The organism is Streptomyces sp. NPDC001204, assembly GCF_053598035.1.
Genome location: NZ_JBSFJL010000009.1, coordinates 112,087 through 281,231 on the forward strand (window position 1 = coordinate 112,087; position 169,145 = coordinate 281,231).

142 protein-coding genes and 5 pseudogenes are annotated in these 169,145 nt (G+C 71.9%); 68 read left to right on the forward strand and 79 right to left on the reverse strand.

Annotated features, from left to right (window positions below; translation table 11 throughout):
• Positions 1-7: 7 nt before the first annotated feature.
• A complete protein-coding gene (locus ACWC91_RS15285; RefSeq protein ID WP_450644771.1) occupies positions 8-2,254 on the reverse strand; it encodes a tetratricopeptide repeat protein in 2,247 nt (748 codons plus the stop codon).
• 257 nt (positions 2,255-2,511) lie between these two features.
• Here ACWC91_RS15285 and ACWC91_RS15290 point away from each other — a divergent pair, with 257 nt between their 5' ends.
• Positions 2,512-2,733 carry a hypothetical protein gene (locus ACWC91_RS15290; protein WP_225079208.1) on the forward strand — a complete coding sequence of 74 codons (222 nt, stop codon included), beginning with the start codon at positions 2,512-2,514 and terminating at the stop codon, positions 2,731-2,733.
• A 452-nt stretch (positions 2,734-3,185) separates the two neighbouring features.
• A complete protein-coding gene (locus tag ACWC91_RS15295) occupies positions 3,186-3,992 on the forward strand; it encodes a YihY/virulence factor BrkB family protein (RefSeq protein WP_225079207.1) in 807 nt (268 codons plus the stop codon).
• Positions 3,993-4,131: 139 nt separating this feature from the next.
• Here ACWC91_RS15295 and ACWC91_RS15300 read toward each other — a convergent pair whose 3' ends face one another.
• On the reverse strand, positions 4,132-4,719 hold the full coding sequence (locus ACWC91_RS15300) for a rhodanese-like domain-containing protein (RefSeq protein WP_225079206.1): 588 nt from the start codon (positions 4,717-4,719) through the stop codon (positions 4,132-4,134).
• A gap of 93 nt (positions 4,720-4,812) precedes the next feature.
• On the opposite strand from ACWC91_RS15300, the gene ACWC91_RS15305 reads away from it, so the two are divergent.
• The gene (locus tag ACWC91_RS15305) at positions 4,813-5,100 is read left to right on the forward strand and encodes a metal-sensitive transcriptional regulator (RefSeq protein WP_141364307.1); all 288 of its coding nucleotides are present in this window, start codon (positions 4,813-4,815) and stop codon (positions 5,098-5,100) included.
• Positions 5,101-5,146: 46 nt separating this feature from the next.
• On the opposite strand, the gene ACWC91_RS15310 is transcribed toward ACWC91_RS15305, so the two are convergent.
• From ACWC91_RS15310 to ACWC91_RS15345, 8 genes are all read right to left on the reverse strand, one after another.
• Positions 5,147-5,896, reverse strand: a complete 750-nt coding sequence (locus ACWC91_RS15310; protein ID WP_225079205.1) for a sulfite exporter TauE/SafE family protein — start codon at positions 5,894-5,896, stop codon at positions 5,147-5,149.
• Positions 5,893-6,285, reverse strand: a complete 393-nt coding sequence (locus ACWC91_RS15315; RefSeq protein WP_376500716.1) for a rhodanese-like domain-containing protein — start codon at positions 6,283-6,285, stop codon at positions 5,893-5,895. The genes ACWC91_RS15310 and ACWC91_RS15315 overlap by 4 nt, the downstream gene beginning before the upstream one ends.
• Positions 6,282-7,667 carry an MBL fold metallo-hydrolase gene (locus ACWC91_RS15320; RefSeq protein WP_450644372.1) on the reverse strand — a complete coding sequence of 462 codons (1,386 nt, stop codon included), beginning with the start codon at positions 7,665-7,667 and terminating at the stop codon, positions 6,282-6,284. Before ACWC91_RS15320 ends, ACWC91_RS15315 begins: the two co-directional genes overlap by 4 nt.
• A gap of 136 nt (positions 7,668-7,803) precedes the next feature.
• On the reverse strand, positions 7,804-10,191 hold the full coding sequence (locus ACWC91_RS15325) for a glycoside hydrolase family 65 protein (RefSeq protein ID WP_450644374.1): 2,388 nt from the start codon (positions 10,189-10,191) through the stop codon (positions 7,804-7,806).
• 7 nt (positions 10,192-10,198) lie between these two features.
• Positions 10,199-11,074 (reverse strand): universal stress protein, encoded by an 876-nt coding sequence (locus ACWC91_RS15330; RefSeq protein ID WP_225079201.1) that lies wholly within the window; start codon positions 11,072-11,074, stop codon positions 10,199-10,201.
• A gap of 188 nt (positions 11,075-11,262) precedes the next feature.
• Entirely contained in the window at positions 11,263-11,985 is a 723-nt protein-coding gene (locus tag ACWC91_RS15335) for a CBS domain-containing protein (RefSeq protein WP_281157377.1), read from the reverse strand.
• A 40-nt stretch (positions 11,986-12,025) separates the two neighbouring features.
• Positions 12,026-12,466: a pyridoxamine 5'-phosphate oxidase family protein gene (locus ACWC91_RS15340; RefSeq protein WP_225079199.1), complete on the reverse strand. Its 441-nt coding sequence runs from the start codon at positions 12,464-12,466 to the stop codon at positions 12,026-12,028.
• Positions 12,467-12,611: 145 nt separating this feature from the next.
• Complete coding sequence (locus ACWC91_RS15345) at positions 12,612-13,682, reverse strand: zinc-dependent alcohol dehydrogenase family protein (RefSeq protein WP_225079198.1); 1,071 nt, start codon at positions 13,680-13,682, stop codon at positions 12,612-12,614.
• A gap of 299 nt (positions 13,683-13,981) precedes the next feature.
• Here ACWC91_RS15345 and ACWC91_RS15350 point away from each other — a divergent pair, with 299 nt between their 5' ends.
• The 4 genes from ACWC91_RS15350 (at position 13,982) to ppk2 (ending at position 17,403) form a co-directional block, all read left to right on the forward strand.
• The gene (locus ACWC91_RS15350; protein ID WP_225079197.1) at positions 13,982-14,383 is read left to right on the forward strand and encodes an STAS domain-containing protein; all 402 of its coding nucleotides are present in this window, start codon (positions 13,982-13,984) and stop codon (positions 14,381-14,383) included.
• A 112-nt stretch (positions 14,384-14,495) separates the two neighbouring features.
• On the forward strand, positions 14,496-15,083 hold the full coding sequence (locus tag ACWC91_RS15355; protein WP_450644377.1) for an Rv1733c family protein: 588 nt from the start codon (positions 14,496-14,498) through the stop codon (positions 15,081-15,083).
• A gap of 114 nt (positions 15,084-15,197) precedes the next feature.
• Positions 15,198-16,532, forward strand: coding sequence for a phosphoribosyltransferase (locus ACWC91_RS15360; RefSeq protein WP_450725926.1), 1,335 nt, complete (start codon positions 15,198-15,200; stop codon positions 16,530-16,532).
• Positions 16,533-16,599: 67 nt separating this feature from the next.
• The gene (gene ppk2, locus ACWC91_RS15365; protein ID WP_225079194.1) at positions 16,600-17,403 is read left to right on the forward strand and encodes a polyphosphate kinase 2; all 804 of its coding nucleotides are present in this window, start codon (positions 16,600-16,602) and stop codon (positions 17,401-17,403) included.
• Between the two features lie 2 nt (positions 17,404-17,405).
• Here ppk2 and ACWC91_RS15370 read toward each other — a convergent pair whose 3' ends face one another.
• From ACWC91_RS15370 to ACWC91_RS15380, 3 genes are read right to left on the reverse strand one after another with little or no spacing between them, the layout of a single operon-like run.
• Positions 17,406-18,272 carry a universal stress protein gene (locus ACWC91_RS15370; RefSeq protein WP_376500726.1) on the reverse strand — a complete coding sequence of 289 codons (867 nt, stop codon included), beginning with the start codon at positions 18,270-18,272 and terminating at the stop codon, positions 17,406-17,408.
• Positions 18,273-18,277: 5 nt separating this feature from the next.
• Entirely contained in the window at positions 18,278-19,300 is a 1,023-nt protein-coding gene (adhP, locus tag ACWC91_RS15375; RefSeq protein ID WP_450644122.1) for an alcohol dehydrogenase AdhP, read from the reverse strand.
• A 59-nt stretch (positions 19,301-19,359) separates the two neighbouring features.
• The gene (locus ACWC91_RS15380; RefSeq protein ID WP_450644120.1) at positions 19,360-20,163 is read right to left on the reverse strand and encodes a universal stress protein; all 804 of its coding nucleotides are present in this window, start codon (positions 20,161-20,163) and stop codon (positions 19,360-19,362) included.
• A 253-nt stretch (positions 20,164-20,416) separates the two neighbouring features.
• Here ACWC91_RS15380 and ACWC91_RS15385 point away from each other — a divergent pair, with 253 nt between their 5' ends.
• On the forward strand, positions 20,417-20,869 hold the full coding sequence (locus ACWC91_RS15385) for a universal stress protein (protein ID WP_225079190.1): 453 nt from the start codon (positions 20,417-20,419) through the stop codon (positions 20,867-20,869).
• A gap of 408 nt (positions 20,870-21,277) precedes the next feature.
• On the opposite strand, the gene ACWC91_RS15390 is transcribed toward ACWC91_RS15385, so the two are convergent.
• On the reverse strand, positions 21,278-23,056 hold the full coding sequence (locus ACWC91_RS15390; RefSeq protein ID WP_374114057.1) for a GAF domain-containing sensor histidine kinase: 1,779 nt from the start codon (positions 23,054-23,056) through the stop codon (positions 21,278-21,280).
• Positions 23,057-23,195: 139 nt separating this feature from the next.
• Here ACWC91_RS15390 and ACWC91_RS15395 point away from each other — a divergent pair, with 139 nt between their 5' ends.
• On the forward strand, positions 23,196-24,059 hold the full coding sequence (locus ACWC91_RS15395; RefSeq protein ID WP_281154103.1) for a universal stress protein: 864 nt from the start codon (positions 23,196-23,198) through the stop codon (positions 24,057-24,059).
• 19 nt (positions 24,060-24,078) lie between these two features.
• Here ACWC91_RS15395 and ACWC91_RS15400 read toward each other — a convergent pair whose 3' ends face one another.
• On the reverse strand, positions 24,079-25,107 hold the full coding sequence (locus ACWC91_RS15400; protein WP_450644118.1) for a 6-phosphofructokinase: 1,029 nt from the start codon (positions 25,105-25,107) through the stop codon (positions 24,079-24,081).
• A gap of 254 nt (positions 25,108-25,361) precedes the next feature.
• On the opposite strand from ACWC91_RS15400, the gene ACWC91_RS15405 reads away from it, so the two are divergent.
• Positions 25,362-26,504: a PP2C family protein-serine/threonine phosphatase gene (locus tag ACWC91_RS15405; RefSeq protein WP_225079187.1), complete on the forward strand. Its 1,143-nt coding sequence runs from the start codon at positions 25,362-25,364 to the stop codon at positions 26,502-26,504.
• Between the two features lie 5 nt (positions 26,505-26,509).
• Here the strand turns inward: ACWC91_RS15405 and ACWC91_RS15410 are convergent, their stop codons facing one another.
• Positions 26,510-26,866 carry a DUF6343 family protein gene (locus tag ACWC91_RS15410; RefSeq protein ID WP_225079186.1) on the reverse strand — a complete coding sequence of 119 codons (357 nt, stop codon included), beginning with the start codon at positions 26,864-26,866 and terminating at the stop codon, positions 26,510-26,512.
• A 237-nt stretch (positions 26,867-27,103) separates the two neighbouring features.
• Between ACWC91_RS15410 and ACWC91_RS15415 the strand changes: the two genes are divergently transcribed.
• The 4 genes from ACWC91_RS15415 to ACWC91_RS15430 all read left to right on the forward strand — a co-directional run bounded on the left by ACWC91_RS15415 (position 27,104) and on the right by ACWC91_RS15430 (position 29,196).
• The gene (locus ACWC91_RS15415) at positions 27,104-27,454 is read left to right on the forward strand and encodes a sortase-dependent protein (protein WP_281154100.1); all 351 of its coding nucleotides are present in this window, start codon (positions 27,104-27,106) and stop codon (positions 27,452-27,454) included.
• Positions 27,451-28,080: a class F sortase gene (locus ACWC91_RS15420; RefSeq protein WP_281154099.1), complete on the forward strand. Its 630-nt coding sequence runs from the start codon at positions 27,451-27,453 to the stop codon at positions 28,078-28,080. Before ACWC91_RS15415 ends, ACWC91_RS15420 begins: the two co-directional genes overlap by 4 nt.
• Positions 28,081-28,217: 137 nt before the next feature.
• A complete protein-coding gene (locus ACWC91_RS15425; RefSeq protein WP_225079183.1) occupies positions 28,218-28,709 on the forward strand; it encodes an RNA polymerase sigma factor in 492 nt (163 codons plus the stop codon).
• Entirely contained in the window at positions 28,693-29,196 is a 504-nt protein-coding gene (locus ACWC91_RS15430) for a hypothetical protein (protein ID WP_225079182.1), read from the forward strand. The genes ACWC91_RS15425 and ACWC91_RS15430 overlap by 17 nt, the downstream gene beginning before the upstream one ends.
• An 88-nt stretch (positions 29,197-29,284) precedes the next feature.
• On the opposite strand, the gene ACWC91_RS15435 is transcribed toward ACWC91_RS15430, so the two are convergent.
• The 6 genes from ACWC91_RS15435 to ACWC91_RS15460 form a co-directional block, all read right to left on the reverse strand.
• Positions 29,285-30,640, reverse strand: a complete 1,356-nt coding sequence (locus ACWC91_RS15435) for a beta-1,3-glucanase family protein (protein ID WP_450640244.1) — start codon at positions 30,638-30,640, stop codon at positions 29,285-29,287.
• Positions 30,641-30,879: 239 nt separating this feature from the next.
• Positions 30,880-31,605: a helix-turn-helix transcriptional regulator gene (locus ACWC91_RS15440; RefSeq protein ID WP_374114054.1), complete on the reverse strand. Its 726-nt coding sequence runs from the start codon at positions 31,603-31,605 to the stop codon at positions 30,880-30,882.
• A 563-nt stretch (positions 31,606-32,168) separates the two neighbouring features.
• A complete protein-coding gene (locus ACWC91_RS15445) occupies positions 32,169-34,958 on the reverse strand; it encodes an ATP-binding protein (RefSeq protein WP_225079180.1) in 2,790 nt (929 codons plus the stop codon).
• Between the two features lie 5 nt (positions 34,959-34,963).
• Positions 34,964-37,750: an AAA family ATPase gene (locus ACWC91_RS15450; RefSeq protein WP_281154097.1), complete on the reverse strand. Its 2,787-nt coding sequence runs from the start codon at positions 37,748-37,750 to the stop codon at positions 34,964-34,966.
• 70 nt (positions 37,751-37,820) lie between these two features.
• On the reverse strand, positions 37,821-40,667 hold the full coding sequence (locus tag ACWC91_RS15455; RefSeq protein WP_281154096.1) for a helix-turn-helix transcriptional regulator: 2,847 nt from the start codon (positions 40,665-40,667) through the stop codon (positions 37,821-37,823).
• Positions 40,664-41,110 (reverse strand): MarR family winged helix-turn-helix transcriptional regulator, encoded by a 447-nt coding sequence (locus ACWC91_RS15460; RefSeq protein ID WP_225079177.1) that lies wholly within the window; start codon positions 41,108-41,110, stop codon positions 40,664-40,666. Before ACWC91_RS15460 ends, ACWC91_RS15455 begins: the two co-directional genes overlap by 4 nt.
• An 849-nt stretch (positions 41,111-41,959) precedes the next feature.
• On the opposite strand from ACWC91_RS15460, the gene ACWC91_RS15465 reads away from it, so the two are divergent.
• Positions 41,960-44,149: a chorismate-binding protein gene (locus ACWC91_RS15465; protein ID WP_450640247.1), complete on the forward strand. Its 2,190-nt coding sequence runs from the start codon at positions 41,960-41,962 to the stop codon at positions 44,147-44,149.
• A gap of 208 nt (positions 44,150-44,357) precedes the next feature.
• Entirely contained in the window at positions 44,358-45,734 is a 1,377-nt protein-coding gene (locus tag ACWC91_RS15470) for a glycosyltransferase (RefSeq protein ID WP_450640249.1), read from the forward strand.
• Between the two features lie 957 nt (positions 45,735-46,691).
• Here the strand turns inward: ACWC91_RS15470 and ACWC91_RS15475 are convergent.
• Complete coding sequence (locus ACWC91_RS15475) at positions 46,692-47,615, reverse strand: DUF2249 domain-containing protein (protein ID WP_450640250.1); 924 nt, start codon at positions 47,613-47,615, stop codon at positions 46,692-46,694.
• Between the two features lie 654 nt (positions 47,616-48,269).
• On the opposite strand from ACWC91_RS15475, the pseudogene ACWC91_RS15480 reads away from it, so the two are divergent.
• The 3 genes and pseudogenes from ACWC91_RS15480 to ACWC91_RS15490 form a co-directional block, all read left to right on the forward strand.
• A pseudogene (locus ACWC91_RS15480) lies at positions 48,270-48,581 on the forward strand (respiratory nitrate reductase subunit gamma); the annotation flags it as partial.
• 92 nt (positions 48,582-48,673) lie between these two features.
• Positions 48,674-48,835 (forward strand): annotated as a pseudogene (locus ACWC91_RS15485) (vitamin K epoxide reductase family protein); the annotation flags it as partial.
• Positions 48,836-48,911: 76 nt separating this feature from the next.
• On the forward strand, positions 48,912-49,175 hold the full coding sequence (locus ACWC91_RS15490; protein WP_376500747.1) for a hypothetical protein: 264 nt from the start codon (positions 48,912-48,914) through the stop codon (positions 49,173-49,175).
• A gap of 261 nt (positions 49,176-49,436) precedes the next feature.
• Here ACWC91_RS15490 and ACWC91_RS15495 read toward each other — a convergent pair whose 3' ends face one another.
• The 6 genes from ACWC91_RS15495 to ACWC91_RS15520 form a co-directional block, all read right to left on the reverse strand.
• A complete protein-coding gene (locus ACWC91_RS15495; protein ID WP_376500749.1) occupies positions 49,437-49,889 on the reverse strand; it encodes a DUF5707 domain-containing protein in 453 nt (150 codons plus the stop codon).
• 137 nt (positions 49,890-50,026) lie between these two features.
• Positions 50,027-51,421 (reverse strand): LCP family protein, encoded by a 1,395-nt coding sequence (locus ACWC91_RS15500; protein WP_450640253.1) that lies wholly within the window; start codon positions 51,419-51,421, stop codon positions 50,027-50,029.
• A 134-nt stretch (positions 51,422-51,555) separates the two neighbouring features.
• Positions 51,556-52,629: a sodium:calcium antiporter gene (locus tag ACWC91_RS15505; RefSeq protein WP_450640254.1), complete on the reverse strand. Its 1,074-nt coding sequence runs from the start codon at positions 52,627-52,629 to the stop codon at positions 51,556-51,558.
• A 744-nt stretch (positions 52,630-53,373) separates the two neighbouring features.
• Positions 53,374-54,510, reverse strand: coding sequence for an MFS transporter (locus tag ACWC91_RS15510; protein ID WP_450640300.1), 1,137 nt, complete (start codon positions 54,508-54,510; stop codon positions 53,374-53,376).
• A gap of 38 nt (positions 54,511-54,548) precedes the next feature.
• Positions 54,549-55,115, reverse strand: coding sequence for a Chromate resistance protein ChrB (locus ACWC91_RS15515; RefSeq protein ID WP_450640256.1), 567 nt, complete (start codon positions 55,113-55,115; stop codon positions 54,549-54,551).
• 315 nt (positions 55,116-55,430) lie between these two features.
• Entirely contained in the window at positions 55,431-55,820 is a 390-nt protein-coding gene (locus ACWC91_RS15520) for an ArsR/SmtB family transcription factor (RefSeq protein ID WP_225077523.1), read from the reverse strand.
• A gap of 94 nt (positions 55,821-55,914) precedes the next feature.
• On the opposite strand from ACWC91_RS15520, the gene ACWC91_RS15525 reads away from it, so the two are divergent.
• Both ACWC91_RS15525 and ACWC91_RS15530 read left to right on the forward strand, forming a co-directional pair.
• On the forward strand, positions 55,915-57,891 hold the full coding sequence (locus ACWC91_RS15525) for a heavy metal translocating P-type ATPase (RefSeq protein WP_450640257.1): 1,977 nt from the start codon (positions 55,915-55,917) through the stop codon (positions 57,889-57,891).
• Between the two features lie 118 nt (positions 57,892-58,009).
• Positions 58,010-58,501 (forward strand): hypothetical protein, encoded by a 492-nt coding sequence (locus ACWC91_RS15530; protein WP_450640259.1) that lies wholly within the window; start codon positions 58,010-58,012, stop codon positions 58,499-58,501.
• Positions 58,502-58,717: 216 nt separating this feature from the next.
• Here ACWC91_RS15530 and ACWC91_RS15535 read toward each other — a convergent pair whose 3' ends face one another.
• Positions 58,718-59,614 (reverse strand): aminoglycoside phosphotransferase family protein, encoded by an 897-nt coding sequence (locus tag ACWC91_RS15535; protein ID WP_450640260.1) that lies wholly within the window; start codon positions 59,612-59,614, stop codon positions 58,718-58,720.
• A gap of 228 nt (positions 59,615-59,842) precedes the next feature.
• Here ACWC91_RS15535 and ACWC91_RS15540 point away from each other — a divergent pair, with 228 nt between their 5' ends.
• Together ACWC91_RS15540 and ACWC91_RS15545 are read left to right on the forward strand one after the other, a co-directional pair.
• Entirely contained in the window at positions 59,843-60,733 is an 891-nt protein-coding gene (locus tag ACWC91_RS15540) for an ABC transporter ATP-binding protein (protein ID WP_450640262.1), read from the forward strand.
• The gene (locus ACWC91_RS15545; RefSeq protein ID WP_225077530.1) at positions 60,720-61,481 is read left to right on the forward strand and encodes an ABC transporter permease; all 762 of its coding nucleotides are present in this window, start codon (positions 60,720-60,722) and stop codon (positions 61,479-61,481) included. The genes ACWC91_RS15540 and ACWC91_RS15545 overlap by 14 nt, the downstream gene beginning before the upstream one ends.
• Positions 61,482-61,810: 329 nt before the next feature.
• Here the strand turns inward: ACWC91_RS15545 and ACWC91_RS15550 are convergent, their stop codons facing one another.
• Positions 61,811-62,188 carry a hypothetical protein gene (locus ACWC91_RS15550; protein WP_450640264.1) on the reverse strand — a complete coding sequence of 126 codons (378 nt, stop codon included), beginning with the start codon at positions 62,186-62,188 and terminating at the stop codon, positions 61,811-61,813.
• 211 nt (positions 62,189-62,399) lie between these two features.
• Here ACWC91_RS15550 and ACWC91_RS15555 point away from each other — a divergent pair, with 211 nt between their 5' ends.
• Positions 62,400-62,549, forward strand: a complete 150-nt coding sequence (locus tag ACWC91_RS15555; RefSeq protein ID WP_281154090.1) for a hypothetical protein — start codon at positions 62,400-62,402, stop codon at positions 62,547-62,549.
• A gap of 6 nt (positions 62,550-62,555) precedes the next feature.
• Here the strand turns inward: ACWC91_RS15555 and ACWC91_RS15560 are convergent, their stop codons facing one another.
• The 3 genes from ACWC91_RS15560 to ACWC91_RS15570 form a co-directional block, all read right to left on the reverse strand.
• Entirely contained in the window at positions 62,556-63,116 is a 561-nt protein-coding gene (locus tag ACWC91_RS15560) for an SMI1/KNR4 family protein (RefSeq protein WP_450640302.1), read from the reverse strand.
• 99 nt (positions 63,117-63,215) lie between these two features.
• Positions 63,216-64,007, reverse strand: coding sequence for an SAM-dependent methyltransferase (locus ACWC91_RS15565; RefSeq protein WP_225077534.1), 792 nt, complete (start codon positions 64,005-64,007; stop codon positions 63,216-63,218).
• Between the two features lie 242 nt (positions 64,008-64,249).
• Positions 64,250-65,908, reverse strand: coding sequence for a penicillin-binding transpeptidase domain-containing protein (locus ACWC91_RS15570; protein ID WP_450640266.1), 1,659 nt, complete (start codon positions 65,906-65,908; stop codon positions 64,250-64,252).
• 327 nt (positions 65,909-66,235) lie between these two features.
• Between ACWC91_RS15570 and ACWC91_RS15575 the strand changes: the two genes are divergently transcribed.
• The 5 genes from ACWC91_RS15575 to ACWC91_RS15595 all read left to right on the forward strand — a co-directional run bounded on the left by ACWC91_RS15575 (position 66,236) and on the right by ACWC91_RS15595 (position 73,159).
• Positions 66,236-66,937, forward strand: coding sequence for a haloacid dehalogenase type II (locus tag ACWC91_RS15575; protein ID WP_225077536.1), 702 nt, complete (start codon positions 66,236-66,238; stop codon positions 66,935-66,937).
• Between the two features lie 118 nt (positions 66,938-67,055).
• Complete coding sequence (locus ACWC91_RS15580) at positions 67,056-67,535, forward strand: HPP family protein (RefSeq protein WP_225077537.1); 480 nt, start codon at positions 67,056-67,058, stop codon at positions 67,533-67,535.
• Between the two features lie 285 nt (positions 67,536-67,820).
• Entirely contained in the window at positions 67,821-68,945 is a 1,125-nt protein-coding gene (locus tag ACWC91_RS15585) for a quinone oxidoreductase family protein (RefSeq protein WP_376500774.1), read from the forward strand.
• Between the two features lie 115 nt (positions 68,946-69,060).
• Complete coding sequence (locus tag ACWC91_RS15590; protein WP_225077539.1) at positions 69,061-70,446, forward strand: mercuric reductase; 1,386 nt, start codon at positions 69,061-69,063, stop codon at positions 70,444-70,446.
• 370 nt (positions 70,447-70,816) lie between these two features.
• Entirely contained in the window at positions 70,817-73,159 is a 2,343-nt protein-coding gene (locus tag ACWC91_RS15595) for a SpoIIE family protein phosphatase (protein ID WP_450640269.1), read from the forward strand.
• 190 nt (positions 73,160-73,349) lie between these two features.
• Here ACWC91_RS15595 and ACWC91_RS15600 read toward each other — a convergent pair.
• The 4 genes and pseudogenes from ACWC91_RS15600 to ACWC91_RS15615 form a co-directional block, all read right to left on the reverse strand.
• Positions 73,350-73,682: pseudogene (locus tag ACWC91_RS15600) on the reverse strand (oxidoreductase C-terminal domain-containing protein); the annotation flags it as partial.
• Positions 73,568-74,095 carry a hypothetical protein gene (locus ACWC91_RS15605; protein WP_450640270.1) on the reverse strand — a complete coding sequence of 176 codons (528 nt, stop codon included), beginning with the start codon at positions 74,093-74,095 and terminating at the stop codon, positions 73,568-73,570. The pseudogene ACWC91_RS15600 and the gene ACWC91_RS15605, both read right to left, overlap by 115 nt.
• A gap of 575 nt (positions 74,096-74,670) precedes the next feature.
• Positions 74,671-75,354: an epimerase gene (locus ACWC91_RS15610; protein WP_450640271.1), complete on the reverse strand. Its 684-nt coding sequence runs from the start codon at positions 75,352-75,354 to the stop codon at positions 74,671-74,673.
• 406 nt (positions 75,355-75,760) lie between these two features.
• Entirely contained in the window at positions 75,761-76,570 is an 810-nt protein-coding gene (locus ACWC91_RS15615) for an SDR family NAD(P)-dependent oxidoreductase (protein WP_281154083.1), read from the reverse strand.
• Positions 76,571-76,658: 88 nt separating this feature from the next.
• Between ACWC91_RS15615 and ACWC91_RS15620 the strand changes: the two genes are divergently transcribed.
• A complete protein-coding gene (locus tag ACWC91_RS15620; protein ID WP_225077545.1) occupies positions 76,659-77,225 on the forward strand; it encodes a TetR/AcrR family transcriptional regulator in 567 nt (188 codons plus the stop codon).
• 371 nt (positions 77,226-77,596) lie between these two features.
• Here ACWC91_RS15620 and ACWC91_RS15625 read toward each other — a convergent pair whose 3' ends face one another.
• Positions 77,597-78,145 carry a GNAT family N-acetyltransferase gene (locus tag ACWC91_RS15625; protein ID WP_225077546.1) on the reverse strand — a complete coding sequence of 183 codons (549 nt, stop codon included), beginning with the start codon at positions 78,143-78,145 and terminating at the stop codon, positions 77,597-77,599.
• 151 nt (positions 78,146-78,296) lie between these two features.
• Here ACWC91_RS15625 and ACWC91_RS15630 point away from each other — a divergent pair, with 151 nt between their 5' ends.
• The 5 genes from ACWC91_RS15630 to ACWC91_RS15650 all read left to right on the forward strand — a co-directional run bounded on the left by ACWC91_RS15630 (position 78,297) and on the right by ACWC91_RS15650 (position 82,065).
• The gene (locus ACWC91_RS15630) at positions 78,297-78,638 is read left to right on the forward strand and encodes a hypothetical protein (RefSeq protein ID WP_225077547.1); all 342 of its coding nucleotides are present in this window, start codon (positions 78,297-78,299) and stop codon (positions 78,636-78,638) included.
• 333 nt (positions 78,639-78,971) lie between these two features.
• Positions 78,972-79,403, forward strand: coding sequence for a hypothetical protein (locus tag ACWC91_RS15635; protein ID WP_450640274.1), 432 nt, complete (start codon positions 78,972-78,974; stop codon positions 79,401-79,403).
• A gap of 578 nt (positions 79,404-79,981) precedes the next feature.
• Positions 79,982-80,974, forward strand: coding sequence for a dihydroxyacetone kinase subunit DhaK (gene dhaK / locus ACWC91_RS15640; protein ID WP_450640275.1), 993 nt, complete (start codon positions 79,982-79,984; stop codon positions 80,972-80,974).
• Between the two features lie 73 nt (positions 80,975-81,047).
• Positions 81,048-81,653, forward strand: a complete 606-nt coding sequence (gene dhaL, locus ACWC91_RS15645) for a dihydroxyacetone kinase subunit DhaL (RefSeq protein WP_225077550.1) — start codon at positions 81,048-81,050, stop codon at positions 81,651-81,653.
• A gap of 1 nt (position 81,654) precedes the next feature.
• The gene (locus ACWC91_RS15650; RefSeq protein ID WP_225077551.1) at positions 81,655-82,065 is read left to right on the forward strand and encodes a PTS-dependent dihydroxyacetone kinase phosphotransferase subunit DhaM; all 411 of its coding nucleotides are present in this window, start codon (positions 81,655-81,657) and stop codon (positions 82,063-82,065) included.
• On the opposite strand, the gene ACWC91_RS15655 is transcribed toward ACWC91_RS15650, so the two are convergent.
• Positions 82,050-82,829, reverse strand: coding sequence for a glycoside hydrolase family 75 protein (locus ACWC91_RS15655; RefSeq protein ID WP_450640277.1), 780 nt, complete (start codon positions 82,827-82,829; stop codon positions 82,050-82,052). The two genes, ACWC91_RS15650 and ACWC91_RS15655, sit on opposite strands and share 16 nt — an antisense overlap.
• Before the next feature lie 399 nt (positions 82,830-83,228).
• On the opposite strand from ACWC91_RS15655, the gene ACWC91_RS15660 reads away from it, so the two are divergent.
• Complete coding sequence (locus tag ACWC91_RS15660; RefSeq protein WP_450640278.1) at positions 83,229-84,239, forward strand: fibronectin type III domain-containing protein; 1,011 nt, start codon at positions 83,229-83,231, stop codon at positions 84,237-84,239.
• A gap of 381 nt (positions 84,240-84,620) precedes the next feature.
• A complete protein-coding gene (locus ACWC91_RS15665) occupies positions 84,621-85,247 on the forward strand; it encodes a hypothetical protein (protein ID WP_450640279.1) in 627 nt (208 codons plus the stop codon).
• A 24-nt stretch (positions 85,248-85,271) separates the two neighbouring features.
• Here the strand turns inward: ACWC91_RS15665 and ACWC91_RS15670 are convergent, their stop codons facing one another.
• The 3 genes from ACWC91_RS15670 to ACWC91_RS15680 all read right to left on the reverse strand — a co-directional run bounded on the left by ACWC91_RS15670 (position 85,272) and on the right by ACWC91_RS15680 (position 88,355).
• Positions 85,272-85,823, reverse strand: coding sequence for a PadR family transcriptional regulator (locus tag ACWC91_RS15670; protein ID WP_225077555.1), 552 nt, complete (start codon positions 85,821-85,823; stop codon positions 85,272-85,274).
• Positions 85,824-85,889: 66 nt separating this feature from the next.
• Positions 85,890-87,905 (reverse strand): oxidoreductase, encoded by a 2,016-nt coding sequence (locus tag ACWC91_RS15675; protein ID WP_450640280.1) that lies wholly within the window; start codon positions 87,903-87,905, stop codon positions 85,890-85,892.
• Between the two features lie 78 nt (positions 87,906-87,983).
• On the reverse strand, positions 87,984-88,355 hold the full coding sequence (locus tag ACWC91_RS15680; RefSeq protein ID WP_225077557.1) for a hypothetical protein: 372 nt from the start codon (positions 88,353-88,355) through the stop codon (positions 87,984-87,986).
• A 323-nt stretch (positions 88,356-88,678) separates the two neighbouring features.
• Here ACWC91_RS15680 and ACWC91_RS15685 point away from each other — a divergent pair, with 323 nt between their 5' ends.
• Positions 88,679-90,757 (forward strand): SpoIIE family protein phosphatase, encoded by a 2,079-nt coding sequence (locus ACWC91_RS15685; protein WP_450640281.1) that lies wholly within the window; start codon positions 88,679-88,681, stop codon positions 90,755-90,757.
• A gap of 249 nt (positions 90,758-91,006) precedes the next feature.
• Here the strand turns inward: ACWC91_RS15685 and ACWC91_RS15690 are convergent, their stop codons facing one another.
• A complete protein-coding gene (locus ACWC91_RS15690) occupies positions 91,007-91,843 on the reverse strand; it encodes a putative protein N(5)-glutamine methyltransferase (RefSeq protein WP_225077559.1) in 837 nt (278 codons plus the stop codon).
• Positions 91,844-92,112: 269 nt separating this feature from the next.
• Between ACWC91_RS15690 and ACWC91_RS15695 the strand changes: the two genes are divergently transcribed.
• Together ACWC91_RS15695 and ACWC91_RS15700 are read left to right on the forward strand one after the other, a co-directional pair.
• The gene (locus ACWC91_RS15695; RefSeq protein ID WP_374113991.1) at positions 92,113-92,601 is read left to right on the forward strand and encodes a MarR family winged helix-turn-helix transcriptional regulator; all 489 of its coding nucleotides are present in this window, start codon (positions 92,113-92,115) and stop codon (positions 92,599-92,601) included.
• Between the two features lie 124 nt (positions 92,602-92,725).
• On the forward strand, positions 92,726-93,694 hold the full coding sequence (locus ACWC91_RS15700) for an acetylxylan esterase (RefSeq protein WP_225077560.1): 969 nt from the start codon (positions 92,726-92,728) through the stop codon (positions 93,692-93,694).
• 100 nt (positions 93,695-93,794) lie between these two features.
• On the opposite strand, the gene ACWC91_RS15705 is transcribed toward ACWC91_RS15700, so the two are convergent.
• On the reverse strand, positions 93,795-95,924 hold the full coding sequence (locus ACWC91_RS15705; RefSeq protein ID WP_225077561.1) for a peptidoglycan recognition protein family protein: 2,130 nt from the start codon (positions 95,922-95,924) through the stop codon (positions 93,795-93,797).
• A gap of 505 nt (positions 95,925-96,429) precedes the next feature.
• Here ACWC91_RS15705 and rho point away from each other — a divergent pair.
• Positions 96,430-97,578, forward strand: coding sequence for a transcription termination factor Rho (gene rho / locus ACWC91_RS15710; RefSeq protein WP_281154072.1), 1,149 nt, complete (start codon positions 96,430-96,432; stop codon positions 97,576-97,578).
• A gap of 151 nt (positions 97,579-97,729) precedes the next feature.
• A complete protein-coding gene (locus ACWC91_RS15715) occupies positions 97,730-98,932 on the forward strand; it encodes a D-alanyl-D-alanine carboxypeptidase family protein (protein ID WP_450640284.1) in 1,203 nt (400 codons plus the stop codon).
• 49 nt (positions 98,933-98,981) lie between these two features.
• On the opposite strand, the gene ACWC91_RS15720 is transcribed toward ACWC91_RS15715, so the two are convergent.
• The 5 genes from ACWC91_RS15720 to ACWC91_RS15740 form a co-directional block, all read right to left on the reverse strand.
• A complete protein-coding gene (locus tag ACWC91_RS15720) occupies positions 98,982-99,914 on the reverse strand; it encodes a glutaminase (RefSeq protein ID WP_141364147.1) in 933 nt (310 codons plus the stop codon).
• A 70-nt stretch (positions 99,915-99,984) separates the two neighbouring features.
• Positions 99,985-100,821: an undecaprenyl-diphosphate phosphatase gene (locus ACWC91_RS15725; protein ID WP_225077564.1), complete on the reverse strand. Its 837-nt coding sequence runs from the start codon at positions 100,819-100,821 to the stop codon at positions 99,985-99,987.
• 98 nt (positions 100,822-100,919) lie between these two features.
• On the reverse strand, positions 100,920-101,288 hold the full coding sequence (gene crcB, locus ACWC91_RS15730) for a fluoride efflux transporter CrcB (protein ID WP_225077565.1): 369 nt from the start codon (positions 101,286-101,288) through the stop codon (positions 100,920-100,922).
• A complete protein-coding gene (locus ACWC91_RS15735; RefSeq protein ID WP_225077566.1) occupies positions 101,285-101,665 on the reverse strand; it encodes a DUF190 domain-containing protein in 381 nt (126 codons plus the stop codon). Before ACWC91_RS15735 ends, crcB begins: the two co-directional genes overlap by 4 nt.
• Positions 101,662-102,111 carry a fluoride efflux transporter FluC gene (locus ACWC91_RS15740; protein ID WP_450640287.1) on the reverse strand — a complete coding sequence of 150 codons (450 nt, stop codon included), beginning with the start codon at positions 102,109-102,111 and terminating at the stop codon, positions 101,662-101,664. The genes ACWC91_RS15735 and ACWC91_RS15740 overlap by 4 nt, the downstream gene beginning before the upstream one ends.
• 347 nt (positions 102,112-102,458) lie before the next feature.
• Between ACWC91_RS15740 and ACWC91_RS15745 the strand changes: the two genes are divergently transcribed.
• Positions 102,459-102,803, forward strand: coding sequence for a VOC family protein (locus ACWC91_RS15745; protein WP_225077712.1), 345 nt, complete (start codon positions 102,459-102,461; stop codon positions 102,801-102,803).
• A gap of 64 nt (positions 102,804-102,867) precedes the next feature.
• Here the strand turns inward: ACWC91_RS15745 and ACWC91_RS15750 are convergent, their stop codons facing one another.
• The 3 genes from ACWC91_RS15750 to ACWC91_RS15760 all read right to left on the reverse strand — a co-directional run bounded on the left by ACWC91_RS15750 (position 102,868) and on the right by ACWC91_RS15760 (position 105,957).
• Positions 102,868-103,275, reverse strand: a complete 408-nt coding sequence (locus ACWC91_RS15750) for an SseB family protein (RefSeq protein WP_141364137.1) — start codon at positions 103,273-103,275, stop codon at positions 102,868-102,870.
• Between the two features lie 209 nt (positions 103,276-103,484).
• The gene (locus ACWC91_RS15755) at positions 103,485-104,573 is read right to left on the reverse strand and encodes a PP2C family protein-serine/threonine phosphatase (RefSeq protein ID WP_225077568.1); all 1,089 of its coding nucleotides are present in this window, start codon (positions 104,571-104,573) and stop codon (positions 103,485-103,487) included.
• 376 nt (positions 104,574-104,949) lie between these two features.
• Positions 104,950-105,957 (reverse strand): LacI family DNA-binding transcriptional regulator, encoded by a 1,008-nt coding sequence (locus tag ACWC91_RS15760; RefSeq protein WP_376503803.1) that lies wholly within the window; start codon positions 105,955-105,957, stop codon positions 104,950-104,952.
• A 182-nt stretch (positions 105,958-106,139) separates the two neighbouring features.
• On the opposite strand from ACWC91_RS15760, the gene ACWC91_RS15765 reads away from it, so the two are divergent.
• The gene (locus ACWC91_RS15765; RefSeq protein WP_450640290.1) at positions 106,140-107,294 is read left to right on the forward strand and encodes a Gfo/Idh/MocA family protein; all 1,155 of its coding nucleotides are present in this window, start codon (positions 106,140-106,142) and stop codon (positions 107,292-107,294) included.
• 15 nt (positions 107,295-107,309) lie between these two features.
• Here the strand turns inward: ACWC91_RS15765 and ACWC91_RS15770 are convergent, their stop codons facing one another.
• Positions 107,310-107,825, reverse strand: coding sequence for a GNAT family N-acetyltransferase (locus ACWC91_RS15770; RefSeq protein WP_225077571.1), 516 nt, complete (start codon positions 107,823-107,825; stop codon positions 107,310-107,312).
• A gap of 132 nt (positions 107,826-107,957) precedes the next feature.
• Between ACWC91_RS15770 and ACWC91_RS15775 the strand changes: the two genes are divergently transcribed.
• The 3 genes from ACWC91_RS15775 (at position 107,958) to ACWC91_RS15785 (ending at position 110,651) form a co-directional block, all read left to right on the forward strand.
• Positions 107,958-108,764, forward strand: coding sequence for a thioesterase family protein (locus tag ACWC91_RS15775; RefSeq protein ID WP_225077572.1), 807 nt, complete (start codon positions 107,958-107,960; stop codon positions 108,762-108,764).
• 113 nt (positions 108,765-108,877) lie between these two features.
• A complete protein-coding gene (locus ACWC91_RS15780) occupies positions 108,878-109,903 on the forward strand; it encodes an alcohol dehydrogenase (RefSeq protein ID WP_450640291.1) in 1,026 nt (341 codons plus the stop codon).
• Positions 109,904-110,156: 253 nt separating this feature from the next.
• Positions 110,157-110,651: a lamin tail domain-containing protein gene (locus ACWC91_RS15785; RefSeq protein WP_225077574.1), complete on the forward strand. Its 495-nt coding sequence runs from the start codon at positions 110,157-110,159 to the stop codon at positions 110,649-110,651.
• 174 nt (positions 110,652-110,825) lie between these two features.
• Here the strand turns inward: ACWC91_RS15785 and ACWC91_RS15790 are convergent, their stop codons facing one another.
• On the reverse strand, positions 110,826-111,770 hold the full coding sequence (locus tag ACWC91_RS15790; RefSeq protein WP_450640293.1) for an MIP/aquaporin family protein: 945 nt from the start codon (positions 111,768-111,770) through the stop codon (positions 110,826-110,828).
• Between the two features lie 428 nt (positions 111,771-112,198).
• Here ACWC91_RS15790 and ACWC91_RS15795 point away from each other — a divergent pair, with 428 nt between their 5' ends.
• Genes ACWC91_RS15795 through sbnA form a run of 5 tightly spaced genes read left to right on the forward strand, consistent with a single transcriptional unit; the run spans position 112,199 to position 121,238 of the window.
• Positions 112,199-114,727 (forward strand): Pls/PosA family non-ribosomal peptide synthetase, encoded by a 2,529-nt coding sequence (locus tag ACWC91_RS15795; RefSeq protein ID WP_225077576.1) that lies wholly within the window; start codon positions 112,199-112,201, stop codon positions 114,725-114,727.
• 14 nt (positions 114,728-114,741) lie between these two features.
• Entirely contained in the window at positions 114,742-118,011 is a 3,270-nt protein-coding gene (locus ACWC91_RS15800) for a non-ribosomal peptide synthetase (RefSeq protein WP_450640295.1), read from the forward strand.
• A 53-nt stretch (positions 118,012-118,064) separates the two neighbouring features.
• Entirely contained in the window at positions 118,065-119,069 is a 1,005-nt protein-coding gene (locus tag ACWC91_RS15805) for a TauD/TfdA family dioxygenase (protein WP_450640297.1), read from the forward strand.
• Positions 119,066-120,148: a 2,3-diaminopropionate biosynthesis protein SbnB gene (gene sbnB, locus ACWC91_RS15810; RefSeq protein ID WP_450640298.1), complete on the forward strand. Its 1,083-nt coding sequence runs from the start codon at positions 119,066-119,068 to the stop codon at positions 120,146-120,148. The genes ACWC91_RS15805 and sbnB overlap by 4 nt, the downstream gene beginning before the upstream one ends.
• A gap of 37 nt (positions 120,149-120,185) precedes the next feature.
• Positions 120,186-121,238, forward strand: a complete 1,053-nt coding sequence (gene sbnA, locus ACWC91_RS15815) for a 2,3-diaminopropionate biosynthesis protein SbnA (protein WP_225077580.1) — start codon at positions 120,186-120,188, stop codon at positions 121,236-121,238.
• Between the two features lie 72 nt (positions 121,239-121,310).
• On the opposite strand, the gene ACWC91_RS15820 is transcribed toward sbnA, so the two are convergent.
• The 4 genes from ACWC91_RS15820 to ACWC91_RS15835 all read right to left on the reverse strand — a co-directional run bounded on the left by ACWC91_RS15820 (position 121,311) and on the right by ACWC91_RS15835 (position 126,419).
• Entirely contained in the window at positions 121,311-123,050 is a 1,740-nt protein-coding gene (locus tag ACWC91_RS15820) for an MFS transporter (RefSeq protein WP_225077581.1), read from the reverse strand.
• Positions 123,051-123,101: 51 nt separating this feature from the next.
• Positions 123,102-123,560, reverse strand: coding sequence for a MarR family winged helix-turn-helix transcriptional regulator (locus tag ACWC91_RS15825; RefSeq protein ID WP_281154060.1), 459 nt, complete (start codon positions 123,558-123,560; stop codon positions 123,102-123,104).
• A 157-nt stretch (positions 123,561-123,717) separates the two neighbouring features.
• Positions 123,718-125,949 carry a catalase/peroxidase HPI gene (gene katG / locus ACWC91_RS15830; RefSeq protein ID WP_225077583.1) on the reverse strand — a complete coding sequence of 744 codons (2,232 nt, stop codon included), beginning with the start codon at positions 125,947-125,949 and terminating at the stop codon, positions 123,718-123,720.
• A 32-nt stretch (positions 125,950-125,981) separates the two neighbouring features.
• Positions 125,982-126,419, reverse strand: coding sequence for a Fur family transcriptional regulator (locus ACWC91_RS15835; RefSeq protein WP_225077584.1), 438 nt, complete (start codon positions 126,417-126,419; stop codon positions 125,982-125,984).
• 469 nt (positions 126,420-126,888) lie between these two features.
• Here ACWC91_RS15835 and ACWC91_RS15840 point away from each other — a divergent pair, with 469 nt between their 5' ends.
• From ACWC91_RS15840 to eno, 4 genes are all read left to right on the forward strand, one after another.
• Positions 126,889-127,665, forward strand: coding sequence for a CAP domain-containing protein (locus ACWC91_RS15840; protein WP_450641096.1), 777 nt, complete (start codon positions 126,889-126,891; stop codon positions 127,663-127,665).
• Positions 127,666-128,964: 1,299 nt separating this feature from the next.
• A complete protein-coding gene (locus ACWC91_RS15845) occupies positions 128,965-130,197 on the forward strand; it encodes an MFS transporter (RefSeq protein ID WP_450641095.1) in 1,233 nt (410 codons plus the stop codon).
• Positions 130,198-130,571: 374 nt separating this feature from the next.
• Positions 130,572-131,072: an inorganic diphosphatase gene (locus ACWC91_RS15850; RefSeq protein WP_450641094.1), complete on the forward strand. Its 501-nt coding sequence runs from the start codon at positions 130,572-130,574 to the stop codon at positions 131,070-131,072.
• Positions 131,073-131,117: 45 nt separating this feature from the next.
• Entirely contained in the window at positions 131,118-132,386 is a 1,269-nt protein-coding gene (eno, locus tag ACWC91_RS15855) for a phosphopyruvate hydratase (RefSeq protein ID WP_450641093.1), read from the forward strand.
• Positions 132,387-132,439: 53 nt separating this feature from the next.
• Here the strand turns inward: eno and ACWC91_RS15860 are convergent, their stop codons facing one another.
• The 3 genes from ACWC91_RS15860 to ACWC91_RS15870 all read right to left on the reverse strand — a co-directional run bounded on the left by ACWC91_RS15860 (position 132,440) and on the right by ACWC91_RS15870 (position 135,945).
• Positions 132,440-133,372: an intradiol ring-cleavage dioxygenase gene (locus ACWC91_RS15860; protein ID WP_450641092.1), complete on the reverse strand. Its 933-nt coding sequence runs from the start codon at positions 133,370-133,372 to the stop codon at positions 132,440-132,442.
• Entirely contained in the window at positions 133,369-134,424 is a 1,056-nt protein-coding gene (locus ACWC91_RS15865; protein WP_376503782.1) for a maleylacetate reductase, read from the reverse strand. The genes ACWC91_RS15860 and ACWC91_RS15865 overlap by 4 nt, the downstream gene beginning before the upstream one ends.
• Positions 134,425-134,649: 225 nt before the next feature.
• On the reverse strand, positions 134,650-135,945 hold the full coding sequence (locus tag ACWC91_RS15870) for an MFS transporter (protein WP_450641091.1): 1,296 nt from the start codon (positions 135,943-135,945) through the stop codon (positions 134,650-134,652).
• A gap of 187 nt (positions 135,946-136,132) precedes the next feature.
• On the opposite strand from ACWC91_RS15870, the gene ACWC91_RS15875 reads away from it, so the two are divergent.
• Positions 136,133-137,017 (forward strand): LysR family transcriptional regulator, encoded by an 885-nt coding sequence (locus tag ACWC91_RS15875; protein WP_450641089.1) that lies wholly within the window; start codon positions 136,133-136,135, stop codon positions 137,015-137,017.
• Here ACWC91_RS15875 and ACWC91_RS15880 read toward each other — a convergent pair.
• The 5 genes from ACWC91_RS15880 to ACWC91_RS15900 all read right to left on the reverse strand — a co-directional run bounded on the left by ACWC91_RS15880 (position 136,989) and on the right by ACWC91_RS15900 (position 143,563).
• The gene (locus ACWC91_RS15880; RefSeq protein WP_225077592.1) at positions 136,989-138,143 is read right to left on the reverse strand and encodes a PP2C family protein-serine/threonine phosphatase; all 1,155 of its coding nucleotides are present in this window, start codon (positions 138,141-138,143) and stop codon (positions 136,989-136,991) included. The genes ACWC91_RS15875 and ACWC91_RS15880 overlap by 29 nt on opposite strands.
• Before the next feature lie 81 nt (positions 138,144-138,224).
• Positions 138,225-139,718 (reverse strand): class II fumarate hydratase, encoded by a 1,494-nt coding sequence (gene fumC / locus ACWC91_RS15885; protein ID WP_225077593.1) that lies wholly within the window; start codon positions 139,716-139,718, stop codon positions 138,225-138,227.
• The gene (locus ACWC91_RS15890) at positions 139,715-141,388 is read right to left on the reverse strand and encodes an NAD-dependent malic enzyme (RefSeq protein ID WP_450641087.1); all 1,674 of its coding nucleotides are present in this window, start codon (positions 141,386-141,388) and stop codon (positions 139,715-139,717) included. Before ACWC91_RS15890 ends, fumC begins: the two co-directional genes overlap by 4 nt.
• Positions 141,389-141,564: 176 nt before the next feature.
• A complete protein-coding gene (locus ACWC91_RS15895) occupies positions 141,565-143,031 on the reverse strand; it encodes an MFS transporter (protein WP_450641085.1) in 1,467 nt (488 codons plus the stop codon).
• Between the two features lie 115 nt (positions 143,032-143,146).
• Positions 143,147-143,563, reverse strand: coding sequence for a DUF3291 domain-containing protein (locus ACWC91_RS15900; protein WP_450641084.1), 417 nt, complete (start codon positions 143,561-143,563; stop codon positions 143,147-143,149).
• A 90-nt stretch (positions 143,564-143,653) separates the two neighbouring features.
• Between ACWC91_RS15900 and ACWC91_RS15905 the strand changes: the two genes are divergently transcribed.
• Positions 143,654-144,379, forward strand: coding sequence for a MerR family transcriptional regulator (locus ACWC91_RS15905; RefSeq protein ID WP_450641082.1), 726 nt, complete (start codon positions 143,654-143,656; stop codon positions 144,377-144,379).
• A 20-nt stretch (positions 144,380-144,399) separates the two neighbouring features.
• On the opposite strand, the gene ACWC91_RS15910 is transcribed toward ACWC91_RS15905, so the two are convergent.
• Positions 144,400-145,773: an MFS transporter gene (locus tag ACWC91_RS15910; RefSeq protein WP_450641081.1), complete on the reverse strand. Its 1,374-nt coding sequence runs from the start codon at positions 145,771-145,773 to the stop codon at positions 144,400-144,402.
• 56 nt (positions 145,774-145,829) lie between these two features.
• On the opposite strand from ACWC91_RS15910, the gene ACWC91_RS15915 reads away from it, so the two are divergent.
• A complete protein-coding gene (locus tag ACWC91_RS15915; protein WP_450641080.1) occupies positions 145,830-146,411 on the forward strand; it encodes a CGNR zinc finger domain-containing protein in 582 nt (193 codons plus the stop codon).
• Between the two features lie 263 nt (positions 146,412-146,674).
• The gene (locus ACWC91_RS15920; RefSeq protein ID WP_450641079.1) at positions 146,675-148,762 is read left to right on the forward strand and encodes a SpoIIE family protein phosphatase; all 2,088 of its coding nucleotides are present in this window, start codon (positions 146,675-146,677) and stop codon (positions 148,760-148,762) included.
• A gap of 113 nt (positions 148,763-148,875) precedes the next feature.
• Here the strand turns inward: ACWC91_RS15920 and ACWC91_RS15925 are convergent, their stop codons facing one another.
• Both ACWC91_RS15925 and ACWC91_RS15930 read right to left on the reverse strand, forming a co-directional pair.
• The gene (locus tag ACWC91_RS15925) at positions 148,876-149,517 is read right to left on the reverse strand and encodes a GNAT family N-acetyltransferase (RefSeq protein WP_450641078.1); all 642 of its coding nucleotides are present in this window, start codon (positions 149,515-149,517) and stop codon (positions 148,876-148,878) included.
• Entirely contained in the window at positions 149,510-151,606 is a 2,097-nt protein-coding gene (locus tag ACWC91_RS15930; RefSeq protein ID WP_450641077.1) for a penicillin acylase family protein, read from the reverse strand. The genes ACWC91_RS15925 and ACWC91_RS15930 overlap by 8 nt, the downstream gene beginning before the upstream one ends.
• 171 nt (positions 151,607-151,777) lie before the next feature.
• Between ACWC91_RS15930 and ACWC91_RS15935 the strand changes: the two genes are divergently transcribed.
• Positions 151,778-153,949 carry a TerD family protein gene (locus tag ACWC91_RS15935; RefSeq protein ID WP_450641076.1) on the forward strand — a complete coding sequence of 724 codons (2,172 nt, stop codon included), beginning with the start codon at positions 151,778-151,780 and terminating at the stop codon, positions 153,947-153,949.
• Positions 153,950-154,164: 215 nt separating this feature from the next.
• On the opposite strand, the gene ACWC91_RS15940 is transcribed toward ACWC91_RS15935, so the two are convergent.
• Positions 154,165-155,085: an AraC family transcriptional regulator gene (locus tag ACWC91_RS15940; protein ID WP_450641075.1), complete on the reverse strand. Its 921-nt coding sequence runs from the start codon at positions 155,083-155,085 to the stop codon at positions 154,165-154,167.
• A 303-nt stretch (positions 155,086-155,388) separates the two neighbouring features.
• Here ACWC91_RS15940 and ACWC91_RS15945 point away from each other — a divergent pair, with 303 nt between their 5' ends.
• The 3 genes from ACWC91_RS15945 (at position 155,389) to ACWC91_RS15955 (ending at position 158,319) form a co-directional block, all read left to right on the forward strand.
• Positions 155,389-155,721 (forward strand): nuclear transport factor 2 family protein, encoded by a 333-nt coding sequence (locus ACWC91_RS15945; protein ID WP_450641073.1) that lies wholly within the window; start codon positions 155,389-155,391, stop codon positions 155,719-155,721.
• 214 nt (positions 155,722-155,935) lie between these two features.
• Positions 155,936-157,225 (forward strand): PP2C family protein-serine/threonine phosphatase, encoded by a 1,290-nt coding sequence (locus ACWC91_RS15950; RefSeq protein WP_450641071.1) that lies wholly within the window; start codon positions 155,936-155,938, stop codon positions 157,223-157,225.
• 533 nt (positions 157,226-157,758) lie between these two features.
• Positions 157,759-158,319: a hypothetical protein gene (locus ACWC91_RS15955; protein ID WP_225077605.1), complete on the forward strand. Its 561-nt coding sequence runs from the start codon at positions 157,759-157,761 to the stop codon at positions 158,317-158,319.
• 129 nt (positions 158,320-158,448) lie between these two features.
• Here the strand turns inward: ACWC91_RS15955 and ACWC91_RS15960 are convergent, their stop codons facing one another.
• Together ACWC91_RS15960 and ACWC91_RS15965 are read right to left on the reverse strand one after the other, a co-directional pair.
• Positions 158,449-159,183, reverse strand: a complete 735-nt coding sequence (locus ACWC91_RS15960) for a TMEM175 family protein (RefSeq protein WP_374113998.1) — start codon at positions 159,181-159,183, stop codon at positions 158,449-158,451.
• 150 nt (positions 159,184-159,333) lie between these two features.
• Positions 159,334-160,830, reverse strand: coding sequence for a multicopper oxidase family protein (locus ACWC91_RS15965; protein ID WP_450641069.1), 1,497 nt, complete (start codon positions 160,828-160,830; stop codon positions 159,334-159,336).
• A gap of 431 nt (positions 160,831-161,261) precedes the next feature.
• Here ACWC91_RS15965 and ACWC91_RS15970 point away from each other — a divergent pair, with 431 nt between their 5' ends.
• A complete protein-coding gene (locus ACWC91_RS15970) occupies positions 161,262-162,110 on the forward strand; it encodes a PhzF family phenazine biosynthesis protein (protein ID WP_281157400.1) in 849 nt (282 codons plus the stop codon).
• Between the two features lie 59 nt (positions 162,111-162,169).
• Here the strand turns inward: ACWC91_RS15970 and ACWC91_RS15975 are convergent, their stop codons facing one another.
• Positions 162,170-162,634: an Lrp/AsnC family transcriptional regulator gene (locus tag ACWC91_RS15975; protein ID WP_281157401.1), complete on the reverse strand. Its 465-nt coding sequence runs from the start codon at positions 162,632-162,634 to the stop codon at positions 162,170-162,172.
• A 153-nt stretch (positions 162,635-162,787) separates the two neighbouring features.
• Here ACWC91_RS15975 and ACWC91_RS15980 point away from each other — a divergent pair, with 153 nt between their 5' ends.
• A complete protein-coding gene (locus ACWC91_RS15980; protein ID WP_450641067.1) occupies positions 162,788-163,957 on the forward strand; it encodes a trans-sulfuration enzyme family protein in 1,170 nt (389 codons plus the stop codon).
• A gap of 186 nt (positions 163,958-164,143) precedes the next feature.
• Positions 164,144-165,442 carry an amidohydrolase family protein gene (locus ACWC91_RS15985; protein ID WP_450641066.1) on the forward strand — a complete coding sequence of 433 codons (1,299 nt, stop codon included), beginning with the start codon at positions 164,144-164,146 and terminating at the stop codon, positions 165,440-165,442.
• 487 nt (positions 165,443-165,929) lie between these two features.
• On the opposite strand, the pseudogene ACWC91_RS15990 reads toward ACWC91_RS15985, so the two are convergent.
• From ACWC91_RS15990 to ACWC91_RS16000, 3 genes and pseudogenes are all read right to left on the reverse strand, one after another.
• Positions 165,930-166,076: pseudogene (locus ACWC91_RS15990) on the reverse strand (site-specific integrase); the annotation flags it as partial.
• Positions 166,076-166,258 (reverse strand): helix-turn-helix transcriptional regulator, encoded by a 183-nt coding sequence (locus ACWC91_RS15995; RefSeq protein WP_281157405.1) that lies wholly within the window; start codon positions 166,256-166,258, stop codon positions 166,076-166,078. The gene ACWC91_RS15995 and the pseudogene ACWC91_RS15990, both read right to left, overlap by 1 nt.
• Complete coding sequence (locus ACWC91_RS16000) at positions 166,255-166,761, reverse strand: DUF6584 family protein (RefSeq protein ID WP_450641064.1); 507 nt, start codon at positions 166,759-166,761, stop codon at positions 166,255-166,257. The genes ACWC91_RS15995 and ACWC91_RS16000 overlap by 4 nt, the downstream gene beginning before the upstream one ends.
• A 366-nt stretch (positions 166,762-167,127) precedes the next feature.
• On the opposite strand from ACWC91_RS16000, the gene ACWC91_RS16005 reads away from it, so the two are divergent.
• Entirely contained in the window at positions 167,128-167,709 is a 582-nt protein-coding gene (locus ACWC91_RS16005) for a hypothetical protein (RefSeq protein ID WP_450641062.1), read from the forward strand.
• Positions 167,710-168,066: 357 nt separating this feature from the next.
• On the opposite strand, the pseudogene ACWC91_RS16010 reads toward ACWC91_RS16005, so the two are convergent.
• Together ACWC91_RS16010 and ACWC91_RS16015 are read right to left on the reverse strand one after the other, a co-directional pair.
• A pseudogene (locus ACWC91_RS16010) lies at positions 168,067-168,520 on the reverse strand (nucleotidyltransferase family protein); the annotation flags it as partial.
• 110 nt (positions 168,521-168,630) lie between these two features.
• Positions 168,631-169,145, reverse strand: a 515-nt coding sequence (locus tag ACWC91_RS16015) for a TetR/AcrR family transcriptional regulator (protein WP_450725930.1), incomplete at its 5' end; no start/stop codon positions are given.

Consider the following 169,145-nt stretch of genomic DNA (forward strand, 5'->3'; position numbering starts at 1 on the left):
AGCACAGCTAGGGCCCCTCGGCCGCGCGCTGTCCGCGCAGGACGGCGACCCTGCGGTACAGCTCTGCGGCCTCCCCGCCACGGCCGAGCTGTTCCAGGCAGTGGGCCTCGTCGGTGCGGCTGGAGAGGGTGTCGGGGTGGCCGGCGCCCAGGACGCGCTCGCGAGCGTCGGCCACGGCGCGGTACTCGGTGAGCGCGTCGGCCCAGCGGCCGAGCCAGCCGAGGCTCACCGCGACCTCGCGGCGGCTGACCAGGGTGTCGGGGTGGTCGGGGCCGAGCGCGCGCCCGCGGATCGCGCACACGTCGCGGGACTCGGCCAGGGCCTCCTCCCAGCGGCCGAGCCGGCCGAGGTTGACCCCGAAGCCGTGGCGGGCGCGCAGGGTCTCGGGGTGCGCGGGGCCGTGCACCCGGGTGCGGTCGTCGATCAGGGCGCGGTACAGATGGAGCGCCTCCGCGCTGCGGCCGAGCCGGCCCAGGCTGATGCCGACCTCGTAGCGGGCGGCCAGGGTGTCCGGGTGGTCGGCGCCGAGTGCCCGGGCGCGTGCTTCGGCGACGTCGCGGTAGGTCTCCAGGGCCTCCACCCACCGCCCCAACTGGCCGAGTGCGTACGCGACTTCGAACCTGGTGACCAGGGTGTCGGGGTGCTGCGGCCCGAGCACCCGGGCGCGGGCGGCGGCGACCTGGCAGGCCATGCGGTAGGAGTCGTCCAGGCAGCCGAGCCGGCTCAGGCTGAAGGCGAGGTTGTGCCGGCAGCGCAGGGTGTCGGGGTGGTCCGGGCCCATGATGCGCTCGCGCGCGGCGAGCACCGCGGCGTACACCTGGTGCGCGTCGAAGTGGCGGCCCAGGCGGCCCAGCACGTACGCCATCTCCTGGCGCACGGCGAGTGTGTCCGGGTGGTCGGAGCCGAGGGCCCTGATCCGCGCCTCGGCCACCTGCTTGTACTCGCGCAGCGCTTCGGCGGCGCGCCCGGTGCGGCTGAGGCCGAAGGCGAGTTCGTAGCGGCTGGCGAGGGTGTCGGGGTGGTCGGGGCCGAGGAGGCGGGCGCGCTCGCGGGCGACCGCGCGGTGCGCCTCGGTCGCCTCGTCCCAGCGGCCGAGCCGGCCCAGGCTCAGGCCCGCCTGGTGCCGGTCGGCCAGCGCTCCGACGGCCTCCGGTGGCGGGACGGGCCGCCCGTCGGGCGTCCGCCCGGTCTCGGCGGAGCCGTCGGCGGCGCGCGGGATCCACTCACCGGTCAGGGCGCCCGCCGCGTCCGGGCGTGCGTTGCGCGGTCCTCCGGCCCCGGCCGCCTTGTGACCGGTCGTCATGCCCCGTGTCCACGACGGCAGGCGGGCGTCGCGACCGGCGGGCTCGGACGGGTCGGGCCGTGGGAGCGGGGTGGCCACCGTGGGCGCGTACCGCGGCGCCGCCGTACGGCCGGCGATGATACGGCGGCTCAACTCGTGTGCGTCATCCGGTCGTTGCTCGGGAAGTTTGGCCAGCAGGTCGAGGACGATCCGCTCCAGGTACTCGGGGAGTTCGGCGCGGTGGCGGCGCGGCGGCTCGGGCGGGGTGTCGCGGTGGCCGACGAGGATCGCCCAGGCGTCGTCGAAGTCGAACGGTGGTGCCCCGGTGGCGAGTTCGTACAGCACACAGCCCAGCGAGTACAGGTCGCTGCGCTGGTCGACCTCGGTTCCGCCGATCTGTTCCGGCGACATGTAGTGCGGGGTGCCCATGGCGACGCCGGTGCCGGTCAGCCGGGCGGTGAAGCCGATGTCGTGGCCGAGCCGGGCGATGCCGAAGTCGCAGATCTTCACCGTGCCGTCGGTCAGGCGCATGATGTTCGCCGGTTTCAGGTCCCGGTGCACGATGCCCTGTTGGTGGGTGTAGGCGAGAGCGGCGGCGACCTGCTCGGCGATCTCGATGATGTCGGGCACGGCCAGGGGCCGGTGGCCGTTGTCCTCCAGCAGTTGTCCGAGGTTGCGGCCGTCGAGCATCTCCATCACGAGGTAGAGCACGCCGTCGGACTCGCCGAAGTCGTGAACCACCGTCACCCCGCGGTGCTGGAGCGCGGCGGCCACCCGGGCCTCGCGCCGGAACCGCTCGCGCAGCACGCGGGTGAAGGACGGGTCGTGGTGCCGGCCGAGCGGCTTGAGGCACTTCACCGCGACATGGCGGCCCAGCGACTCGTCCCGCGCCCGCCAGACCTCCCCCATGCCGCCGCGCCCGATCGTGTCGAGCAGCCGGTAACGGCCCTGGATCAGCATGGTCTCCGACATCTCGCGCCGCCCCCGTCGCCGTGTACCCCGCCTCTCCGGGCCGTGCCCGCCGTACGGGCCGCCCCCTGGCCCGTCCCGGCGCGGCCCGATCCGCGGGGAGGCCCTCGTCCAGTATGGCGAGCCGCCGCCCGGCTTTGTACGGGGCGGGACGGGCCCGGGATCCCGGAGCCGGCCCGCCCACCAGCCCTGACGCAGGCGCTCAGGACAGTGACATAAATGGGCAACGTACCTGATTTCCAAGGGAAAGGGAGCCGGCTGTGCGACGTCGATTCACACGCGCGCTGGCCACCGGACTCGCTGCGGGCGTGATGGCGGGCGGCGCGGCCATGGTGTCCGTGGGCACCGCGTCGGCAGCGCCCGCGAAGAGCACCACCTCGTACTCGACCGCGCACCACTGTCACCAGGTCAAGGCACACTTCGAGACCCGCCACGGCAAGAGGGTCCGGGTCTCGGAGCACATGGTCTGTACCAGGATGTGACCGACGGCTGAGGCACAGCCTCACCACAAGCGAAGGGGGCCCTTCCCGTCCGCGGGCGGGAGGGGCCTCGGCGAGCGGCCGGCGGGGCGTGGAGGGGCGGCCGTGCTCCCGGTGCGCCCGGCTTCAGGCCGGCTCCGGTGACGGTGGGTGCGCCCGCTCCGGCGGCGGCGTTCCGCTCACCGTCCGGTGCGCCGGCCTTCACCACGGTGACCGTCATCTGCGCGGACGGGTCGTCGTCCTCGGTCCCGCATCCCCGCGCCGCGATCTGCTGCCGCATTCCCGCCTGCCCGGGTGCGGCCGGGCGGGCGGGTCGCGATGATGGGTATGCGCGGGGCCGTGCGCCGGTCACCCGGCACTCGGAGAGGAGGCGCCGTCGTCATGTCACGTCCCACCCCGTCCCGCCCGGCGTCGAGCGGCACCGGTCGCGGAGACGGGCGCTCACGGCGGCCGAGTTGAGCGAGCGGGAGTCCACCGATCGCCCGACGACACACCTGGGGTGGGCCGCTGAGCTCTACCGGCGTGGCAAGCGGCTGGAGCTCATGCACCGGGCGATGGGGTTCGCCACGCTCTCCCTGGTCACCCTCGCCCCGTTGCTGATCGTGGTGGCCGCGCTCGATCCGCTGCACCACGGCGGGTTCGCGTTGTGGCTGGTGGACGGCATGGACCTGTCCGGCCGGTCCGCCGACGTGCTCTCCGAGGTCTTCAGCCCGGCCCGCAAGGTGGCCGGCAGCACCAGCGTGTGGGGTCTGGTGCTGCTGGCGGTGTTCGGCGTGTCCTTCGCGTCGAGCGTGCAGAACGGCTACGAGCGGGTCTGGCGGCTGCCCGCCGGACCGTGGCACCGGATCTGGCGGCAGGCCGTCTGGCTGATCGCGCTCATGGTGTACCTGTACGTGCAGGTGCTCACCCGCACCGTGTTCGACGGGACCTACCGCATGCTGCTGAGCGTGGGCATCGGCGTGCTGTTCTTCTGGTGGGGCCCGCACTTCCTGCTCGGCCACCAGGTGCGCTGGCGGCTCCTCTTCCCCGGCGCCCTCGCCACCATGGTGGGCCTGGTGGGTCTGCGGGCCTTCTCGTTCCTGGTGTTCACCCCGCTGATCGTGACCAACGCGTTCAGCTACGGCGCCATCGGCACCATCCTGGTGGTGGAGTCCTGGCTGGTCGGCGCGGGGTTCGTCGTCTACGGCGGCGCGCTGTTCGGCCATCTGTTCTGCGACCGCATGGGGCACCTGCTGAAGCACGAGGAGGGCCCCGAGGAATGAGTCCGCGCCGCACGGGACGGCATACGGGAGGGGGCCGGTCCGGCGAGCGGGCAGGCGGCATCGCTGGAAAAAACGCCGGCCCGGTGGGAGCCGGGGCGGCCGGTCGCGGCGGGGCGGCCCGCCGGCCGCCCCGCCGGTCTCACCTGCTCCGCAGCGTCTCGAGCGTCGCGTCGAGCCGGGCCGCGCGCGGCCGGTTGTGGGGGAGCTTCGCGAGCAGGACGGCCATGCCGCAGGTGTCGGTGAGCGCGGAGAAGACCAGTCCGCCCGCCACGCCTGCCGACAGGATCAGGAAGGCCGGGTGGACGAGCAGTCCGAGCACCACGCCGAGCAGCACCAACGATCCGGCGGTGAAGCGCACTTGGCGTTCCATGCTCCAGCCGGCCGAGCTGTCGCAGGCCGTCGGCCGGTGCAGCTCGTGACCCGCTGACGCCCAGGCCCCGGTGCCTCCGGCGAGGGTGGCGGCGCCGACGCCGTGCCGGGCCAGGTACACGCAGGCCTTGGCCGAGCGGGCGCCCGAGGCGCAGACGACGAGGACCTCGCCGCGCCCCGCCGCGTGCCGGATCTCGGGCAGCGCCTGCCGGACGCGGTCCAGCGGGATGTTGAGGGCGCCGGGGAGGTGTCCCGAGGCATACTCGCCGGGCGTGCGCACATCGATGACGGTCAGCTCGTCGAGCCTGGGGTGCGCCTGCTCGACGGCCAGGGAGACGGGGATGGAGGGAACGGTCACGGCAGAACGGGTCCTTTCCGGTCGGTGGGGTGGTCGACGTCGTCCCGAAGACGGACGTACAGTACCCCCAGGGGTATGTTGCAAGGAGTGATCGTGGAACTGGAGCTCGAGGGCACGGACCTCAAGGCCGTGCTGAACCGGTTGCGCCGGGCGCAGGGCCAGATCTCCGGGGTGATCCGGATGATCGAGGAGGGGCGCGACTGCGAGGAGGTCGTGACGCAGCTGGCCGCCGCCTCCCGCGCCCTGGACCGCGCCGGTTTCGCCATCATCGCCAGCGGCCTGCAGAAGTGCGTGGCCGACATCGAGGCCGGGCGGACGAACGGCCAGGACCCCGCGCAGATGCGGGCCCGCATGGAGAAGCTGTTCCTGTCGCTGGCGTGAGGACGGGCCGCCCACGGCCCGGTACGGGGGACCGGCCGGCCGGCGCTCATCGGGCCACCGCGTCGATAAGCATGAACGCCGCCACCGCCAGCAGCACCACGGCGAAGATCCGCTGCAACGCCGGCCCGGACACCTTCGCGGCCAGCCGCTTGCCGTCCCACGCGGCGAGGACCGCGGCACCGGCGAACGGCGCGATCACCGCCCAGTCCAGCCCGTCCGCCGTCCCGGCCCGCATCGCCAGCGCGGCCAGCGAGTTGACGGTGATGACCAGCAGGCTGGTGCCCACCGCCGCGCGCATGCGCAGGGAGAGCACGCCCACCAGGGCGGGTACGGCGAGGAAGCCGCCGCCGACGCCGAGGACGCCGGTGACCGCGCCGAGTCCGGCGCCGGCGGCCGCCGCGCGGCCGGGCCGGACCGGGCGGTCCGCCTCGGGCGTGGGGCGCGGGCGCAGCATCCGGACCGCGGCGACCGCCGCGATCAGCGCGAAGGCGGCGGTGAGCACGACCTCCGGGAGCCGTCCGGCGACCGCGCCACCGAGCATGGCAGGGCCGACGCCCGCGGCGGCGAACAGCAGACCGGTACGCCAGCGCACATGGCCGTCCCGGGCATGTGCGACGAGCGCGGTGGCCGAGGTGACGGTGACGATGACCAGGCTCGCGGTGGTGGCCGCGACCGGGGTGAAGCCGAGCAGGTAGATCAGGGCGGGGACGGCCAGGACGCTGCCGCCGCCCCCGAGCGTGCCCAGCGCCAGGCCGATAACGGCCCCGGCGGCCAGGGCGAGGAGCAGAGCACTCACGCGATCGTGCCGTCCTCGCCCCGCTGGTCCACCACGGGCAGTCCGGCCCGTACCCAGTCCCCCATCCCGCCGATCACGTCGACGGCGTCGGCGCCCCGGGCGGTCAGCAGTTCGGCGGCCTGCCGGGAGCGGTTGCCGGAGCGGCAGACGACGACAAGGAGCCGCCCGCGCGCCTCGGGCGGTACGTCGGCGTCCGAGGCGAGCGCGCTCAGGGGGAGGTGCAGCGCGCCGGGAGCATGTCCCGCGCGCCATTCCCGCGCTTCTCTCACATCCACGAGCACGGCGCCGCCGGATCCGCCGCCGGGCGCACCGCCCGCCGGGGCGTGGCCCGTGCGTGCGGCGGCCTCCGGAGCGGTGATACGGGCGGGACCGCGGCGGACCGGGCTCACCGGCACTGTTCCTCCCGTTCGGTCCGTACGGTGAGCCCGGCCTTCTGCGCGGACTCGAACCCGTCGTCCACCGCGACCACGTCACGGCCCACCGCGTCGAGCAGGGAGGCGGCCACGGCGGCCCGCATGCCGCCGGCGCAGTGCACCCACACCTGGCCGTCGGGGACCTCGCCGGTCCGCCGGTGCAGCTGGTGGACGGGGATGTGCACCGAGCCCTCGACGAAGCCCCCGGCGCGTTCGGAGTCGCGCCGCACGTCGAGTACGACGACGCCCTCCGCCGGGTGCCGCTCGGCGAGGTCCGCGAAGGTGGCCCGCGGGAAGGAGGCGGGCTCCTCGCCCGGGCGGAGCCAGGCGGACGGCCCGCCGGTGGCCGCGGCGGACGGGCGGTCGATGCCGACCCTGGCCAGCTCACGCTGGGCGTCGGCCAGTTGCGCGGGCGTCTCGGCGAGCAGCGTCACCGGCTTGCCCCAGGGCACCAGCCAGGCCAGGTAGGTGGCGAGCTTGCCCTCGGCCTCGAAGTTGAACGATCCCGCGACGTGCCCTTCGGCGAAGGCCACCCGGTTGCGCAGGTCGACGACCCACTCCCCCGCGGCCAGCCGGGCGGCTATCTCCTCGGGGTCGGCGACGGCGGGCGGGGTGAGGTCGACCGGGGCGGGTCCGGCGGCGTTGGCCGGTCCCATGTGGGTGTAGTACGCGGGGATGTCGTCCAGACCCGCGAGCAGGTCGGCGACGAAGGTGTCGACGTCGCGGGTGAGCGCGTCGTTGACCACGCGCTCCCGGCCGATGGTCGTGCTGTCGCCCTCCGTCTGACCGGAGGAGCAGAAGCTGCCGAAGCCGTGGGTGGGCAGTACCGCGGTGGCGTCGGGCAGTGCGGCGGCGAGCCGGTGGGCGGAGGCGTGCTGGGCGCGGGCCAGGCCCTCGGTCAGCCGCGGTTCGACCAGGTCGGGGCGGCCGACGGTGCCGATCAGCAGCGAGCCGCCGGTGAACACGGCGAGGGCGGCGCCGGCCTCCCGGAGGACGTACGAGGTGTGGTGCGGGGTGTGTCCCGGGGTGGCCATCGCGCGCAGGGTCAGCCGGGCGTCGCCGTCGACGGTCACGGTGTCGCCGTCGCGGACGGGGGTGCGCGCGAAGCGGACGTCGGCGCCTTCCGGGACGAGGTAGTCGGCTCCGGTCAGCCGGGCTAGTTCCAGGCCGCCGGAGACGTAGTCGTTGTGGACGTGCGTCTCGACGACGTACGCGATGCGCACTCCGTGCCGGGCCGCCGCCGCCAGCAGCCGGTCGACGTCCCTGGGCGGGTCGACCGCCACGGCGGTGCGCTCGCCTCCGGCCAGGTAGCTGCGGTTGCCGAGTCCTGTCAGCTCGATCGTCTCCACGAAGAACACAGGACGCTCCCTTCCTAGTGAAGAATTACCCCCCGGGGTATCTCGTCAGAGACTAGCACGAGTACCCCCCGGGGTATTCCCGCGCTAGTTCGGCGGCGGGTGCGGGAGGGGGCCGGGAACGTGGTGGGAGCGTGGTTCAGTCGGGAAGCACCAGGGCGCACGTCTCGCCCGGCTGGACGCTCACGGCGCGGTCGGCCAGGCGCACGTCGATCGGTGAGCCGTCGGACTCGGGCACGGCGATCCGGATCCGGCCGTGCTCCAGCCGCAGCCGGACGCCCCAGTGCCCCCGGTAGCGCATCGAGACGCCGTAGGAGGACAGCTCCGGCAGCGGGGCGGGATCGAGCCAGAGCGCGCCGTCACGGGTCTCCAGACCGGTCAGTCCGCGCTGTACGAGGTCGAGGGTGCCGCCCATGGCGCCGAGGTGGACGCCCTCACCGGTGGTGCCGCCCTGGATGTCGGCGATGTCGCTGCGCAGCGCCTCCTGCACGTAGGCCCACGCCTCGGCGCGGCGGGCGCGGGCCAGGACCCAGCCGTGCACCAGGCCGCTGAGGGTGGAGCCGTGGCAGGTGCGGTCCAGGTAGTAGTCGACGGTGCGCCGCCACAGGTCCTCGTCGAAACGGTGGCCCAGGCGGCCGAGGAGCGCGCACAGTTCGGCCGGGGAGAAGAGGTAGCCCAGCATGAGCACGTCGGCCTGCTTGGACGCCTTGTAGCGGTTGACGCTGTCGCCCTCCGCCTCCAGGATCCGGTCCAGGCGGCGGATGTCGCCGTAGCGTTCGCGGTATCCGGCCCAGTCGAACTCGGCCAGGCCGCCGTACCCCTCGAACTGGCTGATGACGCCGTCGTGGAAGGGCACGTGCAGCGTGCGGGAGACGTGCTCCCACTGGTCCAGCTCGGCGCCGTCCACGCCGGTGCGCTCGACGAGTTCACGGCGGCGCGGCTCGGGCAGGACGCGCAGCGCCTCCAGCGCGCGGTCGAGCACCCAGGCGGCCGTGACGTTGGTGTACGCGTTGTCGTCGAGGCCGGGCCGCTCGGCGTCCGGGTAGGCGTCGTGGTACTCGTCGGGGCCCATGACGCCGAGGATGCGGTGGCGTCCCAGATGCTCGTCCCAGGTGGCCGAGTCGGCCCAGAAGCGCGCGATCTGGAACAGCGTCTCGGCGCCCTTGGTGTGCAGGAACTCCGCGTCGCCGCTCGCCTCGCAGTACCGCCACACGTTGTAGGCGACCGCCGAGCCGACATGGTGCTGGAGGTGGGAGTGGTCCGGCAGCCAGCGGCCCGAGCGGGGGTTGAGGTGCAGCCGCTGGGTCTCCTCCCGGCCGTCGCTGCCGCTCTGCCACGGGAACATCGCGCCGCGCCGTCCGATCGCGCGCGCCGCCGAGCAGGCCCGCTCCAGGCGCCGGTGCCGGTAGTGCAGCAGGGCGCGGGAGACCTCGGGGAAGTGCAGGTTCAGGTACGGCAGGACGAACAGCTCGTCCCAGAAGACGTGGCCGCGGTAGGCCTCGCCGTGCAGGCCGCGGGCCGGTACGCCGACGTCCAGGTCGGCGGTGTGCGGGGAGAGGGTCTGGAGCACGTGGAAGAGGTGCAGGTGCAGGATGCGTCCCGGCTCCCCGGGGACGTCGATGGCGGCCCGGCGCCACAGCCGTCCCCAGGCCGTCCGGTGGCTCTCCAGCAGTCCGGCGAAGCCGGGCGCCGCGCCCACCCGGTCGATCGCCGCGTCCAGCGGATCGCTGATCGCCAGGTCGCGGGAGGTGTGCAGGGCGACGGTCTTGTCCAAGGTGGCGGTGCGGCCGGGTACCAGGCTCAGACGCACCCGCTGGATCGCGCGCGGGTGCTCGTGCCGAATGCCGGCCGGTCCGGCCGCCTTGTCGGCGGTCAGCCGGGCGGCCAGGCCGATCCGGATGTCGGAGGTCCGGGTCCGGCAGCGCAGCCACACCGTGTCCGGGGCCGCGGTGCCGGTGTGCACCTGGGTGAGGTGGCGGCCGTCCAGGTCCTGGTAGCGGCGTACTCCGGCGTTCGTCACGCCGCCGTCGACCGCCGCCTCGACCTCCAGGTCCGCCGGGCCGCCCTCGGCGGTGAACTCGGTGCGCAGGGCCGCCAGATACGGGTCGGCCATGTGCACGATCCGCTGCTGGCGCACGGTCAGCGTCCGCCCGTCGCCGAGCCCGTACCGGGTACGGCGCTCCAGCACGCCCGGGTCCAGGTGCAGGACCTGGTGGTGCTCGAGGACCGGCGCCGTGTCCGGGGTGAGCCAGGCGCCGCCCGCGAGGCGGAAGCGCAGCGGCAGCCAGTCGGGCAGGTTGACCAGGTCCTCGTTCTCGACCTGGCGGCCGGCGATGTGGGAGACGATCCGGTTGTAGCAGCCGGCCAGGTAGGTGCCCGGGTAGTGCGCCTCGTCAGCGGCGCACTCCGGCAGGGCTCCGCGCGTGGCGAAGCGGCCGTTGCCCAGGGCGCACAGGGACTCCCTCAGCCGTTCCTGCGCGGCGTCGTAGCCGTCGTAGGCCCAGGTCCGCGCCGTCGTCTCCGGCACCGCCGGATCACACCCGCTGCGGTACGACGGCGACCGGGCAGTGCGCGTGGTGCAGGAGGGTGTGGGCCGTCCGGCCCAGCTGGAGACCGAAGTGGCCCTCCCTGCGCCGTACCCCGACGATCACCAGGTCGGCGGCGGCCGAGCGGTCCACGAGCACCCGGTGCGCCGGCCCCTCGACCGTGGCGGCGCGCACCCGCACCGCGCGGTGCTCGGCCGCCGGTTCGCGCAGCAGCTCCTCCAGCACGGCGGCGGCCCGCTCCTCGTGCCGCCGGGCCGGCTCCTCGGCGAGCTCCGGGCTGCCGACGCCCTCGTGCACGGGGCGACGCCAGGTGCGCACGACGTCGAGGACGCAGCCGCGCACCTCGGCCTCCCGGAACGCGAACCGCGCGGCCTCGTGCCCGCTGTCGGAGTCTCCGGCGGCGAGCAGGATCCGCTCGTGGGTGCCGGCCAGGCCCGCCCGGTCGCCGCGGACCACGACGACCGGGCAGTGCGCCCGGGCCGCCACGGCCAGACCGACCGAACCCAGCAGCAGCCCCTTCAGCTGACCCCGCCCGCGAGAGCCGGTGACCAGCACGGAGGCATTGGCGGCCTCGCCCAGCAGGGCGGTGACCGTGTCCTGCGGAAGGATGTCGGTGGACACCTTCACCTCCGGGTCGCGCCGCTGGGCGCGCTCCGCGGCGGAGGCGACGATGTGCTCCGCCATCACCTGCTCCGAGGGGCGCCCCACCGTCCCCGACGGCACCGTGCCCTCGTACCGCTCCCACAGGGACGCGTACACCAGGCGCAGCGGGAGACCGAACCGGGCGGCCTCAGCCACCGCCCAGTCCACCGCCGTGAGGCTCGGGTCCGACCCGTCGACACCCACCACCAGGGGCAGTTCCACCGACCCCACCGCCTTCCGCCGGGGCTGCCGCCTCCTGCGGCAGCGCGTCCCACCTTCACCGTCGCATCCGGCAGGGCACGACGCGAGAGCGCTTCGGTCCTTCCGGGAGGCCGTTCGGGGACCGTTCGGCCCCTCCCGCCGCGCCGTCTCCGGGTTCCCCCGGCGCGGAGCGCCCGGTCCGCGCGCCGTCAGATCTCGGGTCCGGTGCCCGTGGCGGGCGAAGACGGCCGCTCGTCGGCCAGATCGGGTTCCAGGAGGGGGCGGCGGCGTGGTCCCGTGAGGTCGCACCGCACGTCCACCACGCCCTCGACGCTGCGTGCCAGGCGGATGACGAGCGGGATCAGGGAGGCGTCCGGGACCCGGCCGGTGAGCGTGACCACTCCCTCGCGCACCGCCACGCCCACCGACTCCGCCAGGAGCCCGGCGGCGACGACCTGGCGGCGGACCTCCTCCGCGATGTCCTCGTCGCCGCGCAGGAACACCTTCAGCAGGTCGGAACGGCTGACGATGCCGATGAGCACACCGTCGTCGCCGACGACCGGCAGGCGCTTGACGCCGTGCCGGGCCATGAGGCGGGCGGCCCGGCTGAGGGTGGCGGCGGGGTGCACGGTGACGGCCGGGGTGTTCATCAGCTCCTCGGCGGTCACGGCCCGGGCCTTGGCCGGGCGCGAGCCGGCCACGGGCGGCGACCCGCCGGGCAGGTCCGGTTCGTCGTCGCGAAGCTCCTCCTTGCGCAGCAGGTCGGCCTCGGAGACGACGCCGAGCACCCGGCCCCGGCCGTCCAGCACGGGCATCGCGCTGACGCCCCACTGCTCCATGGTCCGCACGATCTCCTTGAACATCGCTCCACCGGCCAGCGCGACGACGGTCGGGGTCATCACGTCGCAGACGGTGTACTGGGAACCCTGCATGATGTCCTCCGGCGGGCTCGAAGAGGGGCGGGCGCGAGGATCAGACGAGGCGGTCCAGGCCGTACGCGCTGAGTCCGCCGACGAGTTCCCGGCCCGTGACCAGTTCCGGTTCGATGCGGACGAAGACCACCTGCGGCGAGGGCACCCAGGAGCGCGGGCCGCCGTGGAGCAGACGCCGGTGCTCGGCGGGGTCGGTCACCACCGCGGCGGGGCCGGTGACGACGACGCTCCAGCCGGAGTGCGCGACCGCGTCCACCTCGTCGGCCTCGAAGGCGACCACCGCGCCGTCGATCGCGCGGACCAGTTCGGAGGTGGCCGAGGTGCACAGCAGCACCGCGCCGTCGCCGTCCAGGGCGAAGTTGACCGGGAGCACCGCGGGCAGGGCGTGCCGCGTATGGACGATACGGCCCACCGGCGCCTTGGCCAGCAGCCGCAGGCACTCCTGCCGCCCGAGCTCGCGGAACCCGTCGTTGCGATACATCAGTCATCCGTCTTTCCACCTGGCGGAGCGCGTGCGGCCGTTCCGCGCCGCGTCTCCTGCGTGTCTTCTGCGCCTGTCCCGCGTGTCCCCGTCCCGGGGCGGCCCCGGCGGCCGGGCACGGGGGCCGCGCCCGGCGTCCGGCCCGTCAGGCCGCGGGCACCGGGACGACCTCGCGCCGCGGACCACCGAGCACGACCTTCAGCGCCCCCGTCTCGGTGGCATGGGCGAAGACGTCGTAGGCCTCCTCCATGCGCTCCAGCGGGAACGTGTGGGTGACCAGCTGGGAGGCGGGCAGCCGGCCGGCCGCCGCCATCCGCAGCAGCGTCGGCGTGGAGTGGGTGTCGACCAGGCCCGTGGTGATGGTCACGTTCTTGATCCACAGCTCTTCCAGGTGCAGGGTGGCGGGCTTGCCGTGCACTCCGACGTTGGCCACGTGGCCTCCGGGCCGCACCATGCGCGTGCACAGTTCGAAGGTCTCCGGTACGCCCACCGCCTCGACGACCACGTCGGCGCCGAGCCCTCCGGTGAGGTCGTCGACCAACTGCTCGGGGGCCTCGCGCGCGTCGGCCACGGCCTCGGCGCCGAGCTTGCGGGCGGCTTCCAGGCGGGTGGCGGCCAGGTCCACGGCGATGACGCGCTCGGGCGCGAACAGCCGGGCGGTGGCGATCGCCGCGAGTCCGACGGGCCCGGCGCCGACCACGACGACGGTGTCACCGGGCCGTACCCGCCCGTTGAGCACGCCGACCTCGTAGGCGGTCGGGAAGATGTCGGCCAGCAGCACGCCGTCCACGTCGGTCACCGCGGCGGGCAGCGGATGCACGGAGAGGTCGGCGAAGGGCACCCGCACGAACTCCGCCTGGGTGCCGTCGATCAGGTGGCCGAGGATCCAGCCCCCGCCGCCGCGGCACTGGCCGTACATGGCCTCGCGGCAGAAGCGGCACCGGCCGCAGGAGGTGACGCAGGAGACGAGCACCCGGTCGCCGGGCCGTACGGTGCGCACCTCGGCGCCGACCTCGACGATCTCGCCGACGGCCTCGTGCCCCAGCACCGTGCCGGGGCGGACCTCGGGCACGTCGCCCTTGAGGATGTGCAGGTCCGTCCCGCAGATGGTCACGGCGTCGACGCGCACGACGGCGTCGGTGGCCTCCTCGAGGTCCGGGTCGGGGACCTCCTCCCAGGCGGACTGCCCGGGGCCGTGGAAGACGTAGCCTTTCATGCCGAACCTCACCCTCTTCGCTCCGGGTGGCCTTCGCGGACGGACGGCCTTCATGACCGGACGGCCGGGATCCGGCGGTCCGCGGCCGGCGGGCGCCGCCCGCGCTCGGGCGCGACACCGGGACCGCCCACGCCTTCAGCTTCTCCGACGGTCCGGGGTTCCGCATGGGCCGGTCGGCCCCATCGGCCGCCCGCGGGAGCGGGTGCCCGCGGGCCGGTCGGACCGCGGGCTGTTCCGCCACCGCGAAGGGGACCGAACGGCCCTTCCCCGCACCGCTCCGGACCGGCTTGGCTGACCGCATGTCCGAACGTCCCACCGGGCCCGCCGTGAACCACGCGGAACGCATGATCGGCACCACGACCGTGGTGACGCTGAGCGGCGACGTCGACCTCGTCACGAAGCTGTCCCTCGCCGCGCGCCTCGACGCGCTGACCGACAAGCCGCGACCGGACCTGGTGCTCGACCTGCGGCCCGTGCCCTTCATCGACTGCGCCGGGCTGGGTCTGCTGTGCCGGGTCCGCAACCGCGTCGCGGCCCGCGGTGGCCGGCTGCGGCTGGTCAGCGGCAGTTCGTCCTTCCGGCGGATCCTGCGCCACACCGGCCTGACCGGTGTCTTCCAGGTGCTGCCGGAGTACGGGGAGGACAACCCGGCCGCCGGGCCGGTCCCCCGGCAGGGGGTGGTCGCCGCGGGCCCGGGATGAACGGCGGACGGACGGCCACCAGGGTGGGACGAAAGGTGGGGCCGGCGCACGGAAGGACGTTCGACGCACGGGCTGGTGAGCGGAGAAGACGGGAGACAGGGAGGCGCGACCGGTGAGCGGCAGGACGGGCCACGGGCGCACGCCGCGCAGGCTGTGGCCGTGGCGCCGCAATCCGCTGCGCCGCCACGAGGACATCGTCGAGGCCTGGGCGATCCTGGTGATGTGGCTGGTGATCGTGGCCGGCGGCGCGGTCGCCGGGACGGTGGCGGCGCGCGCCGCGGGCCAGGAACTCGCCTGGCAGCGCGCCGACCGGCACCCGGTCCGGGCCGTGCTGCTCACGGCCGCCCCGGCGACCGCGCCCACGGAGAACACGAGCTACCGGGCCCCGGCGAAGGTCCGCTGGACCGGCCCCGACGGCACCACCCGTACCGGGCAGACCCTGGTGAGCACGGGCCTGCCGGCCGGTGCGGCGGTCACCGTCTGGCAGGACGGCCGGGGCCATCTGGCCGCCGAACCGCCCGGCCCGGCGGAGGCGACCGCGCAGGCCGCCCTGTTCGGCACCTCGGCGGCGCTCGTCCTCGGCGGCCTGGTCCACGGCTCGACGACCCTGGTCCGCCGGCGGCTGGACCGGCGCCGCTACGACCTGTGGGGCGCGGAGTGGGATCTCGTCGGACCGCGCTGGGACCAGAAGACGAGCTGACCCGCCCCGCCGGCCCGGACGCCCCGGAGGCGTGCGGCGCCCGGAAGCGTTCGAATGGAGTCGAGGCGGTCTGCCGCCGCGCCGCCGGGACCACGTACGAGGAGGTGGCGGCGCATGCGCTACGAGAACCGCGCGGACGCCGGACGGCGCCTGGCCCGGTGCCTGGAATTCCTGCGCGACGAGGACGCGGTGGTGCTCGGGGTGCCCCGGGGCGGCGTCCCGGTGGCCTTCGAGGTGGCCCGGCACCTGGGCGCTCCGCTCGACCTGGCCGTGGTGCGCAAGCTGCCCGTGCCCTGGCAGCCGGAACTCGGTTTCGGCGCCCTCGGTGAGCACGGGGTACGCGTCATCGACCGGGCCGTCCTGGCGGAGAGCGGGCTGGATCCCGCCGAGCGGGAGACCGTCGAACGCGCCGAGCGGGCCGAACTGGAGCGGCGCCTGAGCCACTTGCGCGAGAGCCTCCCGCCGCTGCCCGTGGCCGGGCGGACCACGCTCGTCGTCGACGACTCGCTGTCGACCGGCGCCGCCGCGGAGGCCGCCTGCCGGGTGGCGCGGACCCGCGGCGCCGCGCGTGTGGTCCTCGCGGTCCCGGTCGGGCCGGAGGCGGCGCTGCCGCACCTGCGCACGGTGGCCGACCGGGTCGTCTGTCTCCAGCCGCTGCGCCACCTCGGTTCCGTCGGGGCCTGGTACGCGGACTTCGGGCAGGTCACCGACGCGGAGGTGGCCACCCTGCTGGCCGAGGCCCGGCGGGCCACCGCGACCGCCGCCGGACCGCTCCCCGGATCCCCCCCGGAGTCCCCCTCCCCGGACCGGGAGGTGGAAGTGCCGGCCGGTCCGGTGCGCCTGTGCGCACGGCTCGCACTGCCGCCCACGCCACCGGTGGCGGTGGCCTACGCGCTCGGCAGCGGCCGGAGCTGCCCGGCCCATCAGCGCGTGGCCGCCGCCCTGCGCCGGGCGGGCCTGGGCACGCTGCTGATCGACCTGCTCACCGAGGACGAGGAGCGCACCCCGCACAACGTCTTCGACATCGTGCTGCTGGCCCGGCGCCTGCGGGCCGCCACCGACTGGCTGCGCCGGGAGACCGGCCTGCCCGTGAGCCACTGCGGGGCGGGTACGGGCGCGGGCGCCGTGCTGGAGGCCGCGGCGGAGGACGACATCCGCGCCGTGGTCTGTCTCGGCGGCCGCCCCGATCTGGCGCCGCCCGCGGCGCTGGCCCGGGTGCACGCCCCTTGCCTGTTCGTCGTCGGTGCCCGGGACACACGGCTCCTCGGCCTCAACCGGCTCGCGGCGGACTGGATGCGCTGCGACCACCAGGTGGTCCCCGTGCCCGGCGCCACCGACCTGTTCACCGAGCCGGACACGGTGGAGGCGGTGGCGGACCTGGCCCGGGACTGGTTCACCACCCATCTCGCCCGGACGGAGGGGGCGTCGAGGCCGCTGACGTCGGCGTGAGCAGAGTCCGCCGCCCCCGCGTCCGCCCGGGTGCGCGGACGCCCGCCGGAAAGTACGGTGTCCTGCTGTGAGGGCGGACAACGGGGCGGCGCTGCCGCGCAAGACCTACGAGAGCGAACTGCTGCGCCTTCAGACGGAGTTGGCGAAGCTCCAGGAGTGGGTGCGGGTCACCGGGGCCCGGCTGGTCGTGGTGTTCGAAGGACGGGACGCGGCCGGCAAGGGCGGCACCATCAAGCGGGTGACCGAGCACCTCAACCCGCGCATCGCCCGGATCGTGGCGCTGCCCGCGCCGACCGAGCGCCAGCGCACCCAGTGGTACTTCCAGCGGTACGTCGAGCAACTTCCGGCCGCCGGGGAGATCGTGCTGTTCGACCGGTCCTGGTACAACCGGGCCGGGGTCGAGCACGTGATGGGCTTCTGCACCAAGGAGGAGCACCAGCGGTTCCTGCGCCAGTGCCCCATCTTCGAGCGCATGCTCGTGGAGGACGGGGTCCTGCTGCGCAAGTACTGGTTCTCGGTGAGCGACGCCGTGCAGCAGGAGCGCTTCCGGCGCCGTCTGGACGACCCGCTGCGACGCTGGAAGCTGTCGCCGATGGACCTGGAGTCCATCACCCACTGGGAGGCGTACTCGCGGGCCAAGGACGAGATGATGGTGCACACGGACATCTCCGAGGCGCCGTGGTACGTCGTGGAGAGCGACGACAAGCGCCGCGCCCGGCTGAACATGATCGCCCATCTGCTCGGCACCGTGCCGTACCACGAGGTCTCACCGACGGTGCTGCGGTTGCCGGAGCGGCCGCCGCCGACCGGCTACGAGAGGCCGCCGCGCGATCTTCAGACCTACGTCCCCGATCACACGGCGGGCCTGTGACCTCACGCCCGTTCGGGCACCACGGCCACCGGGCAGGCCGAGTGGTGCAGGGCGGTGTGGGCGACCCGGCCGAGCTGGAGCCCGAACCGCCCCGCCCGGCGCCGGACTCCGACCACGAGCAGGTCGGCGCCCGGCGCGGCGGCCAGCAGCACCCGGCGGGCCGGCCCCTCCACGGTGCGCCGGCGCACCTTCACCTCCGGCGGCAGGTCGCGCAGCGCGGCCTCCAGGGCGTCGGCGGCCCGCTCCTCGTACACCCGCTCGGGCTCCCCGCCGATCAGCGGATGGTCGAGGGTCTCGTGCGCGGGGCACCGCCAGGCCCGTACGGTCTCCAGTTCGGCCCCGCGGCGCAGGGCCTCCTCGGCCGCGAACCGCACCGCGGCCGCGGAACTGTCCCCGACACCGACGACGACGCGGCCGTGCACCGGGGTCCGGGCCTGGTTGTCGTGGCTGCCGCGGATCACGATCACGGGGCAGTCGGCGTGCGCGGCCACGAACAGGCTGACCGAACCGAGCAGCAGGTCGACGACCGCGTTGCGGCCGCGGGCGCCCACGACCAGGGCGGAGGCGTTCTTGCCCTCCCGGACCAGCGCGTACTCGGGCGCCTCGGGCAGCGCGGCCCTGCTGATCGGCAGGTCGGGGTGGCGGGCGCGGGCGCGCCGGGCGGCGGCCGCGACGACCTCCTCGGCCTCCACCTGGTCGTCCGGCTTGCCGAGTTCGCGCGCGAGCGCGGCGCCCTCGTAGCGCGCCCAGAGCGAGGCGTACACCACCCGCAGCGGCACCGCGCGCAGAGCGGCCTCGTCGGCGGCCCAGTCGGCGGCCCGCAGGCTGGATTCGGAACCGTCGACTCCGACGACCAGCGGCAGATCCATGGTCCTCATCCTCCCTCTCCGAGGTCGAACACGATGCGCGCCTTGACCTGACCGCGCAGCACCTCGTCGATGGACTCGTTGACGGCGCTGAGCGGACGGCTCTCCCGGATGACCCGGGTACGGCCCTCCGCGTGCAGTTGGAAGACCTCGGCGAGGTCCTGCCGGGTGCCGACGATCGAGCCGATCACCGAGGTTCCGCCGAGCACGGTGTCGAAGATCGGGACCCGGACCGTGCCCCGCGCGGGCAGGGCGACCATGACGAGCCTGCCGCCGCGCCGCAGCCCGGAGGCGACCGCCTCGAAGGCGGCCTCGTTCACCGCGAGGGCGATCGCCGCGTGCGCGCCGCCGTACCGTTCGAGTTCCCGGCCGACGTCCTGGGTACGGGCGTCGATCAGGATGTCCGCGCCGAGTTCGGCGGCGAGTTCGAGCTTGTCGTCGGTGACGTCGATCGCGGCGACCCTGGCCCCGGCGATCTTCGCGTACTGGACGGCCAGGTGGCCGAGCCCCCCGACCCCGAAGACGGCGACAAGCTGGGCCGGCCGGACGCCGGCGACCTTGAGGGCCTTGTACGTGGTGACGCCCGCGCAGGTCAGCGGGGCCGCGTCGAGGGCACTGACGCCGTCGGGCACCGGTTGCGCGAAGTCGGCCCAGGCCAGCATCTTCTCGGCGTACCCGCCGTCGCAGCCGTATCCGGTGTTGACCTGCTGCTCGCAGAGCGCCTCCCAGCCGGACAGGCAGTGCTCACAGCGGCCGCAGGCGTGACCGAGCCACGGCATGGCCACCCGCTGTCCCACGGACAGGTGGGTGACACCGGCGCCGAGCTTCTCCACGAGGCCGACGCCCTCGTGGCCGGGCACGAACGGCGGGTTCGGCTTGACCGGCCAGTCGCCGTGCGCGGCGTGGATGTCGGTGTGGCACAGCCCGCACGCCTCGACGCGCACGCGGACCTGGCCGGATTCGGGCTCGGGGTCCGGGCGCTCCTCGACGACCAGCGGTTCGCCGAAGGTCCGTACGACCGCAGCCTTCATGATCCTCACTCCTCGGGTGGGGTCCTGTGGTGTTCGGTGGGCCGTGCTCGTGGTGCCGGTCAGGTGTGCGGGACGACCGCGACGGGGGCGGCGGCGTGGTGCAGGACGGCGGCGCCGCCGGGGCGGGAGGCCTCGGCGACCTCGACGTCCGGGTACTTCCGCCGCCAGGGGCAGAGCGCCTCGGTCAGTCCGGCGGCCTCGGCCACCGCGGCCGACGTGAGCAGTTCGGCGTCGGCGGGCACGCCGTAGCCGTAGTACAGCGGCGGGTACCAGCCGTGCACGACGCGCAGCGAGGTGCCGCGGCGGGCGGCCGCCTCGAAGGCGAACCGGATCAGGTCCTCGTCCGGGTGCGCGGTGTCCAGGCCCAGGACGACGGGCCGGAAGGCGGCCGCGGCGGAGGGGATGCCCGCGGGGTCCATCTCGTGCTCGTCGGCGGCCTGTTCCCTGGCCCGCACCAGGACGACGGGCCGCTCGGTGTGCGCCACGACGGACAGCCCGACCGAGCCGGCCAGGAAGCCGCCGACCCCGCCGAGGGCGCGCGAGCCCAGTACGAGCAGTTCGGCGTCGGCCGCCTCGTCGGTGAGGATCTCGGCGGGACGGCCGGGAAGGTGCTCGGTGCGCACCTCGACACCCGGATGGCGCAACCGCAGCCCCTCGGCGGCCTCGCGGGGCACCCGCTCGGTCCAGTGCCGGTACGTCTCCGCGCCCAGCCGCGGCGCCTGCGCCAGGGGACCGGGCACCGGCTCCCACACATGGACGAGCCGCACCGGCAGCCCGAGCAGCTTCGCCTCCCGCGCCGCCCATTCGGCGGCGGCCCTGCTCTGGGGAGAACCGTCGAGACCGACGGTTACGGTGCGGGGCATGGTCTCCCACCTCCTGCGACGCTGCCGCGACGGGCACTTCGGCGATCCGTTGATCCGCTTCCGAGAATCGCCGCCGTCCGGCGTGGTGGCCATGGGCCGCTGGTCCCGCACCAGGGCCGACCGGCCCCCTGACCGACCGGCACCGGGGGCCTCGCGCGTGCCCGGCCGCCGGGCGGGGCCGTCCCTGGCTGGCACGGCCGCGTCGGGCCGGGCAGCGTGGACGTAGGGACAACGACTGCTCAGTGAGGTGGCCATGCAACCCTCCGAACCGCGACGCCGGGTGGTCGTGGGCGTGGACGGTTCACCGTCCTCCTGCGCGGCGCTGCGCTGGGCGGCGGAGTACGCCCGACTCGTCGGCGGCGTCGTGGAGGCGATCCACGCCTGGGACACCCCGTCGGCCGTCGGCTGGACCGGACCCGCGATCGATCCCGAGTTCGACCTGGAGCAGGCCCGGGAGCGCTTCGCGGAGGGACTGCGCAGCGTCTTCGCGGACGACCGCCCGGCGCACCTGGTGGAGTACCTGGTCGAGGGCGATCCGTCCGAAGTGCTGATCCGCGCCTCGGCGGGGGCGGACGTCCTCGTCGTGGGCAGCCGGGGCCGCGGCGGCTTCGCCCGCGCGATGCTGGGCTCGGTCAGCCAGCGCTGCGCCCAGCACGCGGCCTGCCCGGTGGTCGTGGTGCGCGCGGAACACGAACGGCACGACTGACCCGCCCGACGCGGCCCTTGCCCGGGTCACGGACTCGGTGGAGCCCCGGTCACTCCAGCCGTGAAGCCCCAGCCACCGCCCGGTGAAGACCCGCCACGCCCACCACGACGCCCCGACCACCGCCCCGACGAAACCGCCGTTACCGCCTCCGTGAAACCCCATCCACCCCAGTGAAGCCCCGCCACGCCCACCACGACGCCCCGACCACCGCCCCGACGAAACCCCCGCCACCCCCACCGCGACGGCCCGACCACCGCCAGGACGAAACCGCCGTTACCGCCTCCGTGAAACCCCGACCACCCCGGTGGAGCCCCCGTCACCCGCACCGCAAAGCCTGAGCCACCGCCCCGGTGAAGACCCAACGACCCCCACCGCGACGCCCCAGCCACCGCCCCGCTGAAACCCCCGTCACTCCCCCGGTGAAGGCCGCGGGGACTCCGCCGTGCCCACCGGCGCGTGCCAGACCAGCCTGGTGCCTCCGCCCTCGGGTGTGGTCCACTCCAGGCCGCCGCCCAGTCTGCGGGCCCGCTCGGCCATGTTGGCCAGCCCGCTGCGGCGCCCGTCGGCGGGAATCCCCACGCCGTTGTCGGTGACCGTCAGCCGCACGCTCCTGCCGTCGGTCTCCAGCGCCACCTCCGCACGGTCGGCGTGCGCGTGCCGGGCGACGTTCGTCAGCGCCTCCGACAGGACCGCCACCACCTCGTCCGCGGTCTCCCGGGACACATGGGTGTCCAGCAGCCCCTCCATCCGCACACCGGGCGCGAACCCCAGCACCGGCGCGGCCTCCCCGACCACCTGCACCGCCCGCGTCCGCAGTCCGGCGCCAGCCTCCTCGTCGTGCGCCCGCAGACCGAAGATCGTCGACCTGATGATCTTGATGGTCTCGTCCAGGTCGTCGACGGCCCGCAGCACCCTCTCCTTGGCGCCCGAATGGTCGATGAACCGGCCCGCGCTCTGCAACGTCATGCCCGTCGCGAACAGCCGCTGTATCGCCAGGTCGTGCAGGTCCCTGGCGATCCGGTCACGGTCCTCCAGCAGCGTGATCTGCTCCGCGTCCCGCCGCCGTCCCGCGAGTTCCATCGCCACGGCGGCCTGCGCCGCGAATCCCTTCAGCAGCTCCAGCTCCTTGCCGGAGAAGTCGGTCCCGCCGGCCTCCCGCACGAGCAGGACCACGCCGCGCACATGATCGCCCGGATCGCCGACCGGCACCGCCACCGCGGGACCCAGACCGGAAAACCGCGGCGGCCCCGCCGTCACCCGCGGGTCCCGCGCGATGTCCGGGCTGCTCACCGGCACGCCGCCGGCGAACGCCAGCCCGGTCAGCGTGCCCTCCACCGGCAGCACCAGCCCCCGGTGCGCCTCCGCCTCCTGGCCGATCGCCAGCTCCACACTCAGCGTGCCGGTCCCCTTCACCGGCGTCGACATCGCCGCCAGCGCCGCCCCCGTGATCTCCCGCGCGCGCTCGGCGATCAGCCCGAGGACCTCCGCCTGGTCGGCACCCGACATCAGGCTCTGCGTGATCTCCGCCATCGCCCGCAGCCAGCGCTCCCGCAACCGCGACTCCTCGTACAGCCGCGCGTTGTCGATCGCCACGCCCGCCGCCACGGCCAGCGTGGCCAGCACCGACTCGTCGTCCTCGTCGAACTCCAGCCCGCCGCGCTTCTCGGTCAGGTACAGGTTGCCGAAGACCTGGTCCCGCACCCGGATCGGAACGCCGAGGAACGTGTTCATCGGCGGATGGTGCTCCGGGAAGCCGTACGACGCCGGATGCTCCGACAGCTTCGCCAGCCGCAGCGGTTCCGGATGCCGGATCAGCTCCCCCAGGATCCCGTGCCCTTCGGGGTACGCGCCGATCCGCCCGATCTGCTCCTCGCCGACGCCGACCGTGTGGAACGCCGACAACCGGCTGCCGTCGGGACCGATCACGCCCAGCGCCGCGTACTCGGCGTCCACCAGCGTCGCCGCGGCGTCCACGATGCTGTACAGCACCTGCTCCAGGTCGAGCTCCCGGCCGACCGCGAGCACCGCCTCCAGCAGACTGTGCACCCGGTCGCGGGTACCCCGCGCCGCGTCCAGACGCGCCTGCAGCTCCCCCAGCAACTCGTCCAACCGCAACTGCGGCAGCCGCACACGGGCCTCCCCTGACTCCCCGGAACCACCCACCGGCGACCCTCCAAACCCCCGCACACCACCGACAGCCGTCTCACCCACCTGCCAGCCACATTAACGGCCCCGGCAGGGGAGGGCACCGGGAGCCCGGCCGGTTCGGCTGGTGGCGCCGTCACGGCCCGTCCACAATGGTGCTTCGGCCGGCAGGGAGGACCGGATGACCCGATTCCTCGTGGCCGGGATCGACGCGTCCCGGGAGAGCCTCGTCGCGGGCGAGTGGGCGGCCGAGGAGGCGGCCCGCCGCGGTCTGGAGCTGCGTCTGGTGCACGCCGTGCCCGCTCCCGCCGATGACATCGCCGATCCGCCGGTCGCCCTCTCCTGGCAGCGGTCCGGCGAGGAGGTGCTGGGGCGCGCCGAGGCCGGTCTCGCCGCCGTGAGTCCCGGTGTGCGGATGAGCGGCGTGCAGGTGGCCGGCTCCGCTCCGGCCGCCCTGCTCTCCGCCGCCCGGACGGCCGAGCTCCTCGTCGTCGGGGCTCGGGGGGACGGCGGATTCGACGGCCTCGCGGTGGGCTCGACGGCGCTGGCGGTGGCGAGCGGCGCGCCCTGTCCCGTGGCGGTCGTGCCCCGGCCTCCCGCCGCCGCCCTGCACGAGGCGGAGGTGGCCGTGGGCGTCGGCGACGTCCGCACGGCGGCCGGGTCCCCGCTGGACTTCGCCTTCGGCGCCGCTCGACTCGGTGAGGCCCGGTTGCGGGCCGTGCACGCGTGGTCCCTCGGCGGCGCCCCGCTCTGGACCGCGCTCGCGGTGCCCGAGGAGGACCGGGCGACGTGGGAGGACGAGGAGGTCCAGCGGCTGTCCGACGTGCTCCGGGAGCCGCGCAAGAGATATCCGGACGTCTCTGTGCTGCCCGACGTCGTCCTGCTCCATCCGGCCCACGCGCTGGTGCACGCCTCGCGGCGGGCCGGCCTGCTCGTCGTCGGCCGGCGTGCGAGCCCGCGGGCGGCCGAACAGCGCCTGGGTCCGGTGGCCCATGCCGTCCTGCATCACGCCCACTGCCCGTTGGTCGTCGTGCCCCACGGGTGACCGCACGCCATTCCGCGGGTCAGGTGCCGAAGAAGACGTCGAACTCCTCGTACAGCTCCATGGGGACCAGCTTGTTCGTGCCCGCCACGTCCGCGAGCGGGACGCGTACGACGTCCGTGCCTCGCAGGGCCACCATCGTGCCGAAGGCGCCGTCCCTGAGGGCCTCCACGGCGTGCAGACCGAAGCGGGTGGCGAGCCACCGGTCGTAGGCGGACGGCGTGCCGCCCCGCTGGACGTGGCCGAGCACCGTCGTACGCGCCTCCTTCTCGGTACGGCTCTCCAGTTCCCGGGCCAGCCAGTCGCCGATGCCGGACAGGCGCACGTGCCCGAACTCGTCGCGCGACTCGTCCTTGACCACCATCTGCCCGGCCCGTGGGACCGCCCCCTCCGCCACGACGACGATCGGCGCGTAGTTGATCTCGAAACGCCTCTCCACCCAGGCGCACACCCGGTCGAGATCGAACTCCACCTCCGGGATGAGGATGGCGTTCGCGCCGCCCGCGACGCCCGCGTGCAGGGCGATCCAGCCCGAGTGGCGCCCCATCACCTCGACGACCAGGGTGCGCTTGTGCGACTCCGCGGTGGTGTGCAGGCGGTCGATGGCCTCGGTCGCGATGCCGACCGCGGTGTCGAAGCCGAAGGTGTAGTCGGTGCCGCCCACGTCGTTGTCGATGGTCTTCGGCACGCCGACCAGGTCGACCCCCGCGTCGGACAGCGCGCTCGCGACGCTGAGCGTGTCCTCGCCGCCGATGACGACGAGGGCGTCGATCTCGTGCGCGCGGAGAGTCTCGCGGATGCGGTCGATGCCCCTGTCGAGCCGGAGGGGATTGGTGCGGGAGGAGCCGAGGATCGTGCCGCCGAGCGGAAGGATCCCGCGCACGGCCGCGACGTCCAGGGTACGGGTGACGTCCTTGACGGCGCCGCCCCAGCCGTCCGCGATCCCGACGAACTCCCAGGCGTACTCCTGCGCGCCCTTGCGTACGACACTGCGGATCACCGCATTCAGACCGGGGCAGTCGCCGCCTCCGGTCAGCACTCCCACCCGCATGGTCTCTCCCTCGCAGCTCTCTCTCCCAGCTTGGACCCGCCGTCCACGGGCCGCACGGCACGGCCCGCCGCGCCGCGGCCCGCCGTTCCGCGTCCGGTTCATGCCGGCTCGCGGCCCGCCACCCACCACCCGGCATGCAGATTTTGTCTACATATGGTCCGATATGAGCCTTTTATGGATTCGAATGGTGGCCGGACCTATGACCCGGCGGCACCGGGCTGGCGCGGCGGCGTATGCCACGGAGTGAGGGCCATATGACGGACGTGGGAGCCAGTGGCGTCTTCGAGGGGGTGCGGGGGCAGCCGAGGCGTGCCCTCGTGGCCTTGCCGTTCGTGCTGATCGCGGTCGTCTCCCTCACGGACGCGCTGACTCCGCCGTACGTGGATCTCGGACCGCTGCTGATGGCGGCGCCCGCCGTCAGCGCCGCGTTCGCCGGCCCCCGGCTCACCGCGCTGGTCAGCGTCCTGGCCGTGGGCTCCCGGCTCGCGGTGGCCTCGCTTCAGCACACGGTGGGGGACGCGAGCCGAAACGGGGGGATCGCCGCGCTGGCCGCCGGCGCGATCGTGGTGGTCACCTTCACGGCCGTGCGCGACCGGCACAGGCGCGTGCTGAGTCAGGTACGCGCCGTGTCCGAAACCGCACAGAAGGTCCTGCTGCGGCCGCTGCCGGACCATATCGGGCCGCTGACGGTCGCCTCGGTCTACCTCGCCGCCGAAGCCGAGGCACAGATCGGCGGTGACCTGTACGCCGCGGCGCGCACCCGTACCAGCACCCGGCTGCTCATCGGCGACGTCCGGGGCAAGGGGCTGGCGGCGGTCGGGGACGCCGCGATGCTGCTCGGGTCCTTCTACGGATTCGCCTACCGACAGGCGTCCCTCCCCGCCCTCGCGGCCCATCTGGACGGCAGCGTCCGATGGGATCCGCACGGCGGCGCAGACAACGGCGAGGAGCGCTTCATCACGGCGGCGCTCCTCGACTTCCCCGACCACGGCGGCTGCGTCCACGTGGTCAACTGCGGGCACCCCCCGCCGCTCATGCTGCATCGCGGCACGGTGGCGCCGCTCGACCGCAGCCCGTCGGCGCCGCCGCTCGGACTCGGCGAGTTCAACGGCGGCGACTACGTCCTCGACAAGTTCCCCTTCGGCGAGGACGACCTGCTGCTGCTCTACACCGACGGCGTGGTCGAGGCCCGCGACGAATCCGGCACCTTCTACCGGCTCGCCGAACGTCTCGCCACGTGGGGCGAGCGCACGCCCGACGACTTGCTCCGGCGACTGCGCCGCGACCTTCTCGCGTACGTCGGGGGCCGGCTCACCGATGATGCGGCGGCCGTCGCGGTCATGTGCAGGCCGCCATACCTGCACCCGCCCGTCGCGCGGGGCGCACAACGGGGGTAGCGGGATCACCCGGCCTCTCGACGTGTGGTCGAGGCGGCGGCTCGTTCACGCCTCAGCCGTCGCTCGACGACCACCAGATCGATCACCGCGATGAGGGCGAGCACCCCGCACACGGCGGCGACGGTGGTCAGCGGTCCGGGCCCGGGGCTGTCCCCCGGCCCCGATCCGGCCGCCCACACCGCGAAGTACGCGGTCGCCGCGGCGAGGACCGGGACGAACACGCCGGACAGAAGCAGGCGCAGTCCGAGCGGGCTCTGCGCGGTGACCGGTTCCGTGCCGGTCCGAGGGGAGCGGCGGCCGATCGTTCCGGAGCCCCTTCGGGCCGTCCGTTCCTCACGTCGACCCGGATTCGTTCCACTCATGACGTCGTCCTCACGGTCCCGAGAGCGTTGCCTTCCCTCACCCAGTGGCCCCGAGCGGTCGGAGTTTCCCGCTGCCCGGCACTGAAACGGCAGCCCCAGCCCCGACGGTCGCCTGCCGGACGGCCCCGCACACGACTTTGCCATCCCTTTACAACCCGCTCCCGCCCTGCCTCGTCTCTCCGCTCGATCCACAACACGCCCGCCGACCGGCGGGCGCCGACGGAAGAAAGCGATCCGATGCGCCGAACCATCCTCACCGCCGCGGCAGTTGCCTGCACCGCCGTGCTGGCGGGAACCGCACCCGCCTTCGCCGACGGGGCCGCTCCCTCCCCGGTCCCCACCACGGCCGCGACCCCCTCCCCGGTCCCGACCAGGGCGGCCACGCCCGTTCCGGCCCCCGAACAAACCCGTGCCCCGGTCCGTGACCAGGTCCGCGCGGTGCCGGCGGGCGCGCCCGACACCGGTGTCACCACCCCCGCCCAGGAGTCCGGCTCCCGGGACAACCTGATCGGCGGCGGCGCCGGCGTGGCGCTCGTCATGGCCGGCGGGGCCGTCCTCGTCGTCCGCCGCCGGGCGACCGGGGCATGACGCCGCTCTCCAGGCGCGCGTTCGGCACCGCGGCGCTGACCGCGCTGCTCGCGGGCTGCGGTGGTGGCGGGAACGGCCGGTCCGCGACCGTCCATCCCACCGGCACCCGCGGCGGCACTCCGGACACCGGAGACGCCACGCCGGTCGCCGGCTCCCCGCGTCCCCTGCGGCGTTCGGTCCCGGTCCGGCTCCGGATCCCGGCCATCGGGGTCGACACCCCGCTGCTGAGCCTCGGTCTGGAACCGGACGGCACCGTGCAGGTCCCGCCGGTCACCGCACACGACCAGGCGGGCTGGTACCGGTACTCGCCCACACCGGGCCAGGTCGGACCGTCGGTCGTCCTCGGCCATGTCACGGTCGGTTCCTACGGCGACGGAGTCTTCCGCCACCTGGACCGGCTGCGGACCGGCGAGACGATCGACGCCCGCCTGGAGAACGGAACACAGGCACAGTTCGCCGTCACTTCCACCCGGACGGTGGCCAAGGCACACTTCCCGGCCGACGACGTGTACGGGAACGTGGACCGCCCGGAGTTGCGGCTCATCACCTGCGGCGGCCCACGCGACGACGACGGCTACCGCGACAACGTGATCGTGTTCGCCGCCCTCAGTGCCATCCTCCGCTGACGGGCCGACAGCCCACGACGGCGGCCGGGCCGGCGGAACGCGACACCGCCGGCCCGGCATCCTTCCCCTGGAGCCGCCGCCCCGCCCGCGGCCCCGACACACTCGTGCCCGACTCGGCACCCCGACCCTGGAGAGCGTTGAAACGGTCCCGCGACAAGGCAGCGTCCGAACTGTTCGCCGCCCTGTACCCGCGCCTCGCCGGCTGGTGCCGCCGGCTCGTCGACGACGACGAGACGGCCCACGAGATCGCCTCCGAGGCGTTCACCCGCCTCTGGGCCCGCTGGACGTCCGTGGAGGAGCCCCGCGGGTTCCTCTACGTGACCGCGGCCAACATCGTCCGCGACCACTGGCGCAAGCAGGAACGCGAGCGCCGCGCCGTGCGCCGCGTCACCACCGAGGCCGCGCTCCGCCCCCACACCGAGCAGACGGATCCGTCGGTGCGCCTGCTCGTGCAGTCCCTGCCGGAACGACTGCGCGTCCCGATCCTCCTCCACTACTACGCCGACATGCCGATCTGGCAGGTGTCCGCACTGACCGGACGCAAGGAAGGAACCGTCAAAGCCGACCTCCACGCCGCCAGAGAACTGCTCCGCGTCCACCTCAGGAGAAGTCTTGACCACTCGCTTTGACAACGACCCGGAGTTCGCGCCCGACGACCCGCTCACCGTGCTCCTGCAGCCCCCGGCCGGCCGTCTCGGGCCGCCGCCGGGCCGCTACGAGGCGATCCGCCGCACGGCCGCCCGCCGCAAGCTGCTGCGGGCCACCGCCGGAGCCGCGCTGACCTGCGCGGTGGCCGCCATCGTCGTACTGCCGCTGCATCCGTCGGCCCCGTCCGCCCCCGTCACGCCCACGGTCCCCCTGGCACCGCCGCCCCCGCCGCCCGCCGCGACCACGCCCGCCCCCACCCCCACGACGGCACGGACCGCTCGCCCCTCGGACTTCGCCACCCCCCGTCCCCGCCAGGACACCGCCACCAGGAGCGCCCCCAGCGCACCGAGCCGCACCGCGGCGACCGGCACCCGCGGAACGGCTGGGCCCGACCCGGTGCGCACGGTTCCTGCCGCCCCGGAACGGTCCCGGGCCGTTCCCACGCCCGAGGCATCAACTCCTCACTAAAGCCTTCCCGTTCACCGAGCGAGAAGCACGAGGAGAGGGTGTCCGCGGCCGTCTGTCGCGACGGCCCCGGACACCCTCTCGCGGTCGGCTACCAGCCGACGGCCACCAGCAGCCACTGCGGGTTGCCGTGGGAGATGAAGGAGGACTGGCCCGCCACGTCGTCGTAAGGGAAGCCGTAGGCGAGCCGGTTGATGGCGTTGTCGTGCCAGAACTGGGCGTAGTAGTTCGCGGGTGCCGCCTTGTAGTACTGGGCCGGGTCGGACTGCTGGGAGGCCGGCAGTGTGGCGACGTGCCGGTTGAGGGCGGCGCACATGTCGGGGTTGCCGGCCAGGGAGGCGGCGCAGCCGAAGATGTCGGAGGTGGCCGCGTTGACGCCGACGGACTGGGCGTACGAGGTGAAGTAGTTGGCGTTCGCGCCGCCCGCGCGGAAGCTGGGGTCGCTGCCGGGGGCGATGATCCGGTACGGGGCCTGGGTCTGGGCCAGTACCTTGAACTGGCTCGGAACGGCGTTGGTGAAGCGCTGGAAGGTGGTGGCGCGGTCCTCGGCGAACGTCTGCCGGTTCTCGCCCACCTCGACGTCGTAGCCGTCCTTGGTGTGCAGGCGCATGGCGAGCTTGAGGCCGAAGGCGTCGACGCGGGTCGTGTTGCCGTTGAAGACGTTGTTGCCGACGGTGAACTCGATGAAGTCGTAGTAGGGGCCGCCCGGCGAGCCGAGGTAGAAGTACATGCGGCCCGCCGAGTTCGCCGGCATGTCCAGGTAGGGCTGTTCGGCGATGGAGTGGACCTGCCCGTTGAAGCTCCAGTACACCTGGCTGTCCGGGTACTTGCCGTTGGTACGGTTGAGGATCTTCACCTCGACGGCGTTCTTCGCGGCGGGTATGTCACCGATGCCGCCCCAGAAGTCGTCCGGCGGGGTGGTGCCGCCGGGCCCGTAGACCTGGAACTCCCAGAGGGAGTAGCCGTACGGGGTGGCTCGCTCGGTTCCGTTCACGCGCACATAACGGCCGCTGCCCGTGACGGCGAGGTTCTGGATGCCGCCGGTGGCGGTGGTGGTGGAGTAGACCGTGGTCCAGGTGTTCGCGTCGGCGGAGGTCTGGATCTGGAAGGACTTGGCGTACGCGGCCTCCCAGTTGAGGGTGACGCGGGTGAGCTGCTGGACGGATCCGAGGTCCACCCGGAGCCACTGCGGGTCGGCGAAGGCGGAGGACCAGCGGGTGCCGGTGTTGCCGTCGACCGCGGCCGCGGCCAGGAAGGTGTCGTTCTCGACCGAGGACGCCACGGCGGGGCGCCCCTGGGACAGCAGTTGGTCCGCGGCGTGTGCGGACGACGGGGTCAGAGCGGCGAAGCAGGCGGCGAGCAGGACGGCGACCAGGCCGAGCGCCGTGCGGGAACGCGCGGCGGTGGTCGCCGGTCTGCGGGTGAGTGCGCCGGAGAAGGTCTGCATACGGGTCTCCTCAAGCCGGTTCGGCGTGTGTGGGGGTGGAGCGGCAGCAGGCGTGAGAGCGCTCTCTCCGGGTTGTATCCCCACCGGCGGCCGGCGTCAACAACTGAAGCCGAAATCACGGGAGTTGGCGATGCATGCCTTCATTACTTGATGTGAGCCGCCGCGTGCGGGCCGAGGCATCCCCCGACCCGCACGAGCGGCCTACATGATCCGACCCGGGGAGGGACTCCCCCGCGCCGTCAGTCCTTGATGAAGTCCGGGACCACCTTCGGCGGCCAGACACCGACTTTGAGCACGCCCATGGAGTACGCGCGGGAGACCAGCGCCGCCCGGTTCGGCACCCGGAGTTTCCGGAGCAGACAGGTCACGTGGTACTCGATGCCCTGCCGGCTCAGGTGCAGTCGTGAGGCGAGCGGGATCGTGGAGAGTCCGGAGGCTATGCCTTCGAGTATCCGGGCGTCGATCGGGCTCAGGAGCTTCTTGTTGCGTCCGCCGACGACCTCCGAGTCGGCCGGGTCGTTCTGTGCGCCGGGCATCATGACCAGGATCGAGGACTCGTCCGGGAGACCGCCCCGCACCATGAGGGCAGTCAGGGGGACGGTGAACGTGGCGTCGTCCCGCCCCACGGCGATGACGTCGGTGGCGAAACGATCGCGCCGGCCCTCGATGAGACCGGTGAACTGCCGCATCAGCGGCTGCTGGACACTGGGGTGGACGAGATCGCTGAAGGTCCGGCCGCACAACTCCGCGGACGAGCCTCCGAACTGCCAGAAGAACCCCTCGCTGGCCTGCTGGATGGTCAACGCCCGGTCGAGACGCGCCAAGTTGAGGCGGCCCTCGTCGAGCATCGCGGTCTGCTGCGACCGGCCGCCCTCGTGGAGGTCGCGGGCTTGCCCCTTCCCCGAGACGGCGAGGGTGGACGTGAACGAACTCGTCTCACGTCGTGAGTTGGTGACCTGCGGCATAATCGCCCTTCGTGCGGTGGGGGGTGTACTCCGCGCGCGGTGGACCCGAGTTCGGGCCACGACAGGACGGCTCGGCACGAGAACGCCCGGGCGCCCCTGCCTGGAGGGCGCACACCAGCGAATGTGGCGGCGGGCAGTGCCTCACGCATCTGACAACGTTGCCGGTCTGCGACCTCTCGTCGCCGTCACCGGACCGTCGGTCTGCGCAGCGGTTGGTACTCATGAGATGGGTGAACAGGTATCAGGTTCCAATGGCCTTCACGGTCAGGAAACTCGCCGGCCCTCCAGAACTATCCCTTCTCCTCTCTCACGGAAGAGGAAAGCCGAGAGGGACGCGGTTTCCCTGACCGTTCAATTCGCCATTTACCACTGGAACCACACCCGGAACTCTAGAGAGCCAACGGTGACCGGGTCAACGTGAACCGGCCTGATCCCGCCGATTCTGTGGAGTTGCGGGGGAAGGTTCGGTCGATCGCCCGGACACCGCACTCAAGGTTCGGTACGGTCACGGAACAGCAGGCCAGAGGGCATTTTCGATAGAAACGGGCGAACCGAATGCCCGTTCAGCCGGGAGCGTGCACGCCGGTTTCCTGGAGAACTGCGGCCAGCTCACGCCTGCCCGTAATGCCGAGTTTACGATAGGAGTTTGTCAGATGCTTTTCCACGGCTCGGGCACTCACTTGGAGTTCAGCTGCAATTTCCTGATTGGTGAGCCCATTGACAACTAGTGATGCCACACGGCTCTCGGTACGGGTGAGTGCCGACCGTACGACCGGGACGGAGGGCCGGCCTTCCGCGCTGACCGGCCCGGCCAGCCAGGGAACGCCGCACGACTCCGCCAGCTCACCGGCCTCGCGCAGCGCCTCCCGGGCCTCGGCACCGTCCCCCAGCAGCCGACCCAAGTCCCGTACCGCCATGAAGAGTTCCAGTTCGTTGGCGGAGTCGCGGAGTGTCGCCACGGCCTCCCGCAGCAGATCGACCCGGTCGTCCGCACCGTCGGCGCGGGCGCGCAGCCGCAGTGCCCGGCCGATGGCCACCGGCGCTCCCCACTCCCTCGCCCGCGCGCACTCCTCCGCCGCCAGCGTCCGGGCCAGGTGATGGTCGCCGAGCTGCTGGGAGAGGGAGATCGCCCAAGGACGCCAGGGGAACAGAACGGGATTGCGCCACCCCGCGCACTCCAGCTGCCGACCGCATTCCATGGCCGTCTCCAGAGCCGTGACGGCCTCGCCCGCCTGGGCCTGTTCCGCCATCCGCAGCAGGCTCAGCAGTGCGGCCGGGATCGGCGCGAGGGACCGGCCGGCCGCCTCGGCCACGATGCGTGAACCCAGTTGCACATCACGCGCCGACAGGGCCAGCGCGCCCAGCACACCGTAGACGAAGCAACGACTCTCCTCCCCGATCGTGCCCGCCAGTTCGGCGATTCGCTCCGCCTGCTCCCGGGCCTGGGGCAGCCGGCCGCGCGCGATGTGGAACAGCGCGCGCCGCGCATGCCCCATGGCGTCGCCCCCGCCGTCGTCCCCGTACCCGCTCCGCTCCGCGGCGTTCAGCCAGGACTCGGCCGTCTGCAGGGCGTCGGCGCCCACCAGGGAGAACATCACCAACTGCATCACCGAACCGCCGCCGGTGGCGGTCGCCGGTTCCCAGTCGAGGATGCCGAGGGCCTGCCGTACGATCTCCGACGCGTCTCCGTCGGCACTGAGCGTCGCCGCGTGCAGCAGCACGGCCAGCAGTTCCCGGCCGCCGCGCGAGCGGACCGTGGGCTCCAGGACGCGCAGCCTGGCGACGGCGTCGGCGAGTTGGGCGTAGTCGTCGAGACCCGTGTACCGCAGCCTGGCTTCCAGGGACAGCGCCTCTTCGCCACCGGGGTCGTCCTGCGTGTACGGGTCCACGAGGTCCTCGGCGGCGCGCCTGAGCAGGGCGGCCCCCGACGGGGTCACGGGGCTGGTCACACAGGGCGAGAGCCGCAGCACCGCGGCAGCGCGGTCACGGGCCGTGGGGAGCAGGGGCAGCGCCTGCGCGATGTGCGATTCGGCGGTCGGCGGATCGAAGGACAGCTCGACAGCCGCGAGTTCGACCAGCAGCTGGGCCCTCGTCCGGTCCTGCTCGACCGCTTCCAGCAAAGCCCGCCGCAGATACCGGGCGGCGAGTTCCGGCCTCCCCTTGCGCCGTGCGGTGTCCGCCGCGCTGCGCAGCACCGGGACGGCCCAGGGGTACCGGGGCGTCGGAATCGCCATCAGCTGGGCGGCGACCTGCTCCGCCGGGAGCCCGGCGTCGTACAGGACCCCGGCGGCGGCCTCCTGCCAGCGCTGCCGTTCGGCGGCGCTCATCGAGCATTCGACGGCCTCCCGTACGGACGGGTGGGCGAAGCGCGCCTCGTCCTCCCCCGCCGTCAGCCCCAGTTGGTGCAGGACGCGCAGCGCCGTCGTGAAGCCGACGTCGTCGAGGCCCGCGAGGCGGCCGAGGAGTGCGGGCTCCTCGTGCCCGGCCAATGTGGCGATCGCCGCCGCCGCGTCCCGGACCGGTTGCGGCTGGAGCAGCAGGCAGTTCAGTAAGCGGTCGCGGAGTTGCGCGGGACGCGTCGCGTGCACGAGCCCGGTGCTCGCGGCGCTGGGCGGGCGGCCCGTGAGGGCGGCTTCGGACAGCACGGGCAGAAGGAACAGCGGACGCCCCTGGGACATGTCGTGGCAGGCGTGGACGAAGTCTTCGTCGGCGGGTTCCCCCAGGCGCGCGCGCACGAGTTCCCCGGTGGCGGCCGGAGACAGGGGCGCGGGATGCAGAATCCGGGCCGAGGCGCCCACCACCTCGTGCACCAGGGGGTCGCGTGAGCCCGGATCGCCGTCCCGCAGGGTGCACACGAGCAGCAGCCGCAACCCGTCCAGCCGCGGGGCGAGATGGGCGAGCCAGCGCAGTGACCACGAGTCCGCCCACTGAAGGTCGTCGACGAGGATCAGCAGGGGGGCCGTGGCGCTCAACTTGGCCAGCACCGAGCGCAGATCGCGCAGAACCGTTCCGTCCAAGGTGTCGGGGTCGGGCACCACGTCGTCGCCGAGCACCCGCCGGGCGGCCCCCGCGTCGGCGAGCAGCCGTTCCCGGCCCGGCCCGGGTGCCGTGGTGAGCAGGCTGTCGAACAGCTGACGCACCACACCGCAGGCGAGGCCTTGTTCCGTCGGCGCGGCGTTGGCCCGCAGCACATGCACCGCGCCCTCGTCGGCGCAGCGGGGCAGTTCGTTCAGCAGCGCCGAACGGCCGATGCCCAGGGGGCCGGCCAGCACCATGTGGGAGGAGCGTCCCTCGGCGGCGGCGCGCAGCGCCTGTCGCACCGCGGCCAGCTCGGCACCTCTTTCGAGCAGCATCGCGTTCAGTGTCCTTCCATCGCGCGGACCAGTTCCCGCAGTTCCTGGCGTCCGTTGACGCGCAGCTTGCGGTAGACGCGGGCGAGCCGGAGTTCGACCGCACGGCTCGAGATCTCCAGCAGCGCGGCGATGTCCCGGTTGCTGCGGCCGCGGCCGGCGAGGAGCGCGGACTGCCGCTCGGCCTCCGAGAGGTCGCCCCAGCCCGGAACCGACACCGTGCCGGTGGCCGCTCCGGCCAGCGCACGGGCCCTGACCGCCATGGGGGCGGACGGATGGGCGGCGGTCAGCGCGCACAGTTCGGCGAGCGACAGGGCGGCCATCCGCCGGTCGCCGCCGCTCTCCGTCATCTCCAGGGCCGTGTACTCCGCCAGGACCCGGGCGTACTCGGGACCGGTCGGCGCCGAGCGCACCGCTCCCATGGCCGAGCGGATGCCCGCCAGGCGGTCCTCCCGCCCGGCCACCAGCACCGCGGTCAGCTTGGCCCAGGCGAGGGTGCTGCCCGCGCCCCAGCGCAGGGCGAGCGCCAGTTCCTGTTCGCTCAGCCGCCGGGCCTCGGCCGACTCACCCAGGGTGTGACAGGTCAGTGCCGTGAGCGAACGCCACGGCACCAGCACGGGGTTGAGGTGATGGCGGCTCAGCAGCCGGCGGCCGCACTCCCGGAACTGGTCGCGCGCCTCCACCGGGTTGCCGCCGCGCAGCGCGACCACTCCCCGCGCGAACAGCAGGCGGGGCCAGTGCTCGCTGTCCTCCGCGACGGGCGGCAGGGGCATGGCGGCACGCTCGCGGGCCGCGTCCCCGCGGCCGCTCTCCACGTCCACGACGATGCGGATGCCGTACAGATGGGGCAGGAGGGCGGCCGATCTGCCGAGCAGGCGCGCCCCTCGCTCGGCGGCCTCCAGGTCCCGCTCCGCCTGGGCGTGCCGGCCACTGCGTACGTTGAGTTCGCCGCGCAGGGCGAGGATCTGGGGGGCGGCGAGCCGGAGCCGGCTTCCGTCGAGTGCGCCGAGCAGCCGGTTCAGGCCTGACTCCGCGTCGTCCAGCGCGTCCGTGAGGCACAGGGCCTTGCACGCCGCCAGGGCGGGCTGGACGAGCGGGCCGTCCGGCCGTTGCTCATCGGCGAGGGCGGCCCGGGCCAGGCTCCTGACCTCGTGCAGGCTCTCGCCGTACAGCGCGAGTTGCCAGGCGCGCACTGCGGCCTGCGCGCGCGTGGCCGGACGCTGCGGCAGGGGTGGCACCGTGGGCACGGACGGTACGCCGTTTCCCTGGCCGGTCGGGTCGGCCGCCCAGAAAAGCGCGAGCAGGTCGTCCCGTTCGGCGCCGGCCGCGACCGTCAGCGCGTCCGCGAGCGACCGGCGCACCACCTCGGTACCGCCCCCGGTGAGGCCGATATCGGCGGCGTGCAGGCGCACGGCGGCGGGGTTCTCGGGCGTACGGATCAGCCGCTCGATCCGCAGGTCCCCGGCCTCGGGCTCGGTGACCAGGTGAACGGCGGCCAGTTCGAGGCCGAGGCGGGCGCGCTCGGCGGGATCCCGTTCCTCCTCCACCGCCCGCGCGAGGAGTACGGCGGCGCGGTCGTGCTCGCCCTCCCGCACGGCGTGGTCCGCGTCGCGGCGCAGTGTGCGGATGGCCCAGGCGGCCCCGGTCGGGCGCGCGGCGAGCAGCAGGTCGGCCACGGCCCGGTCCTCGGCCCCGGCGCGGTGCGCGAGTTCGGCGGCCCGAACATGCAGATCGGTCCGGTCGTCGGCCGCCATGTCCTCCAACACGCGGACCCGCAAAGCCGGTTCGACCGTGAGACGGCCGTCGGGCAGGGCGCGGATGCCGGCCGTCCGGGCGAGGGCCGCCCGCAGCCGGTGTTCGTTGAGGGAGCCCGCGCGAGCGAGCGTGCGGACGAGGGGGAAGTCGAGCAATTCCCCGCAGACCGCCAGCACCCGCACCACCTCGCCCGCTTCGGCGCCGAGTCCCCGTACGGCGCTCGTCAGGTGGTCGCCGAGCACGGCGGAGCCGGCCGCCCGGAGGGCCGGGACCTGGGCCGCGGCCGGCCGGTGTCCGAGCTCGGCGTACCGCTGCAACAGGTCGTGGAGCACCGCGGGATGCCCGCCGCTGATCCGGCCGGCCTCGGCCGTGAACGCCTCGTCCGCGGGTCCGCAGACCCGGGCCACCTCGGCGGCGACCTCGTCCGGGGGCAGCGGTGCCAGGGTCAGGTGATGGGCGACCGGGCCGGGTGCGGAGCCGAGTTCGCCCGGCCAGCCGGGGTCGGCCGCCGCCGCGTCGTCGCCGCCGCACACCACCGCGAGCGGTGCTCCGGCGGATCTGCGCAGCAGCGCCTGGAGCCAGTGCAGCGACTCCCGGTCGAGCCAGTGCGCGTCCTCGACGGCCAGGACGGTCGGACGCTCGCGCGCCGCGCGCAGCAGCCCGGCCAGCCCCGGAAAGGGCTCGCGCCGCGTCGGCCCCGGTGGTGCCGCCCGTATGCCGGTCGGTGGGGCGTCGAGCGGTTCGAGGAGCTGCGTGACCACTCCGTACGGCAGTTCGGACTCCGACAGCGCCGCTCGGGCGCGCAGCACCCGGTGGCCCGACTCGCGGGCCCGGTCGGCGGCCCGGCGCACCAGAGCGGACTGGCCCAGCCCGCTTCTGCCCGACAGCGTGACGAGCACCGGTCCCGAGGTGTCGAGCCCGTCGACGACTGCTGCCACCACGGCCCGCTCCCGTGCCCGGACGCGGGACGGCGGGTCCTCGGCGGCCGCCGCCGACCGCGCCTGATAGTGCGGCCGGCGAGAGGGGGTTGACCCCGTCATCCGTCACTCACCCCGTCTTCCTTCCCCCGTTCATGTTGTGCGGCGTGTGAGTCCCCGACAGGCCGGACCTTCACGCCCCTTCCAGCACCGACCAGCCCGGCAGGGGCCACGAGCGTCCGTGCACGGCGCGCAGGGCGTCCGTGAGCTGGTCCCGTCGGCGCACCCCGAGCTTCCGGTAGACATTGGTCAGATGTGACTCGACGGTGCGCACCGTGACGAACAGCCGTTGTGCGATCTGGCGGTTGCTGGCTCCGGACACCGCCAGTCCGGCCACCTTCAGCTCCGTGGTGGTGAGCAGGCCTCCGGCCGGCGCGTCGGCGGCGTGGCCCATGCGCCCGCCGGCGGAGACCAGCAGGCTGCGGGCCGACTCCGCCAGCGCGAGCGCCCCGCAGCCACCCGCGATGCCGGCCGCCTTGCGCAGCCGCTCCCGGGCACCGGCCTCGTCTCCGTGCAGCAGGAGGGCCCGGCCCAGCGCGTATTCGGCACGGGCGTACGCGGAGACCGCGGGCGACCGGGACAGCTGGTGGGCCGACTCGGCTAGCAGGTCGAGCCCGGCCCGGCCCGGGGTGAGGACGCCCGACGCGAGCGCGGCGAGCCCGAGGGCGCGCGGCGTTCCCCAGCGCCGCGCGCGTTCGGCTCCTTGTTCGGCCAGTTCTCTGCCTTCCGCCGGCCGGATGGCCGCGAGGATCAGGCAGGTGTCCACCCACCAGGAGGTGAGCACCGGGCTCAGCACACCGGCGGTCTCCTGCACCGCGCCGCACTCGCGCAGCAGCCGCAGCGCCTGCCGGGGGCTGCCGGTCGCCCAGCGGGTGCGGGCGCGGGTGTGCAGATACAGCAGGTAGGCGAGGGCCGAACCGCTCGGCTCGGAGCGGCCGATCCGGTCGAGCAGCCGCTCGGCCTGCTGCGGCTCGCCGCGGTCGACGAGCACCGAAGCGAGCACCGCTCGTGCCGTGACCAGCCGTGCCTCGCAGTTGGTGCGGCCCGCCGCGGCGATCGTCGAGCGGGCTTCCGCGGCGGCGTCGAGGACGGCACCGTCACGGTGCAGCAGATGGGACCTCAGGGACCCGGTGAGCACCCGTACCCAGGCCGTCGGTTCGTCACCCTCGCGCCGCAGCATGGTGTCCAGCGCGGTGTGCGCATCCGTCGTCTCGTCCGCGAGGCCGAGTGTGGCGGCGGCGGTGAACAGCAGCCACGGCGGCGGCTGGGGGGAGGGCGTGGCCAGCGCGCGCCGGGCGGCTTTCACGGCCGCCTCCCGGGAGTGGCCGGCCAGCGCGGTACGCAGGGCGGCGAGCGCCTCCGTCTCGTGCCGGTCGGTGCGCAGCCGGTACGACGCCGTCACCGTGCCGCGGTGCTCCCGCGCCGCCACACCGGTCCCGCGCCGTCCCATGAGCAGCAGCACGGTAGCCACCTGGTCGCGCAGTTGCGGGGCACGCTCGGGGCCGGACGCCAGGGCGTCCCAGGCGGTCTCCAGTGCTCCCAGGATCTCCGCCCGGCAGGCGGCCGGGAGCGGTACGGACAGGCATGCCATGGCGTACTGGACCGCGATGGCGGCCCGCCCGCGCGTGTCGGCCGTGCCGGCGAGCGCCGCGCGGAACAGCGGAATGGCGCTCAGGGGGTCGTCGGGCGCCACGGCGAGCGCCAGCCGCAGCCGTGCCTCGACGTCGTCGGGCTCGGCCTCCAGCACCCGGCGCAGACAGCCGGCGGCCTCGGCGAGGGCGCCGCGTTGCTCGGCCCGGGCGGCGGCGTCCCGCAGGACCGCGGTCATCCAGGGTTCCCGGGCGCGGGGCAGCCGCATGAGATGCCGGGCCACCTCTTCGACGGGCCGGCCCGCGTCGCTGAGCAACAGCGCGGCTCGGGCGTGCAGGTCGGCTGCCCGCGCGGTGCCGAGCGGTTCCAGCAGCGCCGAACGTACGGCTTCGTGCACCAGAGCGGTGCCGTCGGGAGTGAGGGCTCCCGCGTGGCGCAGCACGGCGATCGCCTCCTCGGCCTGCGCGCGGTCCACCTCCGCCAGCACCGCGACGCCCTCCGGGGGCTGCGTGCTCCCGAGCAGCGCGATCGCCGTGGCGACACTCCGGACCGTGGCGGACTCGCGGTCGACCACACGCCGCACCGACCGTGCGGCCATGCCGCCGCCGAGTTCCCACGCCTGTTGCGCTCCTGCCTTGTCCGGAGCCGCGCCGCGTCTTCTCAGCTCACGCAGCAGCCGGACGGCGGTGCGCGGGTTGCCGCCGGTGACCTCGGCGACGCGCTCGGCGAGCCGGGGGTGCGCCGGCGTGCCGAAGACCTCTTCGGCGAGGCCGCCGACGGCGTCGGTGCCGAGGGGCCCGAGGGGCAGCGCGGACACCGAGGGGTGGGCGAGGAGGTCGGCCCAGGCCCGGGGAGCGCGCGGGTCGGTGCCGGAGCTCCGGGCGAGGACCACCAGCAGCGGCTGCCCGGCCGCCCGCCGCAGCAGGAACTCCAGCCAGCGCACGGAGTGTTCGTCGCAGTGGTGGGCGTCGTCGAGTACGAGCAGCAGCGGCCGGTCCGCCGTGAGCCGCAGCACGTGCCCGAGGAGCCGGCGGAACACCGGGTAGGCGGAGGTGAGGGTGAACCGCTGGGCATCCCCGGGGCCGGGCAGGAACACGGCCGGGCTGTCCTCGCCCGGCTCCGGCTCCGGGCGGTCCGGAGCGGGCGCGCCCGCCGGCGTGAACAGCGCCCTCAGCCCCGCGTAGGCGCCGGCGCCTCCGGCCGCCTCGCCGCAGTGCGCCCGCAGCACCGTCATGTCCCGGCACGCGGGGGCGCGCAGCAGGGCGTCGAGGAGCACGCTCTTGCCGTAGCCGGGCGGTGCGGTCAGCACCACGCACCCCGTCTCACCACGGCGTGCGGCGGCCGCCCGGGCGCCGAGTGCGGTCGACTCGTTGTCGCGGCCGTGTATCACGTCGTACTCCGGAGGCGGTCGAGCAGGTTGTCCAGGGTGGCCAGGTCGTCCTCGCTGAACTGGGCGAAGGTGTCCCGCAGATTGCGTACGTGTCCGACCGCGGCCCGGTGGAGGACATCGTGCCCGGCGTCGGTGATGGCGGCGTAGGCGATCCTTCGGTCCCTGACGCAGGGGCAGCGTTCGACGTAGCCGGCCGCCTGTATCCGGTCGATCAGCCTGGTGACCCCGCTGGTGGTCAGGGCGATCTGGTCGGCCAGCGCACTCATGGTCAACTGCCCTTCCTCCGCGCGGGCGAGCCGGATCAGGACCTCGAACCAGACGTGCGGCAGGCCGACTTCCGACTGCATGGCCGTGCCCAGGCGCCGCTCGAGGTGACTGTGGGTCTCCACCAGGCGGCCGAACGTCGTGACGAGGGGGTGGTCGATCGGGTTCGAGGAAGGCACATGGGGATTCTAAGCCAGAACACTTGTCCAGTCAGCTATTGTCGAGTCAGAGGCAGCGGTTCAACGTGCGACCGGCCAGCGGAATACGATTGCGCTCCAGCGGCTGCGTTCGCGCGACTCAGCCCTTCACGCTCGGCACTCGACTTTGCGATAGCTAACGATATCTGCGTGATCGGCAACTGGTCGCCACGCGGTACGCGCGGACTCCGGGCAGCAATCGGACGGGCGCGGCGCCCAAGCGGGCAAGCCGGAGTCCACCCAACCCCCGGCCACGCCATTCCCACATCCCGCCGGCCGCCCCGGACCGCGCGGCCCCACGCGGCCCCGCCGTCCGCGGACATCGGCAATCAGGGCCCGCTATCTGGCCACCCACCGCCCGCGCGCTCGACACTAGGGATTTTCCGGTGTCGTGCATGAGATCACTTAGGAAGGTGATGCGTACCCCGACCGGAAGGAGCGGGAGTCCGATGAGAACCACGGAACGGTCGGCCCACCCCCACCGCACTCGCCCTTCTGTGCACATCCACGCCCGGGAAGCACGAGCCCGGCCGAACCCGCACGTTCCCGTCAGCAAATAGACTCGGGCGAAATCCGGCAATTTGCTAATTCGGTTCCTCTTCAGACAGAGGAAGCGCCTTGTCATGACGTCCAGAATAGGGATCCGGCGCGTGATGCCCGCTTCATGACCGAAATACACTTGGCCGGAATCCACACACTTCTCCCGCCTTTCGGAAACCGAGCCACCCAATCCGCAGCACGGGGACCGACGCATGCCCCGGTTCCGGCTGACGACGCTCCTCCTCCGACGCCCTGGTTCCGGTCCCCGCACCTGCGGAGCGAGGACCCGCGATGCGCACTCTGCTCGTCGACAACGACGAATCCTTCACCCACAACCTGTTCCATCGCCTCGCCGAGGTGAACAACCGGGAGCCCGAGGTCGTCCGCCACGACGACCCCTCCTGGCGCCCGGGCCTGCTGCGGGACTTCGACAACGTGGTGCTCTGCCCGGGACCGGGCACCCCGCACGACCGCGCCGTCACGGCGATCGGTGCCGAGGTCTGCCGTCAGGACCGGCTGCCCGTGCTCGGCGTGGGTCTCGGCCACCAGACGATCGCGCTGGTGCACGGCGGCACTGTGGGCCGTGCGCCCTGGCCGTGCCACGGACGCGTCTCGCCCGTGCGGCACACCGGTACCGGGCTCCTTCGGCAACTGCCCAACCCGCTCGAGGCCGTCCGCTACCACGCGTTCGCGGTCACCGGTCTCTCCCCCGTCCTGGAGCCCACCGCCTGGGCGACGGACGACGGCGTGGTCATGGCGCTGCGCCACCGGAGTCTGCCGCTGTGGGGAGTGCAGTTCCACCCCGAGTCCGCCGGCACGGACACGGGCCGTCAACTGCTCGTCAGCTTCCGCGAACTGACGGAGGAGCACCGGAGATCCCGCCCCGGCCCGCCCCTGTTCGCCGGTGCCCCGCCACGGCGGGCACCGGTGGTCACCGCCACCGGTGCGGGGAAGGCGCCGAAGCGGCTCCCGGGCGCCGGCGACCGCGCGCGGCCCCCGCGCCGCAGGCTGCGGGTACTGGCCGAACGGCTGGAGACACGCTGGGAGGCGGAGACGGTCCTCGACCGCCTGTTCCGCCCCGGTGACCATCCCTTCTGGCTGGACAGCGGCCGCGCGGACGGCGGTCCGGGCCGGGTGTCCGTCCTCGGCAACGCGGACGGGCCGCTCGCCCGGGTCGCCACCGCGCACGTGGTCAGGGGCAGCGTGTCCGTCCGGGCGACGGGGCCCGCCGAGGTGGTCCGCAGTCCGTTCCTGCGCTGGCTCGACGAGGACCTGCGGTCCCTGGCGGTGGACGTCCCGGAGCTGCCGTTCGACTTCGCACTCGGCTGGGTCGGATATCTGGGCTACGAGTTGAAGGCCGAGTGCGGCGGCGCGAGGGCGCACCGGTCACCGGCTGCGGACGCCGTCATGGTCTTCGCCGACCGTGCCGTCGTCCTGGACCACGGCACCGGCACCGCGTATCTGCTCGCCCTGGCCGAGGAGGGGGACGAGGGCCCGGCCCGGTCCTGGCTCACCGCCGTCTCGGCGCGGCTCGCCACGGTGCCGCCGCTGCCCGTTCCGGCCGCCCGCATCCCGTCACCGGCCCGGCCGGCCCGGCTGCGGCTGCGTCATGAGCGCGAGCGGTACCTCAAGCTCGTCGCCGCCTGCCAGGACGAGTTGACCGCCGGCCACACCCATGGGCTGTATCTCGCCAACATGATCGAGACCAGGACGGACCTCGACCCCTGGCAGGCGTACCGCACCCTGCGGCGGCTCGCCCCGGCGCCGTTCGGGGCGTTCCTGGGATTCGGCGCGCTGTCCGTGCTCAGCTCCGCCTCCGGGCGTCTCCTGCGCGTCGACCGGCAGGGGTGGGTGGAAACGACGGTCACCGAGGGTTCCCGCCCCCGCGGGAGCACGCCGGAGGAGGACGCCCTGCTGATCGCGGACCTCGCCACCAGCGAACGGGAGCGGGCCGCCCATCTGACCCTCGTCGACCTGACGCGGCACGATCTGGGTTCCCGCGCCGGGGCCGCCGCGGTCACGGCCGATCCGCTGTTCGACGTGATGACGTGTTCCGCCGGGCACCGCATGGTGAGCACGGTCGGGGCGCGGCTGCGCCAAGGCACCACAGCCGTGGCGGCGTTGCGTTCGGCCTTCCCGGGCGGCTCCGTGACCGGCGCTCCCAAGCCGCGGACGATGCTGGCCCTGGACCGGCTGGAGAGCGGGCCGCGCGGCGTCCACACCGGGGCGATCGGTTACTTCTCCCTCTCGGGAGCGGCCGACTTCGGCCTCGCCACCCGCACGGCGGTGCTGAGCGGCCGGCGTCTGCGGTACGGAGTCGGCGGCGCCGTCACCGCGCCGTGCGACCCGGATGCCGTGTTCGAGGAGACGGCACGCGAGGCCGAGCCATTGCTGTCCCTGTTGGGCGCGCGGTTCCCGGGGCACGGCACGCAGGAGGCCCCGGGTGTCGCCCTGCAGGGCTCGCGCGGGCGTCGTCTCTAGGCCCGCTCCTGATCCGGCTCTGTGAGCGCGGGGCGAGGTGCTCCTCGACAGCCCCCGTCCCGCGTCCGGGAATGTGCGCACCCGCTTCAACAGGAGGTCTAAGGATCTTCCGGCATCCGGCGTGAGATCACAGTGCCGGGCGATGCGGATCGCCCGGGGAGGTGCTCCCCCGTCCTGCCGGCCACCGATGAAAGGCACAAGGCACTTCATGGATTCCGCCCGACGGCCGATCCTGTTCGTCAGTCTCCCCGAGAGCGGCCTGCTGAACCCGCTGCTGGTGCTGGCCGGTGAACTCTCCCGCCAGGGCGTGGCGGACCTGTGGTTCGCCACCGACGAACACCGCAGGGAGGACGTGCGCAGAACGGCGGAACGCGCACCGGTGCGGTTCGCCTCCCTCGGCGAGGTGATTCCCGAGCTGTCGGCCGTGACCTGGCCCGACGACGTCTACCGGGAGGTCACGCAGTGCTCCCGCTTCCGGGCCCACCGCGCCGTCATCAAGCAGTCCTACAAGCCCGCCCTCCAGGCCGAGAAGTTCCACCGGCTCCAGAAGATCGTCGAAAGGGTCCGGCCGACGCTCATGGTCGTCGACTGCATGAGCGGTTTCGCCGTGGACCTGGCGGTCGCCCGGGGCATCCCCTTCGTGCTGAGTGTGCCGTTCCTGCCCAGCAACGTGCTGACCTCGCACAGTCCCTTCGCCAAGGGGCTCACCCCGCGTGACTTCCCCGTCCCGCACTCGGGGCTGCCGCGCCGGATGAACCTGGCGCAGCGGGTGGCCAACGAGCTGTTCAAGTTCCGTACCCTGGCCATGTTCTTCAACCCGGTCATGGGCAAGGTGCTGTCGAAGGACGCCCGTCTCCGCAAGGAGCAGGGACTTCCACCACCCAACCCGATGACGCGGATCGACAGGGCCGAGCTGGTGCTGTGCAACTCGGTCGCGGAGCTGGACTATCCGTTCGACATCCCGGAGAAGGTGCGCCTCGTCGGCGCGGTGCTGCCGCCGCTGCCGGAGACCACCGGGGACGATCCGGTGCGCAAGTGGCTCGACGACCAGTCGTCCGTCGTCTACATGGGCTTCGGCACCATCACCCGGCTGACCCGGGAGCAGGTGGGTTCCCTGGTGGAGGTGGCCCGCCGGCTGGCGGGCGAGCACCAGGTGCTGTGGAAACTGCCCGCCGAACAGCAGCACCTGCTGCCGGCGTCCGATGAACTGCCGGGCAACCTGCGCATCGAGAGCTGGGTGCCCTCCCAGCTCGACGTCCTCGCCCACCCCGGCGTCAAGGTGTTCTTCACCCACGGCGGCGGCAACGGCTTCCACGAGGGCCTCTACTTCGGCAAGCCGCTGGTCGTGCGCCCCCTGTGGGCGCACTGCTACGACCAGGCGGTACGCGGCCGGGACTCCCGGGTGAGCCTGACCCTCGACCACCCGGAGACCATCGTCGTCGACGACGTCGTGGACAAACTCACCCGGGTTCTGGGCGAGCCGTCCTTCCACGAGAACGCCGAACGCATCGGCGCCCTCCAGCGCGCCGCGGGCGGCCGGACGGCCGCCGCCGACCTCATCCTCGGCCTTCCGGCCCTGGTCTGACGGTGAGCGGCCTTCACGCATCCCGGTCCGCCGACTGCAACGGCACCGCGCGCGGCGTCGCCCGCCGGAGTCGGCGATGGACTCGGCCGCCGCCTGCGGCGGACAGCGGCCGACACCCGGTCCAGCGATGCGTACGCCGCCGGACCGGGTGATGCCCTCGGCCCCTCGGCCCAGGGGGCGGCGCTGGAAGGACCCACCGCAGGATCCTGGCCGTCCTGACGTGCCTACGGGCCTGACCGGGCCACGGCCCGTCGTGACCTGCCGACGGGGCGCCGAGGGTTGGCGTCACCTGTGCTCCGGGCCGAGCGCCGGGCGCAGTGCGTCGACGATCAGGGCGAGGAGCCGGACGATCTTCTCCGGCTCGTCGGTCGTCGTGGCGGAGAGGAACACGCCGAGGAGCATCATCGCGACGTCCTCGGGGCCGGCGTCCGAGCGCGGCGAAACCGGCCTGGGCGGGGTCGTGGTTGGCGGCGGCCGCCGAACACCTCCGGCGGCAGCCGTCCGGCTGCGCGTCGACGGACTCGCCGTGGGGCGCGGCCTGGCCGGTCAGCAGACGATGAACGGCTTGTCCGCGACGTTCTGGTGCTGCCGGCGGATCGCTCGCACACCGCTCACCGCGGCCTCCGTACGGGATGGGTACGCATCGTGCGTCCGGCCGCCCGCGAGTCAGGGCAGACGTGGCGGGCGGCCGGACGGTGACCGGTCCGGCCCGTGCGCGGCGCCCGCCACGGGGGACGGCGGTGGAATCGGCCGCGCGGGCGCCTTGTTCGGTCGTGCACGGGATACCTCCGGATCGGTCGGGAGCCAGCATCCGGCGTCAGGCGGTCCTGGGGCAGTGGCCGAAGAGCCCACGGACATGGGCCGACTGTCCCTGGTTCCAGTGATCACGACGCAACGGGCGGCCGCCGCCCTGGTCGGCGATGGCGGCGGCCGCCTGCCCGGAGACGGGTGAGTCCGTCAAGGACGGTGCGGGTCCGCGCCCAAGGCGTCCGCCGTGGCCACCAGTGCCGCGCCGAGGCCGGTCAGCACTCCGCCCAGGCCCATGACCAGCGTGGTGAGGTGCCAGGCCTGGTAGGCGGACAACAGCGAGCCGCGCAGCGTCTCACCCATGAAGGCGGTCTGACGCAACTGGGCGAGTTTCTCGTCGTCGTCCCCCGTGGCGTGCAGCTCCTCGGTGATCTCGGCATACGTACGGCCGCCCGTCGCCTGGGAGACATGCTCCTTGATCAGCTCGGCGTAGGCGTGGGCCTGGGCACCGGTCTCCACGCTCCGGCCGGCGAGAGCGGCGAGGTGGGCGGGCAGCCCGTGGGCCGGGAACGTGATCCGCTGCGCGGCCAGTTCGGTACGGATCTCCCTGCGGCCCATACCGCCGCGCAGAACCATGACGGGTCCGGCGGCCATCAGGGCCGCGCCGGCCATCCTGACCATTACGCCGGTCCGGCGGTGCGCACCATCCATGACATGCCCTCCTGGTTTTTCTTCCTTGGCCTGGTTTTCCTGGTGATGGACGCGGCGCGTACGAGGACGCTGGGCGCCTCGGCGTCCGCGGACCGCGCGGGCGGCCGCAGCGGCGCCAGGTAGGCGACAGCTGAGGCGCAGCCGCCGGACTTCGGGCCCCCGTTGCGGGTACTCCACCGCGAAGACACCGCGGTCCCGCTGCTCGACCCGCGCGAGCAGCGGCAGCGGCAGCGGCAGCGGGTCGCGCGGCGCGACGAGCCCCATGGCGCCGCCGGCCGGAACCGCGTCCGGCGCACCGAAGACCGTGGCATGGCGCAGGGCACGGGGTGCGGACCGCACACCCAGTTCGGACACGGCCTCCTCCTCCGCACCACCGCAGCCACCGCCCTCTTCCGCCTCGCCGCCCGATATGTCCTCCACCATCTCAGGACGCTGCGGTCTGGAAGCGTCGTCCACGGGCGTGTCCGCGGACGTCCGGGAAGGAGGCCGTCCGCCACCGTCCCCGACGCAGCGCACCAGGCGGCCGGGCACAGGTACGGGACGTGGCGGAGCACCGCCCGGCCGATGGCACCGAGCCGGACGGCGACCGGGCCAGGAGCGCGCCGCGGCTGCTTCAGCCCGTGGACACGAGAAGGCGTGGCCGGACAGCCGGACCTGACGGCCCGTATCCGCTCCCGGCCGGTCACAGGCCAGGATCGCCGTGCCACGGCGGTCGGCGCCTGAGCCGACCGGCCCTCCGGTACTCCCCATGGCCCCTGGTCACGGCTCCGAACGGCCCCTCGGTGGAGGGCGGCTCAGAGATTCCGCACGACACGCACGGCACTGGTCGTGCGGGGGTTCATCGGCCGGTTCGTCTCGTGACGCATCCGGCTCCGCCCGGACGGGGGTGAGGACCGGGCCGGTAAGTGTTCCCACAGGGCCGTTCGGCCCCGGGCCCGGAGCAGGGCCCGGCGCCTAGCGTTCGTGGCCATGGAGAACGACGAGATCGCGCGCCCGTCGCAGCGGCGCGCAGGGCAGGGCCGGCCGTTGGCCGCCCGTCGGCCGCTGACCCGTCGCGAGGTGTCGGCCGACGGACGCACCGCCGTGCACAACGTGTTCGGCGGCGGCTACGACTACCGCACCACCGTCTCGGTCTGGTTCCGCGGCGCCTTCACTCTCCATCCGCATCCCGAGGCGACCACCGGGGCACCGCCGCTGTTCCAGTTGCACGCCCTGAGCGCCTGCCTCCTCTGCGGCGCCTGGCCGTTCACCCGCCTCTTCCACGTGTGGAGCGCCCTGGTCGGTCACCTCGTCCGCCCCTACCTGGTCCACCGGCGGCGGGCGGCCACTCCGGCACCCGCGGTGAGGGGCGTTCCGGCCGCCGAGTCGCGTTCCTGGCGGGCCGCGTGAGTCCGGCCCGCACAGGACGGCCGGGTCGTCGCACCGGTTGGCTGCTGACCCTGACCGGCGCCGTCGGCTGGCTCGCCTCCTTCGCGCTCACGGTGGACGACTGGCGCCTGCTCAAGGACCCGGGCCATGAACCGCCGTGCAACATCAGTCCGATCGTGAGCTGCGGCAGCGTCATGTCCAGTCCGGAGGGGAACGTGTTCGGCTTCCCCAACATGCTGCTCGGCCTCGGCGCCTTCGCCGCGGTCGCCGTGCTCGGCGTGGCCGTGCTCACCGGGGCCCGTCTGCACCGGGCGCTGTGGCTGGCCGTGAACACCGGCGGGCGTCGTGTTCGTGCACTGGCTGATTCACCAGTCACTGTTCGGCCTGGGCCGGCTCTGCCCCTACTGCGCCGTGGTCCGGGTCGTCACCATCGCCCTGTTCCGGTACGTCACCCAGCGCAACCTCAGGCACGGAGTCATCCCCGCACCGGCGGTCGGCCGGATGGTGCTCACCCTGGTCCTGGAGACGCACTGGATACTCCTCGCGGCCTGGTACGGAGTGATCGCCGTCCTCGTCCTCACCCGGTTCGGGCCCTACTGGAGCACTCTGCTGTGAGCGGGCCACCAGGTCCCTGGGGCCAGGACCCTGGAGCCCTTCGTCACCCCGCACCTGTGCGTGGCGACCCTGCGACGCACCGACCTCCCGGCCGACCGGGAGGTTCGCGACACGCTCTCAGGCTGAGGCCGTCAGCTCCAGGGCGAGGACGGCCTCGACCAGGCCGGTGACGCGGGTGGCACTGCACCGGAACTTGCGCGGCAGTCGCCGGGTCGGGTGCGCGTCATCGTCCGCGCTCTCCCGGTCATGCGGGTGTGCCGGTCATCGGACGGTGAAGCCGGCCGCCTTGGTGTCCAGGGTTGTGGTGCCGTCCTTCGCGGTGGCCAGGACGGCGACGTGCCAGACACCGCGCGGGGACGACTCGGCGTCGGCACCGGTGACCTTGACGGTGTAGGTGCAGCGCACGGTGTTCTGCCCGGAGGGCTTGCAGACGGCCGACTCCGCGGCGGCCATGTCCTTGGCGGTCAACCCCTTCTCGGCGAAGGACGAGTTCTGCGGCCAGGCCAGCACCTTCACGCTCTTGACACCGGAGGACGCCGTGACGTCGGTGACGAAGGCCAGCGAGCCGTCGCGGTCCCCGTCGGGAGCGGTGTAGCGGGCACTGCTGTGCGCCGGCGCCGGAGCCTGCTCCCCGGCGTGGGCGAGGGCGAGGGCACCGGCACCACCGAGGATGACGACACCGGCGGCCACGGACAGAGCGATACGTCGGGACATGGGATTCTCCGTAACTGTCTCAACACTGCATCGGATCGGCGCCAGTGAGCTGCGCCGCTGCACCGATACTCGCCGCGCGAGGGTGCGCCGGACATGAGCGCGCATACTCAACCCGGCCTGAGTAAGCCGCCCGGACGTCAGCCGTCGAGGGTGGGCATGTCGGGGCCGATGGTCAGGGTGACCGTGGCAGGGGCTGATTGCTCGGACAGCGTGGGCGTCACGCCGGGCAGGTGGCCGGCGAGCGCCTGAGCCTGCTCCGACTGGCCCTGGGCGTAGGTGAGGGTGGTTTTGCCGACGCGGTCGGGGGCGTTGCCGGTGGCGGTGATCTGGAAGCCGAGGGCGCGCAGTTGGTCGGCGACCTTCAGTGCCGCGCCCTGGGTGCCGGTGCCGTTGAGGACGGTGACGTGCACGGTGCTTGCCGGGGCGGGCAGTTGGGTGGTCGCCTTCTTCAGGTCGGCTTTGGTCGTCTCCTGGTCGTGGTTGAGTGCGGTGAACAGCTGCCGGGCGGCGGGCTGCTGCCAGGTGACGTTGGCCTTGTCGGTGGGCACGTCGTGCTCTCGCGGGTAGTTGGGGACGGTCAGGAAGGAGATCCGGTCGGTGGCTATGCCCTTCACGTTGGAGGCCAGGCTGTACAGGGGGTCGATGCCGGCCAGGTCGGAGTCGGTGGTCAGCGATTTGGTCGCGGAGTTCAGGAAGCCGTACAGGGCGGTGGGGTTGTACAGCTTTGACTTCGCGCGGTCGGCGAGGGACTGCATGAACTCCTGCTGGCGTCCGATGCGGCCGATGTCGGAGCCGTCGCCGATGCTGTAGCGGGCGCGCACGTAGCCGAGGGCCTTTTCGTCCTTGACGATCTGGCAGCCGGCCTCCAGGTCGAGGTGGGCCTTCTTGTCGTGGATGGCCTGTTCCGGGCAGACCTCAACGCCGCCCAGGGCGTCGACCATGCCGGTGAAGCCGCGGAAGTCCACGATCAGGAAATGGTCGATGCGCACATGAGTGTTGGCCTCGACGGTCTTGATGGTGCAGGCGGCGGCCTTGGCCGTGTCGCCGGTGGTGCCGCCGATCGCGAACGCTTCGTTGATCTTGAAGCGGTGCGGGCTGGACGTCGAACCGTTGCCCCGGTCGCAGGCAGGTACCTCTACCCAGGAGTCGCGGGGGAAGGAGACGACGGTCGCCCATTTCCCGTCGCCGCCGGTGTGCAGCAGCATCAGGGTGTCGGACTGCATCGTCGTGAGGTCCTTGCCGTAGGCGTTCCCGAGGCCTTTGCGGCTGTCGGAGCCGATGACCAGGATGTTCTGGCCTCCGCGGGTGGCCTTGGGCCGGTTGTCGCCCAGCGCGTCGCCCAGATCCGCTCCCTTGATGTTGCCGTCGAGGTGCGTGTACGCCCAGCCGCCCACTCCAGCCACGCCGAGCACGAGGGCCGAGACGGCGAGCGCCACCCAGCGGCCGATCCGCCGTTTGGGACGCCTGCGCCGACGCCGCCCGGCCGGCTCCTGGTTCTCCACGGGTGATACGGATCTTCTGTGTCCGGCCATGACAGCTCAGGTCCCTTGTGTCGTGCGCTGCTCGCGCGGTGTGAAGAAGCGGCCCGACCGCCGGCAGACAATGCCTGCGAGGCGTCGCCATCGCTGCGCCGCCGCTTGGGCCCAGGCGGCAGCGCGGCAATCGCTCAGCCGAGGAGGGGAATCAGCCCGAGGGCGAAGAGCACATAGAAGCCGACCGCGACCGTGAGGCGTGCCGGGGTGAGCCTGTTCGCTCGCATGGTCAGCAGCAGGTAGACGATCGCGGCCATGGTGATCAGCCCGGACCACAGCAGGGCGCTGTCGAAGTGCCAGCTGGTGAACAGGAGGCCAAGGCCGGAGGGGACGGTGGCCTGGATCATCATGGCGCCGGAGATGTTCGCCAACGCGAGCTTGGTCTTGCCCTGGCGTACCCAGATCACGGCGTTCATGATTTCCGGCAGTTCGGTGGCGATCGGGGACAGCAGCAGGGCGGTCACCGAGGCGGACAGGCCGATCATCGGGCCGATGGCGTCCAACTGCTTCACGAACAGCTGCGAGGCGAAGAAGATCACCGCGAGGGTGACCAGCGTCTGGGCGACGACGGCCCAGGTGGCCGGAGAGGCGGCCTTGGGCTGGAACTTCAGCGGCTCCAGCTCCTCCTCCTCGCCGTCCTCGTCCTGGCCACCGCGGATCTCCCGCCAGAAGTAGACCGCGTAGGCGGCGAAGAACAACAGACCGAGTACGGGCTTGAAGGCGAAGGCGACCAGGCCGAGCGCCACCTTCACGATGAAGATCGGCAGGAACCACTTCTGGTCCTTGGCCAGCCGTTTCATGTCCTTCGCGGTACCGAGGGCCTGCTCAGCGCCACTGGCCGACTGGGCGGGCGTGTCGGGGCCGCCGCCACCCGCGGCGACCAGCGCGGCAGTACGCTCGCGCTCCTTGCGGCGCTTGAGCAGCAGCATGGCGCCGGTGACGCCGTAGGCGACGGTGGCCAGCGCCAAGGGGCCGCCCATCGCGGCGCCGACGCCGATGTCCTTGGCCTCAGCGGTCGCGCCGGTGGTCACCGCCACGAGCGTGACCACGGACTCGGGCAGTGCGGTGCCGAAGGCGGCCAGGATCGTCCCGACCGCCATCTTGCCGACGTTGAGGCGCTCACCGAGCCACTCGACGGCGTTGACGAACCACTCACAGGAGAGATAGATCGCCACCGCGCAGACGATCAACAACACGAAATGGATCACGGTCTCGGTTCAGCCTTCCCGCAGCGGCGAGGGCTTCGAGAACAACCGCGCGAGGGGAATGGCGGCAGCTTCGACCCCGCCGACACGCATACGTCGTCGACAAAGGGCCGAAGGTCTCGCCCACCCGCACGCAGCGCGGGCCCGGCCACCGGGAACCCGGTGCGGGGTTCCAGTGTGTCGACGACCGGTATTGCAGGGCTACTCCCCTTCGCGACCGCCGAGCATACATGGTGATTCGCCATGCCCCAACTGGGCACGGCACTCCTGGTCCGGCATCTCCTCGCGGCCGTCAAGCTCGGCGTCGAAGGCACACTCAGCCTGCGGGCAACAACGCGGTCACCGTCCGTTGCCACCACGCAGAACTGGGGAAGCAGAAGGCTTGTGGCGTGAAGCAGGCCGTGGCCGCCGCAACCCTGTACGGGATTGACCCGGCGAAGGCGGGGTGTACAGCACGGAAGCACAGCAACCGCCGCGACCACAACCGCGCGCCCCGGTCGAGCTCAGCAGCCGTAACGCGCAGATACTCACCTATCATGCTCATGACCGGAGACTAGACGAGGCCTCTGACAGCGGTGGTCGAGCAGACCGTCTCAGTTTCCGTCTCATTCGGCCCCGTTCAGGAACGTGTTCATCTGAGCCGCCGTTCCGGTTCCAATCTGGTCGCAAGCCGCCCACGAACCCAGGTGAACGCCCCTGAGAGCGTGCGCCCTGAATCAGCAGGTGCGAGTGCCTGTGGTGCGGGTTTCACTCTCCGGCGGGCCGACGCCGGAGGACCGTGAGCACCGGGCCGAGCGCGAGGACGACGCCGAGAACGGCGAAGCCGTGGGTGAGGGTGGTGAGCGAGGCGACCGCCGCGACGAGCAACGGGCCGCCCGCGTCGCCGAGTTCGCGGCCGAGTTCGGCGGCGCCCATGGTCTGGCCGAGACGCTCCGTTGGAGTGCTTGCGGCAAGGGCGGCGAAGCCGAGCGGGGTGATCAGACCGGTGCCGGCGCCGATCAGCGCTGCACCCAGGAGCAGCCCGGTAAGACCCGGCAGCATGGTGCAGCCCAGTCCCACGGCGGTGAGCAGCAGCCCTGCCGCGATGCCCGTACGGGTCGTCAGCCGTCCGTGGTCCAGTGCCCGTCCGGCCTTCGGCTGGACCACGGCAGCACAGGCGACCAGGACCGACACTGCGGCACCGGTGGCCACCGTGCCCAGGCCTGCCGCCCGGCCCGAGACCGGCAGGAAACCCACCCCGATCGAGAGTGCGGCGGTCGCCGCGGCCAGGGCCGAGGTCGGGGCGAGGAAGGCCGGGTCGGCCAGGCGCCGGGCCAGGTCGAGCACCGTCTGCCGGGCCTTGGGCAGCGGCGGTACGACCGGGACGGCGAGCGCGGCCCACACGGCGACCGCCGCCCCCAGCACGGCCAGGACGGTGAACAGCAGGCGCAGGCCCCCGGCCCACACCAGCACTCCGCCGAGCAGCGGGCCGAGGGTGTGGCCGACCGACTTGTGGAAGCCATAACTGCCGAAGGCGCGGCCGTGCTTGGCCGCCGGGTTGAGACGGGCGACCAGCGCGGAGGCCGACGGGGAGAAGGCGGAGGCCGCGACGCCCTGGCCGAGGCGCGCGGCCCACAGCCGGCCGGGGCTGTCCGCGACGACGTACAGGGCGGACGCCGCGGCGAAGGCGACGAGTCCGCCGAGCAGGACCGGGCGTGCGCCGATCCTGTCGGCGAGTGTGCCGAAAACCGGCTTGAGCAGTACCTCGGCACCGTCGTACAGGGCGAGGAGGCCGCCGAGCACCAGCAGCGAGGTGACCGCGCCCCGGGCGTGGCCGCCGAGGCTGGCGGCGATTCCGTGCGCGCCGAAGGCGGTGGTGAACCCCGCGGCATACAGCGGCCACATGTGCCGGGCCGGAGCCGCCTGCACCGTGGGGGCCGTGCTCACTGTTCCGCCTCCGGGACCTGGTGCAGGGCGGCGAAGACACGCTCGGCGTAGTCCTCGCAGGCGGCCACGCACTGCTTGAGCCGCTCGCCTGCCCTCGCCGCCTCCGGGGTCCCGAACACGTCGCGTGCCGTCAGGTCGCGGTGCCAGCGCCGCAGCCGCTCCAGCGACTGCTCCTCTTCCTCCAGCTCGGCCAGCGTGAACTTGGCCGTGCGGATCTCCTTGGCGAGCTCCGCCTCGAACTTGCCGCAGTCGGCGAGGAACTCCGCCCAGTCCGCGGACCGCGCGGCAGCGAACATCTCCTGGAGACGGACGGCGTCCTCAGGTCCACGCCCGGAGGCATTCAACGTCACGACCTGGCCGTCCGCCTGCTCGGTCAACGTGACCGCCCGCGCGATGCCGTCGGCGAAGACGGGGACGTCCGGTACGGCCCAGATGCCCTGGCCGAGCGAGAGCGCCCCGATCCTGCGCAGCTCCCGCCAGACCGCCACCCGGTGCCGCGACGGCTGGGCAGGCAGTTTGATCACAAGGATGAGCCAGCGACTCACCGGTTCCACAGTCGCCACACCTTGAAATGTAGCAAGTGTTACATCCAGGCGTGTACGAGCGGGCGAACGTGAGGGGACGGGAGTAGTGCAGGCGCGGGCTGCGCCCAGTGGCGCAGTCGGCGCGGGGCCCGGCCCGCTCGGCCGCGCCATCGTCACCGTGGATCCGCAGCTTCCGGTCGGGATGCCGGGCGGCGACGGCGGCGAACGCCTCGGCGAGAACGGCCCGTTGCCGCATCAGGCGGCGTTCGCCCTGCCGTCGGCCGACGGAGTCAGCCCATGCCGAGCGGCGCTCCCTGAGGTGCGCCGCCGAACTTCCCCGGCCGTCGGCCCGACTCAGTCGACAGCGGCGGGCTCCGAGTGCTCGGCCGGGATGTCACGGACCCCCAGGCGCAGGTGCTCGACGTGGTAGAGGGCCTGGTCGAGGAGTTCAGCGACGTGGTTGTCGTAGAGGGCGTAGATGATCGACCGTCCTCGCCGCTCACCGGTCACCAGACCGAGGTTGCGCAGCAGGCGAAGCTGGTGGGAGCAGGCGGAGGCTTCCATGCCGACGGCCTCCGCGAGCTCGCCGACCGAGCACGGCCCCTCCTGGAGACGGGCCAGGATGTACAGCCGGGAGGGCGTGGCGAGGGCCTGGAGGGTGGCGGCGACGTCCGTGGTGCCGACCGTGTCAAGGCGCTCGCGGGTGGTGGCGCTGCTGGTCGTGGTGACGCGTCCGTGGCCCATGACCTCCATGATACCGACGACACTTGAAGACCTGTTCACATGTTCCTGTACGGTGGAGGTGTTGCCGCGTCTGCCCGCGAAGGGTTGTTTTGTCATGTCTTCTGTACTGGACCAGCGGTCCGCGCCGCCCGTCGGCGGCCCACGGCCCGCCCTGCTCCGGCGCCCCACTCGTCTGCCGGCGCTGCCGGAGGCACGGTGGGCGCTCGCGGCCCTGTTGCTGTTCCTGCTCGCTCTTCCTGCCTACTTGCTCGACGGTCCGGCGTGGCTGTGGGGGACGCTGTTCGCCGCGACCTACGTGACCGGAGGCTGGGAGCCGGGCTGGGAGGGCCTGAAGGCTCTGAAGGACAAGAAGCTGGACGTGGACCTGCTGATGGTCGTCGCGGCCCTCGGGGCCGCTGCGATCGGGCAGATTCTCGACGGCGCGCTGCTGATCGTCATCTTCGCCACCTCCGGCGCCCTCGAGGCGATCGCCACCGCCCGCACCGCGGAGTCCGTGCGCGGCCTGCTCGACCTCGCCCCCACGACCGCCACCCGGCTGCTGCCGGACGGCACCGAGGAGAGCGTCGACACCGAGCGACTGGCGGTCGGGGACACCATCCTGATCCGCCCCGGGGAGCGGATCGGTGCCGACGGCCAGGTCCTCGACGGGGTCAGTGACGTGGACCAGGCCACCATCACCGGCGAACCGTTGCCGGTGGCCAAGCAGGCGGGTGACGAGGTGTTCGCCGGCACCGTGAACGGCACCGGCGCCCTGCGCGCAAGGGTCGAGCGGGATCCGTCGGACTCGGTGATCGCCCGGATCGTGAAGATGGTCGAGGAAGCCTCCGAGACCAAGGCTCCCACCCAGCTGTTCATCGAGAAGATCGAGCAGCGCTACTCGATCGGCATGGTCTTCGCGACTTTCGCCGTGTTCGCCGTCCCGCTCGCTTTCGGCGACACGCTGCGGTCGGCGCTGCTGCGGGCGATGACGTTCATGATCGTCGCGTCGCCGTGCGCGGTGGTGCTCTCCACCATGCCGCCGCTGCTGTCGGCCATCGCCAACGCGGGCCGCCGCGGTGTGCTCGCCAAGTCCGCCGTCGTCATGGAGCGCCTCGGCCGGATCGACGCCGTCGCGCTGGACAAGACCGGCACCCTCACCGAGGGCACGCCCCGCGTCACCGACCTGCGGCCGCTGTCCGGCAGCGACCTGGACGAGGGTTCGCTCCTGCGGCTGGCGGCTTCCGCCGAGCACCCCAGCGAGCATCCGCTCGCCCGCGCCGTGGTCGCCGCCGCCCGTGAGAAGAACCTGCCCCTGGCCGAGGCCGGCGACTTCACCTCCAGACCGGGACAGGGCGTCACCGCCACCGTCGACGGCCACACCGTCCAGGTGGGATCCCCTGCCCGCCTGCTGGACGGCTCCGCTCACGAGTCGCACGGGAAGGTGGTGGCCGAGCTGGAGGACACCGGCCGCACCGCCGTGGTGGTCCTGCGTGACGGGGTGCCGGTGGGGGTGCTGGGCATCGCGGACCGGCTGCGTCCGGACGCGGCGGCCACCGTCGCCGCGCTCACCCGGCTGACCGGCCGCACCCCGGTACTGCTGACCGGCGACAACGAGCGTGCCGCACGGTACCTGGCCGCCGAGGTCGGGATCACCGAGGTCCGCGCCGGACTGCTGCCGCAGGACAAGGCGGCCGCGGTGAAGGAGTGGGAGGTCGAAGGGAAGCGGGTGCTCGTCGTCGGTGACGGGGTCAACGACGCCCCCGCGCTGGCCGCGGCGCACTCCGGGATCGCGATGGGCAAGGCCGGCTCCGACCTCGCCCTGGAGACCGCCGACGCCGTCGTCGTCCGCGACGAACTGGCCACCATCCCGTCCATCGTGCAGCTGTCCCGCACCGCGCGCCGCCTCGTCATCCAGAACCTGGTCGTCGCCGGGGCGTTCATCACCCTCCTGGTCGCATGGGACCTGATCGGCACGCTCCCCCTGCCTCTGGGCGTCGCCGGACACGAGGGGTCCACCGTCATCGTCGGCCTCAACGGCCTGCGCCTGCTGCGCGAGGCCGCCTGGCCCCGCCTCACCAGGGACACCGCTTGAGCAGACGCGCCCGGCGCGCTGCCCCCGCCCCGGGGGAGGCGCGGCGCACCGTCACTGATCCCTCACCACCGGCATCGCACTGCCCTCCGGCGACGCGTCCCTGCGCCGCTTCATCGATGTGACCTCGCCGACGTCGGAGCCGCCGCAGTGGTGGTCCGCCGATTTCTTCACCGCGGACGTCCGCACACGGCTGTTCACGCACTACCGACGCGAGGAGGACACCGAGATGGAGAGCGGCAAGCTGGACGAGGAACTGGCCAGGATGAGCGACATCGCGTCACTGGTGACGCCGGGAGCGATGGTGCTGTTCAACGAATCCTTCGCCGCGACCAACGAGCGCGAGGGCTCCGGGATCGGCTGCCAGGTCACCCGTGCCCTCCTGGACTCTGGAGTCAAGGTTCTGCTGGTCACCCACCTGTTCGACCTCGCCTACGGCCTGCACGAGCGGCCGCCGAAGGAGGGCGCGGTGTTCCTGCGTGCCGAGCGCCGGGCGGACGGCAGGCGTACCTTCCGCCTGGAAGTGGGCGAACCGCTGCCGACCAGCTTCGGCGAGGACCTGTACCGGAACGTCTTCGGCGAACCCGCTCGAGCACCACGCCTCGCGGGGTGAGTCCGTGGTGTGCGCCCGGCCACTGTCCGTCTGCCGGCTCCGCATCCCGCCGATGAGAGTGGTGGGCCGGTTCACCGACAGGCTGAAGAGGACACTGAGTGCCCGGTCTTGGCCTGCTCGTCCTCCACCTCGATACGGAAGGCCCCGAACAGTGCGGTCGCCGACCACCTTCAACTGGCCTGCCACCTAGGCCAAATGAAACGGAGAAGCAAGAACCTAACGCTCACTCAGAACACGGTCGAGCGCTGCCCGGCCTGCGGGGCCCCATGGCGGCTTGCCGCCAGGAAGGCCCCGATCTCCGTTCTGGCCCATAAGCATGAGGAACAGGCTCTTCAGAGCAGCCAACCCGCGGGCGCGCCGGATCGTCGCCTCGTCCGCATGCGCGTACACGTCGAAGAACCGTGAGGCGGCGCCCGCGGGAAGGACCACCCACGCGGCCGCGAGGTCCCACGCCGGATCGCCGGCGAACATGTCACCGAAGTCGATCACACCCGAGAGCGTGCCGTCCGCGACGACGACGTTTGCGGGATGAAGGTCACCGTGCACCCATACCGGCGGGCCCTCCCACTCGCGGGCCGCGGCGGCATCATCCCAGACGGCCCGGACGTCGTCGGCAACGCCGCCGGGTGCAACGGCTCGAAAGAAGTAGTCGAAGCCGTCCGTGCACTTCTTGGGGTGAGCGCCGCGGTCCGAACTGTTCGGCGCCTCGGCGGGAGCCTCCACATGGAGCGCACTGAGGAAGCCCGCCAGGGTGTCGGCCGCGTGGTCGCCGCGGCTGATCGAGGTGTGGTCCAGCGGCTCGCCGGGAACCCACGTCATGACGGTCCAGGGCTTCGGGAAGCGCGCGGACGGTTCACCGATCCGCACAGGGTTCGGGACCGGGAGCGGCAGGCGCGGAGCCAGGACGGGCAGCCATCGGCACTCCTTGCGCTGGAGATCCGGGGCACGTTCCGTACGCGGCATACGCACCGCCAACTCGTCCCCGAGGCGCCACTGCTGGTTGTCCCATCCACCTGCTACCTCGCGGATGGCCAGCCCTGCAAGGTCCGGATGCTGCTCCTGCAGCAGGTCGTGGACCAGGTCTGCGGTGATCTCGATCTCGGAGTCGGCCATGCGAAGCCACAGTACTGGGACAGGCGGAGCGACCCTCGCTCTCCGGAAGATCCAGCCACGCAACCTTCGCTGTGAGAGATCAGCGGACGCCCCTCTTCGGCCAGTGACAGATGCCTCGCCCAACTGACGACCGCCCCGCCCAATCACAAGCAGCTGAGGTCGTCGGGGACAGGACCATACCCGCATTCATCACTCGTTCGTTTTCGGCGCCTTCCGGCCATAGGGCATGTGACTCGCAGCGATAGTTGGCCATTCGCAGCGTACGGCCGGCGTCGCGCGCTCGACGGCTTCGACCTGACGGTCGCGCCCGGCGAGATCGTTGGCCTGATCGGGCACAACGGTGCCGGCAAGACCACCTTCGTCGAGATCGTCACTGGTCTCGTGCCTCCCGACGCGGGCCGGATGCGCATCGGCCCGCATGACGCGCTGCGTGCCGGCCGGGCCGCCCGCCGGCTCCTCGGCGTGGCCCCGCAGGAGCTGGCGTTGTACGGCAGCGTCACTGTGCGGGAGAACCTGCGGTTGCTCGCCGGGCTTGCCGGGCTGCGTGGGCGGCGACGAGACGCGGAGATCGCCCGGGTCCTGGAAGAACTCCACCTGGCAGCCGTCGCGGACCGGCCCGTAGGGATCCTGTCCGGTGGTCAGCGCCGCCGCGTCCAGGCGGCGACCGCCATGGTCGGCTCTCCGCCGTTACTGCTGCTGGACGAGCCGACCGCCGGGGCCGACCCGGAGACCCGCTCGGCCTTGCTGGCCGCCGTCAAGGCCCGCGCCGAAGCCGGCGCCGCCGTCGTCTACACGACTCATTACCTGCCGGAACTCGTCGATCTCGACGCCACGTTGGCGCTCGCCCGGGCCGGGCGCGTCATCGCGCGAGGGACACAGGAAGGGCTCACCCGCCACCTGCCGGGCGAACTCCGGGTCACCTTCGCCAACCCGACCGAACCCGAACTGCGTCTGCCCACCACGGATCCGGGTGCCGAGCTGGCAGCCCTGCTTGCCGCCGGCCGCACGCCCGTCTCCGTCGACATACGTCGCCCCAGCCTGGACGACCTCTACCACTCCCTGGAAGCCGGAGCGATCGAGAAGAGGAAGAAGACGGAGCCCCGTGATGTCGCTGCGTGAATCCGCCACCCGCCTGAGCGTCCTGATGCGCCACAACGCGCTGCTGATGCTGCGCGAACCCGGCCCAATCCTCAGCCGGATGATCCTTCCGCTCGTCTTCATCACCCTGCTGCGCCCGCTCTACCTGGCCGCGCAGGGCCGCACGACCGGCACCGAACAGGCGGTCGTCGGCGCGCTGGTCACCTTCTCGCTCCTCGCACTCAGCATCTCCGGCAACGCGATCCTCGCCGAACGACTCGGCCGCACGTGGGATCGCCTGCGGGGCACACCGCTGCATCCCGCGGAGATGCTCGTCGGCAAGGCGATCCCCGTCTTCGCGGCCCTGCTCGCTCAGCAACTCCTGATCGTCGGCTTCGGCATGTGTGTCTTCGGGCTGAGCGTTCCGCATCCGTTCCTGCTGGTCGGCGTCCTGCTGAGTTGGAGTTGCACCTTGCTCGGCCTCGGCACGCTGCTCGGTGTGCTGGCCCGCAGCATGGGCGAGCTCTCGGCCGCCTTCGACATCGGCGGCATGCTGCTCAGCAGCGTAGGCGGCGCGCTCGTCCCGCTCAGCATCCTGCCGGCCTGGGTCGCGCACGTGGCCCCGGCCTCCCCCGGCTACTGGGCTGCCCGGGGCCTGCACGCCGCCCTCGACGGCGACGCGCACACCACGGCGGCGGCCTGCGGCACGCTCCTCGGCGTGGCACTGCTTTGCGGCACCCTCGCCTCGGCCCGGCTACAAGGGCGCAGCGGGCGGCTGGTGGCTCTCTAGGCCAGCGTCACAAACCGCTGGGCCCGTGCCGGAAACGCGCGCGACCGATATGAACTCGGGCGGGACTGGCGGAACGAGCAGGTCCCAGCTCATGTCGCCTCCCGTGTCCGCGGTTGTCCTCGGACTCCAGCCGGATCCCATGACGCTGCCGGTCGGTCTCCTCCCCCGAGAATCCTGTGCCTCGAAGGTCCGCCCGTCGGCCTTGGCCTCCGGCATGTCATGGGTCTCTGACAGGGTCACGGTCATAACCGAACATTGCTGACCTCCTGCGACGTGTCGCCGTACGGGTTGCATCCGACAGCGAAGAACTTCCTGCGTGTGCGGTCACGTCACCAGATGAGGACTCCGCCTCCCATCGCGAGCCCTCGCCTCGCCGCATCCTCGATCATTGTCAACCGGTCGGAGATCGCCTCCCTGTAATCCGTGGTCGTCCGCACGGGTTCTATGCCTGCAACGATCTGCTCCAGGTTCTCGCGAAGCAGGAGGCACTCGCGCAGGAACGCTGGGACCTGCTCGGGATCGACCTGCAGGTCGGCGTCGGCCAGGACCGGGAAGAAGCCGGCCCCTAGCGACCGCACCACTTGCGAGCCCCACACGCGAGTCCGCCAGCTCTCGAAACCCGCGGAGTCGGAGCATCCGTCAGGAACATCCTGCAGCTGCCTCCCACCATCCGCGCCAACAACGAAGACATCCACCGACAAGCTCATGAGCGCAGTGGACCACAGCCTTGACGGGGCGGTCCAAGGGATTCATGGCCGTCGGCCATCGCTGAACTGGACGTCCAACAGGTGAAGGTTCGCCGCAGCCATACCGCCCCCGGCCGGACAGACTCACACTGGCTCTTCCCCTGGAAAAGTCACTGGTCAGGCCACAGATCACCGACGGGGTTGAGTAGCGTCGAGATCTACGATCACCACCATGGAACCGTGCCCTGGCCGTCGGCACATCGCGGCCTGCGACACCTCCCCGGTGGGCAGGGAATTGAGGGTGGCCGACAGCTTCGTCCCGCTCACTGAACTCATGAAGTCGGTCGGAACGGGAGAGAACCGCCGCAGCCTGCACTCCTAAAAATAGTCACGCAGCGTCGTGCCAGGGCTTGTTCGCTGCCCAATGCCGGACCCAGCCCGCAAAGCCGGGCTGAGCAGTGGTGAACCCGAACTGCGCGCCGAAGGGGACAGCACCGACGTCACTGATCAGCCAGACGTGTCCCCGGTGAGGTCCGGTGACGATGAGATGCCAGTTCATCGCGCACCCGTCGGTACCGAGCACGATCGAGCCGTGGTTGTAGACCTGCTCCAGGAGTTCGTCGGCATCCTCGGACGGGTCCGGGTCCTCCTCCCACATCCAGGCCTCCACCAGCGGGAACGGCTTGCTCAGGTCGCGCTCCTGTTCGTCATCGCCCCAGTCGTCGGGCAGCTCCGCCACCGGCAGCAGTCCGTACTCGGGCGGCCCGGAGTGCGAACCGTCCGATATCTCAGCGACGAAGGTCCGGTACGGATCGGGCAGCACGATTCCGTGTTCTGCCTCGAAGGCATGAACTGCCTCCCAGCCAAGAGCCGACTCGCCTCCGTCATCGACGTCGAACGCCGCACGAAGCGCCGCCAGCTCAGCAAGGTCAGCTTGATCAATATTCATGGGGCATGGATACCACCCCGCTGTGACAACGCCTCGCGCGCTGCGGCACCACAACACGGTCGGCTGCCCGGTCACACGGGGCCCCTGCCCGACGTCCGGTCAGGGAATGCGGGCCACGCCCGCGTAGATGCCGCTCTCCTCCGGTGAGGGCAGTTCCTGGTCGGCGCCGTACCACTCGGTGGCGGTGACCAGGCCGGGCTGCACCAGCTCCAGTCCGTCGAAGAAGCGGGCCACCTCCTGCCGGGTGCGGAAGCTGAGGCGGATGCCGCCCTTGGCGTACTGGGCGATCACCTGCCCCGCCAGCTCGGGGAAGAGGTCGATCGCGGCGTGCGAGAGGACCAGGTAGCTGCCGGACGGGAGGGTTTCGACCAGGCCCTTGACGATGCCGTGGGCGTTCTGGTCGTCGCGGATGAAGTGCATCAGGGCGATCAGCGACAGCGCGACCGGCCGGTCGAAGTCCAGCACTTGCCGGGCGTGCCGCACTATCTCGTCCGGCTCGCGCACATCGGCCTGGATGTAGTCCGTGGCACCCTCGGGGCAGCTGACCAGCAGGGCCTCCGCGTGCCGCAGCACGATCGGGTCGTTGTCGGCGTAGACGATCCGGGCGGTGGGCACAGTCCGTTGCACGATCTGGTGAAGGTTCGGCTCGGTCGGGATGCCGGTGCCAATGTCCAGGAACTGGTCGACGCCCCGGGCGGCGAGGTAGGCCGCCGCGCGGTGCATGAACGCGCGGTTCTGCCGCGCCGCGTCCCGCGCTTCGGGCGGCAGCGTCTCGCCGACCGCCTCGTCGACGGGGTAGTTGTCCTTACCGCCCAGCAGCCAGTCGTAGACCCGCGCGGGGTGAGCCCTGCTGGTGTCGATGCGATGAGACTGCGAATGGTCCGTCGTCATGGCAGACTCCGTCGTCCGGGAAGTGAGGCTTCGCCGCCTTTTGATCATCGTACTCTGTCGCGTTCCGGGCCATATGCCGAACGGCACGGCGAGGGCACGCCGTTCAAAGCCCGGGACCTCACTGCGCGCGCGGGCCAGAGCATCTTCCCGGTTGATGGCAACGACTTGACGTTCCCTGGACGACAACTCCCTTGTGCCAACTCTGCCTTCGGGGCTGCTCGGCACACGTCGCTGAGGATGAGTCAACTCGCCGTCAGCAGCGGACGGACGACGTAGCCGGCGGAGTCGACGCCGGAGCGGCCGCCTTCGACCAGCGCGGCGACGGAGATACGGGAGTTGTACGCGGTCAGCCAGCCGTTGGTGCTGTCGCCCTCCTCAGCGGTGCCCGTCTTGGCGCCGACGCCGGCCAGGCCGCCCAGGCGCGGTGCCGCGGTACCGCTGGTGGCCACGCTGCGCATCATGGATTGCAGGTATCCGGCCGTACGGGCGGAGATGGGCCGCGGCGCGGTGTCCTGGTGCTGGCCTGGAAGGATGATCGGCTGCTTGAAGCCGGCGTTGCGCACAGTGGCCGCCACGGACGCCATGAAGAGCGGCGTGGCCGCGACCTTGCCCTGGCCGATGAACTGGGCTGCCTGGTCGCCGCCCTGAACATCCGGCGGAATGCTCGGGTCGGTGGTGGCGACCCCGCCGCCGATCGACCAGCTGCCCATGCCGAACACGTTCACGGCCTCGTCGTGCAGAGCGGAGGCGTCCCCGTCGTGCACCAGGTAGCGGAAGCCGTCCTTGATGAAGGAGGTGTTGCACGACACGGTGAACGCCTCGGCGATCGTGGCGTTGGCGTTGGCCCTCACGCCCGAGTCGTTGTGGAAGGACTGGCTGTTGGCGATCAGAGACTCCGTGCACGGGGCAGGACTGCTCGGGGTGAGGCCCACCTGGTCGAACAGGGCGGCAGAGGTGATGATCTTCATGGTGGAGCCCGGCGACTTGATGCCGTTGACAGCGATGTCACCGTCCGCGCCCGTGTGGGCGATCGCGAGGATGTGGCCGTTCCTCCAATCGAGCGCCACCGCGCCGGCCGCCTTGTCCCCCAGGTGATCGTCCTTCACGGCACTCTCGGCCACGGCCTGGAGGCGCGCGTCGATGGTCGTCTTGATCATCGGCGCCTTCCCCCTGGAGAAGACGTGCAGCGTCTCGACGCCCGTACCACCGGCGTCGACCACGGCCACACCGGTACTGGTGCTGCCACCGGTGGGCGTGGCGTTCTCGCGGATGGTCGCCGTGATGTCCCGTAGTGAGGGGAAGGTGGCCAGGTCCGTCTTCCCGTCGCTGGCGACGACCCTGGCAGTGGTCGCGTCGGCGGGAAGCGCGCCTGCGGTCAGCGACTGGTCCTCGCCCAACCCGGGGTAGAGCACCGAGTTGTTCCAGTGCACGGCCATCTGGCCGCCCGTGCTCTGCACCACCGCCACAGCGCTCGGGTAGATCCAGGTTCCGCCGGCCACCTGGGCCGTGACGAGGAAGGTGACCTTGGTGGCGCCCGGCGTGACCATCGACCGACCCACCGCGACGACCTGGCTGAAGGTCAGCTTCTTCAGGTCCAGTCCGTCGGTGTACTCCTGCAACGCCCGCGCTGCCATGTCCGGCGCGTCGGTGTCGCTCGCCGCGCCGTCGAGGTGCTGCTTGGACCAGCTGTCCAGGAACGCCCGGGTCAGCTTCTCGGCATTGGCGTCCGACGGCGGTGAGGCCGATACGGCCGCTGCGTCGACGGACCGCCCGGCCTCGGCCGGACCGCCGCCCGCATCTCCGGAGGTCAGCCCATGCACGATGTTGTACGCGCCGATTCCCCCGGTGACGAGCAGCGCCGTGCAGGTACCGGCAATGCCGATCTTCACAGCTCTGTTCATACGGTGGATCGTATGTTTGCTTCGCGCTGTGCGGGCACCGGATATCGATAGATCGTTATCGGACCGTCAAGTTGCCCCTGGCGACCTCAGCGGCCACCGCCTCGTGATCGCCCGGAAAAGTCCTGGTACAGGTGAGTGACAACGCACAGAGATGCGTGGCGCCCTCATGTACGGTCGCCCGTCGCATCGCTCGCACCACATACAGTCGACGGCGTCTTTGCGGGGAGTTCTGGTAAGCCCGCGCGGCTCTCCGGCGCCCGGATTGGCCACCCCAAAAAGCTATGGCGGTCCACATCTTCTGCCCCACGTATGAAGGAAGACCCAGTTGTGCCTGAGCGACCGATGGTAGTTTTCGACGTCAACGAGACCCTGCTCGATCTGGACTCGCTCCACCCCACCTTCAACAGGATTTTCAACGACCCCGCCGCCATGCGCCTGTGGTTCGCCAATCTGATCACCTACTCTGAGGCGCTCACGCTCAGCGGGGCGTACGTTCCGTTCACCGACATCGGCGGTGCCGTGCTCCGGATGCTCGCCGCCACACGCGACATCACGATCAGTGACGCCGACAGTGCCGAGCTGACGGACCGGTTCGCCACCATGCCGCCCCACCCCGAAGTCCCAGCGGCCCTGCGCCGACTCCACGACCATGGCTTCCGGCTGTTCACGCTCACCGACAACACGCTGGAGATCTCCGAGCGCCAGCTGGAGCGGGCGGGCCTGATCGACCTGTTCGAGCGGCGCTTCAGCGTCGACGCCACCGTACGACGTCACAAGCCGGCTCCAGAGGCCTACCACGCAGTGGCCGGTGCACTCGAAGTCGAGCCTGGCGACATCTGCCTGATCGCGTGCCATGTCTGGGACACGATCGGGGCTGTGGCGGCCGGCTGGCAGGCCGCACTCATCCTTCGGGAGGGCAACGCCCCACTCGACGTCGGCCCGCAGCCCAACTACGTCGGGCAGGACCTTGATGCGATCGCCGACCAGCTGATCGAGCGGTATGGCGCTCACGGCCCGGACCAAGCGTGACCGCTATGGGCGTTGACCTCGGCCGGCCGTCAAGTGGGTTGGAGGACTTCGTCATCGGGAAGCGCTTGGGCGGTGAGGACCGCTGAGGACCCGGCTGCTGGCGGGGGGACGGCTGTTCGTGCTGGCCGCCGCGCTGCTCGCCATGACCGGCGTCATCGGTCATCTGATCGGGCTGATGGTGCTCACCACGACGGTCGGTCCCACCGCGTATCTTCTGCTGGCGCACCCGGACACCGAGGCCGCTCAGGTGCGCAGCGCCCTGCTGGGCCACGCGGCGGCGACCGTCAGCGGACTGGCCTGCCTCGCAGCCTTCGGGCTGTGGAGGCGCCCCTCGATCGTCGAGCAGCACGCCGACACGCTGGCGCAGATCGGCGCCCAGGCTCTGGGGGTTGGCCTGACGCTGCTCGCCCTGGTCGTGCTCGACGCCCACCACCCGCCGGCCGCCGCGACCGCCCTGATGATCACGTCCGGCATCGCCCGACCCGGCTTGCCGCTGTTCGGCATGCTCACCGGCCTCGCCATCGTGATCACGTCTGCGGTCGCACTTGCCAAGATCCCGTGGCTCCGCGAGCGCACCCGCCGGACGTTCCACGACTGAGGTGGTGGTGGGTGTGGTGTCGCCGTCGGCACCGGCCGCTGCCTACTTCTGCTGCGAGCGGTTCGCCGACGCCGTGGAGCGGATCGGCCTGCTCGAACGCCGGCCGGATGACCGTCGGCGCCGTCCTGGCCGCGTTCGGCATCGCGCCTCCTGAACCCAAGGTCACCCTGGCCGCCGTCCCACTGGCGGCACCACGCAGGCCCGCGACAATCGGAAATACGGGTTCGGGGACAGCTTCGGGTGACGGGTCTGTCCTTCCCCGAGTGGCTGCGAGGAGGCGATGCCATGAAGCAGGCTGAGACGATTCCGGAGACGTTCCTCGGCGTCGGTTACACAAGGGACCGAGCTGGGCTGCCGCTCGAGGCGGTGCGTGTTCCTGTCCGGCAACCGGCGGACGACCAGGTTCTGATCCGCATCGCCGCCTCGTCGCTCAACCCGCTGGAGTACAAGCTGGCCGACCTCAATTTCATGGGACGGACGCCCCCGGTCGCTCTCGGTCTTGACCTCGCCGGCGTGGTGGTCGCCGTGGGCCCTGGTGTGAGTGGCGTAGCCGTCGGCGACGCGGTGGCCGCCATGGCCGACTTGAACGGCGATGGCGGCTGGGTCGCGACCGGCGCGGGCGGAGGCGACGTCGGCTATGCCCTCACACAGCGGTTCCTCACCGTTCGCAAGCCACCGTCGCTGGGCTTCCGCGATGCGGCGGCGCTGCCGATGGCCTTCCTGTCCGCTTTCGCGGGTCTTTACCGGGCGGTCCAGGCCGGTGACTCGATCTATGTCCCGGGCGGCGGGGGCGGTGTCGGGCATCTGGCCGTGCAGATGGCGGCGCGTGCCCTGGGGGCCGGACTGGTCATCAGCAGTGGCAGCACGCCGCGATCAATCGCACTGGCCCGGCAGTCCGGCGCCCACCATGTCTTCGACTACAAGCGCGACGACATCCCCGCCGAAATCGCCCGGCTCACTGATGACCAGGGCGTTGACCTCGTCTTCGACGCCACCTACAGCGAGCACAGCTTTGTCGAGACCGCGAAGACCGTCCGGCGAGGCGGCAGCTGGATCGTGCTCGGCGTCGGCCCCGGCAGGACGACGCGCTTGGTCGAAACGCAGAGCCCGGTGGATGCCATCCTGGCCGAGCGCGGCGCCAGGCGGGTCGACGTCAATCTGCTGCGCTACTTCTCCGAACCCGCCACGCTCGACAGCGAGGCGCGCGCCTTTCTCCAACGCGGGATGACCCTGGCCATGGAATGGGCGACGCGGGGACTTGTGGTCCCGCACATCGGGCGGACCATCGACAGCACCGTCGAGGCAATCAGTGCGGGACTGCAGTCGCTGAAAGCGGGCCATGGCGTCGTGGGCAAGGTGGCGGTGATCGTGGATCGCGACCTGGTCCCGGACACTTCTTCCGACCGCTGACAATACCGGCCAAATAGCCGCCCACGATCGCGCCTGCGTTCCGTGCAATTCGAAGCCACGGGAGCCACTGAACACCCTGAGTGCACAGATGGACGCAGAGCGTTACGATCTCGCTGTGGCAGACGAGAGCTATGACGTGATTGTGATCGGGACCAGCCAGGGCGGCCGGTTCCTTCCCGTCGATCTGGCGAAGGCAGGCAAGAAGGTGGCGCTTGTCGAGCGCGACCACCTCGGCGGCGTCTGCGTGAACACCGGGTGCACCCCGACGAAGACGATGGTCGCCAGCGCGCACCTCGCCCACCAGGCACGACGCGGCGCGGAGTTCGGCGTGCGGACCGGTCAGGTGTCGGTGGACCTCGCCGCCGTGCGGGAGCGCAAGCGGGCGATGGTCGCGGGCGCGCGGGAGAACTACGCGAGCCGCCTGGCGCAGGACGGGCTCCACCTCATCGAAGGCGAGGCCCATTTCACGGAGCCCAAGACGATCGAGATCGCCATGAGGGACGGCCGGACACAGGAGATCAGCGCACCGGTGATCGTCATCGACACGGGCACCAGGCCCAAGCCCCTGGCGATCGGCGGTGCCCAGAACGTCCCTGTCCTGGACTCAACGTCGATCATGGAGCTGGGCACACTCCCCGAGCACCTGATCATTCTCGGCGGCGGCTACATCGGGCTGGAGTTCGGGCAGATGTTCCGCAGGTTCGGCAGCGAGGTCACGATCGTCCAGACCCGCCCGCGCCTGATGATGAGAGAGGACGATGACGTCTCCGACGCGGTCGCCGACATCTTGCGCGATGACGGGATCACGGTCCTGACTTCGACGACGCCGGACCGGATCGAGGAGGCCGGCGGCGGAGTGCGGCTGACCGTTCGCACGCCGGACGGCGAACAGCAGGTCGAGGGCTCCCACCTGCTGTCGGCTACCGGCCGCGTCCCCAACACGGAAGCGCTCGCGCCGGCGGCGGCCGGCATCCGGCTGCGCGACAACGGCTCCATCGAGGTCGATGAGCATCTGGAAACCTCCGTCCCCGGTGTCTACGCCATGGGCGACGTCAAGGGCGGCCCGGCCTTCACTCACCTTTCCTACGACGATTACCGGATCCTCCACGCCAACTTGCTGGGCCACGAGAAGGCGAGCACCAGGGACCGGATCGTTCCGTACACCGTGTTCATCGATCCGCAGCTCGGCCGCGTCGGCATGACCGAACGGCAGGCCAGGGAGCAGAACCGCGAGGTCCGCGTCGCGAAGCTGCCGATGAACGCCGTCATCCGTGCCCTGGAGACCGGGGAGACACGCGGCTTCATGAAGGCCGTCATCGACGCGCGCACCCAGCAGATCCTCGGCGCCGCCGTGCTCGGCGCGGAAGGCGGCGAGATCATGACGATCATCCAGGTCGCCATGCTGGGCAAGCTCCCGTACACCGCGATGGCCGACGCCGTCTTCACGCACCCGTTGCTGGCGGAGGGCCTCAACAGCCTCTTCATGACGCTCGACGCCTAGCCAGTACCGCAACGGCGCCTGCCGTGCCTCCGGCCGGCGAGAAGGCCGGCCACGCGAGCCCCGACCGTACAGGGACGGGCCGGCCGGGTGGTCGGGGACGTCATGGGACACGGCATCGCGGCCGCCACAGCAGCTACTCCGAGGTCAGCTGAAGACCGGTCCGGCGGACCTTCCCGGCACACCCCGGCCACCTGCACCTACGTGTTCTGCGATCCGGCGGCCGGCATCGGAACCGCCTGTTTCGGGATGCCAGTGGGACATGTGGGCGGGTTGAATGGAAGGCAAGCCGCCACTGTGCTCGGGGGTGAGGCGGACGAGTGCGAATCCTGTAGCCGACGTCGCCGGGCGACCGAGGAACGACGCAGCGGCAATGGTGCTGAACAACCGCGGGACGGTGCTGGCGTGCACGCCCGCTGTCGAGGAGTTGCTCGGCGTAGGGGTCAGGGAGCTGATCGGCAGGCCGTTCGCCGAGCTGCTCGCCGAGCCCGGCGAGGGGCTGCTCCCCTCCGGCGGCCCCGCACTGCTGCTCCAGCGCGGCGGCCGGGCCGTGGAGGTCCGGCTGGAGGTGCTGCCGCTGGATGACGGTTCCGAGGCCCAGTGCCTGGTACGAGCGGTACCGCTGGCGACGGCCGCGGAGCGGGAGCAGGACGACGCGCTGGTGCGAGCGCTGTTCCGGCAGACCGAGATCGGGCTGGTGTTGTATGACGCCGATCTGCGGATCGTGCGGACCAACAAGCAGCCGGACGTCGTCGGCCTGGTCGCCGGTACCCGGGCCGGGCCGGGCGATGTGCTCCTCGACGAGGTGCTCGTGGCGGCGGACGCCGAGGCCGTCGGGCAGCGTCTGCGCCGGGTCGCGGTGACCGGGAAGCCGGTGACCAACGAGGTGTTCCGGACCCACGGCCGAAGCGCGCCCGAGCAGGAGCGTGTCGTCTCCCTGTCGGCACTGCGCCTGGAGGACCTGGAGGGCCGCGGCACCGGGGTCGCGGTCGTCTTCAGTGACATCACGGACCGGGAGCAGGCGGAGCGCGGAGTGGCTCTGCTTCGCGGGGCGGAGAAGCTGCTGCTGGGTTCGCTGGACATCGTCCGTACCGCCGAGGGACTGACCGGGGTGCTGGTGCCCGAGTACGCCGATCTGGCGGCGGTGGATCTCGCGGAGGCGGCGCTGGTGGGCGAGGAGCCCGCTGACTACTCCCTCGGAGCTCCGCTGCGGCGGGTCGCGGTGGCCGCCAGGAACGGTGTCTGGCCGGCCGAGCTGCTCCCGGTCGGGGCCTCGCTACGAGTCCGGGAACCGGAGAAGGAGTTCGTCTACCGCCGAACCGCCCTGGCCGTGCCGGACCTCTCCGAGCTGCGGGTCGCGCTGGCGGACGAGATCGAGGGACGCCGCCAGGTGCTGCCCGACGCCGCGAAGTCCCTGCTGCTGATGCCGTTGCGGGCGCGCGGGCTGCTGCTGGGGGCAGTGGTGTTGTGGCGCGGCGACGACCGGCCCTGTTTCGATCAAAGCGACGCGGAGCTGGGCGCGCAGATCGGCTCCCGGGCCGCCATCAGCCTGGACAACGCACGGCGGTACGCCCGCGAGCACCGCACCGCGGAGGCTCTGCAGCGCAGTCTGCTGCCTCAGGCGGTCGTCCGGGTGAGCGCGGCGGACACGGCCGGCTCCTACGTACCGGCCGGATCCACGACGGGGATCGGCGGGACCTGGTTCGACGTGATCCCGCTGTCCTCCTGCCGAGTCGCCTTCGTCGTGGGCGACGTGGCGGGGCACGGCGTGGAGGCGGCAGCGGCCATGGGACGGCTGCGGACGGCGGTGCAGACCCTCTCCGACATGGACCTGCCGCCGGAGGAGCTGCTGACCCACCTCGACGACCTGGTCATCCGGCTGTCGGCGGCGGAGGCCACGGTTCCGGGGTCGAGCCGCGGGCAGGGCACCGTCCTGGGCTCCACATGTGTGTACGCGGTGTACGACCCGGTCACCGCGGTGTGCACCATCGCCAGTGCGGGCCATCCGCCGCCGGTCCTGTCCGTTCCCGGCCAGCCGGGGGCCGGGTTCGCGGCGGTCAGGCCGGGGCCGCCGCTCGGGGTGGGCGGTCTGCCCTTCGAGCCGCGGGAGTTGGCGATGGAACCGGGGGCGATGCTCGCCTTCTGCACAGGCAAGCTGCTCGCGCACGGTGAGGACGGCACCGACAGGCGGCTGCGGCAGCTCCGCGAGCAGGTGGACGCCGCCGTGGAGGAGGACCGGTCACCGGCGGAGACCGGACGCACCGTGCTCCGGCATCTGGTGCCCGAGGCGCCCGACCATGACGTGGCGCTGCTGATGGCCCGGCTGCATGTCCTGCCCCCGGAGTCCACCGCCACCTGGGAGCTCCCGGCCGACCCGGAGGCGGTGGGCCGGGCCCGGGAGATGGTGACGGCGCAGCTGAGCGCCTGGCAGCTGCCGGACCTGACGTTCACCACGGAGCTGATCGCCAGCGAGCTGGTGACCAACTCCATCCGGTACGCGGGCGGCCCCGTGGGCCTGAGGCTGATCAAGGACCGGGGGCTGATCTGCGAGGTCTCCGACCCGAGCCAGACCCAGCCAAGGCTGCGCAGGGCCCGGCTGACCGACGAAGGCGGCCGCGGACTGTTCCTGATCGCTCAGCTGTCGCAACGCTGGGGAAGCCGCTACACCCACCACGGCAAGACCATCTGGACCGAGCAGCCGCTGCCCACGGACTGACACGCCGAGGAAGGGGCCAATCCCTCAGAGAGCCCGCACACCGCCAGGCGACGGTGTCCCGGCCGGACTGCGGCAAGGAGTGCCGGCCACTCGGGGTTTCCGGGTGGCCGGCACTCCTTGAGGCCTCATCGCCAAAGGAGGTCACCGCGTCGAGGCTCCTGGCCGGTCCGGTCCGCACTCTCGCAAGCGGCACCTCCGGGTCGCCGAATTCCAGCGGATCGGGGCAGGCGCCCTGGCTGAGCCGGCGTTTGCCCGCCATGGCTTCGCGCGGGGAGGCAAGGGCCTCGACGGAGGTCAGGCGGCCTGCGCTGTCGAGGTGGAGGACGGCGAAAGAGGACGCCGCCCTTGACGGTCCGTCACCCCCGGTCTGCGGGCGGGGCGGACGGTCGGCGGCGTAGGAGCAGCCCTTCAGGCTGCTTTGCGGCGTTCCTCCGGCCAGAGTACTGGGGGCCTGCGCCGCATGGGTGGGTACAGCATCACCGCCACGCACGCCACGAGTACGGCGGGAGGCACGAACCACCACGGGATGCCCACCCAAAGCGCCAGGAGCCCCACCCCGAAGCAGGCACCGAAGATCGTCAAGAGGATCCGCGCGCCGTACGGGTCCCAGGTGAAGTGCTCGTAGGAACGCGGCCTGACAAGGCGTACCGCGCCGAACACCAGCATCTGAGCCGCGAGGAGCGCGGCGAGCATGCCCAGGGCGGCGTTCATCTGGAGCTCGTCCCGCGGTACAGCAGTACTGTTCTGTTCGACGCCGTCCTTGCTGAGCCCCACGATATGGCGGCGCCACAGGGTGGCGGTGACCTGGTCGCCCGGCTCCAGCCGCTCGAAAAGCGGCTTCTGGTCGTCGAAATCCACGACTCCCCGCCAGGAGCCCTCGCTCTTCAGGGTGGCCTTGTAGTAGTGGAATCTCGTGCCGGTCTCCTCTGTCTTCACGACGGTGATCTGCCAGGTACTCAGGCAGTCCTCCTGCACCTGTGCTTGACGAGTTCCGGTGCACCCGAGCCGAGATCCGGGAGGTGTCCGACCAGGCCCAGAAGATCTACGACGGCTTCTGGCACGGGAGTCTCCCCCATCCACGCCCACGCCGAGGACGGCCACACCAGCGTCGCCGTCGGCACCTACCTCGACAGCGGCAAGAGCGTGTATTTCATGGGGAGGACATGGCGGTGTGGCCCCGCGGACGGGGGATGCCGCGGGGCCACACAGGCACGGTAGCGCGACACGAACCCGAAGTCCCGCGTGCCGCACCGGTTGTCTCCTGAGAGACCGCCCCTCTCGCCCCTCGCGGCCCTACGCAACGGGGACCTCGGCCGCCAGGAACAGCCAACGCCGCCATCCGACTTCGGCCCTCGTGTCCGGGGCCCCGACGACCCTGGGATCGCCCGTGGCGCCGTCGAAGTCCTCGTCGGGGTCGGCAGTCGAAGGTCGGCTCGTCTTCCACGCCTTCGCCGCCCTGGCCGGCCGGCGGGCCCGAGAAATGTCGGCAGGCGGGCCGCACGCGGGGCAGTCTATGCGGCGGCCCTGCTGTCGCCGCCCAGCCGGTTGATCTCCGGGCTGTACAGGATCCGCTGTTCGACCGCTCCGGGGCGAGTGACGGCGAGCATGGCGCGGCCGATGTGTTCGGTGGTGGTGGTGTGTCCGGGAGAGAGGCGGTGCAGCAGCGGGTAGAGCCAGGAGGTGAGGGCGTAGAGGACGCGGTACACCGGGGTCCTGGAGACTGCTCCGTGGCGGGGGCGGATATAGGCGGGGCGGAACATGTACGCGTTCATCGGCATGGCCAGTAGGGCGTTCTCGGTGCGGCCCTTGACGCGGGCCCACATGGTCCGGCCGTCTTCGCTGCTGTCGGTGCCCTCTCCCGAGATGTAGGTGAAGGTCAGTCCGGGGTTGGACGCGGACACGGCACGTGCGGCGGCGAGGGTGTAGTCGTAGGTGATGCGGGTGTACTCGGCCTCGCTGCGGCCGGCGGAGGAGATGCCGAGACAGTAGAAACAGGCGTCGAAACCGGCCAGTTGTCCGGAGATGGCGGACAGATCGGTGAAGTCCTCGTGGATGACTTCCCGCAGCTTGGGATGGCTGACGCCCAGCGGGCTGCGAACCACCACCAGCACACCCCTGACAGCGGGGTCGAGGAGACAGGCGCGCAGTACGCCCTGTCCCATCATGCCGGACGCGCCGAAGATGACGATCTTCACAGACAGACTCCAGGTAGAGGGTAGGTCCGCAGCACCGCGGTGGCGGTGGCGACGACGGGGCGCTCATGGCAGGTATGAGCGGGGTGTTGCTCAGGGAGAGCACGAGCATGAGGTCACGGAGTTCCCGGGCGGGCGGCGCGTCGGAGACGAGCCCGCCCTTCTGCACCTGGGCGATCTGATCGGCCCTTGCCTTGTGGGCGTCGTGTACGGCCTGTCGACGATCTCCGTGACCATGCGGCTGTAGGTAGCGTCGAACAGCTCGACCTTGCTGCCGAAGTAGCTTTGGGACAGGGCGTGTTGCCCTCGGCGGTCTTGGTGCCTGGGGCCGACGCTTCCGGCTGAAGGCAGTCCACTGGGGCCGACCCATTGGGGGCCGTCCACGAGGGGTGCTGTGGGGGTGTGGCCGTCAGTCAGTGCCCGCCGTCACCGGCTCCCAGCGGGCGTATTCGTCCATCAGCTCGGCGAAGCGGCCCCGCACCATCTCCAGGCCGGCGGTGGCCAGTGCCAGGTGAAGCGGGGGCCTGTCGATGCCCGTGATGTCGGCAACGGCCGCCATGGACTTGACGAGGTCGCCCCTCACCGCCTGCTTGTCGAATTCGGCCATGGTGGCGTAGGCGGGCGCGTAGGCGGGGATGGAGGAGGCCGGGAGGTTCGAGTTGGTCGCAAACCGGGTGTTGAAGCCCGCCGGCTCGACCAGGGTGACGTGGATGCCTAGCGGGCCGACCTCCTTGGCCAGTCCCTCGGTCAGGTTCTGCACGGCGCTCTTGGAGGCGCAGTACAAGGCCATCGTGGGCAGGCTGACGTGGCCGCCCATGGAGCCGATGTTGAGGATATGGCCGAAGCCGCGTCCTCGCATGTGCGGGAGTACGGCCTGGATCACCTGGACGAGGCCCACCACGTTGGTCTCGAACTGGTCGCGCAGTTGGTCGGCGCTGACTTCCTCGACCGCGCCGATCTGCCCGTAGCCGGCGGCATTGACGAGGGCATCGATGGCGCCGAAGCGATCGATCGCCTCACTGACAGCACGCTCGATGCTGGCGCGGTCGGTGACATCGAGGCGGGTGACCAGGACATTGCCGAGGTCGGCGAAGGCAGGGTTGGCCTTGGCGGTGTCACGCATGGTGGCCACGACGTTCCAGCCGCGCTTGACGTATTCGAAGGTGATCGCCTCGCCCATGCCGGTCGCGGCGCCGGTGATCAGAACAGTCTTGCTCATGATGCTCTCTCTCGGGGGTGCGGCCTCCAGCCGCACTAAACGGAAACAACAAATACTGTATAGCATGCTCACTCTGTATAGTGCGTCTATGTCAACAGCACCCCGGGGAGACACCCAGCGCCGTGAGCAGGTACTGGCAGCAGCACTGACCGTTTTCGCCACCTTCGGTTATCGCAAGACGTCGATGGACGCGGTGGCCCGGGCCGCGGACATCTCCCGCCCCGGGCTGTACTTCCTGTTCGCCAACAAGGGGGAACTGTTCCGCGCGACCATGCAGCAGGAGTTGGACAAGGCTCTGGACGACGTCCGTGCGGCGCTGACCGCACCCGACGTGGGCCTCGACGCGCGTCTGGTGGCCGCGCTCGACGCCCACCTGGGCCGTTACGTCGGCACGCACCTCAACGAGGGCGTCGACGACCTGCTGGAGCACGGCACAGCACAGCTCGACAGCATGTATGACGACTACCGGGCCGCTTTCCATGACGCGCTCGTCGAGGCCATCGCCGCCTCCGGCCAGCCCGCAGGCAATGTCGCACCGAGGCAGATCGCCGAGGTCCTGGCCGCCGCCGGTGAGGGTTGGAAGCACCGTGTTGCCGACCGTTCGGAATTCGTCAACAAGCTCAGCCTGGCCGTCGATGTCGTGTTGCGGCCATAGGCCATACCGCCTGCCGCCGAGCTCCATGGCGACTGGTGAGACAGTGATCCATGTGCGGACATGCCGGCCTACGGCAACCCGCCAGAAATCGTGTGGGTCAGCACTCCAGTCCGGCTTCGCGATCCTGTCGCGGACCCGGCTGAGAACGGGTACGGCCACCGCGTGACCATCGGAGGTTGTGTGGACTCCTGAAGATCATGCGGTGGCCGCAGGCCACAGCGTGGACCCTGCCCACTGGCGGGCGATGTTCGACCAGGTCATGGCCCGGATCGCGGGCCGGTTCGGCCGGGTTGAGCCCCGGACCACGGCCCGCGCCTACCTGCTCGGGCTACTGCCGAGCGTCAAACGCCCCCGTAAGATCATCCAAGGCGTCACGCGGAGTTCGCCCACTCCTCGCGGAGCATCCCGAAGAGCACGCGGTCGTAGCGCTCCCCCTCCACCAACACAGCCGACCGACGGCGGCCTTCCTCACGGAAGCCCAACCTGGTGAAGGCGCGCACGGCGCGCTCGTTGCCGCTCCAGGTGTCCAGCTCCAGTCGGCTCAGGCAGTACGCACCGAACAGGTGGCCCACGAGCAGCCGCAACGCGTCACTGCCATGGCCGAAGCCCCAGAACTCCCGCTCGCCGATGGTGATTCCCAGCGTGGCCACTCCGGCGTACGGGTCCAGATCCCGGTAGTCGGCCATGCCTATCACCCTCCCGCCCGCCAGATCCTCGACCGTGAACACGGCCGACTCCCTCGGGCTCAGTCGCAGCATGGTGTCGAAGCCGAGCCCGACCGCCTCCGCCGTGACCGGGCCGAAACACGGGTCACCACCTGCGGCCCAGCGCACCACCTCCGGGTCATTGCGCCACCGCACATGGTGCTCGGCGTCCTCGGAGCGCAGTGCGCGCAGCCTTACCAACTTTCCTTCGAGCATTGAGCGACCCTAATCGATCACAGAACCGCTCAAGACCGGCGATCCGTGCGCGGATGTCCTCGGCACCTGTGCATCGATTGGGTCAGGCGGTGGCACTGACCCCACGGGATTGATCATCTAGGCTGGCGACCATGCACGAAGGGGGCGCGGGGTGAACGGCAATCCGCTGTACCACTGGATTGCGCTGGCCGTGTCGACGGCGCTCATGCTGCCGATCCCGGTGGCGATGCTGGCAGGGTGGACACCGCCGTGGATGCGTAAGCGGCAGGCTGGGATGCGGCTTCGCGCCTACGGCTTCTTGTGCTGCTACGCCCTCATGCCCCTCAACGGCATCCCCCGGATCGCCGACGCCTCCTACGTGACGGTCATGGCCTGCATGAACGTCGGCTTCGGCTTCATCGCCGCCGCTGCCGTCCTGTTCCTGGTCGCGGAGCGTAAGGATTCACGCGCCCGCGCAGCCGGCCCCGTCGAACCTGTGCGGTCACGGCACTAGCGGTGCGGTAGGCGGTAGCACTCGCATCTCGTCCGGTTCGCCGGCTACCGCACCCGGGCCAGATCCTCCGCCGTGAAATGCGTCCCGAGCCCCCACAGTCCCTCCCGCCGTGTGGCCCCAGTGCGTTCTCAGTGCTCCGCACGCCGTCCGACCAGAGCCTTTTGGCCGGGACCAAATGGCCTTGTGGGTACATGGCAGCACCTTTCACCATGATCTCGGCACGACGGAGGACCCCCGCCATGGACCGGCCCGCCACATCCATGCACCGGGGGGACCACGTCACCGCCCCTGCCCTGTAGTGACGCCAGCCACTTCCACGAAGGGGAGTACAGCGTGTTCAAGCACCGCACGAAGACCCGTCGTACGGGGTCCATCGCGGCGATGTGTGCCGCTGCCGCAGCCACGGCCATGCTGGCCTCGGCCCCGGCAAGCGCCGCATCGGAGTGGTGGAGCGACCCGAACTCCTGCACCGAAGTCGCCACCGGAACCGAGAAGACCGTCAACGGCCGCCAAGTCCAGATCCGTTACGGTACGTGCGGTGGCTCGCAGTACGGTTGGGGGCGCATCCTCAACTACGGCTCGTCGGACTACATCCGCTTCGAGGTCTCCCTCGGCGGCCGTGTCTGGGACTACGCCGACGTCTGGTCCGCCAGCAGCCGCAACTACACCAAGGGCTACCTGACAAGTTCGAGCTCAGCCGTCGCCTTCCGCGCCTGCTACGTGACGACGCACCTCGGCACCTGCAACTCCACCGCCTGGTGGTAAAGCCCGGAACGGGGCGAGTCGTCCGCCCGGCCGTGGGACGCCAGCCGTCCGCGCGTAGCGGCCCCGCCGCTCGGCAAGGAGCACATCATCGCCGCCGGCCTCATCCGCGGCGTCCATCACGGAACATCCACATGTCCGTGGGGAGCGCAGGACGCAGTCGGCGTACAGGCCGACGGCCCACGGATCACCTACCTCCGCGTCGGGGTGCCCCTCCGCTGCACAGAGGTTCACCGCTCGGCCCGGCTCCGCCCGCCCGGGCCGGCAGGTGCAGCCGACTCCGTGGAACGGCCGGTACGTCCGTGGGCATCCGTTCTCTCGTTCGTCTGACTGGTCGCCACAGGTGACCTTCGCTGCCGCAAGGTCGATACTGCCGGTAGGAGCGCTCGGGCTTCCCCATGTCCACCCACCCGGCTTTCCTGATGTCCCGTCAGTAAAGTCAGCATGGAGTCAGCACCAATACCGCCGGGCATCGCCGCAGACCGTCACGGACCACCGAGATCAACAACAGCCGTTATGCGTCCTGACCAGCAAAGGCGCAGGTCGGAGCCGCACCCGCTAAAGATCACTGGGAGGTACCCATGAGGATGCTCATCAACGTCGCCGAGACCGTGGTGGCGGACGCGCTGCGCGGTATGGCGGCGGCTCACCCGGAGCTGACGGTCGACGTGGAGCACCGGGTGATCGTGCGGCGGGACGCGCCCGTGGCGGGGAAGGTCGCCCTGGTCTCCGGCGGCGGGTCGGGGCACGAGCCGCTGCACGGCGGGTTCGTCGGGCCCGGGATGCTCTCGGCGGCCTGCCCGGGGGAGGTCTTCACCTCGCCGGTCCCGGACCAGATGCTGCGGGCGGCGGCGGCCGTGGACAGCGGGGCGGGCGTGCTGTTCATCGTGAAGAACTACACCGGCGACGTGCTCAACTTCGACATGGCGGCCGAACTCGCCGAGGACGAGGGCATCCAGATCGCGAAAGTGCTGGTCAACGATGACGTGGCGGTGACCGACAGCCTGTACACGGCCGGGCGGCGCGGCACCGGCGCGACCCTGCTCGTGGAGAAGATCGCGGGCGCCGCCGCCGACGAGGGGCAACCGCTGGAGCGGGTGGAGTCGATCGGCCGGCAGGTCAACGAGAACTCCCGCAGCTTCGGCGTCGCGCTGAGCGCCTGCACCACCCCGGCCAAAGGAAGCCCCACCTTCGACCTGCCGGCCGGCGAGCTGGAACTCGGCATCGGCATCCACGGCGAGCCGGGCCGGGAGCGGCGGCCGATGATGACCTCGGGTGAGATCGCCGACTTCGCGGTGCACGCCATCCTGGAGGACATGAGCCCGCGCAACCCCGTACTGCTTCTGGTCAACGGTATGGGCGCGACCCCGCTGCTGGAGCTGTACGGCTTCAACGCGGAGGTGCACCGGGTGCTCGCCGAGCGCGGTGTGGCCGTCGCCCGCAGTCTGGTGGGCAACTACGTCACCTCCCTGGACATGGCGGGCGCCTCGGTCACCCTGTGCCAGATCGACGAGGAACTACTGCGGCTGTGGGACGCGCCGGTGAGCACACCGGGCCTGCGCTGGGGCCGGTGAGCACACCGGGCCTGCGCTGGGGCCGGTGAACCGGCGAGCCCATCGACCGTACCTATCACGCAAGGGAGATCCAGTGCTCGACGCCGACTTCTTCCGCCGCTGGATGACGGCGACCGCCGCGTCCGTGGCCCGTGAGGCGGAATGGCTCACCGCCCTCGACTCGCCCATCGGGGACGCCGACCACGGCAGCAATCTTCAGCGCGGGTTCACCGCCGTGCGGGCCGCGCTGGACAAGGAGGCTCCACAGACGCCCGGCGCGATCCTGGTCCTCGCCGGGCGGCAGCTGATCTCGACGGTCGGCGGCGCGTCGGGGCCGCTGTACGGGACGCTGCTGCGGCGTACCGGCAAGGCGCTCGGGGACGCCGCCGAGGTGAGCGAGAAACAGCTCGCCGAGGCGCTGCGGGCCGGGGTGGACGGGGTCATGACGCTGGGCGGGGCCGCACCGGGCGACAAGACCATGATCGACGCGCTGGTCCCGGCGGTGGACGCGCTCGGTGACGGTTTCGCGGCGGCCCGCGCCGCCGCCGAGGCGGGTGCCGAGGCGACCACACCGCTGCTGGCCCGCAAGGGCCGGGCGAGCTATCTGGGTGAGCGCAGCATCGGGCACCAGGATCCGGGGGCCACCTCGTCCGCCCTGCTGATCGCGGCGCTGGCCGACGCGGCCTCGGCGGAGGCGTGACGTGAGCGGCGAGAAGGTGGTCGGGATCGTACTGGTCTCGCACAGCGCCGAGGTGGCGTCCTCGGTGGTCGAGCTGGCGAGAGGACTGGCGGGCGGGGCGGCGGGCGTGCCGGTGGCCGCGGCCGGCGGCCGGGAGGACGGCGGGATGGGCACCAGTGCGGAACTGGTCTCCGCCGCGGCCGCGTCCGTGGACCGGGGTGCCGGGGTCGCCGTGCTGACCGACCTCGGCAGCGCGGTGCTCACCGTGAAGGCGCTGCTCGCCGAGGGTGACGAACTGCCCGGGAACACACGGCTGCTGGACGCCCCGTTCGTCGAGGGCGCGGTCGCCGCGGTGGTCACGGCGGCGGCGGGAGCCGACCTGGACGCCGTGGAGGCGGCGGCCTCGGAGGCGTACGGCTACCGGAAGGTGTGAGGAGCGTCCGGGGCGGCGCGGGGCGGAAGGCGCGGGTCGTCCGCCTGTGCCGCCGCCCTCCCGCCGTCCACCAGTCGGCGTGCCAGCCGCTCGCCGGTGGCCACGGCGGCCGCGTGGTCCTCGATGGCGCTGATCCGGGAGTGCTCGAAGACGATGTAGGTCACGCCGGAGCGGACCCCGCCGCCGTTCGGGTCGGCGGGGATGCCGAGGCGCCGGGCGGTGGCGTAGGAGGCCTCGCCGATGACCTCGCTCGGCCCGATGTCGCCGACGACCGCGTACTGCACGCGGTCCCGGTAGACGACGGCAGCGACCGATCCCCCGCCCACGCCGTGGGCGCGGTGGTCCCAGATGGGGCTCGGGGCTGGTAGGACGACGTACGGCAGCTGCGCGGCGTCCAGGCGGAGGCCGTTGGACTGCTCGTAGGCCGCGGTTGGGGAGAACTGCGGGTCGGTGCCGCGGTTGCAGCGGACGGTGGGCCGTCCGTCGCAGTCGATGTCCATGTCGGCCTTCCAGAAGACGGCGCCGGGCAGCTCGCACACCGGGATGGTGGCGGGCCGCCCGGCGTCGAGGCGGTAGCGTCCGCGGGAGACCGGCATGCAGTCACGCACCCTGGCCAGCAGGTCGGCGGCCCGGACACCTCCCTCGCCGTGCACCGCGGGCTCCGCCCGGGTGCGGTACGCGTACGGCACGGTCGGGGCCGGGAGCGTCGTGGGAGCGATCAGGGCGGCACTCGCCGCGACGAGCGTCAGCGACTGGGCACGCACAATGGGGGCGCCTCTCCTCGGGGACATTGACCTGCATTCACCCCGCTGGGGGTGGTTTGCGGAGAAATCGGTCGCGCGGGGCCCACGTTAGGGGACCGGACGACGCATGGCCCGTATCACCCATCGGGCGGCCGGGGGCCTGGATCCGTGCGGACCGAACCCCCGGGCCGCCCGTGACGGCGCGGGAGGCAGCGACGACAGCTGCCCGCGCCACAGCGAGAACTCCCCTGCTGCACAGGGTGGTTCAGCCCGGAAGGAACTTCAGCATACGTAACGCCCCGCGACTCCCACCCACCCCGACCCTCTTGATGCGCTCCCGTCAACGCGCCATATTGGTCCGGACCATTGTTCGTGCGGCGTCCGGGCCGTCCACGCCGCCGTTACCGGGGAGGCAGACCCGTGCGACGTGTTCCCGCCCCCGCTTCCCCTCGTTCCCGCACGCCCGGGCGTGTCGTGGCGCTGTGCGGCGTGCTGGCGCTGCTCGCCGCCTGCGGCCGGAGTGTCGCGGACGACGGGGAGGGCGGCCGGCTGCCCGGCGCGCCGACCGGCGTCACCGCCGCCGCGGGGAGCGCCACGAGCGTGCACGTGATGTGGAACGGGCTGCCCGCGGCCTCGGACATCGGCGGGTACGAGGTGTACCGCGGCACCACGAAGGTGAAGGCCGTACCGGCCCGGGAGCACATGGTGGACGTCACCCGGCTCAGCCCGTCGACCACGTATGTCTTCACCGTCCGGGCGCGGGGCACCGACGGCCGGCTCGGCCCGCGCAGCCGGCCGGTCCGGGCGACGACACCGGCCGCCGCCGCGGCCGACCACTCGGCTCCCAGCCGCCCGCTCGACGTGCGCGGCCGGGCGGTGGGAAGCCGGGCCGTCCAACTGTCCTGGTCCCGCTCGACGGACGACCGGGGCGTGGTGTCCTACGACGTCTACCAGGGCGGAACGAAGATCCACAGTGTCGGCGGCAGCCAGACCGCCGCGGTGATCACCGGCCTGCGGCCGGGCACCTCGTACGCGTTCACCGTGCGGGCCCGCGACGCGGCCGACAACCTCTCCCCCGCCGGCGCCACCGTCCGGCTCACCACCGCACCGGGATCCGACGACGGCCGGGCCACCGCGCCGTCCTCCTTCCGCGCCACGACCCACCGGACGGACGGGGCGTACTACCTCGATCTGAGCTGGGTGCCGCCGCGCACGGACGGTGTGGTGACGCAGTACCAGATCCAGCTGGACGGACAGCCGGCCACCTCTCTGGTCTGGGGCGGCACGGCACCGCGCGAGAAGGCCTCGTACAGCTTCTACCTGGGGCGCGAGGCCAGGGTCGGCCATCGGGTGCGGATCCGGGCGATGCTCCCGGACGGCACCTGGGGCGGCTTCTCACCCGAGCGCTCGGTGACGACCGGGAAGCCCTGAACACCCGACAGGACGGTGACGAAGGGCAGCCCGAACACCCGACCGGGCAGCGATGAACGGACGGCCCCGAGCACCCGTCCGGGCGGCGACCACCGGGCAGCCCCGAACACCCGACCGCGCAGTGACGACCGGCGACCCCGAACACCCGACCAAGTGGTGACGACCGGCCGCCCCGAACACCCGACAGCGCCATAACGACCGGGCAGCCCGGACCACCCGACCGGGCGTCGACCGGCCGGGCGGTGCCCACCCGTACGGACGCGCCCCGCATGCGGGCGGCCTCCGCGGGACGTTGGCTGGCCCCGAGGCAGCACGGGCGATTCCCCTATCTCCGGCGGCACATGGGATGGTCCGCCGACCGTGCCGTCGGAGGACAGTCCCATGCGCCACACTCAGCCACCCTCCCTCTCCCCCTCCGCAGCCGTCGCCGCGACGGCCGCCCTACTCGTACTCGGTCTCGCCGCCGGCCCAGCCGACGCGGCCGGTACCGGGATATCCGTCTCCGCCAACGGCTCGACAGTGTCCGTGACGACCAGCGTGTGCAGCCAGGTCAACGGCCGTTGGGGCACGGCCTCGCTGCTCACCGCCGGCCAGACCAACTTCACCCAGGGACGCCAGGTGGCGCTCACCGGGACGACCGGCGGCCAGTCCGCCGCCTGGCAGAGCGTGAGCCCGGGCACCTACACCGTGGCCGTCGTCTGCGCGAACAACATCATGGCGGGCACGCAGTCCATCGTCGTCACCGGCGGCCGCGCCACCGCGACGGCCGCTCCCACGTTCCGGCAGACGTACGCGCCGAATGCCGTACCGTACGCCCCGAATGTCGTACCGTACGCGCCGAACATCGCGCCCACGGCCGTACCGACCCGGGGTGTGCTGGGCGGCGTGGGCGGGGGCGTCAAGGACTACGGTCCCCTCACGCTCGCGGTCGGCGGGACCCTGGTCGGGGCGGCCGTGGTCGCCACCGGGTGGGTGCTGCGCCGTCGTTCGAAACCGTCCCGGTTCTGACCGCCCCACCGGGGCCGGCCGCCCTCACTCCGGGTCATGGCCCGGCAGCTCGGTGAACTCCTCCAGCGCGTGCCGGAACCACTGCGTCCAGAAGGTCTCCAGGTCGATACCGGCCCGCAGGACCAGGTGCCGCAACCGGTCCTCGGGGCTGTCCTTGCCGGGCGGGAAGTCGCGCTCCTCGATCTCCCGGTACTCCGCCAACTGCCGCTCGTGCAGCTCCAGATGGCGCCCGAGGTCGGCCTGAAGGCCCGCGGTGCCCACCACGGCCGCCGCACGCAGCCGCAGCAGCAGGGCGTCGCGGTGCCGCTTCGGCTCCTGGGAGGCGGCGGTCCAGCGGGCCAGTTCCGCGCGGCCCGCGGGCAGCACCTCGTAGTCCTTCTTCTGCCCGCGGGCCGGCTCCTTCGCCGGCAGGCCGCGGATGAGGCCGTCGGCCTCCAGTCTTCCCAGCTCGCGATAGATCTGCTGATGCGTCGCCGTCCAGAAGTAGCCGATCGACTTGTCGAAGCGGCGCGTCAGCTCGAGCCCCGACGACGGCTTTTCGAGCAGGGCGGTGAGGATCGCGTGCGGAAGTGACATGGGGATCATCCTAGGAACAGGAGGCACACCCGCCCCGGCCTCGCGGGGCCGTCGCCGGTTGCCTCACTACAGGGCCGCCGCCAGTTCCGTGCCCTGCTTGACGGCGCGCTTGGCGTCGAGTTCGACGGCCTGGTCCGCGCCGCCGATCAGGTGCGCGCGGCGCCCGGCGGCGGCCAGTTCCTCGTACAGGTCGCGTCGCGGCTCCTGCCCGGTGCACAGCACGATCGTGTCGACCTCCAGGACCGTGCTCGTGCCGTCGACCGTGATGTGCAGGCCCCGGTCGTCGATACGGTCGTAGCGCACGCCGGGCACCATCGTGACCCCGCGGTGCCTGAGTTCGGTGCGGTGGATCCAGCCGGTCGTCCTGCCCAGTCCGGCGCCGACCTTGGTGGTCTTGCGCTGGAGCAGGTGCACCGTGCGCGGCGGCGCGGGCCGCTGCGGCGCGGTGAGCCCGCCGGGCGCGCGCTGGTCCATGTCGACTCCCCAGAGACGGAAGTACGCCGCCGGGTCCTCGCTCGCCTTTTCACCGCCGTCGGTGAGGTACTCGGCCACATCGAAGCCGATGCCGCCGGCGCCGAGGATCGCCACCCGGTCGCCGACGGGCGCGCCGTCACGCAGCACGTCGAGGTAGCCGAGGACGCGCGGGTGGCCGATGCCGGGGATGTCGGGGGTACGCGGGGTGACGCCGGTGGCGACGACGGTCTCGTCGTAGTCCGCCAGGTCGTCCGCGCGCACCCAGGTGTTCAGCCGTACGTCCACGCCGTGTGCGTCGAGCTGGTGGCGGAAGTAGCGCAGCGTCTCGCCGAACTCCTGCTTGCCGGGGATCTTGCGGGCCACGTTGAGCTGTCCGCCGATCTCGCCCGCCGCGTCGAACAGGGTGACCAGATGGCCGCGTTCGGCGGCGGAGACGGCGCAGGCGAGCCCGGCTGGTCCGGCGCCGACCACGGCGACCCGCTTGCGCCGCCGGGTCGGGGACAGGACCAGCTCGGTCTCGTGGCAGGCGCGCGGGTTGACCAGACAGGAGGTGATCTGCCCGCTGAAGGTGTGGTCGAGGCAGGCCTGGTTGCAGCCGATGCAGGTGTTGATGGCCTCGGGACGGCCGGCGGCGGCCTTGGCGACGAAGTCGGGGTCGGCGAGCATCGGACGGGCCACGGAGACCATGTCGGCGCACCCGTCGGCAAGCAACTGCTCGGCGACCTCCGGGGTGTTGATGCGGTTGGTGGTGACGAGGGGGACGGAGACCCGGCCCATCAGCTTCTTGGTGGCGAACGCGTAGGCACCGCGCGGTACGGAGGTGGCGATGGTGGGGATGCGGGCCTCGTGCCAGCCGATGCCGGTGTTGATGAGGGTCGCCCCGGCGGCCTCGACGGCCCCGGCGAGTATGACGACCTCGTCCAGGGTCGAGCCGTCGGGCACGAGATCCAGCATGGACAGCCGGTAGATGATGACGAAGTCCTCGCCGACGGCCTCGCGCACCCGGCGCACGATCTCCACCGGGAAGCGCATCCGGTTCTCGTAGGAGCCGCCCCAGCGGTCGGTGCGGTGGTTGGTCCGCGCGGCGATGAACTCGTTGACGAGGTAGCCCTCGGAGCCCATGATCTCGACGCCGTCGTAGCCGGCCCGGCGGGCGAGGAGGGCGGTGCGGGTGTAGTCGTCGATGGTCCGCTCGACGTCGGCGTCGGTGAGCTCGCGGGGCACGAACGGGCTGATGGGAGCCTTGAGGGGACTGGGGGCGACCAGGTCGCGGTGGTAGGCGTAGCGGCCGAAGTGCAGGATCTGCAGGGCGATCCGGCCGCCCTCGCGGTGCACGGCGGCGGTGACGGTCGCGTGCCGCTCGGCCTCCTGCTCGGTGGTGAGCTTCGCGCCGCCCTCGTACGGCCGCCCTTCCTCGTTGGGGGCGATGCCGCCGGTGACGATGAGTCCCACTCCGCCGCGGGCCCGGGCGGCGTAGAACTCCGCCATCCGCTCGAATCCACGGTCGGCCTCCTCGAGACCGACGTGCATCGAGCCCATGAGAACGCGGTTCGGCAGCGTGGTGAAGCCCAGGTCGAGCGGGCGCAGCAGATGGGGGTAACGGCTCATGTCCGTAGTTGTAGAGGACCCCGAGGGGTTTATGCAACTAGTTGCATAAACCCCTCGGGGTCTCCTCGGCGGCCGGCGTCAGCGGCTTTCCAGACGGACGTGGAGCTCGCGCTCCTGGTCACCGGAGGCCATGCACAGGTCCTGGACGGTGAACAGGGAGTCCAGGGTGGTGCGGAATCGGTCGATCGCCCAGTAGCCGCCCTGCACGTCGGCCGTGACGGACGCACCGAGCCGGGTGGGCCCGCGGTCCGCCCCGTGCTCCTCGGCCACGTCGAACGTGCCGAGCCATACGGTCGGGCGCACCTCGTGGTAGTCGCGGGGCACGTCGTCCGCGCACCGATCGGAGGAGAAGCAGGCACACAGTGCGTCGAACACGGTCCGGGCGTCTTCCTTGCTGCATCCGCTCAGCTCCACCGAGACGGATTCGGGGTGCACCGGCTCGCTCACCATCACGATCACTCCTCTCGTGGCCGGGGTACCGCACGAAGTTCCCTCCGCACGGCCGTCCACTCGCAAAAACCAGCAAAGCACCGTTTCCCGGCAGAACACCACCGCCGCCGGCCGCCTGCCCGCGCACCCACCTGCCCTCGCACCCCGCCTGCCCGTCTGCCCGGGCATCGGCCCTTCCGGCCGATTCGGCGCGAAGGAGCCCTTGCGGTGGGGGATGGTGGAGGGAAGCGACGGGCCGTCTCGGAGACGGGCGCGGGCGCGGTGCGAATGAGGCGCCGCATCGGGGCGGCGGGCCGCACGGACGGGCGAAGGCGGTGCGTGGGATGACTGCTTCCGGGGCTCCCCCCGCCGAGGGCGAGGAGCCGACGGACCGTTCGGCACGGCCGAGCGGACTGCTCGACGTGCTGGGCGTCGCCTCGGTGGTCCTCGACGCCCAGGGACGCATCGTGCTGTGGAGCCCGCAGGCCGCGGAGCTCTTCGGCTACTCGGCGCAGGAGGCGCTGGGGCGGCACGCGGCACGGCTCATGGTCCACGAGCAGCACCTCGACCTGGTGGTCGGGCTGTTCTCGGACGTGCTGCGGACCGGCCGGGGCTGGGCGGGCGCCTTTCCCGTCCGGCACAAGGACGGCAGCACACGCCTGGTGGAGTTCCGCAACATGCGGCTGCTGGACGACCGCGGGGAGGCCTACGCTCTCGGGCTCGCCGCCGACCAGTCGACCGTACGACGGCTGGAGCGGGACGTTGCGCTGTCGGAGCGGATCGTCTCGCAGTCCCCGATCGGCCTGGCCGTGCTGGACAACCGGCTGCGGTACGTCTCGGTCAACCCGGCCCTGGAGCGGATCAACGGCATGCCCGCCGAGGAGCACGTGGGCCGCACGATACCCGAGATGCTGCCCGAGGTGGACGCGGAAACCCTGGAGTCCGCGGCGCGCCGGGTACTGGAGACCGGGCAGCCGCTCGTCGACCTGTCCACGGTCGGCCGGACCCCGGCCGATCCCGACGAGGACCACGCCTGGTCGATCTCGCTGTACCGGCTGGAGGACGCCGCCGGCACCGTGCTGGGCGTGACCGTGTCGGTCGTCGACATCACCGAGCAGTACCGGGCGGGCGTCGAGGCGGAGGCCGCGCGCCGCCGCCTGGCCCTCATCGCCGACGCCTCGGCCCGCATCGGCACCACCCTGGAGCTGGAGCGGACCGCCCGGGAACTGGCCGAGGTCGCCGTGCCCGAGTTGGCCGACGTGGCCGCGGTGGACCTGCTGGAGGCCGTGGTCGAGGGGCGCCGCAGCAGCCTCGGGCCGACCGAACCGGCGGTGATCCGGGCCCTGGCCGTACGGGCCGACCGCGCCGCGGACGCGCTGGAGGCAGCCGATCCGCCCGGGCAGATCGCCCGCTACGGCCCCGAACGCCTGGTCACGCTGTGTGTGCGGACCGGCCGCCCGGTCCTGGTCGCCCACGTCAGGGACGAGGACCTGCCCAGGATCGCCCGGTCCGCGGAGGCGGCGGTGCTGCTGGGTCTCGCCGGCGTGCACTCGTATCTGGCCGTGCCGCTGATCGCGCGGGGCGAGGTGCTGGGCGCGCTGGACCTCAAGCGCACCCGCAATCCGGATCCGTTCAGCGCGGACGACGTGCTGCTGGCCGGGGAGCTGGCCTCCCGCGCGGCCGTGCAGATCGACAACGCCCGCTGGTACCAGAACGCCCGCGACGCGGCTCTCACCCTTCAGCGCAGCCTGCTGCCCCGGCACCCGTCGGTCACGGGCGGGCTGCAGGTCGCCTCCCGCTACCAGCCGGCGGGCGCCACCGTCGAGGTGGGCGGCGACTGGTTCGACGTGATCCCGCTGGAACGCGACAGGACCGCCCTCGTCGTCGGCGACGTCATGGGCAGCGGCATCACCGCGGCGGCCACGATGGGGCGGCTGCGCACCGCGACGAAGGCGCTGGCCTCGCTCGACCTCGATCCCGCGCGGCTGCTGGAACACCTCGACCGGATCACCGAGGGCCTGGAGCACTCCATCGCCACCTGCCTCTACGCCGTCCACGACCCGCACATGCGGCGGTGCCGGATCGCGAACGCCGGGCATCTGCCCCCGGCCCGGATCCCGGTGGGCCGTCCCCCGGAGCTGCTCGAACTGCCCACCGGGGTTCCGCTGGGCGTCGGCGGCATCCCGTTCTCCACCACGACGGTGCACCTGGAGCCGGGCGACCAGCTGGTGTTCTACACCGACGGGCTCGTCGAGACGCGCCGGGAGTCCCTGGACGAGCGCCTGGCGACGCTGCTGACGCTGCTCGGCGGCCCGGCACGCCCCTTGGAGGAACTCTGCGACTTGCTGCTGCGCACACTCCACCAGCCCGACAACCACGACGACGTGGCCCTGCTCGTCGCTCGCGTCCAGGCACTGCCGTAGCCCCCGCCCCGGCCACCCGCCCGGGTCCGCCGGACGGGGCGACTCGGTGACGGCGTGGCCCCGTGGCCGGGCGACCCACCGGACCGAGCAGCACAGTGGCCGGGCAACGCCGTGGCCCACCGGACCGAGCAGCGCAGTGGCCGGGCAATGCGGCACCAACCGACACGACCGCCGGGCGACACGACCGCCGTGCGACGCGACGACCGGGCGGCCCGCTCGACCGAGCCGCGCGACAGTCGCGTGGCACGGTCAGTCCTTGGTTCCTGTCACCACGTTCGCGTTGAGGTCTTCCGACACGGCCAGGTGGGCGGTCAGGCCGGCTCGGGCGAAGGTGGCGAGGGCTTGTGGGGCCTGGCGCTCGCTGGTCTCGACGAGGAGGCAGCCGCCGGGGGCGAGCCAGTCGGGGGCCTCGGCGGTGACCCGGCGCAGGATGTCGAGGCCGTCGGCGCCGCCGTCCAGGGCGACCAGCGGTTCGTGGTCGCGGGCCTCGGGCGGCAGGAGGCCGACCTCACCCGTGGGGACGTAGGGCACGTTGGCGGCGAGGATGTCGACACGGCCCCGCAGACTGCCGGGGAGCGCGGCGAACAGGTCCCCCTCGTGGACCGTGCCGCCCCTGGGGACGACGTTGCGCCGGGCGCAGCGCACCGCGGCCGGGTCGATGTCGGCGGCGTGCAGTTCCACCGGGCCCAGCGCGGCGGCCAGGGCCACGCCCACCGCGCCCGAGCCGCAGCACAGGTCCACGACGACGGACGCCGCCGGGGACCGGGCCACCGCCTGGTCGACCAGGAACTCGGTACGGCGCCGCGGCACGAAGACGCCCGGTTCCACGGCGATGCGCAGACCGTGGAACCCGGCCCAGCCGAGGACCTGTTCGAGGGGGAATCCGGCGACGCGGCGCTCCACCAGAACGGCGAGTTCCCCTGGTGTGCGTGCGCCGGTGAGGATCAGTTCCGCCTCCTCCTCGGCGAACACGCAGCCGGCGGCCCGCAGCGCGGCGACCACCCCGGCGGGCGGGAAACCGGCAGGCGGGGAGGCGGAAGAGTCGGGCGAAGGGGACGAGGCGGAGAAGGGAGGGAGTACAGGCATGGAATGCCGGGGCCTTTCGGGAGCCGAAGAGGGCGCTCCCGCGGTCACCTACCGACGGTGATCCGCGCCATCGCGAGGGGAGAGCACCCGACCTGACACAGCGGTAATGGGTCTCACCTCCTCGGCTTCCTGCGACCGGGACCCTCCACGGCCGCAGGTCACCCTACCCCAACGCTCGGACGCCGGCCCCCTCTTCGCCCCCTCCGGTGGCCAGCCCGCATCCCCCAGGTCAGTTGTACTATGCAACCGGAGAGCAGGGGAGGCATTCGGTGACCGCAGCGACAGAACCGGACGAGAGCGCCGACACGCGGCGGACGCCCGCCGGCGAGACGGCCGTCGAGACCATCCACCGCGAGATGACGGTCTTCGCCCGCCGGGCCCGGGCCTCGGCGGGACGCATGCACCCCGAACTGTCGCTGGTGTCGTACACACTGCTCGGGCATCTGGAGGAGAGCGGCGGCTGCCGGGCCACCGACCTGGCCGCCCACTACGCGCTGGACAAGTCCACCGTCAGCCGGCAGGTGTCCGCCCTGGAGCGTGCCGGCCTCGTCGAACGCCGTACCGACCCCGGCGACCACCGTGTCCAGGTGCTCGACCTGACGGCCGCCGGGCGGCGGATCCTCGCCCGGGTCACCGAGAGCCGCCGTGCGGCCTTCCGTGAGCGCCTGGCCGGCTGGCCGGAGGACGACCTCGAACGCTTCGCGGGCTACCTGACCCGTTACAACGCCTGGCACGGCCGGGACGAGGACGGCACCTGACGCGCCCGGGGGCCGTCGGGCCACCCCCTGAAACCGCGTCGGGATCGAACGCCTGGACTGACGGCGGGCCGTACCGGGGCCGTACGGTGTGACCTCCACAGTCTCTTCACGAAGGCGGTTGTTGATGGCCCTGTTCGACCTTCCCCTCGACGAGCTCCGCGAGTACCGCAGTTCGTCCGTCGAGCCCGAGGACTTCGACGCCTTCTGGTCCAAGACGCTCCAGGAGGCCCGCGAGCACGACCTGGACGCCCGGTTCGACCTGGTGGACGCGGGACTGACGACGGTGAAGGTGTACGACGTGACCTTCGCCGGCTTCGGCGGGCACCCGGTCAAGGGCTGGCTGACGCTGCCCGCACGGGTCGACGCGCCGCTGCCGCTGGTCGTGGAGTTCGTCGGCTACGGCGGCGGGCGCGGTCTGCCGCACGAGCACCTGCTGTGGGCGTCGACGGGCCGCGCGCACTTCGTGATGGACACCCGCGGGCAGGGCAGCGTCTGGGGCGGCGGGGGCGGCACCCCCGACCCGGTCGGCGGCGCTCCGGCGTACCCCGGCTTCATGACCCGCGGTCTGGACGCGCCGGAGAACTACTACTACCGCCGCGTGTTCACCGACGCGGTGCGGGCGATCGAGGCGGCGCGCTCGCACCCGCTGACCGACGCGGGGCGGACCGTGGCGATCGGCGAGAGCCAGGGCGGCGGCATCACGATCGCGGTGGGCGGCTTGGTGCCGGACCTGGTCGCGATCGCGCCGGACGTGCCGTTCCTGTGCGACTACCCGCGCGGGACGACGCTGACCGACCGCCACCCGTACCGGGAGATCGGCCTCTACCTCAAGACCCACCGGGGCCGCGCCGAGGACGCCCTGCGTACCCTGTCGTACTTCGACGGCGTGCACTTCGCCGCCCGCGGCCGCGCACCCGCGTTCTTCTCGGCCGCCCTGGAGGACCAGACCTGCCCGCCCTCCACGGTGTTCGCCGCGTTCAACGCCTGGGCGCACGAGGCCAAGCGGATCGAGGTGTACGACTTCAACGACCACGAGGGCGGTGGCCCCTACCAGGAGGCGGCCAAGCTCCGCTGGCTGCGGTCGTACGCCTGACGCCCAGGGCGTCGTCCCTGAAACGCCGAGCCCGGCAGCCGCTGGTGGGCGCCTGCCGGGCTCGGGTGAAGCCCGCACCGGGTGGGTGGGGGCGGGACAGTCACTTGATGTAGACGAGGCCGTCCGTCGTGATGGTGGGGCGGCCGGAGGTGCCGACCACGACGATCTTGACGGTGTGCTTGGCACTGCCGGACCAGGTCTTGGTCCAGATGGCCTGCCGGTACTGCGTCGCGGAGGACTTCAGGTCCACCGTGGCGACCTTGGTGCCGTCGACGTAGACGTAGGCCTGGCCGGAGGTCGAGGCGCGGGAGACCACCCAGGCGGCGGAGCGGCCGGTGAAGGTCCAGGTGAGACTGGCGCTCTTGGATCCGCTGGAGTACGACTTGCCGCCGAGGTAGCTGCTCGACGAGCGGGTGGTCCAGCTGCCGGACTTGGTGGCGGAGCTCTCCTGGAGGATCACGGGCGTGTACGACGCGGACGACGTACGGGAGTTGCCTGCGTAGTCGTCGGCGCGCATCGACCAGGTGGAGGCGGTGCCGGACTTGGCGGTGCGGGCGGAGCTGGTGGTGGTCGGGCCGAAGGTGGCCGTGGTCGGGGACAGCAGCTGCACGGAGCGCAGGGCCGTGTCGTCCGTGGCCTTCCAGCTGAGAGTGACCGGGACGGCGGCGGTGTTGACGGTGCCGCCGCGCAGGGCGAGCTTCGGCGTGGTGGTGAAGGTCGGGGCGGTCGTCTCCGCCGTGACGTTCAGCGCGGCGGTGGTCGTGGTCTTCCCGGACTGGTGCACGGCCCGTACGGCCACGGTGTGCTTGCCCGCCGCCACCGTGGCTGAGGCGGAGGTGGCGGTGCCGGACGTGGTGGCGACCGTCCTGCCGTCCACCAGCAGCTGGAAGTTCTTGATGAGCGAGCCCGGCGTGGTCGCCGTCCACTTCACGGTGAGGGCGCCGCCCTTGGCGTAGTACGCCGAGCCCGACTGGGTCGCGCCGGTGACCGAGGCGATCTTCAGGCCCTGCACCGGACCGGCCGCCCAGGAGCGGATGGTGGGCAGCTGGGCGTACAGGGAATTGCCGGGGCACTCGGTGGCGTAGCCGTCGCGGTGGCCGGAGATCCGGTTGAAGGTGTACGTGCCGCCCGCGGTGAAGCTGGTGCCGGAGAGGTTCTTCTGGGTGGCGGCCGTGGTGAGCTGGACGGTGCCGGCGGGGTCGGCGCCGTACTGGCCGAGCTTCCAGGCCGCCACGCGGGCGACGGAGGCCAGCGCGGCGCTGGAGGCGCTGGTGGAGGTGTAGTCGCCGAGCACCGCGATGCCCGTGGACTCCCGGTTCCAGCCGTAGGTGTGGGCGCCGAGGACCGGCAGGGCGACACCGCCCTTGCGGCCCTCGAAGACGGTGCCGCACTTGTCGACCAGGAAGTTGTAGCCGATGTCGTTCCAGCCGTTGCCGCTCGGCTCGGCGTGCGTGTGGAACGCGTAGATGCCGCGCACGATCGACGCCGACTGGTCGCACGTGTAGGCGGCGCCGTCCGTGTGGTGGACGAACACGGCCTTCACATCGGCGTTGTACTCCGACGGGTCGGGGCTGAGCGACTCGTCGGCGCCCCAGTCGGCGCGCGAGACGATCGGCGGCTCGGGGACGGTGGACGGCGGAGCCGTCGGGGTGGCGGGCGGCGGCGTGGTGTCGGTGCTCGTCGGGTCGGGAGTGGCCCCGGCGACGAAGGCGGCCGGCTCGCTCCCGGTGGGAGCCTTGGTCTCGGCGTCGGTCACCACGCCCGGATCGACCAGGTTGACCTTGAGCCCCTTGGGCATCGGGGCGGTGGTGCCGTTCTTGCGGACGATCTGCACCTGGACACCGTCGGAGGGTCCGACCCACAGCGGCTCGGACGCGCCACGCACTCCGCGGCCGGGCTTCTCCAGCGGGTCGGCCTCCAGTTCGAGGTCGCGCCAGGCGCTCCACTCACCGCTCGCCGTGCTCCGGGTGCGCACCTGCGCCGTGCCGTGCAGCCGCTTGGTGGCACCCGTCCAGGTGACGCCGAGCAGCGAGAACTCCTGGGTGTCGGTGCGAGGCAGCTCACGCCTGGCGTCCGTGTCGCCCTTCAGCGCGAGGTCGTAGACCTTCGGCGGACGCTTGGCCCGGCCCGCGGCGCCGTGGTCGCCCGAAGGGCTGGCGACGGCATACGTCACGATGCCCCCGCCCCCGAGGACGACGGCACCGAGCGTCAGCCACGCCCGTCTCTTCATGCTCAGCGGTCGGTACGCATGCGACGTACGACGGCTCACGGCGAATCCACCCCCACAGGCCCGAAACGGCCCAGAGAAGAAAGTCGGGAGGCACACCCGTCACTGGGGTGGCCGGTCCTTTCAGCGCGCCGCGGTCGGCGAACGTCACGGGCAGGCGGCCGGGAGTGGCGCAGATCACTGCCACCGGAGCGCGGCGGCGTGCCCTTCCGCCGGCGGAACCGCCACCGCGCGCGAGCCGAGTGGTATCCTTCGGTCAGCACCTGTGTACGCCCCGTTGTGGGCGCCGGTGCGGTTCTTCATCAGTTCGCCGTGCCGCCGCATCTGTCGCGGTCGGCGCGACCTGTTCTCCCACCCTCTCCGTGAGCGGCGCCTTTCGCCCTGCCGGGCAGCGCACCGCGACCGAGGTGGTGTCCTCCGCCGGAGGCCGTGCTCCACGCCTCCCTGTCGCGGCTTCTCCTTCCCCTCGCACACCCCGTGCCGTCCGTCCGCGAAAGGACCTTCACCCATGACCATCACCCTCGAACGCCCCGCCGCACCCCGGCAGACGTCCGCGGCCTCCCGCTCCGTCACCGGTGTCCTGGACATCGACGCGACCGGCAAGGGGCATCTGCGCGGCGAGGACTTCCTGCCCACCCCCGCCGACCCCCGGCTCTCCCCCGCGCTGATCCGCCGTCACGGCCTGCGCAAGGGCGACACCGTCACCGGCGTACTCGGGCAGCAGCACGCGGTCACCGAGATCACGAGCGTGGGCGGCGGCTCGCCGGACGAGGCCCGGGCCCGGCGCCGGTTCCACGACCTCACCCCGCTGCACCCGCACGAGCGGCTGCGCCTCGAACACCCCGCTGCCGGGCTCACCGGCCGCGTCGCCGACCTGATCGCGCCCGTCGGCAGGGGTCAGCGCGGGCTCGTCGTGGCGCCGCCGAAGACCGGGAAGACCGTGCTGATCCAGCAGATCGCCGCCGCCGTCGCAGGCAACCATCCCGAGTGCCGGCTGATGGTGGTGCTGCTCGACGAACGCCCCGAGGAGGTCACCGACATGCGGCGCCGCGTGCGCGGCGAGGTGTACGCCTCCACCTTCGACCGGTCCCCCAGGCAGCACATCGCGCTCGCCGAACTCGTCGTCGAGCGGGCCAAACGGCTCGTCGAGGCCGGCGAGGACGTGGTCATCCTCCTCGACTCGCTCACCCGGCTGTGCCGGGCCCACAACAACGCGGCCGCGGCGGGCGGCCGCACCCTCAGCGGCGGTGTCGACGCGGGCGCCCTCCAGGGGCCCAAGCGGCTCTTCGGTGCCGCGCGGTCGGCCGAGGAGGGCGGCTCGCTCACCATCCTGGCCACCGCGCTGGTGGAGACCGGATCCCGCGCCGACGACTTCTTCTTCGAGGAGCTGAAGAGCACCGGCAACATGGAGCTGCGGCTCAGCCGCGAACTCGCCGCCCGCCGTGTCTTCCCGGCCGTCGACATCGCCCCCTCGGGCACCCGCCGCGAGGAACTCCTTTACAGCGAGGCCGAGTTGACGGCGGTTCGCGGGCTGCGCCGCGCCCTGCGCAGCCACGAGGGCAAGGCCGGTCTGGAGACACTGCTGGAGCGGCTGCGCGACACGCCCGACAACGCCACGTTCCTGCGCCGCGTCCAGCCGACCCTGCCCACCGGCTAGGCCCGCCGGCCGGCCGAGCGCTCCGCGCTCCCTCGCCACCGCACCCGCTGTGCGTCCGTCAGGGCACGCGCTAGGACATCCGGGTGCTCGCGAACCCCGTTCGGCTCTTCGCAGCGTCACGCCTGCACCGGTTTGTCCCTACGTTTGCGATATGAAGATCAGATTTTCTATGCGCACCACGGTATCGAGCTGCGCACTCTGCGCCGCGACCGTCCTGGCGCTGACCTCTCCGGTCGCGGCCGTCGGCCCGTCCGGCGGGGGTCCCGGCGCGATAGTGCAGCCGAGGGCGGCGGTGCCGCAGCCGGCCGTGCTGGACGACGAGGGCACACAGGTCCGGCTCCGCAGCGGGGCGCCCGCGGTTCCGGAGGTCTCCGCGCTGTCCTGGGTGGTGGCCGACGCCGAATCCGGCGAGGTGATGGCCGCGCACGACGCGCACCGCAGGCTTCCGCCCGCGAGCACGCTGAAGACGCTGTTCGCCCTGACCGTGCTGCCGTCCTTCCCCGGAGGCATCCGGCACACCGTCAGTGCCAGGGAGCTGACGGGCATCGGCGAGGGCAGCAGCCTGGTGGGGGTCGTCGAGGGCCACACGTACCAGGTGGCCGATCTGTGGCGCGGGGTGTTCCTCAACTCCGGCAACGACGCCGTGCACGTGCTCGCCGCGCTCAACGGCGGCTGGGAGGAAACGGCCCGGCAGATGGAGGCCAAGGCCCGCTCCCTGGGAGCCCTGGACACCACGGTCGTCTCCCCCGACGGCTACGACGCCCCCGGGCAGGACTCCTCGGCGTACGACCTGGCCGTGTTCGGGCGGGCCGGGCTGCGCAACCCCGACTTCGCGCGGTACTGCTCCACCGCGCACGCCGCCTTCCCGGGCAACGGCGGCACGTTCCAGATCGCGAACACCAACCGCCTGCTGACCGGGGCCGGCGGCGTGGCGCCGTATCCGGGTCTGATCGGCATCAAGAACGGCTACACGACCAACGCGGGCAACACGCTCGTCGCCGCGGCCCACCGAGGCGGGCGCACCCTCGTGGTGACGGTGATGAACCCGCAGGAGGGTGTGGGCCACGCCGTCTACGAGGAGGCGCGCGCGCTCCTGGACTGGGGGTTCGGCGCCGTCGGGCACGTCGATCCGGTGGGCTCGCTCGACGCCCTGCGGCCCGTCTCGCACGACGCGTCGACGGGAGCGAAGCCCGGGACCAAGCCGGGAGGGGCCGTCGTGGCATCCGCGGGGGCGCCCCGGCCGGCCGGGTCCGACTGGCCGGAGACGGGGACCATCGCGGGCGCCGTCGGCCTGGGCGCGGGGGTCCTTCTGCTCGGCCTGCGGTTCAGGCACAAGCGGGCCTCGCGCGTGTGACCGGCCGGCGACCCGGGCACGCTCCGCACGACGTCGCCGGAGGCGCCCCTCAGAACACCGACAGGCCGGTGAGGGTCGTGAAGCGGTCCAGGGCCGCCACGCCGGCCACCGAATTGCCCCGCTCGTCCAGTCCGGGGCTCCACACGCACAGCGCGCAGCGGCCCGGTACGACGGCGATGATGCCGCCGCCCACACCGCTCTTGCCGGGCAGGCCCACACGGTAGGCGAAGTCGCCGGCCGCGTCGTACGTGCCGCAGGTCAGCATGACCGCGTTGACCTGCTTGGCCTGGCTGCTGGCGAGCAGCCGGGTGCCGTCCGCCCTTATGCCGTGCCGGGCGAGGAACGTGGTGGCCAGCGCGAGGTCGGCGCAGGAGGCCGCGATCGAGCACTGGCGGAAGTACTGGTCCAGCAGGACCGGCACCGGGTTGTCCACGTTGCCGTAGGACGCCATGAAGTGGGCGAGGGCGGCGTTGCGGTCGCCGTGCGCGGTCTCGGACGCGGCGACCTCCTCGTCGAAGTCCAGCTCGGGGTTGCCGCTCTCGGCGCGCAGGAAGCTCAGCAGCTCGCCCGCCGCGTCGCCGGTACGGGTCTGGAGCCGGTCGGTGACCACCAGGGCGCCGGCGTTGATGAACGGGTTGCGCGGGATGCCGTTCTCGTACTCCAGCTGCACCAGGGAGTTGAAGGGGTTGCCGGAGGGCTCACGGCCCACGTGCTCCCACAGTTCGTCGCCCTCGCGCGCCAGGTCGAGGGCGAGGGTGAACACCTTGCTGATGGACTGCGCGGAGAACGGCTCCCGCCAGTCCCCCACCCCGTACACCGTGCCGTCCAGCTCGGCGACGGCCATACCGAAGGCGCGGGCGTCACGGGCAGCGAGCGCCGGGATGTAGTCGGCGGGGCGCCCGCGGCCGGGCGTGTGCTCGATCTCCTCGGCGATGCGCTCCAGGACCGGCAGGTAGGTCGGGGACGACGTCATGATCGCCATTGTGCCTCCCGCCGGTCCCCGTGCGGCGCGTCGGTGGGCCGGGCGGCGGGCCCCGGCCGCCATCCGGTGCTCAGCTGCTGAGGACACCCGTGCCGAGCAGGCCGAACAGCAGCAGGCCGATCAGGATCCGGTAGACGACGAACGCGTTGAAGGAGTGCTTGGCGACGAACTTCAGCAGCCAGGCGATGGAGGCGTAGGCGACCACGAAGGACACGACGGTGCCGACGATCAGCGGGACGGCGCCCACGCTCGCGCCGAGGGCGTCCTTGAGCTCGTAGATGCCGGCGCCGGTCAGGGCCGGGAGGCCGAGGAAGAAGGACAGGCGGGTGGCGGCGACGCGGTCCAGGTCCAGGATGAGCGCGGTGGACATGGTGGCGCCGGAGCGGGAGAAGCCGGGGAAGAGCAGGGCGAGGATCTGCGAGCTGCCGACCAGCATCGCGTCCTTGAAGGAGGTGTCGTCCTCACCGCGCTTGTGCCGGCCCATCTGGTCCGCGCACCACATCACGGCACTGCCCGCGATCAGCGAGCCTGCGACCACCCACAGGGAGCCGAGCGGCCCTTCGATGAAGGGCTTGGCGGCCAGACCCACCACGACGATCGGCATGGTCGCGAAGATGACCCACCAGGCGAACTTGTAGTCGTGGTGGTAGCGCTCCCCCCGGTTGGCCAGCCCGCGGAACCAGGCGGACATGATCCGCACGATGTCCTTGAAGAAGTACACCAGCACGGCGGCGATGGCACCGACCTGGATGACGGCGGAGAACGCGACGACCGACTTGTCGTCGACGGGGATGCCCATGAGCCCCTCGGTGATCTTCAGATGGCCGGTGGAGGACACGGGGAGGAACTCGGTCACCCCCTCGACGACTCCGAGAACGACGGCCTGACCGACGGAGATGGCGCTCATGGGATCCAGTTCTGGGGATGTTGGTCGACAGTGGTGTAGACACTCTTACGGTGCTGAGGTGACGGCCAGGTGACCGGCCTCGGAATCCACGGCGACCGTCAGAGGCTTCCGGCGATCCACACTCCGGCGAAAGCCGCGCCGAGGCCCGCTCCGACGCTGGCGACGACGTTGGCGAGGGCGTAGGAACCCGCACCGGTCTCGGTGAGCCGCAGCGTCTCGTAGGAAAAGGTCGAGTACGTGGTCAGGGCCCCGCACAGACCGGTGCCCAGGAGCAGTTGCAGGTGCGGTCCGGCGACGCCGGCGGCCGCCGCGCCGGTCAGCAGGCCGAGGATCAGGCAACCGGTGACGTTCACCACGAAGGTGCCCCAGGGGAACACCGAGTCGTGCCGGGACTGCACCGCGCGGTCGGTGAGGTAGCGCAGGGGTGCCCCGACCGCGGCACCGAGGACCACCAGCAGCCAGTTCACGACGACTTCCCGCCCTTCGCGCCCGCGTCGCCGGAGCCGGCCGCGCGGCCGACGTACCGGATGACCTCGCAGTCGTCGAGTATCACCAGCCCCTCGGCAACCAGTGTGTCCAGTTGCGGCAGGAACGCCCGCACCCGCTCCTCGGTGTCCACGATCACCACCGCCACCGGCAGGTCCTCGCTCATCGACAGCAGCCGCGAGGTGTGGATCAGGGAGGTCGCGCCGAACCCCTCGATACCGCGGAAGACGCTGGCGCCGGCGAGGCCCGCCGCGTGGGCCCGGTGGACGATCTCGGAGTACAGGGGCCGGTGGTGCCAGGTGTCGTTCTCTCCGATGAAGACCGTCACGCGCAGCGCGCTGCCGGTGAGCCTGGTCATCCCTGCCTCCACTTCAGGACGCGGCGGGCCGCCGTCATGGCCAGCCACACCGCCGCGAGGGCCGCGCACGGGGTCGCGGCAAGGTATGCCAGCCCGATGCGGGCGTGGCCGGAGTCCACCAGCCGCTGGATGTCGACGGCGTAGGTGGAGAAGGTGGTGAAGCCACCGAGCACGCCGGTGCCGAAGAACGGGCGGACCAGGCGGTGGGCGCCCCACACGTCGGTGATGACGCCGATCACCGCGCAGCCGAAGGCGTTGACCCAGAAGATCGCCCAGGGAAAGCCCCCGGCCGGCGTCGGCAGCCACTGCGAGACGGCGTACCGGGCGGTGGCCCCGAGCGCTCCGCCGAGTGCCACCACCGCAACCACCGGCGCCTGCGTCCGCCAGGCACGCCGCCGTGCGGGACTGATCCGCGCCCGAAGGCTGTCGGTTTCCGGGACTGTCATGCTCGTACGTCTCCTGCTCGCCCGCGCCCGGACATGCCGGAGCGCTCCTGTGATGCGAGTAGGGACCGTTGGCGGCAGCACTGCCACGATTGGGTACGGCGGGCCCCACCGCCGCGCCGCGCACCCGTCGCGGCCGGGCTACAGGCTAACCCCACCGCATCCGCACCGCACGCGCCGACGGGGGTGTGTACGGCGAGGCGGGTGACGCCTCCCGGCAACCGGTCAGGATCGGAGAAGCCACACGCGCCTCCCCGGCCTAGCGTGGAACCACCGACGCACACGTCGGCCCTTCCCTCTGCGGAACGCGAAGCCGGATACCGCCGAATACCGAGGAGTACGCCATGGCCATGACTGCCGGCCTGCAGACGATCATCTACCCCGTCAAGGACCTCGACCGGGCGAAGGCCCTGTTCAGCGCGCTGCTGGAGGTCGAGCCCTACGCCGACGCGCCCTACTACGTCGGTTTCAAGGCCGCCGGGCAGGACGTCGGGCTCGACCCGAACGGACACGCCAAGGGCATGACCGGACCGGTGCCGTACTGGCACGTCGACGACATCAGGGCCCGGCTGGCGGCGCTGGTGGCCGCGGGCGCCGAGGTGCTTCAGGACGTGCAGGACGTCGGCGGCGGCCGGCTGATCGCCTCGGCGAAGGACGCCGACGGCAACCTCATCGGCCTCCTCCAGGACGCCTGAGCCGGCCGCCGCCACGGTGCCGCAGCCGGCCGACGGGCGGCCCGGTTGTTCCTCGCGGCGCCGCTCAGCCCTGCGGCCGGGCCAGCAGGTTGCGCACCCCCTCCGAGGTGAGCGTCAGACCGTGCGGCGAGCTGGCGTCTATGGTCAGCGACAGGTCGTCGGCCGGCCACTGGGAGGCGAGCGCGCCGAGCGGCACGAGCCGGTAGCGGGAGACGAAGGGCAGCAGGTCGGACATCTCCAGTTCGGAGGTGAACACGGGCACCACCGGCTCCCCGCCCGGTTGTTCGAGGACGGGCAGGGCCACCGCCGTGGGGTTGGTGGCGTCCTCCTCGCTCGCGTCGTCGGGAACGGGGACCAGCACGTCGCTGCTCGCGAGCGTGTCCAGTGCCACCGTGTCCTCGGCGTTCTCGGCAAGCACGTCCAGCGCTTGCTGGGCGGGCGTCGGGGTGTTGTCGTTCGCTGGTGTCTGCATGGCGGTTTCCCTGGTCGCGGCAGTCGAGCGGCCCGCCCGGGAGGTGACCGGCCGGGCACGGGCCCTGCTCGCGTACCCGATCGCACACGGCGCAATCGCGAGGCGCCCGGAAACCCACGCACCGTCCGGCCTGCCGCCGTGAGCGGTGGCCGGTGACGCGCCGCACGGTGCCAGGGCCCGCGAGCCCGGCATGATCCGAACGAGAGGCCCTAAGGACCGCGGCGGATCGCGACGGCCGCGGCGTCGTCACCCAGGTGGCCGTGGGTGTAGGCGAGGAGGTCGTCGTGCAGCCGGCGCAGGATCAGCCCCGGCGGTTCCGCGACCCAGGCGCCGGCCCGGTCGGCGAGGGGGTAGAAGTCGCCCCGCGCGTTGCGCGCCTCCAGGACGCCGTCGGTGTGCAGGAGCAGTGTGTCGCCGGGCAGGAAGGGGAACGAGGCGACCATGTAGTCCAAGGCTTCGGACAGTTCACCCAGGCCCAGCGGTGGTGCGACGACCTGCGCGGTCAGGGGGGCGACAGTCTCCGCGCCGATGAGCAGCGGGGACGGATGGCCGCAGTTGAGGAGGTGCAGCACGGGCTCGCTGTCGGGGATGTCCACGAGCAGGGCGGTGGCAAAGGACTCGTCGATGTCGAGCATCTGCGCGGTCTGCCACTGCCGGAACTCCCAGCGCATCGCGCCGTCCAGGTGCACGGCCAGACGCGGCAGCGAGGGCCGGCGGTGCGCCGCCGCGCGGAAGGCGCCGAGCAGCAGTGCGGCATGACTGATCGCGGGCAGTCCCTTGCCCCGCACGTCGGCGATGAGCAGCCGGGTGCTGCGTCCGGTGCGGGCGGCGGCGTAGAGGTCCCCGCCCATGGTGGCCTCGTCCTGGGCGGCGAGGTAAAGGCAGGCGATCCGCAGGGGGCCGCTGCGCTCGGGCAGGGGTGGGAAGAGCACGTCCTGGACGGCCTGTGCCACGACCCGGCTCTGCGCCAGCTGGTGCTCGCGCCGGTCCCGGAACAGGCAGAACACCACGATCAGGCCGGAGACGATGATCAGGGACGCGACCTCCGCCTGGAGGTTCTGGGTGCCCAGCGTGCCCTGGACCCCTCCGATGAAGAGTTCGGTCCCGACGGTGAGCGCGCCGATCAGCGCGGTGAGCCAGGGCCCGGAGAACGCGGCGGTGAAGGCGGGAGCCGCGACCAGCAGCGGGCCGAGGTGCACATCCGGCGGGGTGAGGGCGTCCACGACGCCCACCACGGCGATCAGCACCAGGGGGATGAGGATCAGGACCCGTCCCGATGGTGAACGCCGTAGGTCCATGAGCGACACACGCTATGTTCTCACCCCTGGCCCGGACCGGCGAGGGCGTTGGTCTTCGCAGGCCGCGGGCTCAGGACGGTGGCCGCGGCGGACGGCGCCGGTGCGCGGGCCCTCCGCGACGTGCGAAGCGCGGAGGACCCCAGGGGGCTCACTTCCGAACCCCGGTGTCCGGGTAACCAGTGGCCCGGGGGCGATTCGCCGGGTCCGCCCCGTCCGTGGAAGCCGCTCGGCCGCCGCGCCAGCGGGCTGCCGGATCCACCCGGCCGGTGCCGGTCAAGGTCCCGCAGATCCACCCGACCGGTGCCGGCCCGGGTTCCACGGATCCAACCGGCCGGTACCGGCCCAGGTCCCCCGGGGCGTCCCGGAGCAATACTCGTCAGCCGGTTCCGGCGGGCGGTGCGGTCGTGCCGCGCACCTCCAGGACCGGGCTGGTCAGGTCCACCGTGCGGGGCAGGTCCGGGTCGTCGATGCGGTCGAGCAGCCGCTGGGCGGCGCGCCGGCCCACGTCGTGGCTGGCGTTGTCCACGGTGGTCAGCCACACGTGGCGCAGGCGCGACAGGTAGGTGTTGTCGTAGCCGGCCAGGGAGAGGTCCCGGGGGACCCGGAGGCCGCTCTCCTCGGCGGCGGACAGCGCGCCGACGCAGGCCATGTCGTTGACCGCGAACACGGCGGTGGGCCGCCGTGTACGGCTGAGCAGCCGTACGGTGGCCCGGTAGCCGCCCTCCTCCGTGAGGTCGCCCTGCTCGACGACCGCCGTGCCGGCCAGCCCGTGTGCGCGCATGGTGGCCTCGAAGCCGCGGCGGCGCAGGTCACCGACCGCACCGCGGCCGGCGATGTGGGCGATGTGCCGGTGGCCGAGGGCGATGAGGTGCTCGGTGGCCAGCCGGGCGCCCTGCTCGTCGTCGCCCGCGACGACGTCCACCCCCGGCAGTTCGGGTTCGCGGGCACCGGCGACGACCGTGGGCACCCGGCCGGCCGCGACGCGCAGCGCCCCGGGATCCCGCAGGGTGCCGACGGCGACCAGGCCGTCGACGCGCAGCTCGGTGAAGGTGCGGGTGAGGTCCTCCCCCAGGCGCCGGTTGAGGTGGCCGTCGGCGAGCAGCATGTGCAGACCGGAGTCGTACAGGCGGGCGTTCAGCCCGTCGAGGAGTTCCACGAACCAGGGGTTGCGCATGTCGTTCAGCAGCACGCCGACGGTGCGGGTGCGGCGCTCGCTGAGGCTGCGGGCGGCGGCGTTGGGCCGGTAGCCGAGTTCCTCGACGGCGGCGAGCACCGCCTGCCGCTTCCCGGGGCGCACGCCGGCGGAGCCGCGCAGCACCAGCGAGACCAGGGACTTGGACACACCGGCGCGCGCGGCGACGTCTCGGATGGTGGGCGGTCGCACGCTGTGGACCGTTCCATGAGGACAGGTCTCTTGTAAAGAGGCCGGAAGGCGGTCCGGGAGAACAGGCCGGAAGGCAGTCCGGAAGCGCTCGCAGGGTGCTCCATACGATGGCTTGACACCCGGCGGGAGGCGGCCTCATCGTGAGCCACCAGATTTTGGATCGGTCCAAACGAGGGGCTTTCATGGTGCCTACGCTCGGCGTCGCCGTCGTCGGATTCGGCTGGATGGGACGGGTGCACACCCAGGCGTACGCCCGCGTGCCCCACCATTTCCCCGGGCTCGCGGTACGGCCGCACCTGGTCGCCGTCGCCGACGAGGTGCCCGGCCGGGCCGAGGAGGCGGCCGGGCGGTACGGCTTCGACTCCGCCACCCGCGACTGGCGGGAGATCGCCGCCGACCCCCGGGTGCGGGCGGTCAGCATCACCGCCCCGAACTTCCTGCACCGCGAGATCGGTCTCGCCATGGCCGAGGCGGGCAAGCACATCTGGATCGAGAAGCCGGTGGGCCTGAGCGCCGACGACGCCCGCGCGGTCGCCGACGCAGCGGCCGGGGCCGGTGTGCGGGGGACGGTCGGCTTCAACTACCGCAACGCGCCCGCCGTCGCCGCCGCCCGCGAGATGATCGCGGCCGGTGAGATCGGCAGGGTCACCCATGTCCGCATCCGGCTGTTCAGCGACTACGCGGCCCACCCGGAGGGTGCCCTGACCTGGCGCTACGAGCGTGAACGCGGCGGCAGCGGGGTGCTGGGCGACCTGGCCTCGCACGGCGTCGACCTGGCCCGCCACCTGCTCGGCGAGATCGAGTCGCTGGCCGCCGACACCGCGGTGTTCGTGCCCGAACGGGCCCGGCCGGCCGGCGCCACCGCCGGTCACACCCGGGCGGCGGGCGGCGAACTCGGTCCGGTCGAGAACGACGACTACGTCAGCTGCCTGCTGCGTTTCGCCTCCGGCGCGCGCGGCGTCCTTGAGGCGTGCCGGGTCTCGGTGGGCGAGCAGAACAACTACGGCTTCGAGATCCACGGCACCAGGGGCGCGCTCTGGTGGGACTTCCGGCGCATGGGCGAACTCGGCGTCAGCCGCGGCACCGCGTACCAGGACCAGCCCGTCAGCACGGTCTACGTGGGCCCCGGCCACGGCGAGTACGGGGCCTTCCAGCCGGGTGCGGCCAACGCCATGGGCTACGACGACCTCAAGGTCATCGAGGCCTACCACTTCCTGCGCTCGGTCACGGAGGGCGGGGTCCACGGCGCCACCCTCGACGACGCCGTGGCCGCCGCGGTGGCCCTGGACGCGATGGCCCGATCCGCCGAGGAGCACGGGTGGGTGAGCCTCGGCTGACCCACCCGTGCCGCCTCATCCCGGCGTCAGGTCCGTGCGTGGGGTGATCGCCCAGTGGTTGGTGCGCAGCACCCGGCCCGCGAACGCCACCTCGCGCTCGGCGACGAACCGGAAGCCGAGCGAGCGGCAGATCCCGTTCGAGGCCGCGTTGGTGGTGGCCGGAAAGGCGTGCACCACTCCCCAGCGCTCCTCGTCCCGCGCTCGTTCCAGCAGCGCGCGGGCCGCGCGCCCGCCGAGACCGCGGCCCTGGAACCGCGGCAGCACCATCCAGCCGATCTCCGACATCGGGCCGTCGTCGCCGTCGTGGGTCCAGATGGTCACCGTCCCGGCCACCTCCTCGGGGGCGCCCGGGTCAGGGACGATCATCTTGATCCAGGCGACGCCGGCCGCCGCCTGCCGGGCGTCCCGGCGCACCTTGTCCGCCATGCCGCCGGCCGGCAGGGGCCCGCCGAGCTCGGCCATCATGACCGGGTCGCAGCGCATCCGGACGTACGCGTCCACGTCGTCGGGTGTGACGTCACGCAAGAGCACGGAGCCTCCTGACGGCAGGTGGGTGTAGGTGCCAAGTATGGGCTGGGTCATGATGGGGCTGCCCGGCCGATACGGCGCGAGAGACCCGTGCCTGTTCGGCTTTCCTGTGAACAGTCCGAGGAGAAGCACCCGTTGAACACCGGCGCCCCGGTTCCCGACAGCTACTACGAGCGCATCGACGAGCGCCGTTTCAAGCCCACCGCACACGCCGGTGGTGCCTGGGACGTGCGCGAGCAGCACTTCAGCCCGCTGGGCGGACTGGTCGTCCACGCCGTCGAGGACCATCTGGCCGCGCGTGGGGGCAGCGCGCTCATACCGGCCCGGATCAGCTACGACATCCTGGGCCGCCCGGCCCTGGACGAGTGCGAGATCGAGGTGGAGACCCTCCGCCCCGGCCGCACCATCGAACTCCTGGAAGCCGTCGTGCGCATCGCCGGCCGTCCGGTGGTCCGGGCCCGCGTCTGGCTGCTGTCGGCGCAGGACACCTCGGCCGTCGCCGGGGGTGCCGGCGACCGGCTCACCCCGCCCGACCGGCTCGAACCGTGGGCGATGAGCGAGTTCTGGCCGGGCGGTTACATCGCGTCCCTGGACGTGCGTCCGCTCGCCCCGCCGAGCCCCGGCCGCACCACCGCCTGGGTCTCCACCCCGCTCACCCTGGTCGCCGGCGAACCCATCAGCCCGCTCGCCTCCTACCTCTCCCTCGTCGACACGGCGAACGGCATCGCCGTACGCCAGTCGCCCACCGCGTGGATGTTCCCCAACGTCGACCTGACCGTGCACCTGCACCGCCGCCCGGAGGGCCCCTGGACCGGTCTGGACACCACCGTGGCCTTCGGCCCGACCGGGGTGGGCCTGACCAGCACGGTCCTGCACGACCTGCACGGCCCGGTCGGCCACGCCCAGCAGATCCTGACCGTGCGCCCCATGCCGGGCGGCTGACGGCGGCCGGTCCTTCTCGCGGGCCCGCCGCCCGTCCGGTACGGCGCGCGCGATCGGCAGGGAGCTGATGTCCTGGTTGCGGGGGCCGTCGTACCCGCTTCCGGGAGAGACAGATGAGTACCTACAGAGTCGCGCAGGTGACCACCGCCGGCGGTCCGTTCGAGATCGTCGAGCGTGAGGCGGCGGAGCCGGGCCGTGGCCAGGTCGCGATCACCGTGGAGGCGTGCGGAGTCTGTCACAGCGACAGCTTCTTCGTGGACGCCGTGATGCCCGGGGTCACTTTCCCGGTGGTTGCCGGGCACGAGATCGCCGGGCGGATCGAGCAGCTCGGCGAGGGGACGCGGGACCAGGGCTGGCAGCTGGGCGACCGGGTGACGGTGGGCTGGTTCGGCGGCAGCTGCCACCACTGCACCCCGTGCCGGCAGGGCGACTTCATCGTGTGCCCGGATCTGAAGGTCCCCGGCTGGTCCTACGACGGCGGCTTCGCCGAGCGGGTGATCGCACCGGTCGACGCCCTGGCCCGGATCCCCGACGCCCTGGCGGCGACCGACGCCGGGCCGATGGCGTGCGCGGGCGTGACCACGTTCAACGGACTGCGGCGCAGCTCCGCGCAGCCGGGTGATCTGGTGGCCGTGCTCGGCATCGGAGGCCTGGGTCACCTGGGGGTGCAGTACGCGGCGGCCATGGGCTTCGAGACGGTGGCGATCGCACGCGGAGCCGACAAGGCCGACTTCGCCAAGCGGCTCGGCGCGCACCACTACGTCGACAACACGACGGACACCCCCGTCGCCGACGCGCTGCGTTCGCTGGGCGGCGCCAAGGTCGTGCTGGCCACGGCCGGCAGCTCCGAGGCGATCGCGGCGACCGTCGACGGGTTGTCGCACCGCGGTGAGCTGGTGGTGATCGGGGCGGCTCCCACGCCGCTGGGGATCAGCCCGCTCCAGCTGATCACGAGCGCCCGGATCGTCCGCGGCCATCCGTCGGGCACCGCGCAGGACGTGCAGGACACGATGGCGTTCAGCGCTTTGCACGGGATCCGTCCGATGACCGAGGCGGTGCCGCTGGACCAGGCCGGCGAGGCGTACCGGAAGATGCTCGCCGGCACCGCTCGGTTCCGCATGGTGCTCACGAACGGATGACCAACCGGTGCGGGACCACGGCCGGTTGTCCCGCACCGGGTGAAGCGCCCGGGCCTCCCGAGGCGGAAGGCAGGCGCCCGGCGTGGAGTATCAGGCGAGGACGCCGCCGAGCGCGTCACCCGTGGCACGGAGGAGGGCTCGCGTGTCGAGAGGACACGGCGGCCTTCACACTCTCCACACCTCTCCGTCACTCCACTCTTACGTCTTGTGTATGCTCCTGAGGCTCCATTGGCACCACTGAGGGGGGAACCTCATGCGTATACGCTCCGCGCTGGCCGTGGCCGCCACGGCCGGCACTGTCGCCGTCGTCGCCGCCGCACCGGCGCAGGCCGCCGAGTACTCGTCCGCGCTGAAGGTCAAGGGCGTCCAGTACGACGCGCCCGGACGGGACTCCAACAACTGCCGTACCGGCAACACCAAGAACGAGTACCTGACGATCAAGAACTACTCGCGCACCGCGACCGTCAACCTCAAGGGCTACGTGGTCAAGGACGCCTCCGGCAACCGGTTCACGTTCCGCGCCAACCACAAACTCGAGCCCGGCGACTACGTGAAGCTGCGCGGCGGCAAGGGCACGGACTCCGACGCCAAGAACGTCGTCTACCGCCAGAACTGCAACTTCATCTGGAACAACGACAAGGACACCATTTACCTGCTCAAGCCCTCCGGTGCCCGCGCCGACGTCCACTCCTACACCAAGGCCCGCGACGACCGCGACGGCGACGGCTACATCAGCTACCACGGCTGAACCCACGCCGATCGGGCCGACCGCCGGGAAGCTCACGGCGGCCGGCGCGGCAACAGCGCGAGCGCCACATGCTCGATCGTCTCCAACGCCTGGCGGTGGACGTACTCCCGACGGAGCGTCCGAAATAAGGCCACCCCGGGCGACCTGCGCGCACCCGCCCGGTGACGGGGGCGGCTACGTGCCGCTCTCCTCGGTCGGGCGGGTGCGTCCGGGCTCCGGGAGCTCGTTGTCCTGGGCACGGATGTGCAGTACGTCGCCGATGAACAGGTCGTACACCAGGACACCGACGACCCCGCCGACGAGCGGTCCGACGATCGGGATCCACCAGTAGTGGCTGAACGAACCGGCCAGTCTGCCGGGCAGAGCCAGGTCTCCCCACCCGGCGAAGAACGTGAACAGGCGCGGGCCGAAGTCACGGGCCGGGTTGATGGCGTACCCGGCGTTCGCTCCGTAGGAGAAACCGATGGCGGCCACCACGAAGCCGATGACCAGCGGCCCGAGGTTGGCCTTCACGGCGGTGTTGCGCAGGTCGACGACCGCCACGATCAGCATGACCAGGAACGCGGTGCCGACGATCTGGTCCACGAGGGGCCCCCAGTAACCGCCGTGGAAGTAGGGCGCCGGGAAGGTGGCGAAGATCGAGAACGAGGCGACGGTGTGCCCATGCGTCTTCGGTCCCTTCATCGCCTGGTCGAAGGTGTTGATCGCGTCGTGGTAGACCGCGTAGACCACCGCGGCACCGACGAAGGCGCCCGCCACCTGTGAGATCCAGTACGGAACCACCTTCGCCCAGGGGAACTTGCGGCGCACCGCGAAGGCCAGGGTCACCGCCGGGTTGATGTGCGCCCCGCTGACGCCTCCGGCGACGTACACACCGAAGGCCACCCCGAAGGCCCAGCCCCAGCCGACCAGCAGCCAGTCACCGGCGCTGATGAAGAACGTCGTGGGCCCCTCGGTGCGTCCCGAGCCGGGCAGCGCCGCGACCGCCATGGCCACCGAGCCGCATCCGAAGGCGATGAGGACCAGCGTCCCCAGGAACTCCGCCATGCATTCGCCCCAGAGCCCGCCACGGCGCCTGAGCCGTGAGGGACTCAGCAGGGGCGGGATTTCCACGGCCATATCGGCCCCCTCAGCGAACAGGACGGCCTCGCGACACCGCCCGGCCCCGGGCGGCCCCGCCTCACCGCTCAGTCTGCGCGCCGGTCCGCACCGAGGCCACTCGGCCCGGTCCGGGACACCGCCGGCCCGCCGAACGCGCGTTCCACGACCAGCCGGCCGCGGCGCCGATACGGCCCCCGCAGCGTGCCGGGATCCTCCGGAGGGTGAACCCCCATACGGGTGAGATTACTCAGGCTGTCGGCGCAAAGAACCGAGGAATAGAGGCGCGTCGAACACTTCGGTTGCCTCGGCGCGAGTGAATCCGAGTGGCATCCGAGCGACGACCGAACAAGACTGATCAGTGGTTTCGTGATCAGGCGAAAACGCACGGTCCCGGAGACCGGGCACCGTTGGCCGATGGTTTTCGACCTTTCCTTCAGGGAGCTGGCATGGTGGAGAAGTCTGCCGACATCTTGATGCCCGGGCCGGACGAACCCGTGATCGCCGGGCAGGCACGCTCCCTCCCGGCGACGGCGGACACCGAGAGGGAGCTCGCCGGGATCCTGGCGGACGTCGTACACGCCGAACACGTTCCGCCCGAAAGTCATTTCTTCGACGACCTGGGCGCCAACTCCCTGGTCATGGCGCAGTTCTGCGCGCGGGTCCGGAAGAGATCAGATCTGCCGCCGGTGTCCATGAAGGACATCTACCGCAACCCCACGGTCCGCAGCCTGGCGGAAGCCCTCGCGGACCTCGCTCCACCCCCCGCCGACGCACCCGCGCCGGCGGCCCCAGCGGCACCCGTGGACGGGACGCCGGCACCGGCAGCGACGGCACCGAGCACGGCTCGCTACATGCTGTGCGGTACGGCTCAGTTGCTCATTTTCCTCGGATATTCGTTCGTCGCCGGAATGGCCACCGCACAGGCCTACGAGTGGGTCGGCTCGGCATCGGGCCTCGTCGACGTCTATCTCCGGTCCCTGTTGTTCGGGACCGGCGGTTTTCTCCTCCTGTGCGTCTTCCCGATCGCGGCGAAGTGGATTCTCGTCGGCCGCTGGAAGCCGGGCGAGTTCCCGGTGTGGGGTGCGGCCTATCTCCGCTTCTGGATCGTCAAGGTGCTCCTGCACGCGAATCCGATGATCCTCTTCATCGGAAACCCGCTGTACGTGCTGTACCTGCGGGCCCTGGGCGCGCGGATCGGCAAGGACGTCACGATCCTCTCCCACTCCGTGCCGGTCTGCACCGACCTGCTGACCATCGGCGCGGGCACCGTGATCCGCAAGGACGCGTTCTTCCTGTGCTACCGGGCGCACGCCGGGCGCATCCAGACCGGCCGGATCGACATCGGCCGGGACGCCTTCGTCGGCGAGAAGTCGGTGCTCGACATCGACACCTCGATGGGCGACGGCTCACAGCTCGGCCACGCCTCCGCCCTGTACCGGGGCCAGCACGTGCCGGCCGGCGAACGCCGGCACGGCTCCCCGGCACAGCCCACGTCGGTCGACCACATCAGGGTCGAGCCGACCCGGTGCGGCACGCTGCGGCGGGCCGCCTTCGGGGTGTCCTCCCTGCTCCAGCTGTTCCTGCTGTACCTGCCGATCGGCGTCGGCGGCGTCTACATGCTGTTCGCGGAGGTGCCGGCGCTGCGCGGACGGCTGGACGCGGGGACGACCCTGACCACGGTGCCGGAGTTCCTCACCGACACCCTGGTCGTGTCCGCCGTGCTGTTCTTCGGCGGGGTCGTCGTGGGCCTGCCCCTCATGCTCGCGGTGCCCCGGCTGCTGAGCCTGGCCGTCAAGCCCGACCGGGTCTACCCGCTCTACGGCTTCCACTACGCGATGCACCGGGCAGTGGCCGGCCTGACGAACATCAAGTTCTTCCCCTGGCTCTTCGGCGACAGCTCCTACATCGTCCCCTATCTGCGCCGCCTCGGATACGACCTGTCCCAGGTGGAGCAGACCGGCTCGAACTTCGGCACCGAGGTGCAGCACGAGACGCCGTTCCTGGTGTCCGTCGGCAGCGGGACGATGGTGGCCGACGGGCTCTCCGTCATCAACGCCGACTACTCCAGCACCTCCTTCAAGGTGAGCCGGGCGACGATCGGCGCGCACAACTTCCTCGGCAACAACATCGCCTATCCGGCGGGAGCGAGAACGGGCGACAACTGCCTGCTCGCGACGAAGGTGATGGTCCCCCTCGACGGCGAACTGCGCGAAGGGGTCGGGCTGCTCGGCTCACCGTCCTTCGAGATCCCCCGCTCGGTGGAGCGCGACACCCGCTTCGACCACCTCAGGACGGGCGACGCCCTGCACCGCAACCTCGCCGCCAAGAACCGTTACAACCTCCGCTCCATCGCACTCTTCCTGCTGCTGCGCTGGGTGCTCGCCGCCGTGCTCACGGGAGTCGGTCTGGCCTGCGTCGACCTGTACGGCACGCTGGGCCACGTGGTGATCGCCGGCTATCTGGCCCTCACCGTCGCCATCACGGCCGGCTACTTCATCCTGGTGGAACGGGCCATCGCCGCCTTCCGCTCCCTGCGCCCCCGCCTGTGCTCCATCTACGACCCGTACTTCTGGTGGCACGAGCGGCTGTGGAAGGTGCCGGACGAGTGGCTCGAGCTGTTCAACGGGACCCCCTTCAAGCGCCTGGTCTGGCGCCTGATGGGCGTGCGCATCGGCCGCAGGGTCTTCGACGACGGCTGCTACATCACGGAGCGGACGCTCACCGTCATCGGGGACGACTGCACGCTGAACGTGGGCAGCAAGATCCAGTGCCACTCGCAGGAGGACGGCACCTTCAAGTCGGACCACACCAGGCTCGGATCCGACTGCACCCTCGGGGTCGGCGCGCACGTGCACTACGGCGTGACGGTGGGCGACGGGGCCGTATTGGCGCCCGATTCCTTCCTCATGAAGGGCGAGGAAGTCCCCGCGAAGGCGGAATGGGGCGGAAACCCCGCCGCGCCGACGGCGAAATGACGAAGGGCCATTCGATGGGAGCGTTCGTGGCAGCGGACAGGGAGTTCTGGAGCGAGGTGCTCACCGCCGGCGGCTTCACCGCCGTTCCGCGGTGGGCACGCGAGCCGTTGGCCGGTGACGCCGAGCACGAGGAGACCGTGCCGGCCGGGACGGCCCGGGCGGTGCGCGTCCTCGCGGCGGAACTGGGGGTGCCGTCCGGCGCGGTCCTGCTGGCCGCGCACGCCAAGGTGCTGGCCGCTCTGTCCGGTGAGCAGGACGTGGTGACGGGCTGTGTCACGGGCCCCGACGCCGCCCCGCTGCCCTGCCGGGCGGCCGTCGCGCCGGGGTCCTGGCGCCGGCTGGTGCTCGCCACCCACCGTGTCGCGGCGGACCTGCTCGCGCACCGGGACTTCCCCGTGGACGAGCTGCGCCGGGAGCTGGGACTCCAGGGACCGTTGTTCGAGGCCGTCTTCGACCCGGCGGACACCGGGGGCGGCGCCCTGCCCGACGGGGCGGTGCTGCGGATGGCCTTCGGCGAGCGGGACGGGCTGCTGACGGCACGGTTGCGGTACCGCACGGACGCGCTGGACGCCGAGGCCGCGGCCCGGGTCTGCGGCTACCACCTGACCGCGCTGCGCCTGATGACCGCCGACGTGGACGCCGAGCACACCCGGCAGAGCCTGCTGTCGCCCGAGGAGACGCGCGACCAGCTGGAGGGGCTGGCCGGACCCCACCGGGAACTGCCGTCCGCGCGGGCGCACGAGCTCTTCGAGGAGCGGGTACGGGCCCACCCCGAGGCGGTGGCCGCGGTGCACGGCGAGCGCTCGTGGACCTACGGGGAGCTGAACGCGCGGGCCAACCGGCTGGCCCGCGCGCTGCTGGAGCGCGGTCTGGGCCGGGAGGACGTGGTGGCCGTGGTCACCGAGCGCAACCTCGACTGGCTGGCGGCGGTACTGGCGGTGTTCAAGGCCGGCGGTGCCTATCTGCCGATCGAGCCGCACTTCCCGGCCGGGCGCATCGAGGCGACGCTCGCCCGGGCGGGCTGCCGGCTGGTGCTGACCGAGCCGGGCAGCACCGGCACCCTGGACGAGGCGCTGGCCGCGCTGCCGCCGGGGACCGAGAAGCTGCTGATCGAGACGGCGTACGCGGAGGAGCACGCGGACGACGACCTCCGAGTGGAGGTCTCCCCGGGCCAGTTGGCGTACATCTACTTCACCTCGGGCTCCACCGGCGAGCCCAAGGGAGCGATGTGCGAGCACGCCGGCATGCTCAACCACCTGTACGCCAAGATCGACGATCTGGGGATCGGTCCCGGGCGGGTGGTGGCGCAGACGGCTCCGCAGTGCTTCGACATCTCCCTGTGGCAGCTGCTGGCCGCGCTGCTGGTGGGCGGGCGGACCCTGCTGGTCGAGCAGGACGCCGTCGTGGACGTGGAGCGGTTCGTCGACACACTGGTGCGCGGCCGGGTCGCCGTGGCGCAGGTCGTGCCCTCCTATCTGGAGGTGGTGGCCTCGTACCTGGAGCGGCACCCGCGCGAACTGCCCGACCTGGCCTGCGTGTCGGTGACCGGCGAGGCGCTGAAGCGGGAACTCGTCCAGCGCTGGTTCGCCCTCCAGCCCGGCATCAAGCTGGTCAACGCCTACGGGCTGACGGAGACTTCGGACGACACCAACCACGAGGTCATGGACGCGGTGCCGGAACGGGTACTGCTTGGACGCCCGGTCGGCAACGTGCGCGTCTACGTGGTCGACGAGCACCTTTCGCCCGTGCCGCTCGGCGCCCCCGGGCTGATCGCATTCTCCGGCGTCTGCGTGGGACGCGGATACGTCAACGACCCCGAGCGGACCCGTGAGGCCTACCGCGAGGACCCGCACCGGCCGGGCGAGCGGCTGTACCTGGCGGGCGACTGGGGCCGCTGGCACCCCGGCGGGAAGCTGGAGTTCCTCGGCCGCCGGGACAGCCAGGTCAAGATCCGCGGGTTCCGCATCGAGATCGGGGAGATCGAGAACACCCTGCTGCGCGTGCCCGGGGTCCGGGACGGCGCGGTGGTCGTCGCCGAACTCGCGGGCCGCAGCACGCATCTGATCGCCTTCCACACCGGCCGGCGACTCGATCCGGAGGAGTTGCGCGACGCGCTCGGTGCCGTGCTGCCCGCGTACATGGTCCCGTCGGCCTTCCACTGGCAGGACGGGCTGCCGCTGACCGCCAACGGCAAGATCGACCGCAAGGCGCTGACCGCGCTGGCCGAACGGGGCGAGCAGACGGCGGAGGAAGCCGGTTCCGGCGAGTCCGACGACGCCCCGCGCACCCCGACCGAGCGGAGGCTGGCGGCCGCCTGGGCGGAACTGCTGGGCCTGCCCGGGCAGACGATCGGCCGGCGGGACCACTTCTTCGACCTCGGCGCGACCTCCCTGTCGGCGGTGAAGCTCACCATCGCCCTGAACCGCGCGGTGTCCCTCAAGGACATCACCCGGCACCCGGTGCTCGCCGAACTCGCGGCGTGCCTCGACGGCACGGCCCGGCAGCGGCCGGAGCTGCTCCAGCCGCTGTCGGCGGGCGAGGATTCCCCCGAGTGCGCGCTGGTGTGTTTCCCCCACGCGGGCGGCAACGCGGTCAACTTCCAGCCGCTGGCGAGCGCCCTGGCCGGCAGCGGCGTCGCCGTCCACGCGGTGGACCTGCCCGGACACGACCTGGCCGCAGGCGAGGAGCCGTTCGCGCCGTTGGAACAGGTGGTGGAGCGGGTCGCCGCAGAGATCGCCGGGCGCGGCCTGAAGCGGGTCATGCTCTGGGGCCACTCCTCCGGCACCGCGCCCGCCCTGCTGACCGCCCGGAGGCTCTCCGCGCTCGAAGTGGAGGTGACCCGGGTGTTCCTCGGCGCGCAGCTGCTCGGCACGGCCGCCGAACGACGCGCCGCCGCCGCTGAGTTGACTGAGCGCGGCGACGCCGATATCGCCGCCCGGCTCAGCGCGGACGGCGGCCACCTGGAGCTCGGCGAGCTGAACGCCGAGCACGCCGAGCGCGTCGGGGCCGCCTACCGGCACGACTGCGTGTCGGCGCACCGCTGCTTCGCCGACGCCCTGGACAGGCCGCCGGCGGTGAGACTGGCCGCGCCGGTCACCGTGGTCGTCGCCGCCGACGACCCGAGCACCGCGGGCTTCCAGGACCACTGGCGGGACTGGGAGTTCCTGGCCGAACAGGTTGAACTGCGTGAACTCACCGATGGCGGCCACTACTTCCCACGCACCCGCCCGGCCGCGGTGGCGGCGGCCGTACTGGACGCCGCCGACCTGCTGGCCTCCTCCTGAACACCGCTGAGGACCGCCCCGGCCTCGTTGGTGACGAACGAAAGGAAACCGAGATGTCGTTCTCGTCCCCGGCTTCGGTACTGGAGGTGGAGCTGCGACCGGACAGACCGCCCGTCCTGCGTGTCGAGGCCTCCGCGGACGCGACCGGATGGGCGGCCGAGCACCGCGAGACGCTGCGGGCCCGGGTCGCCGAGCACGGAGCCGTGCTCGTACGCGGCCTGGCACTGCGGGAGCCCGAGCAGATCTCCGCCGTCTTCACGGAACTGGCCGGCCCGCTGATGCCGGAACGGGAGGCCTTCGCCCCCCGCGAGTCCTACGGCCCCGGTCTGTACTCCTCCACCGCCTGGCCCGCCAACCAGCCCATGTGCATGCACCACGAGCTGAGCTACGCGCTGAAGGTGCCCGGGCTGCTGCTGTTCGCGTGCCCGACCGCGCCCGACGAGGGCGGCGCGACCGCGGTGGCCGACGCGGAGGCGGTGCTGAACGCGCTGCCCGCGGAGCTGACCGAGCGCTTCGAGCGCGAGGGCTGGCTGCTCACCCGCAGCTACAACGACGAGATCGGGGCGTCCCTGGCGGAGTCGTTCGGCACCGACGACCGCGAGACCGTCGAGAACTACTGCCGCGCCCACGCCATCGAGTTCGCCTGGCAGCCGGACGGCGGCCTGCGCACCCGGCAGCGGCGCTGTGCCGTGGTCCGGCACCCGGTCACCGGCCGGCGCTGCTGGTTCAACCAGATCGCCTTCCTCAACGAGTGGACGCTGGCCCCGGAGGTGCGCGAGTACCTGGTGGACGAGTACGGCGCGGACGGGCTGCCGTTCAACACCCTCTTCGGCGACGGCGCACCGATCGGCGAGGAGGTCGTGCAGCTGCTCAACGAGACCTACGAGGCGCACACCCAACGCGAGCCCTGGCAGTCCGGCGACCTGATGCTGGTCGACAACATCCGCACCGCGCACAGCAGGGAGGCCTTCACCGGTGACCGACAGGTACTCGTCGCCATGGCCGAGCCCCAGCGCCTGGCCGAGTACGGCCCGACCCCGAAGGGAATCCGGCGATGACCCCCGTGACCTCCCCCGCCACCGACCCGACCACCTCCCGGCTGCCCGCCCCGGTGCCGACCTTCGCCGTGATCTCCGGCGCCCAGGTCCGGCAAGCGCTCGAAGGGCGCGAGAAGCAGCTCACGGAGCTGGTCGAGGCGACGTACCGGCTGCACGGCTCCGGCAGCACGGTGAACCCGCCATCGTACTTCCTGCGCTTCCCCGACCGTCCCACGGCGCGGATCATCGCGCTGCCGGCCTCCGTCGGCGGGTCGGCGGGCGTGGACGGACTGAAGTGGATCTCCAGTTTCCCGGCCAACGTCGGCGCCGGCCTGCCCCGGGCCTCGGCGGTCCTGGTCCTCAACGACCACGACACCGGCTACCCGTTCGCCTGTCTGGAGAGCTCCATCATCAGCGCCACCAGGACCGCCGCGTCCGCGGCGCTGGCCGCCGACTGGCTCACCCGCAACCGGCCCCGCCCCACCCGGGTCGGCTTCTTCGGCACCGGCCTGATCGCGCGCTACATCCACACCTTCCTGACCGGCACCGGCTTCAGCTTCGACAGCGTCGGCGTGTACGACGTGTCCGCCGACAGCTCCGCCGGGTTCTGCGGCTACCTGCGCCAGACCGGTGCCGCCGGGCACGCCTCCGAGGTCACCGTCCACGAGAGCGCCGAGGACCTGATCCGCTCCAGCGACCTGGTGGTCTTCGCGACGGTCGCCGGCGAGCCGCACGTCACCGACCCGGCCTGGTTCACCCACCATCCGGTCGTCCTGCACGTGTCGCTGCGCGATCTCGCCCCCCAGGTCCTGCTCTCCGCGGCCAACTTCGTCGACGACGTCGAGCACTGCCTGAAGGCCGGCACCTCGCCGCACCTGACCGAGCAGCTCACCGGCGGCCGGGACTTCCTGCACGGCACCCTCGACGACGTCATGACCGGGCGGGTGGATCCGCCCACCGACCGGCCGGTGATCTTCTCGCCGTTCGGCCTGGGGATCCTCGACCTCGCCGTCGGCAAGTACGTCTACGACGAGGTGGCCCGCGCCGGAAACCTGCATGTCATCGACGACTTCTTCCATGAGCTGCGCCGATACGGCTGAACGTTCCTACCCTCGGCCCAGGCATCAGGAGGCCAGCGTGCCCGTCATCTCAGCCCCCCACGCCTTCAACGAAGGCCAACTCTATGTTGATCTCCGGCCGACATTCGGGCGCTCGCTCTACCTGAAGTGCGAGGGCTTCAACTTCGCCGGCTCGATCAAGATGAAGGCCGCGACAGAGATGGTGGAGGCCGCGGAACGGGACGGCCTCCTGACGCCCCGCTCGATCCTCATCGAGTCATCGTCGGGCAACCTCGGTGTGGCGCTCAGCATGATCGCCGCCAGCAAGGGCTACCGGTTCCTCTGCGTGACGGACTCCCGCTGCAACCTGTCCGCACGGCTGCTGATGGAGGCGCTGGGCAGCGAGGTGCACGTCATCGCCGACCTGGATGCCAACGGCGGCTTCCTCGGCGCGCGGATCGACTACGTCCGCGCGCTGTGCGCCTCCGACGAGCGGTACGTCTGGCTCAGCCAGTACACCAACCCGAACAACTGGGGGGCCCACTACCGCAAGACCGCCCCGGAGATCGCCCTCCAGTTCCCCCGTCTCGACGTGCTGTTCGTCGGCTCGGGCACCACGGGCACGCTGATGGGCTGTGCCCGCTTCTTCCGCGAGTGGCACCGGCCGGTGCGGATCGTCGCGGTGGACACCGTCGGCTCGGTGGCCTTCGGCGGCAAGCCGGGCCGGCGGATGATCCCCGGCCTGGGCATGAGCATGCGCCCGCCGCTGCTCGACGAGTCCTTCGTCGACGAGGTGGTCCAGGTCGAGGAGGCGGACACCATTCGCGCCTGCCACCGACTGGCCCGGCGCGGCTTCCTGTTCGGCGGGTCCACCGGGACGGTGGTCAGCGGCGCGATGGACTGGCTCTCGCGCAACGACGCCCGCTCCCTGACCGCCGTGGCCATCGCCCCGGACCTCGGGGAGCGCTACCTCGACACGATCTACCAGTCCTCCTGGCTCGAGGACCTGTACGGCGACGCGTTCCTCGGCGACCGGCAGGACCGGCCGGAATCCGGCCCCGAGGAGGTCACCGCGGGCTCCCTGGCCGTCGACCCCCGCTCGCGCACGCGGCGCACGCCACGCGACCGGTGACGTCCGCCGCGTGGACGGGGACCGCGCGGCGGACGGCTGCCCCGCGGTCCCCGTCCGGGGATCCGCCGCCGGTCAGCCCGCCGCGCCCCGGAGTTCCGACAACGTGGCCGCGGTCAGCGGCCGCGGCTCGCTGTCCGGGTCGACGAGGACCACGGTGCAGGCGGCGGCGTGGGTCAGGGCCGCGGTGAAACTGCCGTCGGCGAACTGAGCGAGCGGGCCACGCGGCGAACGGCCCACCGCCACGGCGCGCGCGCCCACCTCGACGGCGTGCCGGGCCAGGGCGCGGCCGGCCGCCGCGTGGTCGCCGACGCTGCCGAGGATCTGGCCCCGCGCGACGACGCCATGCGCGGCGAGCCGGTCGAGGTGGGCGGTGACGGTGGCGCGGGCCTGCGCGAAGTCCTCGGCGTCGGCCGCCTGTTCCTCGACGACGGCGGTCTGCTGGACGTGCACGACCTCCAGGGGGCTGCCGGTGTCCCGGGCGAGCCGTGCCGCGGCGTCGACGATCACGGCGGCCCCTTCGTGGGCGCCGACGGCGACGACCACGGGCGGGGTGCCGGTGGACGCCGGGGTGCCGACGGGCGTGAACGTCGGTGTGACGGGCTCCCCTTCACCGGTGCGCGTCTCGGCCTCCCGCAGCAGCCGGTGGCCGAAGGCCAGCACCGGAATGGCGAGAAGGAAGGTGGCGGCGCCGAGGTAGAACGGGACGCTGAGGTCGGTGGCGTCGGCGAGCTTGCCGGCGACGTAGGGTGCCAGGCCGCCGCCGATGAACCGCAGGAAGCCGTACGCGGAGGAGGCGACGGGCCGCTCGACCGGAGAGACGAGCATGACGGCCTGGGTGGTCAGGGTGTTGTTGATGCCGATGAACGCGCCGCTCACGACGACCGCCACGATGACCACGGTGGGGGTGGCGACCCCGGCCGCGATGACGGCCATCACGATGCTCAGGCCGAGCAGGTTGGCGTAGAGGACGGGGGCGGTGCCGTAGCGGGCCTGAAGGCGCGGGGCGAAGAAGACGCTGAAGGCGGCCACGAGCAGGCCCCAGCCGGTGAAGACCAGCCCGAGCTGGTGGGCGCCGAGCTCCATCGGGTAGGGCGCGTAGCCGAGCATGGTGAAGAAGCCCCAGTTGTACAGCAGGGCCATGATGCCCATGGTCAGCAGGCCGCGGTGGCGCAGCGCCTTGAGGGGGGCGAGGGGCGAGGTGCGGCGTTCCGGTTTCGGCAGGTTCGGGACGAAGGCCAGGGTGGCTATGAGGGCGATGGCCATGAGGACTGCGACGCCGAAGAAGGGGCCGCGCCAGCTGATGGCGCCCAGTTCGCCGCCGAGCAGCGGGCCCACGGCGATGCCGAGGCCGAGCGCGGTCTCGTAGAGGATGATCGCGCCGCCGAAGCCGCCGCTGGCCGAGGCGACGATGACGGCCAGCGAGGTGGCGATGAACAGGGCGTTGCCCAGCCCCCAGCCGGCGCGGAAGCCGACGATGCCGCTGATGGAGCCCGACGAGCCGGCCAGGGCGGCGAAGACGACGATGACGGCCAGGCCGGTGACGAGGGTGCGCTTGGCTCCGAAGCGGCTGGAGAACCAGCCGACGATCAGCATCGCGACCGCGGTCACGATCAGGTAGCTGCTGAACAGCAGGGAGACCTGGCTGGGCGTGGCATGCAGGCTCTCGGCCAGGGCGGGCAGGATCGGGTCGACCAGGCCGATGCCCATGAACGAGATGACGCAGGCGAACGCGACGGCCCAGACGGCCTTGGGTTGTTTGAAAGGGCTGGCGGCCTTTCCGTGACCGGCGGCTTTTCCGTGCGGTGCACTCATGTGCGCCTCTCCTGTGAGGTGGGCTGGGGTGAGCGGTGGTGGCGCGGCGGGTCAGGAGCGCGCCTGGCGGTCCTCGATGACGCGGGCCAGGGCCGGCAGCGCGACCCGCACCGCCCGCTGCTCGGCCTCGGGCAGTTCCTCCACGAGCTGCTGCAGGGCCCGGGCGCGTTCGGCGCGGCGCTGCCGGAAGAGTTCGAGACCGGCGTCGGTGGCCTCCACCAGCACGCCCCGGCCGTCGCTGTGGTCGGCGGTGCGCCGTACCAGGCCCGCCCGCTCCAGCCGGGTCACGAGCTGGGTCATGTTGGGCTGGGACACGCTTTCCGCCCGCGCCAGCTCGGTCAGCCGGTAGGGGCCCTCGCGGCCCAGCCGGGACAGTGCCGAGGAGGCGGCCGTGCTCAGTCCGCCGGAGGTGGCGCTGCGGCGTACGTAGCGCACCATCTGTTCGACGGCGATCATCAGGTCCTCGGGCGACGCCTCGGGACCCGCTGGGTCCATAACCCGCTTATGCATAAGTGCATTATGCACTTAGATGTAGGACGAAACAAGATTCCGGGACGCGGGGAGGCGGAGACACATCGAGGCCGGCCGGAGCGGCCCGGCCGGCCTCGATGCCATGATCAGCCGAAGTCAGGCGTGATCAGCTGTGTTCGGTTGTGGTCAGGCGCGATCAGGCGAGGTCGAACCGGTCGAGGTTCATGACCTTGACCCACGCCGCGACGAAGTCCTCGACGAACTTCTCCTTCGCGTCGTCGCTCGCGTAGACCTCCGCGAGCGCGCGCAGCTCGGAGTTGGACCCGAAGACGAGGTCGGCACGGCTGCCCGTCCACTTGACCTCGCCGGTGGCGGCGTCGCGGCCCTCGAAGGCAGCGCCGTCCTCGGACGTCGCCTTCCACGTCGTGCCCAGGTCGAGCAGGTTGACGAAGAAGTCGTTGGTCAGCACGCCGGGCGTCGCGGTGAGGACACCGAGCTGCGAGCCCTTGTACGTGGCGCCGAGGGCGCGCAGACCACCGACGAGGACCGTCATCTCGGGGGCGCTCAGGGTCAGCAGGTTCGCCCGGTCGAGCAGCAGGTACTCGGCCGGCAGCCGGTTGCCCTTCCCGTAGTGGTTGCGGAAGCCGTCGGCGGTGGGCTCCAGCGCGGCGAAGGACTCCGCGTCGGTCTGCTCCTGCGAGGCGTCCACGCGGCCCGGAGTGAAGGGCACCTCGACGTCGAAGCCGGCCTCCTTGGCGGCCCGCTCGACGGCCGCACCACCGGCGAGCACGATCAGGTCGGCCAGCGAGACCCGCTTGCCGCCGCTCTGGGCGGCGTTGAAGGACTCCTGGACCTGCTCCAGGGTGCGCAGCACCGTAGCCAGCTCGTCGGGGTCGTTGACCTCCCAGCCGCTCTGCGGCTGCAGCCGGATGCGAGCGCCGTTGGCGCCGCCGCGCTTGTCGCTGCCGCGGAAGGTGGAGGCCGACGCCCACGCGGTGGACACCAGCTGCGGCACGGACAGACCCGAGTCGAGGATCCTGGCCTTGAGCTCGGCGGCGTCCCCGGCGTCGATCTGCTCGTACTCCGCCTCGGGCAGCGGGTCCTGCCACAGCAGCGTCTGCGCCGGGACCTCCGGGCCGAGGTAGCGCACGACCGGACCCATGTCGCGGTGGGTCAGCTTGAACCACGCGCGCGCGAAGGCGTCCGCGAACTCCTCCGGGTTCTCCATGAAGCGGCGCGAGATCGGCTCGTAGGCCGGGTCGACGCGCAGCGAGAGGTCCGTCGTCAGCATCGTGGGCGCGTGCCGCCTGGACGGGTCGTGGGCGTCGGGGACGGTGTCCGCGCCCGCGCCGTCCTTCGGCCGCCACTGGTAGGCGCCGGCCGGGCTCTTGAACAGCTCCCACTCATAGCCGAACAGGATCTGGAAGAAGCTGTTGTCCCAGGTGGTGGGCGTGTCCGTCCAGATGCCCTCAAGGCCGCTGGTGATCGCGTCGGCGCCCTTGCCGGTGCCGTAGGTGTTCCGCCAGCCCAGGCCCTGCTCCTCCATCGAGGCGCCCTCGGGAGCGGGGCCGACGTGATCGGCGGGGCCCGCGCCGTGGGTCTTGCCGAACGTGTGACCGCCCGCGATCAGGGCGACCGTCTCCTCGTCGTTCATCGCCATCCGGCGGAACGTCTCACGGACGTCGCGGGCCGCGGCGATCGGGTCCGGGTTGCCGTTCGGGCCCTCGGGGTTGACGTAGATCAGGCCCATCTGGACCGCGCCGAGCGGGTTCTCCAGCTCGCGGTCGCCGGTGTAGCGCTCGTCGCCGAGCCAGGTGGTCTCGGGACCCCAGTAGACGTCCTCCTCGGGCTCCCACACGTCCTCACGGCCGCCGGCGTACCCGAAGGTCTTGAAGCCCATCGACTCCAGGGCGACGTTGCCGGCGAGGATCATGAGGTCGGCCCACGAGAGGTTCCGGCCGTACTTCTTCTTCACCGGCCACAGCAGGCGGCGGGCCTTGTCCAGGTTCCCGTTGTCCGGCCAGCTGTTGAGCGGTGCGAAGCGCTGCTGGCCGGCGCCGGCGCCGCCCCGGCCGTCGCTGATCCGGTAGGTGCCGGCGCTGTGCCACGCCATCCGGATGATGAAGGGGCCGTAGTGGCCGAAGTCGGCGGGCCACCAGTCCTGCGAGGTGGTCAGCACCTCGGCTACGTCCCGTTTGACGGCCGGGAGGTCGAGGCTGTTGAACGCCTCGGCGTAGTCGAAGTCCTCGCCGAGGGGGTTGGCCACCGCGGGGTTCTTGGCAAGGATCTTCAGGTTGAGGCGCTCCGGCCACCACTGGCGGTTTCCACCGCCCTGGGTGGGGTGCGCCGCACGACCGTGCGCGACCGGGCAGCCGCCTGTGCCCTCCGTCTTCGGGTCGGTCACGATTGCATCGGGGTTCTCGGACATGGTCTTCCTTCCGGACTGGGCGGATCGCGAGCTCAGGTACTGCCGGAGGTGGAACAGGCGGGGCACAGGCCCCAGTAGTTGACCTCGGCCTCGTGGATCGAGAAGCCGTGGTCCTCGGACGCGGCCAGACAGGGAGCGTCGCCGACGGCGCAGTCGACGTCGGCGACGACACCGCACGAGCGGCACACGACGTGGTGGTGGTTGTCCCCGACGCGCCCCTCGAACCGGGCCGGGCTGCCGGCCGGTTCGATACGGCGCACGAGCCCCGCCGCGGTGAGCGCGCGCAGCGCCTCGTAGACGGCTTGCAGGGAGACGTGACCCACGCGCTCGCGCACCCCGGAGGCGATCGCCTCGACATCGAGGTGATCACCTGCCCGTACGGTCTCGAGCAGCGCCACCCGCACGGCGGTCACACGCAGGCCGGCGTCACGAAGCTCCCCGGCTGTGGACTCGGTCCGAGGTCCGGTCATGCGCCGAACCTACGCCGTAAACACGAACGACTCAAGAAAACGAAGGGTGAAAGTCCAGCGTGTCGCCGCGCCCTCTCGCATCACGCGGGACCCGGCGACACATCACGTGGAACATGGTCACGAAACCGCGATTCCGTGACATCCATCACATCATTCACGTAACTAAGCGGGCAGCTTAGTAGATGCCGCTCTGCCGACATATGGGATTTGTCCATCTTCGTGCAGAGCGCGTCGCTACCGGCCCGGCGGTGCTCCCCTCCCCCGCCGCCCTCGCTCGTCCCACGCCGCCTGCGGCCTTCTGACGGTGTGCCAGGAATCCGGCGGCCGCGGCAGCCGGGAACAGCACGCCCGCATTCGCTTTCGCAAGGGTCTCGCGAAAGTACGAGGTCACGTAGTAACAAGCGCCCTTTGCGCCCTTTGCGGAGCCGTCCAGAGAATGACGACCCCCCACCCCGAGCGAGGTCACGCAATGGGCACGCACCGCAAGAAGCTGCACTACCGGCGCATAGTCGTCGCCGCCGTCGCCACGGGCGCCGTCGCCATACCTTCCACCGCACTGGCCTGCAACCAGCCGTCCGCCCCCGGAGAGCGCCCCTCCTACGGCGCCGGGAACCAGCAGGGCAACCACGGCTGGAACCGGCAGGGCCACCCGGGCTGGAACCGGCACGGCAACCCCGTCTCCCCGGTCAGCCCCTCTTCGCCGGAGTCCCCGGCCGAGCCGGCCGCCCCCAGCCAACCGAGTGCGCCGGAGACCGCTGCGCCCGCCGAACCGAGTGCGCCCGCCGAACCGAGCGCTCCGGCCGAACCGAGCGCGCCGGAGGCCAGTGCGCCCGCCGAGCCGAGCGCGTCCAATGACACCAGCACGTCCTCCGGGGCCACGGCTCGCGTCGTGGAACTCGTCAACGCCGAGCGTTCCAAGGTCGGTTGCTCGGCGCTGACCGTGAACGACAAGCTGACCAAGGCCGCCCAGGCACACAGCGAGGACATGGCGGCCCACCAGAACATGTCGCACACCGGATCCGACGGTTCCGCCCCGGGCGACCGCATCACGCGCGCCGGCTACAGCTGGCAGACCTACGGCGAGAACGTCGCCTACGGCTACGCCACTCCCGAGCAGGTGATGGCGGGCTGGATGTCCAGCGCCGGCCACAAGGCGAACATCCTCAACTGCTCCTTCAAGGAGATCGGCGTCGGTCTCGCCCAGCCCGGCAACTACTGGACCCAGGAGTTCGGAGCCGCCCGGTGACCTGCGCCGAGACGGCGCAAGCGGCGCTCCCGGCCGCCACGGCCGGTCGGCGTTAGACGCCGCTCTTCCGCCCACCCCTCGGCGGCCACGTCGGCCGGCGCGTTACGGCACTACGCCGAACCGCGCCGGCCGACGGGTCGGGGGTGGTGCCGTCACCACCCGCCGTGTGTGCGGGGGCGGGTCCCGCGGTCACGGTCGCTGGGCAGGAACTCCCGCACCTCGGCGGACGCCCCGCAGGAGTTGTCGCCGATCATGCCGCCCGGCGCACAGTGGGTGTGCGTCGACGACTTGGGGCCGAACTGGAGGCGGTGACCGCGGTACGGGAGCGGCCGTCGCCCTGGCCCGCAGTGCGGGCGTCCGGATGCCCTGGTTGCTGGGAGGGGTGGTCACCCGCGCCCTGGCCCTGCCCGCCGCGGACCTGCCCGTGGCACGCCCGGGAGTGAGTGACCCTGCGAGCTGGTCGGCCCAGGACTGGGCGTCGGACGTGGTGCCGCACCTGCCGTACGGACTCGTCACCCACGGCCTGCTGAGCGCGGCGGAACACCGGCCGTGTACAGGCGGCCCCGCGTCGGACTCGGGTTGGCGATCGCCGGGCAGTGACGGATCGTGATCGAACAGGCGCCAGGTGCGCCGCGCTCGGGCCGTTGTTCGCCGGCAGCGCGGTCCGCCGGGCGGCGACCCTGAGGCGCGGCGGGATGGCCGTGACCTGGATCGACGTGTGGCTGCACACCCCGTGACCAGCTCCATCCGGCTCCGGCTGGCCTGTGGGCCCGGTGTGGGAGCAGCATGGACGGTGATGGGCGATGAGGCTCGCCCTTGCCCGCACATCCGGTGCCGATGGCCTCTGCGAGTACCGGCCGCCGACCGGCGGCCCGGCCACGGAGGCGCCGCGGATGTACGTGTACACGATGCGCAGGGTCCGCAGGGCCCATGGCTACGAGGTCGTCCTCGATGCCGTCGCCCTCGCCCTCCCGCCCGGCGCCAGGATCGGCGTGGTGGAGCCGAACGGCACCGGTAAGTCCACCCTCCCGCGGATCAGGCGGGCCTGGGGCGACCGGCCGGCTGCGAGGTCTCCTGGACCGGGTCGCCACGCGCATCCTGGCCTGGGAGCGGGGCGCCGACTGGTGTTGCTTCGAGGGCGACTTCACCGACCGCCAGGCCCGCAAACGCAGGCGGCCGGGCCCCGAGGTGACCCGCCCTCACCCGGTCGCCCACCGCCGCCCGGTCCGCGGCTGGCCCTCCGAACACGCCCGCGCACAGCACCCACCCGCCGCGCGGGACGGCCCGACGGAGACGTTCATGGCCCTGCCCGACCGCCGTGAGCGGACACCGGCGGCACCACGGCCGGGGCACACCGCCCCGGCCAGGAGCGCGGCGCTGCGCTTCGTGCTGCTCATCGGCGTGGTGAGCATGTTCTCGGACATGACCCACGAGGGCGCTCGCGGAGTCACCGGCCCCTTCCTCGGCTCGCTCGGCGCCGGCGGCCTCGTCGTCGCCCTGGTCGCCGGAACCGGCGAACTCCTCGGCTACGCACTGAGGTTCGTGTTCGGCTGCGCCGCGGACCGCACGGGCAGGTACTGGCCGATCACGGCCGTCGGCTACACGGTGCAGATGCTGGCCGTACCGCTGCTGGCCGTGGCCGGCTACTGGCCGGTGGCCGCCGTGCTGATCGTCGCCGAGCGCAGCGGCCGCGCGATGCGCACCCCGGCCCGGGACGCGATGCTCGCGCACGCCACCGCCGAGCTGGGCCGCGGCCGGGTCTACGGCGTACGGGAGGCCCTCGACGCCGCCGGTGCGACGGCCGGCCCACTCATCGTGGCCGGAGTCCTGGCCCTGCACGGCGGTTACCGTGTCGGCTTCGCCGTGCTCGCCGTTCCGGCCGCCCTCACGCTCCTCGTCCTGGCCGGCGCGTGGCGTCGGTATCCCGATCCGGCGGGCCTGGAAGTCGACGAGGGCGTTCCCGACCGGCGGGGCACCCCGAGGGCCTTCTGGATCTACCTGGCGGGCATGGGGCTGATCGCCGCCGCCTACACCGACTACCCGCTCATCGCCTACCACTTCGGCCGGGCCCATGTGGTCGCCACCCCCTGGATTCCCGTGCTGTACGCGGGCGCCATGGCCTCCGAGGCGGTGGCCGCCCTCGTGCTCGGCCGGTCGTTCGACCGGTGGGGCCTGCGGACGGTGGTGGGGGCGACCCTGCTGACGGCGTGCTTCCCGCCGCTGGTCTTCCTCGGCAACGCGGTACCCGCGGTGATCGGTGTGGTGCTGTGGGGTCTGGGGGCGGCCGTCCAGGAGTCCGTGGTCAGGGCCGCCGTCACCGGCATGGTCGGCCCGGACCGGCGGGCCTCCGCCTTCGGTCTGTTCGACACCGGCTTCGGACTGTGCTGGTTCGCCGGCAGTCTCGCCCTGGGAGCCCTCTACGACCGCTCGGTGACGGATCTGGTGGCCTTCTCGGTCGTGCTGCAACTGGCCGCCGTTCCCGTGCTGCTGGCGGTGCGGCCGATGTCCGGTGCCGGGACGGGCCGCCGATGAAGAGGATCGCCGCCGCCCGGGGTCGGGGCCACACCACGGAGGGCGCTCGGGACGGCGTGCCCGGCGTGACGCGCGGCGTCGCCGACCTGGTCGCGGTGTCGACGAGACCTGTTCGGCGTACGCTGGATGCCAGCCACGGCGATCCGCCGGGCACCCGCAGAACGCGCCGAGCGTCGGTGATGGGGCTCACCGAAACCGCGGCATGACGCCGCTGACGGTCCCTGGTCCAACGGATGTGACCAGGAGGAACGATGCCCACGCCGACCGGCCCTCGCTCCCCGGCCACGGCCCGGTCCGCCCATGCCCGCCCGGCACGTACGGCCGCACGCCCTGGTGCCGCACGGCGAGACGGCTTCCGCCACCAGGAGGACACCATGGAGTTCGACGTGATCGTTGAGATCCCCCAGGGGTCCCGGAACAAGTACGAGATGGACCACGAACTGCACCGCATCCGGCTGGACCGGCTGCTGTTCACCTCCACCCAGTATCCGGCGGACTACGGCTACATCGACGGCACGCTGGGCCGCGACGGCGACCCGCTGGACGCGCTGGTGCTGACCGGCGAGCCGACGTTCCCCGGCTGCACCATCGAGTGCCGGGCGGTGGGCATGTTCGCCATGAAGGACGAACGCGGCCCCGACGAGAAGATCCTCTGCGTCCCCGCGCACGATCCGCGGTACGCGGACGTGCAGGACATCGACGACATCCCCATTTTCGACCGGCTGGAGATCACCCACTTCTTCGAGGTGTACAAGGACCTGGAACCCGGCAAGTCCGTCGAGGGCTCGCACTGGGAGGGCCGCGAGCAGGCCTACGCGGAGATCGAAGCCTCCCGCACCCGTGCCACCGGCGAGCAGGCGCCCGTCCACGGCTGAGGAACGTTCCGGGACCGTTCCCGAAGGATCCGAGGGGAAAAGCCCATGACCTTGCGGATCGGTCGGCTGCACGCCGTCGAGATCCTCGACTCCCGCGCCCGCCCCACGCTCGCCGTCACCCTCACCGCGGGCGACGGGACCCGGGTCCGGGCCGGCGTCCCCTCCGGTGCGTCCACCGGCACCCGGGAGGCCGTCGAACTGCGCGACGGCGACCGGTCCCGATACGGCGGGCAGGGCGTGCTGGGGGCGGTCGGACACGTCAACGGCGAGATCGCCCGGGCCCTGACCGGCCGCGGCTTCGCCTCGGCCGCCGACGTCGACCGGGCGCTGATCGAACTGGACGGCACCGGCACCAAGTCACGGCTGGGCGCCAACGCCGTCGTCGGTGTCTCCCTCGCCGTCTGGCGCGCCGAGGCCGCCCTCGCCGGGCGGGAGTTGTGGCAGCACCTCGCCCGGGTCGCGGGCACCACCCCACGCCTGCCGGTGCCGCACTTCAACGTCGTCAACGGCGGCGTGCACGCGGCCGGCGACCTCGACTTCCAGGAGTTCATGCTCGCCCCGCTCGGCGCGCCCGACCTGCCCGAGGCCGTACGCGCGGGTGCCGAGGTGTACGCGCGGCTCAAGTCCCGCCTGTCCGCCGGCGGGCACGCCACCGGCCTGGGCGACGAGGGCGGCTTCGCCCCCGCCGTCGACCGCCCCGAGGACGTCCTGCGACTCCTGGTCGAGGCGATCGGCGACACCGGCCGCATCCCCGGCCGGGAGGGCGTCGCGATCGCCCTGGACCCGGCCGCCGGCGAGTTCCGCGGGCCGGACGGCCTGTACCGGGTGGCGGGCGAGGCGCTGAGCAGTGACCGGCTCATCGACCGCTACGAGGCGATCGTCGGCCGCTTCCCGGTGTGGTCCATCGAGGACGGACTTGCCGAGGACGACTGGGACGGCTGGTTCCGCCTGACCGCACGCCTCGGCGACCGCGTCCAACTGATGGGCGACGACATCTTCGTCACCGACCCCGCCCTCATCGCCCAGGCGGTCGGCAAGCGGGTCGCCAACTCCGCCCTCATCAAGGTCAACCAGATCGGCACCGTCACCGAGACCCTGGACGCCCTGCGGGTCTGCCGCGAGGCCGGCTACCCGCAGATGGTCTCCCACCGCTCCGGCGAGACCGAGGACGACTTCGTCGCCGACCTCGCCGTGGGGACCGGCTGCGGCCAGATCAAGTCCGGTGCCCCGGCGCGCGGCGAACGGACCGTCAAGTACAACCGCCTGATCGAGATCGCCGACGCCCACCCCTCACTGCCGTTCGGTCTCGCCTGATTCGTCATGACGGGTTCGTCATACAGCTTGATGCACTGCTGATTGAGCGTCGCTCAGGCTTCGGCTCGTGCCAGGACGATGTCGAAGCGCACCTTCGACCAGGTGCCCCCGATCCGGCGGCCGTCCGGGGTGGCGGTGCCCGGGGCCCGCTGTTCGAAGTCCTTGACCAGCGACTCCTTGACGCCGAAGACGCTGTCGCGGTCGAGCAGTTCGTCGCCGCGCACGAAGACGTGCGTGACGAGCCGCCGGTGGCCGTCCGCCGTGACCATGAAGTGCAGGTGCGAGGCGCGGTACGGCGAGCGGCCGACGGCCCGGAGCATCCTGCCGACCGGCCCGTCGTGCGGGATCGGGTACGGCGTGGGCGTGATGCCCCAGAAGCTGTAGCGGCCCTGCCGGTCGGTGAAGAGGTGGGCCCGGGCCGCGGTACGGCCGTCGTCGTACTGCACGTCGTAGAGGCCGTCCTCGTCGGCCTCCCACACCTCGATGCGGGCGCCGGCCAGCGGAGCGCCGTCGGAGCCGGTGACCGTGCCCTCCACCCAGCACGGCTCCCCCGTCGCGCCGAACGACATGTCGCCGCCGATCGGGATCCTCGGGGAGCCTTCGACGAAGAAGGGTCCGAAGACGGTCGCCTCAGTGGCGTCACCACAGGCCTGGTTGTTGATCGCGATGGTCTGCATCGAGGCGCCGAGGGTGTCGGAGAGCAGGATGAACTCCTGCCGCCTGTCGTCGGTGATGTGGCCGGCCTCGGTGAGGAACGCGATCGCCGCGGCCCACTCCTCCTCGGTCGGGCGGACCTCCCGCAGGAAAGCGTGCAGATGCTCGACCAGCGAGACCATCACCTGTTTCAGGCGCGGGTCCCGGCACTGGCCGAAGGAGCGGACGACGCGCTGGAGCAGCTCCTCCTCCCGGGCCTCCTGCTCGGCGGACACGGACGGCCGGGGCGTCTCGTGCTCGGCCCCGGCGGACCCGGTGCGGACGTCGGTCATGACGGTGCGCTCCCTTCCCATGCTGCGTGCAGCAGTGCGGTGATGTCGTCCCCGGTGACGGGGGCGGGGTTGCCGGCGGGGATCGCCGCCAGGATCGGCGCGACCGCCTTGGCGATTCCGTCCTCTGGCATGCCGTAGTCCCTGAGCGCCTTCGGCGCGTTGAGCCTGGCGCGCAGCGCGGCCAGGCCCGCCGAGGCGGTCGTACTGCCGAAGGCCTGCGCGATGCGCTGCTCGGCCTCGGGGGCGTGGGGTGCGTTGAAGGCCAGTACGTGGGGCAGGACGACGGCGTGGGTCTGGGCGTGCGGGAGATTGAACATGCCGCCCAGCACATGGCAGATCTTGTGGTGCATGCCCGAACCGGCGCCGGCGAAGGAGACCGCGGCGAGGTAGGCGCCGTAGAGCGTCTGCTCGATCCCCGGCGTGCTCGCCGGGTCCCCGGCCACGACGGGCAGGCCGGCGGCCAGGGCGCGGACGCCCTCCCCCGCGAGCACGCGGTCGATCGGGTCGGCGCGCGGCCCCCAGAAGGAGTCGACGCAGTGCGCCATCGCGTTCAGCCCCGACGCCACCGACAGTTCACCCGGGAGGCCGGTCAGCAGGACGGCGTCGTACACGATCGAGCGCGGCAGCACCGCGTCGTCGACCCCGGTGGTCTTGGTCCCGCCCTCGGTCAGGCCCCACACGTTGGTCGCCTCGGAGCCGGCGTAGGTCGTCGGGACGGCGACGATCGGCAGGCGGGTGGTCAACGCGACCGCCTTGGCCAGACCCGTGGTCGAGCCGCCGCCGACGCTGACCAGCACGTCGGCGCCGGATGCGGCGGCCGCGTCGCGGGCACGCCGGGCCACCTCGACCGGTACGTGCATCACGACCTCGTCGTGGCGCACGACGACCGGGATCTCCCGCGCGATCGGGTCGACCAGGGCCGCCTCGCGGTCGGAGGCGATCAGCATGGCCTTCCGCGCCCCCAGCGCCGCGACCTCGCCGGCCACCGCGCCCGCCGCCCCACCCGGTGCGAACACCACTCGCTGCGGCAGCGTCTCGTGAATGAACTCCATGGCACGTTCTCGTCTCTCGAAGGGTCACACACAGGGATCCCTCATAGGCTTTCGCACCGGCTCGGCACACGTCACCACCGCGCGGTGAGCATGTCGTCCGGTTCCGTGTCCGAGCCGCGGCGCGGGCCCGTTGCTCGGCGCCGTCCGGGAGGTGGTTGCCGTGTGCCCGGTCGTGGCTGACGGTCTGGGAGTCGGGTGGAGCCCATGGACGCTGCCCGGCCGGGTTCATCGCCCGTGCCGTGGAGCGGGCTCGCCGGTCGCGGTGGGTCCCTGGCGGCGACCGCGTACGGCCACGGCGACGAGCAGCGCGAGGACGACGACGGTGAACCACGTCGTCGCGTCGGACAGGCTCATGGTGCGGCTGGCCGCTCCAAGGCCGACGGGAAGCAGTGCCAGACCGAGGTAGGAGGCGAGGAACAGACCGGCGAGGGCTTCGCCGCGCCGGGACGGCGCCGCCACGCCCGCCACCTGCCCGACGGCGGACTTGAACAGCACGCCCGCGCCGGCCCCGGCGATGATCCCGGCGAGCAGGAACACGGGCAGGCTGGCGAGGTGGATGCCCACCGTGAGGACGGCCATGCCCACGGCCTGGGCGAGCAGCCCGATGTGCCAGCGCGCCCGGGCGCCGAGCCGGCCGGTGCCCGTCTGGGCCGCCGCCGCGGCTGCGAACACCGCGGACACGACCAGTCCGGCGAGCGCCCGGGACGGGTGGTGCAGGGTCCCGCCGACGAATCCGGGGACCACGGAGGTGAACAGGCCGAACACGGCCATGGAGGTGAACCCGGCCGCCGCGGCGGCGAGGAATCCGGGGTCGCCGAGGGCGATCCCGGCTCGCTGCGGGCGGTAGGGTGGCCTGACGGTGGGCTTGTCGACGGTCTCGGGCATCAGCGCGATGGCGGCCGCGCCGGTCAGCAGCAGCACGAAGAAGACCGCGTACGGCAGCCGGAGCGGCGCGCCCAGGTACTGGGCGAGCACTCCGGCGGCGATGGGCCCGAGGCCGAGTCCGCCGATGTTGGCCGCGGTCGACACGATCTCGAACCGCCGTGCCGAGGCGCCGGGCCGGTGGGCGCTGTGCAGTTCCTGAAGATAGGCGGTGGCGGTCGCCGTCAGTGTGCCGACGCCGAGACCGGTGACCAGCCGGGCGACGAGCAGTACCGGCAGGGCCGGCGCGGACAGGAACAGGGCGGCGGCGAGAAGTTCCAGTGCCAGGGCCGACGTCATGACCTTCTTGCGGCCCAGCCAGTCCGAGACGTGCCCGGCGAGCAGCAGGCTGATCAGCACTCCGACCGCGTAGACGGCGAACACGACCGTGACCGTGAACGTGGAGAACCCGTCATGGGCCTCGTACAGGGGATACAGCGGTGTGGGAACGGTGGAGAACGCCATCGCGGTCACGAACACCGCGGCGACCGTCCAGAACCCCGCGCCGTACCGGAACACGGTGTCCGGACGCGCGGAGGCTCGGGTCTTCGGGGCGGACGCGCGGTCCGTACGCGCACCCGTGGCCGACGTCGGCGGCATGAGAGCACTCCCGTCCTCGACTGTCTCGACGGTGGATTCCGGCGGCGGTGAACGGCCTCGGTCCTTCGTTCGCCGCGTTCACCGCCTTCTGGTGCCAACGACCCGGCGGATCCGTTTTTTCCCGTTGTGCGGAGATAATCCAAGATGACGGTTATCTGTGCGGGAGATGGCCCAGGGAAGGCCGGCCATGGATCTTCGGGAGATGAAGGTCGTCGTCGCGGTCGCCGAAGAGGGCGGGTTCAGCGCCGCGGCCCGGCGGCTGCACGTCGCGCAGTCAGCGGTCTCCAGCGCGGTCCGCGCCCTGGAACGCGAACTGGGCGCGGCGCTGTTCCACCGCACCACCCACCGGGTGTCGCTGACCCCCGCGGGGCGCGCCTTCCTGCCGGCCGCGCGTGCCGCCCTGCGCGCTGCCGAGGAGGCCAGGACCGCCGTCGACCTCGCTCAGGGCGAGTTGCACGGGGAGATCACGATCGGTGTGATGCAAGGGCTGCACGGCGGCCTCGCGACGGCACTGGCGGACTTCCACCGGGAGCATCCGGGCGTGGTGGTCCGGCTGCGCCAGGCCCCGGCCGCGGACATCCCGCAGGCGCTGCGCGACGGTGCCGTGGACCTGGCCGTGACCGCTCTGGACACCCCGGTGCCACGTGGTCTTTCGACCCGGCTGCTGTCACGGGAGGAGATGGTCCTGATGACCGCGCCGGCGCCGGACGGTCTGCCGTCCGAGGGTCCGGTGACCCTGGCCGAGGCCGCCGGGCTGCCGCTGGTGGACTTCTCTCCGGGCTGGGCGGTGCGGCACGAGGTCGACAGGGCCTTCCAGGCGGCGTCCCTGGAACGCGCCGTCACGTTCGAGGTGAACGACCTGCTCGCGGCCGCCGATCTCGTCCGGCAGGGCCTCGGCGTGTGCATCATGCCCCCGTCGCTCGCGGCCCGGTTCCCGGAACTCCCGGTCCGCCCCTTCGCCGCGCAGGCGCCCGCCTGGACCGTCGGAGTCGTCCATCCGCGCGGCGACCTGTCTCCCGCGGTCGCCGCGTTCCTGCGCCACGTCAGACAGCTTCGTGCACCCGATGACTGAGGTGGAGGCCGGTGTGCGGCACGGGCGCGCGCCGGATGGCGAGGATGGCGGCGTCGTCGCCGAGAGCCCCGTCGGTGTGGGCGAGAAGATCCTGTTCCACGCGCTGCACCAGCGTCCTGGGTCCGCACTTGGTCCACTGCGCGACCCGTTCCCGCAGCGGGTAGAAGACCCGGCCGCGGTCACGGGCCTCCACGACGCCGTCGGTGTAGAGGAGCAGGGTGTCACCTGGGTGGAACGAGAAGGCATGCGTGTCGTAGGCGTCCGGCCGGAGTCCCGACATGCCCAGCGGAGGCGCCGGGCGGGGACTCGTCACGGAGATGACGTGACCGTGCCTGATCAGGAAAGGCGGCGGGTGCCCGCAGTGGACGACCCGTGCCACGGGACTGTGCTCGGGGATCTCCAGCAGCAGCGCCGTGATGAAGTGCTCCTGGGCCTCCCCGTCCGCTTCCGGGAATTCGGTGAGGTAGCGGCAGACGCTGCGGTCCAGGGCCTCCGCGAGGGCGGGCAGCGTGGCGTGGTGGTGCGCGGCCTCCCGGAACGAGCCGAGCAGCGTGGCCGCCTCCCCGATCGCGGCCAGCCCCTTTCCCCGCACGTCGCCGACGATCACCCGTGTACGGTCCCCGGTGCGCGTCACCGCGTACAGGTCGCCGCCGATGCACGCCTCCTTCTCGGCCGCCAGGTACGAGGAGGCGATGTGCAGGTCGCCGAGGTGGTCGGGCAGCGGGCGCAGCAGGGCTCTCTGGGCGGCCTCGGACACGGACCGCACCTGGGCCAGTTCCGCCTTCTGCCGGTCCCGGAAGAAGCACACCACCATGGCGAAGACCGAGAGGATCGCGAGCGCGACGAGCTGCGAGATGTGGTTGGTGCTGCTCACTCCGCCCTGGACCACCGCGATGATCAACTCCGCTCCCACCGCCAGCGCCCCGATCAGCCCGGTCAGCAGGTAACCGCCGAACGAGGTGGTGATGGCGGGGGCCACGACGAGCAGCGGGCCGAGGTGGACGGATTCCGGCGAGTGGATGTCCCCCAGGGTGATCGCGACGATCAGCACCAGTGGAATCGCCACCAGCGCGTGGCGCGAGCGCCACGGCTGCCGCGGCCGGTCGAGGCGCTGCCGTATGTGCATGGTTCCAATGTGCCCCAGCCGAGCGAAACCTGGCCCGGCGATCTCCCGTCCGGCGGGCAGGTCCGAAGCGTGACGGCGTGTTCACCCGTGCCGCCCGGCCGCGCCGACCATGGCGGCCGGGTCGACGACGCGGTCGAATTCCTCGGCGGTGACGTAGCCGGAGGCCAGTGCGGCCTCGCGCAGGGTGGTGCCCTCGTCGTCGGCTCTGTGGGCGATGGCCGAGGCCTTGTCGTAGCCGATGACCGGTGAGAGCGCGGTGACGAGCATCAGTGACCGGTCGACGTACCTGTCGATCTGGTCGCGGTTGAGCCGAGCGCCCTCGACGCAGTACTGGCGCAGCTTGGTGCAGGCGTCGGCGAGGATGGTGGCCGCGTGCAGGAAGTTGTTGATGACGATCGGGCGCATGGCGTTGAGCTCGAAGTTGCCCTGTGAGCCGGCGAAGGCGACGGCGGTGTCCTCGGCCAGCACCTGGATGCAGACCATGACCATCGCCTCGCACTGGGTCGGATTGACCTTCCCCGGCATGATCGAGGAGCCCGGCTCGTTCGCCGGGAGGCTCAGTTCCGCCAGGCCGCAGCGGGGTCCGGAGGCCAGCCAGCGGATATCGTTGGCGATCTTCATCAACGGCACGGCCAGCGCCCTCAGCCCGGCCGAGGCGCCGACCATGGCGTCCAGACCGCCCTGGGCCGCGAACTTGTTCTCGGCCGTGGTGAACGGGAGGCCGGTCGCGGAGGCGATCTCGGCGGCGACCCGCTCGCCGAATCCGGGCGGGGCGTTGAGCCCGGTCCCGACCGCGGTGCCGCCCATGGCCAGCTCGTACAGTCCCTCCGCGGATCCGGTGACCCGGCCGGCCGCCTGCTCGAGCTGGTGGGCGTAGCCGGACCACTCCTGTCCGGCGGTGAGCGGCACGGCGTCCTCCAGATGGGTGCGGCCGGTCTTGACCACGTCGTGCCACTGCTCGGCCTTGGCCTCGATCGCTAGCCGGAGCTCCCGCACGCTGGGCAGCAGGCGTTCGCGGACGGCCTTGACCGCGGCGATGTGCATGGCGGTGGGGAAGGTGTCGTTGGAGGACTGCCCCATGTTGACGTGGTCGTTGGGGTGGACGGGTGTCTTGCTGCCCAGTTCGCCGCCGACGAGTTGGATGGCACGGTTGCCGATCACCTCGTTGGTGTTCATGTTGGACTGCGTCCCGGACCCGGTCTGCCACACGTACAGCGGGAAGTGGTCGTCGAGTTCGCCGGCGATGACCTCGTCCGCCACCTTCTCGATCAGGCGGGCCTTCCAGGCCGGCAGCCGTCCGGCCCGCCCGTTGACGGTCGCGGCGGCCTTCTTGACGTAGCCGTAGGCGTGGTAGACGGCCTTGGGCATCCGGTCGTCCCCGATGGAGAAGTGGATCAGCGAGCGCTGCGTCTGCGCGCCCCAGTACCGGTCGGCCGGGACGTCGACGGCGCCCATCGAGTCGGTCTCCCGCCGGGTGCCGGTCGCGTGCAGTCCGACGGGTATGTCGCGGATCTTCGGGGCGCGGTCGTCCCGGGCGTCGCCGTCGGGGGTCACGCCGGCGCCGGGCGGTGTCATGAATCCGCTCCGCCCGCGTAGACGGGCTGCCACATGGCTTGGCGGACCGCCCGGTCGGGGTCGGCGGGTTCGTGGGCGGCGACGCCCTCGCCGACGGCCGCTCGGACCACGGCCGCCGCGGTGAGCGCCGACGACTCGCGCAGGTTCTCCACCGGCGGGAGCAGCGAGGCTCCCGGCGCGGAGACGTCGACCTGGTCGGCCACCGCCTGCGCGGCCGCGAGCAGCATGCCGGCGGTCACGTGCGACGCGCGGGAGACGATCGTGCCCAGACCCAGGCCGGGATACAGCAGCGCGTTGTTGGCCTGGGCGATCCGGTAGGTCACTCCGCCGTGCTCCACGGGCGCGGCGGGGATGCCGACGGCGACCAGGGCCTTGCCCTTGGACCAGGCGATGACGTCGGCGGGCACGGCCTCGATGCGCGACGTGGGGTTGGAGATCGGGAAGATGACCGGCCGCTCGGTGCCGGCGGCCATGGCCTCGACGACCTCGCGGGTGAACGCCCCGTGCACGGTGGAGGTGCCCAGCAGGATGGTCGGTTCGACCCGGCGCACGGTCTCCAGCAGGGAGATCGCGCCGCCGTCACCCGCCCAGCCCGCGACCTCCGCCGGATCGCGCGCGTACGGCCGCTGGAAGTCGCGCAGATCGGCCATGTCACGGGTGAGCAGGCCCTGTTTGTCGATCAGCCACACCTGTGCGGTGGCCTGCTCGCGGCTCGCGCCGTCACGGATCATGGCGTCGCGCAGCTGGTCGGCGATACCGACACCGGCGGTACCGGCGCCGAAGACCACGAGCCTCTGCTCGCGCATCGGCACACCGCTGACCTTGACGGCCGACAGCGCCGCGGCCAGGGTGATCGCCCCGGTGCCCTGCATGTCGTCGTTGAAGATCCGGTAGGTGCCGCCGTAGGCCTCCAGGATCCGCCGGGCGTTGCTGGGGCCGAAGTCCTCGAAGTGCAGCAGCGCGCCGGGGAACATCGACGACGCGGTCCGCAGGTACCTCTCGATGAACGCGTCGTAGCCGGCGCCGCGCACCCTGTGGTGCCGGTTGCCCAGGTACAGCGGGTCGTCCAGCAGGGACGCCCGGTCCGTGCCCACGTCCAGCGACACGGGGATGACGCGGCGCGGGTCGATGCCGGCGGCCGCCGTGTACACGGCCAGCTTGCCGACCGAGATCTGGATGCCGCCCACGCCCCAGTCTCCGATGCCCAGGATCTCCTCCGCGTCCGTGCACACGATCAGGTCCACGTCCTCGGGCCCGAACCGAAGCGTGGCGAAGGCCTTCTCGATGTCCTCCGGGCGGTCGACGGACAGGAAGACACCCCGGGGGCGGCGGTACTCGTGGGAGTACTTCTCGATCGCCTCGCCGACCGTGGGGTCGTACACGATGGGCAACAGATCCACCAGGTGATCCGTGAGCACCCGGTAGTACAGGGTCTCGTTGCGGTCGTGGAGCTGCTCCAGGAACACGTTCTTGGCCAAGTCGCCGCCCTGGGCCTGCAACTGGTCGTAGGCGCGGCGCGCCTGCTGCTCGAGTGTCAGCACCCCCGACGGCAGTCGCCCGGTCAGGCCCAGCTCGTCCCGCTCCGCCTGCGTGAACGCCACCCCGTGGTTCAGCAGCGGATCCGCCAGGGCGCTCGGAGGGGCGGAAGTCCGCACGGTGCTCTTGGTCATGATGCTTTCCCCATATGCGTAACGGTGCGTGCGGCTCGGCGACCCCGCACCAGGACAGTCACCCGCCGGTACTTCCACCGTGCGCACACAGCTCCCACCGGCGCTCGTCGATCTTGAGAGGGTCTTGCCTGCGGATGCCCGTTGAGCACGCCAAGTCGGCGGAACAGCGGTCGAGTTCACGCGCCGGCCGGGCTCGGAGTCCGCTCGCTCTCCCGTTCCTCGGCGGCGGGGGTCCTCTTCGCCGTCACCGTCCGGGGGATGGCCAGGGCGCACAGTGCGCCGACGAGCACCACGGCGACGCCGATCCAGATCGCCGGGCGCATGCCGTCGACGAAGTCCTGGGCGCTGCGGGGGCTGCCGTAGTGGACGAAGACGCTGCTCAGTACGGCGATGCCGAGGGCGCCCCCGATCTCGCGGACGGTGTTGTTGGCACCGGAGGCCTTGCCCCGGTGGCGCGCGTCCACCGAGCCGAGTACGACCGCCGCCGTCGGCGCGAAGACCAGGCCCATCCCCGTACCCGCGATGATCATGGCGCCGACCACGTGCGAGTAGGGAGTGTCGGCGGTGGCGACCAGGTCGATCCAGGCCAGTCCGACGCCCTGGAGAAGCAGACCGAGGGCCATCAGCCGGCCGCCGCCCGCCCTGTCGGTCAGGGCGCCCGCCACCGGTGCGACGAACATCGGCATCAGGGTCCAGGCCAGGGTCAGCACACCGGCCTCCAGCGGGGTGCGCACGGGTGCGATCTGGAAGAACTGGGCGAGCAGGAAGATCGAGCCGAAGACGCCGAAGTACATGGCCGCGGAGACGATGTTGGAGAACACGAAGGCGCGGTCGCGGTAGAAGGACAGCGGCAGCAGCGGGTGTTCGGCGCGCCGCTCCCACAGCACGAACAGGGCCAGGAGCACCGCGCCGCCGATGAACGCCGACAGAATCCCGGCCGAACTCCACCCCTCCGGCTCGCCGTTGACGATCCCCCAGACGATCGCGACCAGTCCGGCGGTGGCGAGCAGCATGCCGGGCAGGTCCAGCCGGGTTCGGGGCAGCGAGCTCTCGCCGAGGACCACGAGCGCCAGCGGGACGGCGACCACGCAGACCGGGACGTTGATCCAGAAGATCCACTGCCAGTCCAGGCCGTCGACGACCGCGCCGCCGACCACGGGCCCGAGTGCCACCGCCAGACCGCTGACCGCCGACCACAGTCCGAGCGCCAGGTTGCGCTTGCGCTCCGGCACCTCCTCGGCCAGCAGCGTCAGCGACAGCGGCATCACCGCGGCTGCGCCGAGGCCCTGAAGAGCGCGCATGAGGATGAGTTGGCCGCTGCTGTCGGCGACGCCGCAGCCCATCGAGGCGAGGGTGAACAGCGCGATACCGGTCACGAACACCCGGCGCCGGCCGAACCGGTCGCCCAGCGCGGCGCCGGTCAGCAGCAGACAGGCGAAGCTGAGGACGTAGGCGTTGACGAACCACTGCAGTTGGGTCGTGGTCGCGCCGAGGTCGACGGCCATGGTGCGCAGCGCCGTGGAGACGACCAGGTTGTCGAGCGCCACCATGAACATGGGCAGGCCGGAGGCGAGGACGACGAACGCCAGTGGATATCGGCGGCGCCCAGGCGAGTCCCCCATCGGGGTATTGAGCGTGCGCATGACAAATCCTCCATTGTGCGGGACACCGAGAGCAGACGACGGGAACAGGTGACGAAAACGGGGCCGGCGCGCGGGCGACGACGGCGCACCTCGGCGCGCGGCGATCTGAGTACGGTCAGGCCGCGCGACCCTCGGCGGCCAGGCGCGCCTTCTCGGCCGGCCGGCGCTCGGCCTCGTCCCAGCTGATGGGCAGATCGGCGGAGCCGGCCTCCCGGAAGACGAAGGTCGCCTCCCGGCAGCGCGGCCGCATCGCCCTCATGACCTCGCCATGCGGGTCGGATTTGGCGTAGGCGTACAGGGCGTTACGGTCTTCCCAGGCGGAGAGCGTGCAGAAGACGCGGCGCAGCGGCTGGGCGACGAGCGATGCCCCGTACACGCCGGGCGCGGTCTTCACCTGCCGCCAGGAGACCAATGACTTGACGAGGAACAGCGGCACGTCCGACGGCGACTTCAGCTCGAAGCGGGACGCCATGACGATGACGCGGGAGTGCGGGGGAACAGGACGAGGAGTGAACCACCCGAGAGCAGGCACAACGGCACCCACCTTCCAGAAGAAGACCTTCGGCAAGCATAATAGATAGTAGCGCGATCCGTTATCCGTTATTTGTAAGTGAGTGGCTCGATGAAGATCTCGGAACTCAGCCGACGCAGTGGGGTGCCCATCCCCACGATCAAGTACTACCTGCGGGACGGGCTGCTGCCCCCGGGGCACGCGACGGCTGCCAACCAGGCCGTCTACGACGAGGACCACCTGCGCCGGCTCCGGCTGATCCGCACCCTGATCAGCGTGCGGCAACTGTCGGTCGGCGCGACGAAGGAGATCCTGTCCGCGGTCACGCACGAGGGCGACCTGCATCAGATCCTGGGCATCGTGATCAACGCCCGCCCCGCCGACCTCAAGGCCAAGGAGAAGCAGTCGCAGCAGGCCGCACCTCCCGGCGCCGCCGACGCGCTCCGGCTGGTGGCGGAGATGGGGTGGGACGTCAACGAGGAAACGTCCGCGATCGGGGAGTTGGGCGGCATCCTGGACGCCCTCGCCGACCTCGGCGCGGGCATCGACTGGCGGACGCTGCTGCCCTACGCCGAACTCGTCGACAAAATGTCGACGTTGGACCTGGAACAGCTCAACTGCAGGTCCGGCCCGCTGGAGCGGGCCGAGCGCGCCGTGGTGGTGTCCGTCCTCCTGGAGCCCGCCCTGCTCGCCATGCGCCGCCTCGCCCAGGAGGACAAGTCCGGGCGCATGTTCCAGGCGGCCGCGGCCGGTCAGGAGGAGCACACGGGGCCGGAGCGGTGCAACCGGAGGAAGACGGCTCCGGAGGAGAGAGAGGGCGGCGCGGAGTCCGGCTGACGAGCGTCGGCCGGGTTCGCTCAGGAGTGGGGCCCTGCCCGGCCCGCGGACGAGGCGGCCTTCGCCGACGGGACGGCGAGGAAGACCAGCACCGCGAGGGCCGCCACGGTCGCCGCGAGCGCCAAGGCACCTGGGAGCGACCAGTTCGCGGCCGGTCCGGCAACCGCCGCTCCCAGGGCGAATCCGGTGATCTTCAGGCTGGCGCCGGTGGTGAAGATCTGGCCCCGCAGGTGTTCTGGGGCCTCCCGGTGGCGGACCGCGAACAACGCGGCCAGTTGGGGTCCTTCACCGGCTCCGAGGATGAGGACGGCCACGACGAGCACGGCCGGTCGTCCCGATGCGCACAGGGCCAACGCGGCGGCCTGGACAAGGGCACCGGCCCAGACGACGGTGTCGGGGGCGACCGAGCGCGGGAACCGGGCGAGGACCGCGTTGGCCACCAGGGCGGAGATCGCCGCGCAGGAGAGCAGCACCGCGCCACGGCCGGATCCGCCCAGAGCACGTTCGCCCAGGAGCGGGAGGCAGGCCGTCAGCATGCCCTGGGCGACACAGGTGACGATCGAGGTGAGGGTCGCTCGGGCCAACGGCGGTCTTCCGACGATGACCCGCGTTCCGGCGGCGAGGTCGCCGATCACCGAGGCGGCCCGGGCGTCCCACGTCCGACCGGGGCGAGCGCCCTGTGTCCGACCAGGGCGAGCATCCCGGGCCCGACCGGGGCGAGCATCCCGCGTCCGACCGGGGCGAGCGCCCTGTGTCCGACCAGGGCGAGCATCCCGGGCCCGACCGGGGCGAGCGTCCCGGGCCCGACCGGGGCGAGCGTCCCGCGTCCGACCGGGGCGGGCGGGCAGCAGCCACGCGGCGGGCAGTGCCGAGACGATGAGCGCCGCGGAGACCACAACCGCCGACGGGGCTCCCAGCGCCTCCGCCACGACGCCGGCGAGGGCCGGACCCGCCAGGCTCGCCGCGCTGAACGTCATGGCGTCGAGCGCGTTCGCCCGGGGCAGGCGGTCGCCGGGCACCACCCGAGGCAGCTGGGCGGTCCAACCGCCCGACAATGCCGGTCCCAGCAGCCCCGTCACCACGGCGATCAGGACGGTGGCGGCGAACGGCAACCGGTCGAGCCCCACGAGGATCAGGCCCAGGCCCGTCGCATACAGGACGAGGGCCGCGGCCACCAGGCGGCCCGGCCGCCGGGCCCTGTCGAGCAGCACCCCGAGCACCGGCCCTCCCGCCGCGGCGGAGACCGTGACGCCCGCGAGCAGCGACGACGCGTCAGCGGTCGATCCGGCCAGGGCGAATCCCGCCAGCATCAGCGCCGGTCCCGACATCTCGTCCCCGGCACGGGCCGCGACCGCTCCGGCGAGATAGGAACCCATCGAGTAACGCTTCTTCACCGCCGTGACGTTACGGAGGTAACTCAAAACTCAGCAATAGGCGTTACATTGCGGGGGTGCTCCCCACCCTCGACACCCCCGACGACTGGTCGACTCGGCACTCCGTACTGACCACGGCTCGCCGAACCGCCGCCCTGCTCAACGCTCTCACCGACGAATCCCCCGACCCGGCGGACGTCGCCGACGTGCTCCGCGCGTACGGTGAGGCGGAGCCCGTCGCTCTCACCGCTGAGGATGTCGGCGGCATGCGCGTGACTGCCGGCCTGCTGCGGGAGGTCTTCGCCGCCGAGCACGCCGACGGCGCCGCCGCCGTCCTCAACCGCCTCCTGCGGGAACACACCAGGCCGCTCCGACTGACCTCGCACGGCGGCGGCACCCCCTGGCACCCCCACCTCGACCACGACGACGACGCCCCCTGGGACGAGTGGCTCCTCGCCTCGTCCTGCATGGCGCTGACCGTCCTGCTCTGGGACCGTCAGCGCCCGCCCGGCAGGACCTGTGCCTCCCCCAGCTGCCGGAACGTCTTCGTCACCCAGGGCAGCGGCCCCGAACGCCGCTACTGCTCCCGGCGGTGCGCCACCCGCGAACGGGTCGTGGCCCACCGGCGCTCCCGCTCCGTCGACCGGCCGGGCGACTGAGCGGGGCCCACCGTGGCGTGTCCGGCGGCAGCGCGTTGTGCGCGTCGGCCATGTTGGCCGGCCACATGTGCGCGACGGGGTGCCGACCGGTTCCGCCCCGGTCAGCGGCCTGATGGCGAGGAGTCCGGAGGGCGTGCGGCGGTCACCGGACCGCTCCGGGGGAAGCTGCGGGGCAACTGGTCCGGAGGGATGATGGGTGGCGGGTCGGGACGAGCCGGACCAGCACGAGAGCCCCCGCCGTGGCGGGCGGAAGGAGTGGTGGCATGAGTGTGGCCGAATCCGTCCGGGCCGGCCTCGGACCCGTCGGGGGCTTTCCCTCACTGCCGGGCGCGCTCCTGGAGGTCCTGAATCTCGCGGCGGTGGTCCTGGACGAGGACGGGAAGATCGCCTGGTGGAGCCCGCAGGCACGGCAGCTGTTCGGCTACACCGAGGATGAGGCTCTGGGCAGGTCCGCGCGCCGGCTGCTGGTCGACCAGAAGCACCTGGGGCAGGTGACGGGCCTGTTCGCCCGGGTGAAGGCTCAGGAGGGGGCGGCGGGGGTCTTCCCCGCCCGGCACAAGGACGGCAGCACGCGGCTGATGGAGTACCACAGCGTGCGGCTCCAGGGGGAGCGCGGAGGGCACTGCCTGCTGGGCGTGATCACCGAGCACGAGGTCCTGCAACGCGTGCAGCGGGATCTCGCCCTCTCCGCGCAGCTGATCTCCCAGTCCCCGATCGGGCTGGCGGTCCTGGACGCCGATCTGCGCTACATCGTGGTCAATCCGGCCCTGGAGCGGATCAACGGAGTGCCCGCCAGGGACCATGTCGGCCGGACCGTCCGTCAGGTCCTCACCTTCCTGGACGTGGATCCCATAGAGTCCGCCATGCGGCAGGTTCTGACCACCGGCACACCGGTGCTGGCCCAGGTCATCGTGACCCCCACCCCTTCCGACCCCGGCCGCGACCACTCGTGGTCGGTCTCGTACTACCGGATGGAGGACGCCGCCGGCCGAGTGCTGGGCCTGGCCGTGTCGCTGGTGGACATCACGGAGCAGCATCTCGCGGCCACCGAGGCCATCGCCGCGAGGCAGCGCCTGGCCCGTATCGCCGATGCATCCGCGCGCATCGGCACCACCCTCGATCTGGACACCACGGCCGGAGAGCTGGCCGAGATGTGCGTGCCGTCCCTGGCGGACCTGGCCGCGGTCGATGTGCTCGACGCCGTTCTGGAGGGAGAGCGCCCCGACATGGCGCTCTCGGGCGCCGGCGTCCTCCTCCGTGCGCTCGCGGTGGCCGCGGCCTATCCCACCCCTGCCACCGGCGCCGCCGACCGGGCCGGCCAGATCGCCCGTTACGGTCCCGACCGCCTGGTCACCCAGTGCGCGGTCTCCGGGCGCCCCCTCCTGGTCCCCCACGTGGACCGCACGGACCTGGCCCGCATCGCCGCCGACCAGGACGCGGCCACCGTTCTGGCCCGCGCCGGGGTGCACTCCTACCTGGCGGTGCCCATGACCGTGCGCGGCCGGGTGCTCGGCGTACTGGACCTGGCGCGTGCCCGCAACCCCGTGCCCTTCGACGGCGACGACGTCCTCCTGGCCGTGGAACTGGCCGCCCGCGCCGCCGTGTGCATCGACCACGCCCTGTGGTACCAGCAGCAGCGGCAGACCGCCGAGACCCTCCAACGCAGCCTGCTGCCCCTTCGACCGCCCCACCGGCCCGGCCTGGAGATCGCCTGCCGCTACCAGGCCGCCGGAGCCGCCTGCGAAGTCGGCGGCGACTGGTACGACGTCGTCCCGCTGCCCGGCGGAAAGACCGCCCTGGTCATCGGCGACGTCATGGGCAGCGGCATCAACGCCGCCGCCACCATGGGCCAACTGCGCACCGCCACCCGCACCCTGGCCACGCTCGACCTCGACCCCGCCGCCGTCCTGCAGCATCTGGACCACATCACCGCAGACCTCAACCACCGCTTCGCCACCTGCATCTACGCCGTGCACGACCCACACCGGTCCCGCTGCCGCCTCTCCTCCGCCGGCCACCTGCCACCGGTCCTGGTCCGCCCGGACCGCGGGACCTCCACCCTGTTGAACCTGCCCACCGGCGCGCCCCTCGGGGTCGGGGGCGTCCCCTTCAAGTCCACCTGCGTCGCACTGTCCCCCGGCGACCGGCTGGCGCTCTACACCGACGGCCTGGTCGAGGTCCGCAACCAGGCCCTCGACACCCGGCTGGAGACGCTGCTCGACCTGCTGGCCGGCCCGCAGCCCCCTCTGGAGGACACCTGCGACCTGCTGCTGAACGCCCTGCGCCACCCCGAGGCCCACGACGACGTCGCCCTGCTGATCGCCCGAGCCCGCCACACCTCCCTCCGCTGAGCCCCACCGAGCCTGCGGGCGTCAGGACGTCAGGGCCACCGGATGTCCTCGCCGCCGGCCGTTGCCGGGCTTCCGGGTGGCGACAGCGGGCTGCGCGCCGCCTATGACGCCCCTCACCTGCAGCCGGAGAAGAAAGCCAGTTGGGCCGTCTTCTCCGGCAAGTACTCGTCCGGCAGGTCGACTTCGGGCAGGGTGACGACGGGACCGGCCGTGAAGCCCTCGCGGAGGAAGCGGGTAACGGCCTTGTCGTTGAGCACGTCCGGGTCGACCACCACGCGGGTGCGGTCCAGGCCCGGCAGGACGTACGACAGCAGGGCGGCCATCAGCCGGGAGGTCCAGCCGGACCGCGCGGCGCCCGGCGCGGCGGGGGCCAGGAGCAGGTGGATGCCGATGTCACCGGGTTCGACGGTGTAGCACTCGCCGACGCGGTCGGCGGACGGCTCGTAGGTCTGGAGCAGGGCGACGGGTTCGCCGTCCTTCAGGACGAGGAAGGCGTGGTGGGTGTCGAGGGTGGCCATGTGGGCGTAGATCTCGGCCACCTGCTCCTCGGTGAGACCGGTCATGCCCCAGAACGCGGCCCGTTCCTCGCTCACCCAGCGGTGGACCGCCCCGGCGTCGGCCCATGCGTCCAGCGGCAGGACGCGAACGGTGCCGAAGCCGTCGACGCGCACCTCGTGCACGGCCTCCCGGGAGGCGTACGGGCGGTGCGGGGCATGGGCGGCGTGCGGGGTGTTCACGGTGTGCGCGTCAGACATCGGTCTCCTCGTTCTCCTTCTTCATGCGCTCCCAGTCGGTGACGACCGGGATGAGCTTTCCCGTGAGCCACAGGGGCAGTTGGTCGCGGTGGTGGGGCGAGCCGGGGATCCCGGACGCGCCGAAGGGGACCACCCATCGGCTGTTCTCGCGGCGGCCCAGGTCCCACACGTACCGGGCGGCCGGGCCGCGCGCGGCGAGGTCGGTGAGGCCGGGGACGGCGGAGGTGCACAGCACGCAGTCGTGGTCGCCGGACAGTCCGGGTTCGTCGTACGGCGTCTCCGGGGGCATCGCCCGCCAGGGGGCGAGGCGGTGGGTGTCCCCCCAGGTGGCCGCGGGTGGCCGGGCGGCCGCCTCCTCCACCGCCTCGCGGACGGTGGCCGGCCGGTCGATCCCGAACAACTCCTCGGCGCTCAGGAGGTGTTCCAGGGCGTAGCCGATGCGCGGAGTCAGGGCCAGCCAGGGCAGGAAGACCTCGGGGTACGCGGGCGGGGCGGCCACCACGGCGAAGGCGGGGTGGGCCGCGAGCCGGCGTACGACCGCCGTGCGCACGGTCGCGAAGAGGGCCGCGTCGGTGCTGTCGGCGTCCATGCGGCGGTCCCACCGCAGCAGCCGGTCCCGCAGGGCGGCGGCCCCGTCGCTGAGGCCGTCGAGGGTGGCGAGGTGTTCCAGCAGGGGCGCGGCGGAGGCGAGTTGGGTGTCGGTGTGGAGCACGGACATGTCGGCGGCCGACCACCGCCGGCGCTCGTCGAGCAGGGCCCGGATGCGGTCGGCGCGGTGCGGCGGGGCGAACTCGACGCCCAGGGGGGCGGCCGGGCCGCGCTGATTGGCCATGACGGCGACGCCGTCGGTCAGTCCGGCGCGTGGTGGCTCGTGCCATCCCCGCCACTCGTGGCCGAGCTCCCAGGCGGGCACCACGCGGATCCGGTTGGCCTCGGCCCGCACCGGCACCCGGCCGGCCACGCGGTGCAGCAGCCCGCCCTCGGTGTCGGCGGCCTGCACGACGTTGACGGGCTCGGCCCACCGGTCCAGGGCCCCGTCCACATCGGCCACCCGGCGGGCCCGCAGCAGGGGCAGCAGGGCTTCGAAGCCCAGATCGCCGGTGACACGGGGCGGGTAGCGCAGACTGATCGCGACCGGGATCGCGCCGGACTCGTCCGTGCCATCGTCCAGCCCCTCGGGTCCGCCGATGACGACGGGGCCCCGCTCCGTCTCGAGCACCTCCACCTCGACCGGTTCCTCTCCGGCCACCTCGATCGTCTCGGTGTGCCGGGCAGCCCGCCGCCATACGCCGTCCGGACCGAGCGCCTCGACGCCGGCGCCGGTACGCCGCAGCCGCTCCCGGTACAGGTCCTGGTAGTCGGCCATGGCGTTGGTGATGGCCCAGGCGACCGTGCGGGTGTGGCCGAAGTGGGCGATGCCGGGGACGCCGGGCACGGCGAGGCCGACGACGTCGAACTCGGGGCACGCAAGGCGGACCTGCTGGTAGACGCCCGGGTCCTCGATGAAGCGGTGCGGGTCGCCCGCGACGAGCGGCTGCCCGGTGACCGTCCGCTCGCCGGCGACGAGCCAGCCGTTGCTGCCGAGCGTGCCGGGGCCGTCGGTGGCGAACAGGCCCACCGCGTCCGCGCCGAGACGGGTCGCCACCTGCTCGCGCCACAGCTTGGCGGGGAAGCCCGAGAAGAGGATGTGGGTGGCGAGCCAGACGCCCAGGGGCGTCCAGGGCTCCCAGCGGCCGGGCGTGAGGCCGGCGCGGGCGAACTCCGGGGCCGTGGCGGCCGCCAGTCCCGCGTTGACGCCGTCGGCGTACGCCCGGACCCAGTCCGCCGTCTCCCCGTCACGCCGCTCCAGGGCCGCGAAGCAGCGGCGGGCGGTGTCGTCCAGGCGGGCACGGCGCGCGAATCGGTCCCAGGGCAGGGCCGACGGGCCGAGGAAGGACGCCGAGGTGCCCTGTGCGCGGTGTCGCTCCACCTCCAGCTGCCAGGCCCGGTCCAGGGCGGTGACGCGGCCCTGGGCACGGGCCGGTTGCACCGCACCGTCCGCACGCAGGTGCGGGATGCCCCAGTCATCGCGGTAGATCTCGGTCGCCACCCTGCACCCTTCGTTGAATTTAGGTTAGCCTAACCTAAATGATCCTTGGCGCGAAGCCGGCGGCGGGCGCCGGCGGACCGGGCGCCGGCCGCGGCAGCGCATCGGCCGGGGGCCTGGCTCCCCCGCGAAAACCGGATGCGACCGCTCGCTCGGCCTTGGGACCATGCCGGAATGGTCCACCGACTCGACCCTCTGGTCATCCGGCACACCCACCGCATCCCCTTCCCCACGGGCCCCGTCGGGGACGGCGGTGTCGCGGCGCTGCAGTTCGACGCCGCGTTGATGTCCGTGGGCTTCAAGCTCTCGGCGGAGCTGCTGGAGCGTCTGTCCGGGCTGTCCGAGGGCACGGTCGTCGACACCGCCGTACGGACGCTGGGCACCGTCCGTGAGATGGTCGGCGACCACGTCCGGCACAACGTGTACTTCATCAACTTCCCGGCCAACGTGCCGGACACCTTCGACTTCTGGATGCGGTGCATCGCCGAGGCGCTCGCCGACGACAGGTCGCGTGCGGGCACGGTCGAGCAGCTGAGCGCCGGCGTGGTGAACCTGCTCACCCTCCCCTCGTACGGCAACTACCGGCACCCGTACGCCGAGATGCTCGCCCACCACGACGAGCTGATCGCCGCGGCGGGCGACCGCATGACGGTCCTGCACCTGGGCGGCGCCTCGGACGATGAACTCGCCGCCCTGTACCTGGCGTTGGCGGGCAGCAGCACGCCTCTGGGCGAGGACGGCCTGCGGGATCTGCGGGACCTCGCCGGTCACTGCGCGGACGGACCGCAGCCCGCGGAGATCCCGGTGCGGGAGAACCGGGCCGTGGTCAACCAGGCCCGGCTGACCGCCGGTGTGGGCCTGCTGCTGGACACGGTCACCGATGTGCTCCGGCTGGCCTGCGCGCTTGCGGGCGGTGACGTCACCCTTCAGGAGCCGACGCGGCTGAGGGCACTGCCCCGTGCGGTGCGCCGGGCGCTGCTCGCCGGCCTCGACGCGGTCGTCGCCGACGCGCCGGCCAAGCTCGCCGACGTGCACGCGCACCGCGAGATGTGGAAACGGCTCGGCGAGCGGCTGCACCCGCACGAGTACCCGCAGTGGCCGCACGCGGCCGACGTGTTCGCCGTCGCCCGCGGCGAGAAGGCGGCGCGCTCCTTGGACGGCCGGACGGAGGAGTTGCTCGCCATGGGCGACGTCACCGGCGCGGTCGAACTGCTGAAGGCCGCGCCCGGCAAGCTGTTCCGCTCCCTGGACCGGCTGCTGCGCGCCGCCGGCACTCAGGACGAGCGCGACGCCGTCGTGGCCGCCGCCGAGCAGGTCGCCCCCAGCGTCTCCGGCCCGGTCGTGCTGTCGGTGCGCCAGCACCTGCACAACCGTGCGGAGGCGACCGGCGAGTGCCGGGTGTTCGTCAACCGCGCCGGCCGGGCCTGGGTCACCGACGACACCCGCCCGCCGGTGCCCGCGCCCGAGCGCAAGCGGCTGATCGCGGCCCTGGACGCGGAGCTGCGCCGCCGGCTGCCCGCCGAGGACCATCTGCTGATCGACCCGGACGTCCTGGACGTGGCGCTGCCGCTCAGCGGCAAGGCGACCGCGTCCGGGCTCGGTGTGCTGCCGCGCGGCTCGGTGTCCCCGGTGGACGGGGAGCTGCTGCGCTTCTTCGTGTACTGGAAGCAGACCGAGCGCACCACCGACTTCGACCTGTCGGCGCTGCTGCTGAACGCCGACTACGCGACCGTCTCCTGGCTGTCGTACACCAACCTCCGCGACGCCGGGGGCGAGCACTCCGGCGACATCACTGACGCGCCCGACGGGGCCTCGGAGTTCATCAACCTACGACTGGGCGCCGTGCGGGGCACCTGCATCGTCCCGCAAGTCAACATCTTCTCCGGGGAGGGCTTCGAGGAGGTCGAGGAGTCGTTCTTCGGGTTCATGCTGCGCGAGACCGAGCAGAAGGGGCGCCCGTTCGAGCCGCGCACGGTGCGCATGAAGTCGGAGTTGCGCGGTCCCGGCCGGGTCGCGCTGCCGCTGGCGTTCCTGCGCGGGACCGACGGCCGGTGGCGTGCCAAGTGGCTGCACCTCTATCTGAAGGGGACTCCGGCGTCCAACCGGGTCGAGGGCAACCGGGTGACGGTCGCGACGCTGGTGCGCGGCATCGTCGAGCGCGAGCAGCTCACGGTCCGCTACCTCACCGGCCTGATGGCCGACGACGCGACGACCGTCACGGTGTGGGACGGGAAGACGGTCCCGGCGGGTCCCGTCACCTACATCGGTCTGGAGAGGCCCGACGGGCTGCACCCGGCTTCGCGCATCGTCACCCCCGAAAATCTGCGCGACCTGATCCCCGCCTGACTGTTAACGTGGCCGTGGCGAGGCCATGAGGGGGCTTCCTTCTCACCACTCCTTGAATCCAGCCTTCTCGCTTTCCTCGCCACCGACTCGAGGCCTCCGGCCGTCCCGCCGTACGGGGGACGGCCGGAGGCCTTTCGTGCCGTTCGCGCCTTCATCCGGGCCGCACGGCCGTCTCGGCTGTCGTGGTCCATCGTCGTCCATCGTCAGGCAGGGTCTTACGAGCCGGTGTCCCGCCGCCGGTAGGCGCCTGGACTGACGCCGAACTCGCGCTTGAAGGCACGGTTGAAGGCGAACTCGGAGCGATACCCCACTTGTTCGGCGACGGTTTGGAGCGGCGCGTCGTCGCCGCGGAGGATCCGTCCGGCCGTGGTCATCCGCCACCAGGTCAGGTACGTCATCGGCGGGCGCCCGACGAGTTCGGTGAAGCGCCTGGAGAACGCGGCCCGGGACATGCCGGCCCGCCGGCTCAGCCGCTCGACGGTCCAGGGCGTCGCGGGCTCGGCATGCATGTGCTGGAGCGCGGAACCGACGGCCGGGTCGGCGAGCGCCGCGGCCCAGCCGCCGGCGCTGCGGGGGGCGTGGTCCTGGTACCAGGTCCGCAGGATGTAGAGCAGCATGGCGTCGAGCAGCGCGGGAATCGCCGCGTCGGTGCCGGGTCGGCGCTGATCGAGCTCGTCCGCGAGCAGGTCGACGACGGCGTTGAGCGCCTCGCGCCGGCCCACCCTCCGCGGAAGGTGGATGACGGCGGGGAGCTCGGCGAGCAACGGGTGGGCGCCGGCCCGGTCGAGCTGGTACGAGCCGCACATCAGGACGGTGAGCTCGCCGGCGGCGCCGACGGGATCGGGCACCGGCGTCCAGGAGTCGTCCATCTCCCGTGCCACGTCGACGAGTTCACTGTCGGGCGAGTCGGCGAGAGCGATCTCCTGGCCGTGCGGAACCAGTACGACGTCCCCCGCACCCAGCGGCACCGGATCGTGGCCCTCGACCATCAGCCGGCACTGCCCCTGCAGGACGACGTGGAAGCCGGTCCCAGGGGCGGCCGGGAACCGCAGCCCCCACGGCGCTGTCCGGCGGGTGCGCGCCGCGTGCGGCCGCCCGGTACGGATGGCGGCGATCGCATCGCTGACTACGTCCACCATCCGATCGTACACAGCTCCCCCACTCTGAAGACGAACGGACAAATTCCCGGCTCTCTCGGTCATGGATCGTCCACTGTGATCTTCATAGGCTGAGGCAGGCAAGACCCGGTCCGACAGGTGGCACCCATCGGTGTGCGGGTCAACAGCGTCACCGCCGGGGTTCACGGAGAGCTCCTGGGGCCGCTCGTTCGTCCAGGCGCTCGCCGAGCGCGCGGGCACCGGCTACTGGTGTCGGTGGTCGGACGGTGGGCTTGCTGCCGGCGTCGACGACGTAACACGAACACGAACAGGAGAACACATATGACAACCGCCGCAGCCGCTTTCCCGATCATCCAGCGCTACTTCGAGCTCGCCTCCTCGCGGGACACGGAGGAATACTTCGCCCTGTTCGCGGACGACGCCCTCGTCGAGGACGAAGGCAAGGAGTACAGGGGCATCGCTTCCATTCGGACGTGGCGCACCGAGGTCCCCCTCGTCGAGTACACGATCACCGGCATCGAACCAGTCGGCGACGAGACGGTCGTGACCTGCACGGTCACGGGGGACTTCCCGGGCAGCCCCTTCGCCGGCCTGAAGTTCCACTTCGAGCAGTTCGATGCGGACCAGGTGAGGGTTCTGCGGATCCGGACTTGACCGAACAGACCATGGCAAGGACGTCCACCCGCCCGCCGCACGCGGTGGTGGAGCGCACGGTCAGCGTGAGATCAGCGCACCCTCTTCCGTGACCCTCAGGCGCGCCTGGTGGCCGCCCGGCCCTGGAAGCCGCCGGTGCGCACGGCACGGTCGCCGCTCTACACGTGGAAAACAGTCCTGTCGTAGCAGGACCAGGGCGGGGAAGACGTACGGCATGGGCAAGGACCCGGACGACAAGGCGCGGCTGGACCGTTTGACGTTGCTGGCGGACGCAGAGGCGGCGCTGGCCAGCACGCTGAACCTGCTGGACGGGCTGCGACGTGCGTGCCGCGTGCTGACCGGGCGGCTGGGCGACTGGTGCGTGGTCGACCTGCTCGACGAATGCGGCCGCCTGGAGCGGGCCGTCGTCGTCCACCGCACGCCCGAGGCCCTGATCCCGGGTGGCCACGAAGGGCCGCTTCCGCCGGTGCCCGAGGATGCGGACGGGCCGCTGCCGCGGGTACTGCGCGGGGCGGGTCCGCTGCTGCTCGCCGACATCTCCCCGCCGAGCCTGGCGGTGAACCCGCTGCACGCGCGGCAGCTGGAACTGTTCGAGCAGCTGGCCGCGCACAGCGCCGTCATCACCCCGCTACGGGCCCGGCGGGAGGTCCTCGGCGCCCTTACCGTGGCTCGCACCGACCCCGCCCACCCGTTCACCGAGGACGATCTCCCACTCGTCGAGAACCTGGTCCGCGGCCTGGCGGTGCAAGTGGACAACGCGCGGCTGTACCAGCAGACCCAGCGCATCGCCGAGCGGTTCCAGCGCGCCCTGCTGCCCGAGCTGCCGCAGGTCCGCAACCTCCAGATCGCCGCCCGCTACGCTTCCGCGCAGTCCGTCGCAGAGGTCGGCGGCGACTGGTACGACGCCTTCGTCCTGCCCCATGGAAACACCGCCCTGGTCATCGGCGACGTCACCGGCCACGACCTGCAGGCGGCCATCGACATGAGCGCCCTGCGCAACATGCTGCGCGGTATCGCCGTGGACCGCCAGGAGCCCCCCGGCGAGGTCCTGCGCCGCCTGGACATCGCCAGCCACACGCTGCAGCACGAGGCGACCGCCACGTGCATCTACGCTCTCGTCAAGCACCCCCCTGAGAAGAACGGCCCCTGGGGTCTGCATCACTCCTGCGCAGGGCACCTGCCACCACTGCTGACCACCGCCGAGGGCGACACCCGCTATCTGGAGGCGGGCGCCGGACTGCTGATCGGCCTCGACCCCGGACAACGGCGCCCGACCGCCGTCGACGAACTGCCGCCGTACTCCACCGTGCTGCTGTACACCGACGGACTGATCGAGCGCCGCGCCGAATCCCTGGACCGCGGGTTCGCCCGGCTGCGCCAGCACACCGCCGCGCTGTCCCGCGAACCCCTGGACGTCTTCTGCGACGAACTGCTCGGCGGACTGGCCGCCGACAGCACCGACGACGCCGCCCTCCTCGCCCTGCGCCCCGAACCGGCCCACTGACACCCGGCCGCAGGTCATCAGTTCAGCCGACGGAGGCCTGCTGGTCGCATGTGATGAGTTGGCCCTCTCCGTGCCGTCGCCCTGCTCGGGCTGGGGCCCGTCAGACGACGGACGGCGACGACCGCGGCCGCGCCCGCGCCGGCAGTCAGAAAACGCCTGTGAGAACAGGCTTGGGACCGGCGGGGGTGCCAATCGCCGGCTTGTCCGTGAGCGTGGCGGTGCGTCAGGGCGGCCTCGTTGTCCTTGGCCCTTTCGCGCCGGCATTTCCAGGCGACTCGCTGCCGCACGGGTGATCAGGCATCAGAGATCACCTTGAAGGCCTAGTCGATCAACGACTCGCCGAAAACCCAACGGGGATTGACATGCCGTCAGGAGTCGGAGAGCCGGGCGTGAGGGTGCTCCGGGTACCCCGTTCGGCCCCACAGGACCACCCCCTCCCAATGGTCCGAAATGACAGCCCGTGAGGCTTTCATTACGTTCATTCATATGCCGACTGCCAAAGCCGGCCACTTTGAGACAGGAGCAGAAGCGCCATGATCATGACCCGTTCCAACGTCATCCCCGCGGCCGTCGCCGCCGCGGCAGCACTCGTCGCGACCGGCATCACCTACGCCACGGCCGCCCCCGCTCCCGAGGCGGCTCCGGCCGTCGTCAAGCAGGCCCCCGCCCCGGCCTACGCCCCGATGGGCGGCGAGTCCGGACAGGGCAAGGGCAACGAGGGCGGCGGCCGCGGCGGCGAGGGCGGCCAGGGCGGTGAGGGTGGCCAGGGTGGCGAGCACGGCAAGCGTCGCCACCACGAGATCGGAAGGATCTTCATCAACGAGCGGTCGTTCTCCGCCCACCCCGACGGCTGCATCACCGTGGTGAGCGGCCTGGGCTCCAAGAGCTTCAACATCCGCAACGACAGCAAGCGGACCGTCGAGTTCTTCCGTGGCGCGACCTGCGACAACGGCGCCCCCGTCGCCACCGTCGGCCCCCACAGCGAGGCCAACGGCGTCAAGGTGCACCACACGGAGGGCATCCACGTCAAGGACGGAGTGGTGGGCAGCTTCCGGGTGGTCAAGCGCCACCACGGTGAAGACTTCGACTTCTAGCCCCAACCGCACCATGCGAACCACGTAGAACCCCGGCCCGCCGTAATCGGGCCGGGGTTCCGGCCTCAAACCCCAGGACACCCGGCACGCGGCGCCCACACCGCTTCCAAGGTGTGCTGTCAGGGTGCGTCAGACCGCACCTCCACGGTCTCCCTCGTCGGCATGGGGTCCGGAATCAGGAGAGCCGTCCCGGCCGCCGGGCAGGCCTTCGCTGGTGACGAAGTAGAAGACAGGGAGCATGACGAACACCGCGATCGCCAGCAACGGTGCGACGAACACCCCAAGGAGGCCTGCGACGATGTAGGCGACGGCTCCGGTCCAGGAACGAAGCTGTCCGTGCCGTACGTACGTGTCCTCCACGTCGGGGTCCAGCAGCTCGGGTCGCCGGGCGATCTGCTGGTAGAAGGCCACCCAGCTCAGGCACATCGCTGCGGCGAGGCCGGCGTAGAGAGCGACGGCCACCCGCGCGTCGGAGCCCGTGGGGTCGGCCTGCAGTGCGTCCGCGACCACCGCGGTGGGGAAGGAAAGCGCCGCCGTGGTGAGCAGCAGAAACAGGTTGGCGGCATGCAGCCCGCGGTCCATGGCCCTGATGCGTACGAAGGCCTGGTGGTGGTTGAGCCAGATCACCGAAACGTACCCGAAGGACGCCAGGTAGCCGAGGTAGGCGGGCCACTGGGCCAGCAAAGCCCGGCCAAGGCCGCCCGGCCCGTGCGGCGGATCAGCGAGGTTGAGGGCCAAAAGCGTGACGGCAATGGCGAACACACCGTCACTGAAGGCCTCGGCCCGTGTGGTCTCAGAACGAGAGAACCTGCGAGAGTGGCTCCCGGACAAGCTGGCTCCTGAAGTACTTGGCTCATGTCGGATTCCGGCGGTTCTCAGCGTCGGCCCCCGAGGGCTCGAACCGTCCGGCAGAGCATGAGCCAACCACACCCGAGCGAGGCCCTCTGGCGCGCACCGCTCCGAAGAGGCATCACGGGCAGCGGCGAGGTGGGCGGTCGCACCGCGGGTCGGCGGTCATCCGCTGTGGGTGGCCCGGGGCCGCGCGCCGGGCGGAACGATGTCCAGGACGGCCATCATGCCCATGTCTTCGTGATTGAGGATGTGGCAGTGGTACACGGTCCTGCCGGTGAAGTCCCGGAAGTGGATGCGAACGACGATCGCACCACGTTTCGGCACGTTCACCGTGTCGTACACGCCGTGGGTGGGATCGTGGGCCTTCCCGTTGGTGCTCATCAACTGGAAGTGGTTGGTGTGCAGGTGGAAGCTGTGGTCCTCGTCCGAGTCATTGCGGACGGTCCACTCCTCGACGGTGCCGAGGGTGGAGACGAAGTCGGTCCGGTTCGGATCGTACGTCCGGCCGTTGATGTAGAAGACCGTGCCGGCCTTGTTCTCCGTGAAGACGACGGTCTTGCGGTCCGCGACCGTCGCGTGGCTCAGGTCCTCGTAAGGGCCGAGGGCGGTCGGGAGCGCGGCCCGCGTCATGGGCGTGCCACTGGTGACAACAGTGGCGAGGTCGGCCCGGGGGAACCGGTTTCCGGCCGGGCCGGTGTTGTACGGCAGTGTCTCCAGCCGGGTGGTGCCGGGAGCGCCGCCCTGGACCAGGACATCGAAGCGGGCGGCGGCGGGAATGAGCAGCGTGTCCTCGGCGTAGACCCTGCCCACGGGAACGCCGTCCTGAGCGATCACGTGGAAGCGGGCGCCCGGAAGGTGCAGCTTGTAGTAGATGTTGGCGCCGATGTTGGCCAGCCTCCACAACTGGGTCTCTCCCGGCCGGATGTGGATCGCCGGGTTCTGCTGGCCGTTGACGGTGCGGTTGGTGGACGCGCCGATACTCAGGGGATGGGTCTTGATCGCGTCGCCCTGGACCTGGAAGTCCTTGAGCGCGATGGTGTGCTCGGTGATGTTCCGCAACGACGGAGGCAGGTGCTGCTTCAGGCCCTCGACGACGAGGATGCCCGACTCACCACCCGCGACCTGCGGGGCGGACAGCATGTCCGCGTGTGAGTGGTACCAGAAGGTGCCAGTGGGGTGACTGAGCGGCAGCTGATAGGTGTAGTGGTACGACTGCCCGTACTTGATGGAGATGAAGATGTCGTCGGAGGGAGCCCGCGGCGACACGAAGAGTCCGTGCGTGTGCAGATTGGTGTACTTGTCGGTCTTGTTGATCATGGTCAGGTCGATACGGTCGCCAGGCCACACGCGCAACGTGGGCGGCATGTAGGCCCCGTTGTAGGTCGTCGCGTACAACTGGCGGTTGCCGACGCGGACCTTTCGCCGTTCCACCACGATCGTGGTCCTGAGGAAGCCGTCGCGGCTCACCACCTCCGGGGGATCCTGGAGCCGCGGCCCCGCGCCCGGCGGTGTGGGCCCGCCCTCGACCACGGACCCCTGCGCGTCGCTGGAGCGCTCCTTCGGGGCACTCCCCGCGCAGCCGACGAGCCAGAGGGCGGCGAGGAGCAGACCGGCGACGATGCGGGACGGCGAGGAACAGCGCGTGGTGGGCCGGGTCACTTGTCTCCCCCAGGAAAACGGGCGGCTCCGACCGGGGACGTCCGGCCGGAGATCCATATGCTGCTGGTCGGTCAGCCGGAGAGTAAGGGCACAAAGATCCCTTGCCACGCGGCCACGCCCGGCCGACGGCGCCATCAGCCCGAATGGGCCCCACGACCGCCCATGACGGACTTCGCGGGCCCTGCTCGGGCGGGCGGGGGCCGGTGGACACACGAGGGCACAGTCGCCTTGGACCTGCCGTCCGGGTGAAGACCCCAAAGCGCGCATAGCGGTGCACGCGGCGTACGACTCATCCTCAGGACACGGATGACCAGGCCACTTTGTCGCCACTGGCCCTGTGCCGACCGCTCGAGTTCCCGTTGTGATGGACCTGCTTCCGCCGACGGGTGGGACGCGCAGAATCCGCCGCAGCCGCTACCGGGAGGCCCTCGATGACCACGCCACGCAACCGCTCGTTCGTACAGGTCGACGTGTTCTCCACGATCCCCTACCGCGGCAACCCGGTCGCGGTCGTCCTTGACGGGACGGACCTGACCGACGAGGAGATGCAGCGCGTGGCGCGTTGGACGAATCTGTCCGAGACCACGTTCGTACTGCCCCCCACCGCCCCGGAGGCGGACTACCGGCTGCGCATCTTCACGCCCCGGGGTGAACTGCCGTTCGCCGGGCACCCCACCCTCGGCTCCGCGCGCGCCTGGCTGGACGCCGGCGGCACACCGCGGCACACCGGCCGTATCGTGCAGGAGTGCGCCGCGGGCCTGGTTACCGTGCGCCGCGGCAAGGACACTTTGTCTTTCGCCGCGCCGCCGCGGATCCGCGACGGCGCGCTTGATGAGGCCTCTCTGAACCAGATCGTCGCCGCATTCGGCATCACGCGTGACCAGGTCGTGGCCCACCAGTGGGTCGACAACGGGCCCGGCTGGGCCGTGCTCCAGCTGGCCACCGCCGACGAGGTCCTCGCCCTCGAACCCGACCTCTCCCTCATCCCGACCGCGATGGTCGGCGCGATCGGGGCCTACCCCGACGGGTCCCCCCACCACTTCGAGCTGCGCACCTTCGCCCCCGGCGCCGGCGTACCCGAGGACCCCGCGTGCGGCAGCATGAACGCGGGCGTCGGGCAGTGGCTCACCGCCACCGGTGCCGCACCTTCCACCTACCGGGTCTCCCAGGGCGCGAGGCTGGGACGGGCCGGGAGCATCGAGATCAACGCCGATGCGGACGGCACCGTCTGGGTCAGCGGCGCCGCCACCGTCTGCATCCGCGGCACCATCACCGTCTGACCTCCCACCCGTCCGCGCCCCGGCGGCAGTTGCCGGAGGCGCGGACAGCTACGCGACCGTCAAAGAGGTTGACCTCCGGGGTCGGTGGTGTCGGCGGAGAGCGTCTTCATGGTGACGTAGCTGGTCACCGTGGCCACGCCGGGCAGGGTGGCCAACTGGTTGGCGTGGAAGTCCTCGTAGGCGGGCAGGTCGGCCACCTCGACCTGGAGCAGATAGTCGAAGTTGCCGGTGATGTGGTGGCAGGCGACCACCTCGGGCAGCCGGGTGACTCCACGCTCGAACGCGACCACGTCCGCGCGGGTGTGCCGCATCAGCCGCACCCCGGCGAACACCCGCAGGCCACGGCCGACCACGGCGGGATCGACGAGCGCCCGGTAGCCGCGGATGACCCCCGCGTCCTCCAGCTGACGCACGCGCCGCAGGCAGGGTGACGGCGACAGCCCGACCCGGGCGGCGAGCTCGGCGTTGCTGATCCGGCCGTGCTGTTCGAGCACGGCCAGAATCGACCGATCAATCTCGTCCATGGCAGCAGATTATTGCTCCTGCGGCTTACCTACCACAATTCTACGCCTGCTCCGAGCGCAATTTGCTGCCAAAGTTGCCGGGATCCGCTCACATCGGAGCGCCGGTCGGCCACGCTTCATGACGTCATACCGACGGTCCACGGAAGGGCAGCCATGCCGGGCAACAGCACCATCACCGTTCACGCCGATCGCGATGTCCATCCCAGCCGCGCCGTGGCACCGCCCATCTACCAGACGGCGGCGTTCTGGGCCGAGGACGCGGAGACGTTCGCGCAGGTCGCCGTCGACCCGCGGGGCAAGGACTTCTACACCCGCTTCGGCAACCCGAACCACGCGCAGGTCGCGACCGTCGTCGCCGAACTGGAGAACACCGAGGCGGCCATGGTCACCGCGTCCGGGATGGCCGCGCTCACCACCGCCGTGCTGGCCCTGGTGTCCGCCGGTGACCACGTCATCGGGCAGAAGTCGACCTACGGTGGCACCGCGTCGGTGCTGCTGCGCATGCTGCCGCGCCTCGGCGTGTCGACCACCCTGGTGGACCAGACCGACCCGGAGGCGTTCGCGAAGGCACTGACCCCGCAGACCCGCCTGATCCTGGTGGAGTCGCCGAGCAATCCGCTGCTGCGGATCACCGACCTGCGGGCCGTCGCGGAGTTGGCCCGCGCGCACGACGTGCTGACCATGGCGGACAACACCTTCGCCACTCCGCTGAACCAACGGCCGGCGGACTTCGGCATCGATCTGGTCTGGCACAGTGCGACCAAGTACCTCAACGGCCATTCCGACGTCTCGGCCGGAGTGCTGGCCGGGCGGGCCGAACTCCTGGACCGGATCTGGGACGTCGGCCTGCTCACCGGCGCCACGCTCGGCCCGGTCGACGCGTGGTTGCTGCTGCGCGGCATGCGCACCCTGCCGCTGCGTGTGCCACGGCACAACGCCAACGGCCTGGCGCTCGCGGAGGCTCTGAACGAGCATTCAGCCGTGAGCCGGGTGCACTATCCCGGCCTGGCGACCCACCCGCAGCACAACCTGGCGTGCGGCCAGATGAGCGGTTTCGGCGGTGTGCTCGGAATCGAGTTCGCCGGCGGTTTCGAGACGGCCGACGCTTTCCTCGGCCGGCTGCGCTACTCCCGCCGGTCGGCCAGCCTCGGCGGCGTGGAGTCCCTGGCCGTGCATCCGGCGTCCATGTGGCGCGGGATGCTCAGCGAGGAACAGATCGCCGAGTCGGTCCCGCTGGGCTTGGTCCGGCTGGCCGCGGGCACGGAGGACACGGCCGACCTGGTCGCCGACGCGCTCGCCGCGGCCGACGCGGTGAGTATCTGAGCGACCGGTCTCCGGCGGAGTGCCGTGTCTCGCGGTGATCGCCCCGTCCGGCTCCGGCTTCCTCGCCGCCACCCGGCTGCGGATGCGCCGGCGGCTCGGGCGGGGATCGTCACGGCCGGAAGCAGAGCCGTGGCGGTCCCCCCGACATGATCCTGAATCGTACGAAAGCGTGGAGGAGTTCAGCCGATGAAGACCCTGCTCACTGGTGGCACCGTGGTCAGCATGGACCCGGCTGTCGACGATCTCGACCGCGGTGACGTGCTCATCGAAGACGGCGTGATCGTCGAGGTGGCCGAGCGGATCGACGTGTCGGACGCCGAGGTGATCGACGCGACCGACCGTGTGGTCCTGCCCGGCTTCGTGGACAACCACCGCCACACCTGGCAGACCGCGTTCCGAGGTGTCGGAGCGGACTGGACGTTCCCCGAGTGGGCTGTTGCCATGCACGGCACGGTGAAGCCCCACTACCGGCCCGAGGACGTCTATGTGGGCACCCTGCTCGGCCGCCTGGAGGCCCTGCACTCCGGCGTGACCACGATGCTGGACTGGTTCCACTGCTCGTCGGGCCCCGAGCACGCGGACGCCGCCGTCGCGGCGCTGCGGGACGCGCCGGGGCGGTCGATCTTCTGCCACGGCGCCGGATGGGGCACGCCTGACCCCGTCGACGCCGAGATCCGCCGTGTCTGCTCCGACCTGGCCGGGGACGGCCTGGTCACCATGGCGCTGGGGCTGCGCGGGCCCGAGGACACCAGCATGGACACCGTCGCCCGGGAGCTGAAGCTGGCGGCCGAACTCGGCCTGTGCACCAGCCTGCATGTCGCCTCCGACGGGACGCAGCGCCCGGTCGCCGAGTTGCGCGAGCACGGTCTGCTGCGGGACACCACCACGTTCGTGCACGCCAACGGGATCAGCGACGAAGAGCTGCGGATGCTCGCCGACGCGGGCAGCTCGGTGTCGATCAGCCCGGACGTCGAGCTGAAGATGGGGTTCGGATCGCCGATGACCGGCCGGGCGCTGGCCGCCGGGCTGCGCCCGACACTGTCCATCGACGACGTCCCCTCCGTCGGCGGCGACATGTTCTCCACGATGCGTACCGCCTTCGCAGTGCAGCGCGGCCTGGACGGCGGCCTGCGCACCCGGGACCTGCTGGCTTTCGCCACCGTCGACGCCGCCCGGTCGTGCGGGCTCGAGGCTCGCACGGGCAGCATCACGCCGGGCAAGGACGCCGACGTCATCCTTCTGCGCGCCGACGACCTGACCGTGTTCCCGGTCACCGACCCGGCCGCCACCATCGTCAGCGCCGGCCATCCCGGCCTGGTGGACACCGTCCTCGTCGCCGGCCACGTGGTCAAACGCGACGGCGTGCTGGTGGGCATGGACCTGGCAGCGCTGAGGACCCGACTGCTCGAGTCACGCAACCGCATCGCGGCGGCCGCCGGCATCCCGCTCGACGGCACATGGCTCCCACGACCGGACTTGGAGTAACAGCACCCGAGCGCACACGGCACGGCACGTCCGGACACATCTCCCCCAGCCCTGTCGCTGGTTCAGGAACACACTGCGCGTGGCCACCTGGTGCTGCATCAGGCAACGTTCGGTGATCACTCCGGGCCAACGTCACGACGAGGTCCAAGCCGCTGGCTGGACGACGTCACCACGGACGTCCCCGGAGCGCCCTTTCGCATCGCCCGGTCGCCACGCCAAAGCGGCCGGCAGGGATTCCGTGCCCTCGACGGCGAAGGTTTCCGTGGATCAGTAACCTCTCCGTCTGGCGGGGCTTTTCACGCCGGACCCTGCCGCGGCCGGAGTCTGCTTCCACTGGTGGCACCAGCCGTGCCCGGACCCGGCGCCCACACACACCCACTGGGCCGGTGCGCACCCGGGAGACCGCGTCGGACGGCTACCGCCTTCGACGGCGTACGGGACCATGGTTTCCAACTCGATTGGGTGCCGGGCACGCCGCAAGCGCCCCGCTCTTGGACTTCTCGGTGCCGTCGGGGTCGACGTACCGGGCGCGGTAGCGCAGGCCGACGCCGCGGCGGTCGGTTGTGACCTTGCGGGTCTTGCCGTCCGGGCCGGTCTCGGTCCGGTACCAGCGGTCTTGGATGTGGCCGGCCATCAGGCAGACTCCCGGAGCCGGGAGTCGACCCAGGTCCGTACGTCGGTCGGGTCGAAGCGGAGGTGCCGGCCGACGCGGAAGCCGCGGGGACCGGTGCGCTTGCGCCGCCACTGGTAGACCGTCTCGACACCGGGGAGCTCGAACTGGAGCGGCGCCTCACAGCCCCCGGCGACCTGGGTCAGTCGAAGAGGGCAACGAGTCCGTTCACCCAGATCGCAAGGAATGCAAGGACCGCCACCAGGCATCCGGCCCCCGCCAGGAAGTCCGCGAGGGAGGTTCCGCTGCCGTCTTCCTTCCAGCCAGATGGCACCGTGTCCCAGTCGACGGGCCGTCCCATGGCCTCGGAGCAGGCTGCTCGCACCGCTGCCAGTTGTTCTCTGGCAAAGGCCGTTTGGGCAAGCGACTCAGGACCCTGCCAGGCAAGTGCCCGCATGCGCTGCGGAGCTGTGCGGTACCTCGCCTCGAATGCGGAGGTCTCCGCTGCGTCCCGGTCTTGATCGAGGTACATCCAGCGGCCCGCTTCCGCAGGCTCTCCGTACAAGCGGTAGACCTCAGCCAGCCGCTGACGAAGCATCAGGTCATGTGGAAAGGACGACACCAGCCCGCGCAGGCGCTGGCGCGCGACGGGAACCCGGCCGGCGGCCAGGTCCGCATCGACTCGGGCAAGGGTGTCTCTCAATGGCATGAACGCATGATCGAGTACCGCAGTGCCCACCGTCGACCGGTTTTGTCGCTCAGCACTCGCTCAACGCAGCGGTAACCCGACGGCTCCGCCGACAGTCGGCCTGCGCGAGGCCGGTCCAGTAGAGCGCCGACGCCGCCGAGAGCCAGCAGGACCGCAGGGCGCCGACGCTGGGAAAGCCCAGATGTGGCACGTCCTCGATGCCCCGGAGGCACCAGCTCACTCGTGGTGGTCTCGCGTGTGCGAACGGGGCGTTGACGTGGAGGTACCTCGATCAGGTGGGAAACCTGCCGGGTTGCTGGAAATCGCCTGGTCACCTGCTTTCCTCTTGATCAGTTCTGCCGTCCACAGAGGAATGAGGACCCATCGATGAAGCGTCTCGCTGTTTGCGTCGCTGTGACGGTCTCGGCCATCGCTCTTGCTGCCGGGCCGGCCGCGACAGCGGAGCCCTCCCCGGGGAAGCACGGAGAAGCAGCCCGACACCACACACCCCCGAAGCCGGCGAGCGAGTCGGCCCGGCTGGCCCGTTCCATCCTGAACACCAAGGGCATCACCTACGCCAAGACGCACGTGGGCGGTACCGACAAGGCGTCCCTCCCGCAGCAGAATCTGGTCGACGTCTCCAACGGGCATCAGGCCAAGACCAGCCCGTGGGGCCACAAGAAGGGTGCGCGGGTCGCGCTCGACACGCGGATGCTCAACGGTGTCCTGAAGCTCAACACCCAGCACCGCTACACGTTCGAGATCTCCGAACTCGTCGGCGGGGAGCACAGCCCTTCCTCCAAGCACTACGCGGGCCGCGCGGTCGACGTGACCCGGATCAACGGCCGTCACGTGGGCGAGAAGGCCGATCACCGCGGACTCATGAACGCCTGCCGCAAGCTCGGCGCCACGCTGGTCCTCGGCCCCGGCGACAAGGGCCACAGCACCCACGTTCACTGCCAGTGGTAGTCCACCTCCAGCACACCAGGTGATTTGGCCCTGTTCTCGGCTGCGGCCAAGTGGCGTCCGCAGCCATCCGTCCTGATCAGCGGCCTGGCCTCCGTCGCGGTAAATCGCACAGTTACCGCGACGACGGGCCGCTCCACCAGGGACAACAGCCACGTTTCCGCACGTCAGGTGTACGCGTTTACCGCGACTCGACCATCCGCACCTGCGCCGACCAGGACCCGGTGGACACCGAGGAACGCCCCGGTCTGACCAGCGACGAAAAGAAGGGACTCGCCCCGCTACGAACGTCGGGCCGACCTCCAGCTCGGCTTGCTCCACCTCGCGTGCAGCATCATCTGCCTACGTCAGCTTTGCGTATCAGGATGAGGAGGGCGTAGGGATGGCCGACGTCGATGGCCAGTCGAGTACGGTCAGCTCGGGCCACTGCCGACGCCAACGCGCCGTCTTCGTTTCATACACCTCTTGCGGGGCGAGCACCGGGTTTGGGACGCACCACGAGATCGAACACATCAGAGAGCCCGTGCGGCGCGTAGACGCGCCATCGCCCGCCCTGCTCCAGGCGCACGCCCAGGCAGCAGGTGGTCGCTGCGAAGCCGTCGATGGCGGCCTCGGTGGAGGCGTAGGGAGCGCACGCGACGCCGAACTTCTGCTCGTACCAGAGGTGGACGCGGGCCTCGTTGCGAACCTCGACCTCCGCCGGCAGACCGGCGAAGGCCTCGTCGGCGGTCTTGATCACTGCGTCCTCCGCCTCCCAGGACAGGTCGCGGCGGTCGAAGTAGAGCACGTCGTAGTCTTTGATCCCGCTGGTGGGGCGCCATGCCTACCACGCGGCAGGCCAACCGCGCCTGCAGGACGCCTTGGAGGCTCTCTCAAGTCTCCGAGTCTGAAACGATCAGTTGGGCACAGGCGCTCGCCCATTTCTCACATGGCGCGCAGGCCCCGGTCGGCGAAGGCGATCAGCCACTCGAAGCTCTCGTCGATGTCGGCGCTCCACTGGAAGCCGTTGCCCGCCTGCAGCGTGGCGAAGCCGTGGCAGAGGCTGCGGAGCGTACGCAGGGCGTGGTCCACGTCGGACTCTGCGATCTCGTAGCCTCGCAGGACCGCCATGAACGCGCCGAGCAGCCGCTGACCTGCGGTGGCCAGCGGATCGTCCGGGCCGGAAGGTTCCGCGCCGATCGTCGCGCCGTACCGGCCGGGGTGCTCCAGGACGAAGGCGCGGAAGGCGCGCGCCGCGGCCGCCAGGGCGTCGCGGCCCGCGTACCCCTGGACCGCGCCGCCGACGGCGTCGGCGGCCTCGTTCAATGCCAGGACCGCGATGCGCCGGTTGAGGTCTTCCTGGTTGCCCACGTGCTTGTACAGGGACGGGGTGCGCACGCCCACCCGCTCGGCCAGCAAGCCCATCGTCAGGTTGGCGAAGCCAACCTCGTCGGCGAGGG

Coding starts and splice junctions, on each gene's coding strand:
- ACWC91_RS15615 (WP_281154083.1), bottom strand. CDS start 76,570: ATGAGCAAGACTGTTCTGATCACCGGCGCCGCGACCGGCATGGGCGAG.
- ACWC91_RS15725 (WP_225077564.1), bottom strand. CDS start 100,821: ATGAGCGCCATCTCCGTCGGTCAGGCCGTCGTTCTCGGAGTCGTCGAG.
- ACWC91_RS15845 (WP_450641095.1), top strand. CDS start 128,965: ATGGCCCTGCCCGACCGCCGTGAGCGGACACCGGCGGCACCACGGCCG.
- sbnB (WP_450640298.1), top strand. CDS start 119,066: ATGACCCCCGTGACCTCCCCCGCCACCGACCCGACCACCTCCCGGCTG.
- ACWC91_RS15780 (WP_450640291.1), top strand. CDS start 108,878: ATGAGTACCTACAGAGTCGCGCAGGTGACCACCGCCGGCGGTCCGTTC.
- ACWC91_RS15835 (WP_225077584.1), bottom strand. CDS start 126,419: ATGACCGGACCTCGGACCGAGTCCACAGCCGGGGAGCTTCGTGACGCC.
- ACWC91_RS15880 (WP_225077592.1), bottom strand. CDS start 138,143: ATGCACATACGGCAGCGCCTCGACCGGCCGCGGCAGCCGTGGCGCTCG.
- ACWC91_RS15805 (WP_450640297.1), top strand. CDS start 118,065: ATGTCGTTCTCGTCCCCGGCTTCGGTACTGGAGGTGGAGCTGCGACCG.
- ACWC91_RS15450 (WP_281154097.1), bottom strand. CDS start 37,750: ATGACGGGGTCAACCCCCTCTCGCCGGCCGCACTATCAGGCGCGGTCG.
- ACWC91_RS15890 (WP_450641087.1), bottom strand. CDS start 141,388: ATGACCAAGAGCACCGTGCGGACTTCCGCCCCTCCGAGCGCCCTGGCG.
- ACWC91_RS15795 (WP_225077576.1), top strand. CDS start 112,199: ATGGTGGAGAAGTCTGCCGACATCTTGATGCCCGGGCCGGACGAACCC.
- ACWC91_RS15820 (WP_225077581.1), bottom strand. CDS start 123,050: ATGAGTGCACCGCACGGAAAAGCCGCCGGTCACGGAAAGGCCGCCAGC.
- ACWC91_RS15535 (WP_450640260.1), bottom strand. CDS start 59,614: ATGGCCGACTCCGAGATCGAGATCACCGCAGACCTGGTCCACGACCTG.
- ACWC91_RS15470 (WP_450640249.1), top strand. CDS start 44,358: ATGGATTCCGCCCGACGGCCGATCCTGTTCGTCAGTCTCCCCGAGAGC.
- ACWC91_RS15410 (WP_225079186.1), bottom strand. CDS start 26,866: ATGAGTGGAACGAATCCGGGTCGACGTGAGGAACGGACGGCCCGAAGG.
- ACWC91_RS15715 (WP_450640284.1), top strand. CDS start 97,730: ATGAAGATCAGATTTTCTATGCGCACCACGGTATCGAGCTGCGCACTC.
- ACWC91_RS15335 (WP_281157377.1), bottom strand. CDS start 11,985: ATGCAGGGTTCCCAGTACACCGTCTGCGACGTGATGACCCCGACCGTC.
- ACWC91_RS15735 (WP_225077566.1), bottom strand. CDS start 101,665: ATGACCAGGCTCACCGGCAGCGCGCTGCGCGTGACGGTCTTCATCGGA.
- ACWC91_RS15945 (WP_450641073.1), top strand. CDS start 155,389: ATGACAACCGCCGCAGCCGCTTTCCCGATCATCCAGCGCTACTTCGAG.
- ACWC91_RS15785 (WP_225077574.1), top strand. CDS start 110,157: ATGCGTATACGCTCCGCGCTGGCCGTGGCCGCCACGGCCGGCACTGTC.
- ACWC91_RS15870 (WP_450641091.1), bottom strand. CDS start 135,945: ATGCCGCCGACGTCGGCCACGGGTGCGCGTACGGACCGCGCGTCCGCC.
- ACWC91_RS16000 (WP_450641064.1), bottom strand. CDS start 166,761: ATGCCATTGAGAGACACCCTTGCCCGAGTCGATGCGGACCTGGCCGCC.
- ACWC91_RS15565 (WP_225077534.1), bottom strand. CDS start 64,007: ATGACGACGGACCATTCGCAGTCTCATCGCATCGACACCAGCAGGGCT.
- ACWC91_RS15360 (WP_450725926.1), top strand. CDS start 15,198: ATGCGCTACGAGAACCGCGCGGACGCCGGACGGCGCCTGGCCCGGTGC.
- ACWC91_RS15865 (WP_376503782.1), bottom strand. CDS start 134,424: ATGGAGTTCATTCACGAGACGCTGCCGCAGCGAGTGGTGTTCGCACCG.
- ACWC91_RS15765 (WP_450640290.1), top strand. CDS start 106,140: ATGGTGCCTACGCTCGGCGTCGCCGTCGTCGGATTCGGCTGGATGGGA.
- ACWC91_RS15445 (WP_225079180.1), bottom strand. CDS start 34,958: ATGCTGCTCGAAAGAGGTGCCGAGCTGGCCGCGGTGCGACAGGCGCTG.
- ACWC91_RS15985 (WP_450641066.1), top strand. CDS start 164,144: ATGAAGACCCTGCTCACTGGTGGCACCGTGGTCAGCATGGACCCGGCT.
- ACWC91_RS15905 (WP_450641082.1), top strand. CDS start 143,654: ATGAAGATCTCGGAACTCAGCCGACGCAGTGGGGTGCCCATCCCCACG.
- ACWC91_RS15520 (WP_225077523.1), bottom strand. CDS start 55,820: ATGGGCCACGGACGCGTCACCACGACCAGCAGCGCCACCACCCGCGAG.
- ACWC91_RS15980 (WP_450641067.1), top strand. CDS start 162,788: ATGCCGGGCAACAGCACCATCACCGTTCACGCCGATCGCGATGTCCAT.
- ACWC91_RS15495 (WP_376500749.1), bottom strand. CDS start 49,889: ATGTCCCGACGTATCGCTCTGTCCGTGGCCGCCGGTGTCGTCATCCTC.
- rho (WP_281154072.1), top strand. CDS start 96,430: ATGACCATCACCCTCGAACGCCCCGCCGCACCCCGGCAGACGTCCGCG.
- ACWC91_RS15340 (WP_225079199.1), bottom strand. CDS start 12,466: ATGTATCGCAACGACGGGTTCCGCGAGCTCGGGCGGCAGGAGTGCCTG.
- ACWC91_RS15560 (WP_450640302.1), bottom strand. CDS start 63,116: ATGAATATTGATCAAGCTGACCTTGCTGAGCTGGCGGCGCTTCGTGCG.
- eno (WP_450641093.1), top strand. CDS start 131,118: ATGACCTTGCGGATCGGTCGGCTGCACGCCGTCGAGATCCTCGACTCC.
- fumC (WP_225077593.1), bottom strand. CDS start 139,718: ATGACACCGCCCGGCGCCGGCGTGACCCCCGACGGCGACGCCCGGGAC.
- ACWC91_RS15415 (WP_281154100.1), top strand. CDS start 27,104: ATGCGCCGAACCATCCTCACCGCCGCGGCAGTTGCCTGCACCGCCGTG.
- ACWC91_RS15850 (WP_450641094.1), top strand. CDS start 130,572: ATGGAGTTCGACGTGATCGTTGAGATCCCCCAGGGGTCCCGGAACAAG.
- ACWC91_RS15950 (WP_450641071.1), top strand. CDS start 155,936: ATGGGCAAGGACCCGGACGACAAGGCGCGGCTGGACCGTTTGACGTTG.
- ACWC91_RS15405 (WP_225079187.1), top strand. CDS start 25,362: ATGACGGACGTGGGAGCCAGTGGCGTCTTCGAGGGGGTGCGGGGGCAG.
- ACWC91_RS15675 (WP_450640280.1), bottom strand. CDS start 87,905: ATGAGCCGTTACCCCCATCTGCTGCGCCCGCTCGACCTGGGCTTCACC.
- ACWC91_RS15670 (WP_225077555.1), bottom strand. CDS start 85,823: ATGTCACTTCCGCACGCGATCCTCACCGCCCTGCTCGAAAAGCCGTCG.
- ACWC91_RS15345 (WP_225079198.1), bottom strand. CDS start 13,682: ATGAAAGGCTACGTCTTCCACGGCCCCGGGCAGTCCGCCTGGGAGGAG.
- ACWC91_RS15895 (WP_450641085.1), bottom strand. CDS start 143,031: ATGCGCACGCTCAATACCCCGATGGGGGACTCGCCTGGGCGCCGCCGA.
- ACWC91_RS15550 (WP_450640264.1), bottom strand. CDS start 62,188: ATGAGCTTGTCGGTGGATGTCTTCGTTGTTGGCGCGGATGGTGGGAGG.
- ACWC91_RS15745 (WP_225077712.1), top strand. CDS start 102,459: ATGACTGCCGGCCTGCAGACGATCATCTACCCCGTCAAGGACCTCGAC.
- ACWC91_RS15440 (WP_374114054.1), bottom strand. CDS start 31,605: ATGCCGCAGGTCACCAACTCACGACGTGAGACGAGTTCGTTCACGTCC.
- ACWC91_RS15570 (WP_450640266.1), bottom strand. CDS start 65,908: ATGAACAGAGCTGTGAAGATCGGCATTGCCGGTACCTGCACGGCGCTG.
- ACWC91_RS15435 (WP_450640244.1), bottom strand. CDS start 30,640: ATGCAGACCTTCTCCGGCGCACTCACCCGCAGACCGGCGACCACCGCC.
- ACWC91_RS15935 (WP_450641076.1), top strand. CDS start 151,778: ATGGTCCACCGACTCGACCCTCTGGTCATCCGGCACACCCACCGCATC.
- ACWC91_RS15860 (WP_450641092.1), bottom strand. CDS start 133,372: ATGACCGACGTCCGCACCGGGTCCGCCGGGGCCGAGCACGAGACGCCC.
- ACWC91_RS15700 (WP_225077560.1), top strand. CDS start 92,726: ATGGCCCTGTTCGACCTTCCCCTCGACGAGCTCCGCGAGTACCGCAGT.
- ACWC91_RS15825 (WP_281154060.1), bottom strand. CDS start 123,560: ATGCATAAGCGGGTTATGGACCCAGCGGGTCCCGAGGCGTCGCCCGAG.
- ACWC91_RS15620 (WP_225077545.1), top strand. CDS start 76,659: ATGTCAACAGCACCCCGGGGAGACACCCAGCGCCGTGAGCAGGTACTG.
- ACWC91_RS15925 (WP_450641078.1), bottom strand. CDS start 149,517: ATGTCTGACGCGCACACCGTGAACACCCCGCACGCCGCCCATGCCCCG.
- ACWC91_RS15510 (WP_450640300.1), bottom strand. CDS start 54,510: ATGTGGCCGCTGTATGCCGCGGGGTTCACCACCGCCTTCGGCGCGCAC.
- dhaK (WP_450640275.1), top strand. CDS start 79,982: ATGAGGATGCTCATCAACGTCGCCGAGACCGTGGTGGCGGACGCGCTG.
- ACWC91_RS15285 (WP_450644771.1), bottom strand. CDS start 2,254: ATGTCGGAGACCATGCTGATCCAGGGCCGTTACCGGCTGCTCGACACG.
- ACWC91_RS15705 (WP_225077561.1), bottom strand. CDS start 95,924: ATGAAGAGACGGGCGTGGCTGACGCTCGGTGCCGTCGTCCTCGGGGGC.
- ACWC91_RS15840 (WP_450641096.1), top strand. CDS start 126,889: ATGGGCACGCACCGCAAGAAGCTGCACTACCGGCGCATAGTCGTCGCC.
- ACWC91_RS15465 (WP_450640247.1), top strand. CDS start 41,960: ATGCGCACTCTGCTCGTCGACAACGACGAATCCTTCACCCACAACCTG.
- ACWC91_RS15680 (WP_225077557.1), bottom strand. CDS start 88,355: ATGGTGAGCGAGCCGGTGCACCCCGAATCCGTCTCGGTGGAGCTGAGC.
- ACWC91_RS15750 (WP_141364137.1), bottom strand. CDS start 103,275: ATGCAGACACCAGCGAACGACAACACCCCGACGCCCGCCCAGCAAGCG.
- ACWC91_RS15665 (WP_450640279.1), top strand. CDS start 84,621: ATGCGCCACACTCAGCCACCCTCCCTCTCCCCCTCCGCAGCCGTCGCC.
- ACWC91_RS15555 (WP_281154090.1), top strand. CDS start 62,400: ATGGAACCGTGCCCTGGCCGTCGGCACATCGCGGCCTGCGACACCTCC.
- ACWC91_RS15380 (WP_450644120.1), bottom strand. CDS start 20,163: ATGCCCCGCACCGTAACCGTCGGTCTCGACGGTTCTCCCCAGAGCAGG.
- ACWC91_RS15595 (WP_450640269.1), top strand. CDS start 70,817: ATGGTGCTGAACAACCGCGGGACGGTGCTGGCGTGCACGCCCGCTGTC.
- ACWC91_RS15955 (WP_225077605.1), top strand. CDS start 157,759: ATGATCATGACCCGTTCCAACGTCATCCCCGCGGCCGTCGCCGCCGCG.
- ACWC91_RS15500 (WP_450640253.1), bottom strand. CDS start 51,421: ATGGCCGGACACAGAAGATCCGTATCACCCGTGGAGAACCAGGAGCCG.
- katG (WP_225077583.1), bottom strand. CDS start 125,949: ATGTCCGAGAACCCCGATGCAATCGTGACCGACCCGAAGACGGAGGGC.
- ACWC91_RS15720 (WP_141364147.1), bottom strand. CDS start 99,914: ATGGCGATCATGACGTCGTCCCCGACCTACCTGCCGGTCCTGGAGCGC.
- ACWC91_RS15690 (WP_225077559.1), bottom strand. CDS start 91,843: ATGCCTGTACTCCCTCCCTTCTCCGCCTCGTCCCCTTCGCCCGACTCT.
- ACWC91_RS15525 (WP_450640257.1), top strand. CDS start 55,915: ATGTCTTCTGTACTGGACCAGCGGTCCGCGCCGCCCGTCGGCGGCCCA.
- ACWC91_RS15370 (WP_376500726.1), bottom strand. CDS start 18,272: ATGGATCTGCCGCTGGTCGTCGGAGTCGACGGTTCCGAATCCAGCCTG.
- ACWC91_RS15400 (WP_450644118.1), bottom strand. CDS start 25,107: ATGCGGGTGGGAGTGCTGACCGGAGGCGGCGACTGCCCCGGTCTGAAT.
- ACWC91_RS15350 (WP_225079197.1), top strand. CDS start 13,982: ATGTCCGAACGTCCCACCGGGCCCGCCGTGAACCACGCGGAACGCATG.
- ACWC91_RS15420 (WP_281154099.1), top strand. CDS start 27,451: ATGACGCCGCTCTCCAGGCGCGCGTTCGGCACCGCGGCGCTGACCGCG.
- ACWC91_RS15975 (WP_281157401.1), bottom strand. CDS start 162,634: ATGGACGAGATTGATCGGTCGATTCTGGCCGTGCTCGAACAGCACGGC.
- ACWC91_RS15385 (WP_225079190.1), top strand. CDS start 20,417: ATGCAACCCTCCGAACCGCGACGCCGGGTGGTCGTGGGCGTGGACGGT.
- ACWC91_RS15685 (WP_450640281.1), top strand. CDS start 88,679: ATGACTGCTTCCGGGGCTCCCCCCGCCGAGGGCGAGGAGCCGACGGAC.
- ACWC91_RS15395 (WP_281154103.1), top strand. CDS start 23,196: ATGACCCGATTCCTCGTGGCCGGGATCGACGCGTCCCGGGAGAGCCTC.
- ACWC91_RS15970 (WP_281157400.1), top strand. CDS start 161,262: ATGACCACGCCACGCAACCGCTCGTTCGTACAGGTCGACGTGTTCTCC.
- adhP (WP_450644122.1), bottom strand. CDS start 19,300: ATGAAGGCTGCGGTCGTACGGACCTTCGGCGAACCGCTGGTCGTCGAG.
- ACWC91_RS15800 (WP_450640295.1), top strand. CDS start 114,742: ATGGGAGCGTTCGTGGCAGCGGACAGGGAGTTCTGGAGCGAGGTGCTC.
- ACWC91_RS15740 (WP_450640287.1), bottom strand. CDS start 102,111: ATGACAGTCCCGGAAACCGACAGCCTTCGGGCGCGGATCAGTCCCGCA.
- ACWC91_RS16005 (WP_450641062.1), top strand. CDS start 167,128: ATGAAGCGTCTCGCTGTTTGCGTCGCTGTGACGGTCTCGGCCATCGCT.
- ACWC91_RS15625 (WP_225077546.1), bottom strand. CDS start 78,145: ATGCTCGAAGGAAAGTTGGTAAGGCTGCGCGCACTGCGCTCCGAGGAC.
- ACWC91_RS15475 (WP_450640250.1), bottom strand. CDS start 47,615: ATGGTGGAGGACATATCGGGCGGCGAGGCGGAAGAGGGCGGTGGCTGC.
- ACWC91_RS15585 (WP_376500774.1), top strand. CDS start 67,821: ATGAAGCAGGCTGAGACGATTCCGGAGACGTTCCTCGGCGTCGGTTAC.
- ACWC91_RS15545 (WP_225077530.1), top strand. CDS start 60,720: ATGTCGCTGCGTGAATCCGCCACCCGCCTGAGCGTCCTGATGCGCCAC.
- ACWC91_RS15920 (WP_450641079.1), top strand. CDS start 146,675: ATGAGTGTGGCCGAATCCGTCCGGGCCGGCCTCGGACCCGTCGGGGGC.
- ACWC91_RS15755 (WP_225077568.1), bottom strand. CDS start 104,573: ATGGACCTACGGCGTTCACCATCGGGACGGGTCCTGATCCTCATCCCC.
- ACWC91_RS15875 (WP_450641089.1), top strand. CDS start 136,133: ATGGATCTTCGGGAGATGAAGGTCGTCGTCGCGGTCGCCGAAGAGGGC.
- ACWC91_RS15790 (WP_450640293.1), bottom strand. CDS start 111,770: ATGGCCGTGGAAATCCCGCCCCTGCTGAGTCCCTCACGGCTCAGGCGC.